Consider the following 172,440-nt stretch of genomic DNA (forward strand, 5'->3'; position numbering starts at 1 on the left):
AATTCAAAACCATCTACGGGAACTTACCACTATAGTTCAAATTTATGATCTGTGCATAACCCTGTGCAAAAAAAGTGCACAAATCATAAAAAAGTAGTAATAAATCAAACTACTAGTGCCGCGAATTTCGCGGCAGCATTAGATCTCATAGTGCAGGCCACACTCGCGCTTGAGGCCGTTGAAGCGGGTCTCCTCTTCGGTCATCCCCAGCTCCAGCGGGCGACTCGAATGGGTATCGCCCACCGACACATAGCCCTGCTCCCAAAGCGGGTGGTATGGCAGGTCATGCTTGGTGAGATACTCATGCACATCCTTGTTACTCCACTCCAGGATCGGCAGCAGTTTATAGCGATCGCCGTGGATCGCCAGAATCGGCAGATCCTCACGGGTGCTGGACTGGCTCCGGCGCAGGCCCGCAAACCAGGTACCAACCTCCAGCTCCTTAAGCGCCGTCTGCATAGGAGTCACCTTGTTGAGGCGGTTGTATTGCTCCAGGCCATCCAGCCCCTGTTCCCACAGGCGACCGAAACGGGCCTCCTGCCAGGCGCTGGTCATGGGCGCGCGATACACCTTAAGGTTGAGCTTGAGTCGCTCGGTCAGCTCATCGATAAACTGATAGGTCTCGGGAAACAGATAGCCAGTGTCCGTGAGGATCACAGGGATATCCTGCTGCACCTGGGTGACCAGATGCAGCATGACGGCGCCCTGAATACCGAAGCTCGACGACAGTGCATGGGTGCCCGGCAGGTAAGCCAGGCCCCAGATCACCCGCTCGGCGGGCGTCAGTCCCGCCAGGAAGGCGTTGACTCGAGCCAGCTCTGCGTCTTGCTCCGACTTGGGCGCGCTAAGCAATGCTTGCAGCGCTTGGGCAGAGATCACTGAATTATCCATGGAAATCCTTAGCGGCATCGATAACCGCCTTCACCACGCCGACACGCACGGTGAAGTTACCAAAGGTTTCGCCTGCTTCACGCTCTTTGACGTAGCGGGCAAACAGTTCGTCCAGGGCCGCCAGAATCTCGGCTTCCTGAATGTTCTCGCGATAGAGTTTATTGAGGCGCGTACCCTCGAAACTCGCCCCCAGATAGAGGTTGTAGCGTCCAGGCGCCTTCCCCACCAGGCCAATCTCGGCGGCGAATGGACGGGCACAGCCGTTAGGGCAACCCGTCATGCGGATCACTATCGGTTGCTCCAGGAAGCCATGCTTCTCCTGCAGTGCCTCCACCTTGGTCATGAAGTCTGGGAAGTAACGCTCGGCCTCGGCCATCGCCAGGGCACAGGTCGGCAGCGCCACACAGGCGATAGAGTGGCCACGGGTCGGGCTGATCAGCTTACCCATCAGGCCATGACTGCGGGCAAGAGCCTCGATCTGCGCCTTATCTTCTTCGGCCACACCGGCGATGATGATGTTCTGGTTGGCAGTCATGCGAAAATCACCCTTGTGGACCAGAGCAATTTCACGCAGGCCGGTCTGCAGCGGTTGTCCCGGCAGATCTTTGATGCGGCCGCCCTCGATAAACAGGGTCAGGTGCCAGTGGTTATCCACCCCCTTGATCCAGCCGTAACGATCGCCGCGATCGCCGATCACCACCTCACGCTTAGGCTCAAATTTTACCCCGGCGCGCTTCTCCACTTCTGCCTTGAAGGCCTCAAAACCATGCTTGACTATGGTGTACTTGAGGCGCGACTGCTTACGATCTGAGCGGTTACCCCAGTCACGCTGCACCTTGAGCACGGCCTCGGCAAATTTCAGGCAGTCTTCGGCCTTGATGAAACCAAAGTCGTCACCCAGACGCGGGAAGGTCGCGACTTCGCCATGGGTCGAGCCCATGCCGCCACCGGCCACCATGTTAAAACCTACCAGCTCACCGTCTTCGGCCACGGCGATGAAGCCAAGGTCATTGGTGTAGACATCTACATCGTTATCCGGCGGCACGGCCACAGCCATCTTGAACTTACGCGGCAGATAGGTCTTGCCATAGACAGGCTCCACCTCTTCGCTCTCGCTCACCGCCACCTTATCGTCACCCAGCCAGATCTCGGCGTAGGCCTTGGTGCGTGGCAGGTAGTTGTCCGACAGCTTCTTGGCCCAGAAGTAGGCCTGCTGATGCAGCTTGGATTCTACCGGGTTAGGGTTACACATGACGTTACGGTTCACGTCGCCACAGGCGGCGATAGAATCCAGCGCCTCTCTGTCCAGATCCTGGATCAGCGTCTTGAGATTACGCTTAGGGATGCCGTGATACTGAAAGGTCTGGCGGGTCGTCAGACGAATGCTGTTGGAGCTGGTCAGGGTCGAGGCTATCTTATCCACCCCCAGCCACTGCTTAGGGGTACAGACACCACCGGCCACACGGGCACGCAGCATGAAGCTGTAGAGAGGCTCTAGCTTCTGCTCTTTACGCTCGTTACGCAGATCGCGATCGTCCTGCTGATAGAAACCGTGGAACTTGATCAGCTGCTGATCCGCGTCGTTGAAGGCGCCGGTCAGCGAGGTGTCTAACCCCTCTTCTATGGTGCCGCGCAGGTAGTTACTGTCTGTCTTAAGGTACTCGTTTACTGATAATTTCTGATCGCTCATGGCTACTGCCCTATCCTGTTTTTGCACCGGCTCTGCCCATGCAAGTTAATCTGTCGGCGACTGGCGCCTGTCTCAATTAATAAACGTCTTTCTGGTAACGCTTGTCGCTGCGCAGGCTTTCCAGCAGGGCCTCGGCCTGCTCCTCGCTCTTGCCGCCATGCTGCTTGATCACCTCGATCAACGCCTGATGCACATCTTTGGCCATGCGCTCAGCATCGCCGCAGATATAGAGATGCGCGCCGCGCTCGATCCACTGCCACAATGTCTCGCCGCGCTCCAGTATGCGATGCTGCACATAGATCTTATGGGCCTGGTCCCGCGAGAAGGCGGAATCTAAGCGGGTCAGCACGCCATCTTTGAGATACTGCTGCCACTCTGTCTGGTAGAGGAAATCCTGCTCGAAGTGCGGATTACCGAAGAAGAGCCAGCTATCGCCTTGGGCACCTTGGGCCGCGCGCTCCTGCATGAAGGCACGAAACGGTGCCACCCCAGTACCAGGGCCAATCATGACCACAGGCGTATCTGGGTTTTCCGGCAGACGGAAGTGATTGTTCGGCTCCACATAGACCTTCACCTCGGCGCCTTCCTCGGCGCTTGCCAGGAAGTGTGACGCGCCGCCAAAGCGGGTGCCCGAGTCGCGCTCATCTGCCACCAGGGCCACGGTCAGATGTACCTCGCTCTCCACCTCAGATTGGCTCGAGGCGATAGAGTAGAGTCTTGGAGTGATTGGACGCAGCAGCTCCACCAACTGGAAGGCACCGATATCCACCGGATACTTGGCCACCAGGTCGGCAAGCTGATGCTTGAGGATAAACTGGCGGGTCTGCTCTCTGTCTTCACTGATCGCCTGTAGCGCTTCGTTGCCACTCAGCTGCGCCCAGTTTTGCACCAAGCCAGGATAGAGCTGGGTCAGCTCGCGCTTCTCTTTCAGCGCCTGGGTCAAGGTCATTTTTACTTCACCCTTAGTCGCGTCACCCAGGATCACCTCGGCCTCGCCATCCAGAGACAGGCCATTGATGATCTCTTCCACCAGGGCGTCGCTGTTACTGAACCAGACGCCCAAGGCATCACCCACCTGATAGCTCAGGCCCGACTCGCCAAGGTCTATCTCCACGTGGCGTACGTCGCGGTCCGAGTCACGACCGGTGAGCTTCTGACTCACCAGGAGCTCGGCGTTGTAGGGCTTCTGCTTGCTGAAGGCCGAACTACTGACGGTGCTGCTTGCGCTGCCGATAGAGACCACGCTGGCGCCGGTGCCCACCAATGGCTTGACCGCGCCCAACACGGCTTCTTGCCACTGACTGGCCGCGATCTCGTAGTCCACATCACACTCGGTGAGCGGTACGATCGCCTTGGCGCCCAGAGCGCTCAGGCGCGCATCGAAATCTTTACCCGTCTGGCAGAAGAACTCATAGCTGGAGTCTCCCAGCGCCAATACGGCGTAGTTGAGGGTGTCTAGCTGAGGGGCGCGCTTAGAGGCCAGGAACTTGTGCAGCTCGATGGCATCGTCCGGCGCCTCGCCTTCACCATGGGTGCTTACCACGGCAAGCAGCAGTGTCTCCTGCTTGAGCTGGCGCGTCTTGTAATCGGCCATGGAGACCAGGTTGACGCTATAGCCCTGGGCCTGCGCCTTCTCGGCCAGCTCGGTGGCGATACCGCGGCCGTTGCCTGTCTGGCTGCCGTAGAGAATGGTGATGGTCTGCTGGGGCGCTTGCTGCACCTCGCCGGCCACGCCGCTCAGTTCGGCCGTAGCCGACAGGTAACCACCTACCCAGGCGAGTTGCACGGCGTTGAGTTCAGCGGTGAGTTGCTTAAGCTTATCCACCTGCGTCGCAGACAGGGGAGAAGCCAGTGATGAAAGCTCTTTTAACAGCATGGAAGACGGCCCTATAACAGTGTAATTAGCCTAGCTTAGTGGCTTAATGGAAAAGCAAAAAAGAATAAAATCTAATTTTTAATTCATTTTTGGAATATGCAAAGGTCATAATTTGAGCTACAAAAGTGAGAGTGGTGAGCGATATTTGCTTAAGCTGTGCCCTTAACCACAGAATTTGAAATGAAATTTTGTGGACTGGCGCAAACTTTTTGCTCCGACCAGTGCACCAGCGCTGATTATGAAAAATTCGCGCTTGTGTCTAAGTCCAGACTCGCCACAATAGCGAGCCAACAATTCAAACGACGTCTGTCCCCAACTAAGAGGTTTCTCAGTGAAACTAGGTCTACCTAAAGAGAGCCATGCCGATGAAAAACGCGTTGCGTTGATCCCGGCCAATGTGACTCGGTTAATCAAAAAAAACCTCCAAATTCTCGTGGAGAGCGGAGCGGGTCTCGCTGCGGGCTTTAGCGATCAAGCCTATCAGGAAGCAGGAGCCGTTATTGCAAGCAGAGACGAGGTACTCGGCGCCGATATCATCACCCTGGTCAACCTCAAGGGTGAGCAGTTCGAGGAGATTAAGGCCAAGGCGAAGCCCCAGCAGCTGTTTATCGGCATGATGGATCCCCTGGCGCAACCGGAAAATGCCGCCGCCCTGGCCCAAACAGGTACCAGCGCCTTGGCACTTGAGCTGGTACCAAGGATCACCCGCGCCCAGAGCATGGATATCCTCTCCTCCATGGCGACCATCGCCGGTTACAAGGCCGTGCTGCTGGCCGCCCATGAGGCGCCGCGCATGTTCCCTATGATGATGACGGCCGCAGGTACGCTCAAACCCGCCCGCGCCTTCATCATGGGCGTCGGCGTCGCCGGCCTACAGGCCTGTGCCACCGCCAAGCGCTTGGGCGCCGTGGTAGAAGCCTATGATATTCGCCCGGCCGCCCGGGAGCAGATCCTCTCGGTAGGTGCCAAACCGGTTGAACTGGATCTGGAAACCGAGAACACAGAAACCAAGGGTGGCTACGCCGCCGAGCAGAGCGATGATTTTCTCAAGCGTCAGCAGCAGGCGATGGCCAATGTGCTGGCCCAGCAGGATATCGTCATCACCACGGCCGCAATTCCTGGTCGTAAGGCACCTGTGCTGATCACCAAGGAGATGGTGGATGCCATGAAGCCTGGCACGGTGATTGTCGACCTTGCCGCCGAAACCGGTGGTAACTGCGAGCTGACGGAGCTGGACCAGACCGTTGTCCACAACGGCGTTACCATACTCGGGCCATCAAATGTGCCCGGCAGCGCAGCGACCCACGCCAGCCAGATGTATGGCACCAACATCGAGAACCTGCTCAAGCTGATCGTCGACGATGAAGGCCAGTTAAACCTGGACTTCGAGGACGAGATTGTCCGCGACACAGTCGTGGCCCATCAGGGTGAGGTGGCTAACGCCAGATTACGAGATCTGTTATCACTGCCGCCACTTGCGGCAACAGAGGAGGCTCAATAATGGAAATTTTATTACTACTGACCCTGTTCGTGGTGGCAGTATTCCTTGGGGTTGAGCTGATCACTAAGGTGCCGCCGACCCTGCACACGCCACTCATGTCGGGCTCAAACGCCATCTCGGGGATCTCCCTGGTCGGCGCCCTGCTCGCAGCAGGTTCAGGTGCGGGACTCTGGGTCAATGTGCTGGGCTTTGTTGCCGTAGTACTGGCCACCATCAACGTTGTGGGTGGCTACATGGTCACCAACCGTATGCTTGCCATGTTTAAGAGGAAATAAGCCAACATGAGTATGACGATTATCTATCTCGCCTACCTTGTGGCTGCGAGTCTGTTTATTTTAGGGATCAAGGGGCTGACCAAGCCGCGCACCGCGGTGCGTGGTAACCAGTTGTCGGCCCTGGGTATGTTTATCGCCGTGGTGGTGACTCTGCTGGATAAGAGCATCTTAAGCTATGAGTGGATCATCGCCGGTATCTTGCTGGGGGGGGCCATAGGCGCCGTGATGGCCACCAAGATCCAGGTGACCGCCATGCCGCAGATGGTGGCCCTGCTTAATGGTTTCGGTGGCGGCGCCTCGCTGTTTATCGCCCTGGCGAGCTTCCTGGATCCCGATTCGGCGACTCATGTGGTGGCGCTGATCTCAATCGGTCTGACCGTGCTCATCGGCTCAGTCACCCTGTCTGGCTCCTTCGTGGCGTTTGCTAAGCTGCAGGAGCTGATCTCGGGCAATCCAATCCGGGTACCGGGCAACAAGTTTATTAACGCCAGCCTGTTGATCGCAGCCATGGTGCTGACGGTTGCCGTGGTCACCACACCAAGCAATCCGACCTTCATCTACGCCTTAGTCGCCGTATCACTATTACTGGGTCTCTTCCTGGTGGTGCCTATCGGCGGCGCCGACATGCCAGTGGTTATCGCTCTGCTGAACTCCTACTCGGGGATCGCGGCGGCGACCACAGGTTTTATCACCGGCAACACTGTACTGATCGTCTCGGGTTCTCTGGTTGGCGCCTCGGGCATCATCCTGACTCAGATCATGTGTAAGGCGATGAACCGCTCGTTGTTTAACGTGCTCTTTGGCGTCATGGCCGAAGGTGGCGAGACGGTAGATGCCGACGAGGTCTATGCGGGTAAGGTGACCTCCTCCTCGCCGGAAGAGGTAGCCATGTTACTGGAAACCGCAGAGCGCGTGGTGATCGTTCCAGGTTATGGTCTGGCGATGGCTCAGGCGCAACATGCGGTGCGCGAGTTGGCCTCGGTACTGGAGGCGCGCGGTGCACAGGTGCTGTACGCTATCCACCCGGTTGCCGGTCGTATGCCTGGCCACATGAACGTGCTGCTGGCCGAGGCCGAGGTGCCCTATGAGCAGCTAATCGAGATGGATGAGATCAACCCTCAGTTCGAGCAGACAGATGTGGCCATCGTCATCGGTGCCAACGACGTAACCAACCCTATGGCGCGTGAAGACAAGGGCAGCCCTATCTACGGCATGCCTATTCTCAACGTCGACAAGGCCCGTACTGTGGTGGTGGTCAAGCGCTCACTCAGCCCGGGCTTCGCCGGCCTGCCTAATCCGCTGTTTGCCAAGGACAACGCCCTGATGTTGTTTGGCGATGGTAAGAAGGCGATTGTCGATCTGACTCAATCCCTCAAAGAAGCGGACTAAGCGCACAAAATCGAAAAAAGGCCGTTAAACGGCCTTTTTTATTGCCTATTGAAAATAAAATTAGATAAATCTTATTGATTAAGTTGCAGTTTATTTTTCATCCGCCACCACCTTGCTTTCTGGTGGAAAGTTATCTAAACATTTCGGCTATACTTAGCCTGAGAGGCCGCGCTTTGGCCGGGCGAATCGCTTGCATATTGGATTAACATCTGATTATATAATCGTCATGTAACAATGTTAGCGTTTCCTAAAGAGGCTTTGAAAATGCAAACTCAAGTGCTAAATAATGGACTGCTATCTTTCGAGGATAGGCGCGTTTCTCAGGCTCACGCTAACGAACATTGGGACAGGTTGACGACGGCGCAGCGATTCGCCTTCTACACCTTAGCGAAACTTGGTTATCAGCTACTCTTTGTGAGGCAAACCCCAACAACGAGTACCGCTATCGCCAAGCAGGAAGATCAACTCGCTACCATTGACGACGAAGGTGATATCGACTTTCATCCAGATGTCGTCCTGCGCGAACGCCGTCCACCTCGAAAGCAATAAGCAAAAAAGGAGCCTCTGGCTCCTTTTTATTTTCTATCTGACTCGCAAACGATTGCTAAAACCAAGCGACTATTCTCCAATCGCCTGCTGCGTCATCCAGTTCTCGGCGGCCTGCTCACCCATCAGCAGCCTCAGGGTCGGACGGATAAACGCCCCCATTTCAGATCTCCGCCAAAACATATACTGGGGTAACTTAGGCTGATTTTCGGCGCCGAACAGCCAGTGGAGCAGGCTGGCAAACTCATCGAGCGTCTCCTGATCGTATTGCACCAGATCGGGATAGATGGCGTCGATAAGCGAATCGAAATCCTCAAATGCCCCAAGCGCCTGCCAGCTGTACCTGTCCAGAAGTTGAGCGAGCATAGGGGTCGACCAGTGAGAGATGGCCGCCACACTCTCAAACACCTCCAGGTTACGCCTATGATACTGCTGCCAGGCCAGGGTCTCGGCTTTGCCCGCTCTGGCCAGAGACCAGAGCAGATAGAAGTCCGCCAGCCACTCGTGTTGATAGGGGGTCAGCTTGTCGGCTTTTAGGTAGATGGAGTTCGAGCGGCTCACCGCCAGGTGCCCCAGCTCATGGGCCAGGGTCATCTGGTAGGCCTTATCTATCGGCAGGGCATAGACCTGACCATTCCACAGCGCCGAATATGCCTTGGGGATCCGCTCATCATGCAGCAACACCAGACCGATAACATTGGGATCGGTCAACGGCCTGACCATGGCGCCGCGCCGACCCATCTGGCTCAAAAGCGTCTGAGGATTTAGGGGTAATTGTGCCCTGGCATTACTCGGTAACTGCCCAAGGCACTCTTGAACGTGAGACGTTTGACACACCAGGGCCTGGCCTTGGGGCATGGGCGCCCAGAACCAGGCACTGGCGATCAGTAACGTCCCTGCAATCACTGCTTAGCCATGATGTTTTCTATGATGGCCGTGGTAGAGACGCCATCTTCGAAGCCCAGCACCTCGACGCTGCCACCAGCCGCGATCACCTCTTTGCCACCGGCGATATCCTCGACACTATAGTCGCCGCCCTTCACCAGCTTGTTAGGTAGTAGTCTGGAGATGATGCGCTGCGGCGTGTCTTCGCTAAATGGCACCACCCAGTCGACCGAGGCCAGACCCGCCAGCACAGCCATGCGGCGCTCCAGCTTGTTGACCGGACGGCCATCGCCCTTAAGGCGCTTCACCGAGTCGTCATCGTTAACCGCCACGATAAGCCTGTCACCCAGGGCTCTCGCCTGTTGCAGGTAACTCACATGGCCGGCATGGAGAATGTCGAAACAGCCGTTAGTCATCACCACGCGCTCGCCCTTCAGCTTGGCCTGCTCCAGGGCATAGGCCAGTTGATCTTCGCTGACCACCCCGTAGCCACTCTCGCCATGACTCAGATTAAGCGCCGCAATCAGCTCGATACGGCTCACGGTTGAGGTGCCCAGCTTGCCGACGACTATGCCCGCGGCCGTGTTGGCCAGGGCGCAGGCCACTGGCAGCTCACAACCTACCGCCAGCGAGGTGGCCAGGGCCGAGATCACTGTGTCACCGGCGCCGGTCACGTCATAGACTTCGTGGGCAACGGTTGGAATATGCAGCTCGGGGGCATCGGCGGTGATCAGCGTCATCCCCTTCTCGGAGCGCGTCACCAACAGGGCCTCGAAGTCGAACTCTTTGAGGAGCTCCTTGGCTTTAGCCACCAGATCCGCCTCGTCGGCAACCTTACCGACCACCTGTTCGAACTCGCTCATGTTAGGCGTCAGCAAGGTCGCGCCGCGATAACGGGAAAAGTCACAGCCCTTAGGATCCACCAGCACCTTGACCCCTTTGGCCTTGGCCTTGGCGATGAAAGCCTCGGGCTTGTCGATGGCGCCCTTGGCATAATCGGACAGCACAACCACGGCTACCTTATCCAGCTCTTTCTCGGCGCTCGCCAGCAGTGCCTGACTCTGCTCGGCCGGATAGGCCTCTTCGAAATCGAGGCGAATCAGCTGCTGATTGCGCGACATCACCCTGAGCTTGGTGATGGTGGGTAGCTCGGCCACAGTGTGCCACTTAGGCACGACGCCAAGCGCCTCTATGCCCTGGGTCAGGGCCGCTGCGGTTTCATCCTCACCCACTATACCCGCCAGGCTCACCTGACCGCCCAGGGTGGCGATATTCAAGGCAACGTTGGCCGCCCCGCCGGGTCTGTCTTCAATTTGATTCACTCGTACCACGGGCACAGGCGCCTCGGGCGAAATGCGCCCCGTAGGACCGCTCCAGTACCTGTCTAACATCACATCACCGACGACCAGAACGTTTGCTTTTTCGAAAGCTGGCAGAGAAATCTTCATATGGCACTTATCTTTTTGCGAAAATTAATCCCTGATTATACCTAATTTCCCCAACAAATTGAGTTAGAATAAGCAGTAATTTTTGTAAACCCCATAGGGTCAACCGTGGTCGAAAACGCTCAATTCTCCGCTCAATTTTTCCATCCCAAGTATTGGCTCATCTGGTTAGGTGTCGGCTTTATGCGTCTGACTCAGCTGTTGCCCCTGCGGGCCCAGATGAAATTGGGACAGGGCATAGGCCGCCTGGCCATGGCGATAGCCGGCAGTCGCGTCAATACCGCCAAGCGCAACATAGCACTCTGTTTTCCCGAGATGAGCCAGGCCGACCAGCAGCAACTCTTGATCCGCAACTTCGAAGAGACGGGCAAGGCGATCTTCGACATCGCCAACGCCTGGTGGTGGAGTGACGAGCGCATTCAGCGCCATATGACCATCAAGGGACAAGAACACGTAGAACAGACCCTGGCCGCCGGGCAGGGAGTGATCCTCTTCGCCGTACACTGTCTGCCGCTGGAGATGGGCGCTCGCATTTTTGGCCAGTTTCAGCCGGGCATAGGCGTCTACCGCCCCCACAATAATCCGCTGATGGAATACCTTCAGGTTAAGGGACGTCTGCGCTCCAACAAGGGACTGGTGCCCAAGCGGGATCTCAGACAGATGGTGCGCAGCCTGCGCAATCCCGATGTGATCTGGTATACGGCGGATCAAGATTTCGGCCGTTCAAGCGCCGTCTTTATCCCCTTCTTCGCCGTGCCTGAGGCCGCGACTATCACGGGAGCCACCACCCTAGCCAAATTGGGCAAGGCCAAGGTGCTGCCCTTCATTGTGGTGCGAAACGAAGATGACAAGGGTTACACCATTGAGATACAAGCGCCGCTAAAAGACTTCCCCGGCGAGAACGAGCTGGAAGATGCCAAGCGGGGTAACCGCATCATAGAAGAGATCATCGAACGCAGCCCGGCGCAATACATGTGGCTGCACAGACGCTTCAAGACCCGTCCCAATAAGGATGACCCGTCGCTCTATCGCTAGCCCGACGGCGAAAGGGTTAGTCGCTCGGTAAAAGCCAGCCATTTAGGCTGGCTTTTTTTATGCCGCACATCTTTCTACAACCCCAATAAGTATCAAATCGACACAGACAAAACACACACTGTCCTTTTGACACCAAGTGTCATTTCTACACTCATACAAGACTGTCATTATGACAATTTAATAAGACACTAATATATGCTTACACCTTAATAATCAACAACTTAAAAGCATGGCACGTTAACTGCTATAGCAGGGTACTCCACACCTACAATATATTGCGCTGAGAGGCTCTATGAATAAACAACGGCTAACGGCGATAGCACTCTTGATAGTACTTATCGCTTCCTTCTCTGTACTGCTGAGCATAGGCAGTCAGATCTATCGCGAAAAACCCCCAATCCCCACCGCCTTTACCGATGTGCAGGGTCAACCTCTGTTCACCCAAAACGATATAGAGCGTGGTCAACTGGTTTGGCGCTCTATGGGCGGACACCAGCTAGGCTCTATCTGGGGTCACGGCTCCTACGTCGCCCCAGACTGGACCGCCGACTGGCTACACCGTGAGTCGCAGGCCTGGTTAGATATCACCGCCAAGGCGCAGTATGGCAGAAGCTTCAACGAGCTGGACTCTATCAAGAAAGCTGGGCTCGAGCAGTCGCTACGTGATGACCTACGTCGCAACACCTTGACTACCTCGGCCAATGGCGAGATACGCATCAGCCTGTCTGAAACCCGTATTCAGGCTATCGGCCAGGTATCAGACCACTATCTGTCTCTGTTTGGCGACGATCCTGAGCTCTCAACTCTGCGCGAACAGTATGCGATGAAGGAAGGCACTGTGCCTGACCTTGAGCGTCGCCAACAACTAAACGCCTTCCTCTTCTGGGGCGCCTGGGCCGCCATCACAGAGCGTGAAGGACAAGAGTATACCTACACCAACAACTGGCCTTTCGATCCGCAGCTAGGTAACACCCCGACCTCAGACAACATCGTCTGGTCTATCCTGAGTATCGTCACCCTGATCGCCGGTATTGGCGCCCTAGTATGGCACCACGCCTCAGGCAAGCATGAAGAGCTGCCTAAGCCAGCCGAGCAAGATCCTCTGTTCCTCAAGAAACCTACCGCCTCACAGAAGGCCGTGGGTAAGTATTTCGTCACCGCGGTCGGCCTCTTCCTGCTGCAGATCCTCTTAGGGGGCGTGACGGCGCACTACGCGGTAGAAGGGCAAAACTTCTACGGCATCCCGCTATCAGAGATACTGCCCTATTCAGTCACCCGTACCTGGCATACCCAGCTAGCGGTATTCTGGATCGCCACCGCCTGGCTCGGCACAGGCCTCTATATAGCGCCTGCGCTATCGGGATATGAGCCAAAGTTCCAACGTCTGGGCGTCAACGTCCTCTGGGTAGCCCTGGTTGTCGTGGTACTGGGCTCTATGGCTGGTGAATGGATCGGCGTGCAGCAGTACTTCGACCTGGATACCAACTTCCTCTTCGGTCACCAAGGCTATGAATATATCGACCTCGGCCGTGTCTGGCAGGTACTGCTACTGGCTGGCCTGTTGATCTGGCTAACCCTGGTCACCGCCGCCATGCGCCCAGCCCTTAAGATTCAAGGCGAGATGCGCCCCGTGATCTGGGTACTGTACGCCTCGTGTGTCGCCATCGGCCTCTTCTACGGCGCCGGCCTCTTCATGGGCAAACACACCAACCTGGCCATCGCCGAATACTGGCGCTGGTGGGTAGTTCACCTATGGGTTGAAGGCTTCTTCGAAACCTTTGCGACCTCGGTGATCGCCCTGATGCTGGTGCGTCTGGGACTCATCCGTGCCCGCAGTGCCAACGGCGCCGTACTATTCGCCACGGTTATCTTCCTCACCGGTGGTCTTATCGGTACCCTGCACCACCTCTACTTCACAGGTACACCAACGGGTGTGATCGCCTGGGGCGCCATCTTCTCGGCACTGGAAGTGGTTCCGCTAGCCCTCATCGGCTTCGAAGCCATCGAGAGTTACCGTATGCGTAACGCCAGCCCTTGGATGATTCGCTACAAGTGGGCCATCATGTTCTTCGTGGCTACCGCCTTCTGGAACTTAGTGGGTGCGGGCGTACTGGGCTTCCTGATCAACCCACCTATCTCGCTCTACTTCATCCAGGGTCTGAACACCACTGCGACCCACGGCCACGCCGCCTTCATGGGTGTGTACGGCATGCTGGGTGTAGGCCTGATGCTCTTCTGTCTGCGCGGTCTGACGGGCAATATCCAGTGGAGCGACAAGCTGCTTAAGGGTGCCTTCTGGAGCCTGAATATCGGTCTGGCGGCCATGGTCTTCATGTCACTGCTGCCTGTGGGCCTGACCCAGTTCTTCGCCGTCATCGAGAACGGTTACTGGTTCGCCCGCTCACCAGAGGTGATCCACAGCCCACTGGTTGAAACCCTGGTATGGATGCGTGTCCCAGGTGACGTCATCTTCGGTGCAGGCGGCCTGTTCCTCGGCGCCTTCCTGTTCGACATCATCAGAAAAGCCATCGGCGCCAAAGGCACTCAAGCCATTGCCGATGCGCCGCTGTCGGCCAACGCATAACACCTGACATCACTCGACAAAGGGGTCATATCGACCCCTTTTTACCCTCAAAGCAAGTGTAAAAATGACAATAAACATTACTGTTAAATTGACATATACTAATTCCTAGTACAGCCGCAGCCTGCCGATGAAGAAGGAAGTCCCTTGGCACTGGCGCGATATTTCGGAGACCCCATGGCATTAAGTCAAACCCAATTAACGCGGATGGCGTTAGATATCACCTCGGGATTGTCCAATCATGACAGGTTCTCACGCCTGCTCGACACCATCAGGGAAAGTATGCAGTGCGACGCCGCCGCGCTGCTGGAGTTTAAGGGTCAGCAGTTTACCCCATTGGCCATCAACGGCCTGAGCCCAGATGTACTGGGCCGCCGCTTCGTGCTCCATGAACACCCAAGGCTCGAGGCGATTGCCCGCGCCGGTGATGTGGTGCGCTTTCCCGCCGACAGCGATCTGCCCGATCCTTACGACGGCCTGATCCCCAATCAGGGGGACAACCTCACGGTACACGCCTGTATCGGCCTGCCGCTGCTGGCCGATGGCAACCTGATAGGCGCCGTCACCATAGACGGCTTCGATCCGGATCAGTTCAAGTCTTTCACCAACGAGCAGCTGCGGGGGATCAGCGCCATCGCCTCGGCGTCGCTCAACAACGCCCTGCTGATCGACAAGCTGGAGAAGCAGGCGCTGCAGGCCCAATGGGACAAGGGCGACAGCACTAGCCAGAGTAAGGAAGGCACCAAGGAGATCATCGGCCAGTCACAGGTGATGAATAACCTCAAGCAGGAGATCGCCGTGGTGGCGCCGACGGATCTCAACGTGCTCATCATGGGCGAGACTGGCACAGGTAAGGAGTTGATCGCCCATGAGATCCATCAGGGATCCATGCGCGCTAGCCAGCCGCTGGTCTACCTCAACTGCGCCGCCCTGCCCGAATCTGTGGCCGAGAGCGAGCTGTTCGGTCATGTCAAAGGGGCCTTTACCGGCGCCGTCAGCAATCGCAGCGGTAAGTTCGAGATGGCCGATAAGGGCTCGCTGTTTCTCGATGAGATAGGCGAGCTGCCGCTGACCCTACAGGCCAAGCTGCTGAGGGTACTGCAATATGGCGATCTGCAAAGAGTCGGCGACGATCGCAGCCTCAAGGTGGATGTGAGGATCATCGCTGCCACCAACAAGAATCTGAAGAACGAGGTGCTGGCGGGACGTTTTCGCGCCGACCTCTACCACAGACTCAGCGTCTTCCCGCTGATCGCGCCGCCACTGAGAGAGCGTGAGCAGGACATTACCCTGCTGAGCGGCTTCTTCGTCGAGCGCTGCCGTCAGCAACTTGGGCTACAAACCCTTAGGCTCAGCCCGACCAGTCTTGCCATGCTGGAGTGCTACCAATGGCCCGGCAACGTCAGGGAACTGGAGCACAGCATCTACCGAGCGGCCATTCTGGCGAGGGCCCAGTCGTCCGGCAGTAACGGCCTCATCAACCCCGAGCATTTCGAGTTCGCCAACCAGGCACCGCGCACCGTTCAAAGCAGCGGCAAAACCCTGGCGCCGCAATTTAGCGGCAGCCTCAAGCAGGCGACCGAAGCCTTTCAGGCCGACTACATACGCCAAACCCTGAGCCAGCACGATAATAACTGGGCCGCCACCGCCAGGGATCTCGAGGTCGATTCGGGTAATTTACACCGCCTGGCAAAACGGATAGGGTTAAAATAAGTCAATTTCAGAAAATACAATAAGATGCCAAGCCCAACACGCTATTCCCTGCTCGCCTGCCTGCTCAGCCTTTTTGGCGTGAGCGCCATGGCCAGCGAGCCCAGCCTGGAGACACTGGCCGCGCCGCTTTATCAGCTGGAGCAGCAACTGAGCCGGCACGAACTGGATAACGGCTTGAGCCTCTATCTGCTGCCGCTGCCCAACAAGCAGAGCGTCGCCCTCTCCAGCCAGTTTGCGGTAGGCTCGCGCAACGAACTCGAGGGTGAGTCGGGCTACGCCCACCTGTTCGAGCATATGCTGTTCAAGGGCAGCGAAAATGCCCCGGGTGACAGCTATGGCCAGACCATGAGCGCCAACAGCGGCTATTTCAACGCCAGCACCTTCTTCGATGCCACCAACTACTATGTCAACCTCCCCAGTCAGGCGTTAGAGCTGGCACTCTGGCTCGAGTCGGACCGCTTCATCCGCCCCCAGCTCAGCGACGCAACGGTGCGCAATCAGCAACAAACGGTACTCGAAGAGATGGCCACCACCATAGACAACCAGCCCTATATCCGCCCGGCTATGACCTTTCTACTCAATCAGGTAAAAGACAGCCCCTATGGCCATGCGGTGATCGGCTCAGTTGACGATGTGTCGGCGGCTACGCCCGCCAGCCTGAATCGGTTTCACCATGACTTCTACCGCCCCGATGCTATGCAGCTGGCCATCGTCGGCGACTTGCCGCCACAAGCTCTATCTTGGGTAGATAAGTACTTCGGCAGTTGGCAGAAACCCAAGCGTCCCCTGGCACATTTCTCCCCGCTGGCCGTCGAGCGCCAGCCGGTGCGAGGCGAGATAGTCGATAGCCGTGGCCCCTGGCCCGGGCTGATGTTGGCCTGGCACACGGTAGGCGCCCTGCATCCCGATGCCGCCGCCATCACCCTGGTCGAAGATTATCTGCTGCAAAACCGTACCAGCATGCTGGAGCAGATGAACCTCAAGGCGCCGGACACCCTGCTGCATTACTCAGTCCCCCTCTCCATGGAGCATCTTGGCGTGATGAACCTGATCCTGGTGCCCAGAGCCAAGATCTCCCTCGACGATCTCAGCCAGCGCATCACTGGCATGGTGGATACTCTGGCAAGCCAGGGGGTAACGCCGCTCGAGCTCGATCAACTCAAACGCCGTTGGCTACTCACCCAGCTGAGCAAGCTAGACAATGATGTCAGCCTGGCCAATCTGCTCAGCGCCAGCCAACTAAGGGATAGAGAGCATCCCCTCACCGCTCCCTGGGAGCGCATTGCGGCGGTGACTCAAGAGGATATCAAACGGGTCACCCAGCACTATCTGAGCCCAGGGTATGTTCGCCTCGACCTGCTGCCCCCCTGGTATATTCGTTGGGGCAAGACGATATTAGAGTGGCTGCCCGAAGGCCTGTCCGATTCACTGGAGGAGAAGGTGCTATGAGAACCATAAGCTTACTCCTCATCTTCATTGGCTGCCTCTGGAGTGGAGGCTGCCAGCAGACCCGCTTAAGCTTCACCCAGGTTGAAGCGCCTAAGGTGCCGAGTTTTACCGCGCCGACCAATGCGCCGACGCTGGCGAAAAAAGAGTTTACGCCTTTGGCGCCGCCTGAGGTTATCTCGTTGTCAGACGAGCTAAGCCTGCATCTACTTCCCGGCACGCCCTCCCAGTTGGTGGGCATACACCTGCTAGCCGTGAGCCCGGATGCCCCCTATGAGAATCTCGATATTTTGCATACGGCGATGCAGCAGCTTAGCGTCAAGCTGGCCAACCAGCACGACCTGCCCTGTATCGAAGGACTGACCATACACCCCAGCATCCATGGTCTCAGACTCAGCCTAAAATGCCCGACATCAGCACTGGCGCAGGCAGTCGACATCTTGGCCCAAAGCTGGTCGTCAAACACCTACGGCCAGCTTGATCTGCCGAGACTCAAACGCCAGCTGGCCCTGGATAAACATATCAGAGCCTTTAATGGCAGCGAGATAGAAGAGGTCTGGGCCGACAAGATCCTCGGCAGCGCTCATCCCTACAATAAGGCCCTGAATAACAGGGAGCTACAGCAAAGCCTGGATAAGCCTCAGCTACTGGCTCTACTCAAACAAACCAAGGCACAGAGCCAATGGCATCTGTTGTTGGAGGGCGTCCCTCAGGTGGATGACAGCTTAAAGGAGCAACTTACCGCGAGCCTGAGCCGGCTGGGCGCTGCGCAGAGGCAGGAAGAGCGCTTCGTCGATACCTTTAGCCCCTATGACAAGCAGCTGTTTGTTATCGATGCGCCGGGCACGGTACAGACTCAGGTGCGGATCGGCTATCACCTGCCTATGGGACTAGCTGACCAAGAGGATTCGGCGTTTGCCTGCGAAGCCCTCAGTCGCTGGCTCGGACGTAGCTTCTCCGGGCGCCTCTACTTCGATCTCAGGGAGCAGAGGGGTCTAACCTATGGCATCTATGGCCGCTGCTTCAACAATCCTATGGCGCGCATCCTAAAATATTACGGCGCCACCCAACAGCAGCATACTGGCGCCTTTATTCGTGGCATCTTAGATCACCTGGCATTGGCAGCCGAAGCCCCGCCTTCAGAGGCGGAGCTTGCCGCGCTGAAGACCTCGCAGTTTAGCCAGATCGCCCTGCGCCAGGACGATCCTGGCCATCGCATCGAAGATTACTGCCAGGCCATTGCACGCCAAGCAGGCACCGACGCTATGGCAAAGCGACTCAAACACTGGCAAACGTTAACCCCAGAGGCGCTGCAAGCCTTGGCACAAGCACACTTTGCCCAAGAGCCTGTAATCGTCATCCGCGGCGATCTAGCACGTATCAGGCCGGATCTCGAAGAGAAGCTACCCGAGTGGCAGCTCAAGGTCACCTCGCTAGACTAACCTCATTCCAATGATCAGGCGCTAAAGATAAGGCGTTAAAGAGAGGGCGCTAAAATGAGGCGGCAAGCTGTCGCCTCTGTGCAGCTCATCTTCTACCCACATCTTCATCCCACATCAGGTGTCGTCTGACACAAAGGCACGGGACAAGCTATCCCCGATCACGAGTGCAGGGGGCTGATGCCTGCCCGAAAGGATATAAGTCACAAGTTCTCGCCTCTTGATATTAACTCCTTCTTATATAGAATATGAACAAATAAACGAGCGTTTAATAATTTAGTCATAATAAAGTCTTACGCTCGAAAAAAATAAACAAACCCTATTAGTAACAAAGTAGTACATTATAAATCTCATAAGGACGTGAAATGTATAATGGTGAATTATTTACCCTAAGCCGGTCGCCGAAAAATATTCAGCTGTTAAAGAATATTTCTGGGCTACTCAATTTAAAGGTAAATGCCAGCATTACGCCGCTAGCGGCCTGGCACAACCCGCAGAAAGTCCCCAAGATTCTGTTTCATTTCCTCAAAAACGTTCACGGCGAACTCGGTCAGATAGATCCTGAGCTCTTATCGGCAGGCAAACATATCGCCATCTGCGAAAACCTCTCGATGGATGATGAGTTAACCCTAATAAAACATGGGTTTAGCGGAGCCACCAAGGCATCCAGCCCAGCACACGCCATCATGCAGATGCTCGACAATGTGCTCGAGGGCAACCTGTTTTTTAGCCTGAGCGCCCTGTCGCACTATATTCAGACACAGCAAAAACCCGCTAAAGCCTCAGAGCAACATGCACTGTTTCAAGGGATCACCAAGAAAGAGAAAGAGGTGCTCTCTTTTATCTGTAAAGGCCTGAGTAACTCAGAAGCCGCAAATAAAATGAACGTTTCAATAAATACCATCAAGATGCATCTACAAAACATTTACAAAAAAACCGATTGTAAGAGCCGAGGACAACTCCTAGTTAAATATAATCAGATCATACACGGCAACAATAATATCCATGGATGGAAGATATACCGTGAAGATAACAATGAAGTAACGATTTTCAGTATTTGAAATCACTTAAGAGTATTTCACCAATATAATAGTTATTACAGAAGGCTGCGAAAACAGTATTGGTACACGTTTGATAAGGAGAGGTCACTCGATGGCATTGAATAAAGGAAAGAGATTTACATACTGGCAATTACCGATTTTTTGTAGCCTAGCGCTCGGAACTTCAGTCGCTACAGCTCAGACAGCCTTACCTATAGAAGTTTATGAGTTAAAACCACGTTGTGAGCAGATGATGCGCGACATACGTGATGAAAAAGTAGATGACATCATTAAGGGATATCACCCCATGATGCAACAGTGGCTAGATGGAAAAAGAGCGAGAAAATTGATTAGTCTCAGCATAAATGGCTATAAAAGAAAAGCTGACGGTGTCGAGTTATTAGATTTTCTCGTATTCAAACCTGAAAGCTCTGGTTTTCTTGAAATGAGTACAAATTTAAAAGGAAACTATCCCAACGCTAAGCGTGTCTTGAGCATTAACTACAGCTTTAAATTTAAAATGCGCAATGGTCAGGACCATATAGGAAGCGCAAGATGCGTGCTATTTGAAGAAAATGGCCAATGGTATTTCGAAGATGATTTACCCTTCTAAATTCGCACTTAAAATACCACTATATAAAGTTACCACTTGAGGGATTTTCACCAGTTCACTGGTTATCAAAGTTAAAGATGGCAATGGTGAAAATATGGCATCATGTAACACCGCCCCCACAAGCACTATGTCACGTATCAGCGCATTAAATGGAGATTAATATGAGATTAGTAGCGAGCCTTATAGCGATAAGTAGCATAATGCTGTTCAGTATTTCAGCGAGCGCCCTTGAGCGCTTCGCAGGCATTGAAGATGGTTCCGACGCTAATCTTAGAGCCGTTTGTCAAAACTATATGGTCAATGGTTTCTTAAAAAACAACCCTGAACTATTCTTTCATTTATCACCTAAATCAATGAAAAATGGAGAAAATACTTGAGAAAGATTGGCCAAAGGGACACCTAATACGCTTTGGGAACGAACCTCTATCTGAATATGAAATCTTTGAAATTAAAGATGAAATTGAAAATACAGAGTATAAAGGCCATAAAATCAAGCGGATCAGATTTAAATACAAGGCAGGCACTATGGAACGATATCGAAGAAGCGCTTGCTCTTTTAAACAAGATAATGATCAACGTTGGTACTTAAGCCAAAAACCTTAGCTCTCTAAAGCCCTATTCTTATTACAATATGGATTTTATTTTTATATCAAGCAAAAACAAAAGGGATTTATGAGCTATAAAATATACAAGCAAACCGATGAACAGATCATGCTGCAAGACACAGGCGGTGTTATAGACTTTATTTTTGATACTGTTTTAGCCGCCATAGGTGCTGGTATCATCTATTTAGGCTGGTTTGGCTACCAAGATACGGGCGAAATATTCATACCACTCATCGTTGTCCTAGTCGGTAGTTGTTTATTCTTCCCTGTGTTTAAGCGTAACCGGTTAACGATTGATGCGATCCGTAAAGAGGTGGTGAAAACAAAATCTTGGTTCGGTATTACTGCTGAAAAAGAGATTGTGACTAATAACAACTTATCTCTACTGGAAATGTCTGGCTTTACTAGCGGTGAATTTGCAGCATTTTTTGATAATAAAGAAGCGATCCTGCATCACTATGCGCTGAAGTTCTATAGCTATCCTGAGTGGCATCTGACCATCAGAAATCTCTCAACTATGATCAATGTCGTGATGTTTTTTGAAAAACACTTCAATACCGATTTGGCGCTAGTTATTCAGGATAGAAGACATAAATTTAGTACCAAGGGATTATTAAAAGACCATAAGCCGACTGCGCTTCCAAATGATGATTTAGTGCGAGAGTCTAGTTTTCAGCAGTTGACGCTTGGCGGCATGCCTGCTTCATCATTAAAATTCTGGTTATTTGCGGCGAATACTATAGGCATAGCATTTTTCATTGTGATATTTGTATTATTTTTTTCTGAGTCAATTTTTACGCCTTATGTATCCCTGCCTATTCAATACGCCTTATCAGTATTACTGATTGGCTTTTTTTCTTGGGTATTTTTTTACCGTTCATCTGGCGTAAAACTCAAGATTTACAATGACAAACTGATTGTTAAGCACGGTATATTAAAAAGAAAAACATATAAACTTGCAGATGTAATTGGCGTAGTCAACATGACTAGAAATACCTATCTAGTTACCCGACTTGGTGCTGAATGGTTGGCTTTTAAGTTACCAACAGAACACAGCTATGCTATTCATAGCTGGTTAGCCCCCTACCTGAAACCTTAACTATGGATAGTAATTGCAAAAATAGTAAATCGGGTAATATTGGAGGATTACCAGACTTCAACAGGCAAAAGGGCTCGGCAACTGTCACAGTTCCCCACAACTCCATTGCAATATGATTTAGAGAGGATTTAACCAGATGAACATACCATGGATGGCATTAGCATTAATGGGAACATTAGCGGTAACGCTAATATCAACCGATCTCCAGGCATCGACCGAGCAAAATTTCAGTGATGACCCCTTGGCTCAGCGCTGCATCAAGATGCTGGATATCTACGCCGCAGAGGACTTCGACGCCTATGTGGCAGAATTTCCCGAGCCCTGGCTAGGCATCTTCGGTGAAAAAACCTTGAGGAAACAGCTCGCCGATCGCCATGGTAAATATGTTAAAGAATACCAGGCTCAGCCTGACACCATAAAAATTAAGGCAGTAACGCCAGCCAAGGTTGCCAAAATCGAGCAAGAGAAGTTAGGTGCGCTAGAGGCCAAGGAGATCGACCTTTATATCGCCAATAACAAAGGCAACAGTAGCGCGACAGCTTGTAAATACCTACGCATAGGTGACAGCTGGTATTTCCGCTCGTTACGGCTATAGCCTTGAGTTAACAGCGATTATCTGAGATATTTTCAGCATCTTCTTGGGCAACTTGTTTGCCCTTTTTGATCTATTGCGCGGCAATCAGAGCATTGATGCTCGACACAAATGGTAAGAAAAAGGGACTTTTCATCGAGATGAACTCACTCAATCACCTACTGGAAAATCTAAAATGGTTCGATACCGTCTTCTTGAGCCAATACCTAGGGCTCGACAAGCAGAGCGAGAAAAAGCTCCCCATCTCGTTTAACTTCTTTGCCCTGCCGCTTAAGAAAGAGTTCCTAATCGCCACAAGTCTGCTCCCCTTCATCTTATTGGCACTGTTCATTCCTTCTGTCGACCCCAGGTTCGATTTTTTGCGCTTCCCAATATTGACCGTAATAGGCCTGCTGATTTACGCCATCATCCGTAAACGCCAGGTTAAAACACACCTGGGGATAGAGGCCGATAGCCAGGCAAATCAGCAGATCATCATTAGCCAGTCTGGCATCACCTTGCCCCCCTTTCTCACCAGCAACTCTGGGTCGTCACAAAAAATAAACCAAGATCAGATAGCCCAGCTGCAGTTCGACTGGCACAGCTACCAAAACAGTAACCAGATAGAGTGTAAGCGCGCCCACAGGCTCGTCATCAAGCTAAAGCGAGGAGAAAGCTATAGCTTATCCAGCATGGCCTATCCCCTCAGAAGCCTACTCTATCTGGCCATCTTCTTCGATTACCCTATCGTCATGAAGGAAAGCACGCCACCCAAGGAGCGACTAGGTAGCTTTCTCCTCGTCCTGGGGACAAGCGTCTTGCTGCTGAATCTATGGATGATTTTCATCAGCCCTTAACTTGACGCTGAAAGCGCATAGGCGGTGCATAACGATGATTTTTTTGCCGATTAAACCGCCAAAATACACCCGAAAGAATAATGTTTCCGGCCGATATTTTGCGATAGGATCGCTACGAATAAACCTAAAGGCTTATTTTAAGTGGTTGTGAATAAAGCATATTGATAGGCATTTTATCCTCAAAACCATTCAACCACTCAGGACTATTTCTTCCCATATAAAGGACTATATCAATGAAAATTGCTTCACTCTCTGCCCTGACCCTAGCCCTGTTATTGACCGCCTGCGCCTCAGATCCCGGCCCGCGCATGGCACTGGAAAAGACGGTCGAAGTCGATGGCACTGTACTCAAGTTTAACGGCAGCTACCACGACAAGAAGAACATCTTGATCCTTAGCGTCAACGGCGACCCTATCATGCAGGGCCGATTCCCCCCTTACACCCCAACCCAAAACCTTAAGGCTAACTACAAAGACTTTGCCGTCAAAAGCCACTGCTACTTCGGGTCTGTGCTGGGTAAGCAAGGCGGTGCCTTCGGCGCCATCGCGGGTATAGTTCAATCCTCTAAGAGCAGCACCGCAGATAAGTGCGAGCTCTATGTCAACGAAAAGCTAGTAGACAACCTCTACTTCTAAAGTTAATCGCCATGGCATAGGCAGGAGCGTCTATGCCATGGCGGCTCAATCGCAAGATCGACGCCCCTCAACGCTCGCCATCTGATAAGGCTAAGTCGTGTTATTTGATCAAGACCTTAGGATCCCCCAAAGCATCTCCAATTTCAGCAGCAAGGTGCTGCGCGCACTGGCGCTGACCTCGGCGCTGAGCTTAGTATCGATTAGCGGCCTAGCCTCTGCCGATACCGGCACAGGAACCGACAAAGATACCGACAGAGAAGCCATCAAACAGTTTCAACTCGAAACGATGCCACTGACCGAGCGTGCCCGTCAGCTGAGTCGCAAACACAAAGAGCAGATGGAAACTTTCTCTAACAAGCTTGACCAATACCAAGATGCCAAGCCACTACTGCAAGATGCCTTAATCGGTGAGATGGCACTCACCGCGGACAAGATGTTAACCCTGACCAATGAGTATCTGCCGCGCTATCGCGCCTTCCTCGCCCGAATCGACAAAAACTCCAGCTGTTATCAGCCCAAGCGACTCGAACAATTTCAGCAGACCAGAGACGAGGTACAAGACTACCTCAACCAGCTGCAAGGCCTGATTCAGACCCAGGATCAGGGGGAGGCTTACGCGGCGCTGATGGCGATAAATATCGGCCAAAGCCGCGCGGCCGTGCTGGTCAACCTGCTGGAGACCAGCAAGCTTTGCTATGTTACCCAGGCCATGCCGGCGGTTGCCCAGGATATCTTATTGCTCGAAGGACTCATGGCCGAGCGGCTTCCCGAAATAGTAGAGGCGGCCAACTTGTCGGCGTCCGAACCTGAAGGGCTAAGCCTTAACGAACCTATCCTTAACGAGCCTAGCCTTAACGAACCAAGGCTTAACAAACCAGAGCTAAACCAACCCACTCAAAACGGGTTCGAACCTAAAAGCGCGGATGCAAGCCGTTTAGACGCCAATGCAGCAGGTACAATCCTTGCTGATTCAAATACTAATGGCTCAAGTCCTGTAGACAGTGAAGCATTTAACCAACGAGAAGAGAATACGACGCCTAAGCTGCCCGGCCTGCAAGGTAACACGCTCGATGCCTGTATCGAGCAGCAGGTCTCGCAACTGGGGCTGACATCGGCACAGGCGCTTACAGTATTAAGCTGCCGCCTATCCAGCGACTCGGTCAGCCTAAAAGCCCTGAGCAAACTGTCTAACCTGGAGATGCTGAGCCTGCAGGGCGGCGTGCTGACCGACCTGTCGGCGCTGGCTGGCCTTAGCCATCTCAGTCTGCTTAACATAGAGCAGAGTCAAATCATCACCTTTGGTGACCTCAAGGCGCTTAAGGGCAACCTTAGCTTCAGCGAGGTCGATAGCCAAGACTGGCAGGCACTGGCAAACACTCAGGCCGAGTCGATCGCCATCATGTCGCCGACGCGCTGCGACGCCTTAAAACCATTAGCAAATCAGCCAAATGTTGCCTTGCTATACAAAGGCCTATCGCCACAGGCCATGGCCGACCTGATGCAACGCCAGGCATCTATACAGGGGCCTACCATAATGACGAATTGCCCGGCGCCTTAGCTGGTGCACGCAATATGACCAAGCAGATATTGATAAAACGACTTTCAGAAACTTAAAGGGAATTAAGATGAAACCCCAAACTCTCGCCTGCACACTCGCCTTATGTGGCGGCTTAGGCCTTAGTGGACTAGCACTGGCCAATGACCTCCCCTTTCAGCCCCTGCCGGAGGCTAAGCTCAACAAACAAGATGAGCGCCACTACACCCCTTTCGAGCTGGTGATAGGCGTCGACAAAAACACCTACCAGACGCAGACGGTTGCCGGTCAGCTAAAACGGGTCAACTACAAGCTGCCAAGCAGCTACCTGGCGTCCCACGCCGTCAACAACTACAAAGCGCAGCTCGAAAAGCTCGGCGGCACAATACTGTTCGAGTGTCAGGAGAAGGCCTGCGGCGATGACCACAAACTCTCAAAACAGATAGCGCCGCTCAACAATATCCCCAAGCAGACACCCGCGCTGCTAACCGCCAAGTTAGCGCTTGCCAAGAAACAGCTCTACCTATCTGTCTACAGCGCAAGTTGGATCCACGACACCGGCCTGCAGCTGGATATCATCGAAGTGATTGACGAGCCCCTGGATCTGCTTGCCACCAACCAGGCCTACTTAACAAGCGAGGTCAGCCAGAGCGAGTTTAAGGACAGAAGCAACAGGGACACCCAAAACTCAAAGGATCACCCCATGATCGCCAGGCTGCCCGGCGCCTTCATCCAAGAGTATCAGCAGCAGGGCTATACACAGACCTTGGTATTTGACGGTGTTGAACAGGGCCAACACAAGATTAAGACATTAGAGGGTAAGGTCACCGACATTGCCTACAATCTCCCCAGAGGCTATTCGGAGTTTGAAGTCGAGGCCAACTATAAGGCCGCGCTGGAAAAGCTTGGTTTTGTCCGAGGCTTTCACTGCCAGGGCTTAGCCTGTGGTAAGAAACAGCTCATCGAACGCCGGATCAAGACACTGATCCAAATAGGTCCAGATGACAACCAATATTACAGCCTATATCGACTCGATCGCCCCGAGGGCGTCGTGCATGCCATGGTGTATATTACAGGCTTTAGCGGCGGCCTGTGGGGCGAGATAAAGGTGGTGGAGGAGACCAAGCTCGTCGACGACAGAGTGGTCATCGATCTCGAGGGGCTCAAGGATAAGATCGCCCAACAAGGCCACGTGGCGCTGGATGGCCTGCTGTTCAAGTTCGACAGCGATCAGATGCTGCCCGAGGCCGAGGAAGTGATCACCACCCTAGCCACCTACCTCAAGAGCCATCCCAAGCAGCACTTCTATGTGGTGGGTCACACGGATGACCAAGGCAAACAGGGCTACAACAAGGGGCTGTCGGAGCAGCGCGCCAAGGCGGTGGTCGCCACCCTCACCCAATCTCATGGCATCAACAAGGCTCAGCTCAGCCCCATGGGCGTGGGCGAATATGTGCCTGTAGCCAACAACCTGGATGAGGCGGGCAGACAGCGTAATCGTCGCGTGGAGCTGGTATTGCGCTCAGACATGCAATAGTCCATCAAAACGGCGCCCTTGTGGGCGCTGTTTAATTCATAACATCTTGATATAATGACCGTCCGCTCACTACCTGGGTCATCTCATGTCGCGCTCTCCCCTCCAAGGTTTTCAACATCAACTCACCCAGGAGAAGTTTGTCGACGACCCGGCTCAGCAGCAGGCCATATTGCGCCTGGAAGCCCTCTATCAGGCCTTGCAAGCAACGCCTTCTGGCGCTCATAAGCCCGGCACTCTACATCCAAGTAAGCAGGCACCGATCAAGGGGCTCTATTTATGGGGCGACGTCGGTCGCGGCAAGACAATGCTGATGGATCTCTTCTGTCAGAGCCTGCCCGATGGGATGGCTCTCAGGCTGCATTTTCATCGCTTCATGGAGCGGGTTCATAAGGAGCTCAAGGCCGAGAGCGGCAAGCGCGATCCCCTAAGGCGCATCGCCGGCAGGCTCGCTCAGAGTTATCGAGTGATCTGCTTCGATGAGTTTTTCGTCAGCGACATAGGCGATGCCATGATACTGTCGGGCCTGTTTGAGGCCCTGTTTGATCAAGGGATCACTCTGGTCGCCACCTCCAATACCCCCATAGAGCGCCTCTATGAGAATGGGCTGGCAAGAGACAGGTTTCTGCCCTGCATCGCCCTGTTAGAAGCCCACACGGATGCCCTGCACCTGGATGGCGGCATGGATCACCGCCTGCGCCACCTAGACAAGGTACAGACCTATTTCCGGCAAGATGAGGGGGAGTTTGCCAGGCGTTTCGACGCCCTGGAGCCTGGCGGTGGCAGCGACACACAGCTGACCATCTTAGGCAGGGAAATAGCCGTTATTCGCCGCGGCACCTCGACCCTCTGGCTCGACTTCGACGCCCTGTGCGGAGGCCCACGCTCACAGCTCGACTATATCGCCATCGCCAGCCAGTTCGATACCCTGCTCCTAAGCCAGGTACCGCCCCTTGGCGGCACGCCGCGCAGCTGGATCCGCGCCAGGGGCACAGAAGATGGCGCTGCCGCTGTGGCCGCCGGTGAGCGCCAGCTCAACTACGCGCCCAACGATGATCCAGCCCGGCGCTTCATCGCCCTGGTGGACGAGCTCTACGATCAAGGAGTCAAACTTTACCTAGAGGCCAGTCTGCCGCTTGAGCAGCTCTACACCCCGGGCGCCCTGGCCTTCGAATTCAGACGCACCATGAGTCGCCTCATTGAGATGCAGTCGCGCCAATATCTGAACGCAAACCGCACCACAGGCGAGGCCTAAATCATGGCGACCCAGATGCAGGCGAGTCTGGATATCGGCTGGCTAGCACTTACGCTCTTCATGCTGGTACTGCTTGTGCCCCTGGGGATAGGCAGACTGTTTAATCTAAAACTGGGCGGCGAGATGCTGCTGGCCGCCGCGCGGATGACGGCGCAGCTATTGTTAGTCGGCTTCTACCTTAAGTTTCTCTTTAGTCTAGAGAGTCTCTGGGTCAATCTGCTCTGGCTGAGTGTCATGCTGCTTGTGGGCGCCAGCGCCATATTGGGCGGTGCCCGACTACCTAAGGCCAGGTTAATGTTGCCATTGCTCTTTAGCCTAAGCCTCAGCCTGCTGCCCCTGCTGGCACTGCTGCTATTGGCACTGCTGCAACCCACGCCTCTCTATCAGGCACAATATATGATCCCCCTGGCAGGCATGCTACTGGGTAACAGCCTCTCGGGGAATATTCTGGCGCTACAGCGTCTGTTTAACGCCTTCGAGGAGAAACAGGAAGACTATCAGGGGCGACTCGCCCTGGGCGCAACACCCTGGCAGGCGGCCTTTCCCTTCATACAAGGCGCGCTGCAACAGGCCCTCGCCCCCAGTATCGCTGCCATGGGCACCATGGGGCTGGTGACTCTGCCCGGCATGATGACAGGACAGATCCTCGGCGGCAGTGATCCCTTAGTCGCGGTGAAATATCAGGTGGTGATCATGCTGGCCATCTTGGTGATGCTGAGTCTGAGCGTCGCCAGCGCCCTCAGTCTGGCGGTACGCCAATGCCTGAATCACAGCGGTAAGCTACTGATTAAACGCGTCGATTCGCTCAAGAACTAGCACTAACGATACTTGGCTAGAATGTTCTCGTATTGGGTCTTGCCGTTGGCCTCTATGGTGGCCTTCACCTTGTCAATCCCCTGCTGCAGGCGACGACGCAGCTCGGGATCGCTATCCCGGCTAAAGGCGTAGTAGAGCTCGCTCACCTTGAGGGTAAAGACCACCTCAAACTCATCGGTGTCGACCCCCTCCTGTTTCATCAGGTAGCGACCCACCACCTCCTCATAGGCCCAGAGATCGACCCGTTGACGCCTGAGCATGTGCACCAAGGAAGTGGCCTCATGGGCGCGGCGCAACTGCTCACGGGCGATGCCGGCCGCCAGCAATGCCTGCTCGCCGATATCCTGGGCGATCACCCCTATGCTGTATTGATTGAGCTGAGCCTCATCGGTAATGCTAATCTTACGATCGGCACGGGCGAAGATCACGATACGGGTCGCCGAGATGGGGCCGACCCAGTCGAATAGCGGCTCGCGATAGGGAGTACGGGTGGTGGAGAAGAGCACGGTATTCTTGCCGGTGCGGGTCAGCTTATAGCCCCTGGCCCAGGGCACCAGCTGAATGCTATGGATGTCGAAACGACCGTCGACCCTGCGGGCCGCCGCGGCCAGCAGATCCACGGCGATCCCCTTTAGCTGATGGGATTCACGGTAATTATAGGGCGGGTAGGATTCGGTGTAATAGCTGAGCTGCGATAGCTTGTTCAGGGCCAATAGCTCGCCATTGCAGCTAAAAAATGCCACAACAGCGAGGATCAACGCCCGACATATAGCCACATGCCCACCCCATCAGTCACCGACCTAATTTGAGTGTAGCAGAAAGGCTATTGGCCGCTATTGAGCACCTGTTCGTAGATGGCCAGCACCCGCTGCACATGCAGATCAACACTCTCCTGAGTCAGATAAAGAGGCTTGCTCTACTGCCGTCGGCGCCGCACCACCAGCTCAATGATCGCCTTGGCAAGGAAGGTCAGATGGTCGCGAACCTACACATCCAGGAGCCCTAGACCAACTCTATTACCAGAAGACACAGGCCTTTGAGTCTTGCCGCGCCTGAGTCGACTCAGGCAGATGCGGCGCACCTTCTGGCCAAGTTAACGCTCCTGGTCACCCGGCTTAGATCCCCTGGCGACCAGTATTGAGAATTTGCACCGCGGCGGCCGTCTCGGCTTTCCAGTGTTCCAACTGGGCCTTGTCGTGAAATTCCCCATTGAGGATCAGGCCTTCTATCGTCATAGTTGCAGCAATATCGGCCAGGGGGTTGGCGCTTAGGATAAGCAGATCCGCCCGCTTACCATTGGCTATACTGCCATACTCCTGATCCAGCCCCATAAACTTGGCGCCATCCAAGGTAGCGGCGCGCAAAATGCGATCCGGACTCAAGCCCGCTTCCTGCCACAGTTGCAGCTCGTTGTGCAGGCCTTCGGCCGGATACACATAGGTATTCAATGCGGCCGAATCACTGCCGGCCAACAACATCACCCCTGCGGCCTCCAGACGGGGGGCCTGGTGTGCCTCATCCTGGAAACGCTGCTTGCGCGCCTGCCACTGCTCGGCGGTTTGTTCCCCCATGCGCTCGATGCGCCAGCGGTACTTATCGGTAAAGGCCGTGGTCAGGTAACGCAGGTAGTCATCCTGGCTGTGATCATTGGTATCCAGATTTGTCAGCTGATAGCCACCTATCAGGGTTGGGGTCACGGCCACCCCCTTGGCAGCCAGCATGCGGTAGCCCTGATCGGCCGTTTGCTGCTCGAAGCCCTCACGATAACGGATAGATGCCTCTTTGGCGGAGAGCTTGCCTGAGCGCACCTGAGCCGCGATAGTCGCTTCGTCCCGATGACCAAGGCGCAGCACATAAGACTCATGCTCTATGCTCGACAGTCCGGCATCGGCGGCTTCTTTGATGCTGACGCCATAGGGAATATGGCTGGAAATGCGATAACCACGGCGATGGCCCTCGGCCACGGTTTTCAGATAGAGCTCAGGGGTCATTGTATTTTCGGTGATCTTGATAAAGTCCACCTTCATTGCCGCCAGCTTGTCCATTCCCCGCTTCATGGCGGCCTCATCGCCCACTTCCATGTCGCCATTCCAGAGGGAGTCTATGCCTTCAAGCTTCTGCCCGGCCGAAAAAATCCGCGGGCCAATACGCTTGCCATCGGCAATCTGCTGACGCCACACCATGACTTCGGGGGCCAGATCGCTGGCCGCTTCCCGCACGGCGGTAATGCCGTAGGCAAGATAGAGTGGCAGCAAGATAGCATTATCTTCTACCAGCTCGCGGCCCTCAAAATGCACGTGCATGTCCCACAATGAGGGCAGCAGATACTGACCACCCAGATCCTGGCTACTGTCTGCCTCCATAGCTTCATTTGCCGGGGCTATCCGCACTATGCGGCCATCTTCAATCAGCAGCTGCCTGCCCTGCACCAACAGGCCCTGCTCCACATCGACCATTTGGAAATTGGTCAGTTTCAGGCTTTCGGCCTGAGAAGGGGCCATCAGCCCCATGGTCAGGCTTAGGGTTAATGCCAGGGGGTTAAGAGAAAGGGGCTTAAGTGTGCGCATGGCTATGAGTCCTTAAGGAATGCTCTTATTGTGGTTTCAGTCTAGGCGGCCAGGATTTGATTTAGAAATTAAATAAAGAAATAATCATCAGTGAATTTCCCACTGGTACTGCTTTATGCCCTCCCCAACAACTAAGCAACAGCTTCTGGCTCATCAGGAGTTACTGGATCCCCTACTGCTTCGAGCCTTCGTGGCCGTGGCCGATAGCGGCAGTTTTACCCGAGCGGCCGCCACCACCCACCTGACCCAATCCACTGTCAGTCAACAGCTTAAACGACTCGAACAACACCTAGGTTACCAAGTATTAAACCGTAAAGGGCGCTACGCGGTGCCAACAGCCGAAGGCGAACGGCTGCTGAGTTACGCCAGAAACATACTGAGTCTGATGGCCGAGGCCGGTAGTAAGCCCCAAAATCGGCCCTTGTTACGGCTCGGAGTTGCCGAAGATTTTGCCGGGGCGGCTCTGATGCCAGTACTGGTCAGGCTCAGGGAGCAATACCCGAATGTAAAACTGGAAGTCCAATCCGGCCTAAGCAAGCCGCTGTATCAGGCCTTTCGAGAAGGCAAGCTGGATATAGCGCTGATTAAACAGCGTCAGGGTGAGCAGGAGGCCTGGGGCTTGTGGCCCGAGCATTTATCCTGGCTGGCGGCCAACCACTGGCAGGCCAAGACAGATGGCAGCCCCTTGCCCCTGGTGACCTTTCCAGTGGGGGGCTTGTATCGCAATGAAATGGCGCAGTTACTGGATGAATCCCGCATTCAATGGCAGCAGGTTTACAGCAGCAACTCTCTCGAAGGGGTACTCTGCGCCGTGGCGGCGGGGCTTGGGATAAGCCTGCTACCTAGCCGTTTTATCAGGGCCAATGAGCACCAGATTATAAGCGAGCTGCCTCCGGCAATGGCCATGGAGCTGGCACTGCATCTGGCTCCGGGGGCAGGGGCCGAGCTGCAACAACTCGCCCGAGAAATAGGCCGATTTTGCGATGCGCTGATCACGGCCTAGCGCTTATACCCGAGGTTTTAGCGCACCTTAACGCAATGTTCCGGACGCGAATGCTACTCGCTGCTTGCTTCCGGAGCGTCGCCACCCAGAATGGCGGTGTAAATCGCGCACACCCGATCGGCATGCACCTCGACCTGCTCAACCACCAGCTGACCCACCTGACCTGCAAGGGTAAGCCTGTGATTCTCGTCGCGCAGGTAGCAATAGGCCTGGGTCAGGTGTTGGGCGCTCAGGTGGGGCAAGAGTTCCAACTCAGACAGCACCTCGAAGATGCGCACATTATCGGACCAGATCGCCAGCTCGGGATGATCATGGGTGTTGGCCAGCACCAGATACTGGGCAATAAACTCGATGTCGGCGATCCCGCCCGGGCTCTGTTTCAGATCGAAGCAGCCCTCATCGACTTTGAGCAGATGGGTGCGCATCTTCTGGCGCATCTCACGCACCTCCTTGGCCAGCTCAGCCTTGTCCCGCTCCATGGCGAGCACGTCGGCCCTCAGCTCGCTGAAGCGGGCGGCCAGGCGATTATCGCCAAACAGGAAGCGGGCACGCACCAGCGCCTGATGCTCCCAGGTCCAGGCTTCTTCGCGCTGATAGCTACCGAAGTATTCGATCTCACTCACCAAGAGGCCAGAGGCGCCCGAGGGGCGCAGGCGCATATCTACCTCGTAGAGTTCCCCCGAGGTGGTGCGGGTAGAGAAGAGGTGCAAGATCCGCTGGGCCAGCTTGAGATAGAAGTGGCCAATATCTATGGGGCGATCGCCGTTGGTCTGCTGCGCCTCAGGATACTTGTTGCGGGTATAGTTGTGCAGAAACACCAGGTCCAGATCCGAGCCGTAACCCAGCTCCAGGCCCCCCGCCTTGCCGTAGCCTATCACCGCAAAGCCCATCTCTTCAGGTGCCAAATAAGGCGGCGTTCCGTGGCGTTTGCTCACCTGCTGCCAGGCCTGCAGCACCACCTGCTCTATGATCGCCTCGGCCAGGAAGGTCAGATGGTCACTCACCTGCATCACAGGCAGCACGCCGGTCACATCGGCGGCGGCAATCTTCAGCTGCTGCGACAACTTAAACTGACGCAGGGCCTCCATCTGCTGTTCCATATCCTCCTCGGGCACCCGCAGCAGGTATTGGCGCAGCTCGCTGGGATAATCATCCAGCGAGGTAGTGTCATAAAGCTGGGCCGGGTCGATCAACTCGTCCAGCAACATAGGGAACTTGGCCAGCTGCTCGCCAATCCAGGGACTGGCCATGCACAGGCTCACCAGCTGCTGACGGGCACCTGGATTTTCGAACAGCAGCTCGAGGTAAGTGGTACGGGTGAGGATCTGATCCAGCACCTTAGACACAGGCAGGAAGGCCTTGGTAGGCGTCGGCAGCTGAATAAACTCCTGCAGCAGCCAGGGCATTAATTTATCGAGTGTCTCTCTACCACGTGGGCCTATGGTGCGTTTAGCTACTGTGCCACGCCAGCTCTTCAAGGCGGGCCAGAGCTCGATCTCCTCGACGCCATGCTCCCTGAGCAGGGCCTCGGCGTCTTCATCCTCAACCAGGCTCCACAGCTGGGCGGTCCACTGCTCGGCCACCTCGTCGCTCTCCTGACCGCCCACCGTCTCCTTAAAGTAACGATGTATCTTGGCCATCGCCGATTCGATATGGGTACGCAGCTCGGCCTCCCCCGCCATGCCCAAGGCGAAACAGAGACGCTGCCAGTCCAGCAGGTGTTGTGGCAGAGTCTGGGTCTGCTGATCGCCTATGGCCTGCAGCAGGTTTTCCACCCTGCGCAGCATGAGGTAGCTCTGCTTGAGCTCATCGACCGCCAGGTATTCCAACTGCCCCAGCTTATAGAGGGTGTCTATGGCGCCAAACAGGCTCTGCTGACGCAGCGCCGGCTCACGTCCGCCACGGATCAGCTGAAAGCTCTGCACCACGAACTCGACCTCGCGAATGCCACCGGCCCCCAGCTTGATATTGTCGGTCAGGCGGCGGCGTCTCACCTCCTGGGTGATCAACTGCTTCATCTTGCGCAGTGATTCGATGGCCGAAAAATCGATATAGCGGCGATAGACGAAGGGGCGCAGCATGTCGTGTAGCTCATCGCTGTAGGCGCTCCAGGGGCCCAGGGCGCGGGCCTTGACCATGGCGTAGCGCTCCCAGTCCCTGCCCTGTTCCTGATAATAGTCTTCAAGGCCGCTGAAGCTAACCACCAGCGGGCCACTCTCGCCGTAGGGACGCAGGCGCATGTCGACCCGGTAGACGAAGCCGTCGACCGTCACCTGATTGAGCAGGTTAACCAGGCGCTGACCCATGCGGATAAAGAACTGCTGATTGTCCTGACTGCGACGACCGCCTTGAGTCTCACCGTGTTCGGGGAAGGTAAAGATAAGGTCGATATCGGAAGAGAAGTTGAGCTCGCGGCCACCCAGCTTGCCCATACCCAAGATCATCAAGGGCTGGGGATTGCCCTCGCTGTCGCAAGGGGTGCCATACTGCTGGCACATCTGGCCATAGAGCCAATCGCGGGCGGCGATGATCAGTGCCTCGGCAAGGGCCGAGAGATCCAGCAGGGAGTCGTTAAGCTCGGCGTAGCCTAAGAAGTCCCGCCAGGCGAGACGCACCATCTGACGGTTACGGTAGCGGCGCAGTATCGCCTTGACCTGCTCCTCGTCGTTGGCCCCTGCCAGGATGGAATGCAGCTCAGCGCTGAAACTGTCGCGGGCCAGCATACTCAGTTGCCCCTCGAACAGAGAGACTATCCAGTTGGGGTGGCGGCACAGCTGCTCGGCGACAAAGTCGCTGAGGCCGAAGATGGTTTTCAGCTCTTTGGTCTGCTCCGGGGTGAGCTGCTCGGAGATATCCGGCCAGGCCTCGGCGAGGCGTTGCCAATGCTGCTCGGCAACCTGATTGACTTCATGGGGTAACGCTTGCTCACTCATGTTTTCCATCGCCAGAAAAATCCTTCAGCCTTAAACGGTCGACATATTATGTCATCAATGCTATAGATAAGCTGTTTATGCAACCAAGCGGTAATCATCTTGGCATAAAATTGTCATCCAAATTACTCATCCATATTATCAGGGAGAGTAAAGATGGCTTTTTATCCTGCACTACAGGTTACTATAACCCAGCTTATCGCTATATTATGCAAAGAAGTCGCAGACTGATCACTCATTTATCGGTCTCAATCTCAACTAAATTTATGGAGAAAACATGGCAGTGATGCTAATGCGTGTTCTCGCGCTGACCCTGGTCTTCGCCCTGGCGGGATGCGGCGACGACAGGCCAGAGAAGATCGCCAAGTTTCAACAGCTAGCCCAGGCAAGGGTCGATACCCTAGGCCAGATGCTGGATAACGGCGAGGTGCGCAACGCCAACCTACTCAAGCAGTATGCCGATATCCTCGCATCAACCAAGCCAGACGTCGCCCCCCTGTTGCAGGAGCTGTCTAAAGACGCCAGCAGCCAGGGCCCCATGTATGCCTCGCTCAAGAGACGTCTACAGGAGCTGGGCAACGAGAGCAATTTCGTCGATCTCGACCAGCAGCTCGACGAGGCGGAAAACCTCTATCAGGCGGCCGATCCCAGCCTGTTTAACGACATGCTGTCTGACCCGGTTAACGTGGTCGCCGACATGTCAGGTGGCGCCCTCGCCAGGGTAAATGCCATCAGCCGTGAGGCTGATATTCTCGCCAATGGCGGCGAAGACTTTGGCGCAGGCAGCCAGTTGGTTGGCAACCCGGCCTACGGCAGCTGGCAGACTGGCAGCAACGGCATGTCCTTCTGGGCCTGGTATGGCATGTACTCCATGTTTTCCAACCTGGTACGCGGCCCCATCTACTATGACAGATGGTCGAGCCGCCGCAACTACAGCTACTACAACGACGTGGGCCGCTATCGCTACACCTCGCCCAAACAGGCTCGCGCCCAGAATCAGACCTTCGAGCGCACCAAGAAGCAGTTCAACCGTCAGGGTAAGCAATTCGACAGCCCCTACGCCAAGTCTCGCTCTGGCTCCACCAGCCTGTCGCGTCAAAGCGCCTCGACGCCTAAGGCCAGCACCACAGGACGGGCAACCGGCGGCAGCAAGTTCCGCTCAAACTACTCTAAGAACAGTAACTTCAGAAACTCTAGCAGTCGTACGACGCGCAGTGTTCGTCGGGGCAAATAAAGGATATTAAGATGACATTTTTTCAACACTACGGTCTGACCCAGGAACTGGCGATCATCTTGGCCATAGATCTGACTATCGCCATCGTCTTGCTCACGGCCATGCGTTACCTGCAAGGCTGGACCGTCAAGGTCAACAGCACCCATGAGTTATCCGAGCGGGATAACTTCGCCTTCGGCATCAGCACCGCCGGTGCCATAGCAGGCCTTGGTATCGTACTCACCGGCGCCATCACGGGCGAGGCGGCCCAGTCTTATCTCATCGAGGCCATCGGCATGAGCGCCTACGGCATCTTTGGCCTGATTCTGATCAAACTCGGTCGCTTTCTGCATGACAAGGTGGCACTGAACGAGATAGATAAGAACGCCATGATCTTAAAAGGCAATATCTCTGTCGCCATAGTGGATGCCACCGCCGCCATCGCCACCGCCATCATCATACGTTCCGTACTGCTGTGGGCCGAAGATCTGACCCTGGATACCTTTATCGCCATCTTCAGCGCCTTTTCCATCTCACAGCTGATGTTGGTGCTACTGACCCGTCTGCGCGAGCGCAGCTATGCCAAACGCCACAATGACAGCTCGATGCAAGAGGCGCTGGCCAAGGGGCATATCGCGGTGGCGATTCGTCACAGCGGCTATATGCTCGCCATGGCACTGAGCTTCAACGCCGCCAGCCACTTCATCGTCTTCATGCCGACCGCCTATGTCACCAACATACTCGGCTGGCTGATCTTCTCGGTGATCATGCTGCTCGCCCTCTCACTGCTACTGGCCCTGGTGAAGAAACTGGTACTGGCCAATATCAACCTGAAAGCAGAGGTCGAAGAGCAGCACAACATAGGTATCGCCACCGTCGAGCTGGCCATCAGCGTGGCCATCGCCCTGATCCTCACCAGCCTGATGGCCTAAGACGCTACCCTGAATGCAATCGACACACACCACAACGCCTGCTCCTGCAGGCGTTAAATCATTAAGCTGGCTCGACGATCTCCTGCTGCTGGGGATCATGGCGGTACTGGCCGCCTGTGGCCTCATCTACGAATACCTGCTGTCCCACTATGCGGGGCGGATCCTCGGGGCCCTGGAAGCCGCCATCTACACTATGATCGGCTTGATGATCGTCTCCATGGGCGTCGGCGCCTTCGCCGCGCGCAAGATCCGCTGCGCCTTCACCGGCTTCGCCATGCTGGAGTTGTGCGTCGCCCTCTGTGGTGCCCTGGCGATTCTGATCACCGCCGCCGTTATCGGCTTCGGCCAACAGCTGCCCATCATCATCGCCAGTACCATAGGCTTACCGCCGGATCAGTTGCCCCAGGGCGGCTTTATCGGCACGCTGCAGAAGCTGAGCGAATACCTGCCCTACGCCTGGGGCGTATTGCTTGGCCTGATGATCGGCATGGAAATTCCCCTGATCGCCCGGGTACGTCAGTCCCTGTGTGACGAGCACCTAATGCATAACGCTGGCACCATCTATGGCGCCGACTATATAGGTGCCGGCGTCGGCGCCGCCATCTGGGTGATCTTCATGTTGGCCCTGGATATCCAGCTGGCCGCGGCGCTCACCGCCAGCTTCAACCTGCTGGCGGGTTTCCTGTTTATCTGGCGCTTCTGGTCCAAGATCCGCTTTAACCGACTGTTGTTGGCAGGCCACCTGATCGCCACAGGGATATTGCTGGTACTGGCCATTCATGGCCCTAAGTGGGATCAGGACTTCAATAACCTGCTCTACAAGGACAAGGTGGTCTACGCCAAGGCGACCCGTTTTCAGCAGCTCACCTTTACCGAGCGACTGCGGGGCAATCACCTACCGCCTGTCTACTCTCTGTATATCAATGGCCGCCTGCAGTTCTCCAGCCAGGATGAGCATATCTATCATGCCTTTTTGGTACATCCGACGCTGGCCGCCAGTGCCCGTCACGACAAGGTGTTGATCATAGGCGGCGGCGACGGACTTGGACTGAGGCAGGTGCTCAAGTGGCAACCCAAGCAGGTCACCCTGATGGATCTCGACGCGGATCTGGTAAGGCTGTTCAAGGAAGGCGATCCAGAGATGCCACCACGACTATCAAACGCGCTGCTAAAGCTTAATGGCGATGCCTTTAACGATGAGCGGGTCGAGCTGCTGATAGACGATGCCTTTAACGGCGCGGATAAGCTTATAAGACGCGGCGAGAAGTTTGACGCCATAATCGTGGATCTGCCGGATCCCAGCCATCCGGATCTCAACAAGCTCTATTCGGATCTCTTCTATCGCAAGCTCAAGGAGCTACTGAGTAGCGACGGGGCAATCTCAGTGCAGTCGACCTCCCCCTATCACGCCGCCAAGGCCTTCATCTCGGTCGGCAAGACGCTGCAAGCTGCAGGCTTTCAAGTAGAGCAGTATCACCATAACGTGCCCAGTTTCGGCGAATGGGGCTGGAGCATAGGCACGCTTAGGGGACAGGATGCCAAACAGCGACTGTCGACAATGACAGAGTTGCCGGTCGATGACCCTTGGCTCACGCCTGGGCTTATCAGGGCCGCATTTGAATTTCCTAAAAATTATTATGAACATGCAGACCAGGTGAAGGTCAACGATATAGGCTCAATGCATCTGTATCGCTACCATCAGCGCGCCTGGTCAGAGGATGAAAACCTGACGCTCGACTGAAGGTAAAAATGGAACACAAAATAGCGCTTGACATATTATGTCTCAGTGCTATCTTTAATCGCAGACATAATATGTCAAAGAGGATAAATATGAACATTCACAACATTGCCAACCACCTCAATGCACTTGGCGACAACAGCCACACCGGCTTTCAATTCGATTGTTATCCCATAGATGGTGACGTCGAAGTACTGCAAGTCAACGTTGTGGGACGCGAAGAGATCCCTGTGTTTGTATCGGTAACGGACAACCAAATCCTGTGCATCAGCTACCTATGGGGCGAAGACGAAGTTAAGCAAGAACGTCGCAGCGAGATGTTTGAAACCATGCTCGAACTCAACATCCCTATGCCACTGTCCTCCTTCGCTAAGGTCGACGACAAGTATGTGGTCTATGGAGCCCTGTCTGTGCAATCGAGCATGTTAGAGATAGAGCAAGAGCTGTCAGTCCTGTCCGACAACTGTCTGGAAGTGATCGACGAACTGGCCGATTTCTTAAAGTAACCGCTAACCAATTTAGTCATGTGATGGTTTACGCACAAGGCGACGCCATTACCCCAAGAGGAGTCATATTATGGGCATACTGAACAAGATCCTCACCGCATTTCGCGGTGGCGCCACCGAAGTTGGCCAGAGTATCGTCGACGCCAACTCGACACGCATCTTCGAACAAGAGATCCGTGACGCAGAGAAACACCTGACCAAGGCCAAGCGCGAGCTGACCGACGTCATGGCCAAAGAGATGCAAGCCAGCCGCGAAGTGGATCGCCTAAAGCGCGCCATCGCCGAGCACGAAGGCTATGCGACTCAGGCGCTGGAGAAGGAAAACGAAGCCTTGGCCCTGGAAGTGGCCGAGAAGATCGCTCAGCTTGAGCAAGAGCTTTCTGAACACCAGAGCGCCAACGACAGCTTCAGCGCCCACGCCGCCCGCCTGAAAGACCTGGTGCGCAAGACAGAGCGCCAGCTGGCTGACTACCAACGTCAGCTCAGCATGGTCAAGACCACGGAAAGCGTGCAGAAGGCCACGGCGACCATTACCGATTCCTTCGCCAGCAGCAACTCTAAACTGCTGAACGCCAAGGATTCGTTGGAACGCATCAAGGCACGTCAGCAGCAGTTTGACGACCGTCTCAAGGCCGCCGAAACCCTGGCCGACGAGAACAGCGACAAGTCGCTACAGGCCAAGCTGGCCGAAGCGGGTATCGGCGAGCAGAAGTCCAATGCCAACGCAGTACTGGATCGCCTCAAAGCCCGTAAGTAAGCCATAAGCGACTAGCGAAATCATAGCACCTTGCGGCACTGCCCAAGGTGCTTTTGTGCCAATCACGGTAAGCGTTCCACAATGGCGCAGGAAAACGCTTGCTAACAAGGCAGGATTTTTCGATAAGCAGTTATCGAAGGTTTTAACAAGCCAGCATGAGCAGCGATTTACTAGGATTGGTATCAACCATTATTCTTCTCGAGGGTAGTTCATGGGATTCTTAAAAGGATTGTTTGGTAAGAAAGAGGCGCCCAAACGCCAACTCAACCATCCTAATCATTTGCAAAAAGGCGATATTATCAGCCTGGATGACAGCTTCGCCCTGCCCGAGCAACTGCGAGGCCAACAGCTGAGAGTCGAAGGGATCAACACCTACGAATACCAGCGCAAACAGCTCTGCGAATGGGTGCTCAAGGGCCACGGCAACGACAGCCTCTGCCTCTCATTGGATGAAGACGATGAGACCTATCTGGCCTTCTCCATCAAGATCCCCCGCAGCCAGGTGGAGCAGCTGTTTGATCTCGACGCCTTCAGCGAGATCTTCGAAGAGGATTCGCACGCCGAGCTTGAGGTCAAAGAGACCCCTGCCGCCCTCATGGGATGGCTGGGTGATCGCTATCATCAGGTAAACTTCGCCCAGTTTGGCTATTTCCACCGCGTCGATTATCGCGGCATGCGTCCGCCCCAAGATGAGGGGATGAGCTCGGGCGAGCCGTTCGAGAGCTATCTGCTACTGGATGAAGAGGAAAATCGCGCCGTCGAGGTCGAGGTGTATGAAGGAGGCGATACAGATGTCAGCCTCACTATTTACCGTCCCTTGAGCGATATTCGCCAATATTGGCCGGGACAGCTATAAACAACACAGGGCGGTCATGCCGCCCACTTTGCAAGATTCACAGCACCTTAAGGCAAGCTAATGACCAAGAATAAGAAGCTGCTTCCCGAACAGTGGCAGCAGAATCAGAAAGCCGCCAAGGCCACCCAGGTCGCATTCGATCTGGACGAGAAGTTTCAATACTCTATCCGTAAGGCCGCGTTGGATGCAGGCGTCAGTCCCTCGGATCAGATCCGCAGCATACTGGGGCTGGCCACCACCAAGCGGCCCAAGCGTCCGCGTCTCACCGTCTCCCTCAGCCCGGAAGATTATCAACAACTGGCGGAAAAATATGGCCTGGCCGCCGATGAGCAACTGGAAATAAAACGCCGCGTATTGGATGACCTGGTTCATTTTGTCGACAAAAACGAATAAGATCATGGGCTGTATACTATTTTAGGGCGACTCACAGGGAAATTCGGCTTGAGCGCCGCCGCCAAAAAGGAATCGATATCATGATCGATAGAAAGCGCTGGCTTCTGCCCATCAACCAGAACCCCACTCCCTTCGAGCTGGCGATGATGCTGCTCTCCTTGATCTCTGTCATCGTGGTACTCATGTTGACCTTCGCCAAGCTGGATGGCGAGACCCGCCGCCTGCTCTTCTTCATCGACACTAGCATCTGCGTCATCTTCATCAGCTACTTCTTTATCAACCTGTTTCGCGCCGAAGATAAGCGTGACTACTTCAGGCACCACTGGATCGATCTGGTGGCCAGTATCCCCGCCATCGAAGCCTTGAGGCTGGCCCGTTTCTTCCAGATCTTGCGGGTGATCCGCCTGATCCGCATGACCCGTTCTATTCTTATCCCCCTGATGCGCCAGCGTCAGGAGACCACCCTCGCCAGCCTATTGGTGGCCATGGTGACCATACTCACCCTCGCCTCGGTAATGATTCTGTTGGTGGAGAGTGGCGATCCCAATGCCAATATCCACACTGCAGAAAATGCTATCTGGTGGGCGCTGGTGACCATCTCTACCGTGGGTTACGGCGACTATTATCCAGTCACCACAATCGGCCATTTCATCGGCGGCCTGGTGATCGTCTGTGGGGTGAGCTTCTTCGGGGTGATCTCAGGTTACATGGCCTCTATCTTCATCGCACCAGACAGCAAGCAGCATCAGGAGGCCCAGAGCCAACAGATGCGTGACGAGCTACAGATAGTGCTGCAGCGGATGGAGAAGAATCAGGAGACCCTACTGGCGGAGATAGCAACCCTCAAGCGCCAGCTGAATGAGAAGAAAGAGGCCAAAGACTAACTCGGCGCCTAGACGTCGAGTCAGGGTGCGAATGTTAGGTTGAGTGGGAGTGTGTAAGTATTAGCACATAAGCCGAGCGCACTAACACCTTAACTCCCCTGCCCACTAACCGCTAAAAGCCTTAACGCCAATAAGGCTGCACCTTAAGCGCCGAGCGGCGCGAATGCTCCATGGCAAACAGCAGGCTCTGCTCCTTGCTATCGAGCCAATCATCGATATCCCGCCCCTGCGTGGCGGCGGTTTGCCTCAGACTGTGATAGGCACCCAGGGTGCGAATGCCTAATACCAGATCCTGCCAGGGGGCTCGGAACTGATCCCGCGACTTATGCTTATACAGCTCACCGTAGGCGACACCGACCAGGATGCTCTCATCCAGCGCCTTGGCAAAAGATTGATAATCTTCGCTGCTCAGCTCGGCATTGGAAGGCATTAAATCGACAATCTGCTGCCAGGAGGCTTCCTGCAGCCGATCGGCAAAGGCTTGCAGGCTCTGCTGCTCGCTGATATATACCTGCCCGGCATTCACCGCCATCAAGAGGCTCACCAGACGTACCTGCAACTGACCATAGGTCACATGGTTAAGCATGGCATCTATCTTTTGTGGCATCTCCAGGGCAGCCAGCTCATGGCGCACCGCATCCAGCAAGCCTTCGGGCTCACTCAGATTACTCAACAGGGCACCGTCACCATCCAGCAGCTCACACAGACTCAGCCCCTTGTCGACAAAGCTCAGCTGCGACTCTATGGCGTCGAAGGCCTGCAGCAATTTGTCATCCAGCAGGGAAAACTGCGCCAGGGTGCAACGCAGCAGGCGAATGCAGGCACGCAGACGATAGCCCAGCAGCGGCAGTTGGCGCGCCGCCTGCCGGGATTCCAGCAACATCTCTTCGAGCAGCTGCCAGCGATCAAGACCGGTTTCCAGCAGAGTTACCAAGGCCTGTTTCGGAGTGCCCTTCTTTGGCAAGGCGATAAAGGCCAGGGTGTCGAGCTGCAGGGGGCTGGCCATGGCCGCCAGGCGATAGCCGCGCTGGGCCTTGCTGGCGCGCCCAAGTCTCGCCGGGATCTGCTCTGTCACCCGCTCGGCCAGCGCCAATAGCGCCTGGGCATCGCCGGCCAGTAGCTCAAATTCCAACTCACAGATAGGCTCGCACTGGCCATTGGCGCTGATGCTGCCGATATCCAGCGCCACCTCCACCAGGCTCTCATCGAGATAAATGTGCCAGCTCATGCGGGTAAAGTCTGTGTCGAATAGCGAGACCAGCGCATCCTGCACCGGACCGATTTCGTCGCCCTCTGGCCAGATCTCAGTGGGGAAAAGCGACAAATTGACCTTTGCTTGATCGATATCAATATTGTACTCGGGGCGGGAGTGCACCCCACCGACCACAGTGCCGGCGGTCTTGATCGTCTGCTCAAATTGACCGTCTCGGCCACGAATACGCAGCCCCATGTCCCAGCGTCTAAGCTGAAGTTCTGGGGTATCGTAGTAACTGTTGGTCAGATGAATCGCGCCTTTTGCATCGCTATGGGGTAGACTGTTAAGCAGTGATACCAAGGCTTCGCGTTTGTTTTCGGGGAAAAATAGTTTTAGCTCTATCTCGGCTTCCATTCGCCAGCTGCTCACTTTTTTAATCTAGGACTCGGAACTGTAATGAATGTGTCATTATACTTTAATGAAAATTTCACAATGTCATATTAATGTCATAATCGGCCATTAGTATCTCGCATTGCAGTTTATATATAACTCGTTAGAATAAAAACTGTGGGTTTTTATATAAAAACACAGTTTCAATACGCGGACGCTTGGGTTAACATGCGCCCGCATTTTCCAACAGTGGAATAACCTAAATAGGTACACGGCAATGCCAGTAAACTCTATTTTGGGCGTGTTTGCAAAATCGCCAATTAAACCATTACAAGATCATATCGACAAGGTGCACGATTGTGCCTCGATCCTTGTACCATTTTTTGACGCTACTGTCGCAGGTGACTGGGACAAAGCGGTTCAACTCCGTAAGCAAATCAGCCAATCAGAACGTGAAGCAGACGAACTCAAACGTGAGATCCGCTTAACGCTTCCCGGCGGCCTGTTTATGCCAGTTGAAAGAACAGACTTACTGGAGCTACTTACCCAGCAAGATAAAATCGCCAACAAGGCGAAAGACATTTCAGGTCGCGTTATCGGCCGTCAGCTACTTGTCCCAGAAGCAATTCAAGATACCTTTAATGCCTACCTGGCACGCTGTCTCGATGCAGTGGCTCAGGCTAAGCAAGCCATTAACGAACTCGATGACCTGCTAGAAACGGGTTTCAGAGGCCGTGAGGTCGATCTTGTCGCTAAAATGATCGTGGAACTCGACAAAATTGAAGAGGACACCGACGATCTACAAATCAAAATCCGTCGTCAGTTGTTTAGCATCGAGAATCAGCTAAACCCTGTGGATGTGATGTTCCTCTATAAGATAATTGAGTGGGTTGGAGACTTGGCAGACCTTGCCGAGCGCGTCGGTTCCCGCCTAGAGCTAATGTTAGCTCGCGTCTAAAAACAAAGTTATCAAGGTATCAACATGGTTGATGTATTAATCACCAATGGCCCGTGGCTAATTGCCATTGCGGCTGCATTTGGATTTTTAATGGCGTGGGGTATTGGCGCAAACGATGTCGCTAATGCTATGGGAACCTCAGTAGGTTCAAACGCGATCACCATTAAACAAGCGATCATCATCGCGATGATCTTCGAATTTGCCGGCGCGTACCTCGCAGGCGGTGAAGTAACCAGCACGATCCGTAAAGGGATCATAGATTCGGCCTATTTTGTCGACTCACCTGAGCTGCTGGTGTACGGCATGATCTCGGCGCTACTGGCTGCCGGCATCTGGTTGGTTGTCGCGTCAGCCCTGGGCTGGCCGGTATCGACCACTCACTCTATCGTTGGCGCTATCGTAGGTTTCGCCGCCGTGGGTGTGAGCGCCGATTCTGTTGCCTGGAGCAAGGTATTGGGTATCGTGGGGTCATGGATCATCACCCCGGCGATCTCTGGCTTTATCGCCTTTACCATCTTCCAAAGCGTACAGAAGCTGATCTTCAACACTGACAACCCGCTGGAAAACGCCAAGCGTTACGTGCCTTTCTATATGGCACTGGCCGGTTTCGTCATGTCGCTGGTGACCATCAAGAAGGGTCTGAAGCACGTAGGTCTGCACTTCACCAACGTCGAAGCCTACTCACTGGCTGTCTTTATTGCGATCCTGGTGGGCATTGGCGGTATGATTGCCATCAGACGTCTAAAGATGAGCCAGAGCGCCGATCGTCAGACGCAGTTTGGTAACGTGGAGAAGGTATTCGCTATTCTGATGATTGTGACCGCTTGTTGTATGGCGTTCGCCCACGGTTCTAACGATGTCGCCAACGCTATTGGCCCTCTGGCCGCCGTGGTATCCGTGGTAAATAGCGGTGGCGAGATCGCCAGCAAGGCTGAATTAGTGTGGTGGATTCTACCACTGGGTGCCTTCGGTATTGTCATGGGTCTGGCTATCTTCGGTAAGCGTGTGATGCAGACTATCGGTAAGAACATCACTCACCTGACACCTAGCCGTGGTTTTGCCGCCGAGTTGGCTGCAGCCTCTACCGTGGTTATCGCCTCGGGTACGGGTCTGCCTATCTCGACCACTCAGACACTGGTTGGTGCCGTGTTGGGTGTTGGTATGGCGCGTGGTATTGCCGCCATCAACATCGGCGTGGTACGTAACATCGTGGTTTCTTGGGTAGTCACACTGCCTGCGGGCGCGGGCCTATCGATCATCTTCTTCTTCATGATCAAGGGGATCTTTAGCTAAGCTAAGCCCTATTCATGAGAGAATTAAAAGGAAGCCTCAGGGCTTCCTTTTTTGTTGCCTGTTTCAGCGGATATCTTCTGTCCAGCTTACTCGCCAAAGCTTGCGGATCTTACCAGGTAACGCTCTCGCCACTTGTTAGCAAATCCTTGTGCAACTTGTCTGCCACACTTACCCACTACGAAGATTAATTCCTGGTAACACTTCCCATGTTGCACTTGCAAATAGGTGGCTAAATCCCTAGCATGTGCCAATATTTCGCTGAAGAGAACTCAAAGTGTTAAGACTCCTATCTATTCTCGCCATGATGCTAATATCATCGACTCTGATGGCGGCAGAGCAGACCCGTTATATCTCAGATAACGTCTACACCTTCATTCACGGTGGTCCTGGCACCCAATACCGTATTCTGGGCAGCGTCGAAGCCGGTCAACCGGTCACCTACCTGGGTGAGATGCAAAACGACTACGCCAAGGTCGTCGACCACAAGGGCCGCGAAGGCTGGGTCGACAGCAAGATGTTGGACTCAGGCAAGAGCTTCCGTGTGCAGCTGCCAGAGGTTCAGGCCGAACTCGACAGGGTAAAGGCCGAGCTTGAGAGCATCACCAACGAGAGCGACAGCAGCACTCAGGTGATCCGCCAGCTACGTTCACAACTGGCCAATGCCGAAGAAGCCCTGGCCAAAGCCTCGAGCGAGCGCGACAGCGCCACCCGCGAGCTGACCAAGCTGAAAAACGACGAGCGCTTCGAGCTGATGAAGCAAGGCGGCATGATAGCCGGTGTCGGCGTGTTGATCGGTGTAATTCTGGTCTACTTACCGCGTCCTCGTCGTCGCCAGAAGAACCGCTGGTAATCATCTAGGCATTACCGCGAGCGACCATAATGAGCCAGGGCTGAGTCCCTGGCTTTTTCTATGGCTAAAACAGCGGTAAAACACCCTGAATTTTATTCATAACACGCCCCCACAATCCCCATAAACAGTGGCCTTAGCCACCTTCTGGCCGGACGAGATCAAACAAAGGTCACATTCACCCACACAAGAGTGTCCCTCGTCACATTTTGGAGGTATAATCGGCGCGCAAATGGCGCCAGATTGTATACAAAAATAATACTAAACGCCTGAAAACTTACCTTTTGTTCAAGCCAAAACTGTCCCTATTTAGGTCCAGGTGGAAGTGATTACTATGTTCAAAGCAAGTGAAGTTCTGACTGGTCGTTACGACTCAGCTACCCTAGATGAGCTATTTACAGCGATCACCAACAACTATATTGTCGACGAAGAGCAGTACCTCTCTGAACTGATTAAGCTTGTTCCCTCGAGCGACGACGAGATTCAACGTATTACCAAGCGTGCCCATGACCTGGTGCACAAGGTGCGTCAATACGACAAGAAAGGACTCATGGTCGGTATCGACGCCTTCCTACAACAGTACAGCCTGGAGACCCAAGAGGGGATCATCCTCATGTGTCTGGCCGAGGCCCTGCTGCGTATCCCTGATGCGGCTACCGCCGACGCCCTGATCGACGACAAACTCTCGGGCGCCAAGTGGGATGAGCACCTGAGCAAGAGTGACTCAACCCTGGTCAACGCCTCAACCTGGGGCCTGATGCTCACGGGTAAGATCATCTCCCTGGACAAGAGCATAGACGGCAAGCCAAGCAGCCTGCTAAACCGTCTGGTTAACCGCCTGGGTGAGCCTGTGATCCGCCAAGCCATGCTGGCGGCGATGAAGATCATGGGTAAACAGTTCGTACTGGGCCGCACGGTACAAGAGGCGCTGAAGAACAGCACTGACAAGCGCAAGCTGGGCTACACCCACAGCTACGACATGCTGGGCGAAGCCGCCCTGACCATGAAGGACGCGCAGAAGTACTACCAAGATTACTCCAATGCCATCGCGGCACTGGGCGCCCAGCAATATGATGAGAGCGAGGCGCCACGCCCGACCATCTCTATCAAGCTATCGGCGCTGCACCCTCGCTATGAGGTGGCCAACGAAGACAGAACCATGACAGAGCTGTATGACACGCTCGTCAAGCTAGTGTCTCAGGCGCGCAGCCTCAACGTAGGCGTCTCTATCGATGCCGAAGAGGTAGACCGTCTCGAGCTGTCACTGAAACTCTTCCAGAAGCTATATAACTCAGACGCCGCCAAGGGCTGGGGCCTGCTGGGTCTCGTGGTACAAGCTTACTCTAAGCGCGCCCTCCCCGTATTGTGCTGGATCACCCGTCTGGCCAAAGATCAGGGCGATGAGATCCCTGTACGCCTGGTGAAAGGTGCCTACTGGGACAGCGAGCTGAAATGGGCTCAAGTTGCCGGCGAAGGCGGATACCCGCTGTTTACCCGCAAGGCGGGTACCGACGTCTCCTACCTGGCCTGTGCACGCTACCTGCTGTCTGACACCACCCGCGGCGCCATCTACCCGCAGTTTGCCAGCCACAACGCCCAGACAGTGGCCGCCATCACCGACATGGCCGGCGATCGTCTGTATGAGTTCCAGCGCCTACACGGCATGGGCGAAGAGCTGTACGACACCCTACTGGCCGAGAGCGGCGTAAGCACGGTTCGCATCTACGCCCCTGTGGGTGCCCACAAAGATCTGCTGCCTTACCTGGTGCGTCGTCTGCTGGAAAACGGCGCCAACACCTCGTTCGTACACAAGCTGGTCGACCCTAAGACACCGATCGAATCTTTGGTTGTCCACCCATTGACGACCCTACAAAGCTATAAAACCCTAGCCAACAATAAAATCGTTCAGCCGATCGACATCTTCGGCGCCGAGCGTAAAAACTCCAAGGGAATCAACATGAACATCATCTCAGAATCTGAGCCTTTCTTCGCCGCGCTGGACAAGTTCAAAGACCAGCAGTGGTCTGCCGGCCCTATCGTCAATGGCGAAACCCTCAGCGGCGAAACCATTGAGGTGAAGAGCCCATACGACACCACACAGATCGTCGGCAAGGTTGCCTTCGCCAACAATCAGGCGATCGAGCAGGCTCTGGCCAGCGCCCACAACGCCTTCGGCAGCTGGTGCTCAACCCCGGTTGAAGTACGTGCCAACGCGCTACAGAAGCTGGCGGATCTGCTTGAAGAGAACCGCGAAGAGCTGATCGCCCTCTGTACCCGTGAAGCGGGTAAGAGCATTCAAGACGGCATCGACGAGGTGCGCGAGGCGGTCGATTTCTGTCGCTACTACGCGGTACAAGCCAAGAAGATGATGGGCAAGCCTGAGCTGCTGCCTGGCCCAACGGGTGAGCTGAACGAGTTGTTCTTGCAAGGTCGTGGCGTATTCGTCTGTATCAGCCCATGGAACTTCCCACTGGCGATCTTCCTAGGTCAGGTCACCGCAGCCCTTGCGGCGGGTAACACTGTAGTTGCTAAACCTGCCGAGCAGACCTCTATCGTAGGTTACCGCGCGGTGCAGCTGGCCCATGAAGCCGGTATTCCGAAAGAAGCCCTGCAGTTCCTACCTGGTACGGGTGCTACCGTCGGCGCGACCATCACGGCCGATGAGCGTATCGGCGGCGTCTGCTTTACCGGCTCTACCGTGACCGCCAAGCGCATCAACCTGACACTGGCCCAGCGTGACGGTGCCATCATCCCGCTGATCGCCGAGACGGGTGGTCAGAACGCCATGGTGGTGGACTCGACTTCACAGCCTGAGCAGGTGGTTAACGACGTGGTTTCCTCTTCATTCACCAGCGCCGGTCAACGTTGTTCGGCCCTGCGCGTGCTCTATCTACAGGAAGATATCGCCGATCGCGTGATCGACGTGATGAAGGGCGCCATGGACGAGCTGACCATAGGCGACCCAGGTTCAGTGAAGACAGATGTTGGTCCTGTGATCGACGCCACCGCCAAGGCGAACCTCAACGCCCACATAGACCATATCAAGCAGGTGGGTCGTCTGATCAACCAGCTGGAGCTACCGGCGGGTACCGAAAATGGTCACTTCGTGGCACCGACTGCAGTAGAGATCGACTCTATCAAGGTGCTGGAGAAGGAGCACTTCGGTCCTATCCTGCACGTGATCCGCTACAAGGCAGCCGACCTGCCTAAGGTGATCGACGACATCAACTCAACCGGTTTCGGCCTGACCCTGGGCATTCACAGCCGCAACGAGGGCCATGCCCTGGAAGTGGCCGACAAGGTCAACGTGGGTAACGTCTACATCAACCGTAACCAGATCGGCGCCGTAGTTGGCGTGCAGCCGTTCGGCGGTCAAGGCCTGTCGGGCACGGGTCCTAAGGCGGGTGGTCCACACTACCTGACCCGTTTCGTCACCGAGAAGACGCGCACCAACAACATCACCGCCATCGGCGGTAACGCCACCCTGCTTTCTCTGGGTGACAGCGAGGAATAATCTTGCTCGCTAAGCCCTTTAGTTAAGCGACAAACAAAAAAGCCAGTGGATTTCCACTGGCTTTTTTATTATCCGTCACAAGGGCTCAATACTAAGTAGACGCCTAACTCAATACCCGATTCAGGCTGGCATAGTGGGCATCCTGAGCCAGCAGGCTTTGGTGAGTGCCGCTGATGCGGATCTTGCCCGCCTCCATCAGATGGATGCTATCCATCTTATCCATGGCCGTCAGTCTGTGGCTTATCATCACCATGGTCTTACCCTTGGCAAACTCCAGCAACAGCGCCATGATCTCCCGCTCTGTGCGTTGATCCAGCCCCTCGGTTGGCTCGTCCAGCAGCAGCAACGGCGCATCGCGCAGCAGCGCCCTGGCCACGCCAATACGGCGACGTTCGCCGCCTGAGAGCTGTCTGCCGCCCTCGCCTATCCAGTTATCCAGCGGCTTGTCGCCTTGGGTTAATGTTCCCAGACCGACACGCTGGAGCACATCAATCAACTTGGCATCGTTAGCCTCACGCCAGGCCTTGCGCTCGGCGCGGCTGCCCTCGGGCGCCTGCTCAAATTGCGCCAGAGTCAGGTTATCGCGCAAGGTGCCGGCAAACAGATAGATACGCTGACTCACCACCGTCATGGCGCGGCGCAGCGCCTGCTCGCTATAGGCCTCGATCGGCCGGCCATCGAGCAAGATAGTGCCCGCATCGGGCGTCCACTCCCGGGTGATGAGCGACAACAGGCTCGACTTGCCGCAGCCGGTCTGGCCCAGCAGGGTTAGCTTCTCGCCCGGTTTCACCTCCAGGCTCAAATCGTCCAATACCTGCTGGCCCGGCTGATAGCCGAAGCTGACACCCGCGATAGACAGTGCGCCGCGACTCGCCGCCAGGCTAACCTCTTCCCCATAGCCAATGCTGGGGCGACGCTCGGTGATCTCACTCACCCGCTCGGCCGCCTGCACGCAGGCCGACAGATGCTGAAAGGCACCAGCCAGCGGCATCAACATCTCGATACAGGCCAGGGTCATAAACACCACCAGTGCCAGCAGTGGCCCTGGCGGCACCTTATCACCCACTCCATCGGCGGCGAGATAACAGAGCAGCACCAGCGCCAGGCCATGGCTTAGAATCAGCAGCGCCTGACTCAGGGCGGTCACTGCCGTCATGGTGGACTGGCTGGTAAACAATTTCGCCTGGGCGTCGTCCAGCTCGGCCCTGAAGCGCTTCTCGGCGCCAAACAGGGTCAGCTCCGCCTGACCTTGCAAGTATTCCAGCAACAGCACCCGATACTGACGCCGGCTCTCCAGCTGGGCGATGCCCGGCCTGTGGCCCAAACGATAGAAAACCAGAGGCAGCAGGAACCATAGGCTCAGCAGCACGCCGCACAGGGTCAGCGCCAGCTCACTGTCAAACCAGGAAAGAAAGCCATACAGGGCGGCGATCATCAAGAGCGAGGCCAGCAGCGGTGTTATTAACCGCAGATAGAGATGATCCAGTGTGTCGATATCGGCCACCAGGCGGTTGAGCAGATCGCCGCCGCGCAGATGGCTCAGATCCTTAGCGCTCAATGGCATCAGCTTGCCCCAGGCCCAGGTGCGCAGCTCGGTCAGCAGGCGGAAGGTGGCCTCGTGGGTCGCCAGACGCTCGCCATAGCGACTGGCGGTACGGGCAATGGAGAGGAAACGCACCCCACCGGCCGGGGTGAAATAGTTAAAGGCTTGGGCGGTCACTACACTCAGCCCCGCCACAGCGGTAGCCGACAGGAACCAGCCCGACAGCGACAGCAGGCCGATCCCCGCCATCAGTGTAGTCAGGCTCAGCAGCAGTCCCACCAGCATCATCAGCCACTGGCGCTTAAATAGCTTGATAAAAGGCAGCAGGTGTTTCATTACGCCTCCTCCTGTCGATGGCACAGGTCACGAAACAGCCCAGGCTCGGCCATTAGGGTGTGATAATCCCCCTGCTGCACCAGCTTGCCGCTATCCAGCACCCAGATCCTATCCATATCGATGAGGGCATCCAGGCGATGGGTAACCAGCAGACTAGTAGCGCCCTGGCGCGCATCAATAAGCGCCTGCATCACCGCCGCCTCGCTGTGGCTATCTAAGCTAGCGGTCGGCTCATCGAGCACAAACAGCTTGGCCGACTGTCCAAGCGCCCTCGCCAGACACAGGCGCTGCGCCTGCCCCACTGAAACTCCGGCGCTCTGCTCCCCTATGGGATGATCGAGTCCAAGAGGCTGTGCCCGCACAAAATCGCCGATACGGGCGCTGTCCAGCAATCTATAGATAGCTTCATCCGACATCTCCTTGCCCATGGTGACGTTGTCGCCAATAGTGCCGTGAAACAGCTGCGGCTCCTGCCCCAGCCAAGCGAGGTGATGTCGGTAGCTCTCCCTGTCTAAGCTACGAAGCTCCATACCATTTATTAGCACACTGCCGCGATAGGATAAGAAGCCCAATAGCATGTTGAGCAGGCTCGTCTTGCCCGCCCCGCTGGGCCCGACGATGGCAAGCTGCTCGCCGCCGGTGATCTCGGCCGTTATCGGCCCCAGCAGCACCTGGCCGTCTGGGCTTAATACCTCTACCCCTTGCAGCTGAATGCTCAGCGGTATCTCGCTTGTAAAAGGCACGCGCGGCGCATCATCAGCCTCAGCCACTCTATGATTCAGCAGCTCCATCAGCGCCTCGGCGGCGCCAATGGCCTGGGCCTTGGCATGATAGTGAGTGCCCATATCCCGCAGGGGCTGATAAAACTCAGGTGCCAGAATCAACACAAACAGGCCAATAAACAGGGTCAGGCCTGCGCCGTAGTGGCCAAAGTCGAGATGATCTAAAAAACTAAAACCGAAATAGACGGCCAGCACGGCGATAGAGACGGCGGCGAAAAACTCCAGCACCGCCGAGCTAAGAAACGCCATGCGCAGCACCGCCATGGTGCGGCTGCGAAACTCCTCAGAGGCATTCTCGATCGCCTGCTGCTCTCGCTCACCTGCGTGGAACAGACGCAGGGTGCCAAGTCCCCTCAGCCTATCCATGAAGTGACCGCTGAGGCGCGACAGGGCGCCGAAGTTTTTGCGGTTAGCATCGGCGGCGCCCATGCCCACCAAGATCATAAACAGGGGGATCAACGGCGCGGTGCCCAGCAGAATAATCCCCGCCGCCCAGTTGATGGGAAACACCACAGCCAATATGGTCAGTGGAATAAAGCCCGCCAGCATCATCTGCGGCAGGTATTTAGCATAGAAATCGTGAAGGTCTTCCACCTGCTCCAGCACTATGCTGGCCCAGCTGCCCGCCGGACGCCCCTTGATAAACACAGGCCCCAGCTCCACCAGCTTATCCAGCACACTCTGACGAATTTGACTTCGCAGCAACATGCCCGCCTTGAAGCTGATGCGCTCGCGGCCATAGGCTAGCGCGGCGCGCAGCACTATCACGGCTATCAGGGCGATAAACTCGTTGGTAAAGGCATCACGAGGCAAGTTTTCGATGATCAAACCGTGGAGCATGGTCGCCAGCAGGTAGGCCTGGGCCACAAGGGCGAAGCCGGTAAGCACACCAAACAACACGGTCAGATTGAGGTAGGCGCCACAGGCCGATTTTTGCTGCTTAAGCCAGCGGCCGAGGACTTTTTCGAGGGTCTTATCCATTGAGCTCCGCGCGTTATCAGGCAGGGACACTAAGTTCGATGGCAAGAGTATCGCAGGCTCGCGCACAGGAATAAACCAGCGGATGGGGAATTGTTAGTAGGCTCACAAAAATTGAGCTAGATCAAAAAAACTGGGAACTCAGTTTTTATCGAGTTTTGATTTTGGGGTGGGGTTCATGGAGATGTTGCCTTTCCTATGTGAGGATTATCGACCCATTTCGAGTAACCCAATAATATGTGTAAATTTAACGGCAAAGAACTTTGGTACTTGTAGACCTCTTTGAAGGTCGCACCTTCATGGCAGCCTAACGCCTGCCCGGCGGGGTTTCTTTGATTTGGTTTTATAGGTTTCTGCTAAAGGTATAGCTTTGACCTGAATTTGAATTAAAAAGGAAGACTGAAAGCGTACCATCATAACTGTTAATTGCCTGCCGCAGGCTTATGTGCAAACACGTTTTTGGCACGCCGCAAGCACGTCCGTGTGGGCTCTACGAAATCATCCCTGATTTCGAAGGCCAAAAACGTGTTTACACCAGTATCTATCGTCTCTTCGATTTAGCGTTACTGGGCAGCCTAGCTCTAAAACATTTTTGGACAGAAACGCGTTAGAGTATTTAATCAGTAACGCCCCATTCGGGGGATCGTAATAGCTTGCTAAAATGTGTAGCGAAGCGGAACCGAGCAAGCTGTTAGCAGTCCCGTTACTATAATGGTTTGTTATGTGTTCTTTACTGCGACAATGTTTCTGGCAACTTGTTTAAATAAGCTATAGCTTCATCACCTTTTTTCCAAAACTCTTTAAAAGATTTACCACCATCCATGTAAACTCTGTGACGCAGGAGTGCTTTCATTGATTTTGTGGCATTTTGAAAGATTGGAATTAACTGGTTTTCAGGATCTGATACTATTTGTGATTGATAATCTAATAGGTTTCCGACAGCATTTTCTAAAATATATTTTGCATCATCAATACCGTAAGGCTCGCTATCTCTTTCAGCAGCCCATTCAGCTTGCAGTTTACGGAGAAAGGATTCAAATTGAGACTTAAACATGTCTACATCGCTTTTCTCATATTCCTCAGGTGCTGTTTCAGCTTTTGTGTCTTTTGATATTCCAGCCATAAGTGTGGATAAATGCTTTTGTAGCATTTCTCTAAAATCACTAATTGAAGAGTAATCGAAAGTGATTCCCTCATTTCTTACACTTTTCTTATAGTCACTAAGGGCTTTATATTGTTCAAGATCTACACTATCAGGCATAACAGGAGCTGACGAGAAATACAGAAGAGTTTTCTTTCCCTGTTTTCTTAATCTATCTATTTCTTCTGCTGTTCCAGAAACATGGCCTCCTGTTGCAGTGCCCATACGAGTCCAAAATGCTCCAATCAAGAAATCACAAGAGTCTACAATTTGATTGTTAATTATTTCTTGAGGCCTTGCACCCATTTCAGGTACCACATGACTTTCCCACATGACTGGCTCTAAAATAATACCAGTATGAAAAGAGTGAGATGCATTCCAAGAGTAAATAATATCTGGAATTGATGATCGCTCTTTAACGCAATCTGCTGGTGAAGCAATAAGAATTCTATATATTAATCCATTTTGAGGCATAGCCTAACTCCTTGATAACACATAACGCCTTTGTAACCGGCTAATAATAGTTGGCTAAAATTTTGTGAGGTACGAACAAAGCCAACTGTTATTTGTCCGCGTTTACAACCTTGTTAGCTTTCGAGTAGTACTCACTAAAAACTCTTTTACCATTGTGGCTGTTAAAAAAGTAATAAAATGAAAGCGGTGTCAATAGAAAATGAAACAAGGCCGACCACCACACTAAATCACTATTATCTGGAATGAGAAAGATCCTAATCAGTATGGATGCCAAGAATAAACTCGATATCGTGATTAGACTAGTTCTAGCCCAATCATCATTCCAGATATGAGTAAGTAACTTAATGTTTTTATAACTAAAAGCTACCGTTATACCCAAAAGAAGAAGTAAGGTTTCATACCTTCCATTTACAGCATGGATAGCGGCAAAAAAAGGGATAAAAAAGTAAATAAACAATGAATTCGAGTATTGCTCTTTTGCTTTCCTTTTCTTAAAGCCGTCAGGACTTGTGTGTTTTTCAATGTCTTCACTCCCTGCATTTGCAGGACAGCCGCAAAATTCACACTTATCCAAGTTTGGCTCATTGCCTGCCTCACAGGCCTGACATGTCCATCTGTATCCTACCATCGTTCTCCATACTCGAAAGAAAGCTAACGCCTATTAGCGATAATGCACCTATATGATTCACCACCGAATATACATTGCGGCATGCTTTTGTAACCAGCTGAAACTTATAGCAATGACCAACTTTCATTTCAAGACCAACAGGTAAAGTCAAATCGAAGAGACGTTAGATACCCAGTGTAGATACGCCGGTGAGCTTCCGTGACAGGGATGTCACGGCAGAGCCTACAGGGAACGTACTTGCGGCGTCTCACAGGCGTATCTGCACATAAAGCCTGCGGCAGGCAATAAGTTTCCATGAAGGATCGACCTTTAAACTCACTCAACAAACAAACCTGCCACCAAACGCTACTCGCGCCAAATACTGCCAAATCGAAGAGACGTTTAGATACGGGTGTAAGCACGCTTTTGGCTCTCGGCGGCATGGACGCCGCCGTGAAGCGTATAGGGATATATTCACAGCGTGCCAAAAGAGTGCTTGCACATTCCCCCGCCGGGCAGGCGTTAGGTAACAGCTTAGGTTAACGCTACAACAAAGTAGCTAAATCCCGATGCAGCCAGCAATAAGGCTAATTTGCCGATTAGCCCAAACCGGCTAACTTCCCCTCTCACAAGCCCCCGAGTTTCTTGGCAAACTCAAACTCACCACGCACCCCTCCCGCCAGGGAAGATCAGCGTGATCGGCGCAGTTATCTATGGTGAACTGCCCCTTGTGCTGGCGTATCACGTCGCAGCAGATGGCGAGGCCGAGGCCCAGGCCGTCATCTTTGGTGGAGTAGAAGGAGGCCATGAGATCCTGCGCCTTGCCCTTGAGGCCGGGGCCATTGTCCACCAGCTTGAGGGTCGCCTGCTGGGCGCCATATTCAAGGGTCAGTAGCAGTCGCTTCTCCCTGTCGGGTTTCATCTCGGCCATCGCATCCAGACTATTCTTAATCAGATTCACCAGCACCTGACTCAGGCCGACTGCGTCGCCAAACAGGCTGTAGGGTTCACCGCGCACCTCCTGGGTGAGCACTATCCCCTGCTGTTGAAACTCGCGGCGAAACAGCGCCAGTGTGTTGGTGATCACTTCATCCAGAGACAGGGCTTCATACTGGGATTTACGCCGCTTGAGCAGGCCGCGAATGCGGTGCACCACGGCGCCAGCCCGAGCAGACTGGGCATTGATCTTGGCCAGCAGCTCATACAGATCTGAGTCGGCATCGCCGCGGCTGTTGAGCTGCATCATGCCCCCCTCGCTATACTGGGTGATGGCGGCGATGGGCTGATTCAGCTCATGGGCCAGGCCCGAGCCTATCTCGCCGAGAATAGCCGCACTCTTCATCCGCTCCACCTGTAGCGCCTTATCCTTGAGCTGACGCTCGGTGTCGATCAGAAAGTCGCTCTTCTGCCTGAACTTATACTCAAGCCAGAGGTGATAGACGGTGGACACCAGAAACAGCAACAACAACGCCAGGCCCCACTCCTTGTTCTTCTCCATCCACTTCAACACCGTGTAGTGCAGTGGCGGCGGTGGCGCCTTGAGCTGCAGCTCCTTAAACAACTTGATCACCTTGAGCTGACTGATGGGCGCCGTCCAGCCCAGGGTCTTGGCCTGAATGGCGGCGGGATGATCTGGCCCCAGAGCATAGAGGGCCTGGGTGATCTTCTGGGTGATGGCCGGCGGCACGGTATCGGCGGCGGCAAAGGACCAATTGGGATAGAGCTGAGTACTCACCAGACACTCGTAGCCCGCCGGCATGGTGGGGTGGATCACCCTGAAATCCTCCTTCTTCACCAGGCCGTCCTGAATCATCTCCTCCAGGGTGCAGAAGGGGGTGATGGCCGCATCGACCGTGCCGTCACGCACCTGATAGACGATGGGCTCCAGGGGAAAGCCCAGGAAGCGCAGCGAGCCGAAGTAGTTCTCCGGGTTGTAACCCATCTTATGCAGCAGGCCGATGGCGGCCTGATAGCCCCCCAAGGCCTGGGGATCGCTGGCCACCAGATGTTTGCCTTCGAGATCCTTGAGGGTGTAGATCTCACTATCGGCGCGCACTATGATGGTGGAGCCGATGGCAAAGGTGGCGCCGCCATGCATATGGCTCTTCATGGTCGCCAGCCAGGAGAGGGGGAAGTTGCTGCTGAGATTAAAGTATTGCCCCGGGTTGGTGACGATAAACTGCAGCTCGTGTTCCAGCAGCTGGCGGCTCATCTCATCGAAATCCACCGGCACCACCTCAAAATGGGTGCCAGGCACCTCCTGCGACAGGTAGTCCATCATGGGCTGCCAGCGCTCTATTCCCTTCTGCACCCCGTGATTGGCCAGCACCCCGACCCTGAGATGCACGAGGTTCACCTTGTCGCTAACCGAGGCATCGACTATCGCATCGCCTATCTCATTGGCGCTCTCACTAGCCAAGACATTGCCGACTTGAAGCAGACAGAAAGGCAATAAGAAGCAGATCAGCGCGCCCTTGAGCCGCCCTAAGCTCCCCTTCCAACACCTTATGAGTGCAAATCCCAATCGCCCTTTCATCGCTCGCCCGATCACTGAGTTAAGCCTACTACTCTAGGCAAGAAAGGAGCTATTTGATGTGAGGCGGTGCAAACATCCCCTTGTGTCTCCATCAGAAAATTATCATTTAGTGATCTGTCTCAAAGGCCCAAATGCCCCTTTTGCCAGCCTCAAATAGAGGCGCTAGGCTAGATGCAACCCAAGGCCAACGACCCACTAAAGCTATGCCGCAAGCCACGCCGCAACCTATGCCCCTCTATCTGGTGGACGATGACGAAGCCGTCCTCGACTCCCTCAGCTTCATGCTGCGCCAGTTCGGCTATGAGATGACCACCTTCGTCTCTGGCCTGCACTTCCTGGAAGAGGTAGATCTGAGCCAGCCGGGCTGCGTCATACTCGATAGCCGTATGCCGGCCATCAGTGGTCAGGCACTGCAGCAAGAGCTTCTAGCGAAACAAAGCCCCCTTGGGATCATCTTCCTCACCGGCCATGGCGACCTGCCCATGGCGGTCAATGCCTTTCGTCAGGGTGCCTGCGACTTCTTTCAGAAGCCGGTATCGGGTCAGGCCCTGGCGGCCGCCATCGACAAGAGCATGCTCCACAGCCAGAAGGCCTTCGAGGCGCTGCAGCTGAGCCACAACCTGGCCACCCTGAGCGATCGCGAGCATCAGGTGCTTGAGTTGCTTATCCAGGGCAAGACCAACAAGCAGCTCTCCGAGGCGCTGTTCTTGTCCCTGCGCACCATAGAGGTACACAGATCCAACGTGATGAAAAAGCTCAAGGTGCACAACCTGGCCGAATTAGCCAAGTACAGTCAGATCTGAGACGCATAAGTAGCGTCCGAGTTTTCTATTCCCCTTGTTTCCTTAGCCCCAGCCCTTAGCCCCAGTCGTAAGCCTTTCTTATTACGCTCGATTCACAAAGTCCTGTGTGAATAAAGGTCACACTTTTTTCACATTCTGGCTAAAAATCGCTGCGCCAGATCACGCGCCCCCCGCCTATGTGGTTTACCACAATACCCCTTAATTTTGTACGGGATAACAATGGACTCAGACCTCCTGCGGGAGGGAACAAAAACCAATAACAGTGTGTGATTTCATCTGCCCAGGCAGATGAAGGAGGAAACCATGATAGAGCTTGATAGACGAACGTTTATTAAGGGTGCCGGTGCAGGGGGAGCAAGCTGTGCGCTGGCAACATTATTACCCGGTTCGCTGGCAGCGCTGGAACAGAAACCCCTACAGGGTATGGGCAAGGAAGTCGCCAGCATCTGTGAAATGTGTTCGACGCGTTGCCCCATCTCGGCGCGGGTCGTCGATGGCAAGAATGTGTTTATCCAGGGCAACAGCGCCGCAAAATCCTTCGGCGGCAAGGTGTGCGCCCGTGGCGGCGCCGGTCACAGCCTGCTGTACGATCCACAGCGTATCGTGAAACCGCTACGCCGGGTGGGCGAGCGCGGCGAAGGCAAGTGGGAAGAGATCAGCTGGCAAGAGGCCTACAAGACGATCGCCCACAAGCTTAACGACATCAAGCAGCAACATGGCCCAGAGGCCGTTGCCTTCTCCTCCAAGTCCGGCTCATTGTCGGGACACCTGTTCCACCTGGGCAAGGCCTTCGGCTCGCCCAACACCTTCACCCACGCCTCCACCTGCCCCGGTGGCTATGTGATCGCCGCCAAGGCAATGTTTGGCACTAAGGTGAAGCGCGACCTAAGCAACTCCAAGTACATCATCAACTTCGGCCACAATCTCTATGAAGGGATCAACATGTCCGAAACCCGCGGCCTGATGAAGGCGCAGATGAGCAAGGGGGCCAAGTTGGTGGTGTTCGAGCCGCGCTTCTCAATTGTGGCCGACAAGGCCGACGAATGGTTTGCCATACGTCCGGGTACAGATGTCACCGTCGCCCTGGCCCTGTGTCATGTGCTGATCTACGACAACCTCTACGACCAGGCCTTCATCGAGCGCCACGTGGAAGGCTTCGATGCCTTCGCCAAGGAGGTCAAAGCCTATACCCCTGAGTGGGCCGAAGGGATAAGCGACGTACCCGCCAAAGATATTCGCCGCATCGCCCACGAATTTGCCGCCAAGGCGCCTCACGCCGTGGTGGACTTCGGTCACCGCGCCACCTTCACCCCAGAAGAGTTCGAGATGCGCCGCGCCCTATTTGCCGCCAACGTGTTGATCGGCAACATTGAGCGTAAGGGCGGCCTCTACCTAGGCAAGAAGGCCAAGACCTATAACAAGTTTGCTGGCGACAAGGTCGCACCCGGCCTGGGTAAGCCAGGCGTCGAGGGCATGCCTAAGCCTGCGGCCAAGCGTATCGACCAAGTGGATGAGCAGTACGCCATGATGTGGTCATCGGGCGGTATCTATCAGACCATTCTGGACGCCACCCTCAAAGCCCAGCCCTATCAGCTCAGGGCCTGGGTGATGAGCCGCACCAACCCTATGCAGACCATGACAGACAGGGCCCTGGTGATCGAGACCCTGAAGAAACTGGAGTTTGTGGTCAGCTGCGACGTCTACATCAGCGAAACCGCCGCCTATGCCGACATCATTCTCCCCGAGTCCACCTATCTGGAGCGGGATGAAGAGATCGCCGACAAGTCGGGCAAGAGCCCGGCCTACTATGTGCGCCAACGTGTGGTCGAGACCATAGGCGACACTAAGCCAAGCTGGCAGATCTTCAAGGAGCTGGGCCACGAGATGGGCCTGGGGCAATACTTCCCTTGGGAGAACATGGAGAGCCTGCAACTGCTGCAGGTGGACCGCGACATGGCCCGCTTCAACGAGATCAAGCAGAAGGGTTATGTCAGCTACGGCAAACCGCTGATGCTGCGCGAACCGTCTATGGTGGCGGCATTCGTCAAACAATACCCCAATGCCAAGCCTACAGATGATGACGGCACCTATGCCAGCGCCATGAGCTTCAAGACCCCGAGCGGCAAGATTGAACTCAGCTCAGACAAGGTCGAGAAGATGGCCGCCGGACGCGGGGTGATCAAGTACCGCGAGGTCAAACTCAAACAGGACAACGAGCTCTATTTCATCCAGGGCAAGGTGGCGGTGCACACCAATGGTGCCACCCACAACGTGCCGATGCTGGCCAACCTGATGTCTGACAACGGCGTGTGGATCCACCCAATCACAGCAGGACGCTTAGGCATTTCCAGCGGCGATCGAATCCGCCTCACCAGCAGCGTCGGCAGCGAAGAGGGTACGGCCCTGGTCACGCCGGGTATTCGTCAGGATACCGTGTTCGCCTACATGGGCTTTGGCTCTAAAAACAAAGAGCTCGCTAGGGCGACCGGCAAGGGGGTTCACTGCGGCAACCTGCTACCCAACAAAACCGCGGCCGTGTGCGGCATGAATATCCACACTACTGGCATCACGCTAGCCAAGATCTAATAGGAGTCCAGTATGAGTAAAAGATATGTAATGGTGCACGACGAGAATCGCTGCATCGGCTGTCAGGCCTGCAGCGTCGCCTGTCGCAGCGAAAACGGCGTCCCCGAGGGAGTCACCCGCTTGCAAGTACGCGTAGAAGGCCCCTTCGGCGATGCGCCGCACCTGCACTTTAAATATAACCGCGTCTCCTGCCAGCAGTGTGAGAACGCCCCCTGTGTCACCGTCTGCCCGACTGGTGCGGCCTATGTGGGCGACGATGGCCTGGTCTCCATCAAGGAAGATAAGTGCGTCGGCTGTATGTACTGTGTGGCGGCCTGCCCCTACAAGGTGCGTTTCATCAACCCTGAAACCAAGGCGGCCGACAAGTGTAACTTCTGTAAGGACACCCGCCTGGCCCGCGGCGAACTGCCCGCCTGTGTCACCGTGTGTCCCACAGATGCACTGACCTTTGGCGACGCCAACGACCCGAGCAGCGAGGTAGCCAAACTCATCAACACCAAAGCGACCTATCAGGAGAAGACCCATCTGGGGACCAAGCCTAGGGTCTATCGCATTCCAACGAAACGTGGGGGGATACAGTCATGAACAATACCTGGGGCGATATGGCGCAATATGATCCAGTCACCTGGAACTGGGTTATCGCAGTCTACCTGTTTATGGCGGGCCTCTCGGCGGGCTCCATCCTGATCGGTATCGGCCTGCGCTGGTACAGCAAAGAAAAGGCGATGGAGAGCGCGATCCTCAAGGCCGCAGCCATCATCAGTCCGCTGGCCATCAGCTTGGGCCTGGCCTGTCTGGTGTTTGACTTGACCAAGCCGTTTGAGTTCTGGCTGATTTTGGTCAACTACAACTTCAGCTCTGTCATGTCTATCGGTGTGCTGGCACTGCTGCTCTACTCACCAATCGGCATAGCCTATTCGCTGATCGTGCTAAGGGATGAGCTGGCCAAGTGGAAATTGGGCTTCCTGGTGCCTGTGGCAGAAGCACTAATGCCGATGCGCAAGGCGATAGAAGTGGTGCTGTTTGTGCTGGCCATAGGTGTGGGCGCCTATACCGGCTTCCTCATCTCGGCGATGAACGCCTACCCACTGCTGAACACGGCAGTGCTACCGGCGCTCTTCCTGGTGTCTGGCCTGTCAGCCGGCGCGGCGGCTAACGCTATCGGCGCGCTACTGATGTTTAACACCCACAGCCATGATGCCAACCTGAGCAAGATACATGGCCTGGAACTGCCCGTGATGCTGAGCGAGATCATGTTCCTCTTCATGCTGTTCTGCGCCCTCTACTTCAAGGGTGGAGCAGCTGCGGCGGCGCTGGCGTCACTCACCACAGGTGTCTGGGCCAGCGTGTTCTGGGTCGGCGTGGTCGGTATCGGCTTTGCCATCCCACTGCTCACCATGTTGATGCCGTCGCAGACACGTCACAGCAAGGGCGTGATGATAGCCGTGGCCTGCTGCAGCCTCACCGGCGTGCTGGCCCTGAGACACTTCGTGATCTACGCAGGTCAAAGCTATATCAGTTAATCTCATCTCCACAAACGCAAAAAGCCCAGCATCTGCTGGGCTTTTTTTATCTTACCTGGCGACGACTCGTCTTCGTCCCGTTACTCGTCGTCTTCATCGAAGAAGTCGTCATCCAGATCGCTGTCGCCAGCGGCGTCACGCTCGGCGCGCCATTTCTCGGCGGCGGCTTCTTTGGCGGCAGCGGCTTCGTTACGCTCGACACGCTGCTTGGCACGACGCTCGTTACGCAGCATCAGGTTATCGACTATGCCCTTGAGGGTCTCTTCGCCCCAAGCGGTGGCCTCGGCTTCGCTGGCAAAGCCAGTTTGCGCCTTAGTCACTACTGTCTTGCGCGCCGTCATGCGACGGGTGACTTCGGCTGTCCAGCTACCTTCGGCTTCGCTCACGCGAAGACCGTATTTCTTTTGTTGTGTCATGTTAATTTCCTAATTCGATCTTCGAGTGCAAACGTGGCGCTCATTGAGGGAAACAGCGGTCTAATATACCACTGTCGTCAGAAAGGCGGCTATTGTAGTCTCCTCTGGATAAAACTCAATCATTAGCGCGCACAAAATACGAAAAAGTTGCTCCCTTCAACCAGGCAAAACTGGCGAATTCGATAGCACTTTGCTATCGCTTAATGTAAGCTGCACGCCCGCCAGCACGCTGGCTTCCAATTATCCGGCCCCGTCGCCCAAGAGATCCATCTATGAGTTTTACCTCCCTGGGGTTATCCGCCCCCATACTCAAAGCTGTAGCCGACAAAGGTTATCAAACCCCCTCGCCCATCCAGGCCCAGGCTATCCCAGCAGTATTGTCGGGTAAAGATGTGATGGCGGCGGCGCAGACAGGGACGGGCAAGACAGCCGGCTTTACCCTGCCGCTACTGGAACTACTCAGTGGAGGTCCTCGCGCCCGCAGCAAACAGGTGCGCGCCCTGGTCTTGACGCCAACCCGCGAACTGGCGGCCCAGATAGCAGAAAGCGTCACCACCTATGGTCAACATCTGCCGCTTCGCAGCGCAGTGGTGTTCGGCGGTGTCGGCATCAGCCCACAGATCAGTCAACTTAAGCGCGGCGTCGATATCCTGGTGGCCACACCGGGGCGTCTGTTGGATCTCTATCAGCAAGATGCCGTGAGCTTCTCTCAGCTGGAGACACTGGTGCTGGATGAGGCCGACCGCATGCTGGACATGGGCTTTATTCACGACATCAAGAAGATCCTCGCCATCTTACCGCCCAAGCGACAGAACCTGATGTTTTCCGCCACCTTCTCCGATGAGATCCGCACCCTGGCCAAGGGGCTGGTGAACAATCCGGTGGAGATCTCGGTTACGCCGCGCAACAGCACTGCTAACACGGTACAGCAGCTAATCTGCCCCGTGGATAAGAGTAAGAAGTCGGCGGCCCTTATCGCCCTCATCAAACAGAATAACTGGCAGCAGGTGTTGGTATTTAGCCGTACCAAACATGGCGCCAATCGTCTGGCCAAGACCCTGGACGGCAAAGGGATCACCGCAGCGGCAATCCACGGCAACAAGAGCCAGGGCGCCCGCACTAAGGCGCTGGCTAACTTTAAGTCGGGCGACATCCGCGTGCTAGTGGCCACCGACATCGCCGCCCGTGGTCTGGATATCGACCAGCTGCCTCAAGTCGTCAACTTCGACCTGCCTAACGTGCCCGAAGACTATGTGCACCGCATCGGTCGTACCGGCCGCGCCGGCGCCGATGGCAAAGCTGTCTCCCTGGTGAGCGACGAAGAGGCCAAACTGCTGGCGGATATCGAGCGCCTGATCGGCAAGCTGCTGCCGCGTGCTGAAGTAGAGGGCTTCGAACCGACCCACACCCTGCCCGAGACCAACCTGACGCCTAAGCGCCACGGTCAACACAAGGGACCGCGTAATCCTAAGCCTAAAAGCAACAGCCAACGCAGCAGCAATCGCTCAAGCAACGGCCAGGGTTCAGACAAGGCTGGACAGCCTCGCCGCAGCGATCAAGCTCAGGGCAACAACGAGGGTCAGGGCCGTCGCCGAACAGGCGCAAGTACTGGTACAAGCAAGCCTGCGAGCGAAGGTCAACAAGCGCAAAACCAAGGCAAACAGGAGCACAGGGACGGTAACGCCCCCGCTCGCCGTCGCAGACGTCGTCGCCCTAGCCAGAGCGCACCTGCAAATCACTAGTTAAAGAGTCATCTGGGGCCAGAAATATCTGCGCCCCTATCACGGTTGATTTCAATCTCGAAGTAGCATAAAACAATATGCAGATTAAATAAGGACACCATGGAAAATAAGTAAGGACACTATGTTGAAATTTATTATGCTCGCAATCGGCCTGTTAAGTTCAGGCATGGCAATGGCGGTAGACGATGTGTTAACCGTCGATCGCAGCGTCTCCGGTAGCTTCCAATCCTCATTTCCCAACGAAAATAACATTCAACCTGATATCAGTGATTTTAAGGTGCTCAATAGCGTGCTGATGAGTAATGAAGCAGGAGAGCGCTGGGCGGTAATAACCGTTGAAAACTTAGCATCCGGCCAACGTACGTTAAACCAGAACCAGCTAATGGCACTGTTTGCTAATGGTGAAAGACTAACGCCTCACATCTTTAAAACAAGATTTTCCGCCAACGAGATTCTCTCGATTACCTTAGCTTTTGGTGAACACAAGTTTCCTATTCTTGAGATCTATCCACGAAACTAAAGACTCACAGTTAGTGTTAAGGTATCGATCTTAAGGATGAACTCTAAAGTTAGGCGGCAATACAGATGAAAACAGTAGAGCAATTACAAGGCGGCTGCCTGTGCGGCGCGCTGCGTTACAAGGTATCGGCCGAGCCCTTTGACAGCGATTACTGCCACTGCAGCCAGTGCCAGAAGAGCACAGGCGCCATGGCCGCCTGCTGGATGGATTTTAAGGCCGACCAGGTCACTTGGTTACAGGGGGCGCCCAAGGAATACGCCTCCTCAGACACCATACGCCGCGGCTTTTGCCAGCAGTGTGGTACCAGCATCAGCTATCGCAGTACCGACTACCCAGATTACTACACCCTGAGCATCGCCAGCCTGGACGATGCCAACGCGGTCGCCCCCAGATATCACATCTACACGGACAATCAGCCAGACTGGCTCAAGATTGCCGATGACCTGCCCAAATACCGTCAGAGCCGCAGTGAAGGCTAATATTAAAACTACAGTCATGCAGGGATTAGATAACTACTTAATCGCAGCCTATCTAGCCCTAATTATCTCTATAGCTTTTTCCACTAACTCATCCCTACCTTCTCTCACCCCTACAATAGTTGGCTTCACCTCTATATCGGGAATGATACCAACTCTTTGAGTTTCCCCACCATCAGGATAATAAACTCCAAGACCGGAAAAAGCCGTCCTTAATAAACCCGGCAGAGCAAAGCTCACAATGTTGCCATCAGCACCTGACGTTTTACTCCCTATTATCGTAGTGTCTCTACCCGCCCTGAACGCCATCGCTGTAAACTCGGCTTGGCTTTGCGTATTTTCATTCACTAAGACAACTAGCTTTCCTTTAAAAGTCACTTCCGATGGACGAAGAACCGTTACATTACCAATACCAAACTCACCAGGATTATCTATGTTCGGATAAGTGAATGTCGCGAATGCGCTTTTATCTTCTACGAAAAATGACCCCAAACTATACATTGATGGCGTGTTAGGATAATTTCGAATATCAATTATGATGCCTGCCGCATCCTTGAATTGATTTTTTATAGATTCCACATCTTCTTTCTCAATGGTGGCCAGCGTAACGTAACCAATATCCCCATCGATAATTTTATAGCTCTTTTCACCCTTAGGTTTGCGATACAACTGGAAAACGTGCAGTTCTTCCTTTTTGAATAGTTTTAGTGACGTATTACCCTTTAACTTGTCGCGCCTAAAGCTTACATCTATTTCAGACTTATTCGACCTCAACAAATCAGGAGCAATATCTCTTAGCCTTGAAGCCTCATTTGATGCCGGGTAATAACGCAGCTTATCCCTAACCAACTCTTCCACGCCGACACCATCGATCTCTGTAATCACATCGCCTATGGACAGGCCGCTCCGGTGGGGCATTTCGCTGATATCAAGCTTTTTTTCCGTGTAAAAATCTACAACAACAAGCTCGCCCTCAACAAACCTTGTGAAAACTGGAGGGTAAAATTCACCTCGCATTTTTTCAACTTCACCGCGACCAGCCCATAAATTAGCATGCGTATCCTTAAGCTCACCCATTAAAGATAGCGCCACTTTTTCATAATCTAACCGATTTTTTGCCCCTAGAAACAATGGAATATATTCAGCGAGAACACTACCCCACTCCTTTTCAGTCAGATGCTTATACGGAAAAAAATATTGAACCAAGTTCCAGTACCGGTATAAAGCTAATAACCTAAACCCATCATCTGGATACGGCATATTAGAATAAGCTTTTTCATTTGAAAAAATGCCCCTCCGCCTAGTGTCAGTGGTTACATAAAAGCTCGCGCCTTGTCTCCGGCCCTCATAGACCGAGTTCAATTTTTTGATTAGTTCTTTTGATAGACCGAATTCATAGAACCATCTATGATCTGGCTTCAGAACAGACTCCTGATTTGTCACCTTACAATCAATACACGGAGTCACCTTACCTAACCGATCGATCCAACCGACCAGACTCTTGTCTCTCTCCTGAACATCCACAGCTGAAAGATAATCGGGAAGAAACCTAAACAATTCATAATCCCAGTTATAATCTCCCCTTGCCACATTTGGATGATGGTATTTCAGAAACCCCCACACCCTCCCTAAAAGGTCTAAGTTTATTAGTGTTGTCTCATCCAATCCCGACAAAACCAACATTGAACCAGAATCAAATTCGTCATCCTTATATGCGCGAGGAGTCTCACGTAGTTGAGAACTTGTTAATGGTTTATCGTCTATCAGTATCTGAAGATCATCGAACCAAACTTTCCCATTACCCGATAACACACCACCAACTGTAATAGAAGAAGCATTTTTAAGATCGACATCCAAACTAATCTCAAAATCCTTCCAATCATTGTCACCGAATAACTTCTGTTCCCACATATTACTAAAGGCTTGATCAGGGTGAACGTTAAGCATCAAACCCGCCCATCCATCAGTAATACCCTCAGTTTTCACTGCCCCCCTCAGCTTAATGTTTTGCCCCTTCGCTTTGAGCGCCAACCAATAACCAAAGGAGCCAGCGCCAGGATTACTTCCTTTAAACTCAACTGAAACGGATCTCTGCCCACGTTGAAAAACCTTATCGTCAACCGAAAAGCTATACCCAGCATCCCCTCCAGATACCCTCCACCCATCAGCAGGAAACTTATCATGGGTTTCGAAATCTAGGTCAGGAACACTTGGCTTAGCCACCCCTCCGAAGGCCGCTAACAAAGAAAGCAACAAAACCATGATACGTATATTTTTTTCCATTTTATTAACTTCCTGAATCCTTTACTTCTTGTACTATAACCATAGTAATCACTGCAGTGGACCTCGTTCATTAAGATTAAGCAATATCTTCGCAGTTATTGCATCCTAGCCGCATGAACACTATCTATTCCGGCCATCGATATCCGGCTCAAATAATCAGTAATGCTGTTTAACTCAGTCATCGATTCACACTCAGCTTACGAGATATCGAAGAAATCCTAGCTTATCGAGGTATTCATGTTTCTTATGTGAATCGCCCCCTTGTTCTAGCCAAGTTGTGGCATTACTAAAATTTGGTCAATAGGCTTAGTACACAAGCCTCGCCTTATTAATGCGCCTGCACAGAATGGGGCAATTGATGCCCTCTTCACACCAAACACAGCCAAATCGAAGAGACGTTTAGATACGGGTGTAAGCACGCTTTTGGCTCTCGGCGGCATGGACGCCGCCGTGAAGCGTATAAGGATATATTCACAGCGTGCCAAAAGAGTGCTTGCACATCCCACGCCGGGAAGGCGTTAAATAACCATGAGGGTACGACCTTCAACTCATTTAATTAATGATCATGTGGCCAAATGCAAATCAAACAAACAAACAAACTATAGAAATGCCAAACCTTCATTCCAAGGCCAACACACTTTGGGACAAGACCAAGTAAGCTTTTCATTCCCTCTTCACACCAAACACGGCCAAATCGAAGAGTCGTTAGATGCCGAGTGTAGATACGCCAGTGACCTTCGGTTTCATGGCCAAAAAATGTTCCCGACATTTTCGGCATTCCCTCCATCCTTGAAGGTCTGATGGCGCACAGCGTGTCACGGGCGTATCTGCACATAAAGCCTGCGGCAGGCAATAAGTTTCCATGAAGGGTCGACCTTCAACCTCACTCAACAACTAAACATGCTGCCAAACCCCAGACAACAAAAAAGGAGCTAACGCCAGTCAGCTCCTTTTCCAATTACCGCGCTAGATTACGCGATTAATTAATTCAATTCCCACGCCCGGTAGCTCTTACCCTTAAGCTTGCCTTTCACGATCTTGTTGAGCGCCTTGCGCAGCACCTTGCGATCCACCGCCACGTAGGAGCGAAACTCGGTGATCTTGATCTTGCCCACTTCACTACCCTCGATGCCGTTGTCACCGGTAAGACAGCCGAGGATATCCCCTGGACGCACCTTCTGCTTCTTACCGCCATCTATCTGAATGGTGACCATTCTGGGTTGCGGCGGCATGGTGTCCAGCAGGGCTTCACCTGGTAGCGCCTCACCGTCTATCTCGCGGCCAAGTGCATCTGCCAGCAGGGATAATTTGTAGCCATCTTCATGGTTAAAGAGGGTATGGGCGGCGCCCTTGCTGCCGGCGCGGCCGGTGCGGCCGATGCGGTGAATGTGCACCTCAGTGTCATAGGCCATATGGTAGTTGACCACCATATCTAAGGCGTCGATATCCAAGCCGCGGGCCGCAACGTCTGTGGCCACCATGACGCTGGCACTCTTGTTGGCAAACTTGAGCAGCATCTGGTCGCGATCCCGCTGCTCCAGATCCCCATGCAGGGCCACCACGCTGAAACCGGCATTGGTGAGCTTGGCCGCCACATCCTTGGTCTCACGCTTGGTGTTACAGAAAACCACGGCGCTCTCGGGCTGATGTTTAAGCAGCAGAAGCTGCAGCGCCTTCATACGATCGTTATTGTTACCGCACTCGTAGAAGTGCTGCTCTATGCTCTCACCGCCGTGCTGTACCTCGACCTTCACCATGAGGGGATCGAGCATAAACTGCTCGCTAAGCCCCTGGATCTGCTCAGGGAAGGTGGCACTAAACAGCAGGGTCTGACGCTCACGGGGCACTTCCGCCATGATGGCATCCAGCTCACGCTGAAATCCCATCTCCAACATGCGATCCGCCTCATCCAGCACCAACGTATCGACGTTGTCGAGATCCAAGCGGCCTCTGTCCAGGTGATCTATGATGCGACCCGGCGTACCGACGATAATGTGGGCGCCGTGTTCCAGCGAGCCTATCTGCGGCCCCATGGGCACGCCGCCGCATAGGGTTAGGATCTTGATGTTATGGATACCGCGCGCCAGGGTGCGCAGCTCCGCCGCTACCTGATCCGCCAGCTCACGGGTAGGACAAAGCACTAACGTCTGGATACGAAAACGCTTCACATCCAGCTTGTTGAGCAGGCCTAAACCGAAGGCGGCCGTCTTGCCCGAGCCCGTCTTGCCCTGGCCTATGACGTCCTGCCCATTGAGGATGGCAGGCAGACTCTGGGCCTGAATAGGCGTCATCTGGTGAAAGCCGATAGATTTCAGGGTATCGAGCAAAGCGGGTTTAAGCGGCAGACTGTCAAAAGCCCCGCTTGGCGTAGTAGCGTCAGATTGACTCACGGTAATTTCCTAATGCTGTGCCGAGAAAAACTGAGTTAGATCAGGCACAAATAAAGCTATGTGATGGCAGCTGCCGATGAATCTTCAAGGGCGTGCGTGGATATGGCGGCGATTATAGCAGCAATCAGGCGGCAATGCGCCAATTAGACGGGGAATAAAATAAAAGCCGCCGCGAGGGATCGCGACGGCATTCAGGGTTAAACCAACCAAAACTGAGTCAAACAGTTAGGCGGTTGCCAATTCGGCGTCGGTATCATTCTTGGCATCGATACGCTTGATCACGGCGCCATAGATGATGAGTGACACCGCCGACACGCTGGCGATAGCGGCAAACACATACCAGATGTAGTGAGCATGTGCCGAAGCCTCGACCCAGGCGGCGTGGTCGTTATAGACGCGCGGATCTGGACAGTAGGCCTCCAGCAGGTAACCCGACAGACCGAAGCCCAGCAATGAACTGATGAAAGAGTGCAGGTGCGAGAAGCCCAGGTAGAGACCCTCTTCGCCCTTAGGCGCCTGTAGCGAGAAATACTCCAGGAAGCGCGGCGAGATGAAACACTCGGCCAAGCCTTGGAATACTATGCCTATGATCATCATGGCGGCGATGGGGTGCATGCCTAAGATGGTCTCACTGCCGGCAAACATGTTACCCGAGGCCATCAGCAGCGCCGATACCGGCATGATAAACATCCCCACCGTCATAGAGGTCAGCGCGCTGCGCTTGGCCATCATACCTGTGACGAAGCTGACACAGAGGAAGACCACCAGAGGGTTGACGTTGGCGTACCATGACGGCGATGAGCCCTCACCGGCCATACGCAGCACATATTTTGGCATGGTGGCGTAGAGCTGATGCTGTACCATCCAGAAGCCTGTGATGATTAAGATCAGGGCTATCAATCGAGCATTAGACAGCACCTTGAGCAGCGCCTGCCAGATCTCGCCCAGGCTCTTGCCGGAGCGGTTCTCCTCCGTGCTCTTGAAGAAGAGCATGATGCTGAAGAAGGCGATCAGCGTCATGGTGGCGGCGAAGTAGTTGAGGTTAATAAGCCCCAGGTCACCCATGGATTCACGCAGCGGCTTCACCACTGTCTTACCCGAGAAGGCGCCAATGTTGACCATCATGTAGAAGATAGAGAAGCCCTTGGCACGGGTCTCGGCCGTTGTCGATAGCGCCACAGTGCCGGTGATCACCGCCTTGATGAAGGAGCCACCTATCATGATGACGATAAGAATAGGCACGATCGCCCAGCGAATATCCGCCTCCTTCAGGCCGTGATATATGGTCTCCTTGCCATATTCCACCAGCCCCTGAGATTCGATAAGCGCAGGGAATATCGCCAGCGAGGCATAGCCTATGGTTAACAGACCGAATGCCAGAAGCAAGGCGCCGCGAAAGCCTATCTTATCGGCCAAAGCGCCGCTGAAGGTAGGCAGAAAATAGAGACCCGCGGAGAAAGAGCCCGCCAGCCAGGCGGCTTCGACGTCACTAAAACCGAGAATACGTGACAGGTAGAGGGTGATAACGATGAACACACCGTAATAGGCCGCTCGTTCGAGCAGCTCGACGCCGTTGGCGATCCAGAAGATTCTGGGGAAGCGCGGCGCCTCTGTGGACTTAGAGTTATTATTCATTTTTAGTCTTCCAGGCAAAAAAACACCCCAAACTACCCCGAGCCGCGCCCAGACGCAACCTTAGCGTCATGATGGGGATCAATTTTTGACAAAAGTGGGCGACAAACTTACAAGAAGTCCGTAACAACTAAATGCACTCCTCTACAAGACGAGCCTAGTTCTCCATACTGAAATCTACCGATTAGCCATTAAATATCAGCAACTTCTAAATGTATTTCTCACCTGCAGATTCACCATAGTCTCCTATACTTAGGTCAGATTAGGAGAGATGCTAATGTTAAAACTCAACATCCGTCGTAAAGTCGTACTCGCCACCCTGGCCTCTGTCGTGTTATCCATCTTTTTGATCAGCCTCTATGCAATGTCCAATAGCCGGGAGATCATTCTCGACAGCACCCTAAACCGAGAATTACCCGCGGTTTTAGGTGAGGTCGCCAACGATATTGACGCCCAGTTATTGATGCCGATTACAGTTTCCAAGGTGATGGCCAATAACCTCGAATATCAGGCCATGATACGTCAAGGTGAACCCGAAGCTAGCCAGGCAACACTTATCGCCTCCCTCGCCAATATTCGTCAGCGATTTGGCGCCATTACCGCCTTTCTGGTCTCTAATACCACGGGACGCTACATCACCCATGAAGGACTCTTTAAAACTGTCTCTCCAAGTGACGACAGAGATGCCTGGTTTTATCGCTTCTTAGGTAGCGGTAAAGATTACGATTTGAGTATCGATGTCGACGATCTCAACCAAACGCCCACCCTGTTTATCAACTATCTAGTACAGATAGAGGGAAAGCCGAGCGGCGTAGCGGGCGTAGGGCTGTCACTCAACAGTCTGGCCGACAACATCAAACAATATAAGATTGGTGAACAGGGGCGCGTCTATCTTACCGACGGCAATGGCCAGATAAAGATCCACGGTCAAAGCCAGTTTGCCGGCAAGCAACTGAGTACATTGGGCATTAAAGATCCGCAAGCATTGCTGTCTCAGCAGACCTTTGCCACCTCAGAATATGATAACAATGGTGTCGACACCCTAGTCGCCAGTCGCTACATTCCCTCAATCGGCTGGTATCTTATCGCCGAGGTCCCACAAGACGAGCTATTTGGCGCCATCAATAAAGCCAGTTGGCAACTGGCACTGATGGGTCTGATACTGGCCGCCATTATCATGTTCACCAGCGCCTGGCTGATCAACCGCCTTATCTCTCCCTTTGGCGAGCTTGCAGACATGCTGAAAAGCATTGGTGAGGGAGAGGGCGACCTCTCGCTGCGACTGGACGACAGTCGTCAGGATGAGACGGGCAGCATGGCTGCCAGCTATAACCAGTTTGTCACCTATCTCAGTAAGACACTGCAAAGCGTATCGGCAACAGCCAACGATCTGTTTCAGGCGGTCGAGCGGATCGACAATCAAGCTAAACATATGGAGCATGAGATCAACGATCAGGTCAGCAAGATAGAGCAAGTGGCAACCGCCATTCACGAGATGGGCATGACAGCCCAAGAGATCGCCAGCAGCGCCAACAATGCCGCCGAGAATGCCCAGGTCGCCGACCAATCGGTTAATCAGGGCAATCAGTCGGTACAAAATACCATTGCCTCAGTAGCAAGCATGAGTGAGCAGCTACTGACCACCAGCGAGACGGTATCGCAACTTGCAGAAGATGCCAGCTCCATCGACACTGTGCTTGAGGTGATCCGCGGCGTGTCGGAACAGACTAACTTGCTGGCACTGAACGCAGCAATCGAGGCTGCACGGGCAGGCGAACAGGGCCGCGGCTTCGCGGTAGTGGCTGATGAAGTCCGCACACTGGCTTCCCGCAGCCATGCCTCTACCGAGGATATTCGTCACATCATAGAGAAACTACAGGCGAAAACGACCGAAGTGGTCAACGCCATCGGCCAGAGTACAAACCAGAGTCAACAGAGCCAACAGGAAGCCAGCCTCTCAGGCGAACACCTACACAGCATCGCCGAAAATATTCAGGCCATGAGCGAGATGAGTATGCAGATCGCCACGGCAACGGAAGAGCAGTCCAACGTTGTTGGTGAAATCAATCCCCATGTCACAGCCATTGCCGATATCTCACGCAGCAGCAGTGACGTGGTTCGCCAGACTTCACTCGATTGTAGCGATCTGAGAGAGATGGCGGTACAACTCAACGAACTGGTATCTCGCTTTAAGTTTTAATCTCGAAGGCGCCGAACAATAACCTCGGCGCCGTCGTATAAAAGCGCTTTTATCGCTATCATGTGTGCCACTTATCCCCCAAACAATAGACACACAGAAAATGAGCCAAGCCAACATCAGCAAACAGCAACTCATCGACCAGCTCACCGCCTGGCAGCAGGGCAAGATAGATAACGAAGAGTTCCAGGACTGGATGGTGACCCATTATGATCCCGACGAGGTCAGCATAGGCCAGGGGGAGTGCGAATGGACAGTGGAGGCGATGAATATCGTGATGAACGAATATGAGATCGCCAAGACGGAGAAGTTCAGGCAGGAAAATGCTCAGCTGGCGATCGACTTCATCCTCGCCGACGAGGCGCGCTTCAATCAGACGCGTCACCTGTTTCTACAGCAGGGTTTTCACGACTAAGTTTTTCGCAACTAGGCTTTTCACGCCTAAAAGCGTTAGGGCTTAAACACCCCGATCACTGCGCCAGTGGCCTGCTTGGCCACTTCGGCCTCGGCCTGCTGCTCACGGTAATCGCACTCGACGCACTCGACCGTCTCAACTCCCTGCTCCTTAAACAACACTATGCTGTCCTGGGCATGACACTTGGGGCACTTGGCTCCGGCAACGAAACGCTTCTTGACTCTGACTCTACTCACGCTTGACTCAACCTGTTGGGATAAAAACTCTGTCGATGGGGCCATTTTGCCACAAGGCGCGGCAAAACACCCTATCGGATTCAAAATGTCCCGGCTAAAGAGTGGCAAGCGGCCCCCCAACTGGGCTATCATCCCAAGCCTATTAATCCTTAGCTATGCATCAAGTCGACCTCAATGATCACCATTACCCAAGCGCAACTTATTCGCGGCTCCAAGACCCTATTGGATGAAGCCTCTCTGACTGTCTACCCCGGCCACAAGGTGGGCCTGGTGGGTGCCAACGGCACGGGCAAGTCATCTCTGCTTGCGTTGATCATGGGGCACCTCAGCCTGGATAAGGGCGAGATCAGCGTGCCCACGGGCTGGCAGATCGCCACAGTCGCCCAGGAGACCCCGGCGCTGGAGGTCAGTGCGCTGGAATATGTGATCGACGGCGACCGCGAATATCGCGAGCTGGAAGAGGCACTGCACAAGGCACAGCTGGAGGATAACGGCCACCAGATCGCCCTGCTGCATGGCAAGATAGACGCCATCGGCGGCTACAGCATCCGCGCCCGCGCTGCCAGCCTGTTGGCAGGTCTGGGCTTTAGTGAGGCCGAGCAGCAAAATCCGGTAAAGAGCTTCTCGGGGGGATGGCGCATGCGTCTCAACCTGGCCCAGGCGCTGCTGTGCCGCTCCGAACTCCTGCTGCTGGACGAACCCACCAACCACCTCGACTTGGACACCATGTACTGGCTAGAGAGCTGGATCAAGGCCTACCAAGGCACGCTGATCCTCATCAGCCACGACAGGGACTTTATCGACGCCATCGTCGACGAAATAGTGCATGTCGAGCACCATAAGCTCAACTACTACAAGGGCAACTACACCGCCTTCGAACGCATCCGCGCCGAGCGCATGGCCCAGCAACAGGTGGCATATGAGCGTCAACAGAAAGAGCGCGCCCATATGCAATCTTTCGTCGACCGCTTCCGCTACAAGGCCAGCAAGGCCAAGCAGGCCCAGAGCCGTCTCAAGGCGCTGGAACGGATGACGGAGCTGCTGCCCTCCAAGGCCGACAGCCCCTTCTACATGGCGTTTCGTGCCCCCGAGGCTCTGCCCAACCCGCTGGTGAAGATGGAGCAGGTCTCAGTCGGCTATGGCGACAAGGCGATCCTCAACCATGTGCATTTGAATCTGGTACCCGGTGCCCGCATCGGCCTGCTCGGGCGTAACGGCGCGGGTAAGTCGACCCTTATCAAGTTGCTGGCCGAACAACTTAAGCCCATGAGCGGCCTGTATGAGCCAAATCCCGGCCTCAATATCGGTTACTTCGCCCAGCATCAGCTGGAGTTTCTGCGCCTGGATGAGTCGCCGCTGCAGCACCTGACGCGACTCGCGCCAAACAACAGGGAGCAGGAGCTGAGAGACTTCCTCGGCGGTTACGGCTTTAACGGCGACATGGCCCTGTCTCCGGTTCGCCCATTCTCCGGCGGTGAGAAGGCCCGTCTGGTGCTGGCGCTGCTGGTGTGGCAACGCCCTAACCTGTTGCTGCTCGATGAGCCCACCAACCACCTGGATCTCGAGATGCGTCACGCCCTCACCATGGCGCTGCAATCCTTCGAAGGCGCCATGATCATAGTCTCCCACGATAGACACTTGCTGCGCCTGAGCTGTAGCGACTACTACCTGGTGGATGGCGGCGAGGTGAAGAGCTTCGACGGCGATCTCGACGACTATCATCAGTGGCTGCTGGACGCCGCCAAGGAGGCCAACAAGCCTGCCGCCCAGGATGATGCGACACCGGCCCAGGATAAGAAGCTGCAGAAACGACTGGAAGCTGAGCTGAGACAGAAGCTGTCACCGCTGAAGAAGGCGCAGGCCAAGCTTGAGAAGATCCAACAAGATTGCAGCGACAAGCTGGCCGAGCTGGAAAACCTGCTGGCCGACACCAGCCTGTATGAGGCCGACAACAAGGCCAAACTCACCCAGATCCTGGCCGAGCGGACCCAGCATACCCAACAGCTTGAAGAGAGCGAGATGGAGTGGCTCGAGTTGCAAGAGAACATAGAAGCCATAGAGCAAGAGGCCAAGCTGCAGAGCTAACGCGCGAAGCTTTCACTCAAGCCAACCCAGCACCAAAGGGAAAACCTAAGCGATACAAGGATGAAGTATGAGCCATGTAAATCATTTTGACGCCAGCCTGTGGCAGACCTGCGACAGCCTCTACGAGAAGGGGCTGCTGCTCTACCTCAAGCTGCAAGATGACTACGGGCTCAACGTCAATCTCCTGCTGCTAGCCCAGTGGCTCGATGAGCAGCACTACTACCTGAGCGACCAGGATTGGCGCCAGCTCAGCGAGCAGGTCGAGACCTGGGAGCAGAAGGTGCTCAAGCCCTACCGCAGGCTGAGAAAGCTCAGCAAACACAACCTGGCCGAGGCCGAGTATCGCCAGATGCTAGAGGTAGAACTCATGCTGGAGCGCAAGTCCCAAGGGATGATACTGCGCCAACTCAGACAGCTTCCCAATGAGCAGGGCCAGGCGAATCTACCCCGCTATCTCGGCCTGTTTCAGATAGAGATAGACCAATACCACCAGCTGGCACAGACACTGATCCGCTAAGGCCTCGCCCCCACCCAAAAACCAAGCTCAACTATTTAAGCGCCGCTTAGCTCTTCGGCCAACAGGCTGGCGTTGCGGGCGGTAATGCCGTAGATGGAGAGCTGAGGATTAGCTCCGAGACTGGTGGGGAACAGCGAGCCGTCCATCACCGACAGATTTTCCAGATAATGGCTGCGCCCCCGGCTATCTACCATGGCCATCTGCTTATCTTCGCCCAGCGGGCAGCCGCCCATCACGTGGGCCGAGGCCACCACAGTCTTGAAGGGCGCCAGGGTCATGTCGGCGATTGCCTCCTTGGCCGCGTGCCAGCTCGGTAGATAGGGCATCCCCTCGCTCATGGGCAACACCTTCTGCGCCCCGGCGGCAAACTGTAGCTCGGCCATGCTGGCAAAGGCGCGGCGTGCGGCACGCCAGAAGGCGTCGGTCAGTGGATAATCCAGGGTATAGCCCTTGTCTGTCAGCTGCACCTGGCCACCCGGGCTGTCCGCATGATAGCCATCTCGCATCAGGGCTATGGTCACCTGCAGCTGATTAAACTGGGCCATCAGCTCGGCGTGACTCTGACCATATCCCAGGGATTTCGAGGCAATCAACACGGGATGGATGGGCGGCACCTCCAGCTTATAGCCCAGCTCGCCATCGGCGCCATCTTGCCAGACAAACTGATCCGAATAGATAGATTGTGGCGCGCCGCTATGGCCATTGATGGCGTCGTTAAACAGGGCGCCACTGAGCACGGTCGGGTGCAGGAAGGTGCGCTTACCCAGCAGCTTTTGCGGATCCGGCAGGCGGGAGCGCATCATCAGGGCTGGTGTATGGATGGCACCGGCGCTGAGGATATAGTGCTTGGCCTTTAACATCAGCTGCACACCACTGGGGCGCAGTGACTCGGTTAACGCCTGGGCCTTGAGGGCGTACACCTTGTCGTTATGGTGTTCTATCTTGCTCACCTTAGCGCGGCTCACCAGGGTCGCGCCGCGATCCAGCGCCGCCGGTATCGTGGTGACTAGCATAGACTGCTTGGCGTTGACCGGACAGCCCATGCCGCAGTAGCCAGTGTTCCAGCAGCCAGCCACGTTGCGTTTGATGACGGTATAGTCCCAGCCCAATGCCTCACAACCCTGCTTGAGCGCCATGTTGTTGCGGTTGGGCTCGAAGGGCCACTTTGTAATGCTCAGCCTCTGCTCCATCTTTTCGAACCAGGGCGTTAGCGCCTCTCTGGAGAGGCCTTCGACCGACTTATGCTGGGCCCAGAACGCCAGGGCATTTTCCGGGGTGCGAATCGAGGTAGTCCAATTGATGGTGGTGGATCCGCCAACCGCGCGTCCCTGAAAGATGCCGATCGCCTTGTCCTTGGTTTTCATCGAGGCGGCCTGCTGATAGAGGTTGGGGTAGGCGCGCCTTTCCTCCATGTTGAAGCTCTCGGACGATTTCAGTGGCCCACCTTCGACGATAATCACAGACAGCCCCGCCTCGGTCATGATCTCGGCCGCTACGCCACCACCGGCGCCGCTGCCGACGATCACCACGTCGGCCTCAAGGGTTTGGTCTTGGGTCAGTTGACTGGCATCTATATGTTTCCAGCCGTTTGCAAGGCCGGTCACTATGGGATCTTCGATGGCCAATGGCGCTCCTTTGCCCCGTTATCGGGGTCTGTGTTTATCGATCCGAGGCTAATCGCTCGGCTTATCTGCGGCTAAAGTTCTTAATGACTTCAGATCTCAATGGCTTAAGCTCTCAATTAAACAGCCGTGGCTTCTCGTAATTTAGTCGCGCCCAATGCTCGGGGCAGCTGTAATAGCTTGCCAGCACCAGCTCTCGCAGCCCTTGGTAGGCGGTGACCATAAGGTCGAGAAAACTCGTTCGCCAAGCCTCCAGCATGGCCACCAACTCCTGGGGTTGGCGCATCAACAGGGGGGTCATGTTGCCGGTAAGCAGTAACAGCCCCAGGCGCGACTCAAGCAGCTCCAGCAGTTGCTCTAGCTCGTCTCGAGATTCCTCGGGTAGCAGGTCCATGGTCGCCACTATGGCATCTAAGGTGCGGTTTTGCGCCGCCACGCGCAGCGACTGGGTATGGGGTAAGGCGCCGTCGAGAAACACGGGCACCAGCAGGCTAAACAGCAGACGATGGGACTGATCCAGGGATGCACTCACCCTCACCTGCGGCGGATGATACAGGTTTACTCCCAGTGCCAGGGCGCCGGTCCCCACCAGGGCCGTGGTCAAAAAGGTGCGTCGATTCATCTTATTCCCTGCGCTCTGTGAATAGCGATATTCCATGACTCTCCTTCGACAACAAGGAGCGACTCGAATCTATGTTACACTAGCTAGATAACTAACAATTAAACATATGTTTTAATTTTCGGCAACAGCGATTTATGACCCAGCGTACCTTCACGCCCCCCTGGTGGGCAAGAAATCCCCATGTGCAAACCATACTGCCGGTGCTGACGAAGGTGAACAAGCCAGCCCTCACTCGCCAGCGCCTGGAACTGGATGATGGCGACTTTATCGATCTCGACTGGCTGGCTAAACCCACACAAGCTGGGCCCACACAGGCTGAGCCCACACAAATTGAACCGATAGTCGTGCTAGTGCATGGACTAGAGGGCAGCGCCGACTCTCACTATGCCAGACGTCTGCTCACTCTGCTGGGCGAGCACAAGGTTGCCGCCCTGGTGCATCATCATCGCAGCTGTTCTGGCGTGACCAATCGTCTCGCCCGCAGCTATCACAGCGGCGATACGCAGGACCTGCACACCACACTCAGCCAGCTGCGAAGGGACTATCCCGACTCGCCTCTGCTGGCGGTGGGTTACAGCCTGGGCGGTAATGTGCTGACCAAATATATGGGCGAGCATGGCAGTGACAGCCTGGTGGATCGCGCCGTGGTGATCTCGGCGCCGCTGCAGCTGGGCGCCTGCGCCAAACGCCTCAGACACGGCTTCTCCAAGATCTACCAGAGCTATCTCATCAAGCAGCTACAGCAGAAGGTGCGCGACAAGCTGGCCCTGCCAGATCTGAGCGCCCAGATGCCGGTGACCCAGGCCGAGGTAGAGAGTCTGACCACCTTTCATCTGTTCGACGACAGAGTCACCGCGCCGCTGCACGGCTTCAATGGCGTCGAAGACTATTATCGGCGCGCCAGCGGTCTGCCCTACCTGAGTCAGGTGGCTAAGCCGACCCTGGTGATCCACGCCAAGGACGATCCCTTCATGACAGATGAGGTGATCCCGACTCAGGAGGCGCTCTCGCCCCAGGTCACCTACGAGCTGCACCAACAGGGGGGTCACGTCGGCTTTATCGACGGCGGTCATCCCCTCAAGCCCAGATATTATCTGGAGCAGCGCATCGTCCATTTTCTGCTGGAGGCTTAACCATGCTGGTCCCCTATCAATCCCTGCTGCAACTGCCGAGCGAGACCCTGGATAATCTGATTAAGGAGTTTCTCTTCACCCAGACCGAGGATGGCAGCTTCGCCAGCCTGGATGGCGAGGCCTTGGCCCGCGCCATCAAACAGTGCCGTCAGGCGTTGGCCCTCAGCGAACTTGTGGTCGAATACAGCGAAGAGGATGAATCTATCGCCATTCGCCACCGGCAAGATACCCTGACACAACAGATCCAAGATGACGGGCCCTGTTGACCTTTAGGTTATCCGTGCCGTATAACTATTGGTTCACAATTGCCCGTTATCGGGCATCAGCTTAGCGCTATTTAGGTAAAAGAATGTCAGCTAAACACCCCATTATTGCCGTAACCGGCTCCTCTGGAGCGGGCACCACGACGACCACGACAGCATTTAGCCATATCTTCCGTCAGTTGGGGATCAATGCCGCGATGATCGAGGGCGACAGCTTTCACCACTACACGCGTCCCGAGATGGAACTGAAGATCCGCCAGGCGCAGAACGAGAACCGCAACATCAGTTATTTTGGTCCCGAGGCCAACGATTTTGGCAAGCTGGAGCAGTGCTTTAGCGCCTATAGCGCCACAGGTCAGGGCGAGACCCGCTCCTACCTGCACACCTTCGACGAGGCCGTCCCTTTCAACCAGATGCCTGGCACCTTCACCCAGTGGCGACCGCTGCCGGAAAACACGGATATGCTCTATTACGAAGGCTTACATGGCGGCGTGGTGACCGACGACTGCGACGTGGCCCAGCACGTGGACCTGCTGATCGGCATGGTGCCCATAGTTAACCTGGAGTGGATCCAGAAGATCATCCGCGATACCTCGGACAGAGGCCACAGCCGCGAGAAGGTGATGGGCTCTATCGTGCGCAGCATGGAAGACTATATTAACCATATGACACCGCAGTTCTCCCGCACCCATATCAACTTCCAACGGGTCCCTACGGTAGACACCTCTAACCCCTTCAGCGCCAAGACCATCCCCAGCCTGGATGAGAGCTTCGTGGTGATCCGTTTTCGCGGCATCAAGAACGTCGACTTCCCCTATTATCTGAAGATGATCGACGGCTCCTTCATGTCCCGCATCAACACCCTGGTGGTGCCCGGCGGCAAGATGTCGCTGGCGATGGAGCTGATCCTCACGCCGCTGATTCGGGATCTGCTGGAGAAGCGTCAGCACCTGCTGGATCTGGATAGCGAATAAATTTTCACCGCTCGCGCCAGCTTCAGTCAGAGATAGATTCGCTTAAGCTTTATTTAAGTCTGCTCACATACAATGCTGGCTATCGGGATTTCAGGCGAAAGACTGATAGTTAGTATACTCTTGGGAGTGAATTCCCCCATCTTGATCTGTTTGCTTCCTCGAGTATGCTAGCGTCCCGACACCTCCTCTTGCACGCCACTCTGCATTAATTTCCCTGCGTTACCGTCCTAACTATTTCAGGCCGAATACTTCAAACATAAAGCGCTCAGGCATAAAAAAACGCCGACCCGAGTCGACGTCTTAATCTTTAGGAAACCGGTATTTACTGGCGTAAAAGCTACTGTGACAGCGGCACCACTTCACGATAGGGCTTCTGTTGGCGATAGTTTTCCAACCTTAATTCAAATTCATCTGACTTATCGAACTCGGCCGTCTGCTTGAGCGCCTTAATCGCCTGCTTCTGCAGATCCACCGCCGAGCTGTAATCGCCAATCTCGGCATAGGCTGCCGCCAGGTTATCCAAGTTGGTCGGGTCTTGTTTGTTGGCCTCGACCAGCCCCTTGCCTATGGCCAGGGCCTTACCGCCGTCACGATATTTGGCCTCTGGACAGGTAGAGAGGATCCACACAACGTTCCCCAGGGAGATCTCATCACCCACCGCCATGAAGTTATCGACCGCCTTACCACAGTTGCGCGCCACGCCATTACCGCCGGCGGCATAGATGAAGCCTAAACGGAATTGGGCCCACTTGTCCTGCTCGCTCGCCAGGCTCAAATACCAACGTTCGGCCAGGGCCAGATCGCGAGGAATGATCTTACCGTCGAAGGCCAGATCCGCTATGGTCTGGGCCGCCTTCTTGTGGCCCGTCTCGGCGGCGCGTTCGACCCAGCTGGCACCCAGCTGAGGATCCGGACTAACAAAACGGCCGGAGAGATACATCAAACCGAGAAGAAATTGCGCCTCAGACTCGCCTTGGCTGGCTTTTAGCTGAATATGGGCCAACTTACTGGCAGGCGCCGCCGCTTCGGTAGCGGGCACAGAAAACGCCAGGGCTTGCTGCACGGCAAACAGGGCCAGTAGGCCGGCGGCCAATTTCCAAACATGCTTTGTCACGATTCAGAACTCTCCTTCACCAGTTCGTGTCATCTAGGGAGACGACACGAAATAGCCACAACTTTGAGCTGCCCAGGCCCGAATAATATTCGGCGGCGCAGAGACTAACACTATCAATAATCCCCCCGCCAAGTCGAGTAAAAACCGTGTTTTACTGCATGAAAATCACCGGTGTTATCTCCTGGGCGGACAATAAGCACCTAGGCAGATGTGATATGGGCAACATTGTCGGCCAAATAAACTGGCCCGATTACGGTATTAGTTGACATATATTACTAATGTATCAAAATGAACTCCCACTATTGACAGCAAAGTAAATTACGTTACCGGCTGCATACTTATTGCAATAATTTGATCTCTGACGAGGTTTTTTGGCCCTAATTGACGTAATCTGCTTATTTAGCATATTCTTGTATTTACATTAATCAGTCGAGGAACATAGGCATGGCTCTGATTGGTAAGCCTAAACCTGATCCAACGTTGGAATGGTTTTTATCACACTGTCACATTCATAAGTACCCAGCCAAAAGCACTCTGATCCATGCGGGTGAAGACTCTGACACGCTGTACTACATAGTGAAGGGTTCTGTTGCCGTCTTGATTAAAGATGAAGAAGGCAAAGAGATGATCCTCTCTTACCTGAACCAAGGTGACTTCATCGGTGAATTGGGTCTGTTTGAAGAGCAAGCCGAGCGTACCGCTTGGGTTCGTGCCAAGCAAGCCTGTGAAATCGCTGAGATCTCTTACAAGAAATTTAAGCAGCTGATCCAGGTTAACCCTGAGATCCTGATGAAGCTCTCTTCTCAGATGGCTTACCGTCTGCAAAGCACCAGCCAGAAAGTGGGCGACCTTGCCTTCCTGGACGTTGCCGGTCGTATCGCACAGACGCTACTGCACCTGGCTAAGCAACCAGATGCCATGACCCATCCAGACGGCATGCAGATCAAGATCACTCGCCAAGAGATTGGTCAGATCGTGGGCTGTTCTCGCGAAACCGTGGGCCGTATCCTCAAGATGCTTGAAGAGCAGAATCTGATCCAAGCACACGGCAAAACTATCGTGGTTTACGGTACCCGCTAAGCTAGCATTAAGTTAGATTTAATAGATCTTAGTTAAAGTGGCCTGACTCCTTAGTCAGGCCATTTTTTTAGGACAGCCTCAGTGAAACCGACCGCCGTTATCAGCACCTTACTGCTTAGTGTCTGCTCACTGCTCAGTCCTGCCGCGACCGCCGTTATCGAACTGGAGCACAACCAGGCCCAAGAGCTGGTCAGCGAAGGCAAAATCCTCTCTCTCGATCTCACCCTCAGCCAGGTACAGGCCTACTGCGATGGCAAACTGGTGGACGCCCACCTGTTTCATGCCCAGGGCCACTGGCGCTACGATCTGCAGATCAAATTGGCCAATGGCGAGCTGATCTCCCTGGATATCGACGCCACCACCGGCCGTCACAGCGCCAACAAGCCCCTGCCCCAGGCCTGCGTACCGCACAAAAACTAGCGCCGAAATATCCGCTTAGGGTGAAAAAGTGTATTATCAATTCAGGTCGATGCAACTCGGCCGCCTCCATGTAGACAGAAGCGCCTGCCGCGCTAAGGTAGAGAAAAACGATGAAATTGCTGCTGGTTGAAGACAACACCCTACTGGTCGATGAGCTTGCCAAACAGCTGAAGCAGGCCGGCTATGTCACAGATGTCACCGACAGAGCCGCCGAAGCCGACTACCTGATCAAAGAAACCCATTATGATTGTGTCATCCTGGATATCGGCCTGCCCGACGGCAACGGCCTGCAGCTGCTGGAGACCTGGCGCAACCAGGGCATAGACACGCCGGTGATCATGCTCACCGCCCGCAGTCAATGGCACGAGAAGGTCGAAGGCTTCAACGCCGGTGCCGATGACTACCTGGGCAAGCCCTTCCACAGCCAGGAGCTGCTGGCACGCATCCACGCCCTGATCAATCGTGCCCACGGCAAGACCAACAGCCCCACCAAGGAGCTGAGCTTCGAGGGAGTCACCCTGGACGAGAGCCAGCAGAGCGTCACCGTTGGCGAGCAACAGTTCGAGCTCACCGCCATGGAGTTTCGTCTGCTGAAGATCTTCCTCATGTCGCCCAAGAAACTGCTCTCCAAGGCGCAGCTGACCGACAAGCTGTATCAGTTTGACGACGAGAAGGAGAGTAACGTGGTGGAGGTCTATGTGACCCACCTGCGTAAGAAGCTGGGTAAGACGGCCATCGAGACCCGCAGGGGACAGGGCTACATCTTCCACGGCCTCAAGCCATGATATCGATCCGCACTAAGCTCAGCCTCTGGCTGTCGGCCTTAGTCATCATCTCCACCTTCGTGGCGATCGTCATCTTCGAGTCCATGTTGCGCCAGGCGTTTCACGACTCGATCATCGACCGCCTCGAAGAGGATTTAGAGCAGGTGTTACTGGCGATTCAGTTCGACAACGGCGACATCAGCATAGACCCCAACCAGGTCTCCAACTTCTACAAGCCCGTCTACTCAGGGCGCTACTACCAACTCAACCTCAAAGATATCGAGCTGAGATCCCGCTCCCTGTGGGATCAACGCCTGGAGATAGAACCTCTCTCCAAGGGCCAAACCCGGGTATGGCAGACCAAGGGGCCACAGAATCACGATATTCAACTGCTCTCCCTGGGGCTGAGCAGCGCCGATGCCAAGGTACAGGCGACGCTCACGGTCGCCCAGGATCTCAGTATCGGCCGCCAGGTATTCTCCCAGGTCTATGGCACTAAGCTCTCGGTCAACCTGGCCATGCTGCTTGCCATGGTAGCGGGAATCTTCATTCTGCTAAGGCAATCCTTCAAACCGATCAACGACATGCAGCGGGCGCTGATGAAGCTCAGGGAGGGGGAGATCACCGCGCTGGACACCAGCAAGATCCCACCAGAGCTGGCGCCCTTGGCACAGACCTATAACGAATTGTTGCAATACTCGAGCAAGCAGATGGAGCGCAGCCGCAACAACCTGGGCAACCTCAGCCATGGCCTCAAGACACCGCTGGCGGTGATGCAGCAGCAGGTTGAGGTGCTGGGACTAAAAGATCCCGAGGCTGCCAGCGCCATGCAGAGCCAGCTGGATCAGATCCACAAGATGATAGAGCGCAAGTTGGCGGCGGCACGAATTACCGGCGACATGCTGCCCGCGGCGCAGATGCAGCTACCCAAAGATCTACAGGATCTGGCCCAGACCCTCACTAAGGTTCACGGCCACAAGGCGATCGCCTGCGAGTTTAGCCTGGACGAGGGCTTAAGCCGCCTGCCTATTCACCGCGAAGATGGCATGGAGCTTATCGGCAACCTGCTGGACAACGCCTTCAAGTGGGCTGACAGCAAAGTGGCGGTGTCGACGACGCAAGCCGACGAGCAGATCTTACTGACCATTGAAGATGATGGCCCGGGGGTCGCCGACGAGGCCCTCAGCCTGCTGACCCAGAGGGGCAAGCGCCTGGACGAGGCGATCATGGGCCATGGCCTTGGGCTCTCTATCGTCAAGGATATTGCCGAGCAATATGAGATAAGCCTAGCCTTCGAGCACAGCCAGCAGCTGGGCGGACTGAAGATCACCCTTGGCTTTAAAGGATAAATTTTAAGGGATAGGCTCTAAAGGATAAGTTTTAAGGGATAAGTTTTAAGGGATAGCTTTCGAGACCCTGTTAAAACAACCCATTGGCCCACAAAAAAGCCGATGCAGTGCATCGGCTTTTTACTGTCAGAGATTCACCCCAGGATTAACCTGCGTTGTTGGTGCTCTCGAAGATCTTGTCCGCAGAGGCCGCCACGAAGCCTGTGTAAAGCTCGCCGTCAGCCTTAGGGTAGCGCAAGGCAAACTCGTAGAAACAGCTTGGAATCGTCTTCTGAACGTCTTTAAAGGCCACATTAACCTTGTCGGCCATGGTCGATGACTGCTCTAGCAAGACATCAGCCGACCCTTTTACCTCGCCGCCGACACTGTTCAGTACGAAATCACCCTGCTTCAGGGTCTCGTTCACCTCTAAGATAGTGTTGTATCCAGGCAGGTGGTTGATCGACACTGTGAAGTGGTTTGCGCGGTATCCAAACGCCGCCACCCACGCCGCGTACTCGCTCTCGGCCAGTAGCTGCTCGTAGGTTGCGTAATCCAGTTCCCAGTGACGACCTGAGTAGAGGAAGTTATCCGCGATGGTCGCGGCTTCATCCACCTGCTCTACCAGACCATGAACTATGGCTTGCAGCTCAGGGCTGAAGGCCTCGACCATCAGCTCAGAGATAAACACCTTAGGCTGAGTCGGATCCGGATGCTCGAAGTGCTTGGCCTTAAGCTTCTTGGCTTCGAAGTCGTAGTCGCCACAGGCCACATAGCCCAGAGACTCGAAATGCTTCGCCAGAACGCTCAGGTTCACCTTGGCAATGTTGAAGGTACGTAGGGCGATATGATCGTTGATGATGGTCTCACCCTTGGCCAATAGCTGGTGTACCTTGGCGGCTGAGGGGGTCATTTCAACATAGTCGTCCCATAGGGCGGCAAATAGCTGGTTTACATCGGTATGCATCAATTTCTTCCTTAACATCATCGTGTTACCGGTCGTTATCGCGCCGGTTTGTTTGTTTTCACGATATAAGTACAACGAGAATTTTCGTGTACGCCTATAAAAATGGGAGCAGACAAGACGCCCACTCCCATGCTTGTTTACTAAAGGGTCAGACCCGGACTCAGGCTGGCTGGCATGGCCAGGGCATCGGCCTCGACCGAAGCCACTGGGTAGGCACAGTAGTCGGCAGCATAGAAGGCGCTCGCCCTGTGGTTACCCGAGGCGCCAACACCACCAAAAGGTGCCGAACCTGATGCGCCGGTGATCTGCTTGTTCCAGTTGACGATACCCGCACGGATACGCGCCAGGAAGTAGTCGTAGTCTTCGCGGCTGTCCGCCAGGATACCGGCAGAGAGGCCATAGCGGGTGTCGTTAGCTAGCTTGATCGCCTCATCGAAGTCTGTGTAGCGAACCACCTGTAGCAGTGGGCCGAAGTACTCTTCGTCTGGCAGCTCGATCACCTGAGTCACATCGATAAGACCAGGAGACACAAGGCCGGTACCGGCTTCCAGATGCTTAAGCTCAACCAGCGGTGTACCGCCCAGGTTGATCAGGTTACGCTGAGCTTCCACCATGCCTTTGGCTGCGGCCTCAGAGATCATAGAGCCCATGAAGGGCTGTGGCTGCGCGTTCCAAGGACCCACCTTGATCTGCTTAACCGCCTCGGCCAGCTTAGCCAGCAGGGCATCGCCCTCGGCACCCTTCTCTACATAGAGACGACGGGCACAGGTGCAGCGTTGACCCGATGAGATATAGGCCGACTGAATGATATCGTGAACTGCCGCCAGGGTGTCTTTAACGCCCTTGATGATCAGCGGGTTGTTACCGCCCATCTCCAGCGCCAAGATCTTACCCGGATGACCCGCGTATTGCTGGTGCAGGATATGACCCGTGCGAGAGCTACCGGTGAAGAAGAGGCCGTCGATCTGCGGATGTGACGCCAGCGCCTTGCCGGTTTCCACTTCGCCTTGAACCAGGTTGATCACGCCAGCCGGCAGACCCGCCTTCTCCCACAGCTTGAGCATCAGCTCGGCCGTCTTAGGGGTGAGTTCAGATGGCTTGAACACGACTGTGTTACCCGCAAGCAGTGCAGGCACGATATGACCGTTCGGCAGGTGACCCGGGAAGTTATAGGGACCAAATACCGCCACCACGCCGTGTGGCTTGTGACGCAACACGGCGCGGCCCGCTGGGGTGTCGTTTTCTGAGGTGCCGGTACGCTTGTGGTAGGCAGCTACCGACAGGCCGATCTTGCCGATCATGGCCCCTGCTTCGGTGGCGGTTTCCCACTGTGGCTTACCGGTTTCCTGAGCGATCACCTCGGCGATATCGCCCTTGTGAGCCTCGAGCTGGTCGCGGTAGGCTTCGACAATCGCCAGACGGGCATCGAAGCCCAGCATGAACCAGTCGAACTGAGCGGCGCGCGCCGCCTCTACTGCAGCATTAACCTGCTCTGGTGTCGCCGTCTTGCTTTCCCAGATCACTTCTTGATTTGCTGGGTTCTTCGAGACCACGTCGTGGCCCAGACCGGCAACCCACTGGCCGTTAATAAATTGACTCATCATATATTCCTACATTGCCAAGACACGGATCTGTTCACCTTCTGCCACCAGCAGCGCACCGGCGAGCTCGGGTGACAGGATCACCTCGTCGGTTTCATCGCTGACCATCAAGTTGGCCGAGGTGGCGCGGTAACCCGCTAACAAAGTATTTGAGATAATAAAACTGCTGCTCGAGACAGGCATCTCGCCCACCTTGACCGTCAGCAGACGGCTCTCTCTCACCGACCGAATGTCGTTAAGATTACACTCGACCGTTGGACCGCCGTCGAAGATATCCACATAGCCACGGCATCTAAAGCCCTCTGCCTGCAGCAGGTTGAGTGCAGGGCGAGTGTTGGTGTGCACCTCGCCGATCACCTTCTGCGCCTCTTCGGGCAACAGACAGACATAGACGCTGTTTTTCGGCATCATCTCGGCCATGAAGGCCTTCTGGCCCAGGCCCGACAGGTAATCGGCCTGCACGAAGTCGATGCCAAGGAAGTTCTTCTGCAACCAGCCGTAGAAAGGCGAGTTGCCCTCGGCGTCGCTCTCGCCGCGCATCTCGGCGATCACTGTGTCGCCGAAGCGTTCGGCGTGCTGCGCCAGGAACAGGAAACGGCTGCGAGACAGCATGCGCCCGTTGTTATTCTTACGGTAGGTGTCACGCAGGAACAGGGTACATAGCTCGGCGGCGCCCGTGTAGTCATGACACAGGGTCAGGGTTTCCACCTCGTTGCGCACGTCGATCTGCTCTGAGTAGTAGACCTCTGTGCCCAGACGGTAGTGATAAAACGCATCGACCATGCCGACCGCAGCCTCGAGTCCACAGGTACCGACCACTTCGCCAGTCTCTGTGTCTTCCAGCACCATAAGATAGCCTTCGTCGAAGGGCTTCTCGATCTCTTTAACGAACGAGGCTTCGACACGGGCAATCTTATTTCTTAATAGTTCTTCATTGACGGGTAAAGACGTGAATCCATGACCTGACTCGATGGCGATCTGATACAAGGCATCGAAATCGCTCGATCGTATGGGGCGGATAATTAACATCTTCGGGTCTCCTCACTTGTCCTTGTCGTTCAAACGCAGACAGCCTTAACAATTAAGACCTATGTGCCACGCTTGAGGTTCAAGGTTTTCTCTCAGACAAAAAAGCGCGGTTGCTATGCCGCGCTTATGCTGTCGCTTAGCCAGCTACAACCTTGGCTACTGCACGTTCGAAACGAGCAAGACCCTCGGCGATATCGGCCTCAGGGATAACAAGAGAAGGAGTAAAGCGGATCACGTTTGGACCGGCTATCAGGCACATCAGGCCTTCGCTGGTACCGGCAACCAAGAAATCTTTCGAGCGCCCCTGATACTGCTCGTTGAGCACGGCGCCCAGCAGCAGGCCTTGACCGCGAACCTCGGTGAACACATGGTACTTTTCGTTGATCTGGTTCAGACCATCACGTAGCAGCTGCTCGCGACGTTTAACACCATCGAGCACCTCAGGCGTGTTCACTACGTCCAGTACCGCGTTACCGATTGCACAGGCCAATGGGTTACCGCCGTAGGTTGAACCATGGGTACCAATCTTAAGGTGAGAGGCGATCTCTGTAGTCGTCAGCATGGCCGCGATAGGGAAACCACCACCCAGCGCCTTGGCTGTGGTGAGGATGTCAGGCGTCACTTCGGTGCGCATGTAGGCGTATAGCTCGCCAAGACGGCCCACACCAGTCTGAACTTCATCGAAGATCACCAGGGCGTTGTGCTTGTCTGCCAGGGCACGTACTGCGCGCAGGAACTCAGGATCGGCGTCTATGATGCCGCCTTCGCCCTGCAGTGGCTCGAGCATGATGGCACAGGTCTTGTCAGACACTTCGGCTTCCAGCGCCGCGATGTCGTTAAATGGTAGGTGGGTAATAGACTGTGGCTTAGGACCGAAACCGTCTGAATAGGCCGCCTGGCCACCCACGCTCACGGTGAAGAAGGTACGACCGTGGAAGGCCTTGTCGAAGGCGATGATCTGATCCTTCTCGGCGCCAAACTTGTCCAGGGCGTAACGACGGGCCAGCTTAAGGGCCGCTTCGTTGGCTTCTGCACCTGAGTTCGCGAAATAAACCTTCTCGGCGAAGGTCGCCTCAACCAGCTTGGTGGCCAGTGCCAGTGCAGGCTCGTTGGTCATCACGTTGGCCAGGTGCCAGATCTTCTCGCCCTGCTCTTTCAGTGCGCCCACTAGCGCAGGATGACAATGACCAAGACAGTTCACCGCGATACCACCGGCGAAGTCAACAAACTCGTTGCCTTCCTGGTCCCAAACACGGCTACCCTCACCACGGACAGGGATCACAGCCGAAGGTGCATAATTAGGCACCATTACTTCATCAAACTGGGCTCGGGTTAGCTTATGGTTCACGCTCATTCTACTCATCCTTTCAATGTTGCCGAAGGCTTCAATCGCCTGTCGTACCCGTCTTTTTCCGAAAAGCGACGCCTATCGGTGACGGTTATTTTGTTATCTAGGGGGACATTAATAGCGAAAACGTGATCAAAATACCAGTTCCTCCAGTCGAGCCTTCTTAGCATGTGCATAACAAATGCATAAAGATTTGAGCTTAAAGGTTATACAAGCGTTTATAACCTAGGCTTGAGCATAAATAGTCAGAAAAAAGTTTATCGACCCAAAATTCAACTAATAATGTAATTTTTATGAATATATAGTCACATTTTGACGTGGCGTGGATAGTAAAACATTTCCACAGCAAATAACACTAAAAAGCATCAGTAAAACAGTTCATTCTCACTGCCCTGTTGTACACCGCCGTTTCCACTCTTTATTAGTTGAATGCGAGTGCCCTGACAGACGCGGCCAGCAAGGTGAATGATGTTATCACTATCAATGGGATACGTAGCGAAGGATAAGGACAAGACGCCACTGTTAAGCTGAGTTTTGGGCGCCTTGGGAGAAACCGCGCTTTACGGACTAAGGGCTAACGCGAAGCGCTATAGGTCGGTACGCGAAGCGCTATAGGTCGGTACGCGAAGCGCTAGAACTCTAATAAAGGTCTAGCTTGCGGTAGTTCTGCCCCTTGAGGCGGATCTGCTCCTGCTCCGAGAGCTGATAATAGTCGAACATCATCTGCTTCTCTTTGGGCGAGATCAGTCGCATCTCATCTAGCATCAACACCTTGGCATAACAGCTGGCCCGGGCGACCAGAGCCGCCTCAGTCGACAACTCGCTATAGCTAAGACAGGTGTCCAGCTCCCTCTGGGTCTGGGTCAGTCCGCTGGCGGAAAAGTCCAGCAGCTCAGGCAGGCGCCAGTTGAGAGTATGGGCATGTTGCAGCACCTGCAGGTAGATATCCTCGGCGGGAAACTCGGTGGCCAGCACGGCATCGTGCAGCTCCTTGTCACGACTGGCACTAGCTTCCCTGAGCCAGTTACCCCAGATACTCTCGTAGACCTTGGCGCCATTTTTCAGCACCACAGAGACCCCCAGCTGATAGAGCAGGCTGCTGGTGTAGGCGGTGGCCATGTCCTGCTCATTGAGCTGCGCCAGCGCCTTGGCGGCGATGCCGGTAACCATGGCATAACGCCACAGCTTACGTGTGGTCCACAAGAGATTGGCATGCCCGGTTGGCAGCCAGTTGCGCAGACAGTAATAGGGGATCAGCAGCCTGAGGTTTTCGACGCCGATGAAGTTGAGCACCAGCTTTATCTCGGTGACCTTCACGTCCGAGCGCTGTTGGCGCTTGTGACGAAACGAAGGACTGTTAACCATGTTGGTGAGATCCCGCGCCAGCCAGGGCAAATCGGCTATAAGCAGGCGCAACCGGCTCAGATCCAGGTTCTTCTGCTGTAGCAGCTCCAGCATCAACATCTGACTCTGATTGATGCCGGCATGCTGAATCAAGAGTTCGGGAGACGCCAGTTGATTGTCCAGGGTGCTGTTGACCGTAGTGATCAGCTGCTTAGAGACCGCCTCGTACACCTGCCGTGCCTGGATCTGCTTAGAGAGGCGCTCGAACACGGCATCGCGCTCGATGGCAAGCTTATTGGCATCGTTTTCCAGTTCACGGTCTAAGTCATCAAACATGGAGGCCGCAGCCTTCTGCTTACCCACGATAATCTGTTTCAGAAGCCTGTTTTCGATATCTATGATGATGCCCGGACGGACACCACCGGCAATGGACTTTGCCACCTAAGCCGTTCTCCTAAGCTAATTGAGCGCATTAGGCTTATATTACACCAAATCACGCACTTGGCAGATCCCCTTGCAATAAAAAGGGCCTCGAATGAGGCCCTGGACGGTTATTTAAGCTCTTGCTCGAACAACTTGAAGATGCGGCGGTATTCATCTAACCAGCTCGAAGGCTGACGGAAGCCGTGGGGCTCGACCGGATAGATGGCGGTCTCAAACATAGGCTTCTCCAGCTCGATCAGTCGCTGCACCAGACGCACGCTGTCCTGGAAGAAGACGTTATCATCCAGCACCCCACTCATCACCAACAGCGGCTTCTGCAGTCCCTGTGCGTGCTCGATAGGCGAGCTGCGCTCATAGGCGATAGCATCCACATCTGGAGTGTTGAGAATGTTAGAGGTGTATGGCGCGTTGTAGTGCGCCCAGTCGCTCACGGGACGTAGCGCCGCACCGGCTTGGAACAGCTCGGGCTCGGTAAACAGCGCCATGAAGGTGAGGAAGCCACCGTAAGAGCCACCATAGGTGCCGACGCGCTTAACATCCACATGGGTATTGGCCACCATCCAGTTAACGCCGTCCTTCAGATCTTCCACCTCTGGATGGCCCATGTTGCGATAGATCGCCGTACGCCAGTCGCGGCCATAACCTTTAGAGCCACGATAGTCCATGTCCATTACCACATAACCCTGTTGAGTCAGCAAATTGTGGAACATGAACTCGCGGAAGTAGCCGGAGAAACCATAGTGGGCATTTTGCAGATAACCGGCGCCATGGTTGAAGATCACCGCAGGATATTTCTCGGCACGCGCCTTATCAAAGCCCTGTGGCAGATAGACTCTGGCATAAACATCGCCGGCGCCATGGGTAGATGGCACCTTAACCACCTCAGGGGCCTGCCAAGCATATTGCTTGAAGGCATCCGAGGTGTAGTGGGTCAGCTGCTTAAGTTCACCACCGATCGCCTGCACGTAGAGTTCGCTCGGCTGAGTACGACGAGAGGCCTTGAGCAGCAGCTTGCTGCCATCTGGGCTCAGGCTGTAATCCAGCTGGCCATCCCACTGGGTGAGCTTCTCGCTCTGGCCATCGGCAATGTTGACGCGATAGACGTTGTCTATGCCTGGATGGTCTTTGTTGGCCTTGTAGTAGATATACTCGGCCTTGGGGCCTAGGGTGATATCGCTGACCACATACTTACCCTGGGTCAAGGCTTGTGGCTTAGCGCCGCTCGCCTTAAGGTAGAGGTGGGAATAGCCGGTCTCTTCCGATAGGTAATAGAGGGTATCGCTCTGTGGCAACCAGCCGAACTGGTTGAAGTTGTAGTTAACCCAAGCATCGTCATGCAGTCTGTGCTCTGTCTTCAATGAGCCCGACTTGAGGTTGAGGGTGGCAATCCATCTGTCTTTGTTGTCCACCGCCTCGAGCATGATGGCGACCTTGTTGTCCTTGGCCTGCCACTGCATAGCACTCTGGGTCCAGCCCCAGTCCTGCATCAGCTGCACCTTACGCGGCGACTTATCGCTCTTATAGGTCTCGCCCTTGGTCTTAGCATTTTCAGCCTTCACCGAGGCCAGCACGTCTTCATCGAAGCCTGTCAGGCCTTCGATGGTGATGTCACGCTTCTCATGCTGCTCGAGATCCAAGAGCACCAGACGCTCGCCGGGATACTTGTCTTCGGCCACACGCGCCCTGGCAGGTACAGCATCCACATAACCCTGGCTGCCCAGATAGTTAGGCATGATGTCATGCTCGGCGCGCCAGCTGTAATTCTTGTCCACCAGTGACAGCAGCAGGTAGCGACCATCGGGTGACAGGCTCATCTGGGAAACTGTCTCCTCGTCGCCCAGATACCAGGTCTTGGCCGTCATGGTAGGATCTTGCTTGGCCAGTTCCGCCTGATATTGCTCTTTCTCTTTCGCCTGGTTCTGCTTGAGGGCGACATATTCAATCAGTCTATGCTGCTGCTTGGCGATATAACTGCTAGGCGCCTCGACCCCTTTGGGCTGCTTGGCCATCTTGATGTTGGCGATCTGTTCATACAGACCACTGTCGCCGTGGATACGGAACACCTGCTCACCCTGCCAGTAGGCGATATCGCCATTGGTGAGGAAACGCACCCCATCCACCTTAGTGTTTTGACGGGTCAGCTGCGACACCTTGCCGCTGAGCAGATCTTTAACGAACAGGTTGCCCTGATAAATATAGGCCTTGCGGCTGCGGGCCTCGTCCATCACGCCATACTGCTGATCCGCCTGATGCAGAGCGTCGAGCGCTAGCTTGGCGGCCTCACCCGAGACGAGTGGCTGTTGATAGTATTCCAGTAGCGGCGATTGATGGGCCTGACGGGCAAAGTAAACCGACTGGCTGTCGTCACTCCAATATTCGCCCTTAGCCAGGATACCCATCCAATCTGGATTGGCCATGATCTGTTTGAGGGTCAGCGGCTGATCCACGCTTGGCGGCGTGGCTAACGCCACCTGAGTGCTTGCCTGAGTCGTTACCTGAGTCTGTTGAGTATCGCTTGAAGGGGTGGCTGCACAGCCCCCCAAGATGGTGAGGGTCAAAATGCTGAGACCAAATCCACGAAACGCGCCCGTCATCGTCCTTCCTTATTATTTATGTCGCCGAGGCTAAGGCCCCAGCCTTGTTATTTTGCTGCCTTTTATATCACAAAATGGGAGTGGGACGAGGATGTGGGCGGGATAAAACTTGTAACAGTTTGAAAAAGAATGGGCCTAATTCGCTCATGGCGCTGGACTCAAGCACCGTTTTATTTACTGGAAGGAATGCTCTGCTTGACGAAATTTGCCAGCAGTTCGAGTCCCTGCTCGGTGAGGATAGATTCGGGATGAAACTGCACGCCAAACAGGCCAAGCTCGGGCCTGCTCATGGCCATGATCTCCCTGCCGTGTACCGGGTCGTCGAACCAGGCATCCAGAGTAAAGTCCTTGGGCAGTTGCTCGACCAAGAGGGAGTGATAACGGGTGACGGTGAGCGGCTGATTCAGCCCAGCAAACAGGTCTTTGCCAGTATGAGCGATGGCGCTGGTCTTGCCATGCATTACCCGCTTGGCACGCACCACCTGAGCCCCGAAGACCTGGGCGATCGCCTGATGACCGAGACAGACCCCCAATATGGGCAGCTTACCGGCGAAGGCCTTAATGGCCTCAAGGGAGATACCGGCCTCGTTAGGCGAACAGGGACCCGGTGAGATCACCAGCCTGCTCGGCGCTAGTGCCTGGATGTCGGCGAGGCTAAGCTCATCATTGCGCCTGACCACAATCTCCTCCCCCAACTGCTGAAAATACTGCACCAGGTTGAAGGTAAAGGAGTCGTAATTGTCGATCATCAGGATCATGAATAGAGTGCTCGTGTATATTGGGTGTGAGTTGCGCCACATTTTTCTGGTGCAGATGCTATCACAGAGTCCAGGCAGGATCATCCATTCTACTGATGCCTTGGGCTTACCTCCTGCTATGCCCCCAAGCATGCCTGTCTTTTCTCGGGCACAAAAAAACCAGCCTAAGCTGGTTTTTTCTCGTTCGCGCCGGTTATTTCACCAGGGTGAGATGACCGCGACGTTTCGGCTTGTCCTTCTCGGCAGAAGCCTCGGCCACAGCCGGTTCTTCCGTCTTAGGCTCATCGACCACTGAGAGGCCCAGATCGCGGGCATCGGCCTCGAGCTGATAGGCTTCTTCCTGATCGAACACTGTGCCTGCGCCATTTTCTCTGGCGTAGATGGCGACAATCGAGGCCATAGGCAGTACCACCTGTTGCGGTACGCCGCCGAAGCGGGCATTAAACTCGATGAAGTCATGACCTATCTGCAAATTACCCACGGCACTGGCGGTAATATTAAGCACTATCTGTCCATCTTTCACATACTGCTGCGGTACTTGGGTACCGGGCACATAAGCGTCGACCACCACATGAGGGGTCAGCTCGTTATCCATGAGCCAGTCGTAATAGGCCTGTAACAGGTAAGGACGGTTAGGGGTCATAGGTTTCATCTTAGATACCCATGCGCATTTCGCGCTCAGCCTCGGTCAAAGACGCCTTGAATGAGTCACGGTCGAACAGACGTGTCATGTAGGCTTTAACTTCCTTGGCGGTACGGCTGTCCAGCTCGATGCCCAGTACAGGCAGACGCCACAACAGTGGGCCCAGGTAACAGTCGGCCAGACCAAACTCTTCGGCCATGAAGTAAGGCATCTCGTTAAAGATAGGGGCGATAGAGGTCAGGCTCTCCTGAAGCTCTTTACGCGCCTCATCGGCACGGTCACCCTTACGGATGCGATCGACCAGGCTATACCAGTCGTTTTCGATACGGTGCATCATCAGACGCGTCTGACCGCGGGAAACCGGGTAGACAGGCATCAGAGGTGGATGCGGGAAACGCTCATCCAGGTATTCCATGATGATGCGCGAGTTATAAAGCACCAACTCACGGTCAACCAAAGTTGGCACTGTGTTGTATGGGTTTAGCTCAATAAGATCTTCAGGCATATCGCTAGGATCCACCTGCAGAACATCGACAGTCACTCCCTTTTCCGCCAAGACGATACGGACTTGATGGCTATAGAGATCGTCGGCGCCTGAAAACAGGGTCATGATTGAGCGTTTATTGGCAGCAACAGCCATTGATACCCTCCAAGATTTAAATATGAAAGCTAAAAAAGCAAAAACAAACGAGGGGCAAAGCCCCCCGTTTATAATATGCGGATAATATATTCTAACCTCTATTGGGGGTTAGTGTACATCTTTCCAGTACTCTTTCTTCAAGAGGTAGGCCACAATAAAGAAAATAAACAGGAAGCCCATTACCCACCAACCTAAGCTTTCACGCTCAAGTTTTACCGGCTCGCCTGAGTAAACCAGGAAGCCTGTGATGTCACGAACGACTTGATCATATTCTTCTGCAGTCAGCTTTCCACCAGTAGCAACGAAGCTACCGTCTTCTTGCTTAACCTGCAGACCTTGCAGCTCTTGCAGTACGTGCGGCATAGCCACTGACGGGAAGACTGTGTTGTTTACACCAAATGGACGAGTCTCATCTTTGTAGAAACTCTTCAGGTAGGTGTAGATCCAGTCTTCGCCACGTACACGTGCAACCAGAGTCAGATCCGGTGGCGCGGCACCGAACCATTTCGCCGCGTCGACTTCAGGAATCGCATTTTCCATCAGGTCGCCCACTTTGGCATCGGCATTGAGCATATACTTGTTACGCATATCGTCAACTGAGATACCCAGGTCTTCGGCTACACGGTTGTAACGCTGGTACTGAGTGCTGTGACAGCCTGAGCAGTAGTGCTGGAAAGTATCCAGACCACGTTGCAGTGACTCTTTGTCTTTCAGGTCAACGTTAGCACTTTCTAGATGAACATGGGCACCACCTGCAGCAAACGCAAGAGATGGTACTAATGTAACTAATGCAATCAGTAATTTTTTCATTAGTGGGTCAACCTCTCTGGTACAGGCTTAGTTTTCTCATTCTTACTGTATAACCACAGTGCTAAGAAGAAACCGAAGTATGTCAGAGTGAAGATACGCGCAGCAATTGTCAGCGTTGGCGTCGCAGGTACGGCACCCAGGTAGCCTAAGATAACGAAAGATACGGCAAACTGACCAATATTCAGCTTATGAATCATGCTACGGTAGCGGATTGACTTAACCTTACAACGATCTAACCAAGGTAGAACGAAGAGTACGGCAATCGCTAGACCCATACCCACAACCCCTAACAGCTTGTCAGGAATCGCACGTAGGATGGCGTAGAATGGAGTGAAGTACCAAACTGGCGCAATGTGCTCAGGTGTCTTCATCGGGTTAGCCGCTTCGAAGTTTGGCTTCTCGAGGAAGTATCCACCGCCTTCAGGCATGAAGAACAATACGTAGCAGAAGACGATCAGGAAGCCAGCGACGCCCATGATATCTTTTACTGTGTAGTAAGGGTGGAATGGGATACCGTCTTTCGGCCAGCCATTCTCATCTTTGTTCTTCTTGATTTCGATACCGTCTGGGTTGTTAGAACCCACTTCGTGCAGAGCGATCAGGTGCAGGAACACCAGAACCACAAGCACCAATGGCAGCGCGATAACGTGTAGCGCGAAGAAGCGGTTCAGTGTCGCACCAGAAACAACGAAGTCACCACGAATCCATAGTGTCAGGTCGTCACCGATAACAGGGATAGCACCAAACAGAGAGATAATTACCTGTGCGCCCCAGTAAGACATCTGTCCCCAAGGAAGCAGGTAACCCATGAACGCTTCAGCCATCAGTACGAGGAAGATCAACATACCGAACAGCCACAGCAGTTCTCTAGGCTTCTGATAAGAACCGTAGATAAGGCCACGGAACATGTGCAGATAAACCACCACGAAGAAGGCCGATGCACCGGTGGAGTGCATGTAACGCAACAACCAGCCGTACTCGACATCACGCATGATGTATTCGATAGAGGCGAAGGCACCTTCTGCGGTTGGTACATAGTTCATGGTCAACCAGATACCGGTCAGCAGCTGGTTGACCAGTACTAGCATGGCTAGCGAGCCAAAGAAGTACCAGAAGTTGAAGTTGGTCGGCGTCGCATATTGACCTACGTGACGGTTGTAGGTCGCCGTCATTGGGATGCGCGCATCAATCCAATCGATAATATTCTTAACCATTATGCAGCCCCCTGATCGACACCGATGATCACGTTGCCGTCATCAATGTATTGATGAGGTGGAACAACTAGGTTCAACGGCGCTGGAACACCCTGGAATACACGACCAGCCATATCAAACTTAGAGCCATGACATGGGCAGAAGAAACCAGAAGCGACGCCTTCAACCTGTTCACCGAATGTATCAGGCAGATACGTTGGAGAACAACCTAAATGCGTACACAGACCAACGGCAATAAAGTACTCAGGCTTGATTGAGCGTACGGCGTTCTGCGCGTAGGCAGGTTGTTGCTCTTCGTTAGACGCTGGATCGCGTAACTGATCATCGTGAGTAGCAAGACCCTTTAAGATCTCTTCAGTGCGGCGGACAACCCATACAGGCTTTCCACGCCATTCAACACGGATCAGCTGACCCGGCTCTAACTTACTAATATTTACTTCTACCGGCGCACCTGCAGCTTTCGCTTTGGCACTCGGATTCCACGACTTTATAAAAGGAACCGCTACAGCGACGGCACCAGCACCACCCACTACGGCGGTTGCTGCGGTCAGGAATCTGCGACGTCCGGTATCGACTGGCGCATTGCTCATCCACTTATCTCCAGAGAGTGTTGGAATTTTTGTTTTAAAAATTTTTGAATTTGGGGTTTTACCCCAAAGCGCAAAAATCAAATTTGAGGCGGGGCTCATTATAGCCAAAAATTAGAAGCAGATCATAGTAAAACAAAGCACAAAGTTAACTATGTTAGGAAATTGCTCATTCTAGAAGAAAATGGGCAGCAAGAGCGGCTTAAAACTGTCAGGATTTTACCTGATAAAATGGTAAACGAGAATAACAATCAAAACTAAATTAGTAACTTGCAGAAGTAAGCGATAAAAAAGCCCGAACTCGTCGGGCTTTAATCTCAATAATCCTCAATGAGAACTATTTAGCGTTGGCGTCCTTCATATACTTAAAGAAGTCGCCTTCTGGCTCGAGCACCATAACGTTAGAACCGTTACCAAAACTCGCCTGGTAAGCCTCTAGGCTACGTAAGAAAGAGTAAAACTCAGGATCTTTCTTATAAGCATCGGCATAGATCTTAGCGGCCACGGCATCACCTTCACCACGAACCTGAAGCGCCTTACGCTCGGCTTCTGCGATCTGTATGGTCACACTCGCATCTGTCTTGGCACGAATGATCTCAGACTGCTCCTTACCCTGAGCACGATGCTCTTTCGCCACAGCGGTACGCTCGGCGCGCATACGCTGGTAGATACTTGAGCTCACGTTGGCAGGTAGGTTGATCTGCTTAACACGCACGTCGACCACCTCGATCCCCAGGTCCTGGGCGCTGTCAGAGGCGTTTCTGAGCGCATCTTGCTGCAGCTCGTCACGACTTCCAGAGACGATATCCTTAATGGTACGACGACCAAACTCGGTGCGCAGGTCGTTGTTGATCTTACGCTGGAGCAGAGATTCCGCCTGAACCTTGTTACCACCATTGGTCGCGAGATAGTACTTCTCGTGATCTTTGATGCGCCACTTCACGTAAGAGTCGACCATCAAGTCTTTCTTCTCCGATGTGACGAAACGATCCGCCGCGCCATCCATGGTCTGGATGCGAGAGTCGAGATACTTGATTTTATCGATCACCGGCAGCTTAATATGCAGACCCGGCTTATAGATGCGGGTTACGCCCTCATCTTTGATGATCTTACCAAAGCGCGACACGATAGCGCGTTCACCCTCGTTGACCACCATCAGGGACGATAGACCCATAGCGACTAAGATGGCCGCAATAATAACAGATAATCTACCCATGATTAGTTTCTCCCCTGGCGAGTGCGGTCGCTACGAGAAGGCCTTCCATCTAACGGCATGCCAACACTATTTACTATGCTGTTAACTGAGTCATTGACCGTATCCACCTCGACAGGCTTGCTGGTCTTGGTCTGTGGACGCTGCTCCATTAACTTATCCAGTGGCAGATACATCATGTTATTGCCCGCCTTTGAGTCCACCAGCACCTTGTTGGTACCCGATAAGACCTTAGACATGGCGTCGATGTACAGACGGTTACGTGTCACTTCTGGCGCAGCCTTATACTCAGGCAACAGCTTTTCGAAGCGAGCCACCTTACCGCGAGCCTCTAGGATTTCACGCTCTTTATAAGCATTTGCCTGCTGCTCCATACGCTGCACAGTACCGCGCGCCTTAGGCTCGATCTCACGAGAATAAGCCTCGGCTTCACGAATGAAGCGCTGCTCATCTTCCTGCGCCGCGATAGCGTCATCGAAGGCGTCTTTCACCTCTTCCGGCGGACGTGCCGGCAAGAAGTTCACGTCACGAATCTCAATACCCAGGTTGTAAGGCTTGATGATACGCTCAACTTCTTCCCAAGTATCACGACGGATCTGATCACGACCAGTCGTCAAAATGTCATCCATCTTGTTGTGGCCCACCACATAACGCAGCGCGCTATCGGTGGCTTCGCGCAGGCTCGAATTGGCATCGACCGCGCTAAACAAATAGCGATAAGGATCGACCACAATATATTGTACATCCAGCTCCACCAGGACAACGTTCTCGTCGGCGGTGAGCATGCTGCCAGAGGCTGGAATTGAGCGAACGTTGCTCACGTTCACCGGGAAGACTTCATCGATGAAGGTCGCCTTCCACTGTAGGCCCGGCTCCACTTGGCCAATGTACTTGCCAAAGCGTAGCGCCACACCCTTTTCGGCTTCTTTCACCGTATAGAAACCTGAGAGGCCCCATACGACAACGGCGATGCCTAATACAATGATAAAACCTAGCGCGCTGAATCCACCGCCAGCGCCATTTCCTTTACCCCCAAAACGCTTCGAAATATTCTTAAATACTTCGTCGAGATCTGGCGGCCCCTTGTCATTGCCGTTCTTGTTTCCCCAAGGGTCTTGACCCTTGTTACCGGGCTCGTTCCAAGCCATTTAGCACTCCATAGGTGTATGAAATAAACGAGATTACTAAAAACTACTCTATTGCTGCGGTTTCAACAATAAAGGTTTCCAACTCCCCTTGGCTCTGCTTCGCTAATCGGTGCCAATCGGCCTCCAACAAACGAACAGACAAGATACAGTTCCCCAGATCGTCATACTCTTTCTGCTGTATCACATCCAGTCGATAAAACTGACCAAGATAATGCCCGGCCGTCGCCGGAATTCGCAAGGTAAACTCCAATATGGCCCGTCCAACCAACTGGTTGATGGCCTTTTCGAGCAAATCCAAGCCTAGACTCTGCTGGGCCGAAACCCAAACACGCGTAGGAACCCCATCGCCGTCATAGTCGATCTTAGGTCCCACATCTTCCAACAGATCTATCTTGTTACAGACGATCAACTGTGGAATCTCTTCGGCGCCAATCTCTTTAAGTACCAATTGTACCTGTTCAAAATTGTCGCCCATATTTTCATCAGCACTGTCGACCACATGCAGCAGAAGATCCGCTTCGCGGGTTTCCTGTAGGGTGGCTTTAAACGCCGCCACAAGATCATGGGGAAGATGTCTGATGAAACCGACCGTATCGGCCAAAATGACCGAACCGTCTTGTAAGTCTAACTTACGCAGGGTCGGATCCAGTGTCGCAAACAGCTGGTCGGCGGCATAGACCTCGGAGACGGTCAAGGCGTTAAATAGGGTCGACTTACCGGCGTTGGTGTACCCCACCAAAGACACGGTCGCGAGCTCGCTTCGCTGCCTCGCCCGGCGACTCTGTTCACGCTGTTTATCGACCTTTTCCAGCCGTTTGTTGATAGTCTTGATACGACCACGCAGCAGACGTCTGTCGGTTTCCAGCTGAGTTTCACCCGGTCCCCGCAGGCCGATACCACCTTTTTGCCGTTCAAGGTGAGTCCAACCACGAATCAGGCGCGTTGACATGTGGCGCAATTGCGCTAGCTCCACCTGCAACTTACCCTCATAAGTCCTGGCGCGCTGAGCAAAAATATCCAAAATCAGCGTCGTACGGTCTAAGACCCGACACTGACAGATCAGCTCAAGATTACGCTCTTGTGCAGGACTCAGGGCGTGGTTAAAAATCACCACATTGGCGTCAGTGGCGGCAACCATGGCTGCCAACTCTTCCGCTTTACCTGTACCAACAAAATACTTTCTATCTGGAGAACGACGACTTCCCGTGATCACGCCAACGGTTTCAGCGCCTGCCGACTCGACCAATAAACGAAGTTCGGTAATATCTTCCCTACTGTCTTCATCTGAAAAGTCGATATGGACAAGTACTGCAGCTTCTCCCGCCTCATAGCGTTCAAACAAAAATCGAACTCCTCAGGAAATTACTCAGCGCTATCGTCATGTGGTGCATTGTAACCCGCCGCCTGGTTAGGCGTGTTGTGATGGCTGCTCACGTTAAATGGACGCGCAGGCACCACGGTAGAGATAGCGTGCTTATAAACCATCTGGCTGACAGTGTTCTTCAATAAAATAACAAACTGATCGAATGACTCAACTTGTCCCTGAAGCTTGATACCGTTAACTAGGTAGATAGATACCGGAACGCGTTCACGTCGTAATGCGTTCAAAAATGGGTCTTGTAAAGATTGCCCCTTTGCCATTATGTAATTTCCTTTTTATTAAAATTAATTAAAACCTAATACAGCATCAATTTCTGGTTTGGTTTTAGTATTATATAGAGTGAATGAATTAGCTAGCGACAATACTCTAATAGTCGCGCCAGATTAGATTCATCCCCACTCTCCAGCCAATTTAGATCAGCCCATCCTCGCAACCATGTTAATTGACGCTTGGCCAATTGCCTAGTCGCAACTATGGATTTTTCGACCATAGTATCATAGTCATATTCCCCATCGAGATACTGCCACACCTGGCGATATCCGACACATCTCATCGAAGGTAGGTCTAGATGCAGATCCTCTCGCGCCTTGAGCCGCTGCACCTCTTCGACGAAACCTTGATTTAACATCAATTTGAATCTTTCTGCTATAGCAAGGTGTAGCACTTTGCGATCTTTCGGTGCTATGCCAAATTGCGCCACTTTATAGGGCAAGGCATCGGCCTTCACCTGAGTCAACTCGGTCAAGCTCTTACCGCTAATCCGATACACCTCAATCGCCCGCGACAGACGCTGGGGATCGTTAGGATGGATCCGCTCTGCCGATACAGGGTCAATTCGGCGCAGCTCGTCATGTAGCGCCTGCCAGCCCTTAATTTCGACCTCTTTGGCTATCTCGGCCCGAATCGCCTCATCTGCCGATGGCAAAGGCGACAAGCCTTCGAGTAGCGCCTTGAAGTAGAGCATGGTGCCGCCCACCAACAGGGGCGTCTTGCCCGCGGCTAGGATCGCTTCGATGTTGGCGATGGCGTCGCTGCGAAAATCCGCCGCCGAATAACTCTCGCTCGGATCGCGAATATCGATCAATCTATGGGGCGCCCGGCTCAGCTCTTCCTGGGTCGGTTTGGCGCTGCCAATATCCATACCCCGATAGATGAGCGCCGAGTCGACCGAGATGATCTCGCAGTTATGCTGCTCGGCCAATGCCATCGCGAGCGCTGTCTTACCCGACGCCGTCGGCCCCATCAGGGTGATAATTGTCGGCTGACTCTCGCTATTCACTCGTTTGCTCACCTAACCATGTTTGCCAAGGCATCACCTTGGCCAAAGATAAAATTTCTTGCTGCTGCGACTCGGGCAGTCCCATGAGGTCGGCCCAGAGTCGACTCGCCGAATTAAACTGTTCACCCGACTGGTTCACCAACCAGTTAACCAGGGCTTCAGTTGTCGGCTCTTCGAAGCGAATCCACTGGAGAAACTCAGGGATCACACTCGCCAGCTGACTCTGCCTAAGATATGGGGGCACTTTTTTAATTATCAACTGGCCGAGGCGAATAGTTAGCTCTAAGCCCAATTTTCTGACCAAAAGCTCTCTTTCGACCAAGGTTTGCTGCCAATCTTCATCCACCTTGACCGACACAGGCATCAACAGCGGCTGACCAATCAGCCCAGCATCCAGCTTGGCTTCAATCTCGCGGCGGGTCACTTCGCGCGCCGCACAGCTAAGACTCAATATCGCCAGCTCACTTCCCCTGACCAAGAGCCAATACTGACCGTCGAGCACCTGAGGCATGGGCGGAAGATGGCTGTCACGCTGTTGACTCGACACGCCGGGAGTGGTCATCAGCTGGGCATAACTATCGACCGCTGCCTGGCTAGGAAGCTCCGCACTTGCATAGCTACGTCCTCGCCCAGCAAACTGACCGCCGCCATAGCCACTCATCTGGGCCTCTTGCACTCTCTGGCCAGCTGCTTGGCGACTGGCTTCGCGCTCGCCATAGGCAGGCCGTTCATTCGCACTCCCTACTGCGGGTTCTTCAGTTTCGCCAAGCGCAATCTGATTGGAATCTGTGTCACTTTGCTGCGTCTGTAGCGGACGAATATAGAAAGCCGATCTATCCTGGTCTTTTACCTGACTGTTCTGAGCGGTCTCGAAGGCGAGTTCGCTCGACTGACGTAGCGCCGATTCCAGCGCCTGCAGGATAAAGTCATGCACATATCGGCTCTCGTGGAAGCGCACCTCATGCTTGGCCGGATGCACGTTGACATCCACCTGATGGGGATCCAGATTCAGCATGAGCACGAAGGCGACCTGCTCTCCTTGCAGCTGCTGGGCAAAGGCCTGACGCACCGCATGATTGACCAGGCGATCACGTACCAGGCGGCCGTTTACATAGAAATATTGGGTATCGCCAACCGCCATCTCGCTAAATGGCGACTGAATGTAGCCGCTGAGGCTAAGGCCATTATGGTTACAATCGACCCTGAGGGCATTGTCGGCGAAGGCCTTGCCGCTGACCTGTGCCAGGCGCTGCAGATACTGCGCCTCCGTCTTGGCCGGGCGGTAGTTACGCACCTGTTTGCCGTTGTGCTTGAGGGTAAAATGGATCTCGCTGCGCACCAAGGCGATACGTTTAAGCCACTCATCGATATGGGTAAATTCTGTCTTATCGCTCTTTAAGAAGCGACGTCTGGCCGGCGTGTTGAAGAAAAGATCCGCCGCCTCGACCGTCGAACCGACAGGGTGCGCCGCCGGGATCACCCGAACCGCCATCTCGGAGCCCTCGGCATAGGCCTGCCAGGCCTCGCTCTGCTCCTGCGTGCGGGAGGTCAACGTCAGTCGGGAAACGGAGCTGATACTGGCCAGCGCCTCGCCGCGAAAACCAAAGCTTAAGATGGCATCGAGGTCGTCTAACGAGGCCAGCTTAGAGGTGGCATGACGGGACAGTGCCAGACTCAGCTCCTCCTTGGGGATGCCTGAGCCGTTGTCGGTGATCTTGATCAGCTTGCTGCCGCCCTTGTCGATCTCGATATCGACCCGGGTCGCACCAGCATCCAGGCTGTTCTCCACCAGCTCCTTGATCACTGAGGCAGGACGCTCTACCACCTCCCCGGCGGCAATCTGGTTAGCCAGTTGAGGAGGCAAAATACGTATGGTCATCTTGGCTCCTTAGGCCCGGGGAATGATCAGCTTCTGACCAATGTAGAGGGTGTTGGACTTGAGCTTGTTGGCCTTCTTGATGCTGGCGACTGATACTTGATAGCGATGGGCAATCACCGACAGTGATTCGCCTGCGGTCACCTTGTGTTTGATACCGCTCTTACTGGCCATCATGGTATTGGCCGGAGGATTATTCTCGAAATAGCGCACCACGCCTTTGTGGACGGCATTGGCAATATTGTTTTGGTGATCCCTCTGGGTCAGCAGGCGTTCCTCTTTGTGGTTCGAGATAAAGCCAGTCTCCACCAGGATAGAGGGAATATCAGGCGACTTGAGTACCGCCAGGCTGGCCGCCTCGGGCTTATGCTTGTGCAGGCGAGTCACCTTACCCAGATTAGCCAGCACATCTCCGGCGATGTTATGGCTGATCGCCATAGATCTGTCCATCGACATGTCCAGCAGGGTCATGGCCAGATACTGTTCATTATCCGCGTTCTGGATAATCTCACCGGCACCACCCAGCAGCTCAGAGTGCTTCTCTTTCTGCTCTAACCAGCGACCGATCTCACTGTTAGCGCGGCGCATCGACAGCACCCACACAGAGGCCCCCTGAGGCTTAGGCGAGGTAAAGGCGTCGGCGTGAATCGACACCAGCAGGTCGGCCTTGCTGTTGCGGGCGATCTCCGAGCGTTTGTTCAAATTGACAAAGTAGTCACCGGAACGGGTCATGATGGCGCGCATGCCCGGCGTGGCGTTGATCTTGGCCTCCACCTTCTTGGCAATCTGCAACGCCACCTTCTTCTCATAGATACCAGAGGGGCCGATGGAACCGGGATCGTCACCGCCATGGCCGGCATCGATGGCCACTATGATGTCCCTAAGCTTCTGCTCAGGCTCGACTTTTACCGTCTTAGGACTCTGATTACCCCCTTCGAGATCCACCACCAGGCGATTGCCATAGGGCGCCGTAGGCGACAGGGCAAAGAGGTTAGCCTTGGCGGGCTTAACCAGATCGATCACCAGCCTCAGGGTGCCCTTCTTGGGCGGCTTGCTGATACGCACCCGCTTAACCAGCTTACTGTTGTTCTCGATCTTATTGAGATCCAGCCCGGTTGCCGTGGTCGTCAGATCCACCACCAAGCGATAGGGACTGGTGAGGGTGAAGTGGGAATATTTTGGCGGCTCGCGCAGATCAAACACCACCCGCGTCGATTCTGGTGCCGCCCAGATACGCACACCTTCCAATTTATTTGCGCTGTAGGCAATGGAAGGAATGCATAGCAAGACAATCAATAATAGGCGTTTTATTAGTGACTCAGTTCTTATCATTATTATGTAAACTATCTAACAAAATCTCTCCGGCGCGTGAGTGCGCCGTCAGCATGACCTCTCGGCCCTGTTGATGATACTGAATATGGATCGCCAGATCCGCCTCGGGCAGTAGGCCGACGCCCTTATCGGGCCACTCGACAATACACAGGCTCGACTCGGTAAAGTAGTCTCGAATCCCCATAAATTCGAGCTCTTCTGGATCACTTAATCGATATAGATCAAAATGATACACATCAATATCACCTAGCTCATAGGGCTCAACCAGCGTATAGGTCGGACTCTTCACCGCCCCCTTATGCCCAAGGCTCTGAATGAGGCCACGACTAAAGGTTGTTTTCCCCGCCCCCAGTTCACCACTCAGATAGAGGGTAAATGGCGGCTTGATCGCACTGGCTAGCCTTTGACCTAAGCTAACGGTTTCTGCTTCATTTTCAAGATAAACTTTTACTGGTGTCATCGTATCTATCGCTAATTAAGGACAATCCTTTTTTGAGCCAGATACTTTAACCTAAACCGGCGTTTATCTAAACAGACATTACTGTATTTTAATCTGGTTAGAGGCTGTTGCTCTTTACTGCTTGTTTCTTCAGCAGCTTGTTGACCATTTGTACAAGGCAGAGCCAGTGCAGTGTAGTTATCTACATAAGCTGACGATAACGCATTAGAAATGCTCAACAAAGCTGCCCTAAGCTAAATCTTATCGACCAGGGCGCGTATGTGGGCGAATAGATCGCAGGCCAACATGCCTCGCTCGCCATCTTTCACGGCCAGATCCGCTGCGGCCCCATGAACCACTACTCCGGCACTCGCCGCCTCCATCTTAGGCATCCCCTGGGCCATTAAGGCCGCAATGATGCCGCCTAGCACATCGCCGCTGCCACCGCTGGCGAGCCCAGGATTTCCCACCGGCGCCACATGACACACCTTACCATCATAGATAAGAGTGCCCGCACCCTTGAGCACCACCACACCGCCATATTTAGCCTGCAAGGCATAGACGGCGGCGAAGCGATCCGCCTCCACCTCGGCGATGCTAATCCCCAACAACCTGGCGGCCTCACCGCTGTGAGGGGTCAACACCCAGTTGCTTTGGCGTGACGGCTCGAGCGCCAGTAGGTTAAGCGCATCGGCGTCCATCACACAGGGCTTGTCGCTCAGGCCTGTGGCCTTAAGCAGGTTGTAGCCCCAGTCGTGTTTACCCAGTCCTGGACCAATCAGCAGAATATCGGCCCAACCCAAGCGTTGATACACCTCCATATCTACCAGCTCGCAGCCCCAGAACATGATTTCCGGTCTGCCCGAGTTAACCACGGCCAGATGTTCGGGTCTTGAGATCACTGCCACCAGTCCGGCGCCCGCCCGCAGGCAACTCTCGGCGGCCAGACGCGGCGCCCCGGCCATGCCGATATCGCCACCTATAACGGTCACCTTACCGCAGGCCCCCTTGTGGCTGTTCTGCGCCCTGGCACGCAATCCAAGGTCGGTCAGCCTATGGGCAATATTGAGCACCTTAGACTCAGGCAGATACTCCTGCAGGCCGATATCGGCAAACCAGAGCCTGCCGACACAATCCCTGGCCTTACCCGTGATCAGTCCCTGTTTCGGCGCGCCAAAGGTCAGGGTCACATCTGCCTTAACCGCTAACAGGCCGGCGCCAGTATCCACATCGATACCCGATGGCACATCTAAGGATAAGATCCAGAGAGAATAACGATTGAGCGCCACTATCATTTCGGCAAAGGGGTCGCGCAGCTCTCCCTTAACACCTGTGCCTAGCAGGCCATCGACGACGACCTCAGCCTCCTTGAGCGCCTCTTCATAGTCAGATAGCTGATGCCCGCCCGCGGCGAGAAAGGCCGCCTTGGCGTAGCTGATCCCCTCGCCCGGCTCTGGACGCTCCACCGCATAGAGGCCGACATCACAGCCAGATTCGAGCAGCAAGGTGGCGCAGATATAGGCATCGGCGCCATTGTTGCCATAACCCGCCAATACCAGAATTTTGCTATTGAGTTTGCCCTCTCGTTGCAGTAACTCGAAGGCCGACTGTCCGGCGCTGTCGATCAACTGGCACAAGTTAGCCTCACCGGACGCGATCAGGCGCGCTTCGGCATCACGAATCATCTGCGCCGTATATAAGGCCGATGGCAGCTGGCCGTCACTAAACAACATCTGGATTCTCCTTAACAAGACTCATCACCGGGGCGGTTACCCTATGCCTAAGCATATTCGATATTTGAGTTTTTAATCGCCATTAGATTCCGCTTAAACACCGGAGAATGTAAGAAGTTTGATCTGGCACAATAAATTCGCCGACTCAACGACAAAAAGGCCAACGAGGCGATAACAAAACATTTCATCAAACTTAATTGAACTCGCTAGACTGTCAGTCAAATTACTGAGCCATTGGAGCCAGAAAACGCGATATAGATGCAAGAAAATGATAATTTAGCTCTGGCGTAAGAAGAAAAAAGCAATGAAAAATAATCAGCTATAAATACCTGCTTGCAATTGTCCAGGCATAAATGAAAAAAGGCACCCAAGGCGCCTTTTTATTAAGTTTCTCACTAGCAATAGGCTAGAAAGCTCAACTTAATTGAGCTCAGATTATATGTCTTCCATTCTCAGGCTGCTGTGCACCAGACGTTGCTGCTGAATCTTCTCAACACGCACCAGATCATTGAGAGCGTTCTTCACATCACCCGGAACAGAGGAATCTGCCGTCTTCTCAAACAAGCCAATCAGACGGTTATCGAGATCCAGGTGCAGCTCCAACAGATCATCTTCGTTCATGTTGGCCGCAGGGATCACGTCTTGGCAGCGTTTGATGAAGTCTTCAAACACGATATCGTTGTACCAGAGTTCCAACAGACGGCGTGGTGCCTCTTCGATATAGTCATCGATCTTCTGAGAAACCTCTTTCTCATGTTGTTGCAAATACTCCAGCATCAATTTCACGCGAGACGAGTCTACCGCACTGTGCAAACGCGCATATAAACGGGCCATTTCCAAGCGACACTTAGAGACATATGCCAACTGTTCATTAAGTTGTTGAAATCTCATCTTTCCTTCTCCAATCGATGCCAAGTTTTAGGCGTTAATACTGATTTGATTTCATTATGGGAGTAATTAGCGCAGTTTTTTTTGAACAATGTCATAGTTTGCGCACTTCTGAAGTCGCTACATTAGACAAGCTTAAAGAATTTTATCTCACATCACGCTAATGGCATTTTTGTGATCTTCACGCCGATAAAGGGCCAATAATCGCTAGCTTAAAGGCTTTCTGGGCAAAACAGGCCATCGACGACTCACTAAAGTAATCGTGAAAAAAATGAATAAAAATTCATCAAAGTAAGAAACATGACACCGAATCGATTACAACAAAAAGCAGACGACTAGATGACTCAAGGATACAAACCAAGGGGAACTGGAAGCTGAAACTATAGGGAGAAATTTGGCGCGACATATCGGGTTCGAACCGATAGCCTATACCTTGGCAAGGTATCGCCCTTTGGCTCTATACAAAAAGTCAACTGCTAATGTCGCAGAGCTGCGATACATGCAACCAGCTGGACGAGAAATAACTGATACAAAAAATAGAAACTTCTGAGGGGAAATTTGGAGCGACATATCGGGTTCGAATCGGTAAATCTAAAAACTCGACCTATGCCTTGGCAAGGTATCGCCCTTTTGCTCTATACAAAGAGTCAACTGAGCTAATGTCGCAGAGCTGCGATACCTGCAACCAGCAGGACGAGAAATAACTGATACAAAAAATAGAAACTTCTGAGGGAAAATTTGGAGCGACATATCGGGTTCGAACCGATGACCTATACCTTGGCAAGGTATCGCTCTACCAACTGAGCTAATGTCGCATAAATTTTGGAGCGACATATCGGGTTCGAACCGATGACCTATACCTTGGCAAGGTATCGCTCTACCAACTGAGCTAATGTCGCAAAATCTGTGAGTCTGGATATCGGTGTAACCAAACTTTTGTAATTTGGAGCGACATATCGGGTTCGAACCGATGACCTATACCTTGGCAAGGTATCGCTCTACCAACTGAGCTAATGTCGCATAAATTTTTTCGAGCTAAATTAACTGTCATTATCAACAAAAGGTATCGTCTTTCACCTTTTATCAACTGAGCTAATGTCGCATTTCAATCTCTACCGGCGAACACGCCAGTAAAAAGTTGAGGCCGCATTATAGGAGAATTTCGCCCCTCTGCAACCCCCTAATTTAAAATTTTCTACCGTTTGGTCAAATTTTAAATACTTTCTCACGATAATATTGGAGTTCGGCGATCGATTCCTGAATATCAACCAGTGCCTGATGGGTCCCCTGCTTCTTAAAACCGTCCATCACCTCTGGCTTCCAGCGACGCACTAACTCTTTGACAGAACTGACATCTATGTTGCGGTAGTGGAAATAATCTTCCAGGGTTGGCATGTAACGATTCAAGAAACGTCTGTCCTGACCTATGCTGTTGCCGCACATTGGCGATACACCGGCAGGTACATGCTCAGATAAGAAGGCAATCGTCTGCTCGATGGCATCTTGCTCGTTGAAGTCGCTCGCCCTGACTCTGTCGATCAGACCCGACTCGCCGTGATGCTTCTGGTTCCAGTCGTCCATCGCCGCAAGCACATCTTCGCTCTGATGGATGGCAATTACCGGCCCTTCCGCCAAGATGTTCAATTCCTTGTCAGTCACAATCGTTGCTATCTCAATGATTCTGTCGACCTCGGGCTCTAGTCCCGTCATCTCCAGATCAACCCAGATCAGATTTGTTTCATCTGCAGCCATATATCTGCCTTATCAATGCGTGTTTGCCTAAATTCAGGCTTTTTTATTTAAGACCGTGTATCATACTGCTTTTTTAGAAGACACAAAATAACCTTATTTTGACGATGACGACACTGTGAGTAAAAAGAAACCCCTAAGCCAAGGCCAACGCCGCCGCATGCGCGCCAATCATGAGAAACGGCTGCAGCGCAAAGACGCAAAAGAAACAACCATTGAGTTACAGGATAGCTCACTGGGGCCAGAACAGCTGGGCACCGTCATCTCTCGTTTCGGCCAACACGCTGATGTCGAAACGGAAAACGGTGAACTGGTTCGCTGTAACATTCGCCGAAATATTCAAAGCCTGGTCACCGGCGATAAGGTGATCATGCGCCAGGCCAGTGAAACCACAGCCACCATAGCCGGCGTGATCGAGGCCGTTCACCCGAGACACTCCTCACTGTCACGGCCGGATCTCTACGACGGCATCAAGATCATCGCCGCCAATATCGATCAGATACTCATCGTCTCTTCCGTGGTGCCTAGCTTTACCACCCAGATCATCGACCGCTATCTGGTGGCCGCCGAAGACACAGGCATAGCGCCCGTCATCATACTCAACAAGATAGACCTGCTCAGCGACGAAGAGGCGCCTGCCGTCGAGGCCGCGCTGGAACGCTATCAAGCCATCGGCTATCAGGTATATAGGGTCAGCAGCAAGTCTGGCGAAGGGGTTGAGGCGATCAAGACCCTGTTAAAAGATAAGGTCAGCGTGTTTGTCGGTCAGTCAGGCGTGGGTAAGTCATCGCTAATCAATGCCCTACTGCCAGAAGCCGAACTGATCACAGGCGACGTGTCCGAGACCTCGGGCCTGGGCCAGCACACCACCACCACGGCCAAGTTGCTACACTTCCCAAGTGGCGGCGATCTGGTGGACTCTCCCGGCGTCCGTGAATTTGCCCTCTGGCACCTGCCTGCCGAGCGCGTAGGCTGGTGCTTTATTGAGTTTAGGGACTATCTCGGCACCTGTAAGTTTAGAGACTGCAAACACAAGAATGATCCTGGCTGCGCCATTACCCAGGCCTTCGAGGAAGGCAAGATAGCCCAGGACAGGTACCAGAACTACCACAGAATTATCGACAGCCTGGACGAGCAGCGCCATGCCCGTCATTTCAAAAACGATAACGACTAACTAAATTAAGAACAGCCAAACTGGATTTGAAGGAAAACAGACAGTGGACAAATTGAAGATTGCCTTGCAATACATAATGCCGAAACACCTGCTCTCGCGACTCGTGGGTAAACTGGCAGCCGCCGAACTCGGCGCGGTAACGACAAGCGTAATTAAGTGGTTTATCAAGCAGTATAAGATAGACATGAGCGAGGCCGCCGAGAGTGCACCCGAAGCCTACGCCAGCTTCAACCTGTTCTTCACCCGCGCCCTGAAACCCGGCATCCGCCCCCTGTGTGACGATGACGACTATATCGTTCATCCGGTCGATGGTGCCGTCAGCCAATGCGGACCGATCAAAGAAGGCCGTATCTTTCAAGCCAAGGGACATGAATATTCGTCACTTGCCCTTTTAGGCGATCAAGCCGATGATGCCAAGCGCTTCGAAGGCGGCGACTTCGCCACCATCTATCTGGCACCAAAGGATTACCATAGAATTCACATGCCGATTAAAGGCACCCTGTCTAAGATGACCTATGTGCCTGGCGAGCTGTTTTCGGTGAACCCGCTGACGGCCGAAAATGTGCCCGGCCTGTTTGCCCGCAACGAGCGTGTGGTGGCCATCTTCGAGACCGAAATCGGCCCCATGGCCATGGTCTTGGTTGGCGCCACTATCGTAGCCAGCATAGAAACCGTCTGGGCAGGTACCGTTACCCCGCCGACAGGCAAGAAGGTCTTCACCTGGGACTACCCAACCGAGGGCCCAGAGGCGATCACCCTGGATAAGGGCGAGGAGATGGGACGCTTCAAGCTTGGCAGCACTGTAGTCATGCTATTTGCCAAAGACGCGCTGGAACACTTTGCCGATGGCGTCGAGCCTAAGGCCGTTACCCGCATGGGTCAGGCCTTCGCCAAAATCGATTAGAGGAAATCTTGAACACAAGTAGCAGCGAACGCTCTGGCTTAATCGAACTGCATCTGGCCGTCCTCCTGTTTGGTGGTACGGCCCTTTTCTCCAAGCTTATTCCCCTCAGTGCCCTGGATATCACGGCACTTCGCTGTTGCATCGCCGCCCTTGCCCTCGCTCTGTTGGTCAAGGTCAGCGGCAAGCACCTCAGGCTCAATCGCGGTAAAGACTACGGCATCGCCCTGGGACTCGGCATTATCGTCAGCCTGCACTGGGTCACCTACTTTGCCGCCATGCAGCTGTCATCGGTGGCCATCGGCATGATCGCCTTCTTTACCTATCCCGTGATGACGGTTCTGGTGGAGCCTTTCTTTACTGGCAAACGCCTTGAACTGGCCGACATCATCAGCGGCATCTGTGTCCTGCTGGGCGTCAGCCTGCTGATCCCAGAGGCCAATCTGGGTAACGATGTCACCCTGGGGATAATCATAGGCATTCTGTCGGCGGCCCTGTTCACCGCCAGAAACCTGCTGCACAAGCGCTACTTCGCCAGTTACAGCGGCGCCCAGGCCATGTACTACCAGACAGGGGTCAGCGCCCTGTTCCTACTGCCCTGGCTCGAGGTCGACCCAAGCGCCATCCAAGCCAACGTCTGGTGGTTGGTGATCCTCTTAGGCATAGTCTTTACCGCCGCACCCCACGCCCTGTTTACCTCGGCGCTGCGCCAGCTAAGCGCTAAGACGGTCAGCCTGGTCTCCTGCCTGCAACCCCTTTATGGTGCCCTGTTAGCCCTGTTGATCCTGGGCGAGGGACTCGCCATGAAAACGCTGATTGGCGGCGCCTTAGTGGTCTTTACCGCCGTCTATGAGACCCAGAAGAGCCATAAGGCCAACCGCGCCCAAAAGGCGAAATCTTAAGGCGTTTTCGTCGCTGGCAAAGGAAACGCCACACGGGTCAAATTAACCGATTCATAGATATCATTTTTGAACTAACTTGGTAATATATAAGCGTCCATTGATGCTGGTGTGAACAAAGCGGCTTATGTCTCGTATATTACTGATTATTCTCTGTCTAATCTCATTCTCAGGCGCCGCGAATTCGCCCCTGAATCTCAATAAACGCCTGGGATTAGGACAGGAGTCTCAGGCCGCCAGCAAGAGCACCGCCGAGCAGCTGAGTCTGCTGGAGGAGCAGCTCACCGAGCAACAGGCACTACAGTCCAGCTTCGATGCCATCATTCACCAGTATCAGAGCCAGAAACAGGCGCTGACTCAGCAGCTTAAAGAAGCCGCCACGCCGCTGGAATATAACCCCAAACAAGATCTGAGCCAGCAGGCGTCACTCTCCTACCTGAGGCTGTCTGAACTCAAAGAGACAGAGGCTAACCTGGCCACTCAGGTCAACGAGTTGATCAAACGCCAGCAACAGCTACCTAGCCTGATCAGCCAGGCCAACCTGACCCTGGCCAAGCACAAACAGGCGACTAGCGACGACAACCAGCCCCTGAGCGAGATGCAGCGCCGGGTCTATGTTCAGAGCCTGTCGACCCTGGAATCGGAGCTGGCTAGCAGCCAGAAACAGATCGCCCTGACCCAGCAGCAGTTGGCGCTGGTGCGCAGTCAGCTGGTGCAGCAAGAGGCCCTGATCGAGCGCCTCAACGGCGCCATCGCCGAGCAGCGCCACAAGGCGACGGCGGCCACCATCGCCGCCAGTCAGATAGAAACCTCCATCACAGACGACGCCATCGCCATCAAGCTAAATACGCAGAACCAGGCCTACGGCGAGCAGCTGAAACAGCTGACCCATGAGGTAACCAATGTGATGACACTGCAGGAGCAGGCCGAGACCCAATACCAGTTCCAGGCTAAGCAGATCACCAACATTCAGCAGCAGATCGCCTTGGTAAAGCTTAACTCGGCCTTCGGCGAGCGCTTCCTGCGTATCCTCTACTCCCTGCCCAAGCCGCCGAGCCAGGACAGGATCAGCAATGAGATCGCCAATGCCCGTCTGGCCCGCTACCAGATAGAGCAAGACCAGACACTGCACCCGCTGCTTGGCGATACCGAGCAACTCACGCCACTACAGAGCAAGCTGGTCGGTGCCCAGAAAGAGCTGCAACGTCAGCTGCTGGAAAACTATGATCTCTATCTGGGGGAGCTGGCCGAGCTTAGAGTGCTGTATGAGCAGCTTAGTCAGCAGTATCAAACCCTTAAGACCACCCTCAACGAGCACCTGTTTTGGGTGGCCAACGCCAACAGCATAGACGGCTACTGGCTTGGCGACCTGTATCAGAGTACCCAATGGCTGCTGACTCAGGCGCCTTGGCACCAGGTACGCGATTCCCTAAGCGAACAGAGCACCCTCTGGTCCTGGTGGGTGATCTTGATGGTGCTCTGCCTGGTAATGCAGGACCTGGTCACGCCTAAATTTACCCAGCTGATGGCCAAAAATGTCACCTATGTGGGTAACGTCACGCAAGATAAGTTTATCTATAGTTTCAATACCTTGGTTGGCTCGCTGCTCTACAGCTGTATCAAGCCACTGCCGCTGATCTGCGGCGGTCTGATCTTCTACTTCAGCAACCATAACCTGGTCTCCTCGGTGGGCATGGGCATACTAGCCATAGGCATGCTGTACCAGCTCTATCGCCTCACCTATCTGCTGGCGCTGGATAAGGGCCTGTTGATCGGCCACTTCAAGGGCGACAAGGCGATCATACGCGCCGGTCAGCAACGCCTGCGCGCCCTGACCATACTGGCGATGCCGATCGTCGGCGTGATCGGCTTCACCGAGGTGCTAGAGACCTCGCTGGTGCGCAACAGCCTGGGACGCGGCGCCTTCATCCTACTGGCTCTAATGCTGTTCTGGTTCTACCGCGATATGCTGAGCCTGTCGAAGCAGGAACATCACTATCACCAGGACGATAAGAATAAGCGCCTGCTGCAGAAACTGCTCTGGTCGATACTCATACTACTTCCGCCAACTTGTGCCGTGCTGGCCTTCAGGGGCTACTACTTCACCGCCTATCAGATGCTGCTACAGCTGCAGCTGTCGTTGATCTTATCCCTAAGCTTCATGCTGCTGTATCAGTTGATTAAACGCTGGATGTTAATCGAGCGGCGCCGCATCGCCTTTAACCGCGCCAAGGCCAAACGCGCCGAGATCTTGGCCCAGCGGGAGAAAGAAGACGACCCCAACAGTAACGAGCCACCGGACACCTATGAGGAACCTGTGGTGGATCTGGAGACCATCTCCAGTCAATCACTTGGGCTGGTGCGTTCACTGCTGACGCTGGCCTTCCTGATCAGCCTGATCGGTCTGTGGACTCAGACCCATAGCGCCATCTTTTCGTTTTTGGACGGCATCACCCTGTGGACCAGCTCGAGCACGGTCGATGGCATCGCCCAGCAGCTCCCTATCACCCTCAAGTCTTTGCTACTGGGGCTGATCATCGTCGGCTTCTCGCTGATGATAGCCACCAACCTGCCGGGCCTGCTGGAGCTGATGATTCTGCAACGATTGGATCTCACCCAGGGCACGGGCTTCGCCATCACCACTGTGAGTCGCTATCTGGTGGTCTTCTTCGGTATGCTCAGCGGCTTTTCGACCTTGGGGATGGAGTGGTCTAAGCTGCAATGGCTGGTCGCGGCGCTCTCGGTGGGCTTAGGTTTCGGTCTGCAGGAGATTTTCGCCAACTTCATCTCGGGCCTAATCATCTTGTTCGAGAAGCCGGTGCGCATCGGTGATACCGTCACCATACGCGAGCTGACGGGGACGGTAAGCAAGATCCAAATCCGCGCCACCACGATTGTCGATTGGGACAGAAAAGAGATAATCGTCCCCAACAAGGCCTTCATTACCGAGCAGCTGATCAACTGGTCGCTGTCAGATCCGATCACTCGTGTGATCGTCTATGTCTCGGTCGCCAGGGACTCGGATCCCGCACGGGTCGAGGCGGCGCTCTATCAGGCCGTCAAGGAGTGTGACGATGCCCTGACCACGCCGGAGCCCGAGGTCTGGTTTGCCGGATTTGGTCAGCATACTCAGGATTATGAGATCCGCGCCTATGCTAAGGATATGAACACCCGCTGGCCGCTACGACACAAGCTGCACAAGCAGGTCAGCAAGAAGCTCAGAGAGAATCATCTGGAGCTCGCCTATCCGCAGCTCGAGGTGCATATTAGTGGTCAAAGTAAAGAGACTCAGGGGATAATTAGAAGCTAATGCGTGTCTATGCTCACCGTGGCGCCAGCGGCTATGGCGCCGAAAATACCCTGGCCGCCATCAAGAAATCCATCGCCCTGGGCTGTAACGCCGTAGAGATCGATGTGCACAGCGTCGAAGGCGAACTCTATGTGTTTCACGACAGGCGCCTCGACGGCAAGAGCTCGGGTACAGGTCTTATCGAGGCGGTGACTCAAGAGTATCTGGCCGGCGTTACCGTTGATGGTGAGCCAATCCCTAAACTCTGGGAACTGCTGGAGTACCTGCAACCCTTCGATGCCCTGATCAACATAGAGCTCAAAGGACTCAACTCCCTCGGCCCCTTCATGGCCCTCTACCCTGAGATCCTGGAGAAGCTCAACTACCGTCCCGATCAGCTGCTGGTCTCATCCTTCCATCACGGCTTTCTGTTCACCCTGAGACAAGCCTTCCCCGATGCTGTACTGGCGCCACTCATCGAGGGGGTGCCGGAAGACTTGGCCGCCATAGTCACTCGGCTTGAGGCCTTCTCATTGCACCTGAGCGTCAACTTCGTCATCCGGGAGTTAGTGGAGGATGCCCACGCCCGCGGCGCCAAGGTGTTTGTCTATACCGTGGATAATCGCGACGATATCCACTATCTGTCGCAGATGGGCGTCGATGGCATCTTCAGTAATTTCCCCGATGTCAGCGCCGACTGCGTCCATCAACTGCTGCTGACCCGCTAGGGTCAGCGAGTGCCTACTCACCCTAAACTGCCCAACAAATAGGCAAAGTTCACCCTAGCAGTGGACACCTCTGCCATTTTTTGTAACTGTAGCACTAGCCCCCACTTAAGTACTAAGCCAGGCGGGAGCATCTATAATGACAAAGTGCGAATGAAAAAAAATTCGCCACCAAAATAAACCAGCCATTTTCTGGGTCTCATACAAAAATAATAACAGCCAAAAGGACTCGCTATGGAACACAAGCTACTGCTGCTGACCAGCGATAACGATAGATACCGCAGCCTGCTCGGCTCCTGTCACCTGCCGCATCTGACACTGCTGGGCGACGATCCCCAGAGTATTCTCGATGCCGATATCTGGCTCGCCGAACCGCCATTGGCCGCCCCCTTGGTGGGCCATGCCAAACAGATCAAGTGGATGCAATCCACCTATGCCGGCGTCGACCTCCTGGTCAAACCCAGGCTGCGCCGCGATTATCAACTCACCAATGTACGCGGGATCTTCGGCCCCCTGATGAGCGAGTACCTGTTTGGCTACCTGCTGGCCCACCAGCGCCAGCACAAGCAATATCAGTCCCAGCAGGCAGAAAAGATCTGGCGCCCGGGCAACTTTCGCACTCTGCAGGGGCAGGAACTGCTACTGTTAGGCACAGGCAATATCGCTAAACACCTGGCCCAGACCGCCAAACATTTCGGCATGCGGGTTACCGGCATCAACCGTGGCGCTAAGCCGACCATAGGCTTCGACAGCGTAGACACCCTGGCAAATCTGGCCCACCACATAGGTAAGGCAGACGCCATCGCCGCAATACTGCCCAGCACGCCGCAGACCCAGGGAGCGCTCAACCAGGAGCTGCTGGCCATGATGAAGCCTGAGGCGATCCTCTTCAATCTGGGCCGCGGCGACGTGTTGGATCTCGACGCCCTCTACGCCCAGCTGCTGACTCATCCCCAGCAGAACGCCATCCTGGATGTGTTTAATCAGGAGCCCCTGCCTCAGGAGCATCCCATCTGGTCACTGGAGAATGTCATCATCACCCCCCATATCGCCGCGCCGAGTTTCCCAGAGCAGGTGGTGGAGATCTTCGCCAATAACTATCACAAGTTCATCAAGGGAGAGCCCCTGAGCCACAAAGTCAACTTCGAGCGCGGCTATTAAGCTTAAATCACCCCTAGCGCTATCGGCCAAAGATAGCGCCTCATCCAAGCAGTAAATGCCAACCCCAAGCCATCATAAGCCAGCAAATAAACCATCTTAACTTGTGGTAAGTGCATCTTTCACGCGCGCTTGCGCTCATTACCGCCCTAGCCTACGGCCAGACAAAACGAGGTCAAATTCGAGCCACCAATAGGCTGGAAGCCCCGTATTTAGTGGGCTAGCTCACAATTTTTAATTCCCCGCTTAGGCGCCATAATGCACGATCTATAACCAGGAGTTATTAGCAGTGAGAATCGTTTTCATTTATAATTGCATGCATCTGAAGTAGGGGAGTCACCTGTATGTATGTTTGCCTTTGCCACGCCATTACCGACAAGCAAATAAAAGAAGCTGTCGATCAAGGAGATATGTCTCTTGCCGACGTTAAGCGTCGTCTGGGTGTTGGCAATCAATGTGGTAAATGTAGCAAGATGGCCACCGAGATCATTCAGGCCCGCCTCGATGTGATCCCCAACTTCTACGAAGTGGCTTAAGGCCTACTTCCATCAGACATAAAAAAAGCTGCCTAAGGCAGCTTTTTTGTATCCGGAGGGCGACTAGAGACCGGTCTCGTCCTCGCCAAGCTCCACCTTATCCACACGTTGCAGGCCACGAGGCAGCTTGGCGCCACGACGACCACGCTCGCCACGGTAGTGCTCGAGATCGCTCGGCTTGAGGGTAAGCTTGCGCTTACCCGCCCACAGGGTAACTGCAGTATCCTGCGGCACCACATGCAGATGCACCAGCAGCTCTTCGCGGCTCTTAGCCCTGTCACTGGCGATGCCGATGATCTTGTTACCCTTGCCCTTGGCCAATTGCGGCAATGCATCGACGGAGAAGAGCAGCATGCGCCCCTCGTTGGTGATCGCTAAGATAGACTCGCTACGACTCTTGTCCACGCGTTTCGGCGGCAGCACCTGGGCGTTGGCCGGCAGGCTCAACAACGCCTTACCCGCCTTGTTGCGAGACACCATATCCTTGTAATCGCCGATAAAGCCATAGCCCGCATCCGAGGCCAGCAGGAAGCATTGTCCATCCTCTCCGAGCAGCGCATGGGCCATAGACTCGCCCGGTGACAGCTGGAAGCGGGTAGTCACCGGCTCACCCTGACTCCTGGCCGATGGCAGGGTATGGGTATCGGTGGCAAACGCGCGCCCCGTTGAGCCGATAAAGACGGTGGCATGATTACTCCTGCCAGACGCGGCGCAGAGGAAGCCGTCACCCGCCTTGTAAGAGAGCGCCGTTGGGTCGATATCATGGCCCTTGGCGCAGCGCACCCAGCCCTTCTCGGACAGCACTACGGTTACCGCCTCGGCCGGTACCAGCTCCTGCTCCGACAAGGCGCGGGATTCGCTGCGCTCGACCAGCGGAGAACGGCGCTCATCGCCATAAGTCTCGGCGTCTTGCTTAAGTTCTTTCTTGATCAGCGTCTTCATGCGGCGATCTGAGCTGAGCAGCTGCTCAAGCTTCTCGCGCTCGGCCTCAAGCTCGCTCTGTTCTGTCTTGATCTTAAACTCTTCCAGCTTCGCCAAATGACGCAGTTTAAGATCTAAGATGGCGTTGGCCTGATCGTCGGTCAGGTTAAAGCGCGCCATCAGCTCGGCCTTAGGATCATCGTGGTAACGAATGATCTCGATCACCTCATCGATATTGAGGAAGGCGATCATCAAGGCTTCCAGAATATGCAGCCTTGCCAAAACCTTGTCTAATCTGTGCTCTAAACGGCGTCTGACCGTGGTCAATCTGAACTCCAGCCACTCGGTCAGCAGCTGTTTCAGCCCCTTCACCTGAGGACGGCCATTGAGCCCCAGCACATTGAGGTTAACGCGGAAGTTCTTCTCGAGATCTGTGGTGGCAAACAGGTGCGCCATCAGCTGATCACAATCGACACGATTTGACCGAGGCACGATAACAATACGCACCGGGCTCTCGTGATCTGACTCGTCGCGCAGGTCGGCCACCATGGGTAGCTTCTTAGCCTGCATCTGGGCGGCGATCTGCTCTAAAATCTTACCGCCACTGGCCTGATGCGGCAGCGCGGTGATCACTATCTCGCCAGACTCCACGCTATAGACGGCGCGGGCCTTGATGGAGCCGCGGCCGGTCTCGTAGATCTTAGCGATCTCGGTTCTCGGGCTAATGATCTCCGCCTCGGTGGGATAGTCAGGGCCGGGTACCAGCTCCATCAGACGTTCCAGATCCGCCTTGGGGTTGTCAATCAGCTCCACACAGGCATCTACCAGCTCGCGGGCATTATGGGGCGGCACATCGGTCGCCATCCCCACCGCGATCCCTGTGATGCCGTTGAGCAGGATATGCGGCAGACGGGCGGGCAGCACCATGGGCTCTTTAAGCGTGCCGTCGAAGTTGACGCCCCAATCTACCGTGCCCTGACCCAGCTCGGTCAGCAGCACCTCGGAAAACTTAGACAGGCGCGCCTCGGTATAACGCATGGCCGCGAATGACTTAGGATCGTCCGGCGCCCCCCAGTTACCCTGACCATCTACCAGCGGGTAGCGATAAGAGAAAGGCTGCGCCATCAAAACCATGGCCTCGTAACAGGCACTGTCGCCGTGGGGGTGATACTTACCCAGTACGTCACCCACGGTTCTCGCCGACTTCTTGTGCTTAGATTGCGCCGACAGGCCAAGTTCGCTCATGGCGTAGACGATACGACGCTGCACCGGCTTTAAGCCGTCGCCGATATGCGGCAGGGCGCGATCCATGATGACGTACATGGAATAGTTCAGATACGCCTCTTCGGTGAAACGTCTCAAGGGCATCTGTTCGACGCCATCGAGGCTTAAATCTATCGCATCACTCATTGATTAGGATCCTGTTGTTCACTCGCTTCACTCGATTCAATCTCTTCGCTCGCGTTCTCTTTATAAAACAGACGATACACATTGCCTTTCAGATCGTCTGAGATATACATGGCTCCATCGGGCGCCATGATTAAGTCATAGGGCCGGGCGACGGGGAACTCTCCATCGAGAAAGCTCACCACCGTCTGGCGCTTGCTGATACTGTCATCTTCCAGGGTCAACATGGTGACCTGATAGCCGATCTTACTGGAACGGTTCCATGAGCCATTCTCGGCCACGAAAAGCTGATCACGATATTTCTCGGGGAACTGCTCGCCACGATAGAACTCGAGCCCCATGGGTGCCACGTGGGCCGGTAGCTCAAAGACGGGCGTGGTGACCTTGAGCCCCTTAGGCTTCTCGTAGGCGGGCTCCAGCACGCTGCTGGCGTGAATATAGGGAAAGCCGTAGTGGGCGCCGACGATATCGACACGGTTAATCTCATCCGGTGGCAGCCTGTCGCCCATCCAGTCACGGCCCAGATCGGCAAACCACAGCTTGTTGTCTGTGGGCGCCCAGTCGAAGCCGGTGACGTTGCGTATGCCGGTGGCGATCTGCTCACTGCTGCCGCTGTTGAGGTCGATGGCGATGATACTGCCGAAGGGCGCATGGGCCTCACACACGTTACAGGGCGCGCCGATGGCGACATAGAGACGTCCATCTGGGCCAAAACGCATGGCGCGGCGACTCTTGTTGGTCTTGCCAGGCAGACGATCGTAAACCTCTTTGCCGCGACCTGGACGCTTCAGGCGATTCTCGATATCCACGAAGCGTAGGATGCGTTCCTCTTCGGCAACATAGAGATCCCCCTTATGAAAGGCGATCGCCTCTGGGTACTCGAGCCCCTTGGCAACCACGTAGCGCTTGTCTACACGACCATCGGCGTTGCTGTCTACCAAGGCCTGTATGGTGCCGGACTTATAAGAGCCCACAAACAGGGTGCCTTCGTCACCCAGTGCCATCTGTTTGGCATCACCGAGATCTGAGGCATATAAGGAGAGTCCAAATCCCTTGGTGACTGTGATCATGATGGGCTGCTCGGCGCGCGCCGTCAGGGCCACACCCGATGCCATCATGGCAAACATCGCACTCAGAAAATAACAACTAACTCTTTTATTATGCATTATATTAAGCTTGTCTAACGATTTGTCTTTTTATTTTAATGACATAGCTATAGCTGGGCTAAGTCGCCTTTGGTTTCAAGCCAGGTCTTACGATCGCCAGAACGCTTCTTGGCCAGCAACATATCCATGATAGCCAGGGTGTCCTCGGCATCATCTATGGTTAACTGTACCAGTCTTCGGGTGTTGGGATCCATGGTGGTCTCCCTCAGCTGCAATGGATTCATCTCACCCAATCCCTTGAATCGGGTCACCTGCACCTTACCCTTCTTCTTCTCGGCGCTGATACGATCTAAGATCCCCTGCTTCTCGGCTTCATCCAGCGCGTAGTATACCTCTTTACCCACATCGACCCTAAACAGCGGCGGCATGGCCACATAGATGTGTCCCTTCTCCACCAGCACCTTGTAGTGCTTCATGAACAGGGCACACAGTAGGGTCGCTATATGCAGACCGTCCGAGTCCGCATCCGCCAGGATACAGATCTTACCGTATCTGAGCTCTGAGATATCGTTGCTGTCCGGGTCACAACCGATGGCGACTGAGATGTCATGCACCTCCTGAGAGGCCAGCACCTGTGAGGCCTCCACCTCCCAGGTGTTGAGGATCTTACCCCGCAGCGGCATGATCGCCTGGAACTCACGATCCCTCGCCTGCTTGGCACTGCCGCCCGCCGAGTCCCCCTCCACCAGGAAGAGTTCGCCGCGCATAGGGTCCTGGCCGCTACAGTCGGTCAGCTTACCCGGCAGCGCTGGACCCGAGGTCACCTTCTTACGCGCTACCTTCTTGGCCGCCTTCAGACGTTTCTGGGCGTTGCTGATACACATCTCGGCCAGGGCCTCGGCCTGATCCGTATGAGTGTTAAGCCAGAGACTGAAGGCGTCTCTGACGATGCCCGAGACGAAGGCCGCACTCTGGCGGCTGGAGAGTTTCTCTTTGGTCTGTCCGGCAAACTGTGGATCTTGCATCTTGATCGACAGAATGAAGCTGCTGCGATCCCAGATATCCTCGGGGGAGAGCTTGATCCCTCTGGGGATCAGGTTACGAAACTCACAAAACTCTCGCATCGCCTCTAGCAGGCCCTGACGGAAGCCGTTCACATGGGTGCCGCCCAGAGGCGTGGGGATCAGGTTGACGTAACTCTCATTAAGGGAGTCGCCCCCCTCAGGTAACCAGGTGATGGCCCAGTCGACCGCCTCGGTATTACCAGCCATGCTGCCGATAAAAGGCTCTTCAGGCAGAGTCAATGCTCCCTGTGTTGACGACTTGAGATAATCGGTCAGGCCGCTCTCGTAGCACCACTCTTCGACATCGCCGGTCTGCTTGTTGGTAAACTTGATACGCAGGCCCGGGCAGAGTACCGCCTTAGCTCTTAGCAGATAGATAAGCTTGGGAATAGAGAAGTTAACCGAATCGAAATAACTGGCGGTTGGCCAGAAATGGACGCGTGTGCCGGTGTTGCGTCGACCGCAGGTGCCTGTCACCGTCAGCTCTTCCACCTTGTCGCCATGCTCGAAAGCCATCTCATAGACCTGACCGCTGCGCCTAACTGTGATCTCGACGCGATTCGACAGCGCGTTCACAACCGAGATACCTACGCCGTGCAGACCACCGGAAAACTGATAGTTGTTATTGGAGAACTTACCGCCCGCGTGCAGCTTGGTAAGGATCAGTTCGACTCCTGGGATCCCCTCTTCGGGATGTATGTCCACCGGCATGCCGCGGCCATCGTCGATCACCTCCAGCGAATTGTCCTTGTGCAGTATCACGTCGATTCTGGTCGCGTGTCCCGCAAGGGCCTCATCGACGCTGTTATCGATCACCTCTTGGCCCAAATGGTTTGGACGTGTGGTGTCGGTATACATACCTGGGCGACGTTTTACCGGGTCGAGTCCATTGAGGACTTCAATTGCATCTGAAGTGTATTGGTTAGTCATAGCGCACACAATATATTGTTAATCAGGCCATGTTGCGGCCCTACATGTCTATTTGTCAAGAAACAGGAAATCACAGATCCCCGGCATCTTCTGCTGGTAGCCGACGAAGCTGTGATCGCCACCCGCCTCGATGAGCATCTGACAACATTGGTATTTATTTACGGCTTGCCGATAATCAAGCACCTCATCCCCAGACTGCAGCAGCACCAAGAAACGATCTGGATGTGAGATGGCCGGCGTATCGTACTTAGCCACCTCTAACTTGTGCTCGGGTAGAATCTGATAATCTTCTTCTGTGTAGGGATTGTACTGGGGACCGAGGAACTCATCAAACAGCTCGAAGGGTTTCACCGCCGGGTTAACCAGCACGGCGCGCCCGCCATAACGCTCCGCCAGATAACTGGCAAAATAGCCACCGAGGGATGAACCGATGAAACTCAGGCTTTCTCCCTTCTCCAGTGCCTGCTCGACCAAATCTGTCAGCAGCGCCATGGCCGCCTTGGGTGTGGCCGGGAGTTGGGGTTGTACGAAATTGATATCGGGAAAATGCTTGGCAATATACTGGGCAGTGACCACACCTTTGTCTGAGTGCGGTGAACTATTAAATCCATGAATATAGAGCAGCATATTTCCTCGGCAGCGAATGATAAAACGGCAATGTGTTCCCTGCATAACGGCTTGTCGGGCAGATGGGCTCTGCGCCTAACATCTGCAGCCGAGCATGGGGCTTCCAGATGCTAACACCGGCGCGGCAATTAACCAAATATTAACCCCGCCAATGCCAAGCAGACTGCTAGCTATCTGCTCACCAAAATGAGCGCCTAGTAACCGCTGGAGTCGTGATCCGGTGAAAACTTGTTGCCGGGCACGCGGTAGACGTTGGCCTGGATGCTGCCGTCTGGCTTTAACTCCAGCAGGCGATAACCTGGCTGCTGGGCATCGAGGGCAAAATAGGGAGACTTGGGCTTAAACTGAATGCAGGTAGAAGGCGTTGCCATCAACTTCACCGGGCCACTCTTGCCCTGGTAGAACTGATCCAGGCTCTGATGTACATGGCCCCACAGCAGGCCCTTGACCTGAGGCATGGCCGTCACTCTGTCGAGAAACGCCTCGCCATTGTCCATGCAGTGTTGATCCAACCATTTGCAATCCACCAGGATCGGATTGTGATGCATCACCAACAGGGTATGCAGCTCGGGATGGGCCGCCACCGCCGCCTCGATCAGCTCCATCTCGCCGTCGGCCATATGCCCGCCAGGCTTCCCCCTAACGGTGGAATCCAGCATGATGATTTGCCACTTTCCCACCAGGATCCGCCTATCGCCGTAGACTCTGGGGCCCTGCATATGCAGGTGCATGATGCGCGGGTCATCGTGATTGCCCGGCAGGTAGTGACAAGGAAGATTTAATTTTTCAATCGCAGCGACGAAGTTATGGTAAGACTGATTGGAATAATCTTGGCTAATGTCGCCAGTGGCCAATAAGAGGTGTGCCGGGTACTCAACGGCCTTAATGGTGTTCAACACAGCATCCAAGCTATGTGCGGTATTCACACCCAGCAGTTGCGCCTCGGGATCAGCAAAAAGATGAGGGTCCGTCACCTGGACCAGCTTTACGCTCTCATCGTGATCTATGGAATAAGAGATAGCCTCTTTTAGCACATTAAAACCCTAAGATTCGGACTGACAAATGATGCGGGCATGGTTGTCAATCTTGAGTAACTCTTCAAGAAAAGCATTTACCTGATACTTTTCGTCTCTATGGTACATACGTATATTTGGATAATCATATACTGGTCTTAATCGATAAATCTGTCGACTAGTTAACACTTCTGCTAATTTAGCGTCATGGTAAACACGCACTACAACTTTAGGCGTATCAACGTATTGCGCGATTTTCAGCGGACGGGAGATCTCAATTAATTGGGTATATTGGGTGTTTTCCAGCAGCTTAACCTCGAGGCAACCGAAGTCTCCCTCGACCTGCCAGGACTGCCCCTGCTCATAGCCCGCGGGCAGCCAGCGTAATATATTGAAGTAGTTACGACTACACAAGGCGAGAAAACGACTCACGTTTGCCTGATAGTCCGGCTTGCGCTTATTTAACGACAGGCTCACTTGGCGGCCCTTAGGGTTTGGTAATTGAGCTGCAGCCACTGCAGACCAATCACCGTCGAGGCGTTATTGATGGTGCCATCCTGCAATAGTTGAAAGGCTGCCTCACGGGGCATCACATGCACCTTGATATCCTCATGTTCATCGTCCAGTCCATGTAAGCCATCGGCCTGACTGGCGTCGACCCTGGCCCAGTAGAAATCGAATCGCTCGCTGGTGCCGCCGGGACTGGAAAAATATTGGCTGATATAGTGCATCTCGCTAGCCACCAGGCCAGACTCCTCGAGCAGTTCACGGTGAGCCACCTGCTCGGCGCTCTCTCCCTCCTCTATCATGCCGGCGACAAACTCCAGCAGCCAAGGGGTTGGCGCGGCATTCACCACTGGAATGCGTATCTGCTCAATCAGCACCACCTTGTCACTCACGGGATCATAGGGCAGCACGACCACGGCATGGCCGCGCTCGAATACTTCGCGCACCACTTCCGGGCTCCAACCACCGGCAAACAGTCGATGTTTGAATCTGTACTCTTCCATACGAAAGAACCCCTGAAAAAGGGTTCGTTTTCCCAGCATCTGTACATCTTCATTGGTGAATTTCTGACTCATTACCCGTCCCGCGACTCAGTTAGTAAATGCTTATCCCCAAGGGCTCTCAATATACCATGTAGACCACTAAAAAATGCAGACTTACCGTTAAAAACTGTTACACTTCCTAGTTGACTTAAAAATGGTTAATTTCTTAATATCTTAACCTTAATAAGTTTAGATGTATCGGGAAGCGTCGGGAAGCGCAAACCGCTTCGCGCAAATGATTTGCGCTGAAGCATCACTTAACTTTATTAAGTAAATGGCTCCGCCTCGGAGTATTTATGTCTAAAAAAGGACAGCTAATGAAATTTAAGATCCGCACCTTATGTGCAGCGTTGACTCTCGCGGCAACGACTTCTGCCGTGCATGCCGACGATCTACTGCAGATATATCAGCAGGCCCTTACCAATGATCCTATTGCGCTCCAGGCACAAGCGCAGCGTGACCGCCTCTACGAGCAGATCGAAGAGAACCGCGCCCCCTTGCTACCCACCATCAGCGCCAGCGTAGGCTATGGAAAGAGCTGGACCAATGTTGATGATGACAAGTACAACAGCGGACTCGATGCTGGGCTGTCACTCAAGCAGGTGATCTATGATCACAGCGCCTGGGTTGGACTCGACCTTGCTGAGCTTGCGGCGTCACAGGCCGATGCAGCCTATGCCTCGACACTTCAGTCACTCATCATTCGCGTAACAGGCGCCTACTTCGACGTCTTAGCCGCGAAAGATAACTATGAATTCAAGGGCGCCGAGAAGCGTGCCATCGAGCGTCAGCTCGAGCAGACCAAGCAACGTTTTGCCGTGGGTCTCACCGCGATCACTGACGTACACGAGGCTCAGGCCCAGTATGACTTGGCCCGTGCATCGGAAATCCTGGCGGAAAACCAGCTGATCAACAGCTACGAAGCCCTGCGAGAAATCACCGGCATAGACCACAAGTCTATCGACATCCTGGATACCACACGTTTCACCGCGGTACCGCCAACCCCAGCCATGCCAAACGACTGGTTGAAGATGGCCGAGACCAGCAGTGTGGATCTGTTAACCACGCGTATCGGTAAAGATATCGCCCAGCAGACCATCTCGCTCTACAAGGCGGGCCACATGCCGTCTCTGAGCCTGAATGCGGGTTACACCACCAACCTGAATCAGAAGAATCAGGCAGGTGATCTGAGCGATTACGACAACGCCAACGTGGGTCTGACCCTGAGCGTGCCTATCTTCGAAGGCTTTAAGGTGAGCTCTAAGGTCAACCAGGCGCAGTACCAATACGTAGAAGCCAGCGAGAAGATGGAACAGACCTACCGCAAGGTAGTGAAAGATGTGCGTAACAACTTCAACAACGTTGGCGCCTCTATCAGCTCTATCCGCGCCTATGAGCAATCGGTGATCTCTTCTGAGAGCGCACTGAAAGCGACCCAGGCAGGTTTCGAAGTCGGTACCCGTACTATCGTCGACGTACTCAACCGTACCCGTGACCTTTACGACTCTAAGCGTCAGCTCTCTAATGCCCGTTATGGCTATATCAACTCTATCTTGGCGTTGAAACAAGCGACTGGCACCCTGAGCGAAGACGATGTCATCGCCATCAACAATGGCCTAAAGGCCCCTGAAGTCAGTCAGTAAGACGTCAGGCTTTAGCCACAAAAAAACCGCCATCATGGCGGTTTTTTTATGTCTGCAAACTAGCTATTAGAAGACCAGCTCAACCCCGGCGAAATAGCCTTTGAACTGCATGTTGGCGGTCACACCGTCGAAGTTGTTCACATCGAAGTTAAAGTCGCGGTAACCGACACGCACCTTGGTATCTAGCGCCACGCCGTCAAACTGCCAACCCAGACCCACTTGGTAGTCGTAGACGCTGCTCTCGTCTATGCCCTGCATCACGTCGGCAAAACCATACAGACCCAGGCCAGGAATGCCCACCTCAGCATTGGCGTAAGCCATGACCACACCGTCACTAAGATCTTTCTGCGCGTAAGCCCCTACCACGCCAGATGGCGAGATCTGATGTACGCGGAAAGAGCCGTGCATCTTCTTGTAGGCGGCGCCGAGATCCAGTGCCACTATGTCGTTATCCAGCAGCTCATAGTAGAGCACGAAATCGGTATTGCTTAGGTTGCTTGCCGTGGTCACATCGTCGCTAAATACGCGATCGCCGAATGTCCAGTCGCCGGTCAAAGTCGCCTTGCCATCTGCATCCAGACGGTTTTCGCGGATCTTCAGGTTAGGCACTAAAGGAATAGGATGCTCGATGGCGACCCAGATGCTGCCCTGAGATGAAGAGCTGTAATCAAACTCCTGTTGAGCCTGGCCCTTCTGAGCAAAAGTACCCTCGGTGTCGGCATTCCAGTAGTCGCCGCCCACCTTGAAGCCAACTACAGTAGCCGCCTGTGCAGACGTCGCTGCCAAAGACCCGAGCAGAGCACATGCAAGTAGTGTTTTTTTCATCTAATTAGCCTTGAGTCAATAAGTTAGTTAAATCGATCACCGCGGCATTGGCGCGGGAAATATAATTGGCCATCACCAGCGAGTGGTTGGCCACTATGCCAAACCCAGAACCGTTCAACACGATCGGGCTCCACACAGGCTGCTGCGTCTCTTCCAGCTCACGAATGATCTGCTGCAAGCTGACCTCAGCATTTTTCTTCTTCAATACGTCGGCGAAATCTACCTCAATAGCCTTCATGAAGTTCAGCAGTGCCCAGGTGGCGCCGCGGGTCTCATAGAAGACATCGTCTATCTGCCACCAGCCGGTCTTGATCTCCTGGCTGGCCAGATTAGGCGTCGACTGGCTGGCCTCAGTGTCACCGGCGAGATCGGTATTGATCCGCTCCTGGCCGACACTGGCAGACAGGCGCTGCGACATGCTGCCCAGGCGCTTCTGCACCTCTTTAAGCCACTCGTTGAGGTTATCGGCGCGGGCGTAGAACTGAGCATCTGGGTTGTTGGTGTCTGCGATGCGGGCACGATAGAGCTTGAGCAGCTTGATGGCGTCACGATACTCGCCTTCGGCGCTCGGCACCAACCAGCTGGTGTGTTCGATATTCAGCTTAGAGTGGGCCGCCAGCAGATCTTTGTCGGCGGTAGACTGCGACTGGGAACGGCTAAATTCCTTGCGCATGATCAGCGCCAGATCCCGCGCCTGCTCTATGGCGCCAAACTCGAAGGCGGGCATATTGTCCATAAACAGCGAGGGGGGCATCACATCGTTGGACAACCAGCCACCGTTCTTATCGAGGAGGGTTTCCATGGTCAAAATCAAAGAGGTAGTGGTCGCATAGCCCACTATCTTATGGCCCGTCTCGTTATTGAGCTGATGGGGCTCTATGCTGTCTGGCTCTACGCTCCACCATACGCTGATGATGTAACCAATCAAAAATAAGACGGCGGCCGCCAGGCTGACCCGTTTCCATGTTACCTGCATACTCTTACTCCATTAATGGTGATGATGGTGCTCGCCATCATCTTGTGTCGCTATCGCTTGCTTGCTCACCGGCAGCGTTAGCTGCTGCTCGCTGCCATCGCTAAACTTTAGCCTTAACACCACTTCCTGTCCTTCCGTCAGCGGTTTTTTTAATCCTAGCAGCATCACGTGCTTACCCGAGGGCATGAGCTCCAGGTTAGCATGGCTGGCCAGGGTAAATTTGGGGAGTTGGCGCATCTTCACTACACCCTCTTCTTCCACCAGGGTGTGTAGCTGCGCCTCGGCGGCTACCTCTGTATCGACGCCTACTAGATCGATCTCAGGCCCATGGTTCATCAGGGTGAAATAGGCGGCAGTATTGGGCACGCTCGGCGGCATGGCCCTGACATAGCCATCGACAAACATGACGTTTGCCAATACGGAAAATGAAGTGCATGATAGCAGGACAAAATTAAACGCGTGTTTGAAAATCTGTTTCAATGCCTTAAACTCCTTTTTAACCCATCTGCCAAATAAGGATTATTGACCCATGAGTAACATTCAATTTCAGGATGAGCAGGGCGTACGCATCATCACGATCAATCGCCCCGACAAACGCAATGCGCTTAACCTTGAGATGTATGCTCGGCTCACAGAATACCTTATCCAAGGGGAGTCAGACAACGGAATTAACGCCTTTCTCCTCAAAGGCGAAGGCGATTGTTTCACCTCGGGTAACGATGTTGCCGACTTTTTAAAAAATAGTGACTTAGGACCGAATCATCCTACCGTCAGGTTCCTGTTCACCCTGCTGGATCTCACTAAACCTCTGGTCGCCGCCGTGGCCGGTCCTGCGGTCGGCATAGGCACGACCCTGCTGCTGCATTGCGACCTGGTATATGCCGACAACACAGCCAAGTTTCAGCTACCTTTCGTCAATCTCGCCCTGGTGCCCGAGGCCGGTGCCAGCCTTCTACTGCCCCGCCTAGTCGGCCAGACCAAGGCCAGCGAATTGCTGCTGCTCGGTGAGGCCTTCGATGCCCACAGCGCCCTATCGATGGGGCTTATCAACGATCTGCTGCCAAGCGATGAGTTGATGAGTCATGCCCTGAGCCAAAGCATCAAGCTGGCGAAGAAGCCACCTCAGGCACTCAGAGCCAGTCGCCGCTTGATACGCGGTGACAGCGAGCTCATCAGGGAGCAGATGCAAAAAGAGTTGGAAGAGTTTGCCATTCGCCTGCAAAGCGATGAGGCCAAGGCGCAGTTTAACGCCTTCCTGAGCAGATAAAGAAATCGAGCCAGGCTAATCGACCCGGCTAGCCTGGCCTACGCCCCAAGCCGCCAGCAGTAATAGGAGAATCGGCCAAAACAGCGAAAAGCCGGCAAACAACATGGCGATGGCGCTTAGCACACAAACAGAAGAAACCAGGGCGACAAAACTAAAGGCCAGAGTGAGCCAGAGTAGCAGAATCAATAACAGGGCACTGACCAGCGCCGTACTCCACAAACCTATGTCGATCCACTGGGGCGACTCCAGGCTGATGTAAAACCAACGCGCTTCAAAGTAATGTCCCAGCATCATCAGCGCCACAGCCACTATAAGGATGACACCCAGGGCCAACAAGATATCCAGCGCTTTTTGTAAATTCGTACGTCCCTTCACGCTCTTAATTCCTAACGGCTAGTAGCCTGGTTTCCATTTCGGCAGAACGAGTGCCAATACAAAATACACTAACAAGACGAAGGCCGGATTCATAAAGGCTGCCACGGCCCACACGACGCGAGTCCATAGGCAAGACCAGGCAAATTTGTCTGCCGTCATCGCCGCCACACCACATACTATGCTGCGAGGATTTTTTAGCCTTCTTACCAGATCATCGATATTCATAATACTTGTCCTTACTATCAACAAATTCATGAGCCCCGGCTATAACACCTTATGCCATTTCAAGGTACAGACTAAGGTTGCGCAGAGCGCGAAGCTCAATACTGGGAGCAGTAACAGTGCTGCCAACTCAAACAGATAAGTCATAACAATTCCCCAAACTATGGTATTCCTTTACCAGAGTTATTCCTTAACCATCGCACTCTTCATCGATGCTTCTTCACTCTTGGTCGCCGTTTCTGCCAGCTTAAGGTTAGTGTCGAATAGCGACTCTGACAGCTGCGCCTGCAGTGAAAGTGTCAGTTCTTGCTGAGCAGTCACCATCATCTCCTGCATCTGAGTCGCCAAATGACGCTCCAGCTTGGCGGTGATATCTGTTGGGATAAAGTCATCTGCCGAGGCAGAGAAGCTAGCACCTACAAGTAGAGAGGCGATTAGCGATACTTTAGTTAGCTTGTTCATGATGTCTTCCTTTCCATTTCGTTTATGACATCTATGACAATACAAGGGGTGTGCCAACTTTATAGAAACAATATAAACACATGATAAATAAGAGTTTATAAAATTTAATGCCGCTGAGACATTCATTAGGACTGAGGCGGCTGGTTAAGAAGATAGTGAGTTTCACTACCGGCTGGTAATTTTCGCCAACTCTGGTGAGAAGTTTAAAAATTAGACAAAAAAAAGCCGCTGTGTTATCAGCGGCTTTGTGCAACAATCTTAATCAAGACATTGTTTATATTATGTTTTTATTTGAGTTCCATGCTGGCTCTGGCCTCATGCACTACGGCGATACCGGCACCAGGCTTGTGAGCATTCTCGCTCAAATAACGACGCCAGGCGCGCGAACCCGCCTCTCCCTGGTACAAACCTGTCATGTGACGGGTAATATGATTCAGGCGGCCACCGGACACTAGATGTTTCTCTATATAGGGAATCATATTCTCCAAAACGGCATCTCTGCTCAGCACTGGCTTGTCCAGGCCGCACAGCTGCTGATCCACCTGAGCCAACAGATAAGGATTCTGGTAGGCTTCGCGGCCCACCATGACGCCGTCTAGCTGTTTGAGGTGCTCGCCGCACTCTTCAAGTGTCTTGACCCCACCATTGATGGAGATGCTCAGCTGAGGGTAATCCTGCTTGAGGCGATACACCCTGTCATAGTCGAGCTCGGGGATCTCGCGGTTCTCCTTGGGACTCAGCCCCTGCAACCAGGCCTTACGGGCATGAATAATAAAGGTGTCGCAGCCAGCCGCGCTCACCTTGTCGACAAACTCGGTGAGAAACTCATAGCTGTCTTGCTCGTCGATGCCGATGCGGGTCTTCACCGTTACCGGAATATCCACCACCTCATTCATCGCCGCCACACACTGAGCCACCAGATCAGGCTCGGCCATCAGGCAGGCGCCGAAACGGCCATTCTGCACGCGATCCGACGGGCAGCCCACATTGAGATTGACCTCATCATAGCCGCGCTCTGCCGCCAACTTGGCACACTTTGCCAAATCCTCAGGATTGGATCCCCCTAGCTGCAGGGCCAGCGGGTGCTCCTCCTGGTTATAGGCCAGATAGTCGCCCTTGCCATGAATGATCGCTCCGGTCGTCACCATCTCGGTATAGAGCAGTAACTCGGAAGACATCAGGCGCGCGAAAAAGCGGTAGTGCCTGTCAGTCCAATCGAGCATGGGCGCAATAGAGAAAGTACGATTAATAGCAGTTGGCATAGTGGCAGATGACATAAATAAAGGTAACCCAAGTTTAGCAGTCGCCCTTTTACGGGCTGGGCGCGCATTTTACACCGCATGGCGGTAAATGAACACTCCCACAGGGTGACGCCAATCGGCGCGCGCTAAGCAAAGCAAGGCGCAGCAGAGTCTAAGAAAAGAAAAACCCTGCCAAGGCAGGGTTTTAAGCAAACATTTGTCGACCAAATCCTAGAATGGGATATCGTCGTCCCAACCGTCATCCAGATCCGGCGTGAAATTCTGCTGTGGCTGAGGTGCTGGACGCTGCTGCGGCGCTTGCTGTTGTGGAGCCGCCTGTGGCTTAGGCGCATAGGCTGGAGCCTGCTGTGGCTGAGCGCCATAACCTTGCTGTGGCTGTTGCTGGGCACCGTACCCACCTTGAGGAGCCGATTGTTGCGGCTGCTGTGGACGCGCGGCCGGCGCCGATTGCTGTGGCGCGTACTGGTTTTGCTGTTGCGGCGCACCGTAACCTTGCTGGCCACCTTGACCGCCTTGGCCTTGGCCACGGCTATCCAGCATCTGCATCTCGTTAACGTTGATCTCTGTCTTGTAGCGATCTTGTCCGGTCTGCTGATCCTGCCACTTGCTGGTCTGCAGTTTACCTTCCAGATACACTTTCGAGCCCTTCTTCAGGTACTCACCGGCGATCTCCGCAAGACGACGGTACATTACAATGTTGTGCCACTCTGTACGTTCTTGCATCTGACCTTGCTGGTCTTTCCAAGACTCACTGGTCGCCACTGTAAAGTTGGCTACGGCGTTGCCGTTTGGCATGTAACGAACCTCGGGATCTTTCCCCAGGTTACCGACCAAAATTACCTTATTGACACCACGACTGGCCATTGAAATCTCCTGCGATAATCTTATAAATCTAAATTAGGTACAGATGCACGGCCGTACTCGACCGCGAATCTGTTAATTGGAAGAGCCTAACACAGCTCGCGCCTGTCTCAAATCGAAATGCTCATCAACTTTTAAATAAGCGACCTTCTCCTCAAGCACCACAATGGCCTCTGCCACGCCGGGCAGCTGCGACAGCTCGGTCGCCATGGCGCGGGCCTGCTCTTTACCTTCGACCTCGGCTTCCAGGGTGTAACTCTTTAACAGCACGGGGTTTTGCATACCCAGTGTCAGCAGCAGCCACAGGCACATCAGGCCCAGTGCCACGGCAAACACACCGGCGGCGCCCAGCAGCTGATAGGCGCCGCCACCCAGCAGGCCTCCACAGAAGGCGCCGAGGAACTGACTGGTAGAGTAAACCCCCATGGCCGATCCCTTGTCGCCCACTGGGCAGAACTTGGCGATCAGGCTAGGTAAGGAGGCCTCAAGATAGTTGAAACCGGTAAAGAAGAGCACCACGGCGACGCTCAGCACCACCAGGCTGTTGGCAAACAGCGCCATGGCGGCCAGGGCGGCGATCATGATAAGCAGGGCGATCTGGAAGGTCGCCTTAGTGTTTTTCTTCTTCACCCCTATGATGATCAGCGGCACCATGAGGAAGAAGGCCCCTACGAAGGCAGGGAAATAGAGCATCCAGTGCTTCTCTTTCACCAGGCCGGCATCGACCAGATCCAGCGGCAGCGCCACGAATACGGCGGTTAACACCAGATGCAGGATGAAGATCCCCGCATCCAGACGGAAGAGTTGCGGGTCGGTGAGCATCGCCTTGAGCTTGGCTGGCGCGGCGACGGTATCGCCTTTGGGCGCCTGACCAATAGGGTTAGGCACCAGCAGCTGCACTATCACCATCCCCAACAGGGCGAGACCGGCCGTCATGGCAAACAAGCCAGACAAGCCAAGATGCTCGGCCACGATCGGCCCCACCAGCAGAGAGAGCGCGAAGGAGAAGCCGATGCACATGCCTATGATGGCCATCACCTTAGTGCGTTGCTCATCCCGGGTCAGGTCGGCGGCCAGGGCCAACACGGCGGCGGCAATTGCCCCCATCCCCTGCAGTGCTCGTCCTGCGACGACACCATAGATAGAATCGGCCGAGGCGGCCAGCAGGCTGCCCAGGGCAAACAGGGCCAGGCCGATAAGAATGATAGGCTTGCGGCCATATCTATCCGATAGGATCCCCATAGGGATCTGCAAGATGGCCTGGGTTAGGCCATAGGCCCCGATGGCAATCCCCACCCACAGGGGAGAGAATCCCTCAAGGTGTTGTCCGTACAACGCAAAGACAGGCATGATCATAAACAAGCCCATCATGCGTAGCCCAAATACACTGGCTAGTGAAAACGCGACTCTTTTCTCAGTCTTAGACAGTCCATTATTGGCCATTATTCGCCCTGATCTGTATTCATAAATAAGTCGCGCAGTTTATCACGAAGCGGAGAAATAGCTCAAAAAGAAAAGTTGAAGATGCGAGCAAAATGCGCAATTGCACTCCCCCCATGGCCAGATCACAGGCTGGGCTTTTCTATGACCTAACTCAATTTTTATGCGATAATCAGTCTCTTTTTCGGCACAACCAGAGAGACAGATGGACAAGATTGAAGTTCGTGGCGCCCGCACCCACAATCTCAAAAACATCAACCTGACGATCCCCAGAGATAAGCTTATTGTGATCACTGGCCTGTCGGGTTCAGGAAAATCCTCACTCGCCTTCGACACCCTCTACGCCGAGGGCCAGCGTCGTTATGTCGAATCCTTGTCGGCTTATGCGCGCCAGTTTCTCAGCCTGATGGAGAAGCCAGATGTGGATCATATCGAGGGCCTGAGTCCGGCGATCTCAATCGAACAGAAATCGACCTCCCATAACCCGCGCTCTACAGTGGGCACCATCACAGAGATCTACGACTATCTGCGTCTGCTGTTTGCCCGCGTCGGCGAGCCGAGATGTCCGACCCACAACCAACCACTGGCGGCGCAGACCGTCAGCCAGATGGTCGACAAGGTGCTCACCCTGCCAGAAGGCAGCCGCCAGATGCTGCTGGCACCCGTGATTAACGACCGCAAGGGCGAACACGTCAAGTTGCTGGACAGCCTGGCGGCCCAGGGCTTTATCCGCGCCCGTATCGACGGCGAGGTGTGCGATCTGTCCGATCCCCCGGCGCTGGAGCTCCACGTAAAGCACACCATCGAGGTGGTGGTAGATCGCTTCAAGGTGCGTGACGATCTGCAGCAGCGTCTGGCAGAATCCTTCGAGACCGCGCTGGAACTCTCTGGCGGTATCGCCACCGTCGCTTCCATGGACGGCGACAGCGAAGAACTGCTGTTCTCGGCCAACTTTGCCTGTACCCACTGTGGGTACTCCATGGCAGAGCTGGAGCCGCGCATCTTCTCTTTCAACAACCCGGCCGGTGCATGCCCCACCTGTGATGGCCTGGGCGTGCAACAATTTTTCGATGCCGACAGGGTGATCACCAATACCGAACTCTCACTGGCTGGCGGCGCGATCCGCGGCTGGGACAGACGCAACTTCTACTATTTCCAGATGCTCACCTCGCTGGCGGAGCACTATAAGTTCGATGTCGAGGCGCCGTTTGAGAAACTGAGCGCCAAGATACGCAACATAGTGCTGCACGGCTCAGGCAAGGAGAGCATAGCGTTCAAATACATTAACGATCGCGGCGATGTGGTGGTGCGCAACCACCCCTTCGAAGGGATCCTCAATAACATGGACAGACGCTACCGCGAGACGGAATCAAACGCGGTACGCGAAGAGCTGGCCAAGTATATCAACACCCAAGCCTGTAGCAGCTGTGGTGGCTCTCGCCTGCGTGAAGAGGCCCGCCATGTGTTTATCGAAGACCTCAACCTGCCGAGACTCACTGAGTGGTCTATCGGCGAGGCGATGGAATACTTCGAGCAGCTGAGCCTGACCGGCCAGCGGGCACAGATCGCCGAGAAGATCCTCAAGGAGGTGCGCGATCGCCTCGGCTTCCTGGTGAACGTCGGCCTCAACTATCTGAGCCTGTCACGCTCGGCCGACACCCTCTCCGGCGGCGAGGCCCAGCGTATCCGTCTGGCCAGCCAAATCGGCGCCGGCCTAGTTGGCGTCATGTATGTGCTGGATGAACCCTCCATCGGCCTGCACCAGCGAGACAATGAGCGCCTGCTCAACACCTTGATCCACTTGCGGGATCTCGGCAACACGGTAATCGTGGTCGAACACGACGAAGATGCCATCCGCATGGCGGATCATATTATCGATATCGGCCCGGGCGCCGGGGTGCATGGCGGTCAGGTGATCTGCGACGGCCCGCTCAAGGAGATTATCGCCTGCGACGAGTCGGTCACAGGCCAATATATCTCGGGTAAGAAGCAGATCCAGATCAGCGAGAAACGCGCCCAGTACGATGCCAGCAAGGTGATCGAACTCTTCGGCGCCTCGGGCAACAACCTCAAGCAGGTCGACCTCACCATTCCCGTCGGCCTGTTTACCTGTGTCACTGGGGTATCGGGCTCGGGCAAGTCGACCCTGATCAACGACACCTTCTACAAGATCGCTCATCGCCAGCTCAACGGCGCCACGGTAGATGAACCCGCACCTTACCAGAAAGTCACTGGCATGGATCACTGCGACAAGGTGGTGGATATCGACCAGAGCCCCATCGGCCGCACACCGCGCTCTAACCCGGCTACCTATACGGGGATCTTTACCCCGATCCGCGAGCTGTTTGCCGCCACCCAGGAGGCGAGAACCCGTGGCTACAAGCCGGGGCGATTCTCCTTCAACGTCAAGGGCGGACGCTGTGAGGCCTGCCAGGGCGATGGCCTGATCAAGGTGGAGATGCACTTCCTGCCGGATGTGTATGTGCCCTGTGACAGCTGTAAGAGCAAGCGCTATAACCGCGAGACCCTGGAGGTACGCTACAAGGGTAAGAACATCCACGAGGTACTGGAGATGACGGTCGAGGAGGCGCGCGAGTTCTTCGACGCCGTGCCGGCCATCGCCCGCAAGCTGCAGACCCTGATGGAGGTCGGTCTCTCCTACATCGGCCTGGGCCAGAGCGCCACCACCCTCTCTGGTGGTGAGGCTCAAAGGGTCAAGCTGGCCAAGGAGCTGTCGAAACGCGATACCGGCAAGACCCTCTATATTCTGGATGAGCCTACCACGGGTCTGCATTTTGCCGACATTCAGCTGCTGCTGGATGTGCTGCATCGCCTCAAGGCCCATGGCAACACCATAGTGGTTATCGAGCATAACCTGGATGTGATCAAGACGGCGGACTGGATCGTCGACCTCGGCCCAGAGGGCGGCTCCGGCGGCGGCACCATACTGGTCAGCGGCACACCTGAGCAGGTCGCCGAGCATCCAAGTTCCCACACGGCGCGCTTCCTCAAGCCGCTGTTAAAGGGCTAACTCAAGCTGACGGCCTTAAGAAGCCAGCCTAGACAGGCTGGCTTTTTTGTTTCTTTCCCCGGCAAACAGGGGTAGCTTAGAAATATTCAGACCCGAGGATTGCCGTCATTGAGAATTCCCTACGCCCCTGTCCATAAGCACTACTTAAGGCTCGCACCACTGCTAAGTCTACTTAAGCTGGGCCTGTTCACCCTGAGCCTGCTCACACTAGGCCTGGTAGGCTGCGCCGAGAGCCCGAACGATAGGCGCTGCGGCGATGAGTACCGGCTCGCCTGGAGCGACCAAGCACGGCTCCTCGCCCACGTCGAGACCCTCAGCAGCGATCAATTCGCCGGGCGCAAGACAGGCACAGACGGCGCCGCCCTGGCCAGAGATTACATAATTGGTCAGATGCATCAGGCGGGTCTCACTCCCTGGCAGGGCCGTTTCGATCACGACTTTGAGTACGACTATCAGTTCGGCACCCGCCTCGGCACCAACATCATAGGCATATTGCCGGCAAGCGAGCCCAGCGACAGTTGGCGTCTGGTGGTCGCCCACTATGATCACTTGGGCAAACAGGGCTATAAGCTCTATCACGGCGCCGACGACAATGCCTCAGGGGTCGCCGGTCTGCTAGAGATCGCTACCCACAGCGCACGCCTGCCAAGAGACGCAAACCTGATGTTTATCGCCACCGACGCCGAAGAGCCGGGTCTCTACGGTTCCAAGGCCTTTGTCGACGGTCTGATGGCGCCGGATGCCAAGCTCAAACCGAGTCAGATCCAGCTGATGGTCAATCTCGACATGATAGGCCGCCCCGCACGCAACAGCCGTATTTACCTAGAAGGCCGCCGCGGTTTTAGCCAGTTCGAGCAGATCAAGGCCCGGCTGGAGCAGACGGTCAATCTTTGTATTCGCGCCAATCATCCGCCGGAAGCGGGCAAGACGATACAGAAAGTCGATTGGTTAAGAGCCTCAGATCATTATCCTTTTCATCAGGCAGGCATCCCCTGGCTCTACTTCGGTGTGCCGCCCCACAAGGATTACCACCAACCCAGTGACGAGGCGAGTAAGATAGATGTTAATTTTCTGGCCGCTGTTACGGAAACTGCCTATAAACTGTTAATAATTGACACTTATCTCTTGAATAACTAATACAAAACACAGGGATTTCTGTATTTTTGAAAAATGTAACTCACTGTTAACTAAATGGTTAAATTAACGACACCTGAGTTTACTGCGAAAATTATGCCAGGCGGTGGAAAGATCTCTGGCTTACTGTTATAATAACCGGCTTACTGATTCGTTTTCGGTGCGGGAAGTCGACACGGGGTTGATTTTCTGTCTTTTACATCTTTTGGTGCAGTCTCTGCACTTTAGTTACACCACAAGGCTACAACCCATGTCATCCAGTGAAAAAACTTTCCGCGAACTCGGCCTGTCCGAGCCTTTGTTGCGTGCTCTCGACGAGCTAGGTTACGAAAAACCTACGCCGATCCAGGCCGCCAGTATCGACCCCCTCATGGCGGGTAAAGATATTCTAGGCCAGGCGCAAACCGGTACGGGTAAAACCGGTGCCTTTGCCCTGCCCCTGCTCAACGCTATCGATCCTAACCGCAACGTGCCACAAATTCTGGTACTGGCGCCGACCCGCGAACTGGCGGTACAGGTTGCCGAAGCCTTCGGTAGCTACTCCAAATTTATGAAAGGCCTGCACGTACTGCCTATCTACGGCGGTCAGAGCATGCATCAACAGCTTAACGCCCTGCGTCGTGGCCCACAGATCGTCGTGGGTACACCTGGCCGTGTCATGGACCATATGCGTCGTGGCACCCTTAAGCTAGAGACACTCAACGCCTTGGTACTCGATGAGGCCGACGAAATGCTCAAGATGGGCTTTATCGACGACATCGAATGGATCCTGGAGCACACGCCACAGGAGCGTCAACTGGCACTCTTCTCGGCCACCATGCCTGAGCAGATCAAGCGCGTCGCCAACAAGTACCTGCAAACGCCGGAACACATCAGCATCGCCGCCAGCCACACCACGGTTGAGTCTATCGAGCAGCGTTTCGTGCAGGTGTCTCAGCACAACAAACTCGAGGCTCTGGTACGCGTACTGGAAGTGGAAAACACCGAAGGTATCATCATCTTCGTACGTACCCGTAACTCTTGTGTTGAGCTGGCCGAGAAGCTTGAAGCCCGTGGTTATGCCTCATCGCCACTGCATGGCGACATGAACCAACAGGCCCGTGAGCGCGCCGTCGATCAGCTTAAGCGTGGCAAGCTGGATATCCTGATCGCCACCGACGTGGCCGCCCGAGGTCTGGACGTTGAGCGTATCGGTCACGTGATCAACTATGATATCCCCTACGACACCGAAGCCTACGTACACCGTATCGGTCGTACCGGCCGCGCCGGTCGTACCGGTATGGCGATTCTGTTCGTCACCCACAGAGAGATGCGCATGCTGCGCACCATTGAGCGTGCGACCAAGAGCCGTATCTCGCCGATGAACGTGCCAAGCCCTGAGACAGTGGCCGAGCGTCGTCTGTCGCGTCTGGGTGAGCAGGTTTCGAACACCATAGACAACGAGTCGCTGGACTTCATGCATGGCGCCGTCGCCCAGCTGTGTCAGCAACTGGAAGTGGACACAGAAGTGCTTGCGGCCGCGCTGTTGAACATGGTTCAGCAGGAGCGTCCTCTGCAACTGCCTCCTATCCAGGAGCGTCAGCGCGATAGCCGTGACGAGCGCAACTCGCGTGACCGTGGCGACCGCTCAGATCGTGCTCCTCGTGGCCGCCGCGAATCGCGTCCGACCCCGGCAAACCTGGGCCAGGCAGATACGCTGAAAGATCATCCAGACGTCAAGATGTGCCGCTACGTGCTAGACGTGGGTCGTGACCATGGTGTGGGCGTGGGCAACATCGTCGGCGCCGTTGCCAACGAAGCCAACATCGACAGCCGTTACATAGGTCAGATCCAACTGTTCGATCAGATCACCTCGATCGACCTGCCAGAAGGCATGCCAAAGGATGTCCTGCAACACCTGAAGAAGGTGCGCGTATGTGGCAAGCCGCTAAACATCCGCGAAGCGGGCAGCGAAATCGTCAACGCCAGCGATGACAACCGTGCACCGCGTCGTCGCAAGCCTGTGGGTGAGCGCAAGTCACACCGCAAGGGCAACAGAGACAACGGCTAACGCCCGTCCCTGGCGCGATTAAAGCGCACGAACTCAGAAAAGGAGCCTCTCGGCTCCTTTTTTTATGGCGTCCCTAACTGCCGAGAGACCTGCTCGGCAATGGCCAGACTCGCCGTTAATCCGGGGGATTCGATTCCCAGCAGAATCACCAAGCCTGGTATGCCATGCTGCCCCTCCCCCTGAATCAAGAAATCAGCCACCTCGGTGTCATCTGGCCCTTGCAGCTTAGGGCGGATCCCGGCGTAATCCGGAACCAAACGATCGATATCTAAGCCAGGATAATAACGCGAAATCGCCTGATAAAAACGCTGGCGCAGCGCTTCTGGCACCCGATAATCTTCCTGGGAGTCGGGCGTCAGGTACTGGGTATCCGGGCCAAACTTAAGCTGACCGCCGAGATCTAAGGTCGCGTGGATCCCTAAGCCTTTCAGCCCAGGCTCGGGCACGGGATAGATGAGATGCGAAAACGGGCTCTTGCCCTGATAGGCGAAGTAATGTCCCTTGCACCAATAAAGCTGTGGAATGAGCGACTCTGCCACCCCCTCAATACGAGTCGCCACCTCTGTGGCATATAGACCGGCGCAGTTGATCAGGTAGCTGGTATCCAGACTCACCCGCTCCCCTTGCTGCATCAGCTCCACCCTAAAGCCATTCGCATCGGCCTGGGCGGTGATAAACTCGGTATGGGGGCAGAATATCGTGCCATGATCCTCCGCCTCGGCCAGCAGACTCAACATCAAGCCATGACTGTCGACAATACCGGTAGAGGGAGAGAGCAACCCGGCAGATGCCTTGAGCGCCGGCTCGAGCGTCAGCAGTTGCCGGCGACCAAGGGGGACAAGATCATCGACCCCATTGGCCCGAGCGTTTACCAGCAAGGCGTCAAGCTTCGCCTCCTGCTCGGCCGGAGTCGCCACTATCAGCTTACCCAGTGGATTCACGGCGACATCCCGGCGACGACAATAGGCATATAGCTGCTGTTTACCCTCAACGCAAAGCTGCGCCTTGAGACTCCCAGTCGGGTAGTAGATCCCTGCGTGGATCACCTCACTGTTGCGACTGCTGATGCCAGTGCCTATTGTCTCGGCGCGATCTATAATCAGCACATTACCAAAACGCCGACTCAAGCTAGCCGCCACCGCGAGCCCAACCACACCGGCACCGATAACGATCGCATCAAGCTTGTCCATCACTCCCCCTTGCCAATCCTGCCCTTCCTACCAGACAACTTGAGCCACTTAATGCCAACAGGCTAAATATCTGACCTTGTTCTGAATAGATTAAAAATTCCTAAATCGAGCCCGCTCTTAGCCATGCCGGGAGAGGACTAAGAGATCACCAAACATTAGCACTTTAGTACTATGGCACTCTCCATTAGTTACTGATAGTAATAGTTATTAACATTTTACTAAAGGATATCGGCATGCAGCGAATCGTGAATAAGCTTTTGTTCGTAGCAGCTTTGGTCGCGATAGCCCCTCTTTGCAATGCAACTCAGTTAGCCCCTTGTAAAACGGCAGAATGCGAGGCCTATTTTGACGCCTATACTATCTTGACCAAACGGGGTCATTCGAGCGCAATGGCGACGCTTGGTGAACTCTACTACTCGGGCTATGGCACGGAAAAAGATCTCGATAAGGCCTTTAAGTGGTTTAGACGCGCCGCCAAGTTTGGCCACACCACAGCGCAATATAAAGCCGGGATCATGTACTTGCAAACCTCTGCATACCAAGATATCGACAAAGGGATCGCTTTGCTAAAACGTAGCGCCAAAGCGACGTTTTCACCAAGCGCGCTAGCCTTAGGCAAGATCTACCTGCAAGACAAACTGATCCCAAGAGATCTTGCCGCAACGGACAGGTGGCTGACGCTCGCTTATAAGCTTAACAACTTAGAGGCAATGAAATTTGCCAAAACCCTCAGAGAATCGCCCGATACCGCCAAGCTCCCGCTGCCTAAACTGTTTGCACTTGTCGATGCCGAAAAGCCCGTCGCGGCCGACAGTAAATCATCTTTGGAAGAGATGGAGATAATACTGGTTGAGGCCCCTGACTATGCCGCCTATTTCGATGAGGAGATAGCTCTGCTTAACCAGAGCCGTCCCGACACGACAAAGGGTACCGGCTCCAGCATCGCTGGACGAACCTGCTTAGATATCTGGGCCTGTAGTAGCGAGGGCGACAGCCAACATATTCGAGATCTACAATTATCGGATTGGGGCAATTTCGCATTGGCCTTAGATGTTAGGTAATTTCATTTCAACGAGTGGTACTTATAGCCTATCAGGCTAAAAGGGTTGGAGTTTGTCAGCACTATCAAAGGACGAGATGATGAAGAAGAGACTCAAAGCACTCTCAGTTGGACTGAGCCTATTAGCGGTTACCTCGCAAGGTTTTGCCGCCGGGCTCCCCGAATGTGACACGGCTGAATGTCAGGAGTATTTCAAAGCCTATACCATTTTGACCAAGCGAGGCCATTCGGATGCCATGGCCACCCTAGGTGAACTCTACTATGCAGGCTATGGCACAGAGAAAGATATGAAACAGGCCTTCAAGTGGTTTAGGCGTGCAGCCAAGTTTGGCAATACCACGGCCCAGTACAAGGCCGGGATCATGTATCTTCAAGATACAAAAGATAGAGATATAGACAAAGGCATCACACTGCTCAAACGCAGCAGTAAAGTCGGTTTCTCTCCCAGCGCCTTCGTTCTGGGTAAAATTTATCTTGGAAACGAACTCGTTAAACAAGACCTTGCTGAGGCCGATCACTGGCTAGCCAAGGCCTATGAGTTTAACAACCAAGAGGCGCAAAAATTTGCCAAGCAACTTAAAGCGTCCGAACAAGGTCAAACGCTCGCCCTGCCGACGCTCTATGCCCTGCTAGACGCACAAGCCAGCAACAAACCCGGCAGTAATGCCCCAGTTGGAGAGATGGAAACCATCACGGTAACCGCGCCTGACTATACCCAGTTCTTTGATGATGAAATTCTTCGATTAAATAACAGCCAACCTGATACAGCTAAAGGAACAGGATCCAACATCGCAGGCCGTACCTGTGCTGACATGTGGGCTTGTAGTAGTGAAGGCGACAAAGATCGCATACGTGACGTCTTGCTCTCTGACTGGGGAAAGATTGCACTTAGTTTTCGATAATGTTTTCGATAATATCAGCCTCAACAAGATGTACTCTGAGCCAATTGAGGCTTAGTGGGTTAAAGCGCATCAACCACCAAAATAGGACAACATAATGAAAAGGATGATCAAAACACTCTCAATCGGCTTGACCTTTTGGGCAATTACTTCAACGAGTTACGCCTCTGGGTTGCCTGAGTGTGATTCGGCCGAATGTAAGGAATACTTTAAGGCTTATACCATCTTGACCAAGCGAGGTCACTCAGATGCCATGGCAACCCTGGGGGAACTCTACTATGCAGGTTACGGCACCAAGAAAAACCCAAAGAAAGCACTAAAATGGTTTAGACGCGCCGCCAAGTTTGGCAACACGACGGCGCAGTACAAGGCAGCAGTCATGTACCTACAAGACACCGACTACCAAGATGTCGATAAGGCAATATCACTGTTAGAACGCAGTCTAAAAGTCGATTTTTCACCTAGTGCGCTCATACTGGGTAAGGTTTATCTCAATGACAACCTTGTTAAACAGGATCTCCACGAAGCCGACAAATGGTTATCTAAGGCCTATGAGCTGAACAATGTCTCGGCCAAAGACTTTGCCAATAAGCTGAAAAACTCAGAACTGGCCACGACTCTGCCGCTACCTAAGCTATATGCCATGGTCGACGCGGACAAGGACGCCAAACCAGGCAGCAATGCCCCAGTGGGTGAAATGGAAACCATAACAGTAACGGCTCCCGACTATAACCGCTATTTCGACGACGAAATTGCCCGCCTCAATAACAGCCGCCCAGATACAGAGTCGGGTACAGGCTCCAACATCGCCGGACGCACCTGCGCCGAGATGTGGGGATGTAGCACAGAGGGTGACAGTGAACGTGTTAGAGATGTATTGCTGTCTGACTGGGGAAGAGAGACCATTCCATTTAGAATCGAAGGCCCTAACTACTACCCAAGCGCTCGATAGCGCATAAGATGAAAAAAGAGGCGAATTCGCCTCTTTTTTATTTTACAGGGCGTCGAAGTCGACGCGGTAGGCCAGCGCATCACACCGCAAGAACTCAGGACAATCGTTATTAATTTTATGATCGACACACTCCATGACGACTATGCCGTTAGCTCCCAACTTCTGCGCCTTATATTTAAGGTTGCCAACCAATAAAGACTCGGTCGGTTTCGGCTGAGTAGAGCGGGTACGGCACATAGAGGTTGACACTTTTCCCAGAGAATCCGCCTTATAACGGCCAATTTCGGCCATACTATACTCCTCCACCTTGGAGGTCTTTAACGCTTCTTCGGGTGAGATATTGGTCGTCAGCGTTAAATTGCTACATCCCGCGAGAACAAGCAGGCCTAAAAGCATGATGGCGCTATTTTTCATAAATATTCATCCTTAAATAATTGATTGACCATTAATCGACTCGCTTAACCCCTAACTCGGCCTCCAGCCTAAGCGCCTCGGCGCAGGCCTGGCAGATACAAACATCTGGGGCTATGGATTGAGGCAACTGCGCCTTGGCCGCAAACGTCTGATGATGACACCAACAGGTAGCATTCTCACGCCCCGCCACGACGGCGCATTGATTGGGCTTGTGACACAGGGGGCACTGACTGGCATTCGTGCGCATAGAATCCATAAAGACTGAGTGTTAGCCGTTAACGTTAACACTCAGTCTCAGACGGGACAAGCTTAAGGCCTATTACTTAAGGCTTATTGCTTAACCGGATTGATGGGGTAGGATTGAGTGCCGAGCACCGCCCCCTCACCCAGACTCTTGCCGTAATAGCCTTGATGCTGATGATAACGTTTGCTCAGCTCCATCACCTTCTCGCCTTCCAGTCGTGGATCCTGTGGTCGCTCATGGGAGACCACAAAGGCCGCCACGTCCCAGGCCTCCTGATGCGAAAGCTGCACACTCTTACCCAGAGGCATATTCTCATAGATAAAATTGGCCGCCGTGTTGACCCTGTGCATGCCAGCTCCCCAGTTAAAGCTGTTCGGCCCCCACAACGGCGGCAGGCTATAGACACCGCCCATGGCTAGCCCTTCGCCGTTTTCACCGTGGCAAGACTGGCAATGAGCCCGATAGACTTGCTCGCCGCGCGCAGGCGAATAAGCCTGTTCGGGCTTAGGGATGGCGGGGAAGCCTCTGCCCGGCAGCTTGGCACGCTCATCGAGTGTCGTGGCCTTGGCGATCGCCTCGGGCAAGACAAAATCCTCCCGCTTGCCGCCTTTGAGCAGCTCGGCATCGCTCAGTTCGGGCACGGCGCCAGTCACGCCGTACTTATCCAACAGGCCCCCCATGGCTAACCAGTAGGAGTAGGCCGACAGCGCTACCAGGGGCTCGCTGCCCGACTCGGGCGCCTTGCCATTCATCGAATAGGTGAAACAACCCTGGATCCGCTCCTGATAGCTGTTCACCTTATCGTTCTTCTTGCGATAGGCGGGATAGGCCAGATAGGCGGCCCATAGGGGTGAGGCATTGGCCCTGCGTCCGGCATCCATGTGACAGTTGACACAGTTCAGCTCATTGCCCACATATTGGCCCCTAAGCTGTTGGGTATTGACGAACAGCTGATAACCCAAGCGCACCTTGTCGCCGAAGGCACCTTCGGGGATGCTGGCAAGGGAACGCATTTTAAGATAATCCGCATCCTGCACTGGCGCCGCCAGTTTCAGCTCAGCCTGCTTATCGGGTAAGTCACCCGCCTGTAAGTTATTGCCAAGGGCAAACAAGAGTAGGCCGCTGAGTGTCATTAGATTCCTGTTCATATCCACCTCCCTACTTCAATGTGGCAAAATAGTCGGCCAGGGCCGCTATCTCATCCTGGCTCAACTTGCTGGCGATATTGCCCATCATGTTATCGATATCGCCCTTACGCGTGCCTGACTGCCAGGCCATCAGCTGTGTCTTGAGATAGCTGGCCTGCTGCCCCGCCAGACGTGGAAACTGGCCTCCGCCTATCCCCGAGGGGCCATGGCAAGAGACACAGGCCGGCAGGGTGCGCTGCCAGTCCCCTTGATAGACCAAGGTTTCCGCCACGCTTTGGTAGCTAGTCTGGCTACCGCGTAAGGCTGGGGAAAAGTCAGGCACTGGCTGAGCGGCAAAGTAATCTGCCACCTGATTGATGGCCTCTCCCTGCACCGTCATAGCCATGGGCGTCATGCTGGGGTTTTGTCTGTCGCCTTGCTGAAACAGGTGGATCTGCTTGGCAATATATTCGGAAGAGAGTCCGGCGATACGCGGCGCGATAGGTTCTATGCCCATCCCGGTCGGGCCATGACAACTACCACACAGGGCGGCGGCCGGTGGCATCTCGTTGGCGGCCATCGCCTGACTACTCAGGAAAAGCACTGTCACTCCGATAAGCATTCTATACATATCAACCTCCTTATTGGCTGTGGTCAATCATAGAAGAAAAACCACACCAGGACTATTGATAATAGGAATAAAAAGCCCCACCAATCGAGGCGGGGCTAGACGTCTATTCTGGCAAACGAAATGCTATTTACCGGGTCTTACACCAAGGGTATGGCAGATGGCATAGGTTAATTCAGCGCGGTTCAGGGTATAGAAGTGGAAGTCTTTCACCCCTTCTCGCGACAACACCTTGACCATGTCGATGGCCACGTTGGCCCCGACCATCTGGCGGGTCGATGGATCATCATCTAACCCCTCAAACTGCCGATGTAGCCAGCTCGGGATAGACACATTGGTCATGCCGGCGAAGCGTTTCAGCTGAGTAAAGTTGGTCACAGGTAGAATGCCCGGCACTATCTCCACGTCGATTCCGGCGGCCACGCAGCGGTCTCTGAATCTCAGGTAAGACTCCACATCGAAGAAGAACTGGGTGATGGCGCGGTTGGCCCCCGCATCTATCTTCTTCTTGAGGTTGATCAGATCCGCCTGGGCATTGGGCGCATCCGGGTGCACCTCAGGATAGGCCGCCACCGAGATATCGAAGTCGGCCACAGATTTGAGTAGGCGCACCAGGTCGTTGGCAAAACGGGTCGGCTTAGGGCTGCCCGCGGGCAGATCGCCACGAAGCGCAACGATGTCGCGTATACCCGAGTTCCAGTAATGCTTCGCCAGCTCGACCAGCTCTTCATCGCTGGCATCGACCAGGGTCAGATGGGGCGCCGCCACCAGATCTGTCTCCTTCTGAATACGTTCGATCACCCCATGGGTACGATCGCGCACGCCAGAATTAGCACCATAGGTTACCGAGACAAACTTAGGCTTAAGCGGCTCCAGGCGTCTGATGGAGTTCCACAGAATGGTTTCCATCTCGGGGGTGGCCGGCGGGAAAAACTCAAATGACACATTGATATCACCATTAAGCTCAGACAAGCTTTGATTCAATGAATTGGCGTGTTGTGCGTGATGAAAAGCCATCTTAATTCCCTCAGACCTAGAGCAAAAAATATTTTAGACGTTTGGACGTCTATATGTCCATATACTAGAGAAACTCAGAGTGATGTCAAGCCCAAAAATTGCCTCATTAAAAAACAATCTGTTTATAAGATAGTCCGAAAGTGAAACGGCAGACACAGGCAGGCCTATCTCACCAATTCATCCGGCGAAATACACTGAAAGAGAGATATAAAGAAGAAGAGAAAAAGCTATAAAAAAGGCCGATGCACGCATCGACCCTTTGAATCACTCTTGCAGGAGATCCCGGCAGATCTGCGCCAGATCCGACTGCACCGCGGCAGCCGTCACCTCGCGCCCGGCACCCGGACCACGTATGATCAGCGGATTGTCCTGATAGAAATCGCTGCGGATCACGAAGACATTATCGCCCGGCGTCAGATTGGCATACGGGTGGCTCCTATCGACCCACTGGATCCCCACCTTGGCCTTGAGCAGGCCCTGGTCTGAATCCAATGACGCCACATACCTGAGCACCTTGTTCTGCTCGGCAGCAGCCTGATACTGCTGCAACATCTCGCCATCGAGCTCGGCCATACGTTTGATGAAATCATCCAACGGGATCTCGGCCAGCGTAGTCGGCACCAGAGACTCCAGCTCGATATCGTCCAGCTCAATGTCGTAACCTATCTCACGGGCCAAGATCAGCAACTTGCGCTGCATGTCCCGGCCGGAGAGGTCGTCGCGGGGATCTGGCTCGGTAATGCCCAGCCCCTTAGCCTCCAGCACCAGCTCGGAGAAGGGTTTCTTGGCGTCATAGTGCTCGAACAGCCAGCACAGGGTGCCAGAGAAGATGCCGCCGACCGCCTCTATGCTATCGCCGCTGTTATGCAGATCGTTCAGCGCATGTTGCACCGGCAGGCCCGCACCACAGCTGGCGTTATAACGCCAAAACAGACGACGATTGCCCAGCTGCTGTTTCAGCTCCTGATAGAAGGCCAGCGGCCCAGAACCCGCCAGCTTGTTGGCGCTGACGATATGAATGCCCCGGGCAAAAAACTCTGGATATTGCAGGGTGAGATCGGCGCTGGCACTGATATCCAGGGCGATCAACTCATCGCAATTTAACGCCTGTAACTGCTCGAACAGATGGGTGTACTGCCAGCCAGTACCACGCTCCTCGAAGGCCTGTTGCCAGCTGCTTAAGTCAATATCTGTCTCGCTCAGCAGCGCTTTCTTGGAACTCAAGAGTCCCACCAGCTCGACGCTGACTTCAAGCTCTTTATTGAGCACGGGGCGGGCACGCTTGAAGAGATCGATCCAAGCTTCGCCTATGTTGCCTATGCCCAGCAGCAAGACACCGATACGCTTGCGCGGACCGGCGCAGCGTCTGTGCACCTTCTGGGTCAACAGGTTTACCTGCGCCTTAGGCACCAGAGTCACCAGACTCAAGCCATCGTTACACAGAGGATGGGCCTCACGGCTCAGCAGACGCGAGAAACCGCGGCGATAGAGGCTGGCATCGGCGCTTACCAGGGCCACCAGGCCGAGATCGTCGCGCAGCTGTAACTCATCGATTCCCAGCTCGCTGCGCTTGGCCTCGAAGATCGCCTGGGCCTGCTTCTGATTTTCATGGGTAAAGGCCAGCTCGGCGCGGCCGTGGGCCAACGACCAATAGGCCAGTGGCGTCAGGCCAGCCTGGGCAAAACAGGCCAGCAACTGCGGCAGCTCAACCCCTATGGTCAGGCTAAACAGACTGACGCTGGAGAGGCTGGTCACCACTGGGGCACTGGCCGACGAGCTCTTAGGGGCGATCAGGGTAAAATCTGTATGGGGCGCATAGCTTGAACGCACCGCCAGGCTCACTTCGGTGTCGAACAGTGGCTGCAAAGTGCGGTTATGCAGCACAGGAGAGCCAAGGTGCGCCAGACGGTTCGCCTCGGTGAGCGACATGCTCTTGAGCAGCTTGGCATCGTTAATTCGGTTAGGATCGGCGTTAAATACGCCTTCCACATCTGTCCAGATGGTGACACGTTCGATATCCGCCAAACTGGCCAGTAAAGTGGCGCTAAAATCTGAGCCGTTACGGCCCAGCAGTAGGGTGTCGCCCTGCTCGTTGGCGCAGATAAAGCCGGTGATCACCAGACGCTCCTGGGGATGAGCCTCGAGCAGCGCCTGCACCTTCTGGCGTGACTCGCCAAGGCGGATCTGCGGCACGGCGCCTTCATCGGCGACCAGTAGGGTGCGGGCATCGACATCGGTCGCCGCCACGCCAGACTCGCGCAGCAGAGCCGCCAGCAGACGAGAAGACCAGCGCTCGCCGAAACTTACTACCTGGTTGCGTTGATAATCGTTTAGCTCATCGAGCGACAACAGGCTGGTCAGCTGCGACTTGTCGGTGGCCAGTCGCTCTCTCAGGCTACGGGCCTGCTCGTTGGAGAGCAGCTGCTCGATCAGGTTCTGCTGGTAACTCACCAGCACCTGTAACTCTTCCTGCCACAGCTGATCTGTGTCGCACAGCTCCAGCAGGCGATATAGGAAATTGGTACTCTTGCCCGCGGCCGACACCACGATAAGATCATCGCTGTGGCCATGGGTCAGTAAAATGTGGGCGACGCGGCGGTAACAATCTGCATCCGCTAAACTAGAACCACCAAACTTATGCAAATGACATCGTGTCATTATCTGCTCCTCAAACCCTTTAACTACTTACCGCGATAGCCGCTTCTAAACCCGCAAGAATATCGGCCACCAGATCCTCGCCATCTTCTATGCCCACTGACAAACGGATCAGGGTATCTTTCACGCCCGCCTCACGGCGCGCCTCTGGGTCCATGGCTCTGTGGGTCATGGTCGCGGGAACCGCCACCAGACTCTCTACGCCTCCCAGACTCTCGGCTACCGAGAAGTATTGTAACGCATCTAAAAAGGCAACGAGTGCCGATTCGCCACCTTTTAGCTCAAAACTCAGCATAGCGCCGAAGCCCTTCTGCTGTCTGGCCGCAATTTCATGGCCTGGATGCTCGGCAAGCCCCGGATAATACACTTTTTCCACCGCCTTGTGGTCACAAAGCAGTGCCAATACCTTCTGAGCGTTGGCTTGGTGTTCACGAATGCGCACCGCCAGGGTTCTCAGCCCCCTCAGGGTCAGGTAGCTGTCGAAGGCCGACCCGGTCAAACCTAGGGTATTTGACCACCAGTGCAGCAGCTCGCCCACCTCAGGGTCTTTGGCCACCACGGCGCCGCCCACCACATCACTGTGACCATTGATATATTTGGTGGTCGAGTGCACCACGATATCGGCGCCCAGCTGCAGTGGCTGTTGTAACACAGGAGAAAGGAAGGTGTTGTCCACCACCACCTGAGCGCCCACCTTGTGGCTCGCCTGGGCGATGGCCTCGATATCGACGACTCGCAGCAACGGGTTAGAGGGAGTCTCCAGCCACACCATCTTGGGTGACTGGCTCAGCGCCTGCTCAAGCGCGGCATCATCGGTTTGATCCACCACCAAGAGCTTAAAGGCGCCCTTCTTGGCCAGGTTGGTGAATAGGCGATAGCTGCCGCCATAGCAATCGTGAGGCACCACCAGCAGATCTTCTGGGCCTAGCAGGCTGGTCACCAGTGTGATGGCGGCCATGCCGGTACAGGTCACCACGCCGGTCGCCCCTTGTTCCAGTTCGGCAATCGCATCGCCGAGAATGGAGCGGGTCGGGTTGCCGGAACGGCTGTAATCGAATGCCCGCGGCTGTTGATGCCCTTCAAACGAGTAGTTTGTCGACAGATAGATAGGCGGCACCACGGCACCGTGCTGAGTGTCTGACTCTATGCCTCGTCGTACGGCGGCGGTGGCTAGTTTACGCGCTGTCATCTTCAACTCCTCAATATGGATCTGGGCAGGCACCTCGGACAAAAGAGATGTCTGGACGTCTAAATGTACCTAAGCCGGTAGTGAGCGTCAACAACTTTTGGACGTTTAGACGTCCAAACATTTAGAAATCTATTTGCATTTGCCAAAAATTCGAGGCAATAATTTGACTGTAATTTGTAAGGGTTTAAAATCTGCACCGAATTTTAGAATTTACAGGTGAGTCAATGACTGAGTGGAATGGCGATTATATCAGCCCCTATGCTGAACATGGTAAGAAGAATGAGCAGGTAAAGAAGATCACTGTCTCTATTCCTCTTAAGGTGCTTAAGGTGTTAACCGACGAGCGCACCCGGCGCCAGGTCAACAACTTGCGTCACGCCACTAACAGCGAGCTGCTGTGCGAGGCCTTCCTGCACGCCTACACCGGTCAGCCACTCCCCCAAGACGATGACCTGTCTAAAGACAAGCCAGATAGCATCCCGGCCGAAGTCAAACGTCTGATGACCGAGATGGGCATAGAGTGGGAAGAGATGGAGTGATCCACTCACACACGAATCGATAGAGGGATCGCTAGGCGGTCCCTCTTTTAGTTTTCAACCTTAGTCTGGAACATTGCAGTGCCTGCACTTCCGCTCGATCCCCATATTCTGGCGCTAGCCTCGCTTATCGTCTTCGTCGGCGCCCTCACCCAGAGCCTAATCGGTTTCGGCATGGCGGTCGTCGCCGCACCGCTGCTCTATCTTATCGAGCCGTCACTGGTGCCTGCGCCGGTGATCCTGATGGGCTTCTCTATCGCCCTGCTGACACTGATCCGTGAGCGTGGCGCCCTGGAATTCAACGGCCTGCAATATGCCTTGCTGGGACGCATCCCCGGCGGACTGATCGGCGCCGGCCTGCTCATGGTCGCTCCCCAGGACGTGCTCGGCATGACTATCGCCATTATCGTGGCCATCGCCGTACTGCTGAGCCTGATGCGACTCAACCTGGTGGTTAACCGCCGCAGCCTGTTTATCGCCGGGGTGATCTCGGGGATCTTCGGCAACATCGCCGCCATCGGCGGACCGCCGCTGGCCATACTGCTCTCGGGTAAGGATGCCAAGCAGTTTCGCGCGGCCCTGTCGGCCTTCTTCATCTTCAGCTCCACTATCGCCATAGTGATTCTGGGGCTCACGGGTCTGCTGACCCTGCATCACTTCTACTGCTCGGCGCTGCTGCTCCCCTCTGTGCTGCTGGGTTACCTGATCGCCAATCGCCTGGTGGGGCGCATAGACAAGAACAAGACCCGTATCATGACGCTGGTACTCTGTAGCCTGAGCGCCATCCTGCTGGCCGCTAAGTCCTTAAGCACCCTGCTGTAACTCCTCTAGGATAAAGAGAAGGCCGGCATCATAGCCGGCCTTCTTGTTTCTAAAAAACCTATCCCTAGAAATGATAGGAAGTCTGAATCACCCCGCCCACGGCGTCATCTGTGCCCACCAGGCCGGTGAGATCCAGATTAAAGGAGCGGCCTATGGTAAAGCCTGTGCCCAGGGTATAGAGGTTGCTACTGGTATCTTTCATGTCGTGGCGATAGCCGACACGCAGGGCCAGCCAATCGGTCGCCCTCATCTCACCGCCCAGACGCCAATACTGGGTCTCGCCTATCTCATCGAATCGCTTATGACCATTAAGATCCACATCCGTGGTCAGGCTGAAGTTATCCCAATCATAGGCCACACCTAAGGTATAGAGGGCCTCGACACGGTAGGTAAACTTGCGCCCCATCGCCTCGACGGTGTCCAGTTTCTGGCTCACCAGGTTACGTCCCGACAGGCCTATGGTCATACGATCGAGTGGCTGAATCGCCACGCCGATATCCAGGTTTGCCACGGTATCGTCGTTGCGGTACTTGTTGTCGTCGAAATCATCGGCGTCGAAGTTGTTGGCACTGACCACATAGTTATAGGTGTCGATACGCTGCAGCTTAGGCGAGATACCGACGGCGACCGGCATATTGACGATCGACAGCGGGAAGCTGAGGGCCACCCCAAGATCTGAGATGGCACCGGCAACCACGGCCCCCTGCGAATCCAGATCGGTAACCGCAGGCGGATTGTTAGGGTCGAGATTGGTCAGGGCATCTATGTCGCTGTCCTCGATCACCGCCACGCTGACCGCATCGATATAGGTCTTGTAAAAGATCGACATAGGCATGCGCTTGGTGGGCAGAACCACTGAAAAACCTAGCCCCACGCTGCCATAGGCATTCTCACCATCGAGGGACTTAAGATCGGCGACCAACATGTCGCGGTAATTGGTGATCCCAGTGACGTCGCTGGCATTGATAGCCGCCTCCAGACCGTCATAGGAGGCCTGTAGGGCGTCAAACTTGTCGGTCAGATTATCGATGTTGGCGGCCTCGGCACCCAGCACGGGCAACATCACGGCGCCGCCGGAATATTTGGGGGCATGAATGGCTAACAGAGCGGGATTGATAAAGGCGGCACCTTCGCGGTTAGAGGCCGCGACCCCGGTTCCGCCCATGGCATCACTACGGGCCTCGTTGTAGAGAGAGGCGGCAGATGCCAGTGAGGCACTAGCAGACAATAACACTGCGATGACCAAGCTAAGGTATTTCATCTCATTCACCCCGTTCATTATTTTTGTTTTCGCTCGGGAATCTACCCGAGTCGTCTTTAAAGATAGACTAAGACGGCTAAAAAGTGCTCTCGAAACAGGTCGATCAGATACTTTTTTTTTTAAATTATTTTGCCACTCCGTCTCACCCAGATTGAAACCTGCCGATTCGGTTAACCGCCCAGCCCGTCAAAACAGGCCCATTTGCAATACGAAAACAAGCAAAAATACCTATTTAGAGAGAGCTAAAATAACAAAGTGTGATCTAACCGGGTACTTTTTATTCGAGAGCAAGATCACAATAAAGCAAAAACCAAAAAACAAAAAACATTAAATTTCATTGCATTACACAATGTCCATTAGATTTTTATTCATGAAATTTTTATCAATTAGATTTTTTTCATGAAGGTGATCAACATCAAATTTACAACTACCCCCTTTTGGTAAATTTTCCAACAAGAAACAAGCATTTTGTTTCAGGTTAATAAATCGCTCAGAGTAGCGATTAAGGAAAATGATGATGAAAAACGTTGCCAAAATAACTACATGCTTACTCCTCGCCCTCACCGTAGGCGGACAAGTCTACGCCGTCGACGGTGGTAACCCTAAGAAAGGGAAACACCTTTATAAAAAAGAGTGCAAAGCCTGCCACAGCAAGGGCGATGCCGCCGGTGAACTCACCCCCATGAGCAAGACCATGAGCCAGTGGGATCGCTTCTTCAAGCGCGACATGCACAGCGCCCAACCAGACGTATTTAAAAAGCTCTCCGACAAAGAACGCCTGGATATCCAGCAATTCTTATACGACCACGCGGCCGACTCAGATCAGCCACAGACTTGCGGTTAACCACAGCTTTTGTAATCGAAGCGCTCATTCACCGCTCCCGATGAGCGCCTAAGGAGAGATTCACATGCGTACTCTACTGTCTATATTGATCGCTAACGCTCTGGCTATGTCAGGCTCAGTCTATGCCGCCGATAGCGATGCGCAAAAAATAGCCGAACTTAAACAACAACTTGCCGATCTCACCGAAGAGATTGACATTATCAACAGCCGCGTCGATAAGAACGAGCGCCACACCGCTCTCGACCGATTAGAGATCACTGGCGATTTCCGTACCAAGGCCCATTCATTGCATTACCAAAATGTCACCTGGAACCCTGCAATCAAGGTGGACTTCAACGATTTTGGGGCTAAAGCCATGTCTGGTGCCTTTGGTATGCCTAACGATCCCAACTCCCCGCTGGGACAGATGATGGCGGCCAACCCGGATCTTGCCGCCGCCTTCCAGAGCGGCATGCTACAAGGTGTGATGCCTTACGTGCTGGCCCCCAAGACCACCCAAGATATCAACAACGACATCTTCTACACCACGCGTCTCAGACTCAACCTTAAGGCCAAGGTGTGGGATAACGTCAGCTTCGCCGGCCGTCTCAGCATGTATAAAAACTGGGGTGACTCTACCGGCGTGCAGGTGTTCGACTCATGGCGCTCCTTCACCATGGATGGCACCAACAGTGGTAACACTAGCGGCGACTGGCTCAGGGTCGAACGCGCCTACTTCGACTGGAAGAACATAGGTGGCAGCAACACCTACCTCTCTATCGGTCGTCGTCCATCTACCTATGGCCCACCAACCCAATATCGTGAAAACGAGAAACGCGGCGGTACGCCATCGGGTCACCTGGTTAACTTCAACTTCGATGGTCTAACTCTGGGTTACAAGCTGGGTGAGATCACCGGCATCGAAGGTCAGGTAGTTCGTTTCTGTTATGGCCAGGGCTTCGAGTCACAGTGGGGCAATGGTGAGATGTTTGGCGATATCGTCACCAAAGACACCCACCTGGGCGGCTTTAACATAGATGCCATCAACGACGGTAACCACTTCCTGCAGTTCACTCTTTTTGGCGCCAAAGATATCAACGATGGCTTCAAGGGCACCATGGCCTTCCCAACACAGCTAGCGGGAATCTTTGCCCCCACCATGTATCAGGACATGCAGAAGTTCAGCAACTTCAACTTCCAGACCCGAGTACAGCCTAGCGGCGTGATCGGCGACATGTACCTGGGTGGCATAGGTTACGCCTACGAGAGCGATGAAGACTTCAAGGCCTTCGCCTCTTTCGGTTGGACCCGCGCCGAAGGCAACGGTAATGCCGGTATGTTTGGTGGCATGCTCAGCGATGCGGTATTCGAAGCACAGCTCAATGCCGACGGCAGCGAGATCATCATGATGCCAAGCGCCGCCGATGAGAACGACACCAAAGATGGTTACGGTATCTATGTGGGTATTCAGATCCCAGCGCCTTACGGCAAGTTCGGCCTCGAGTATAACTATGGCTCCAAGTACTGGACCCCATTTACTCAGGCACAAGACGATCCGATCGGCAGCAAGCTGGCTACCCGTGGTCATGTGGCCGAGGCCTACTATATGTTTGATATCAACCCAAGAATGTTTATCAAACTGGCTGGTCTCTACTACGACTACGAATATACCGGCAGTGGCACTCCGGTGGGCGCCCCACAAAAAGTGGATGATGTGATCGCTGGCTCTGCCTTCTCTATGTTGCCAGTAGTCGATACCGCCTATGACATCAATGCCTCACTCGTCGTCAACTTCTAACTAAGCTATCTCCCCCGGCCTAGGCCGGGGGTAGGGAACAGACAATGAAACACACACATTCTCTCACGGCGATGTTTGCTGCAGGGATCTTCGGCTTGGCCAGCCTCAATGCCATCGCCGAAAACCCGCATAAGGAAGCCATTCAGGGACCCTTTACCCAGGGCTCTCAGGTGACCGAGCAGTGCATCGAATGCCATGAAGATCACGCCAAAGACTTTATGAAGTCGTCTCACTGGACCTGGGAACTTGAGCAGAAGCTGCCAGGACGCACGGTAAAACGGGGTAAGAAGAACGCCATCAACAACTTCTGTACTTCTATCGCCGGTAACGAGCCTAGATGTACCAGCTGTCACGCGGGCTACGGCTGGAAAGACAACAACTTCGACTTTAGCGACATGACCAAGGTCGACTGCCTGGTGTGTCACGACACCACAGGTACCTATGTTAAAGACCCTGCCGGAGCCGGTGAGGCCCTGGCTAAGGTCAACCTGGAACGTGTGGCGCAAAATGTCGGCATGCCGGTACGTGACAACTGTGGTTCTTGCCACTTCTACGGTGGCGGCGGCGACGCGGTGAAGCATGGGGATCTCGACTCCTCCATGGCCTATCCCGACAAGGCTACCGACGTGCACATGGACAGCGATGGCAATGACTTCCAGTGCCAAACCTGTCACACCACACAGCAACACCAGATCACAGGTAATGCCATGGGCGTATCGCCAGGCGGTGAGAACGATATCGGCTGTGAAAACTGCCACGATAGCGCGCCACACGCCAACAAGCGCCTCAACACCCATACGGCCAGTGTCGCCTGTCAGACCTGTCACATTCCTTTCTTCGCCCGTAACGAACCCACCAAGATGAGCTGGGACTGGTCTACCGCTGGTAGCGATCAAGAGGAAACCGTGGACGAGTATGGCAAGCACACCTTCATGAAGAAGAAAGGCAGCTTCGTCTGGGGCAAGATGGTCAAGCCTGAATACGCCTGGTACAACGGCAAGGCCGATGCCTACATGGTGGGTGACAAGATGGATCCATCCAAGGTCACTAAGCTGACTTCGCCACTGGGTGATATCACAGACAAGACAGCCAAGATCTACCCATTCAAGGTGCATCGCGGCAAGCAGATCTACGACAAGAAGCAGAACATCTTCGTTACCGCCAAGGTCTATGGCAAGGGTGGGTACTGGAAAGAGTTCGACTGGGATAAGGCCGCCAAGCTTGGCATGGAGGCTAACCAGGCACTGGCCCAGCAAGGCATCAAATACAGTGGTGAGCATGGCTTTGCCGAAACAGAGATGTGGTGGCGCATCAACCACATGGTTTCGCCAAAAGACCAGGCGCTCAAGTGTAACGACTGCCACAACAAGGGCACACGTTTAGATTGGCAAGCCTTAGGTTACGAAGGCGACCCAATGAAGAACAAGAAAGGTGCTAAACACGCCAAGTAATTTGTAATCCCCTTTCGTCATCTCCCTGCAGCAAAGAGGTCTGGTCTACCAGGCCTCTTTTTTTGTCCATCGAACTCACCCATTTAGTCTACCAATCCGCTCGAAAGGATGACGAAGCAAGCTTTGCAGCTAAATCAAAAGTATAGAAATTTGTCTAATATCTAACCCTTGTCTTAGCTGCTAGCTTTAGTCCTAGCAACATTGAACTACACTCTTGTTTAATCACCAATTATTCCAAGGGACGGCATAGATGGTTAAAACCTTTCGTTTGCTCGCACAGAATCAGTCGTTCAACGAACTGCTCCTCACCTCTGTGTTTATCAATCTGCTTTCACTCGCCCTGCCTTTCACCATGTTACAGATCTACGATCGTATCTTGCCCAACGAGGCACACGGAACGGCAACGGTACTCGTGATTGGAGTTGCCATCGCCATCCTGCTGGAGCTGCTCCTCAGATACGCCCGCAGCTGGCTGCTCGGCGCCTCGGCGGCCAACTATGAGCTGCATACCATCACCCGGGTGGTGAAACGTCTGCTCAATGCCGATTATCATCACATAGAGAATCTCGGCGCTGGCAAGATCTCCCACGGCATCCACAGCATAGCGGCGATGCGCGACATCTACTCCGGCCAGGCAGCCGTGGCGCTGATGGATTTCCCCTTCGTTCTAATCTTCCTCGCCTTGGTGGCCTACATAGGCGGGCCTCTGGTGTTTATCCCCCTGATCGTCTGGCTAATTGCCGGCGTGAGGGTGTGGCAACTGGGGCAGAAGCTCTCTCTCGCCACCAAGGAACTGAGCCTGAGCCAGGATGAACGTACCCGCCTCTTGATGCTGGTGCTCTCCGGCCTCACCACTACCAAGGCGATGGCGCTCGAGTCCCGCATGACCTACGCCTATAAGAAGATCAATCATCAGCGCCTCGCCCAGCAGGAAGAGGTCGACTGGCTGTCGGCGAAACTCCAGGAGCTGATACAGGGCACCGCCCAGGCCACCACCCTGTGCTTAGTAATGATAGGCTGCTTCGAGGTGCTCAACGGTAACCTCACCACGGGTGGCTTGGCGGCCTGCTCCATCCTGGCCGGTCGCGCCGTCGCCCCCTTAAGCGCCATCGGCAGCCTTAGGGCCAAATACGTCAGTGCCAAGGAGGCGATGGATCAGGTCAATGCTTTGATCGCGACGCCTCAGGAGACCTTTAACGGCCAGACCCGCTATCAACAGAAACTGCCCCTCGGCCCCATCCGCTTCGAGGGTGTCAGCGCCGAGAAGACCAGCGCCCGGCTCGACAACATCAGCCTCACCATACCCGCAGGCGCCATCGCTACCGTCACCTCCAACCCCATGACCCATGCCAGCCTGCTGCTGAGCACCATAGGCGCCTATCACCAGCTGGATAGCGGACAGATCGCCATCGCGGGCGTGCCGCAGCAGGATCACGACGGCTTAGAGTACCGTCAATCCATCTGCTATGTTCCCCCCTGGGCCAGCCTCTTCAGCGGCTCCATCTTAGACAACATGACGCTGTTTCGCCGCGAGCGTGAGGCCAGTGCCATGCTGATCGCCGACCAACTCGGCCTATCGGCCACCCTGGCGCAGCTGCCGGCGGGTTATCAGACCCAGGTAGGCAGCAATGAGAATCAGGTGCTTAACAAGGGAGCTATCAAGCTGATCGCCCTGGTACGGGCCCTGGCGCAGTCCCCATCAATCCTGCTGCTGGATGAGCCCATGGTTTCACTGGATGCCGACTCCCAGGCCCGCCTGCTGCAGATGTTAGCCGAGCGGCGCGGGCAGATGACGGTTGTCATCGCCTCCTATTTCGACGAGATCGCGGCGCTGAGCGACATGCAGATCGCTCTCGGCGAGCACGGTGAGCTGGCCGGTCAAGCTCAAGGCCAAGGTCAAGGAGGAGCGCGCTAATGAATCAGCACCTGGATCCGATACATCTGCCCAAGTCGCTGCTGATCGCCCTGTTCCATCAGCTGGGCCTTAGCGTGCAGGCCAGCAACATAGACAAGAGCGATCTCCACGACAGGCTCACCCACCTCGAAGCCTATATTCTGCTGAAGAAGCATCATGTGGGCATCAAGGTGCAGGCACTGGATGCTAACCTCCTGGTCCACAGCGTCTACCCCTTCATCTTGCTACCACAGGATGGCGAACCTATGGTGGCACGGCGCAGCAACCACAGTTTTCAATTCTTAAGCCAAGATAATCAATGGCTAACACTCGACAAGCTGCCGGGCGCCGGCCACGTGTTTCTGGTGGAGAGCCTGCCGGCCCAGAGCCGAAGCAGCAGCGTGTTCGCCTCCCATCTCGCCAAGCTCAGGCCCTGGTACCGCCCCATCTTCTGGCTGAGCCTGCTATCCAGCCTGAGTGGCCTCGCCATTCCCCTCTTTACCATGGCGGTGTACGACAGGGTCATCGGCGGACAGGCGCCTCAGATCCTGCCCAGCATCGCTTTAGGTGCAGCCCTGGCCCTAGGGATATTTGTCGCCAGTCGGCTGCTTAGGGCACAGGCTTTGGCCAATGTCAGCAACCGCTTCGCCAGGGATCTTTCCGGCATCACCTTCAACCGCCTGCTGAGCATGCCCCTTAGCCTGCTCTCACGCGTCGGTCTCTCCAGCCATATCGCCAGGATGCGCAACGCCGAGAAGGTGCGCAGCCTGGTGGCGGGCCCTGGCGGCGCCGGCCTTATCGATCTGCCCTTTACCCTCATCGCCCTCGTCGCCATCACTCTATTGAGTGGTTTTCTGGTGCTGGTGCCACTGGCCATGTTGCTGCTCTTCTACCTGGTGATGAAGGCGCTGGACAAGTATACCCTGGCCGCGGCGCCCACCATCAGCGGCGAATATCAGAACAGCCTCAACGAGCTCTCGACTCATCTGCTACCGCTCAAGAGCGCCGGCGAGAGTGGCGCCTGGTACGAGCAATTTATGCGCCGCGCCCGGGAACATTGCCGGCAGAACTTTCTCTACAGCAAACGCGCGGGACTCAACGCGGCAGTGGCCCATGCCATGGGGCTGTTTACCGCCCTAGCCACAGTATTTACCGGCATCTTCCTGGTGCTCAACCAGAGCATTACCCCTGGGGAGCTGATCGCCTGCGTCATGTTGATCTGGCGGATCACAGGCCCGGCGCAGCTGGCCTTCGCCTCGCGGCAGAAGTTTACCCTGCTTAAGGGCGCCGTCGATCAGTTCGACCGTTTCATGGGCGTCACCACAGAGTTCAATGAGCTCAGGCTCGACTCGCCAAATCTCAACCAGACACCGGCGCTCTCCTTTAAGCATGTGACATTGAGATATAGTGCCGAAACTGAGCCCGCCCTCTCAGGGGTAACGCTCGACATCGAAGCCGGCGAGACGGTGGCCATCATAGGCCCCAACGGCAGCGGCAAGACCTCGCTGCTGCTCACCGCCATCGGGGTTATCGAGCCCCAGGCCGGCTTCGTCACCGTCAACGGCAAAAACCTGAAACAGTTCGACCCTGAGATCTTCCGTCAGTGGGCCGCCTACAGCCCCACCAACAGCGAGATCTTACCCGGCACCCTGGCGGACAATCTGCGCCTGGCCAAGCCAGAGGCCAGCGACGATGAGCTTAAGCAGGCCCTCACCGATGCCGGTGGCGCCTCGCTGCTGCAGGCGCTAAAACAAGACATAGATGCCAACCTCTTCTCCCGCGGCACCAGCATGTTCTCGGCGGTAGAAAGCAGCTATATCAGCCTGGCAAGGGCCCTGCTGAAAGGCTCTCCCCTGCTGGTGATGGATGAGCCGATAGCCAATCGCAATCCCTTTGCCCGACAGGCCTTTATCCAGACCCTCAAACGCCTCAAGGGCAAGACTACCATCCTGTTCACCACACACGACCAGGCACTGATCCAGCAGGCTGACAAGGTGGTGATCCTCGATAAAGGCGCTGTGGTCTACGCCGGTCCGCTGCCTAACCAAGACAGTGTGACGACACAAAATGCCACTCACCAGGACACAACCCCAAGCATGGAGGCCTCACAAAATGAATGACAGCCAACTCACTCAGCATTCCTGGCCTGAACACGAATTTACCGAGGCCGTCGAGGCGCCCGCCGAGAAGCGCGCCATTCGCCGCATCACCTTCTTTATTGCCACGGCAGTCTTCATTCTGCTGATCTGGTCAATCTTCACCAACATAGAGGAGATCGCCAAGGCCAAGGGCCAGGTGGTGCCGCTGGGCCACAGGCAAGTGATCCAGAGCCAGACTGGCGGCACCCTGGCGTCGATCGCCGTCGCCGAGGGAGACCTGGTCCAGAAGGGCGACCTGATCGCTAACTTTGTCGCCACCGACAGCCAGGCCCTGAAGGAGGAGCTGCAGAGCAAGCAGGCCAACCTGGAGCTGAAGATCGAGCGTTATAATGCCTTCCTTGAGGAGCGCGAGCCCGACTTCAGCGCCTATCAACTCGGCTTCCCCACCTTGGTAGCCCAGCACATCAACGCCCTGGCACGTATGAATCAGGAAAAACAGGCGATCATCGCCCTGTCCGAATCTGACGTGGCCAAGTCTGAGGCTGAGCTGGCCAGCATCGAACAGGAGATCACCCCGCTCAAGGATCAGATACGCTCGGTGGAACAGACCCTCAAGATGATGAACTCGGTTAAGGAGCAGCAGGCGGTTTCTAAGCTCAGAATGTTGGAGTCACAACAGAAGCTCGACGCCTATATCCGTGAGCTCAAGGTGCTGGAGGGGCGCCGCAGCGTGCTGCAACGCAACATAGACAATCAAGAGAAACAGCTGGCCCAGAAGCAGGCGAGCCTCTTCAACGAGGTGGGCGAGAAACGCACCGACGCCCAGGCCGAACTGCTAGGCATAGTTGCCCGTCTCAAATCCTCAGATTCCCTGGTGCAGCAAAACCGGGTCACCTCACCTGTAGATGGCATCATTCAATCTATCCCCAACAACTCGGCGGGTAGCGTGATCCAGCCAGGCGGTACCGTGGCGGTGATCGTCCCCACCACACCCACTGCGCTGCTGGAGGCCAAGCTGTCCCCCAGAGACATAGGCTTCGTCACCGTCGGACAGAAGGCCCGCATCAAGATAGATGCCTTCGACTACAGCCGCTACGGCGCCATCGATGGGCTGGTGAAGAAGATCTCCCCCAGCACAGACGCCGATGAGAAAGGCGGTGTCTTCTACAAGGTACAGATCGCCATCGACAAACCCTACTTCGGCGACCAACCCGACAAGCTGGCGTTGATCCCCGGCATGACGGGAGAAGCCGACATAGTGACAGGCGACAAGACAGTCTTCCAGTACCTGTGGAAGCCGGTATTTACCAATGTGACCGAAGCCTTTGGTGAACGTTAGGAGAACGCCATGAGCCAAGATAAGCGCCCCAACAAGCCACCTCAGGACGAATCTAGTCAGGCTAGGAATCAGGCTAAGCCACAAAGCAATTCGCAGCCGGCGAGCGAGCCGGAGCCGTTAACAGAGGCTCAGCGACGTGAGCGCGAGGCGAAACGTCTCGCCAGGGCGCAGGACAAGGCGGTCGAGCAGCTCAAGGCCGAAGAGTATCGCGATGGCAAGACGACGAGCCGCTTCAATCAAGATCTGGTGGCGGATAAGCCTTGGCACACGGCCGCAAGCGCAGAGCCAGAGTCAAAGTCAGAGCCAGAGCAACTAAACGCAGATCTGGCAAATAGTGCAGATCAGGGCCCAATGGCTCAGGCAGAGCTGACACCAAGCTCAACAGAATTAGACGATAAGATGGCGTCAGCGGCTCAGTCACAGCAAAGCCAGTCTCAAGAGGTTCAGTCACAAGAAGCCCAGGCACAAGAAACTCAAACGCCAGAAGCACAAGCAAATGCGGCGCAGGTGCAAAACAAGTTGGCCCACCGCGCAGTGCAGACCACGGGCATAGAGGAATTTAGCGGCTTCGAAAAAGGCACACCCCAGACCCCAAGCCTGACGCCTCTTGCCCACGCCCTCACCTCAGGCGGCACGCCGCCCGCCTTTCAGGTGACCCTGACGAGCAGCGAGACACAAGCTCATAAGCCACCACAGCCGAGCACAGGCTCGACACAGCAGCCAAGCACACAGCAAACAGGCACTCAGCCCCCAACAACTGACCGCCCCACTACCGAGCCTCAGGTCTCGCTCACAGGAACTGGCACTGGCACTGGCACTGGCACTGGCACTGGCACTGGCACTGGCACTGGCACTGGCACTGGCACTGGCACTGGCACTGGCACTGGCACTGG

General features: G+C 54.4%; 145 protein-coding genes and 4 tRNA genes. 75 read left to right on the forward strand and 74 right to left on the reverse strand.

What is annotated here, in order from left to right; translation table 11 throughout:
* Positions 1-138: 138 nt before the first annotated feature.
* The 3 genes from AYI87_RS03330 to AYI87_RS03340 all read right to left on the reverse strand — a co-directional run bounded on the left by AYI87_RS03330 (position 139) and on the right by AYI87_RS03340 (position 4,457).
* Complete coding sequence (locus AYI87_RS03330; protein ID WP_260865061.1) at positions 139-891, reverse strand: phosphoadenylyl-sulfate reductase; 753 nt, start codon at positions 889-891, stop codon at positions 139-141.
* Positions 884-2,581 (reverse strand): assimilatory sulfite reductase (NADPH) hemoprotein subunit, encoded by a 1,698-nt coding sequence (gene cysI, locus AYI87_RS03335; RefSeq protein ID WP_144199597.1) that lies wholly within the window; start codon positions 2,579-2,581, stop codon positions 884-886. Before cysI ends, AYI87_RS03330 begins: the two co-directional genes overlap by 8 nt.
* A 76-nt stretch (positions 2,582-2,657) precedes the next feature.
* Positions 2,658-4,457: an assimilatory sulfite reductase (NADPH) flavoprotein subunit gene (locus AYI87_RS03340; RefSeq protein ID WP_144199599.1), complete on the reverse strand. Its 1,800-nt coding sequence runs from the start codon at positions 4,455-4,457 to the stop codon at positions 2,658-2,660.
* Positions 4,458-4,788: 331 nt separating this feature from the next.
* On the opposite strand from AYI87_RS03340, the gene AYI87_RS03345 reads away from it, so the two are divergent.
* The 4 genes from AYI87_RS03345 to AYI87_RS03360 all read left to right on the forward strand — a co-directional run bounded on the left by AYI87_RS03345 (position 4,789) and on the right by AYI87_RS03360 (position 8,171).
* Positions 4,789-5,958: a Re/Si-specific NAD(P)(+) transhydrogenase subunit alpha gene (locus AYI87_RS03345; RefSeq protein WP_144199601.1), complete on the forward strand. Its 1,170-nt coding sequence runs from the start codon at positions 4,789-4,791 to the stop codon at positions 5,956-5,958.
* Positions 5,958-6,233: an NAD(P) transhydrogenase subunit alpha gene (locus AYI87_RS03350; protein WP_144199603.1), complete on the forward strand. Its 276-nt coding sequence runs from the start codon at positions 5,958-5,960 to the stop codon at positions 6,231-6,233. Before AYI87_RS03345 ends, AYI87_RS03350 begins: the two co-directional genes overlap by 1 nt.
* Positions 6,234-6,239: 6 nt before the next feature.
* Entirely contained in the window at positions 6,240-7,622 is a 1,383-nt protein-coding gene (locus AYI87_RS03355) for an NAD(P)(+) transhydrogenase (Re/Si-specific) subunit beta (protein WP_144199605.1), read from the forward strand.
* Between the two features lie 264 nt (positions 7,623-7,886).
* Positions 7,887-8,171 (forward strand): hypothetical protein, encoded by a 285-nt coding sequence (locus AYI87_RS03360; protein WP_049766562.1) that lies wholly within the window; start codon positions 7,887-7,889, stop codon positions 8,169-8,171.
* Positions 8,172-8,240: 69 nt separating this feature from the next.
* On the opposite strand, the gene AYI87_RS03365 is transcribed toward AYI87_RS03360, so the two are convergent.
* Positions 8,241-9,074, reverse strand: a complete 834-nt coding sequence (locus AYI87_RS03365) for a hypothetical protein (protein WP_144199607.1) — start codon at positions 9,072-9,074, stop codon at positions 8,241-8,243.
* Complete coding sequence (hldE, locus tag AYI87_RS03370; RefSeq protein ID WP_144199609.1) at positions 9,071-10,501, reverse strand: bifunctional D-glycero-beta-D-manno-heptose-7-phosphate kinase/D-glycero-beta-D-manno-heptose 1-phosphate adenylyltransferase HldE; 1,431 nt, start codon at positions 10,499-10,501, stop codon at positions 9,071-9,073. Before hldE ends, AYI87_RS03365 begins: the two co-directional genes overlap by 4 nt.
* 105 nt (positions 10,502-10,606) lie before the next feature.
* Between hldE and AYI87_RS03375 the strand changes: the two genes are divergently transcribed.
* The 16 genes from AYI87_RS03375 (at position 10,607) to AYI87_RS03450 (ending at position 29,271) form a co-directional block, all read left to right on the forward strand.
* Complete coding sequence (locus tag AYI87_RS03375; RefSeq protein WP_144199611.1) at positions 10,607-11,533, forward strand: LpxL/LpxP family Kdo(2)-lipid IV(A) lauroyl/palmitoleoyl acyltransferase; 927 nt, start codon at positions 10,607-10,609, stop codon at positions 11,531-11,533.
* A gap of 292 nt (positions 11,534-11,825) precedes the next feature.
* Entirely contained in the window at positions 11,826-14,117 is a 2,292-nt protein-coding gene (locus AYI87_RS03380) for a nitric-oxide reductase large subunit (RefSeq protein WP_144199613.1), read from the forward strand.
* A 174-nt stretch (positions 14,118-14,291) separates the two neighbouring features.
* Positions 14,292-15,827 carry a nitric oxide reductase transcriptional regulator NorR gene (norR, locus tag AYI87_RS03385; RefSeq protein WP_144199615.1) on the forward strand — a complete coding sequence of 512 codons (1,536 nt, stop codon included), beginning with the start codon at positions 14,292-14,294 and terminating at the stop codon, positions 15,825-15,827.
* 24 nt (positions 15,828-15,851) lie between these two features.
* Complete coding sequence (locus tag AYI87_RS03390) at positions 15,852-17,276, forward strand: M16 family metallopeptidase (protein WP_144199617.1); 1,425 nt, start codon at positions 15,852-15,854, stop codon at positions 17,274-17,276.
* Entirely contained in the window at positions 17,273-18,715 is a 1,443-nt protein-coding gene (locus tag AYI87_RS03395; protein ID WP_144199619.1) for a M16 family metallopeptidase, read from the forward strand. The genes AYI87_RS03390 and AYI87_RS03395 overlap by 4 nt, the downstream gene beginning before the upstream one ends.
* A 362-nt stretch (positions 18,716-19,077) precedes the next feature.
* On the forward strand, positions 19,078-19,773 hold the full coding sequence (locus AYI87_RS03400) for a response regulator transcription factor (RefSeq protein ID WP_144199621.1): 696 nt from the start codon (positions 19,078-19,080) through the stop codon (positions 19,771-19,773).
* A gap of 91 nt (positions 19,774-19,864) precedes the next feature.
* On the forward strand, positions 19,865-20,365 hold the full coding sequence (locus tag AYI87_RS03405) for a hypothetical protein (protein ID WP_144199622.1): 501 nt from the start codon (positions 19,865-19,867) through the stop codon (positions 20,363-20,365).
* Positions 20,366-20,526: 161 nt separating this feature from the next.
* Complete coding sequence (locus tag AYI87_RS03410) at positions 20,527-20,742, forward strand: hypothetical protein (protein WP_144199624.1); 216 nt, start codon at positions 20,527-20,529, stop codon at positions 20,740-20,742.
* Between the two features lie 295 nt (positions 20,743-21,037).
* Positions 21,038-22,069: a hypothetical protein gene (locus AYI87_RS03415; RefSeq protein WP_144199626.1), complete on the forward strand. Its 1,032-nt coding sequence runs from the start codon at positions 21,038-21,040 to the stop codon at positions 22,067-22,069.
* 136 nt (positions 22,070-22,205) lie between these two features.
* Positions 22,206-22,664 (forward strand): hypothetical protein, encoded by a 459-nt coding sequence (locus AYI87_RS03420; protein WP_144199628.1) that lies wholly within the window; start codon positions 22,206-22,208, stop codon positions 22,662-22,664.
* Between the two features lie 137 nt (positions 22,665-22,801).
* Positions 22,802-23,497 carry a hypothetical protein gene (locus tag AYI87_RS03425; protein ID WP_144199630.1) on the forward strand — a complete coding sequence of 232 codons (696 nt, stop codon included), beginning with the start codon at positions 22,802-22,804 and terminating at the stop codon, positions 23,495-23,497.
* A 233-nt stretch (positions 23,498-23,730) separates the two neighbouring features.
* A complete protein-coding gene (locus tag AYI87_RS03430) occupies positions 23,731-24,132 on the forward strand; it encodes a hypothetical protein (protein WP_011864440.1) in 402 nt (133 codons plus the stop codon).
* 97 nt (positions 24,133-24,229) lie between these two features.
* Positions 24,230-25,690 (forward strand): hypothetical protein, encoded by a 1,461-nt coding sequence (locus tag AYI87_RS03435; RefSeq protein WP_144199632.1) that lies wholly within the window; start codon positions 24,230-24,232, stop codon positions 25,688-25,690.
* A 67-nt stretch (positions 25,691-25,757) separates the two neighbouring features.
* Positions 25,758-27,203 carry an OmpA family protein gene (locus AYI87_RS03440; RefSeq protein WP_144199634.1) on the forward strand — a complete coding sequence of 482 codons (1,446 nt, stop codon included), beginning with the start codon at positions 25,758-25,760 and terminating at the stop codon, positions 27,201-27,203.
* Between the two features lie 85 nt (positions 27,204-27,288).
* Complete coding sequence (gene zapE, locus AYI87_RS03445) at positions 27,289-28,455, forward strand: cell division protein ZapE (RefSeq protein WP_144199636.1); 1,167 nt, start codon at positions 27,289-27,291, stop codon at positions 28,453-28,455.
* A 3-nt stretch (positions 28,456-28,458) separates the two neighbouring features.
* Complete coding sequence (locus tag AYI87_RS03450; protein WP_260865062.1) at positions 28,459-29,271, forward strand: ABC transporter permease; 813 nt, start codon at positions 28,459-28,461, stop codon at positions 29,269-29,271.
* A 2-nt stretch (positions 29,272-29,273) separates the two neighbouring features.
* On the opposite strand, the gene AYI87_RS03455 is transcribed toward AYI87_RS03450, so the two are convergent.
* Positions 29,274-29,984 (reverse strand): substrate-binding periplasmic protein, encoded by a 711-nt coding sequence (locus AYI87_RS03455; RefSeq protein ID WP_260865063.1) that lies wholly within the window; start codon positions 29,982-29,984, stop codon positions 29,274-29,276.
* Positions 29,985-30,386: 402 nt separating this feature from the next.
* On the reverse strand, positions 30,387-31,838 hold the full coding sequence (locus AYI87_RS03460) for an amidohydrolase family protein (RefSeq protein ID WP_144199640.1): 1,452 nt from the start codon (positions 31,836-31,838) through the stop codon (positions 30,387-30,389).
* 115 nt (positions 31,839-31,953) lie between these two features.
* Here AYI87_RS03460 and AYI87_RS03465 point away from each other — a divergent pair, with 115 nt between their 5' ends.
* Positions 31,954-32,841 carry a LysR family transcriptional regulator gene (locus AYI87_RS03465; RefSeq protein ID WP_144199642.1) on the forward strand — a complete coding sequence of 296 codons (888 nt, stop codon included), beginning with the start codon at positions 31,954-31,956 and terminating at the stop codon, positions 32,839-32,841.
* 53 nt (positions 32,842-32,894) lie between these two features.
* Here the strand turns inward: AYI87_RS03465 and glnE are convergent, their stop codons facing one another.
* Positions 32,895-35,783: a bifunctional [glutamate--ammonia ligase]-adenylyl-L-tyrosine phosphorylase/[glutamate--ammonia-ligase] adenylyltransferase gene (gene glnE, locus AYI87_RS03470; protein ID WP_409928957.1), complete on the reverse strand. Its 2,889-nt coding sequence runs from the start codon at positions 35,781-35,783 to the stop codon at positions 32,895-32,897.
* A 265-nt stretch (positions 35,784-36,048) separates the two neighbouring features.
* On the opposite strand from glnE, the gene AYI87_RS03475 reads away from it, so the two are divergent.
* From AYI87_RS03475 to AYI87_RS03510, 8 genes are all read left to right on the forward strand, one after another.
* Entirely contained in the window at positions 36,049-37,005 is a 957-nt protein-coding gene (locus AYI87_RS03475; RefSeq protein ID WP_144199646.1) for a hypothetical protein, read from the forward strand.
* Positions 37,006-37,016: 11 nt separating this feature from the next.
* Positions 37,017-37,916 (forward strand): DUF350 domain-containing protein, encoded by a 900-nt coding sequence (locus tag AYI87_RS03480; protein ID WP_144199648.1) that lies wholly within the window; start codon positions 37,017-37,019, stop codon positions 37,914-37,916.
* A 13-nt stretch (positions 37,917-37,929) separates the two neighbouring features.
* Positions 37,930-39,657 carry a polyamine aminopropyltransferase gene (locus tag AYI87_RS03485; RefSeq protein WP_144199650.1) on the forward strand — a complete coding sequence of 576 codons (1,728 nt, stop codon included), beginning with the start codon at positions 37,930-37,932 and terminating at the stop codon, positions 39,655-39,657.
* An 89-nt stretch (positions 39,658-39,746) separates the two neighbouring features.
* Positions 39,747-40,160: a YjfI family protein gene (locus AYI87_RS03490; RefSeq protein ID WP_041508415.1), complete on the forward strand. Its 414-nt coding sequence runs from the start codon at positions 39,747-39,749 to the stop codon at positions 40,158-40,160.
* 70 nt (positions 40,161-40,230) lie between these two features.
* The gene (locus tag AYI87_RS03495) at positions 40,231-40,917 is read left to right on the forward strand and encodes a PspA/IM30 family protein (RefSeq protein ID WP_011864429.1); all 687 of its coding nucleotides are present in this window, start codon (positions 40,231-40,233) and stop codon (positions 40,915-40,917) included.
* 211 nt (positions 40,918-41,128) lie between these two features.
* Positions 41,129-41,773, forward strand: coding sequence for a DUF4178 domain-containing protein (locus AYI87_RS03500; protein ID WP_144199652.1), 645 nt, complete (start codon positions 41,129-41,131; stop codon positions 41,771-41,773).
* A 60-nt stretch (positions 41,774-41,833) separates the two neighbouring features.
* Positions 41,834-42,166 (forward strand): hypothetical protein, encoded by a 333-nt coding sequence (locus AYI87_RS03505; protein WP_144199654.1) that lies wholly within the window; start codon positions 41,834-41,836, stop codon positions 42,164-42,166.
* An 80-nt stretch (positions 42,167-42,246) separates the two neighbouring features.
* A complete protein-coding gene (locus AYI87_RS03510; protein ID WP_144199656.1) occupies positions 42,247-43,050 on the forward strand; it encodes an ion transporter in 804 nt (267 codons plus the stop codon).
* Positions 43,051-43,171: 121 nt separating this feature from the next.
* Here AYI87_RS03510 and AYI87_RS03515 read toward each other — a convergent pair whose 3' ends face one another.
* Complete coding sequence (locus AYI87_RS03515; RefSeq protein WP_144199658.1) at positions 43,172-44,659, reverse strand: inorganic triphosphatase; 1,488 nt, start codon at positions 44,657-44,659, stop codon at positions 43,172-43,174.
* Positions 44,660-44,912: 253 nt separating this feature from the next.
* Here AYI87_RS03515 and AYI87_RS03520 point away from each other — a divergent pair, with 253 nt between their 5' ends.
* From AYI87_RS03520 to putA, 4 genes are all read left to right on the forward strand, one after another.
* Positions 44,913-45,593: a TIGR00153 family protein gene (locus AYI87_RS03520; protein ID WP_011864424.1), complete on the forward strand. Its 681-nt coding sequence runs from the start codon at positions 44,913-44,915 to the stop codon at positions 45,591-45,593.
* A gap of 24 nt (positions 45,594-45,617) precedes the next feature.
* Positions 45,618-46,886, forward strand: coding sequence for an inorganic phosphate transporter (locus tag AYI87_RS03525; protein WP_144199660.1), 1,269 nt, complete (start codon positions 45,618-45,620; stop codon positions 46,884-46,886).
* Between the two features lie 301 nt (positions 46,887-47,187).
* Positions 47,188-47,736, forward strand: a complete 549-nt coding sequence (locus AYI87_RS03530; protein ID WP_144200133.1) for a TIGR04211 family SH3 domain-containing protein — start codon at positions 47,188-47,190, stop codon at positions 47,734-47,736.
* 331 nt (positions 47,737-48,067) lie between these two features.
* Positions 48,068-51,247 carry a bifunctional proline dehydrogenase/L-glutamate gamma-semialdehyde dehydrogenase PutA gene (putA, locus tag AYI87_RS03535; RefSeq protein ID WP_144199662.1) on the forward strand — a complete coding sequence of 1,060 codons (3,180 nt, stop codon included), beginning with the start codon at positions 48,068-48,070 and terminating at the stop codon, positions 51,245-51,247.
* Between the two features lie 103 nt (positions 51,248-51,350).
* Here putA and cydC read toward each other — a convergent pair whose 3' ends face one another.
* The 5 genes from cydC to AYI87_RS03560 all read right to left on the reverse strand — a co-directional run bounded on the left by cydC (position 51,351) and on the right by AYI87_RS03560 (position 59,644).
* The gene (cydC, locus tag AYI87_RS03540) at positions 51,351-53,126 is read right to left on the reverse strand and encodes a heme ABC transporter ATP-binding protein/permease CydC (protein ID WP_144199664.1); all 1,776 of its coding nucleotides are present in this window, start codon (positions 53,124-53,126) and stop codon (positions 51,351-51,353) included.
* Positions 53,126-54,889 (reverse strand): heme ABC transporter permease/ATP-binding protein CydD, encoded by a 1,764-nt coding sequence (cydD, locus tag AYI87_RS03545; protein ID WP_144199666.1) that lies wholly within the window; start codon positions 54,887-54,889, stop codon positions 53,126-53,128. The genes cydC and cydD overlap by 1 nt, the downstream gene beginning before the upstream one ends.
* A 727-nt stretch (positions 54,890-55,616) precedes the next feature.
* Positions 55,617-56,501 carry a hypothetical protein gene (locus AYI87_RS03550; protein WP_144199668.1) on the reverse strand — a complete coding sequence of 295 codons (885 nt, stop codon included), beginning with the start codon at positions 56,499-56,501 and terminating at the stop codon, positions 55,617-55,619.
* Between the two features lie 88 nt (positions 56,502-56,589).
* Entirely contained in the window at positions 56,590-57,129 is a 540-nt protein-coding gene (locus tag AYI87_RS03555) for a hypothetical protein (protein WP_144199670.1), read from the reverse strand.
* 592 nt (positions 57,130-57,721) lie between these two features.
* Positions 57,722-59,644, reverse strand: coding sequence for a PhnD/SsuA/transferrin family substrate-binding protein (locus AYI87_RS03560; protein ID WP_409928958.1), 1,923 nt, complete (start codon positions 59,642-59,644; stop codon positions 57,722-57,724).
* A gap of 203 nt (positions 59,645-59,847) precedes the next feature.
* On the opposite strand from AYI87_RS03560, the gene AYI87_RS03565 reads away from it, so the two are divergent.
* The 4 genes from AYI87_RS03565 to nrfD all read left to right on the forward strand — a co-directional run bounded on the left by AYI87_RS03565 (position 59,848) and on the right by nrfD (position 64,556).
* Positions 59,848-60,447, forward strand: coding sequence for a response regulator transcription factor (locus AYI87_RS03565; protein WP_144199674.1), 600 nt, complete (start codon positions 59,848-59,850; stop codon positions 60,445-60,447).
* Positions 60,448-60,750: 303 nt separating this feature from the next.
* A complete protein-coding gene (gene phsA, locus AYI87_RS03570) occupies positions 60,751-63,033 on the forward strand; it encodes a thiosulfate reductase PhsA (RefSeq protein WP_144199676.1) in 2,283 nt (760 codons plus the stop codon).
* 12 nt (positions 63,034-63,045) lie between these two features.
* On the forward strand, positions 63,046-63,618 hold the full coding sequence (locus AYI87_RS03575) for a 4Fe-4S dicluster domain-containing protein (protein ID WP_011864413.1): 573 nt from the start codon (positions 63,046-63,048) through the stop codon (positions 63,616-63,618).
* Positions 63,615-64,556 (forward strand): NrfD/PsrC family molybdoenzyme membrane anchor subunit, encoded by a 942-nt coding sequence (gene nrfD / locus AYI87_RS03580; protein WP_144199678.1) that lies wholly within the window; start codon positions 63,615-63,617, stop codon positions 64,554-64,556. The genes AYI87_RS03575 and nrfD overlap by 4 nt, the downstream gene beginning before the upstream one ends.
* Positions 64,557-64,636: 80 nt before the next feature.
* On the opposite strand, the gene AYI87_RS03585 is transcribed toward nrfD, so the two are convergent.
* Positions 64,637-64,972 (reverse strand): DUF3622 domain-containing protein, encoded by a 336-nt coding sequence (locus AYI87_RS03585; RefSeq protein ID WP_144199680.1) that lies wholly within the window; start codon positions 64,970-64,972, stop codon positions 64,637-64,639.
* Positions 64,973-65,244: 272 nt separating this feature from the next.
* On the opposite strand from AYI87_RS03585, the gene AYI87_RS03590 reads away from it, so the two are divergent.
* From AYI87_RS03590 to AYI87_RS03600, 3 genes are all read left to right on the forward strand, one after another.
* Positions 65,245-66,714, forward strand: coding sequence for a DEAD/DEAH box helicase (locus AYI87_RS03590; RefSeq protein WP_144199682.1), 1,470 nt, complete (start codon positions 65,245-65,247; stop codon positions 66,712-66,714).
* Positions 66,715-66,835: 121 nt separating this feature from the next.
* On the forward strand, positions 66,836-67,234 hold the full coding sequence (locus AYI87_RS03595) for a hypothetical protein (RefSeq protein ID WP_144199684.1): 399 nt from the start codon (positions 66,836-66,838) through the stop codon (positions 67,232-67,234).
* Positions 67,235-67,299: 65 nt separating this feature from the next.
* Positions 67,300-67,713, forward strand: a complete 414-nt coding sequence (locus AYI87_RS03600) for a GFA family protein (RefSeq protein ID WP_144199686.1) — start codon at positions 67,300-67,302, stop codon at positions 67,711-67,713.
* Between the two features lie 48 nt (positions 67,714-67,761).
* On the opposite strand, the gene AYI87_RS03605 is transcribed toward AYI87_RS03600, so the two are convergent.
* The 3 genes from AYI87_RS03605 to AYI87_RS03620 form a co-directional block, all read right to left on the reverse strand.
* Entirely contained in the window at positions 67,762-69,993 is a 2,232-nt protein-coding gene (locus tag AYI87_RS03605; protein WP_144199687.1) for a S41 family peptidase, read from the reverse strand.
* Positions 69,994-70,976: 983 nt separating this feature from the next.
* On the reverse strand, positions 70,977-72,383 hold the full coding sequence (dbpA, locus tag AYI87_RS03615) for an ATP-dependent RNA helicase DbpA (RefSeq protein WP_144199689.1): 1,407 nt from the start codon (positions 72,381-72,383) through the stop codon (positions 70,977-70,979).
* Positions 72,384-72,608: 225 nt separating this feature from the next.
* The gene (locus tag AYI87_RS03620) at positions 72,609-74,018 is read right to left on the reverse strand and encodes an MFS transporter (protein WP_144199691.1); all 1,410 of its coding nucleotides are present in this window, start codon (positions 74,016-74,018) and stop codon (positions 72,609-72,611) included.
* A 274-nt stretch (positions 74,019-74,292) separates the two neighbouring features.
* Between AYI87_RS03620 and AYI87_RS03625 the strand changes: the two genes are divergently transcribed.
* Both AYI87_RS03625 and AYI87_RS03630 read left to right on the forward strand, forming a co-directional pair.
* Positions 74,293-76,215, forward strand: a complete 1,923-nt coding sequence (locus AYI87_RS03625; RefSeq protein WP_144199693.1) for a methyl-accepting chemotaxis protein — start codon at positions 74,293-74,295, stop codon at positions 76,213-76,215.
* A gap of 100 nt (positions 76,216-76,315) precedes the next feature.
* The gene (locus AYI87_RS03630) at positions 76,316-76,627 is read left to right on the forward strand and encodes a hypothetical protein (protein ID WP_144199695.1); all 312 of its coding nucleotides are present in this window, start codon (positions 76,316-76,318) and stop codon (positions 76,625-76,627) included.
* Between the two features lie 35 nt (positions 76,628-76,662).
* Here the strand turns inward: AYI87_RS03630 and AYI87_RS03635 are convergent, their stop codons facing one another.
* On the reverse strand, positions 76,663-76,863 hold the full coding sequence (locus AYI87_RS03635; RefSeq protein ID WP_011864400.1) for a YheV family putative zinc ribbon protein: 201 nt from the start codon (positions 76,861-76,863) through the stop codon (positions 76,663-76,665).
* Between the two features lie 174 nt (positions 76,864-77,037).
* On the opposite strand from AYI87_RS03635, the gene AYI87_RS03640 reads away from it, so the two are divergent.
* Positions 77,038-78,948, forward strand: coding sequence for an ABC transporter ATP-binding protein (locus tag AYI87_RS03640; protein ID WP_144199697.1), 1,911 nt, complete (start codon positions 77,038-77,040; stop codon positions 78,946-78,948).
* Positions 78,949-79,015: 67 nt separating this feature from the next.
* Positions 79,016-79,465: a TIGR02444 family protein gene (locus tag AYI87_RS03645; protein ID WP_144199699.1), complete on the forward strand. Its 450-nt coding sequence runs from the start codon at positions 79,016-79,018 to the stop codon at positions 79,463-79,465.
* Positions 79,466-79,500: 35 nt separating this feature from the next.
* Here AYI87_RS03645 and AYI87_RS03650 read toward each other — a convergent pair whose 3' ends face one another.
* Positions 79,501-81,090: a GMC family oxidoreductase gene (locus AYI87_RS03650; protein ID WP_144199701.1), complete on the reverse strand. Its 1,590-nt coding sequence runs from the start codon at positions 81,088-81,090 to the stop codon at positions 79,501-79,503.
* A 112-nt stretch (positions 81,091-81,202) separates the two neighbouring features.
* A complete protein-coding gene (locus AYI87_RS03655; RefSeq protein WP_144199703.1) occupies positions 81,203-81,709 on the reverse strand; it encodes a twin-arginine translocation signal domain-containing protein in 507 nt (168 codons plus the stop codon).
* Between the two features lie 134 nt (positions 81,710-81,843).
* Between AYI87_RS03655 and AYI87_RS03660 the strand changes: the two genes are divergently transcribed.
* The 3 genes from AYI87_RS03660 (at position 81,844) to AYI87_RS03670 (ending at position 84,079) form a co-directional block, all read left to right on the forward strand.
* Entirely contained in the window at positions 81,844-82,842 is a 999-nt protein-coding gene (locus AYI87_RS03660) for a hydrolase (RefSeq protein WP_144199705.1), read from the forward strand.
* A gap of 2 nt (positions 82,843-82,844) precedes the next feature.
* Complete coding sequence (locus AYI87_RS03665; protein WP_144199707.1) at positions 82,845-83,108, forward strand: YheU family protein; 264 nt, start codon at positions 82,845-82,847, stop codon at positions 83,106-83,108.
* Between the two features lie 83 nt (positions 83,109-83,191).
* Positions 83,192-84,079 carry a phosphoribulokinase gene (locus AYI87_RS03670; RefSeq protein ID WP_144199709.1) on the forward strand — a complete coding sequence of 296 codons (888 nt, stop codon included), beginning with the start codon at positions 83,192-83,194 and terminating at the stop codon, positions 84,077-84,079.
* Positions 84,080-84,416: 337 nt separating this feature from the next.
* On the opposite strand, the gene AYI87_RS03675 is transcribed toward AYI87_RS03670, so the two are convergent.
* Entirely contained in the window at positions 84,417-85,193 is a 777-nt protein-coding gene (locus tag AYI87_RS03675) for a tetratricopeptide repeat protein (protein ID WP_144199711.1), read from the reverse strand.
* Between the two features lie 444 nt (positions 85,194-85,637).
* Between AYI87_RS03675 and crp the strand changes: the two genes are divergently transcribed.
* From crp to AYI87_RS03695, 4 genes are all read left to right on the forward strand, one after another.
* Complete coding sequence (gene crp / locus AYI87_RS03680) at positions 85,638-86,273, forward strand: cAMP-activated global transcriptional regulator CRP (RefSeq protein ID WP_011864391.1); 636 nt, start codon at positions 85,638-85,640, stop codon at positions 86,271-86,273.
* 81 nt (positions 86,274-86,354) lie between these two features.
* A complete protein-coding gene (locus tag AYI87_RS03685) occupies positions 86,355-86,693 on the forward strand; it encodes a PepSY domain-containing protein (protein ID WP_144199713.1) in 339 nt (112 codons plus the stop codon).
* 110 nt (positions 86,694-86,803) lie between these two features.
* On the forward strand, positions 86,804-87,478 hold the full coding sequence (locus AYI87_RS03690; RefSeq protein ID WP_011864389.1) for a response regulator transcription factor: 675 nt from the start codon (positions 86,804-86,806) through the stop codon (positions 87,476-87,478).
* The gene (locus tag AYI87_RS03695) at positions 87,475-88,806 is read left to right on the forward strand and encodes an ATP-binding protein (RefSeq protein ID WP_144199715.1); all 1,332 of its coding nucleotides are present in this window, start codon (positions 87,475-87,477) and stop codon (positions 88,804-88,806) included. The genes AYI87_RS03690 and AYI87_RS03695 overlap by 4 nt, the downstream gene beginning before the upstream one ends.
* 145 nt (positions 88,807-88,951) lie before the next feature.
* Here the strand turns inward: AYI87_RS03695 and AYI87_RS03700 are convergent, their stop codons facing one another.
* The 27 genes from AYI87_RS03700 to orn form a co-directional block, all read right to left on the reverse strand.
* Positions 88,952-89,752, reverse strand: coding sequence for a DUF1338 domain-containing protein (locus AYI87_RS03700; protein ID WP_144199719.1), 801 nt, complete (start codon positions 89,750-89,752; stop codon positions 88,952-88,954).
* A 140-nt stretch (positions 89,753-89,892) separates the two neighbouring features.
* Entirely contained in the window at positions 89,893-91,353 is a 1,461-nt protein-coding gene (astD, locus tag AYI87_RS03705; protein ID WP_041406340.1) for a succinylglutamate-semialdehyde dehydrogenase, read from the reverse strand.
* A 9-nt stretch (positions 91,354-91,362) separates the two neighbouring features.
* Positions 91,363-92,382: an arginine N-succinyltransferase gene (gene astA, locus AYI87_RS03710; RefSeq protein WP_011864385.1), complete on the reverse strand. Its 1,020-nt coding sequence runs from the start codon at positions 92,380-92,382 to the stop codon at positions 91,363-91,365.
* A gap of 136 nt (positions 92,383-92,518) precedes the next feature.
* The gene (locus tag AYI87_RS03715) at positions 92,519-93,736 is read right to left on the reverse strand and encodes an aspartate aminotransferase family protein (protein ID WP_011864384.1); all 1,218 of its coding nucleotides are present in this window, start codon (positions 93,734-93,736) and stop codon (positions 92,519-92,521) included.
* A gap of 633 nt (positions 93,737-94,369) precedes the next feature.
* Positions 94,370-95,515, reverse strand: coding sequence for an HDOD domain-containing protein (locus AYI87_RS03720; RefSeq protein WP_144199721.1), 1,146 nt, complete (start codon positions 95,513-95,515; stop codon positions 94,370-94,372).
* Between the two features lie 110 nt (positions 95,516-95,625).
* Entirely contained in the window at positions 95,626-98,112 is a 2,487-nt protein-coding gene (locus AYI87_RS03725; RefSeq protein WP_144199723.1) for a S9 family peptidase, read from the reverse strand.
* A 170-nt stretch (positions 98,113-98,282) separates the two neighbouring features.
* Positions 98,283-98,870 (reverse strand): anthranilate synthase component II, encoded by a 588-nt coding sequence (locus AYI87_RS03730; protein ID WP_144199724.1) that lies wholly within the window; start codon positions 98,868-98,870, stop codon positions 98,283-98,285.
* 193 nt (positions 98,871-99,063) lie between these two features.
* Positions 99,064-99,522: a ClpXP protease specificity-enhancing factor gene (locus AYI87_RS03735; RefSeq protein ID WP_144199726.1), complete on the reverse strand. Its 459-nt coding sequence runs from the start codon at positions 99,520-99,522 to the stop codon at positions 99,064-99,066.
* Position 99,523: 1 nt separating this feature from the next.
* The gene (sspA, locus tag AYI87_RS03740; protein WP_011864379.1) at positions 99,524-100,153 is read right to left on the reverse strand and encodes a stringent starvation protein SspA; all 630 of its coding nucleotides are present in this window, start codon (positions 100,151-100,153) and stop codon (positions 99,524-99,526) included.
* Positions 100,154-100,261: 108 nt separating this feature from the next.
* Positions 100,262-100,963, reverse strand: coding sequence for a cytochrome c1 (locus AYI87_RS03745; RefSeq protein ID WP_144199728.1), 702 nt, complete (start codon positions 100,961-100,963; stop codon positions 100,262-100,264).
* A complete protein-coding gene (locus AYI87_RS03750) occupies positions 100,963-102,177 on the reverse strand; it encodes a cytochrome b (protein ID WP_144199730.1) in 1,215 nt (404 codons plus the stop codon). Before AYI87_RS03750 ends, AYI87_RS03745 begins: the two co-directional genes overlap by 1 nt.
* Positions 102,177-102,767, reverse strand: coding sequence for a ubiquinol-cytochrome c reductase iron-sulfur subunit (petA, locus tag AYI87_RS03755; RefSeq protein ID WP_041508372.1), 591 nt, complete (start codon positions 102,765-102,767; stop codon positions 102,177-102,179). Before petA ends, AYI87_RS03750 begins: the two co-directional genes overlap by 1 nt.
* 334 nt (positions 102,768-103,101) lie before the next feature.
* Positions 103,102-103,980, reverse strand: coding sequence for a protease modulator HflC (gene hflC, locus AYI87_RS03760; protein ID WP_144199732.1), 879 nt, complete (start codon positions 103,978-103,980; stop codon positions 103,102-103,104).
* 2 nt (positions 103,981-103,982) lie between these two features.
* On the reverse strand, positions 103,983-105,125 hold the full coding sequence (gene hflK / locus AYI87_RS03765) for an FtsH protease activity modulator HflK (RefSeq protein ID WP_144199734.1): 1,143 nt from the start codon (positions 105,123-105,125) through the stop codon (positions 103,983-103,985).
* A 43-nt stretch (positions 105,126-105,168) separates the two neighbouring features.
* On the reverse strand, positions 105,169-106,467 hold the full coding sequence (gene hflX, locus AYI87_RS03770; protein ID WP_144199736.1) for a ribosome rescue GTPase HflX: 1,299 nt from the start codon (positions 106,465-106,467) through the stop codon (positions 105,169-105,171).
* Between the two features lie 20 nt (positions 106,468-106,487).
* On the reverse strand, positions 106,488-106,766 hold the full coding sequence (gene hfq, locus AYI87_RS03775) for an RNA chaperone Hfq (RefSeq protein WP_144199738.1): 279 nt from the start codon (positions 106,764-106,766) through the stop codon (positions 106,488-106,490).
* A 92-nt stretch (positions 106,767-106,858) separates the two neighbouring features.
* Positions 106,859-107,785 (reverse strand): tRNA (adenosine(37)-N6)-dimethylallyltransferase MiaA, encoded by a 927-nt coding sequence (gene miaA, locus AYI87_RS03780; RefSeq protein WP_144199740.1) that lies wholly within the window; start codon positions 107,783-107,785, stop codon positions 106,859-106,861.
* Positions 107,778-109,664, reverse strand: a complete 1,887-nt coding sequence (gene mutL, locus AYI87_RS03785; RefSeq protein WP_144199742.1) for a DNA mismatch repair endonuclease MutL — start codon at positions 109,662-109,664, stop codon at positions 107,778-107,780. Before mutL ends, miaA begins: the two co-directional genes overlap by 8 nt.
* Positions 109,665-109,673: 9 nt before the next feature.
* On the reverse strand, positions 109,674-110,993 hold the full coding sequence (locus tag AYI87_RS03790) for an N-acetylmuramoyl-L-alanine amidase (protein ID WP_144199744.1): 1,320 nt from the start codon (positions 110,991-110,993) through the stop codon (positions 109,674-109,676).
* Positions 110,980-111,453, reverse strand: a complete 474-nt coding sequence (tsaE, locus tag AYI87_RS03795; protein ID WP_144199746.1) for a tRNA (adenosine(37)-N6)-threonylcarbamoyltransferase complex ATPase subunit type 1 TsaE — start codon at positions 111,451-111,453, stop codon at positions 110,980-110,982. Before tsaE ends, AYI87_RS03790 begins: the two co-directional genes overlap by 14 nt.
* A 233-nt stretch (positions 111,454-111,686) precedes the next feature.
* Positions 111,687-113,165 (reverse strand): NAD(P)H-hydrate dehydratase, encoded by a 1,479-nt coding sequence (locus tag AYI87_RS03800; RefSeq protein WP_144199748.1) that lies wholly within the window; start codon positions 113,163-113,165, stop codon positions 111,687-111,689.
* A 435-nt stretch (positions 113,166-113,600) separates the two neighbouring features.
* The gene (locus tag AYI87_RS03805) at positions 113,601-114,056 is read right to left on the reverse strand and encodes a hypothetical protein (protein WP_144199750.1); all 456 of its coding nucleotides are present in this window, start codon (positions 114,054-114,056) and stop codon (positions 113,601-113,603) included.
* Between the two features lie 392 nt (positions 114,057-114,448).
* A tRNA-Gly gene (locus AYI87_RS21175) sits at positions 114,449-114,539 on the reverse strand.
* A 253-nt stretch (positions 114,540-114,792) separates the two neighbouring features.
* A tRNA-Gly gene (locus AYI87_RS03810) sits at positions 114,793-114,868 on the reverse strand.
* 8 nt (positions 114,869-114,876) lie between these two features.
* Positions 114,877-114,952 (reverse strand) — tRNA-Gly (locus AYI87_RS03815).
* Between the two features lie 45 nt (positions 114,953-114,997).
* Positions 114,998-115,073, reverse strand: a tRNA-Gly gene (locus AYI87_RS03820).
* 186 nt (positions 115,074-115,259) lie between these two features.
* Positions 115,260-115,805: an oligoribonuclease gene (orn, locus tag AYI87_RS03825; RefSeq protein ID WP_144199752.1), complete on the reverse strand. Its 546-nt coding sequence runs from the start codon at positions 115,803-115,805 to the stop codon at positions 115,260-115,262.
* A gap of 115 nt (positions 115,806-115,920) precedes the next feature.
* Between orn and rsgA the strand changes: the two genes are divergently transcribed.
* The 7 genes from rsgA to AYI87_RS03860 all read left to right on the forward strand — a co-directional run bounded on the left by rsgA (position 115,921) and on the right by AYI87_RS03860 (position 124,484).
* On the forward strand, positions 115,921-116,976 hold the full coding sequence (rsgA, locus tag AYI87_RS03830) for a small ribosomal subunit biogenesis GTPase RsgA (RefSeq protein WP_144199754.1): 1,056 nt from the start codon (positions 115,921-115,923) through the stop codon (positions 116,974-116,976).
* A 43-nt stretch (positions 116,977-117,019) separates the two neighbouring features.
* On the forward strand, positions 117,020-117,880 hold the full coding sequence (gene asd, locus AYI87_RS03835; RefSeq protein WP_144199756.1) for an archaetidylserine decarboxylase: 861 nt from the start codon (positions 117,020-117,022) through the stop codon (positions 117,878-117,880).
* 8 nt (positions 117,881-117,888) lie between these two features.
* Complete coding sequence (locus tag AYI87_RS03840) at positions 117,889-118,779, forward strand: DMT family transporter (protein ID WP_144199758.1); 891 nt, start codon at positions 117,889-117,891, stop codon at positions 118,777-118,779.
* Positions 118,780-118,903: 124 nt separating this feature from the next.
* A complete protein-coding gene (locus AYI87_RS03845; RefSeq protein ID WP_144199760.1) occupies positions 118,904-122,086 on the forward strand; it encodes a mechanosensitive ion channel domain-containing protein in 3,183 nt (1,060 codons plus the stop codon).
* The gene (locus tag AYI87_RS03850; RefSeq protein ID WP_144199762.1) at positions 122,086-122,793 is read left to right on the forward strand and encodes a glycerophosphodiester phosphodiesterase; all 708 of its coding nucleotides are present in this window, start codon (positions 122,086-122,088) and stop codon (positions 122,791-122,793) included. Before AYI87_RS03845 ends, AYI87_RS03850 begins: the two co-directional genes overlap by 1 nt.
* Positions 122,794-123,024: 231 nt before the next feature.
* On the forward strand, positions 123,025-123,951 hold the full coding sequence (locus AYI87_RS03855) for a D-2-hydroxyacid dehydrogenase (protein ID WP_144199764.1): 927 nt from the start codon (positions 123,025-123,027) through the stop codon (positions 123,949-123,951).
* A 341-nt stretch (positions 123,952-124,292) separates the two neighbouring features.
* Positions 124,293-124,484: a bacterioferritin-associated ferredoxin gene (locus tag AYI87_RS03860; RefSeq protein WP_144199766.1), complete on the forward strand. Its 192-nt coding sequence runs from the start codon at positions 124,293-124,295 to the stop codon at positions 124,482-124,484.
* Positions 124,485-124,547: 63 nt separating this feature from the next.
* Here AYI87_RS03860 and parC read toward each other — a convergent pair whose 3' ends face one another.
* The 7 genes from parC to nudF form a co-directional block, all read right to left on the reverse strand.
* Positions 124,548-126,815 (reverse strand): DNA topoisomerase IV subunit A, encoded by a 2,268-nt coding sequence (parC, locus tag AYI87_RS03865; RefSeq protein WP_144199768.1) that lies wholly within the window; start codon positions 126,813-126,815, stop codon positions 124,548-124,550.
* Positions 126,812-127,939: a PQQ-dependent sugar dehydrogenase gene (locus tag AYI87_RS03870; RefSeq protein WP_260865064.1), complete on the reverse strand. Its 1,128-nt coding sequence runs from the start codon at positions 127,937-127,939 to the stop codon at positions 126,812-126,814. Before AYI87_RS03870 ends, parC begins: the two co-directional genes overlap by 4 nt.
* 86 nt (positions 127,940-128,025) lie before the next feature.
* Positions 128,026-129,912: a DNA topoisomerase IV subunit B gene (gene parE / locus AYI87_RS03875; protein ID WP_011864355.1), complete on the reverse strand. Its 1,887-nt coding sequence runs from the start codon at positions 129,910-129,912 to the stop codon at positions 128,026-128,028.
* Positions 129,913-129,960: 48 nt separating this feature from the next.
* Positions 129,961-130,539 (reverse strand): YqiA/YcfP family alpha/beta fold hydrolase, encoded by a 579-nt coding sequence (locus tag AYI87_RS03880; protein WP_144199772.1) that lies wholly within the window; start codon positions 130,537-130,539, stop codon positions 129,961-129,963.
* 194 nt (positions 130,540-130,733) lie between these two features.
* Positions 130,734-131,573 carry a 3',5'-cyclic-AMP phosphodiesterase gene (gene cpdA / locus AYI87_RS03885; protein ID WP_144199774.1) on the reverse strand — a complete coding sequence of 280 codons (840 nt, stop codon included), beginning with the start codon at positions 131,571-131,573 and terminating at the stop codon, positions 130,734-130,736.
* Positions 131,574-131,582: 9 nt separating this feature from the next.
* Positions 131,583-132,029, reverse strand: a complete 447-nt coding sequence (locus AYI87_RS03890) for a DUF1249 domain-containing protein (RefSeq protein WP_011864352.1) — start codon at positions 132,027-132,029, stop codon at positions 131,583-131,585.
* Positions 132,026-132,634: an ADP-ribose diphosphatase gene (gene nudF, locus AYI87_RS03895; RefSeq protein WP_144199776.1), complete on the reverse strand. Its 609-nt coding sequence runs from the start codon at positions 132,632-132,634 to the stop codon at positions 132,026-132,028. Before nudF ends, AYI87_RS03890 begins: the two co-directional genes overlap by 4 nt.
* 284 nt (positions 132,635-132,918) lie before the next feature.
* Between nudF and tolC the strand changes: the two genes are divergently transcribed.
* Complete coding sequence (tolC, locus tag AYI87_RS03900) at positions 132,919-134,244, forward strand: outer membrane channel protein TolC (RefSeq protein ID WP_144199778.1); 1,326 nt, start codon at positions 132,919-132,921, stop codon at positions 134,242-134,244.
* Positions 134,245-134,310: 66 nt separating this feature from the next.
* Here the strand turns inward: tolC and AYI87_RS03905 are convergent, their stop codons facing one another.
* From AYI87_RS03905 to AYI87_RS03915, 3 genes are read right to left on the reverse strand one after another with little or no spacing between them, the layout of a single operon-like run.
* Positions 134,311-135,069 (reverse strand): TIGR04219 family outer membrane beta-barrel protein, encoded by a 759-nt coding sequence (locus AYI87_RS03905; RefSeq protein ID WP_144199780.1) that lies wholly within the window; start codon positions 135,067-135,069, stop codon positions 134,311-134,313.
* Positions 135,070-135,073: 4 nt separating this feature from the next.
* Entirely contained in the window at positions 135,074-136,045 is a 972-nt protein-coding gene (locus AYI87_RS03910; protein WP_011864348.1) for a DUF2333 family protein, read from the reverse strand.
* 12 nt (positions 136,046-136,057) lie between these two features.
* Positions 136,058-136,525, reverse strand: a complete 468-nt coding sequence (locus tag AYI87_RS03915) for a copper chaperone PCu(A)C (RefSeq protein ID WP_144199782.1) — start codon at positions 136,523-136,525, stop codon at positions 136,058-136,060.
* A gap of 49 nt (positions 136,526-136,574) precedes the next feature.
* Here AYI87_RS03915 and AYI87_RS03920 point away from each other — a divergent pair, with 49 nt between their 5' ends.
* The gene (locus AYI87_RS03920; RefSeq protein WP_144199784.1) at positions 136,575-137,312 is read left to right on the forward strand and encodes an enoyl-CoA hydratase; all 738 of its coding nucleotides are present in this window, start codon (positions 136,575-136,577) and stop codon (positions 137,310-137,312) included.
* A 15-nt stretch (positions 137,313-137,327) separates the two neighbouring features.
* Here AYI87_RS03920 and AYI87_RS03925 read toward each other — a convergent pair whose 3' ends face one another.
* The 6 genes from AYI87_RS03925 to AYI87_RS03950 form a co-directional block, all read right to left on the reverse strand.
* Positions 137,328-137,687 (reverse strand): hypothetical protein, encoded by a 360-nt coding sequence (locus AYI87_RS03925; protein ID WP_144199786.1) that lies wholly within the window; start codon positions 137,685-137,687, stop codon positions 137,328-137,330.
* 18 nt (positions 137,688-137,705) lie between these two features.
* Complete coding sequence (locus AYI87_RS03930; protein WP_144199788.1) at positions 137,706-137,912, reverse strand: PspC domain-containing protein; 207 nt, start codon at positions 137,910-137,912, stop codon at positions 137,706-137,708.
* Between the two features lie 180 nt (positions 137,913-138,092).
* The gene (locus AYI87_RS03935) at positions 138,093-138,371 is read right to left on the reverse strand and encodes a hypothetical protein (protein WP_144199790.1); all 279 of its coding nucleotides are present in this window, start codon (positions 138,369-138,371) and stop codon (positions 138,093-138,095) included.
* A 287-nt stretch (positions 138,372-138,658) separates the two neighbouring features.
* Positions 138,659-139,648, reverse strand: a complete 990-nt coding sequence (gene dusA, locus AYI87_RS03940) for a tRNA dihydrouridine(20/20a) synthase DusA (RefSeq protein WP_144199792.1) — start codon at positions 139,646-139,648, stop codon at positions 138,659-138,661.
* A gap of 195 nt (positions 139,649-139,843) precedes the next feature.
* Positions 139,844-140,497, reverse strand: a complete 654-nt coding sequence (locus AYI87_RS03945; RefSeq protein ID WP_144199794.1) for a single-stranded DNA-binding protein — start codon at positions 140,495-140,497, stop codon at positions 139,844-139,846.
* Positions 140,498-140,569: 72 nt separating this feature from the next.
* Positions 140,570-141,937: an MFS transporter gene (locus AYI87_RS03950; RefSeq protein WP_144199796.1), complete on the reverse strand. Its 1,368-nt coding sequence runs from the start codon at positions 141,935-141,937 to the stop codon at positions 140,570-140,572.
* A gap of 202 nt (positions 141,938-142,139) precedes the next feature.
* On the opposite strand from AYI87_RS03950, the gene uvrA reads away from it, so the two are divergent.
* The 3 genes from uvrA (at position 142,140) to AYI87_RS03965 (ending at position 148,149) form a co-directional block, all read left to right on the forward strand.
* Positions 142,140-144,965 carry an excinuclease ABC subunit UvrA gene (gene uvrA, locus AYI87_RS03955; protein WP_144199798.1) on the forward strand — a complete coding sequence of 942 codons (2,826 nt, stop codon included), beginning with the start codon at positions 142,140-142,142 and terminating at the stop codon, positions 144,963-144,965.
* A 108-nt stretch (positions 144,966-145,073) separates the two neighbouring features.
* The gene (locus tag AYI87_RS03960) at positions 145,074-146,102 is read left to right on the forward strand and encodes a M28 family peptidase (protein ID WP_144199800.1); all 1,029 of its coding nucleotides are present in this window, start codon (positions 145,074-145,076) and stop codon (positions 146,100-146,102) included.
* A 247-nt stretch (positions 146,103-146,349) separates the two neighbouring features.
* A complete protein-coding gene (locus AYI87_RS03965; protein ID WP_144199802.1) occupies positions 146,350-148,149 on the forward strand; it encodes a DEAD/DEAH box helicase in 1,800 nt (599 codons plus the stop codon).
* 62 nt (positions 148,150-148,211) lie between these two features.
* Here the strand turns inward: AYI87_RS03965 and AYI87_RS03970 are convergent, their stop codons facing one another.
* Positions 148,212-149,339 carry an NAD(P)/FAD-dependent oxidoreductase gene (locus AYI87_RS03970; protein ID WP_144199804.1) on the reverse strand — a complete coding sequence of 376 codons (1,128 nt, stop codon included), beginning with the start codon at positions 149,337-149,339 and terminating at the stop codon, positions 148,212-148,214.
* A gap of 389 nt (positions 149,340-149,728) precedes the next feature.
* On the opposite strand from AYI87_RS03970, the gene AYI87_RS03975 reads away from it, so the two are divergent.
* The 3 genes from AYI87_RS03975 to AYI87_RS03985 all read left to right on the forward strand — a co-directional run bounded on the left by AYI87_RS03975 (position 149,729) and on the right by AYI87_RS03985 (position 152,250).
* Positions 149,729-150,400, forward strand: coding sequence for a tetratricopeptide repeat protein (locus AYI87_RS03975; RefSeq protein ID WP_260865065.1), 672 nt, complete (start codon positions 149,729-149,731; stop codon positions 150,398-150,400).
* A gap of 52 nt (positions 150,401-150,452) precedes the next feature.
* Positions 150,453-151,301 (forward strand): tetratricopeptide repeat protein, encoded by an 849-nt coding sequence (locus AYI87_RS03980; protein WP_260865066.1) that lies wholly within the window; start codon positions 150,453-150,455, stop codon positions 151,299-151,301.
* Between the two features lie 94 nt (positions 151,302-151,395).
* A complete protein-coding gene (locus AYI87_RS03985) occupies positions 151,396-152,250 on the forward strand; it encodes a tetratricopeptide repeat protein (protein ID WP_144199808.1) in 855 nt (284 codons plus the stop codon).
* A gap of 42 nt (positions 152,251-152,292) precedes the next feature.
* On the opposite strand, the gene AYI87_RS03990 is transcribed toward AYI87_RS03985, so the two are convergent.
* The 7 genes from AYI87_RS03990 to metB all read right to left on the reverse strand — a co-directional run bounded on the left by AYI87_RS03990 (position 152,293) and on the right by metB (position 159,524).
* Positions 152,293-152,664 carry a hypothetical protein gene (locus AYI87_RS03990; protein ID WP_144199810.1) on the reverse strand — a complete coding sequence of 124 codons (372 nt, stop codon included), beginning with the start codon at positions 152,662-152,664 and terminating at the stop codon, positions 152,293-152,295.
* 31 nt (positions 152,665-152,695) lie between these two features.
* Positions 152,696-152,911 carry a cysteine-rich CWC family protein gene (locus AYI87_RS03995; protein ID WP_258406368.1) on the reverse strand — a complete coding sequence of 72 codons (216 nt, stop codon included), beginning with the start codon at positions 152,909-152,911 and terminating at the stop codon, positions 152,696-152,698.
* A gap of 83 nt (positions 152,912-152,994) precedes the next feature.
* On the reverse strand, positions 152,995-154,041 hold the full coding sequence (locus AYI87_RS04000) for a c-type cytochrome (RefSeq protein ID WP_144200137.1): 1,047 nt from the start codon (positions 154,039-154,041) through the stop codon (positions 152,995-152,997).
* A 25-nt stretch (positions 154,042-154,066) separates the two neighbouring features.
* Entirely contained in the window at positions 154,067-154,657 is a 591-nt protein-coding gene (locus AYI87_RS04005; RefSeq protein ID WP_260865075.1) for a c-type cytochrome, read from the reverse strand.
* Between the two features lie 132 nt (positions 154,658-154,789).
* Positions 154,790-155,680: a methylenetetrahydrofolate reductase gene (metF, locus tag AYI87_RS04010; RefSeq protein ID WP_144199816.1), complete on the reverse strand. Its 891-nt coding sequence runs from the start codon at positions 155,678-155,680 to the stop codon at positions 154,790-154,792.
* 264 nt (positions 155,681-155,944) lie between these two features.
* Complete coding sequence (locus AYI87_RS04015) at positions 155,945-158,338, reverse strand: bifunctional aspartate kinase/homoserine dehydrogenase II (protein ID WP_144199818.1); 2,394 nt, start codon at positions 158,336-158,338, stop codon at positions 155,945-155,947.
* A gap of 19 nt (positions 158,339-158,357) precedes the next feature.
* A complete protein-coding gene (metB, locus tag AYI87_RS04020; protein ID WP_144199820.1) occupies positions 158,358-159,524 on the reverse strand; it encodes a cystathionine gamma-synthase in 1,167 nt (388 codons plus the stop codon).
* A gap of 224 nt (positions 159,525-159,748) precedes the next feature.
* On the opposite strand from metB, the gene metJ reads away from it, so the two are divergent.
* Together metJ and AYI87_RS04030 are read left to right on the forward strand one after the other, a co-directional pair.
* A complete protein-coding gene (gene metJ / locus AYI87_RS04025; RefSeq protein WP_011864325.1) occupies positions 159,749-160,063 on the forward strand; it encodes a met regulon transcriptional regulator MetJ in 315 nt (104 codons plus the stop codon).
* A 78-nt stretch (positions 160,064-160,141) separates the two neighbouring features.
* Positions 160,142-160,882 (forward strand): sulfite exporter TauE/SafE family protein, encoded by a 741-nt coding sequence (locus AYI87_RS04030; protein ID WP_144199822.1) that lies wholly within the window; start codon positions 160,142-160,144, stop codon positions 160,880-160,882.
* 64 nt (positions 160,883-160,946) lie between these two features.
* Here the strand turns inward: AYI87_RS04030 and AYI87_RS04035 are convergent, their stop codons facing one another.
* The gene (locus AYI87_RS04035) at positions 160,947-162,143 is read right to left on the reverse strand and encodes a conjugal transfer protein TraF (RefSeq protein WP_144199824.1); all 1,197 of its coding nucleotides are present in this window, start codon (positions 162,141-162,143) and stop codon (positions 160,947-160,949) included.
* 514 nt (positions 162,144-162,657) lie between these two features.
* Here AYI87_RS04035 and AYI87_RS04040 point away from each other — a divergent pair.
* The 7 genes from AYI87_RS04040 to AYI87_RS21320 all read left to right on the forward strand — a co-directional run.
* Positions 162,658-162,987: a c-type cytochrome gene (locus AYI87_RS04040; protein ID WP_144199826.1), complete on the forward strand. Its 330-nt coding sequence runs from the start codon at positions 162,658-162,660 to the stop codon at positions 162,985-162,987.
* A gap of 64 nt (positions 162,988-163,051) precedes the next feature.
* On the forward strand, positions 163,052-164,764 hold the full coding sequence (locus AYI87_RS04045) for a DUF3373 domain-containing protein (RefSeq protein ID WP_144199828.1): 1,713 nt from the start codon (positions 163,052-163,054) through the stop codon (positions 164,762-164,764).
* 44 nt (positions 164,765-164,808) lie between these two features.
* Positions 164,809-166,215: a tetrathionate reductase family octaheme c-type cytochrome gene (locus AYI87_RS04050; RefSeq protein WP_186300546.1), complete on the forward strand. Its 1,407-nt coding sequence runs from the start codon at positions 164,809-164,811 to the stop codon at positions 166,213-166,215.
* 250 nt (positions 166,216-166,465) lie between these two features.
* A complete protein-coding gene (locus tag AYI87_RS04055; protein ID WP_144199830.1) occupies positions 166,466-168,130 on the forward strand; it encodes an ABC transporter transmembrane domain-containing protein in 1,665 nt (554 codons plus the stop codon).
* Positions 168,130-170,229, forward strand: a complete 2,100-nt coding sequence (locus AYI87_RS04060; protein ID WP_144199832.1) for a peptidase domain-containing ABC transporter — start codon at positions 168,130-168,132, stop codon at positions 170,227-170,229. Before AYI87_RS04055 ends, AYI87_RS04060 begins: the two co-directional genes overlap by 1 nt.
* Positions 170,222-171,547, forward strand: coding sequence for an HlyD family type I secretion periplasmic adaptor subunit (locus AYI87_RS04065; protein WP_144199834.1), 1,326 nt, complete (start codon positions 170,222-170,224; stop codon positions 171,545-171,547). The genes AYI87_RS04060 and AYI87_RS04065 overlap by 8 nt, the downstream gene beginning before the upstream one ends.
* Positions 171,548-171,556: 9 nt before the next feature.
* Positions 171,557-172,440 (forward strand): hypothetical protein (locus AYI87_RS21320; RefSeq protein WP_222116764.1); only part of this gene is annotated, 884 nt, incomplete at its 3' end.

It is taken from the genome of Shewanella sp. KCT (genome assembly GCF_007636505.1).
Lineage (GTDB): Bacteria > Pseudomonadota > Gammaproteobacteria > Enterobacterales > Shewanellaceae > Shewanella > Shewanella halotolerans.

Coding starts and splice junctions, on each gene's coding strand:
- AYI87_RS03655 (WP_144199703.1), bottom strand. CDS start 81,709: ATGAATCGACGCACCTTTTTGACCACGGCCCTGGTGGGGACCGGCGCC.
- AYI87_RS03460 (WP_144199640.1), bottom strand. CDS start 31,838: ATGCGCACACTTAAGCCCCTTTCTCTTAACCCCCTGGCATTAACCCTA.
- AYI87_RS03330 (WP_260865061.1), bottom strand. CDS start 891: ATGGATAATTCAGTGATCTCTGCCCAAGCGCTGCAAGCATTGCTTAGC.
- AYI87_RS03870 (WP_260865064.1), bottom strand. CDS start 127,939: ATGTTTGCCATGATGGCATCGGGTGTGGCCCTGACGGCGCGCGCCGAG.
- AYI87_RS03630 (WP_144199695.1), top strand. CDS start 76,316: ATGAGCCAAGCCAACATCAGCAAACAGCAACTCATCGACCAGCTCACC.
- astA (WP_011864385.1), bottom strand. CDS start 92,382: ATGTTAATTATCCGCCCCATACGATCGAGCGATTTCGATGCCTTGTAT.
- AYI87_RS03430 (WP_011864440.1), top strand. CDS start 23,731: ATGAAAATTGCTTCACTCTCTGCCCTGACCCTAGCCCTGTTATTGACC.
- AYI87_RS04050 (WP_186300546.1), top strand. CDS start 164,809: ATGAAACACACACATTCTCTCACGGCGATGTTTGCTGCAGGGATCTTC.
- AYI87_RS03505 (WP_144199654.1), top strand. CDS start 41,834: ATGACCAAGAATAAGAAGCTGCTTCCCGAACAGTGGCAGCAGAATCAG.
- hflK (WP_144199734.1), bottom strand. CDS start 105,125: ATGGCTTGGAACGAGCCCGGTAACAAGGGTCAAGACCCTTGGGGAAAC.
- AYI87_RS03665 (WP_144199707.1), top strand. CDS start 82,845: ATGCTGGTCCCCTATCAATCCCTGCTGCAACTGCCGAGCGAGACCCTG.
- cydC (WP_144199664.1), bottom strand. CDS start 53,126: ATGAAACACCTGCTGCCTTTTATCAAGCTATTTAAGCGCCAGTGGCTG.
- AYI87_RS03690 (WP_011864389.1), top strand. CDS start 86,804: ATGAAATTGCTGCTGGTTGAAGACAACACCCTACTGGTCGATGAGCTT.
- metB (WP_144199820.1), bottom strand. CDS start 159,524: ATGACAGCGCGTAAACTAGCCACCGCCGCCGTACGACGAGGCATAGAG.
- AYI87_RS03945 (WP_144199794.1), bottom strand. CDS start 140,497: ATGGCCAGTCGTGGTGTCAATAAGGTAATTTTGGTCGGTAACCTGGGG.
- AYI87_RS04015 (WP_144199818.1), bottom strand. CDS start 158,338: ATGACACGATGTCATTTGCATAAGTTTGGTGGTTCTAGTTTAGCGGAT.
- AYI87_RS03360 (WP_049766562.1), top strand. CDS start 7,887: ATGCAAACTCAAGTGCTAAATAATGGACTGCTATCTTTCGAGGATAGG.
- AYI87_RS04065 (WP_144199834.1), top strand. CDS start 170,222: ATGAATGACAGCCAACTCACTCAGCATTCCTGGCCTGAACACGAATTT.
- tolC (WP_144199778.1), top strand. CDS start 132,919: ATGAAATTTAAGATCCGCACCTTATGTGCAGCGTTGACTCTCGCGGCA.
- AYI87_RS04060 (WP_144199832.1), top strand. CDS start 168,130: ATGAATCAGCACCTGGATCCGATACATCTGCCCAAGTCGCTGCTGATC.
- AYI87_RS03850 (WP_144199762.1), top strand. CDS start 122,086: ATGCGTGTCTATGCTCACCGTGGCGCCAGCGGCTATGGCGCCGAAAAT.
- AYI87_RS03510 (WP_144199656.1), top strand. CDS start 42,247: ATGATCGATAGAAAGCGCTGGCTTCTGCCCATCAACCAGAACCCCACT.
- AYI87_RS03415 (WP_144199626.1), top strand. CDS start 21,038: ATGAGCTATAAAATATACAAGCAAACCGATGAACAGATCATGCTGCAA.
- AYI87_RS03595 (WP_144199684.1), top strand. CDS start 66,836: ATGTTGAAATTTATTATGCTCGCAATCGGCCTGTTAAGTTCAGGCATG.
- AYI87_RS03525 (WP_144199660.1), top strand. CDS start 45,618: ATGGTTGATGTATTAATCACCAATGGCCCGTGGCTAATTGCCATTGCG.
- AYI87_RS03480 (WP_144199648.1), top strand. CDS start 37,017: ATGACATTTTTTCAACACTACGGTCTGACCCAGGAACTGGCGATCATC.
- hflC (WP_144199732.1), bottom strand. CDS start 103,980: ATGGGTAGATTATCTGTTATTATTGCGGCCATCTTAGTCGCTATGGGT.
- AYI87_RS03715 (WP_011864384.1), bottom strand. CDS start 93,736: ATGAGCGTGAACCATAAGCTAACCCGAGCCCAGTTTGATGAAGTAATG.
- AYI87_RS03405 (WP_144199622.1), top strand. CDS start 19,865: ATGGCATTGAATAAAGGAAAGAGATTTACATACTGGCAATTACCGATT.
- AYI87_RS03585 (WP_144199680.1), bottom strand. CDS start 64,972: ATGACACAACAAAAGAAATACGGTCTTCGCGTGAGCGAAGCCGAAGGT.
- AYI87_RS03920 (WP_144199784.1), top strand. CDS start 136,575: ATGAGTAACATTCAATTTCAGGATGAGCAGGGCGTACGCATCATCACG.
- AYI87_RS03475 (WP_144199646.1), top strand. CDS start 36,049: ATGGCAGTGATGCTAATGCGTGTTCTCGCGCTGACCCTGGTCTTCGCC.
- AYI87_RS03340 (WP_144199599.1), bottom strand. CDS start 4,457: ATGCTGTTAAAAGAGCTTTCATCACTGGCTTCTCCCCTGTCTGCGACG.
- AYI87_RS03400 (WP_144199621.1), top strand. CDS start 19,078: ATGTATAATGGTGAATTATTTACCCTAAGCCGGTCGCCGAAAAATATT.
- AYI87_RS03975 (WP_260865065.1), top strand. CDS start 149,729: ATGGCGACGCTTGGTGAACTCTACTACTCGGGCTATGGCACGGAAAAA.
- crp (WP_011864391.1), top strand. CDS start 85,638: ATGGCTCTGATTGGTAAGCCTAAACCTGATCCAACGTTGGAATGGTTT.
- AYI87_RS03950 (WP_144199796.1), bottom strand. CDS start 141,937: ATGGCCAATAATGGACTGTCTAAGACTGAGAAAAGAGTCGCGTTTTCA.
- AYI87_RS03390 (WP_144199617.1), top strand. CDS start 15,852: ATGCCAAGCCCAACACGCTATTCCCTGCTCGCCTGCCTGCTCAGCCTT.
- AYI87_RS04045 (WP_144199828.1), top strand. CDS start 163,052: ATGCGTACTCTACTGTCTATATTGATCGCTAACGCTCTGGCTATGTCA.
- tsaE (WP_144199746.1), bottom strand. CDS start 111,453: ATGACACCAGTAAAAGTTTATCTTGAAAATGAAGCAGAAACCGTTAGC.
- AYI87_RS03450 (WP_260865062.1), top strand. CDS start 28,459: ATGGCGACCCAGATGCAGGCGAGTCTGGATATCGGCTGGCTAGCACTT.
- cydD (WP_144199666.1), bottom strand. CDS start 54,889: ATGGATAAGACCCTCGAAAAAGTCCTCGGCCGCTGGCTTAAGCAGCAA.
- AYI87_RS03620 (WP_144199691.1), bottom strand. CDS start 74,018: ATGAATAATAACTCTAAGTCCACAGAGGCGCCGCGCTTCCCCAGAATC.
- AYI87_RS03605 (WP_144199687.1), bottom strand. CDS start 69,993: ATGGAAAAAAATATACGTATCATGGTTTTGTTGCTTTCTTTGTTAGCG.
- AYI87_RS03515 (WP_144199658.1), bottom strand. CDS start 44,659: ATGGAAGCCGAGATAGAGCTAAAACTATTTTTCCCCGAAAACAAACGC.
- parE (WP_011864355.1), bottom strand. CDS start 129,912: ATGACTAACCAATACACTTCAGATGCAATTGAAGTCCTCAATGGACTC.
- AYI87_RS03855 (WP_144199764.1), top strand. CDS start 123,025: ATGGAACACAAGCTACTGCTGCTGACCAGCGATAACGATAGATACCGC.
- AYI87_RS03490 (WP_041508415.1), top strand. CDS start 39,747: ATGAACATTCACAACATTGCCAACCACCTCAATGCACTTGGCGACAAC.
- nudF (WP_144199776.1), bottom strand. CDS start 132,634: ATGAGTCAGAAATTCACCAATGAAGATGTACAGATGCTGGGAAAACGA.
- nrfD (WP_144199678.1), top strand. CDS start 63,615: ATGAACAATACCTGGGGCGATATGGCGCAATATGATCCAGTCACCTGG.
- AYI87_RS03935 (WP_144199790.1), bottom strand. CDS start 138,371: ATGAACAAGCTAACTAAAGTATCGCTAATCGCCTCTCTACTTGTAGGT.
- AYI87_RS03410 (WP_144199624.1), top strand. CDS start 20,527: ATGAGATTAGTAGCGAGCCTTATAGCGATAAGTAGCATAATGCTGTTC.
- uvrA (WP_144199798.1), top strand. CDS start 142,140: ATGGACAAGATTGAAGTTCGTGGCGCCCGCACCCACAATCTCAAAAAC.
- hldE (WP_144199609.1), bottom strand. CDS start 10,501: ATGAAGATTTCTCTGCCAGCTTTCGAAAAAGCAAACGTTCTGGTCGTC.
- AYI87_RS03565 (WP_144199674.1), top strand. CDS start 59,848: ATGCCGCAAGCCACGCCGCAACCTATGCCCCTCTATCTGGTGGACGAT.
- AYI87_RS03790 (WP_144199744.1), bottom strand. CDS start 110,993: ATGATAAGAACTGAGTCACTAATAAAACGCCTATTATTGATTGTCTTG.
- AYI87_RS03560 (WP_409928958.1), bottom strand. CDS start 59,644: ATGAAAGGGCGATTGGGATTTGCACTCATAAGGTGTTGGAAGGGGAGC.
- AYI87_RS03930 (WP_144199788.1), bottom strand. CDS start 137,912: ATGAATATCGATGATCTGGTAAGAAGGCTAAAAAATCCTCGCAGCATA.
- AYI87_RS03965 (WP_144199802.1), top strand. CDS start 146,350: ATGTCATCCAGTGAAAAAACTTTCCGCGAACTCGGCCTGTCCGAGCCT.
- AYI87_RS03845 (WP_144199760.1), top strand. CDS start 118,904: ATGTCTCGTATATTACTGATTATTCTCTGTCTAATCTCATTCTCAGGC.
- mutL (WP_144199742.1), bottom strand. CDS start 109,664: ATGACCATACGTATTTTGCCTCCTCAACTGGCTAACCAGATTGCCGCC.
- AYI87_RS03555 (WP_144199670.1), bottom strand. CDS start 57,129: ATGGTAGGATACAGATGGACATGTCAGGCCTGTGAGGCAGGCAATGAG.
- AYI87_RS03745 (WP_144199728.1), bottom strand. CDS start 100,963: ATGAAAAAATTACTGATTGCATTAGTTACATTAGTACCATCTCTTGCG.
- AYI87_RS03395 (WP_144199619.1), top strand. CDS start 17,273: ATGAGAACCATAAGCTTACTCCTCATCTTCATTGGCTGCCTCTGGAGT.
- AYI87_RS04005 (WP_260865075.1), bottom strand. CDS start 154,657: ATGCTTATCGGAGTGACAGTGCTTTTCCTGAGTAGTCAGGCGATGGCC.
- AYI87_RS03985 (WP_144199808.1), top strand. CDS start 151,396: ATGAAAAGGATGATCAAAACACTCTCAATCGGCTTGACCTTTTGGGCA.
- AYI87_RS03500 (WP_144199652.1), top strand. CDS start 41,129: ATGGGATTCTTAAAAGGATTGTTTGGTAAGAAAGAGGCGCCCAAACGC.
- AYI87_RS03800 (WP_144199748.1), bottom strand. CDS start 113,165: ATGTTGTTTAGTGACGGCCAGCTGCCATCGGCCTTATATACGGCGCAG.
- AYI87_RS03735 (WP_144199726.1), bottom strand. CDS start 99,522: ATGAAACCTATGACCCCTAACCGTCCTTACCTGTTACAGGCCTATTAC.
- phsA (WP_144199676.1), top strand. CDS start 60,751: ATGATAGAGCTTGATAGACGAACGTTTATTAAGGGTGCCGGTGCAGGG.
- AYI87_RS03425 (WP_144199630.1), top strand. CDS start 22,802: ATGAACTCACTCAATCACCTACTGGAAAATCTAAAATGGTTCGATACC.
- astD (WP_041406340.1), bottom strand. CDS start 91,353: ATGAGTCAATTTATTAACGGCCAGTGGGTTGCCGGTCTGGGCCACGAC.
- AYI87_RS03660 (WP_144199705.1), top strand. CDS start 81,844: ATGACCCAGCGTACCTTCACGCCCCCCTGGTGGGCAAGAAATCCCCAT.
- AYI87_RS03465 (WP_144199642.1), top strand. CDS start 31,954: ATGCCCTCCCCAACAACTAAGCAACAGCTTCTGGCTCATCAGGAGTTA.
- AYI87_RS03700 (WP_144199719.1), bottom strand. CDS start 89,752: ATGCATACCGATGTAAACCAGCTATTTGCCGCCCTATGGGACGACTAT.
- AYI87_RS03730 (WP_144199724.1), bottom strand. CDS start 98,870: ATGATCCTGATGATCGACAATTACGACTCCTTTACCTTCAACCTGGTG.
- AYI87_RS04055 (WP_144199830.1), top strand. CDS start 166,466: ATGGTTAAAACCTTTCGTTTGCTCGCACAGAATCAGTCGTTCAACGAA.
- AYI87_RS04000 (WP_144200137.1), bottom strand. CDS start 154,041: ATGACACTCAGCGGCCTACTCTTGTTTGCCCTTGGCAATAACTTACAG.
- AYI87_RS03420 (WP_144199628.1), top strand. CDS start 22,206: ATGAACATACCATGGATGGCATTAGCATTAATGGGAACATTAGCGGTA.
- AYI87_RS03355 (WP_144199605.1), top strand. CDS start 6,240: ATGAGTATGACGATTATCTATCTCGCCTACCTTGTGGCTGCGAGTCTG.
- AYI87_RS03725 (WP_144199723.1), bottom strand. CDS start 98,112: ATGACGGGCGCGTTTCGTGGATTTGGTCTCAGCATTTTGACCCTCACC.
- AYI87_RS03970 (WP_144199804.1), bottom strand. CDS start 149,339: ATGGACAAGCTTGATGCGATCGTTATCGGTGCCGGTGTGGTTGGGCTC.
- AYI87_RS03380 (WP_144199613.1), top strand. CDS start 11,826: ATGAATAAACAACGGCTAACGGCGATAGCACTCTTGATAGTACTTATC.
- AYI87_RS03575 (WP_011864413.1), top strand. CDS start 63,046: ATGAGTAAAAGATATGTAATGGTGCACGACGAGAATCGCTGCATCGGC.
- AYI87_RS03860 (WP_144199766.1), top strand. CDS start 124,293: ATGTATGTTTGCCTTTGCCACGCCATTACCGACAAGCAAATAAAAGAA.
- cysI (WP_144199597.1), bottom strand. CDS start 2,581: ATGAGCGATCAGAAATTATCAGTAAACGAGTACCTTAAGACAGACAGT.
- dusA (WP_144199792.1), bottom strand. CDS start 139,648: ATGTCATCTGCCACTATGCCAACTGCTATTAATCGTACTTTCTCTATT.
- hfq (WP_144199738.1), bottom strand. CDS start 106,766: ATGGCAAAGGGGCAATCTTTACAAGACCCATTTTTGAACGCATTACGA.
- AYI87_RS03350 (WP_144199603.1), top strand. CDS start 5,958: ATGGAAATTTTATTACTACTGACCCTGTTCGTGGTGGCAGTATTCCTT.
- AYI87_RS03520 (WP_011864424.1), top strand. CDS start 44,913: ATGCCAGTAAACTCTATTTTGGGCGTGTTTGCAAAATCGCCAATTAAA.
- AYI87_RS03750 (WP_144199730.1), bottom strand. CDS start 102,177: ATGGTTAAGAATATTATCGATTGGATTGATGCGCGCATCCCAATGACG.
- parC (WP_144199768.1), bottom strand. CDS start 126,815: ATGAGTGATGCGATAGATTTAAGCCTCGATGGCGTCGAACAGATGCCC.
- AYI87_RS03880 (WP_144199772.1), bottom strand. CDS start 130,539: ATGCTGCTCTATATTCATGGATTTAATAGTTCACCGCACTCAGACAAA.
- orn (WP_144199752.1), bottom strand. CDS start 115,805: ATGGCTGCAGATGAAACAAATCTGATCTGGGTTGATCTGGAGATGACG.
- AYI87_RS03805 (WP_144199750.1), bottom strand. CDS start 114,056: ATGAGATTTCAACAACTTAATGAACAGTTGGCATATGTCTCTAAGTGT.
- AYI87_RS03995 (WP_258406368.1), bottom strand. CDS start 152,911: ATGCGCACGAATGCCAGTCAGTGCCCCCTGTGTCACAAGCCCAATCAA.
- AYI87_RS03640 (WP_144199697.1), top strand. CDS start 77,038: ATGATCACCATTACCCAAGCGCAACTTATTCGCGGCTCCAAGACCCTA.
- AYI87_RS03695 (WP_144199715.1), top strand. CDS start 87,475: ATGATATCGATCCGCACTAAGCTCAGCCTCTGGCTGTCGGCCTTAGTC.
- AYI87_RS03600 (WP_144199686.1), top strand. CDS start 67,300: ATGAAAACAGTAGAGCAATTACAAGGCGGCTGCCTGTGCGGCGCGCTG.
- AYI87_RS03910 (WP_011864348.1), bottom strand. CDS start 136,045: ATGCAGGTAACATGGAAACGGGTCAGCCTGGCGGCCGCCGTCTTATTT.
- AYI87_RS03530 (WP_144200133.1), top strand. CDS start 47,188: ATGATGCTAATATCATCGACTCTGATGGCGGCAGAGCAGACCCGTTAT.
- metJ (WP_011864325.1), top strand. CDS start 159,749: ATGACTGAGTGGAATGGCGATTATATCAGCCCCTATGCTGAACATGGT.
- AYI87_RS04040 (WP_144199826.1), top strand. CDS start 162,658: ATGATGAAAAACGTTGCCAAAATAACTACATGCTTACTCCTCGCCCTC.
- AYI87_RS03485 (WP_144199650.1), top strand. CDS start 37,930: ATGCAATCGACACACACCACAACGCCTGCTCCTGCAGGCGTTAAATCA.
- petA (WP_041508372.1), bottom strand. CDS start 102,767: ATGAGCAATGCGCCAGTCGATACCGGACGTCGCAGATTCCTGACCGCA.
- metF (WP_144199816.1), bottom strand. CDS start 155,680: ATGGCTTTTCATCACGCACAACACGCCAATTCATTGAATCAAAGCTTG.
- AYI87_RS03550 (WP_144199668.1), bottom strand. CDS start 56,501: ATGCCTCAAAATGGATTAATATATAGAATTCTTATTGCTTCACCAGCA.
- zapE (WP_144199636.1), top strand. CDS start 27,289: ATGTCGCGCTCTCCCCTCCAAGGTTTTCAACATCAACTCACCCAGGAG.
- AYI87_RS03440 (WP_144199634.1), top strand. CDS start 25,758: ATGAAACCCCAAACTCTCGCCTGCACACTCGCCTTATGTGGCGGCTTA.
- norR (WP_144199615.1), top strand. CDS start 14,292: ATGGCATTAAGTCAAACCCAATTAACGCGGATGGCGTTAGATATCACC.
- AYI87_RS03590 (WP_144199682.1), top strand. CDS start 65,245: ATGAGTTTTACCTCCCTGGGGTTATCCGCCCCCATACTCAAAGCTGTA.
- sspA (WP_011864379.1), bottom strand. CDS start 100,153: ATGGCTGTTGCTGCCAATAAACGCTCAATCATGACCCTGTTTTCAGGC.
- AYI87_RS03990 (WP_144199810.1), bottom strand. CDS start 152,664: ATGAAAAATAGCGCCATCATGCTTTTAGGCCTGCTTGTTCTCGCGGGA.
- AYI87_RS03905 (WP_144199780.1), bottom strand. CDS start 135,069: ATGAAAAAAACACTACTTGCATGTGCTCTGCTCGGGTCTTTGGCAGCG.
- AYI87_RS03645 (WP_144199699.1), top strand. CDS start 79,016: ATGAGCCATGTAAATCATTTTGACGCCAGCCTGTGGCAGACCTGCGAC.
- AYI87_RS03670 (WP_144199709.1), top strand. CDS start 83,192: ATGTCAGCTAAACACCCCATTATTGCCGTAACCGGCTCCTCTGGAGCG.
- glnE (WP_409928957.1), bottom strand. CDS start 35,783: ATGGAAAACATGAGTGAGCAAGCGTTACCCCATGAAGTCAATCAGGTT.
- AYI87_RS03625 (WP_144199693.1), top strand. CDS start 74,293: ATGTTAAAACTCAACATCCGTCGTAAAGTCGTACTCGCCACCCTGGCC.
- AYI87_RS03495 (WP_011864429.1), top strand. CDS start 40,231: ATGGGCATACTGAACAAGATCCTCACCGCATTTCGCGGTGGCGCCACC.
- AYI87_RS04035 (WP_144199824.1), bottom strand. CDS start 162,143: ATGAAATACCTTAGCTTGGTCATCGCAGTGTTATTGTCTGCTAGTGCC.
- putA (WP_144199662.1), top strand. CDS start 48,068: ATGTTCAAAGCAAGTGAAGTTCTGACTGGTCGTTACGACTCAGCTACC.